Below are 230686 nucleotides of genomic sequence, written 5' to 3' on the forward strand. Positions count from 1 at the left end.
TGCCGGGAGTGTTGCTGGCGGTGCGCGAGCTGGCCGGTGGCGCGCATCCGGGGCTGACGGTGGGATTGGATCAGTTCCTGTCGCTGTCGTGAGACGCGCCATTCGGCGTGCGTCTTGCTTCCCGCATCAATTGATGTCGGTGCGGCCGAGGAACAGCTCATGAGCGGCGACCGGGCTTGCAGCCGCCCAGGCAAGCCGATTTGCGATATGGACACCGTCCGTGCGGCGCGGTACGGTGAAGGTATGACTGTAGGCTCCATGCATCTTCTTGATTCCGCCCCGTTCGGCCGTATTTTGCCTGCGATGGTAACGCCGATGAAGTCCGATGGCTCCATCGATTATGACACCGCGCAGCGTGTTGCCAAGCAGCTGGTGGAAGATGGCGCGGACGGCTTGGTGGTCAACGGCACCACGGGCGAATCTCCCGCCACGCATATGGAGGAAAAGGTCGAACTGGTGCGTGCCGTGAAAGACGTGGTGTCCGTGCCGGTGATTTCCGGTGCCGGCTCGAACGACACGGTGCATTCCGTGCGTATGGTCGAGCAGACCCAGCAGGCCGGCGCCGATGCGGTGCTGGTGGTGGCTCCTTATTATTCGCGTCCTTCGCAGGAAGGTATTTTCCGCCATTACGAGGCGGTGAACGGAGCCACCGACAAGCCGATCATTGTCTATGACGTGCCGGGTCGTACTGGCGTGCATATTGCGTTGGACACGTATCGTCGCTTGGCGAAGCTGGAGCATGTGCGTGCCGTGAAGGATGCCACCGGCGACATCGCCGGTGCCGTGCGCAAGCGTATGGAAACCGGATTGGCTTGGTATTCCGGCGATGATGGACTGTTTCTACCGTTCCTGTCGATTGGCGCGGTGGGTATTATTTCCGTGACGGCACATGCCGCCGCCGGGGAGATGATGGCGTTGGCGCAGGCGTTCGACCGTGGCGACATCCATGAGGCGCAGGCGTTGTCCGTGCGGTTGGCTCCGCTGGTGGAAGCGTTGAATGGCAATGGATTCCAAGCGGTGATGGCCAAGGCGGCATTGCGTGTGCGCGGGGTGATGGCCAGCTCGACCATGCGTTTGCCCAATGTGGGACCCGGTCCCGATGAATTGGCGCGTGCCGAACGTGGCATGCGCGAGGCTGGCGTATTGCCGGCGTAAAAGAAGACCTCGTCGGCGCAACGGCGTCGACACTGATTACACAAGAGACATACACACTATGGCAGAAGAACAAACAACAACAGTGCACAAGCGCGGTAGCAAGACCGACGCCAGCGCCTCGACGCGACGCTCGGCCTCCGGCAAGAGCTCGTCCGGACAGACGGCCCGCACCCGTCGGGGATCGAGTGTACGCAAGACCGCATCGGGAGCTGACAGTGCGGCCTCCTCGGCTCGCGGCGCTTCGGCTTCCGGCGCCAAGGCCGGCAAGGCATCGTCCGGCAAAACTGCGACTAGCGAAACCCCAGCCGGCAAGACTTCGTCCAGCCGGACGCGCGGCACCCGTGCCGCATCGTCGGGCAGGGGGCCGGCCCGTGGGGCGTCGAACAGGGGAGCCGCTTCGAAGGCTCCGCAGCGCACGTTGATTGCGCCGCCGAAGTACCGCAAGGGCTCGATGCGTATCGTGCCGTTGGGCGGCTTGGGCGAAATAGGCCGCAATATGAACGTGGTGGAATACAACGGGCATATTCTGCTGATCGACTGCGGCGTGCTGTTCCCCGAAGAGGAACAGCCGGGCGTCGACTTGATTCTGCCTGACTTCCACTACATCAAGGATCGCCTTGACCAGGTGGAGGCGTTGGTGCTCACCCATGGTCACGAGGATCATATCGGCGGTGTGCCGTATCTGCTGCGGCTGCGTCCCGACATTCCACTGATTGGTTCGAAGCTGACGTTGGCCTTCGTGGAGGCCAAGTGCAAGGAGCACCGCATCAACCCCACCACCATGCAGGTGCAGGGGCGCGACAAGCTCAAGGTGGGGCCGTTCAGTTTGGAATTCATGACGGTGACCCACTCCATTCCCGACGCGCTGGCCGTGTATGTCAAGACGCCGGCGGGAAGCCTTATCGATACGGGTGACATTAAGCTCGACCAGCTGCCGTTGGATCATCGCGTCACCGATTTGGTGGAGTTCGGCAAGCTTGGCGAGCAGGGCGTCGATCTGTTGATGGCCGATTCCACCAACGCCGAAGTGCCCGGGTTCGTCAAGCCGGAAACCATCATTGGGCCGGCGCTTGACCGCGTGTTCGCCGAGGCAAGCCGCAAGATCATCGTAGCGAGCTTCTCCAGCCACGTGCACCGCGTACAGCAGGTGGTGGACGCCGCGCATAAGTACGGGCGCAAGGTGGTGTTTGTGGGCCGTTCCATGGTACGCAACATGTCCATCGCCGCCGATTTGGGATATTTGCATATTCCCGAAGGCACCGTGGTCGACTTGCGCCAGGCCAGTGACATTCAGGACGACAAACTCGTGTACATGTGCACCGGTTCGCAAGGCGAGCCGATGGCTGCGCTCGGCCGCATTGCCGACGGAAACCACCGCGACATCACCATCAACGAGTTCGACACGGTGATTTTGGCCAGCTCCCTGATTCCGGGCAACGAACATGGCGTGTACAAGGTCATCAACAAACTGGTGCAGATGGGTGCGCGCGTCATCAACAAGGACAATGCCGCCATTCACGTGTCTGGTCACTGCAACGAAGGCGAGCTGCTGTACCTGTACAACATCGTCAAGCCCAAGTGCGCCATGCCGATCCACGGCGAGAACCGCCACTTGGTGGCCAACGGTTTGATTGCCGTGAAAACCGGTGTGGAACCGGGCAACGTGGTGTTGGCGGAGGATGGCGATGTCGTCGACCTGTACCATGGCAAGGCCGCGGTCGTCGGTTCCGTACCCTGCGGCTACGTGTACGTGGACGGCGACTCGGTCGGCGAGCTGACGGACGAAGAGCTGGAGAAGCGCCGTATTCTGGGCACCGAAGGCTTTGTGTCCAGCTTCGTGGTGGTGGATACCTCCCGTGGCGATGTGGTGTCCGGCCCCAAGATCTATCTCAACGCCGTGGCGGAGGACGAAAGCGAATTCGACAAGATTCGCCATCAGATTGTGGAGCAGTTGCAGGACGCGATGATGCAAGGCACGCGCGATACGTATAAGCTCCAACAGATCATGCGTCGCACGTTGGGAGGTTGGATTGCGCGTCAGCTGCGTCGCAAGCCGATGATCGTGCCGGTGGTGGCGGATATCGCCGCCGATGACGATCAGCGGTAACGGGATCGTCAAGCGGGAATCGAACCGTTAGGCGAGGCTGACCGTTGGATGATAATCGAATTGCCAAACGGCGTTCGGATCGCCAGGCGGGAACCGAACCATTGAACGGTTTTCGAACCGTCAGGCGGTAACCTATAAATCAATCTGTCGGCGTGGTGCGTGCCGTGCGATGATTCACGGTCGCGCCATGCCAGCAATAGCGCTCTGCCAGCGGGCGGGGCGTATCGGATAGCAATGAAGGAGAGTCATGCCGGGATCGAATCTCACCCGAGTAGAGGCCGAAGAGCGGTACAGCGTTGTTTCGGCTCCCATTCATTACCAAGTATCGTTGGATCTGACCAAGGGGGCGGAGCAGTTCGGCTCGACCACCACCGTGACGTTCCAGGCCAAGGCCGGTGCCAGCACCTTCCTGGACCTCATCGCCGACGAGGTGGGTGGTGTCGTGCTCAACGGCGTCGAGCTTGATCCCAAGGCCGTGTATGCGGACAACCGCATCGAGCTGGCGAACCTGCAGGAATCGAACGAAGTGGTCGTCACCGCGCTGTGCCACTATTCCAACACCGGCGAAGGCCTGCACCGCAGCGTCGATCCCGCCGACGGCAACGTCTACCTGTACACCCAGTTCGAGGTGCCGGACGCCCGCCGTGTCTACGCGGTCTTCGACCAGCCCGATCTCAAGGCCGTGTTCGATTTCACGGTGACCGCTCCGGAAAGCTGGCTTGTGCTGTGCAACCAGCCGGTTGCCGACGTGCAGCCGGATGAGCGCATGTGCGATGCCGGCACGTTGGGCGATCGCGCCGTGGAAGCCAGCAAGCGTTGGACGTTCGAACCCACGCCGACGATGAGCTCCTACCTGACCGCCATCTGCGCCGGTCCGTACGCCAGCTGGTACACCGAGTATGCGAACGAGGATGGCCGCACCGTGCCGCTGGGCATGTTCTGCCGCCAGGCGCTCAAGGAAGCGATGGCCAAGGATGTGGACTACCTGTTCGACATCACCAAGAAGGGCTTCGCCTTCTACGCCAAGACGTGGGGCGTGCCGTATCCGTACGCCAAGTACGACCAGATCTATGTGCCGGAATACAACGCCGGCGCCATGGAAAACATTGGCCTGGTGACCATCCGCGACCAGTATGTGTTCGATTCGAAGGTCACCGACGCCTATGCCGAACGTCGCGTGGTGACGGTGTTGCACGAGTTGGCGCACATGTGGTTCGGCGACTACGTGACCATGAAGTGGTGGAACGACCTGTGGCTCAACGAGTCCTTCGCTGAGTTCACATCCACGCTGGCCACTGCCGAAGCCACGGATTGGCATGATGCATGGGCGACGTTCAGCTCCGGCGAGAAGAGCTGGGCGCTGCGTCAGGATCAGCTGCCCACCACGCATCCGATCGTCGCTCCGATCAACGATCTGAACGATACGTACGTGAACTTCGATGGCATCACCTACGCCAAGGGTGCGTCGGTGCTCAAGCAGCTGGTGGCGTATGTGGGCCGCGAGCACTTCTTCCAAGGCATCAACCAGTATCTGAACAAGCATGCGTATGGCAATGCGACGCTGGCCGATTTGCTGGCCGAGCTGGAAAGCGCTTCGGGCCGTGACCTGAAGGCGTGGAGCGCCCAGTGGCTTGAACAGGCGAACATCAACACCATCAAGGCCGAGGTCGATGAGGCTGCCGACGGCACCATCACCCAGCTGCGTCTGGTGCAGACCGCGACGCCGGACCATCCGGTGCTGCGTGCGCATCGTCTTGCCATCGGCTTCTACAACGAGGCCGAGGATGGCAGCATCGTGCGTACCGATCGCATCGAGTTGGATGTGGACGGTGAGCTGACGGTGGTTGAGGAAGCAGCCGGCAAACAGCGTCCTGCGTTCATCTTGGTCAATGATGATGATCTGACCTACACCAAGCTGCGTTTCGATGAGTGTTCCTTGGAGTTTGCGGCGCAGAACCTGTACCGCTTCGCCGATGCTCTGGCTCGTTCCGTGGTGTGGTTGTCCTTCTGGGACATGACGCGCGACGGCGAGTTCCCGGCCGAGCGTTTCATCGAGTTGAGTCTGAAGGCTCTGGCGACCGAGCGAGAGTCCACGACTTTCCGTTATGCGTTGGCGCAGGTCGCCACCACGGCGAAGCATTATGTGCGTGCCGACCGTCATGATGCGGTGTGCGCACATGTCGCGGAGGAGCTGTGGAAGTTGGCACAGGCTGCCGAAGCCGGTTCCGACGAGCAGTTCCAGCTGGTGAACGCCTACCTGACGTATGGCGAACAAGGCGATGAGCAGTTCGTGGCTGTGGCCAAGGGTTTGCTGGATGGTTCTGTGTCGTTGGCCGGTTTGGACATCGACAACGATTTGACGTGGAACATCGTCACCGCATTGGCGCGTGTGAATGTGTACGGCGAAGATGAGATCGCCGCGCAGCTGGCCAAGAGCGACACCACCGCGAACCGTGAGTTTGCGTACGGCGCTCGCGCCAGCCGTGCCACTGCCGAGGCGAAGGCTTGGGCGTGGGATGAGGCCATCCGCAACGAATCCTTGACAAATATGCAGCTTGAGGCTGTGGCTCGCGGGTTCGCCAGCGGTTCGGCCGAACTGTCGAAGCCGTATGCGAAGCGTTACTTCGAGGAGGCTGACTGGATCTGGCAACATCGCACCTTCCATATGGCGGAGGCGTTGCTCGAGGGTCTGTACCCGGTGAATGCCGATCCGGAGGTGCTGTGCATCGAAGGCGCCAACTGGCTGATGGCTCATGCCGATGCCGACAACGCTTTGCGTCGTATCATCATCGAGAACGTTCAGGATTCGACTCGTGCGATGAAGGTGCGTAAGTACAACGAATCATTGTGATGCGGTAGTGGTGCGCCATTGCCTGCCGTCGGTGTGAAGCCTATGGCGGTCGGGCTAATGGCATGCTGATATGCGCTCGTGACGTGAATCTCATGATCCCGGTTGCCGGCAACGGTGGCCGGGATCATGCTATAGGCGGGTGACGTCACGTCGGACTGTGGGGTGCGTGGCGTGCATACGCCAGAGCGCGAATCATGACATGCGCGCGGAGGCGAGCCCTCCATCGTTGAACGAAGCCAAGACGGGCGAATAGGAACCGACGTAGCCGCATCACGGTATTCCAATATGTTTGCACACGGCGTGTGTTCCAGACATCCGGGCCAAAAGCAGCTTCATCGGCTTCGCGGGCTAATCGCATCAACAGGTCGCGTTCTTGCGCTCCTGCCTCGAAGCAGCGTGCAATACGTTGCGCCTGTTGGCGTCGCGTGATGTTGCCTGTTGCCCAAGTGTGGTGTTGTTGTGCGGTGATCACGAGCAAGAGCCATGCCGAAGCGATGCATTTGCGGGTATGTCCTTTGCGGCGCGCCACACATGCGTAGACCAACGGCATGGTGACAAGTATGCCCACGATGAGTGCCGTGCCCCAGAGGGGAGCAGTGTATGCGGCTATGGTGGCAAGCATATGCCAGGGAATATGCCAAGTATGATTGGGGGCTGTGGCATTGGTGCCATGAATGGTGGTGTGCCGTGGGGTGGCCGGTGTCTCGTTAGATGGATTGTGCAAGGGTGTGGGAGGCTGCCGAACAGCTGGATCGGGGTTGGTGGAGCGCAGATTGTCATCTTGCGGGCGGCGGTCATCATCAGGAGTGGGGAACAACGGTACCCAGCCGTAGTCACGAAGGTTGACTTCCACCCATGCGTTGATATCCTCGCCGGTGAACACGCGAACATCCGGTGAGACGTTGTTGGCGTCTGCCGGTGTGGTGGGTGTGACGCGTTTGGGGGAACCCGCATGGTTGTCGATATCTGCGCGTTCGGTCTCATCGGACTCGCTCTCGTGTATGACATCATCGTGCTCATACGGTGCAAATCCCACTACCACACGGCTGGGTATGCCGAGGGATCGGGCCATCAAGGCCATTGCCGACGCGTATTGCTCGCTATCTCCCACCATGATGCCTTCGCCAAGCATCGACTCGATGCGATATTCGCCATGCCCAGGAGCGGAAGGATAGTCCCCTTCCATTCCATGTGAAAACCAGCCGTGTTCATGCAGCCACTGTGCCAATGTGCGGGCTTGGGCGCCTGCAGTGCGTTGTCCAGCGGCAATGGACGTCGCAAGTTCACGCACTGAACGCGGAATATGATCAAGTTCGTCAGAGCTGAGCGATGTGGCTGCGGCATTGTCAAACTGTTGTGGCGAAAGATGAGGAGCGGTGCTGCCCTGCAGGCGATAACGCACTGCCTCTCCGGCAGGTCGCTCGCAGATAGCGGTACGAGTTTGCGTGTTGTAATACAGCGTGCAGGAGGGCACGTCGACGTGGGTGGGGATACCTGCTAGCGGGAGCCACGGGTCGAGTGTCGCAGAGCGTTGCAAGGTTGTGTCAAAGGAGGAACTTGCGGGTGTGGCGTCGCCGGTGGGTGGTGTGCGTCGATAGGTTGAGGATGGTGCAGTGGAGGATATGCTCCAGATGTTGCCGTCAAAATGATCCATAACCGCAAGGCGGATGGGGGTCTGCTCGGGAAGACCGTGGACGGTAAGCAACGCATCGTCCTGATGGTGCTTGCGATAGGCGCGCATGCGGGAAAGTGGACTGGTTTGTTCGCGTGCATGCCACGGAGCGTCATAGTGCTCGCGTGCAATAAATCGGTGCTGGCTGACAAGATGGCAGGCGGATAGGGCTGTGGTGAATGCGATGCCGGTAATCATGATGATGGATAGCCAACGTGTGTGATCGATGCGGCGGTGTTTGTAAGCGCACCATCCGATAAGAATGACGGCGGCGATAGCGCCGGACAGGGAACGATGATAGCCGGTGTGGGTGCCGAGGAGGGCGCAGAGTGCATGCGAGGCTACGGTAAGGAGTGCGAGAAGCGCCGAAGCAGGGTGTGCGCGGTATGCCGGTGAGGCGCTCGGTGTTGAAGTGTTCGATGCGGATGCGGACGGTTGTGAATCTGATGGCAAGGGCCTGTGTGAGCCGTGTATGTGTTGCGCGCACAGCATGGTGAGAGCACAGCCCCATAGGGTGATGCTCCATGCGGCTAACAGTGCATCGTCGGTATTGCCGACCGGCGGGTCTGTGGCGAGCATCGAGGTGAAACATGAGAAGATATGGCTTATGTGTCGCAGGACGTGTTCTGGTGCGAACGTAATGCCGTATGGAGTGGGCATGATAGCCATGAGCAGCGGGCCGATGAGTACTTGTCCGGTGATGAGCAGGCCAAGTATGCGCGCTGGATGAGGGGTGGGTGCGGCGAGCGCAGTGGTGGCTGCGAGGGCTACGATGATGGCGGGAACGACGGTGGCAAGCCACGATACTGGGGAGCCATGCACGTCGATAAGGTTGGTCGTGGCGGTGAGGGTGAGTGCGGCGCTGGCGGTCATGTCGATGAGGCGCGACAGACGTGACGCGGCGCGGTGATGCGTAGGCAATCCCGTGGTTTGGGCGGGATTGGGCTGTATTGAAAGAACAGGAGAAGGCCATGTTGTGGCGGTATTCATTGCTATGCCTTTGTCAGTATTGTTGTCAGGCTGGTGGTGAGTGCTGCGAGTGAGGGAATGCGCAGCAATGTGACTTGCCCGCATACCGTATGTAGTTGGGGCAGCGTGGTGGATGTTTGCACGATGATGGTGACGTGCCCGTCGGGCGCAGTACGTGCCAGCTGGCGTAGATTGTCATCGCTGTGTTGGGAGCCGATAACGAAAAAGTGTGTATTGGCGTTGCGTTCATAGGGCAGTGCCAGGTTTGTTGCCGGTGGGTCGTCATGCGGCGTGATGGAGCTGCAAGCGTCCAGAAGTGAGATGATGCTACTCGGCATGCTGCTAAAGGTGCCGTCATGTGCGGCAATGGTGATGCCGTGGCGTAGGCAGTATGCGGATATGGAAGCGTATGCGCTGACGGCAAGTTCAAATTCTTCGCTGGTGCGGTAATGCGATCGATTGGCGTCAAGACTGATGGAAGCGAAGGCGTGCTTATGGGCATCGTAACGACGCAGCATAAGGGTGCCTCGCCGCGCTGTATGCTTCCAGTGGACATGGCGTAAGTCATCCCCCAGGGTATACGGGCGAATGTCAAGGCAATCGAAGTCATCGTGGGTCATCACGCCGCTGGGCGTACCGTCGAGATTGCGCGTATGCTGCGGCATAGTCGTGGTCAGGTCGGCTATGGTCGGATGCACGATGACATTGGCGGTGTCATGACAGTGGGCATGTTGGCGAACCAAACCCCACGGATCGCCTTGGATAATGTGCAGCGGACCTATGAGCACGCTGCCGCGCGAGGCGGCCGTGCATGCGATGGTGATGTGGTGGGTGTGCCGCGCGGGGAGTGAAGGGATGCGTAGGTGATGGGTGTGACTTGCAATGACAAGCGCACCGTGCGCTCGCATGGTGCGTCGGTTGGTGGTATTGGTGATGGTAATGCGAATATGGCAAGTCTGTGCGATGCGTAGTCGTCGTGGCGTGACCTCGATGTTCGCATGGTGCGGCATGGGAGCAAGTGAACAGAGCATCCCGGCGAGCAGCAGCATGGATATGGTGACACCCGCGGCGAGGAGCTCATGCCAGCCCAGCGGGGTAAAGGCAATAAGGCAGGATATTGCGGCGGCAATGGTGCAATAGCCGAACGCGCTGATGCGTGAGGCGATGCGTGGGATACGGTTGCGCAATGTACTCATGGAAGGATCCTTCGGATGCCAGTGCGGGCGAATCGACGTTGCGGTACCTGTGTGTGAGGTGTTGCTGGTGATGACGCTTGTGGTGTGGCTGATGGTGGGCCCGCGAACGGTGGCGTGGTTGACGGGGATGCTGCATCGTTGCTCGCGTGGGTGCTCGTATGGGTGGTGTCAAGCTCTAATGGTGTTGTCGTCAGTGGGTGTGATGAAGATGCCGTCGTGCGTTCGATATGTGGCATCGGTGTGTGTTCTATGATGCGTTCGACGATGTCGTCGGCGCTGATGTTGTCGGCGTGGGCGGAGGCGGTGGGGGTAATGCGGTGCGCCAGAACAGCGGGTGCGATGGTGGTGACGTCGTCGGGGATGAGATAGTGTCTGGCGTCTGCTGCCGCGTTGACTTGCGCGCATCGGGCGAGTGCGATGGCGGCTCGGGTTGATGCTCCGGAGTAGACGTCTGGATGGTGGCGTGTGGCTTCGACAAGGCGCACGATATATTCGGCGAGGGTTTCGCTGACCGTGATGGATTGGGCGATGCCGCGCATGCGCAGGAGGGTTTCTGGTTGCAATAGTGGGGTGAGTGTGCTTGCTCTGTCGGTGTTTGCCGATTGGGTGACGAGTGTAATGGCGCTGTGGTGGTCGGGATGTCCCATAGAGGTGCGAATGAGGAATCGGTCCATTTGTGCGCTGGGCAAGGGATGGGTGCCGAGATGGTCGCAAGGGTTTTGGGTGGCGATGACGATGAAAGGGTTGGGAACGTGATAGGTATGGCCGTCTATGGTGACGTGGTGCTCTTCCATGACTTCAAGTAATGCGGATTGTGTTTTTGGCGTTGCGCGATTGATTTCGTCGGCGAGAACGATGGAGGCGAATATGGGGCCGGGGCGGAAGGTAAAAGTCGAGGAACGCTGGTCGTACCATGTGACGCCGGTAATGTCTGCGGGGAGCAGATCGGGGGTGAATTGAATGCGCTGCAGTGGTGCGTCGATGGCGTGGGCGAGCGCTTTGGCTAATTGGGTTTTGCCGGTTCCTGGTTGATCTTCGAGCAGGATGTGTCCTGCTGCGATGATGGCGGTGAGGCAGTGGCGTATGCTCTGTTGCTTGCCGAGAATGGCTGAGCCAATGTGGTTGGCGAGCTGCTCGTAGCGTTCATGGAAGAACGCAATATCGTCGGGAGATGCGCCGGTGTGCACGGATGTGTGTCCTGCTGCGCGGTTGGCGGATGGTTGTCGGTCGGTTGCGTCGTTATGCGTGTGTTCGGTCATGCGGCGGGATGCATTGCTTGGTGCATGGTTGTCTGGATGACGTTTGGCTGATGGTGTGTCTGATGGAGGCAATAATGCGGTGGTGTATTGCAGATCATGTTGCTGGGCGTACTGCCGTGCTCGATGCGAGTTCTCGTGAGCGACATCGTGTGGTGTGGGATTGCTGATGATGGTGGCATCGGCGTTGGGTGTCTTGCTGGAGATGGCGTGCATGACGGTGTGGTCGTCGAGTGATGGTGTGCCGATGGAGTGAGCGACGGTATCGTCCATGGCCGTGTTGTGTATGGTGGCATCGGGCATGGTTGCGGGATGTATGGTGCCGTCAGGGTGATGTGGAGCGTAGATGGTGGCGTCGCGCATGGCAGCGTCTTGCATGGCGTCGTGATGTATCGTGGCGTCGGCTGGATTCGTGTCATGCGATGGCGTAGTGTGCGAGGTGGCGTCGGTCATGTGCGCATCCTGTGTGGTTGAGGTAGGTAGGGGGCTAATGGAAACGTCGTGTTGCTGACGCGTGGTGGTAGTGCGTTTGGCAGCTGTGTTGGGCTTGCCGTTGCGATGGTGCGTGGTGAAATCTCGCGGCGTGGTTGCGTTGTGTGACGTGGTCATGGGTGCTCCTTGGTGCGGTGGATGAGTTAATTGTTGTTATGCCATGCGTGTTGTGTATGCGGTGGGTGCTGTTGTGACGTTCTTAGGTTGCTGCGTATGGTGGGGGCTGGGTGATGTGGATATATCGGATGCTCCCTTCGGCAGGAGTAGTGGTTGCAAGGGGTGTGTTCGGCTGGCATATGCCCGCTGATGTCTGCTTGGCTGGTGTGTTTGGCTGGTCTGCTTGGCTGGTCTGCTTGGCTGGTCTGCTTGGCTGGTCTGCTTGGCTGGCGTATTGTCGACTGATCTTATGTTGGGGATCCGGCGTTTGCGCGGTGAGTGGTATATGGGGGATGAACCCCTGCTGTGAGCGTAGTTGGGCGAAGGGGTTGCGCGTGCCTCCGACGGCTCCGGTGAGGTCAACGTGGTAGTTGTGGTCTTGGCTGATGCTGATGGTGAGGGTCCATGAATAGGCGTCGGCGGAAGGTATGTTCGTGGCGTCTATGCTGTGATCGTACGGTTGGTATGATGCGGTGTCCCCGTTGATGGTGACGTTATAAGCGGTATCTTGCCCGTACGTGTCGATGCCTCGCCATCCTTCGAGTAGGATGCGATTGCGGCTCGCGTTATCCCATCGTAGGGTGATGGTGCCGTGGATGGTGGGTGCGACGCGGTTCACCCATCCGCTGTTGTCTTGAGCGGTAACAGTGTCGCTGCGGACATTCCCCAGGGTTTGGTATGCCTTGACTGTCGGACATCCTTGCCATGGCGGGGCTTGCAGGGAGGTAGATCCGCGGCGTTGGGTGAATAACTGGTTGAGGTTTCCGGCAGCAAGGTGTATGCCGTCTGCTTCGTCGTTGATCTGCCACACGATATCGCATAGTGCTTGATTGGTGTGACGTGGTTGGATGCTGATAGTGGGAGTTGCTACGGCGTATGTTGGCGTAATGTTGGCGGAGAAGGTGACTTCGGGGACTTGGGGCTGGCGTGCGGCGAGGGTGCCATTGATGGTGAGCGGTTGATTGAGTTTGCTGATGGGCAAAGGTATGGTGAACGAGGAGTTGTCGCAGGATAGGTGTTGCGAGTGCTTGGCGGCATCGGTGATGATAATGCTTGCGCAACCGGCGTTGCGCAAATCGTTCAGAGTGATGGTGCCGGTGACGCTTGGTTTGGGTTTCGTGCTGTGGGTAAGCGTCATGGTGGGCGCGCTCGGCGCGGACCAAGGGTATACCGGTGCGCTGGGTTCTGACAGTGCGCTCCAGTCGGCGGCGTTGTGCGCTTGTATGGTGACTGTGGCCGCTGTGCCATCGTGAATGAGGTTGTCCGGTATGGTCACGGTTGTTGAGGTGGCTGTGCCGCTGGCGGTTGCGGTAAGCGTGGTGCCTGATATGAATACGCACACGCGGTATTGATCGATGCGGCTGAAATTGCCTTCTGGTGTTTGCCATTGCGCCGTGATGCTGTTGTATCCGGCTGTTGCCGTGACATTGGAGGGCGCGGGTGCTGGGACGTCCGGTGTGGCTTGGATGGTGTTGGAAGGCTTCGATTCACCGATGGCATTAACGGCGATAACGTGGAAGGTATAGGTGTTGCCGTTGGAAAGTCGGCTGACGCGGCAGGAGGTGGCGGTGCCGCATGATTGCGAACCGGAGGTGGCGCCATTCCATACGACGCGGTAGTCGGTGATGGGGCTTCCGTTGGCGTTGCCTGCTGTCCATTGGAGACTGACTTCACGGTCGCCGGGAATGCCGGTGATGGGGGCGAGCATCGGAGCGTCGGGGACGTCGACAACGCTAATGGTTACGGTGTTGGTGATGTGTCGGCTAGGGGCGCGGGTTGCGTCCTCGACGATGATGGGTAGTTGTTGCGTAGTGGCTGGCGCGGTGTTGTCGGCATGAATGGTAACCGTGGCGGAGTTGTTGCAAGAGATGCGAACGCCGTCGACTGTCGACGAGGGACATTGTATGATGCGCAGTGGTGTCTGGGGGAAGGGATTGTAGGCGTGTTCGGTAAGGTCAATGGCATGCGAGGATCCGGCTTGTAAGGTAACGGTGGAGTCCGGCACTCTTGCCAAGGGCTGCTGTGATGCCACGATACGAGCGGTAACGCCCGCGTTGGTGGTGCCATAGACGTGTGTGACGGTGAATGGTACGGCGATGATGCTGCCTGGCGTGGCATTGGCTTCGGCCCGCAAGGTGAGCAATCCGGTAGGGCTGATGTTGGTTTCAAGATTCGCCGGTGTGGACTGCACGCTGTAGGTATAGCTTTCGCGCTGATCGGTCTGTGGCGTCGTGAGAAGGGAATCAAGATTCAGTGTGCTGGGTCGGCCTCCGGCTTCCACATCGATAGTGGTGGTGGCGAAGATGGGAGCATGACGGGTGTCGTCGGTAATACTGATGGGCAGGGTGATGGTCGCGGAGCTTATGATGCCAGGGGTTTGCTCGGGTGGCGCGTCGGAGACGGTGAAGCTGATGGAAGCGGGGCCGGCATAGTGTTCAATGGCGGTGAAACGCAGGGTATGGGCGTCGATGATAAAAGCTTCATCGGCACATTTGGTGCCATTGATGGGTGCATGTTCGTCGATGTAGGGGGTTTTGCCGGCTCCGACGCGAATGTAGTCTGCAAGTGCAATGGCGATGCTTGAACCTGCCGCCACTTGGATTGGCGGTGTGTTGGGACGTAGCGTCGGTGGGAACACGCCATATGCGGGAACATGAATGAACGCGATGGAGGTCAGTTGGTGGGAGTTGTTGGTAACGGTGTATGCGATGGATTGGGCATGGTCGGATAATGCAATGGTGATTGCCGTGGGGCTGATCTGTGGCTGCAGGTGGGCCGAGCGCTGCGCTGATGCTTCTACGCCGATGTGTAATGCTTCGGCTGGTCCTGAGGGGTTGCCTATCCAAGGGGCCATATCGACGGTGATGGATTGTTTGCCGATGGTGGTGTGAGCGGGAACATAATAATCCTGGGCTATGGGTGCGGCGATGGGTGCGTCGGGATCGCAGGTGACGGTGAGCACGGCGGTGCTGGTAAGTCCGGAGTCGGTGCGTGCTTGGTAGATGATGTGCGCTGTGCCGGCCTCATGCATGGTGGTGAGGCGTATGTGGTTGTCTTGCACTTGGGCTGTTGGCAGGTTTGCGGATTCGAGATGGTGGTCGAGTTGCAATGTGGCGTTGTTTGAGGCCACGTCGTTGTCGAGCACGGGAATGTCTACGGTGGTGTCCGGTCGTAGGATGATGTGGTCATCGTGTGCCGAGAGATAGAGGTGTGGCTGCGACGAGGAGACGGCGATGCGTATGGTTCCTTCGCTGCGCTGTCCTGCCCAGTCTTCGATGGCATAGGTGAAGGTGTCCGTTCCGTTGGAATCCGGATAGGCTTCATAAGTCATGCTGTGTGGTTCGATGCTGAGGATGCGTCCTAGTCGAGGTGCGGTGTTGCCTAGACCGAGCAACTGCACATCGTCGCCGTCGGGGTCTATGCCTTGCAGTGGTATGGCTATGCGTATGCGAGAGCCTGCATTGGCCTGTGTTTCGACTGGCTGGGGATGTGGGGGCGTTTTGTGTTCGCTGTCGTGTGGGTGGACGTCAATGGTGAGCGTGTTCGAATCGGTGTTGCCGTGTTCGTCGCGCAGCGTGTAGATGAGCTGGACGCGTCCCGCTTGATCTGACGCTTGGTATCGGATGGTGCGGTTGGATACAAATGCAAGTCCGTGGAATGGTTCATGGCGTTGCAGCTCGCTGTCTATGGATATATCGGCATTGCTGTGATGGGGGACATAATCAAGAACGTTGATGCCCACGATGCCGCCGGTTCTTACCTGCGCGTGCAATGGTACTGCCTGCGGGTGCGGTGTTCCGTCGTAAGGCGGGTACAGCAGTATGGTGCCGGTGGCTGTGCCGGTACTGTTTGCAATCGTATAGGTGAGCGTTTGCACCGTTTGCGGTATGAGATGGGTAAGTAGGTGGATTCGCTGTCCGACAATGCCGGCATTCAGTTGAGTGTTGTCGCTCGCGCTATGCACGCCGATGAGGTAGAGCGGTTCTGCGAGAGGATTCTCGTCGTTGAGCAACGGTTCCACGGATGCAGTGCCGTCGGTGGAAAGGAGCGCGATGTCGGTAGTGGCAATGGGGTCGGCGCTGTTGACGGGGATGGTGGCTGTGAACCGGATAAGGCCGGTGGCGGTTTGTGACCCTTGAGTAACGGTGTAGGAAATGTAGTGGATGCCAGGATCGTGCGCCTGAGCGGTAATGGAGGTGGCGTCCGGTGATAGCGCGGCTTCGGTGCCGTTTGGGGCGTTGATGGTGGTGACGATTGCCGCTTGGGAACTGGTGCCATGCAGGTAGGGAGCAAGGTTGATGCGTGTGGGTGTGGATATGGAGCCGTTGATGGCGATGGGGTCGATGTCCGGGGCAAGGGTGTCTTTGGGATGGATGATGGCATACAGTGTTGCGGTGCCGGTGCCGTTGCCGTCGGAGGCGGTGAGCTCGATGGCGGCTTGTCCTGAGGGCATGGCTCCCGCATGGAAGGTGAGCTGTCCATCAGGGCGTATGGATACGGTGGCGTCGGCGGTATTGGTTACACGTGCGGAGACAAGGGCTAAGGGGTCTCCTTCTGGTTCGTCGAACGCGGACATGGCGTTGAGCGTGTATGAGGCTCCTTGTTCGACGTCGATGGTGAGGGGAGTGTCCGATGGGGTGGGCGGCTGATTGGTTTCGTCGGCAATGATGGTTAGGGCGATGGATGCGGTTGCGGTGTGTCCTCGTCCGTCGTCGAGGGTGTAGGTAAGTCGCGCTGAGTCCGACTGGGTGTTGGGGTCGGCTTCTACTTGTAGGTAGCGTCCTGCATATATCGCGGTGGCGGTGAGATGGGATTGCGTGTGGGCGATCGACGTGATGGCGAGCACGGAGCAATCGGTATGTTGGTCATTGCGCAGCGGATCGATGATGGTGGGTTTGCCTGCGCGAATGGTGAAACGGTCATCGATGGCGTTGATGCGTCCTGATTGCGACGAGCAGTGTTGGGTAAGTGACTGATGTGTGGTTGTCGTCGGATTGTCATGCTGCTCGACGTTGTCTCGCTGGTGCAAGGTTTGCCAATCGATGGTGATGATACTGTCCTGTTGCTGTGGGTTCCATACTCGTCCGGTAGCGGTGTCGTTGAGTACCACCAGACGGTGGTTGTGACGTAATTGCAGTGCGCTGGTGGTGGTGATGTCTGGCAGGGTGCGCAATGGTGTGCGCAGGTCGTCCGGCGAGCAGACGCGTAGATAGTTGTTGGCTTGTTGCGACCATGCGGCATGAACGCAGCCGGATATGGAAATGGGGGTTGCGGGCGTGCCGCTGCCGGCGGTTTCCTGGTATGTGGGTTGCTGGTGGGGACGGCGCAGATTGATGCGGTACAGACCGGTTGTGCTCGACACTGCCACCCATCCGTGTTGTTTGTCATCGGATGGAGTGTTCTGCAGGGTGAGATGACGTGAGGTGTGGAGGGTGGCGCTACCTGATGGCCACTGCACAGTTTTGCCGTGCAGAATAACCGGTGTTCCGGCGATGACGGTAAAAGCGTCGGCGGAGAGCGGGCCATTGTGTCCGATGGTGGCTATGCGACGCGTGCCATGGTCGCCTGGGCGAATGGATAGGATGCCAGCGTCTGATGGTCGGTATCCGTACACGGTGCCGTCATGGGCTACGCTGATGCGTCCGCCTGCGCCCAAGCGCATGTCTGGAATGCGTTGTGCGGGTGGTGACGGGTTGGGGTTGTTGAGGTGGTCGATCCAGACCTTGCCGTTCGAGAGGTTGATCAAAGCGATGGTTTCGCCACCTGCGACTGCTGTGGTGTGTTCGTCGAGGGGTATGGTGCTCGTGGTATTGAGCGTTGCCGCGTCAATGGATGATGCGGTGGTGTCGGTGGTGATGATGGTATGGTCGCCGGATTGCAAGAGTTGTGACTGCTGCTGTTCCAACGGTAATGAGCCGGTGGGCTCCCCGACATCCACATTCAGTCGGACCGCTTGGCGGTGCATGCTGGAGCTGACCCATACGCTTGCGTCATCGAGTTGCACTTGTTGACGTGTTGTGATGCGGGTAATGAAGGAGGCGATGCCAATGCATGCGATAACCGCCACTAGGCATAGGTAGGTAAGTCGACGTGTATGGAATCGCGCGAACATAGGGTTGTGGCGCTTGGTGTTGGTGTGCGGTGCGTGCATGATGGTTTCCTCGTGGACTGTGCCGGGTGTGCGTATGTCAGACGATTAGCGGGGTGGCGTATCCGTAGAGCTGTTGTTGGATGTGTTGCAGCTCGGTGGCAAAGGTGAGGGCGCAGGGCGGGCGTTGCGTGGGGTCGTTATTCAGCGCCTTGCGGATCAGTCGGTCAAGCGCTGGCGGGGCATGGGGTTGTGGCAATGATGGAGGGGTCGGAGGTCTAGTGCATGTGTTGCCGGTGGGTGTGGACGTTCGTGAGGTGCGGAAGGGTGACGTGCCGCAGATCATGGCATATAGGCATGCTGCCAGGGAGTAGACGTCGGCAAGCTCGTGGGGTGGTGAGCCGTGTAGTACTTCCGGCGCCGCCCAGGCGATGGAATAGGCGGGGCGGTAAGGGTTGTACAGTGCGTGAGCGATGCCAAAATCCGCGAGTAGCGGTCGCGCATTGGCGTCGATGAGAATGTTGGAAGGTTTGATGTCGCAGTGGATGATGCCGTGGGCGTGCGACGAGGTGACGGCTCCGGCCAGTCGTATGCCGTAATCGAGGGTGGTGGCCACGTCGTAGGGCTTGCGGTTGAGCATGTCTTGGCAAGAGCCGTAAGGCGCGTAATCGGTGATGAGGTAGGACGTTGATTGGGTGAAACCGGCGTCATGTACGGACACGATATGGGGGTGCGCTCCCAATGTGCGCAGTATGGAGAGTTCCTTCCTGGCCAGGAGGCGCTGGTTGGTATGTGCCGACGAAGCGTTGTGCAGTATTTTGATGGCAACGTGCTGGCTGTCTGCTCGGCGTCGGTAGAGGTGCACTTGTGCGCTGGAGCCATTGCCAAGACGGCGAATGTGGTCATATCCAGATATGGGTACTGGCGCGTCGCTGGCTTGAGACGTGCGCAATGCATCGTATGGCGCATCGTGGCTCAGCGTTGAGTGTTTCGTAATTTTTTCAATTTCGACGTATGGGGGCGCGTGGTGTCGCTGTGTGGGACTTGTTGATGGTGTGGGTGGAAGTCTGGTGGTGTACTCGTGCTGGCTCATGGTGGCTCCTTTTTTGCGGTATATCCTTAAAAAACGTTGAAAATATTGCGTTTTTGCTGATGTGTAGGCTGGATTGGTAAGACGAATATCGTAGTGTGTACTCTTGACGGCGGCGTGTGTTTGTGTTGATTTAATGCGCGTGTCTCGGTGTGTTGCGAGGTGCGTGCTAACATTTTTTCTACGGTGTATGCCGCAAATAATGACAATATTTCCTATTTTAGGAAAAGAATTTATTGAGGTGTGATATGGGGATGCGTGAGCTGTTCGAGTGATGTGACGCTGCGGATGTCGTGTGCCCTACGTGCACATTGCGTCCGTTGGAGTAGTGTGATGCGGTTATGCGGGTACGATGGGTTAGGCGGTCGCCGGATGGGCGATGCCGTAGGACGGAAATAGCGGAGGCGAGATCATATGCCAAGGATGTTTGGTACGGATGGTGTACGTGGATTGGCGAATCGGGCGTTGACGGCTCAGCTGGCGCTTGATCTGGGCGATGCCGCTGTGCGCGTATTGGGCGAAGGGCATGACTCCGATAATCGGCGTGAGGGACGTCGTCGCGCGTTGGTGGGGCGCGACACCCGTGTGTCCGGCGATTTCTTGGCGTCGGCTTTGTCGGCGGGCATGAGTGCCGGCGGCTTTGACGTTATCGATGCCGGCATTATTCCCACCCCTGGCATCGCATACCTTACATCGGTGCTGAATGTTGAGATGGGAGCGGTTATTTCCGCATCGCACAATCCCATGCCGGATAACGGCATTAAATTCTTCGCGCGTGGCGGCTTCAAGCTTGCGGACAGCGCGGAAGATGAGATTGAGGCCGTGTTGGGAAAATCGTGGGATAGACCTACGGGTGACGGGGTTGGTCGGGTTAGTCATGATAGCGTGACCGCCACCAACTTGTACATCGATCACCTGGTCTCGACGATTGCTCCGGTGGCGCCGGATAAAACCGAGTCTAAGCCGCTGTCGGGTTTGAAGATCGTGGCGGATTGTGCCAATGGCGCGACATCGGTGGTGGCGCCCGAGGCCTTGCGTCGTGCCGGTGCGGAAGTGGTGGTGATTAATGCGTCGCCAGACGGCTACAACATCAATAAGAACGCCGGATCCACTCATCCCGAACAACTGCAAGCCATGGTCAAGGCGTCGGATGCCGCGATGGGTGTTGCTTTCGACGGCGATGCCGACCGTTGTCTCGCTGTGGATGAAGAAGGCACGCTGGTTAACGGAGACCAGATTATGGGTATTCTCGCGCGTGCCAAACAGCGTGAGGGCAAGTTGGCGAACAATACGCTGGTGGTAACCGTGATGAGCAATCTTGGGTTGCGTTTGGCCTTGCGTGATATGGGTATTGCCACGGTACAGACCGCTGTGGGGGATCGCTATGTGCTGGAGGAGATGCTGCGCGGCGGGTATACGTTGGGCGGCGAGCAGTCGGGGCACGTGATTAATCGAGAGTTCGCCACTACGGGCGATGGTACGTTGACTGCGCTGACGTTATGCCATGAGGTGGTGCGTTCAGGCAAGAGCCTCAAGCGATTGGCGTCAGATTTTCCGCAGCTGCCGCAGCAGCTGGTGAATGTGCCGAATGTCGACAAGTTGTCGGCTTCGACCAATGCGAAGGTGCAGGCCGCAGTGGAGCGAGAAGAACGATTGCTTGGCCAGACTGGCCGTGTGCTGCTACGTCCAAGCGGTACCGAGCCGTTGGTGCGGGTGATGGCCGAAGCGGAAACGCAGGAGCAGGCGGATGCGGTGTGCGAGCGTCTTGCTGCTGTGGTGGCGCAGGAGCTGGCGCTGTAGCCTTCGCGGGGATTTACGTATCTGTCGATGACATAGGTGGGATTGGAAAGGAATGAAGATGTTCGGACGTGCTGGAGTGGATATGGCGTTGAATCGTGATGTCGAACGCCTTATCAGGAGCGCCGGGAAAGATCGTGTATTGCCCATCATGCAGGCGGGGGAACCGGTGTTGCGTGCGCAATGCGAACCTTATGCCGGACAGCTTTCCAAAACGACGCTGCACAAGTTGATCGAAACCATGAGGATGACCATGCTTGAGGCTCCTGGCGTGGGCTTGGCCGCTCCGCAGATTGGTCTTGGCTTGGCGTTGGCGGTGGTGGAAGACCATGTGCGCGATGATGCCGATGATCCGCGTGAGATTGGTGAGATGCCATTCCACGTCATTATCAATCCTTCCTATGAGCCGGTTGGCGACCAGACGCGAAGTTTCTATGAGGGGTGTTTGAGCGTGGAAGGCTATCAGGCGGTGCGACGCCGTTGGCATCGCATTATGGCGTCTTGGCAGGATGAGGAAGGTGTGAGTCATCACGAGGAATTGGTCGGTTGGCCGGCACGTATTTTCCAGCATGAAACGGATCACCTGTCCGGTGAACTATACATCGATCAGGCGCAGATACGGAGTTTGACCAGCGATGACAATTTGGCGGAATACTGGTGTGACGATCCGATTCCTACCGAAGCGTCACGCGAATTAGGATTCTCGTTGGAGCAATAGCGTAGGGCGGCTCGATGGGTTTTGGCGCTCACTACGGTGTTGCAGCGCGGTATGCGCTGTCGGTGGTGGTCTGTGGACATCGCTCTGGGTGGTGAACAATCAGATGGCTCGTGCAAGGTTGGTCAGGCATGGCCATAATCGGGATTGCATAAGGTGATAGGAGACTCATATGGTTGCGGATGTCGCATGGATTGATGATGCGAAATCGGATATTGCCGCGTGGGCTTCATGCCTTGATGCTGACGCCGATGGACAGGCCATTGATTGGCAGTGGGTTCGTGAACTGGATGTGTTGTCGGGAGTGGGCCGTCTTGCCGGAGCCTCCGACGTGCCCGACCTTGAGCAGGCCGTTGAGGCATTGCGTGAGGATTTGCATACGCGCGATCGGATGGAAGCGTTGCTTGATCGTTGTTCGTCGGTATTTATGATGGATCGGGAACGCGCGATATCGTCATATCGGTTGCCTCGGGCGTTGGCGTATGCCAATAGACGGTTGTGCGATGAAATCGACATGATTCGTGCTGTTGGTGTGTCGCGTGGATGGTGGACCATACGCGAGGAGTGGCGTTGCGGCGGTCGGGTGCCGGTGCTGCAAGGCTTGGGGGAAGTTTCGGTCGCATCCATTCAGGATCGTTCTGCTGAACTATCGCAGGAGCGTGCGCGTAGGCGAACCAGTCAGATGGCCGCTCGCCGTCGTGCCCGGAGCCAGCCGTCCTATGATTTGTTTGCGACGCAGTCATCTGATGCGAAATCATCACATGCCGCACAGTCGCAGGCTGAGCATTCGCAGACGGACCGGACAATGCATCGCCAGGCTGGTGGAGATTGGCGTGATGCCTATTTGCCGGGTCGCGATGTCGCGGAAGTGATGGGCATTGATATCGAAACCACGGGGGTTGATCCGGTACGGTCGTACATTATCGACGTTGGTTTTGAATATATGGACATGTCCTCTGATGATATGTCTGCCGCGCCCAGTTTGTCCGATGCCGTGCGGCCGGATGCAGCCTGCCGGCAGTATCGGTATGAGCAGGACAGTTACCGGGCTGATGGAGCCTATGGCCAGTCACGCTTATCGTTTGGTGTTCCCGAACGGCTTGCGTTGGTGGGCAATCCATTCATCGCTGCCCTGACTGGCATCGATGTGCGTGAGCGTGGGCAAGGATATCGGTTGTTTGACGAGTGGAAGCAGGCGCAAGTAGGCTTGTTGACACGGTTGGAGGAGCAGCCGTATGTGGCGCATAACGCTACGTTCGAGCATAAGTTTTTCATGCTGAATGTTGCCGGTTATGCGGAAAGCTACCGCGCGGGCAAGATTACGATTATCGATACGTTGCCGATGAGCCGACGGTGGGATCCTGGCTCGGTGCCTGATGAGGAGCATCCGTATGGCGACAACACGTTGGAGGGCTACGCCAGGCGACAAGGTGCGTTGCCCGAGCATGATCGTGAGCGTCATCTTGGTTTGGAGGATGCGCATATCATGTTGTTGTCGATGAGACATCACCTGCAGGTGCTCAAAGCGCAAGACGCGGGGCCTTGGGGCGGGTGCGGCCGACCTGGCGTAGGTGGAAAGCGGTGCGGAAGCGAATGATGGGCAAGAGCGTGTTGAACAAGGCGGTACAGGGATGACGCGCATGAATGATGGCATGCAAGATACCATGGTTCACATGACGTCGAAGGCAGGATTTTCACCAATGGCACAGGCGATTACTTTTGCGGACATTACCACGATGGGGGTCGGCGGGCCGATTGCGCGGTTCATTGAGCCTGATACCCGCGTTGGCGTTATCGAGGCTGTAGAGGAGGCCGATAGCCGTGGGTTGCCGTTGTGTGTTGTCGGAGGCGGGTCGAATCTGCTGGTTGGCGATGCGCCGTTCGAGGGTGTGGTGGTGCGTGACGCTCGCCGCGCGATTATGGTGCCCGATGAGGCAGCTCCGGTTGAGGGGGCGGATCGCAGTGTGCATGTTGTGGCGGAAGCGGGCTGCAATTGGGATGATTTGGTGGCGTTTTGCGTTGAATTAGGCCTATCGGGTGTCGAAGGTCTTTCCGGTATTCCAGGCACGGTGGGTGCCAGTGTGGTGCAGAATATCGGTGCCTATGGGCAGGAAGTCGCCGATAGTGTGGTGAGCGTGGAAGTTTGGGACCGCCTGGAGAAGCGTACGCTGGAGCTCACCGCTGAACAGATGTGTTTTGGGTATCGAGCGTCGGCGCTGAAAACCAGTATGTATGAGGCTCCCGGTGTGCCTGCGGCCACCATGTTTCCCACGCCGCGATATGTGGTGCTCTCCGTGACGTTCCGTTTGGTGCACTGCGCGACCGGCGTTGTGGGATATGGGCAATTGGCGAACGCGTTGGGCGTTGAGTTGGGCGAGCGTATGGATACTCGTGTTATTCGTGACATGGTGCTTGCCATCCGTGCGGCCAAAGGCATGTTGGAGGACGCGTCGCGGTATGAGCTGACCGCTATGGCTGGCGCAAAGCGCGAACAGCAGCTTGTGTCGGCGTTGCGGGCGCAGCGGTCCTTGACCGACGAGCAGTTGCTGGACCGGCATAGTTGCGGCAGCTTCTTTATGAATCCGGTGTTGTCACTCCAGGAGGCGTCGCGGTTGCCTCAAGATGCACCGCGTTTTGATGCGGTGCGCGGTGATGGCACACCTGGGGTGAAAACATCCGCGGCATGGCTGATTGACCATGCAGGTTTTGCGAAGGGATATCGCGTGACGCCGCAGGCGCGGGCTGCCTTGTCCAGCGCACACACCTTGGCGTTGACCAATCGAGGCAATGCTACTGCCGACGACGTTGCGCAATTGGCGGCGCGTGTTCGCGATGGCGTGCGTGAAGTGTTCGGTGTGAGTCTGGTTCCCGAGCCGGTTACGGTAGGGGTTTCATGGTAGTGCAATAAGCGAGCCTGACGGGTCTGGGGTGTAGTCTTGAAACCATACGACAGTAGTAAATACGGCGATACGAGGGTGATTGAAAGGAAATAGGTCATGCCATATGTGATTGCTGAACCTTGCGTGGATGTGAAGGATAGGGCGTGTGTGGATGAATGTCCGGTGGATTGCATCTACGAGGGCAACCGCTCGCTGTACATCAATCCAAACGAGTGTGTGGATTGCGGAGCGTGTGAGCCGGTGTGCCCCACGGAAGCGATTTTCTACGAGGATGATTTGCCGGATGAGTGGGCATGGTATAAGGATGCGGCGGTGAGCTTCTTTGACGAGGTCGGCGATCTTGGAGGTGCCGCTGGAGCCGGTCCTCTCGGCAAGGATCCCGAACAGGTTGCCGCATTGCCGGTGCGCTCCTAATCGTGTGACGCATCGTTGTTGTGAGACGGTAAGGCATGGTGGTGTGCCGTCGTATCGGCGGGCATGCGGCCATGCCTGTTTTGTTGCTCATATGCCAGTTTTGCCTATGGGCGCACGAGTTGGCATATCACTATGGTGAGGGGTAATACGCTATGGGTTTTCATGAGTTTGCGACACCGTATGATTGGTCGCGGTTGACGCCACTGCGCGAGCGGGCCAATGCGGTTGAAGGTGGTGCCATCGATATGTCGGTCGGTTCTCCTGTGGATGAGGTACCGCAATCGGTGCGTCAGGCATTGGCGCAAGCGGCAGGCGAGCCGTGCGCCTATGGCTATCCGCCGACGGTGGGTATAACGCGCTTGCGCGAGGCCATAACGGCATGGTATGAGCGCTGTCGGGAGGTTTCGCTCCATGTCGTCGATGCCGACGTGCTGCCGACGGTTGGTTCCAAGGAGGCGGTGGCGTTAATGGCGTCATTGCTGCAACTCGGCGAGGGTGATGTCGTGGTCCAGCCCACAGTGTCGTATCCCACATATGAGATTGGCACGCAGTTGGCGGGAGCGAGCGTCTGTAAAGTCGATGACGTGGCGAATGTCGAAAGTTGGCGCGATATCGAGGGCGTCAAAGCCATATGGGTGAACTCGCCCTGCAACCCCACCGGACAAGTGCTGTCCGTGCAGGATTTGCGCCGCATAGTGAGCGCCGCGCGGGCCATCGGAGCCACGGTGTTGTCCGATGAATGTTACGCGCTGCTGCATTGGGCGGATGGCGGGCGTCCCGCGCCTTGCATGTTGGACGTGACCGTCTGCGAGGGCAGTGCCAACGGTATTCTTGCGCTCTATTCCTTAAGCAAACAGTCCAATATGGCGGGGTATCGTGCGGCATGGATTGCCGGAGATGCCGCGATGGTGCGTCGTATGGCCGCATATCGCAAACAAATAGGCCAGATTATCCCCGGACCTGTGCAAGCGTCGATGGCCGCGGCGCTGCGCGATGACGTTGCTGTGGCCGATCAGTTCGCCTGCTACCGACGTCGACTTGACACGCTGGTTGAAGCATTGGGCAATTATGGCTATGATGCACAGATGCCGCAAGGTGGTTTGTATGTCTGGGTCAAGGCCCGCAGTGGTGATTGTTGGCAAGACATGAGTGCGCTCGCGGCTCTTGGCATATTGCCAAGCCCGGGAGAATTTTACGGCGCGCCAGGCTATTTACGATTCTCCGCGACGGTGTCGGACGAGGCTATTGCTTCCGCCGTACGTCGACTTGCCCTAGCGAGGAGGTAGAGAGTGGATATCTTCAGAACGAAGAGTGTGGAGCAGACCATCGCTGAAACCGATGAGGAAGGACGCCGCCTGAAACGTAACCTCACCACATGGGATTTGGCTGTGATGGGAGTCGCCGTCGCAGTTGGTGCGGGCATTTTTTCCGTTGGCGCGCAGGCTGCCGCATTCCATGCTGGACCTGCCGTGATCGTGAGTTTCATCATTGCCGGCATTGTGTGCGGCGCGGCGGTGATGTGTTATGCCGAGTTCGCGTCCATCGTTCCTGTGGCGGGATCGGCATATACCTTCACCTATACCACGGTCGGCGAAATGATTGCGTGGATCATCGGCTGGGATTTGATTCTGGAAATGCTGATGGCCGGTGCCGTGATTGCCAAATACTGGGGTGTGTATCTCAATGATTTGTTCCGATTGTTCGGTCTTCCGTGGAGTACCCATGTCCAGCTGGCGGGAATGCAGTTGGACGTGGCTCCGGTGATTGTGGTGGCCGTGTTTACGCTGCTGTTGGTGTTGGGCACGCGTCTGTCTTCTCGCGTGGATGGCGCATTGACGATATTGAAGATCGGTGTGGTGCTGTTTGTGGTGGTGGTTGGTTTCTTCTATGTGAAGATGAGCAACTACACGCCGTTTGTGCCGCCGAGCCAGCCGGCGGGCTCGGTGCCGGGGGCTGCGCAAAGTGGCGGATTATTCCAGCCGCTGTGGCAGTGGATGACGGGCATGTCGCCCAGCATTTATGGCATTCCGGGCATTCTTTCCGGTGCGGCGTTGGTGTTTTTCGCATTCCTCGGTTTCGATGTGGTGGCAACCGCGTCGGAGGAGGCAAAGGATCCGAAGCGTACTGTTCCGCGCGGTATTTTCTTGGGTATGTGTCTAGTTACGATTTTGTATGTGCTGGTGGCGGTAGTGACTACGGGCATGGTGTCGTATAAGGACTTGGCGGCGGTGAAGGATCCGTCGTTGGCGACGGCGTTCGAATTGGTGGGCGCCGATTGGGCGGCCAAGGTGATCTCCTTTGGCATTGTGATCGGCTTGACTACAGTGGTGATGGTGCTACTGCTGGGGTTGACGCGCATTGTGTTTGCCATCAGCCGCGATGGTCTGCTGCCGCGTGGTTTGTCGAAGACGGGTAATCACAGCACTCCGGCCGGATTGCAAATTGGCGTGGGCGTTGTGGTGGCGTTGGTGGCGTGCCTGTTCGATATTGATGTGTTGAGCGACATGGTGAATATTGGCACGTTGTCGGCGTTCCTGCTGGTGGCGTTGTCGGTGCCGATTATGCGGGCGAAGCGTCCTGATGTGAAGCGTGGTTTCTCGATGCCGGGCAATCCGTGGGTGCCGTTGCTAGTGGCGCTGGCGAATTTGTGGCTGATGCTGAATTTGAGTGTGCTTACGTGGATACGTTTCCTGGTGTGGCTGGCGTTGGGCTTCCTGATATATTTCGGGTACGGATATCGCCATTCGCGTTTGGGAAGGCATGAGCTGGACGGTGGCGTGTTGCCGCAGGACTAGTGTTCTGGCGTATGGCTGCCGAGCCGATGATAGGACGGCGCACTGTGGTCGAGGCCAAGGCTGACCGCTTGTGTGCCGTATCGGCTGCGAATCGCGTCCAAGGCATGTTCCGCGTCGCGGATGCGAGTGTTGCGGGATGTGGCGCGATGGTCGTCCTGCTCTTGCAGCAAATCATCGAGTGACGGCTGCATGCTGACTTGGTTGGCGGGGGTGAGCGCACTGACGCTTACCCCGGCCAGTCGTATGGCGTCGGGTAGGCGCATGGGTTCGGTGCTGCCGCTATTGGCGTTGGCGGAGCTGCTGGCGTTGCCGTAGCCGTCGATGTCATCGATACGACTGTCTGCTGCGTGCCTGTTGCGTTGCTGTGCGTAGCTGCGTAGCAACGCGAGGACGGTGGGATATAGGGTGCCGGCGGTATCGGTGGATTGTTCGAGCGTATGCGCCCGGGTGAGGTATCGAAGATCGGCGAAGCGTAATTTGAGAGTAATGGTGCGTGCGGTAAGTGTTCGTGCGCGTAGGCTGGCGGCCACATCATCGCAGCATGCGCGCAATAGATCGGCTACTTGGCGATAGTCGGTGGTGTCGGCGAGAAAAGTGCGTTCGGCGCCGATGGATTTTTCCGCGCTGTGTGGCGCTACCGGGCGGTTGTCGATGCCACGCGCGGCCCAATATAAGTGTTGTGCGATGGCTGGCGATCCGGTGGCTTGGACGAGGGTGGGTTCATCGAGCGCCGCCATATCGGCGACGGACTGGATGCCCCAACGGTTGAGTCGGTGTTCCAATGCGGGACCAATGCCGGGTATGGCGCGCAGGGGCATGATGTTGACGAATCGTGCTTGTTGATTGCGGGGGATAAGCAACATGCCATCGGGCTTGGCGTTGGTGGATGCCATTTTGGCAATGAGCTTGTTGCTGGCGATGCCTACCGAACAGGTGATGCCGTACTGCTGGTGTACTGCTTGGCGGATCCATTCGGCGATGGTGGTGGGATGGTGCCATTGTAGGAGGGCTCCGGAAACGTCCATGTAGCATTCGTCGACGGACACCTGTTCGACGCGGTTGGTGATGTGTTGGAAGATGGTGCTGAATATTTGGTGCGATATGCTGCGATAGTATGTCATATCGACTGGCAGGAAGATGCCTTGGGGACAGAGCTGGCGGGCGCGTGCGCTGGGCATGGCGGAGTTGATGCCGTATTGTCGTGCTTCATAGCTGGCGGCGGAGACGACGGAGCGGGTTCCTGTGCCGATGATGACGGGTTTGCCTCGGAGCTCGGGATGCCGTGCGATTTCGAGGGATGCGTAGAAGGCGTCCATGTCGATGTGCAGCACGGTGCAGCCGGTTTCGTCGTGTCCCCAGTCGCGTTTGGCGGCTGCGATCCGTGGTGTATTGCTCATACTGTCATCCTAACCGGTGCTCCGGTGCCGATGGCGGAAATTCGTGGTGCGAGTGGGTGGCGATGGGGATGAGGGGATACGTTGGTGGGGTATTTTGTGCGTGTCGGCGGGTCGAGTCCGCAGAAGATGGTACAGTACTGTGATGTTGCGTCAGAGTGATGCAACGTGGAGTCATGCCTGAGTGGCCGATAGGGGCACCCTGCTAAGGTGTTAGTCGTGTAAGCGGCTCGAGGGTTCGAATCCCTCTGACTCCGCCTCCAAGGGGCTTCGACTGTCGTCGGGGTCCCTTTTTTGTCTCTCATGACACTGGGTTATGTTGCTTAGTGGCGGCGTACCATGGTGGTGTTGCGTAACGGTATGAATATGACGGGGAGGTTTATGGTGCATGGGCATGGTGGCCATGGTGATTCGGGTCTGCCGTCGCATGGCCGATTGCTGGTGGCGTTGGGAATGACCTCGCTGGTGTGTGTAGCGGAATTGGTGGGGGCGGCGTTTACCGGTTCGTTGGCGTTGTTTGTGGATGCTGGCCATATGGTTACCGATATTGCGGTGTTGGCGGCTTCGACGGTGACTGCTGTCCTGATGCGTCGTCGTCCGAACGCGGTGCGTACTTGGGGCTGGGCACGTCTTGAGGTGATTACCGCGGCATGCGGAGGACTGGTGCTTTTGGCTGTTGGCGTGTATGCGTTGGTAGAGGCGGCGCTGCGTTTGATTCATGGCGATAATGCGTTGACGCACCAGAGTTTGCCGTTGTTGCTGTTTGGCGTGATTGGTTTGTTGTCCAATGTAGTGTCGCTCGTGGTGTTGCATGCGGAACGATCGGCAACGCTGAATATGCGTGCGGCTTTTTTAGAGGTTGTCAATGATGCGTTGGGGTCGTGTGCGGTGGTGGTGTCGGCTGTGGTGCTGTGGTCTACTGGGTGGGCTGGTTTTGATGCGTTGGCTGGTGCGCTGATTGCCGCACTGATGGTGCCCCGGGCCGTTGTGTTGGTTCGCGCGGCCGGTAGGGTGCTGTTGGAGGAGGCTCCGGAAGGCTTGGATGTGGATGAGGTGCGCCGGCATATGCTGACTGTGCCTCATGTGGTTGCCGTGCATGACGTGCATGCCAGCGCGGTGTCGAGCGGATTGCCGGTGTTGACAGCCCATATTATCGTGGAAGATGGGATTGATGTTGCTGAATATGGCCATGTATTGATGCGATTGCGGACTTGTGTCGCGGAACATTTTCCGGTATCGATTGAGCATTCCACGTTCCAGCTTGAGCCGCAGGCAATATCGTTGCAGGAATCTGAAGCCGTACTGCATGCATGAGGTAGTTCAGTGCCCTCGCGTATGTCGTTGTGGGCGTTGGCTGGATGTTGCAATATCACGTATCGGAGATGTGTCTTGTCTACCGTCCGTTTATACACGGCGAAGCACAGTGACCACTTTACCCATGATATGGGCGTGTGTGCCGTCAATAGGTGAGTAAGCGGGGTTATGGGGGATGAGCCATACGTGGCCTTGTTCGTTGCGGAAGGTTTTGACGGTGGCTTCGTCGTCGAGCAATGCGGCGACGATATCGCCGTTTTGTGCGGTGTTCTGTTCGCGCACCACCACGAAATCGCCGTCACAGATGGCGGCGTCTACCATGGAGTCGCCGTGTACTTCCAGCATGAATAGCGTACCGCCGCCGGTAAGGCGTTCGGGTAGGCGCATCACGTCGTCCACATGTTGTTCTGCGGTGATCGGTACGCCGGCGGCGATACGTCCGACGAGGGGAACATCGTGCGATTGCATGATGGACGTGGAGGTCTGGTCGTCATACGGGGTTACGGTGACGGTTGCCGCCTGCGGCGTTTCCAGCTCCTCGACCAGTTCGATGGCTCGTCCCTTGTTGGCATTCACGCGAATATAGCCTTTGTCTGCCAGGGTTTGCAGCTGGTGCTTCACTGAAGAAGGACTGCGTAGGCCTGCTGCTTCGCCAATTTCGCGGAAGGACGGAGCGAAGCCGCGCTCGCGCACGTGGGTGCGAATGGCCTCGAGCACCAACCGCTGCCGACTGGTGAGTTCCGATGCGGTGGAATCGGAGGAGGGGGTGGTGGTGTTCGTAGGCACGGCTGGCTCCTTTCCTCATGGCGTGTCTTCAAGCATAGCGCGGAACAGAGGATTACTCAAACATCTGTTCGATTGGGTGTGTTGCACTATTCGAACATTTGTGCCATACTTAAAACACTTGTTCGATAGTACAGATGTTCGAAGTGAGGTGTGTTATGGAGCGCAAGTCCATTCATCGCAGGGGTTCTGTGGCTGTTGCGCGCGCCCGTCGTCGTGAGCAGCACCGTCGTGCGGTGGTCATGTTGATGGGGTTTGTGGTGTGTGCGAGCGCCATATGGTCGTTGTTGCTGCCTCCTCGTGCAATATCAGATACTGGACCGGCGCGGTTGACGAGCTATACGGTGCAGCCGGGGGATACGTTGTGGACATACGCGCAAAGCATTACGCCGCGTGGAGGCGATGTGTCGGTGACGGTGGATCGTATCATGGCCATCAATGATTTGTCCGGTGCAAATTTGCAGGTGGGGCAAAACATTATGGTGCCTGTTGAGGGGTAGGGGGTAGCGTGGAGTGGTGTCGTGTGGCCGGGCGCGGTATGGTAGATGCATGCATTGCCCTTTTTGCCAACATGCGGACACCAAAGTCGTCGATACGCGCATTAGCGAGGATGGACACGCGATTAAACGTCGTCGTGAGTGTCCGTCATGCGGTCGGCGGTGCACGACGTGGGAAACCACGATGCTGTTGGTCTCCAAACGTTCAGGCAATGTGGAGGCCTTTGATCGGGCTAAGGTAATTTCCGGCGTGCGCAAGGCATGCCAGGGGCGGCCCATTGATGAAGACGCGTTGAAGATGTTGGGGCAGCGTGTAGAAGAAGACTTGCGTGCGCGAGGATTGGCGCAGGTGCCCTCCGAAGAGGTGGGCAAGGCGATTTTGGCACCGTTGCGTGGCCTCGATGAAATTGCCTATCTTCGATTTGCAAGCGTCTACCAGAACTTTGAAACGGTGGATGACTTCCAGCAAGCCATTGATGATTTGCGCCACCGTTCCTAAGTGCTAGCGGGGCAAGACGCTAACGCACTAGCGGGCCAATAGTCTGACAATAAGTGAATCGGCAATATATGTTGGTTGACGACGATAAGTGAGCGGACAACAATGGGGTTCCGGGCAGATGGGACGTTCGTCAGCCGGTTCGCCGGGCGGTCAGTTTGTCATACAGTTGGCTCGCCGGGCAGCCGTTTTGTCAGATAGCCGGTTCGCCAGACGGCGGCAAGCGGACGATGGGGGCAGGCAACAGTCATGGCTATATAACCGGTTGATGTCTGCTTGATGCCCGTTCAACGCCCGTTCGGCCCGTCTAATACCCGCGGCGTCTACAGCACGCGCAGGCTAATTGTTCCAGGGATATTTGCCAACCGTTCGCACGCTTGCTCGCTGGGGCGGTGAGAAACATCGGTGACCACATAGCCCAGTTGCCCTTCGGTACCCAGTGACTGTGCGGTGACGTTGATGGATTCGCTGCCCAGAATCTGATTGAGTTTGGCAAGCACGCCGGGAAGATTGTCGTGCAAGTGCAGAATGCGCGCGCGATCTCCATGCGGTTCCGTCGTTACCTTCGGCAGATTCACCGACAGCATGGTGGAGCCGTCGAACCAATAATCGCGCAGACGCTGTGCCACAAAATGCCCAATGGCTTCTTGGGCTTCCACGGTGGAACCGCCGACATGAGGTGTAAGAATCACATTGCTATGCGCGGCAAGCGGCGACGTGAAAGGGTCGCCGCTGCGTGCCGGCTCGTCAGGGTAGACGTCAACGGCGGCGCCAGACAAATGCCCGGAGGCAATATGTCGTTCCAAGGCATGCAGGTCAACCACGAACCCGCGTGAGAGATTAATGAATATGGCGTGTTCTTTCATGCGGGCGAAAAGCGATTCGGTGAATAATCCCGCATTGCTGGCGCGGCCATCGACATGAATGCTGACCACGTCGGATTGTTGCAAAAGCTCGTCAAGCGTATGCATGCGTCGTGCGTTGCCCAACGCCAGTTTTTCTTCAATGTCGTAAAAGATGACGGACATGCCCAACGCCTCGGCCAGCACCGACAGTTGCGAGCCGATATTGCCATAACCAATAATGCCCAAGGTTTTGCCGCGCACCTCATGCGATCCGGCAGCGGATTTATCCCACACACCCTGGCGCAGCCGATGCGTATGCTCAGGAATGCGGCGCATAAGCGCGATAATGTCGCCGATCACCATTTCCACTACGGAACGCGTATTGCAATACGGCGCATTGAACACCGCAATGCCATGTTTGGCGGCCGCTTGCAGATCCACTTGATTGGTGCCGATGCAAAAACATCCGATGGCGCGTAGCCGTGGAGCATGCTCCAGCACCGAGGCGTCGATGGTGGTTTTTGAACGGATGCCCAATACGTCAACATCTGCCAATGCTTCGCCAAGCTCTTGCGAGGAGAGCGCTCCCGGCTGGGTGCGCACGGTGAAGCCGCTGGCGCGCAGGGTTTGCGCGGCGAGAGGATGGATGTTTTCAAGCAGTAACGCGGTAGGCATACCCTCACTTTATAGGGGCAGCTGAGCTTCGTCGTGAATTGTCCGCACTATAGACAGCTGCTGCGTGGGCCTGGTCATGGCGACATACAAATCGGCTGCGGCCACCTTGCGCGAGGGAGCTTCCTCTTCAATACGCGAGGGTTGCGCCACGATTACCGCGTCGTATTCCAAGCCTTTAACGTCTTGTGCGCCGCAAATCACCACTTGCGCGTCCCAGGGGCTTTGCTCGCGCAGTCGTCGCGCGGTGTCGGCGGTGAGGGATTGCTCCCAGTGTCGCCATAGACGCTTGCAGGCATCGTCGATCATGCTGTCAGGCAGAATAATCGCCAGGCGTCCGGTTCCATCATCGCCGAGGAATTGTGCAATGGCATGGTCGCTCACGGCGCACAGTTGATCGAACAGGGCGGTTTCATCTGCTGCGGTATGGCGGTGTACGGCGTCGGGCACATCGCGTACTGCGTTGACGGTGGAGATGTATAGCCCTTCGTTGCGGGCAAATTGCGAAGCGGTGTGTGACACGGCCTGCGGGTTGCGGTAATTGATGGTGAGTTCGTTGAGATCCCAGTGCGCCGGGCCAAACATGCGGTCCATGGTACGGTTCCAGGCTCGCGTGCCTCCCAGCGCGGAGGTTTGTGCCACGTCGCCGACGATGGTGAATGAGCGCGAGGGGCAGCGCCGCATCAGCATGCGCCAGTCCATGTCAGTGAGCTCCTGCGCTTCGTCGACCACGATATGCCCGTAGGTCCATTCTCGATCGGCGGCGGCTCGTTGCGCCGTCAGCTCTGGGTCATTGCCGTTGAGGCTGTCAAGCAGCATGGCGGAGGTGACGATGCCACTGTCGATACCGGATTGGGCGAGCGCCTCGCTGGCGTATCGTTCTTCTTCGGCGCGTTGTGCGGCGATGCGTGCTTGACGGGCGGCCATCTTGGGGTCGGGGCCGAGAAGTTCCATGGCTTCGTCCAGCAGCGGAACATCACTGATGGTGAGCGATGATCCGGCAGGGCGCGTCAGCAGGGCGACGTCCTCGTCGGCGAGCCAAGGTGCAAACCGGCGCAATTGTTGTGATTTGCTGAAGAGTTGGTCGATAAGCCAGTGCGCGGTCATGGGAAGCCATGCGAGGTTGAGGGTGATGCGCACGCGGTCGTTCATGCGCAGTTGATGCATGACGTCGTTGAGTTCGGCGCTGTCGGGGGTGTAGTCGAGTTGTTCCAGATAGCGTACACGTAGGGTGCTGAGCATGGAGCGTACGAAGGTTTCGCGGGCTTTGTTGTGTGGTTGGCGTGTGCGTTTCGCGTCGGCGATGGCTTGTTCGAAGTCCACGGCCAGCATGGGGATGGAGAATCCATTGATGCGAATGGTGGGCAGGTTTCGCGGTACGCGCTGACGCGCGGCGACGGCGTTGGCAATGGCATGGGCCATGCGGCGTTGGCCTTTGAGGTAGGCGACTTTGGGTGTGTCGGTTTCGGTGGTGTCGACGCCGGGGATAAGGTTGCCGATAGTGCGGCTGACAACGCCGGTTTCACCGAGGGACGGCAAGACCTGGTCGATGTAGTGCAGGAAAGTGCTGCTTGGGCCGACGACGAGGACTCCCGAACGTTCCAAGGTGCGTCGGTGGGTGTACAGCAGGTAGGCGGCTCGATGCAGAGCCACGGCGGTTTTGCCGGTTCCCGGCCCGCCCTGGACGACGACGGCACGGTTGAGCGGCCCGCGGATGATACGGTCTTGCTCGGCTTGGATGGTGGCGACGATGTCGGTCATTTTGCCAGTGCGGCGTGAGGCAAGCGTTGCCATGAGTGCGCCTTCGCCGGTGAGGGTGCCTGCCGCCTGGGCGCGGCCTACGTGGTCGGCGTGAATGTCGAGTACTTCGTCTTCGATGCCGATGACGTTGCGAAATTGCAGGGTGATGTGGCGTCGCATGGCGATGTCGCCGTGGTGCGATGGTGTGGCTTCGTAGAATGGCCGTGCGGCTTCGGCTCGCCAGTCGGTAAGGATGGGTTCGTGTCGGTCGTCGGATAGGCCGATGCGGCCGATGTATCGGCGCTCGCCGGCAGCGGTGTCGAGTCGACCGAAGACGAGGCGGTCTTCGACGGCGCGCAGTTGCATGAGCCGGTCTTCGTACATGGTGGCGAAGGAGTCGCGTTCGGTGCGTTGGGTGGGCGATCCGTGCGAGCCTGCGGCGCGTACGGCGTCAAGGCGTTCTCGCGCTTGGGCGCGCAGGTCGTCGAGTCGTGTGTAGGCGCGGGTGACGGACTGCTGTTCTTCTTGGATTTGGTCGGAATAGGTCGACATTCCCCTAGGCTCCTCCATGGTTTTTTCGGGCACTCTACTGTATCGCATTTTTGGTGCGTTTGGCGGTTACGACGCGGTGTGTGTTGTGGTTGTGAATGATTGGGCGCGTCGCGCTGGGTTGTTACGTGGGGTGTAGTGGCTGCGCTTAGGGCGGTTGCCGTGTGGTGCGACGCGCCGATGAGGGGAGGGTCGGAGCGTGTAAAACGCGGTTATGGCGGGGATGGCGTCGTGGGCGGCTGGGAAAGGTGAAAAAATATGCTGAAAGTGGGGGATTTTGGTGAGGAGTGGGGTAAAGTGGTGAATTAGTTTTGTTGCCAGTGTATCTGGTCAACGTCGCCGCGGTGTCAAATAAGGAGGTGGAATGATGGACGATATCCTTGCGCAGTCCAGTATTTCCGCCGAATCTCAACCGTCGGCTTCGACGTCAAGTGCGCCGGTGGGCTTGCCGCCGCTCTTGCTTGGCACTTACGCTCCTAAGATCGACGCCAAGGGACGTATGGCGTTGCCGGCGAAAATGCGCGCGCAATTGGGGGAAGGGCTGGTCTTGGCCCGTGGCCAGGAACGCTGCGTCTATCTGTTGCCGGCGCAGGAATTTCGTCGTATCGCCATGCAGATTCAGCGCACGTCGCTAGGCAACCGTGCGGCGCGCGAGTATCTGCGTATTTTCCTTTCCGGTGCCGTCGACCAAGAGCCGGATAAGCAGGGCCGTGTGCTGGTGCCGCAGATGCTGCGCGAATATGCGGGGTTGGGCGACGACATTGTGGTGATTGGCGTGGGTACGCGCGCCGAAATTTGGGATAGGCAGGCGTGGGAGCAATACCTTGCTGACAAGGAGCAAGCGTATGCCGATATTGCCGATGACGTGTTGCCGGCGATGGAGTGGTGATGGAGCGGGATTACACAAAGATTCATCAGCCGGTATTGCTGGACGAGTGCGTGGAGTTGATGGCGCCGGCGTTGCGTGCGCCGGGTGCCGTGGCAGTGGATTGCACATTGGGATTGGCGGGACATGCCGTGGCGTTCCTGCAGGCCGCTCCGCAGGCTACGTTGATTGGCATTGATCGTGATGCCGAGGCGCTGGCGTTGGCGACCAAGCGTATGGAACGCATGGGGTTGGCCGATCGCTTCGTGCCGGTGCATGCGGCGTTCGATGAGGTTGGCCGGGTGTTGGATGGGCGTGGTATTCGTGCCGTGAACGCGGTGTTTATGGACTTGGGGTTGTCGAGTTTGCAGATCGACGAGACGGAGCGTGGTTTTTCCTACTCGCATGACGCTCCGTTGGACATGCGTATGGACATCAGCCAGTCCTTAACCGCGCGCGAAGTGCTGGCTACGTATGATGAGCGCGCATTGGCGAGTATTTTCATGCGCTATGGCGAGGAGCGGTATGCTCGCCAGATTGCGCGTCGTATCGTGCGCGAGCGTCAGGCGCATCCTCTGGAGTCGTCGGCGCAGCTGTCGGCATTGGTCGATGACGTGGTTCCTCAGGTGCATCGACCGTCAGGCAACCCTGCCAAGCGTGTGTTCCAAGCATTGCGCATTGAGGTGAACGGCGAGCTGGAGAAGTTGGCGTGTACGCTGCCGCAAATTGCGTTGCGGTTGGCGCCGCATGGTCGTCTGGTGGTGGAGTCCTACCACTCGCTGGAGGACCGTACGGTGAAAACCTTTATGTCTCAAGGGTTGAAAGTTGATGTGCCTGCCGATATGCCGGTGGTACCTGCCGATGCCCGTCCATTTTTCAGCGAGCTGGTGCGTGGTGCACTGAAGGCCGGCGAGGAGGAGATTGCGCGTAATCCGCGTTCCGCCTCGGTGCGTCTTCGTGCCGTTGAACTGGTTCGTCCCATTCCTGCCCGTTGGCGTGCGTCTTTCCGTCGGGAAGCCGCGCCTGGTGCCGCTACCGGTCCGTCCTTGCGAAAGAAGTGGTAAGCATGTCTGCCTCTGTACGAACGATTCGATCCAATGCGGCGCCCTCCGTGCGTCGAGAGCCGTCGCAAAATCGCCCGGTTGCTCCGGATTTGCGTGTGGTGCGCGGTGGTAAACGGGAGTCTGGTACGTACCGTGAACAGTGGCGCAATGTGGTGGCGTGGACGCGGGCTAGGAGTGCGCCGCTGCTGTATGTGTCGGTGGCGGTGGTGTTGCTATCGGCGTCGTTGTTTGGTGCTTTGGTGCTGCGCACGCAGATGGTGGAGAATTCGTTTGCGGCCGCTGAGGTTACCAGTCACATCAATACATTGACACAGGATGTGCAGGAGGATCAGGCGAAGTTGGATGCCTTGGAGGCGAGTTTGCCGCAGAAGGCGCAGGATATGGGCATGGTTCCTCAGCAGGGGGCGTTGAGCATCGATTTGAACGGCTATCAGCCTTCGGCGCAGTGAAAGCGGGTATGTGATGAATGGACGACGTATGGGGTTGTTGGCCCGCATCAAACGGTCGCTGGATGTGGGCACGGTTATTGCCGTGTTATTGGCGCTTGGTATGTCAATGTGCTTGGGAAAGTTATCGTTTATCCAATTGTGGGATGGTAAGAATGTGGCGTTGGCGGCGACGAAGAGCCGCACGCGCACCATTGATATCAAAGCACAGCGCGGTCGTATTTTGGATACGAATGGTACGGTGCTGGCGCAAAGTGTGGAGCGTTACACGATTATCGGTGACCCGTATTTGGCGTCGACATTCCAAGCGAAGCGGTGCACGAAGAACACTACGTCATCCTGTTATGAGATTGACGGCAAACCGGTAGGGGCTACTGGTCCTGCCGCGGTGGCTCGCTTGATCGCGCCCATTTTGGGGATGAACGCCATGGAGTTGGGGGCGAAGCTTACTGGTAGCAGCCGGTATGTGGTGTTGAAGAAGGATGTGACCCCGGAAGTCAAACGCCAGCTTGACGATTTGAATTTGGGGGGCATCGTATATGGCGAGCTGAGTAGTGAGCGCATGTATTCCAACGGTACGTTGATGGGGGCGCTGCTGGGTGGCGTGGACGACGAAGGCAAAGGTGTCGCCGGTATCGAGCAGATGGAGAATTCGGCGCTTACCGGCAAGGACGGCTACATGCGCTACCAGCAGGGTGGCGGTGGGGAAGAGATTCCTGGAACGCTATCTGAATCCAAAGATGCGGTGAATGGCTCGGACGTGACACTGACTATCGATAGCGACGTGCAATGGTATGTCAAACAGGTGCTCAAGGAAGGGCACGATACCTACCACGCCAAGTGGGGCATTGCCGTCGTGCAGGATTTGCAGACGAACCAGATCGTGGCATTGGCGGATACCGATGATTATGAGGCGGGTAGTGATGCGGCGAAGTTGAATGTGTCGCGTGCGGTGAGCCAGACGTTCGAACCGGGTTCGATTGGCAAGGTCATTACGATGGCCGGTCTGCTGCAAACTGGTCTGCACAAGGCTTCCGACCAGTTTGTGGTCCCGTACAGCTATACGCATAATGGTCAGGAGTTCCATGATGCGGAGCAGCATGGCAATGAGCATTGGACGCTGGCGGGCATTATTGAGAATTCGTCGAATCCGGGCATCGTGATGGCGTCAGAGGATTATACGAATGAACAGCGTTATGAGTTCTTGACGAAGTTCGGTATCGGACAGTCCAGCGGATTGAATTTGCCGGGTGAGTCCAAAGGCCAGTTATCGTCTGCTTCGTCGTGGGATGGCCGTACTCGTGACACGGTGTTGTTCGGTCAGGGCTATTCCACGAATGCCTTGCAACTGACGAATGTGGTGGCGACGCTGGGCACGAAGGGCGTGCGCCATCAGCAGCAGATCATTAAGTCCATTACCGATGCCGACGGTCATGTGACCGAGCCCGATCAAGGTCAAGCGGTGCGCGTGGTGGATGAGCAGGTAGCGGCCGACGTCATGAATGCAATGGAATCGGTGGCCGAGCATTACAGCAAGGTTGCAGGTGTTGACGGATATCGGGTTGCTGCGAAGACCGGTACCGCCGAAGTGTCCGATGGTTCCGGTGGGCTGACCTCGATTATCAGTGACTGGTCAGGTATCATTCCCGCTGACAATCCGCGTTTTGTGGTGACGGTGGTGCTGAAGGATCCCGTTGGTTCGTATGGTGGTTTGACGGCGGGTCCGTTGTTCGCCAAGATTGGTGAATTCCTTATGCAGAAATATAATGTGCCCAAGTCATCGCCGCGCACGGATGCTATTCCAGTGGATTGGTGACCTCGTGACAACGATGGTTGCCGTGTGATGATGGTGGTAGGAAAGGCGTGGGCTGATGAGCACGGTGAGTGAGTCCATCACTCGGCGCATGACCCTTGGGTATGTGGCGCAGCGGTATGGTTTTGATTTGGTGCCGCCGTTTGCTTCTGGGGTGACGGTGACATCGCTGGCTGATGATGTGGAGTCGGTGCGTCCCGGAGCGTTGTTCATGCCGCTACATCCGGTTGATCCGGCAGTTGTGGAGCAAGCGCGTTGCCGTGGGGCGTATGCTGCGTTGTTGCCGCTTGCCATGCGCGAGCAGGTGGACGAAGCTGCGTTGCCGGTGTTGTTTGCCGACCCTGATGCCCATCAGGTGGGGGTGCTGGCGTGTGATATCGCCGGTTCTCCGGCGGATACCTTGGCCGTGTTTGCGATCTGCGGTAGCAATGCGCCCGATGTGGCGGCGAGTGTGAAGTCATTGGCTGGTTTCTTGCATATGTTGGGCAATCCGGTTGGTGTGATTACGGTGGGGGATTCGTCGTCGCTGGATCGGTATGTGGAGCTGTCGTATCCGTTGAATGTACTGGATATGCAACGTATGTTGGCCGTGTGTGCCGAGGATGGGGCGGCGGCGGTGGTGATTGCTGTGAACGAGGAAACGTTGGCACCTGATGCCCTGCAAGCGGTGAATGTTGATGTGTTGGGATTCGATGTGTTGTCTGGCGTGGTGGATTCGCATGATATGACGCGGCGTGTATGCGATATGTATGGCTGTCCGCAGGAGAGTTTGGCGCATGTGGTGTGCCGCACGGATGAATCGGATGTGATGGCAGCTCAGGCTACGTTCGTGTATGACCAGGCGAATGTGCGCCGGTTGTCGTTGGCGATTGCCATGTCGATGGCTGCTGGTGTGCGTCGGAACAATATCAAAAGTGCGTTGCGCGTCTCGCATGACATGCGGTGAACGACGCGCGGCGTACTGAAGGAGGATGTGTATGCTGCCCATGTGTGTGGCGCAGGTTGCGCAAGCGGTTTATGGCCGGGTGGTGCCGGTTTCTGGGGAGTCTGGTGACGATGTAATGGTGACCTCGGCTCTTACCGATTCGCGCGAGGTGTGTGCTGGGTCGCTGTTTGTGGCCATTGTCGGTGAACGGGTGGATGGCCATGAGTTTGTGACGCAGGCTGCGAGCCGGGGCGCGGTATGCGCGATAGTTGACCATGAGCTTGCCGACGTACCTATTGTTCAGGTGGTGGTGTCGGATACGGTGGAGGCGTTGGGACTGCTGGCGAAGGACAATATTCGCCGTCGCCGCGCTGCCGAAGAGCCGTTTGCGGTGGTGGGTGTCACCGGTTCGGTGGGCAAGACCACGACGAAGGATATGTTGGCTGCGTTGCTGTCTCGATTGGGGCCGACAGTGGCGCCGGTTGGGTCGTTCAATAATGAGATTGGCTTGCCGCTGACTGCTTTGCGGGTCGATGCGCACACGCGGTTTTTGGTGGCGGAGATGGGGGCTAACCATGTCGGTGAGATTGCCCGTTTGACGTCGCTGGTGCCGCCTGATATGGCGGTGGTGCTGAAGGTTGGCGTGGCCCATGTGGGTGAGTTTGGCTCGGTGGAGCGCATTGCCGAGGCGAAAAGCGAGATGGTGCGTGGTTTACGTGCGGGCGGTGTCGCCGTGTTGAATGCGGACGATGCCCATGTGACGGCAATGGCCGAACTTGCGGATGGCGATGTGCTGTGGTTCGGTATGCATGATGATGGTTCGCGCACCGGATTGTTCGCCGACGAGGTGTGGGTGGATGCGCAGGCTAGGGCTACGGCCGTGTTCCATGACGCTGATGGTGGTTCGACGTCGGTAACGTTGGGTGTTCGCGGTGCGCATAATGTGATGAATGCGTTGGCGGCGGCCAGTGTGGCGCATGCGTATGGCATGCCGATGGCGACGATTGCTCAAGTGCTGCATGATATGGACCGTATGAGCGCGCATCGCATGGCGGTGATTGATGTGCCTCAGGGGGCTGGTTCGTTTACGGTGATTGACGACTCCTTTAACGCCAATCCTGATTCGATGCGTGCTGGTATTGAGGGGTTGTGTGCGTGGGGCGGCGAGAATCCGGTGTTCCGTGTGGCGGTGTTGGGCGCCATGCTGGAATTGGGGGATGATGAGATGGTATTGCATGAGCGTATCGGCGCGCTGGCCGTTGAGCGCGGTGTGGATGCCGTGGTGGCGGTTGGCTCGTGTGATGACGGGCATGTGGATGCGTTGGCGGAGGCGATTGCGCGTGGTGCGTGCATGGCTCTCGACGATGGGGCATCCGTATCGGTAGACTTGGTGCATGACATTGAGCGGGCAGACGCGCTGGTGAGGCGTTTGTCCGACGAACACCCAGGCATGGTGGCGCTGCTGAAAGGCTCCCATGCCTCGGGGTTGAGCGCGTTGGCGTCACGATGGTCTTCGGCCCGGTGATGGACGCGCGGCAGGTATTCGAGGCGGCCCCAACCGTCCACGACGAATGGAGAGCATAGGGTGATTTCCGTAATTATCGGCATCTTGGTGTCTTTGGTGGTTACCATCGTGGGCACCCCGCTGTTGATTCGTCTGGTGCATAAGTTGCATTACGGACAGTACATTCGCCAGGATGGCCCGCAATCCCATCAGGTTAAGCGTGGTACGCCGACGATGGGCGGCGTGGTCATCAATATCGCCATTGTGCTGGGGTGGGCGGCTTCGGCATTGTATCGCGGGTTGGCTTATGGCGACATGCCGTCATGGAGCGCCATGTTGGTGCTGTTCGCCATGTTGTCGATGGGATTGTTGGGATTCATCGACGATTTTGCCAAGGTACGCAAGAAGCAAAATTTAGGGTTGTCGGTTTCGGCGAAGTTCATCGGGCAATTCTTGTTGGCGACGGTGTATGCGGTGCTGTCATTGATGGTGCCGACTAAGTCGGGGCTTCCCAGCGCTCAGGCGGGCATCAGTTTTATCGAGCATCCGTTCATTACGTTTGAGGCGGCTGGTCGGGTGCTGGCCATTGTGTTGTTCGTGATTTGGGTGAATTTCCTCATGACGGCGTGGACGAACGCGGTGAATTTGACGGATGGATTGGATGGTTTGGCTTCCGGCTCGTCGATGATTGCGTTTACCGGCTATGGCCTGATTGCGTTCTGGGAAAGCTACCATGTGCAGGGCGGCACACATGCGGGATTTACCTATGCGGTGTCCGATCCGTTGGATTTGACGATTATTGCCTTGTGCGCGGCGGTGTCGTGCTTTGGCTTCCTATGGTATAACTCCAATCCGGCGTCGATTTTTATGGGTGACACCGGCTCGCTGGCGTTGGGTGGCTTGTTCTGTGCGCTGTCGATTGCCACGCATACCGAGTTTTTGGCCGTGATTATTGGTGGCTTGTATGTGATTGAGGCGATGTCGGATGTCATTCAGGTTGGCTATTTCAAGATGACGCGCAAGCGCGTGTTCAAGATGGCTCCGATTCATCATCATTTTGAATTGTTGGGCTGGACCGAAGGCAAAGTGGTGGTGCGTTTCTGGATGGTTGAGTTGATGTTTGTGCTGATCGGCGTGGTGATTTTCTACGGCGATTGGGTGGTGCGTTCGGGGTTGCTGCTGGGCTAGTCGGTATGGCGTTGCCGTGATGTCGGCACACGTCTGATGGCATCTGTCAGCGACCTGTGTTCGGCTGGTGCGGGCGCGGATGAAAAGAGGCGAAATGGAATTGCAAGGCGCGACGGTGGCGGTGGCTGGCCTGGGTGTGTCAGGACGGTGTGCGCTTACGGTATTGGACGGCGTTGCAGGTCGTGTGGTCAGTGTTGATGAGCGGCAGGAGGAGGCCGATTATCACGATGGCAATGCCGTGCCGTGGGATTCGATGGATGCCTTGGTGGTGTCCCCGGTGTTTGCGCCTTCGACGTCATGGCTACGGCATGCCGAGTCGCAGGGCGTTGCGGTGATGAGCGAAGTGGAGCTGGGCTGGCGGATGCGTGTGCCGTCGGAGCGCACCGGCAAACCGGCCGCGTGGATCGGCATTACCGGCACGAATGGCAAAACCTCGACGACGCAAATGGTGTCGGCCATGCTGACGGCGTGCGGGCTGGACGCTCCGGCGGTGGGCAATATCGGTGTGCCGGTGTCGGGCGCGGCGTGCGAGCCGCAGCATGATGTGCTGTGCGTGGAGTTGAGCTCCTTCCAGTTGCATTACACGCATGGCATGGCATTGGATTGCGCCGCGATTACCAACATCGCCGATGACCATTTGGATTGGCACGGCGGCATGGAAGGTTATGTGCGCGATAAGGCGCGGGTGTATGATGGCGTGCGTCGGGCGTTGGTGTACAACGCGGACGATGTGCGGGTGAGTCGCGTGGCGAGCCAAGCGCATCGTGCCGAGGGCTGCCGTATGGTTGGTGTGACCTTGGGGGAGCCTACGTCGGGGCAGTTGGGTGTATGCGACGGCTGGATCGTCGATTGCAGCGGCGTGGCCGGTGGCAAGCCGAGAGAGCCGGTGCGCGTGTTGGAAGTGGCGCGGTTGGAGCATTTGCGAGAACCGGACGGCACGGTGTACCCGCATTTGTTGGCCGATGCGCTGGTGGCGCTGGCATTGGTGTTGGGCTACGGTGCTGATTGCCAGTTGGCGCTGGATGGATTGGTGTCGTTCGCTCCCGGGGGGCATCGCATTGCCACGGTGGCGCAGACACGCTTGCATGATGGTGCAAACATACGGTTTGTGGATGATTCCAAGGCGACCAATGCTCATGCAGCGGCTGCGTCGCTGCATAGTTTCGCGCCTGGCAGTGTGGTGTGGCTTGCCGGAGGTTTGGCCAAGGGCGCTCGCTTCTCCTCGGTGGTGCGTGAGTGCGCCGACCGTTTGTGTGGCGTGGTGGTGTTGGGCGTGGACGGCGAGCCTATAGAGTCGGCTTTGGCTGACGAAGCACCGGATGTGCCGGTGCGCCGCATTGACCCTGAGGATCGTGCGACGGTGATGCGGCGTGCTGTTGAGGCCGCGGGGGCATTGGCGCGCGAGAGTGGCGTGCGTGATGCGGTGGTGCTGCTGGCACCGGCTTGCGCGTCTATGGATCAGTTTGTGTCGTATGCTGATCGTGGCAATCAGTTCGCGCAGTGTGCGCAGGAGTGGGTGAAGTTTCATGGCTAGGATTCGTCGCAGCGCCTCCTCGGGGGCTTCTTCGTCCCTGTCCTCATCGTCTCCATCCTCGTCGCGGTTCAGGCTGTCGTCGTCCGCCGCTTCGTCTGGTCCTTCGTCGTCTTCGTCGCGTGGCACGTCGAACGATGTGGATATCGCCGCGTTCAACCAATACACGGGTATGCGCAGTCTGCTCAATCCGTTGTGGTGCTACCACGGGTTCCGGGTGACGGTGCTGTTGCTCACGTTTTTCGGCGTGGTGATGGTGTTTTCCAGCTCGGTGGTTAGCCAAGTGTCGCAGGGTGGGTCTCCATGGGGAGAACTGTTGAGTCAGGGACAGTTCTGTGTGTTGGGCTTGGTGTTGGGCTTTATAGCTATGCGGGTGCCGGCCGCTTACTATCAGCGGTGCGGTGGTGCGGTAGTGCTGTTTTCTATGCTGTTGCAGTTTCTCACCATAACTTCGCTGGGGCGTGGCGCGAACGGTAACACCGGTTGGATTTCGGTGTTCGGTTTGTTTAGCATGCAGCCTGCGGAGGTTATGAAGTTTGCATTGTGTATTTGGATGCCCCATGCGATGATGGTGGGGCGTGAGCGTTATAAAAATAGCAATTTCATCAATGCGTTTGGTTTCCCGCTAGCGGTATTTGCCGGGTGCATCGGGCTGGTGCTGTTGGGACATGATATCGGTACGTGTATTGTGGTTGGCGGTGTTGGCGTGGTGGCGATGCTGCTGGGTGGTTTCCCGTGGAAATATGTGTTGGGTACGGGTCTGGTGCTGGCTATGGGGTTCGTCGGATTGGTGCTCATGAGTCCCAATCGTTTGAATCGTGTGTTGGCGACATATGGTGGTTGCGACGCCAGTTCGATGCAGGGTGTGTGCTATCAGTCGTTACACGCGCGGTATGCGATGGCGTCAGGTGGATTATTAGGCGTTGGCATTGGCAATTCCAAGGAGAAGTGGAATTATTTGCCGGAGGCTCATAACGATTTTATTTTTGCGATTATCGGTGAGGAAACTGGGTTTATCGGCGCGGCAATGGTGATGGTTCTGTTTGTCGTGTTGGGATGGTGTTTGCTGTGGGTGGCTCGGTGCTCGCCGAATCATTATTATGCATCTGTTTTAGTGAGCATTATGGCATGGCTAATCGGACAGGCATTGATGAATATTATGGTGGTGATTGGTTTTCTGCCGGTTATTGGCGTTCCTATGCCGTTCGTGTCTGCTGGTGGTTCTTCGCTGATTATGTGTTTGATTGCTTCGGGGACGGCGTGCAGCATGATGCGTGCGCAGCCGCAGATTCGGGCAGAGTCCTCGGCATTAGGTCGTTGATTCTTGTGCTTGCTGGCGGTCTGATGGAGCGTCGGCTCTATCGTCATGCGTTGACGGGATGTTGCAAGCAGTGCCTCGGTAGCTTGGGTGCGCTAAGCTCGACGGTATGAACAGTGCTCCTCATATTGTGCTGGCAGGCGGTGGCACTGCCGGTCATGTCAATCCGTTGTTGTCGGTGGCGGATGCTTTGCGTCGCCAATGTCCCCAAGTGCAATTGAGCGTGGTGGGCACCGCGGTGGGGTTGGAGCATGATTTGGTCCCTGCGGCGGGGTTGCCGTTGGATGTGATTGAGAAGGTGCCGTTCCCGCGTCGGCTGAATCGGGCCGCGCTGGCATTTCCCCGGCGTTGGCATCGGCAGAAGGCGATGTGTCGGGAGATTTTGCAGCGTCGCCATGCCGATGTGGTAGTGGGTTTCGGCGGCTACGCCTCGGCTCCGGTGTATTCGGCGGCGCAGGGCATGGGTATTCCCATCGCCATTCATGAACAGAATGTTCGTGCCGGCATGGCCAATCGTTTGGGAGCCCGTTGGGCGCAATATGTGGCGACGGCCTATGAGCATACGGGCTTTGCGGCACGTTCTGGGCAAACGGTGGAACGTATCGGACTGCCGTTGCGTCCGGCGATCGCGCAGTTGTGTGACCAGCGTGAACATGATGCGGCTGGCGTGCGTGAACGTGCCGCTCAAGCATTGGGGCTTGATCCGGGCCGCCCGGTAGTGGTGGTTACCGGCGGTTCGTTGGGGGCGGTGCATGTCAATGTGGCGGTTGCCTCGAGCGCCGATGCGCTGTTGCGTGTCGCCCAGGTGGTGCATCTGACCGGTAAGGGCAAGGCCGAGCAAGTACGCCAGTTGGTGAGCGAGCATGCCGGCGAGGGTGTGTTGTCCGCGTTGGGTGAGCGCGGCGGGGACTACCATGTGGCGGAATACAGCGAGCGTATTGATTTGGCGTTTGCATGCGCTGATTTGGTGATTTGCCGGTCGGGTGCGGGCACGGTGAACGAATTGAGCGCGTTGGGATTGCCTGCGGTGTATGTGCCGTTGCCTATCGGTAACGGCGAGCAGCGTTTTAACGCCCAGCCGGTGGTGCAGGCGGGTGGTGGCGTGTTGGTTGAGGATGCCGAATTTACGGATGCTTGGGTGCGTGACCATGTGCTGCCGTTGCTGTCGGATGCTGGGCGGCTCGCGGCCATGGGACGGGCGTCGTGGGAATACGGCGTGCGTGATGCGGCGCAGGTAATGGCCGATCGCGTGTTGCATATGGTGAAATGATGTGGTTCTGCTTGTCTGGCCGTGTCAGCGGTCGGGCGCGACCATAATGGGGTAGGCGAGTCGCTAATAGAAGGAGTCGGTGTCGTGTCGCAAACGCAGCAAACCGCACAGTCGGTATTGGATCCTACGGTGGCGCGGTGCGCCTGCCTCGATGATGTGCGTGAGTTGGGGGCTACGCATTTCATCGGCATCGGAGGGGCGGGTATGAGCGTGCTTGCGGAAATGTTGCATGAGCGCGGTGTCGCCGTGTCCGGCTCGGATCGTGAGGAGAACGCCAAAACCCAGCGTTTGCGTGAGTTGGGGGTGCGCGTATGCATCGGGCAGCGTGCCGATAATGTACACCATGCAGACACGGTGGTGTATTCCAGTGCCATCAAGGCGGATAATCCTGAATTGGCGTATGCGCTGGCGCATGATATTCGTGTGATTCACCGTAGCGACGTGCTTGCCTTGCTCATGGTTGGCAAGCAAGGCGTGACCGTGGCGGGGGCGCATGGCAAAACCACGACGAGCTCATTGTTGGCGCATCTGTTCGAGCGCGGCGGTGAAGGCGAGCTGGCTGACCCGAGTTATGCCATTGGCGGCATGTTGCAATCGGCTGACGGCGTGGCTCGTGATGGCGGACATGCGGGCAGCGGTGTGGTGATGGTGGCGGAAGCGGACGAATCCGACGGCAGTTTCGCCAAATATCATCCCTCCATTGCCATTATCACTAACGTGGAGGCCGATCATCTTGACCATTACGGCACGGTGGAGCGGTATAGGCAGGCGTTTGTCGAGCACGCCGGGCATGCCACGCGCTGGGTGGTGTTGTGCGTCGATGATGAAGGATCGTTGGCGGTGCTTCGCGCGTTGCCGCAGGACGTTGCATCTCGTGTGGTGGCGGTGACGACGAATGCCGACACGCAATGGCGAGCCGGTGTGGTCGATGGAGTGCGTGTGGCCGCGTGCGTGGGTATCGATGAGGCGAGTGAGCAGGCTGGAAGCGGCAATGAACATGCCGTGCTGTCGGTGCCTGCGGCGGTAACGGGGCAGGATGCGTGCCGTGTGCCGATGGTGTTGTCGATTCCTGGTGTGCATAATGCGCGCAATGCTGCTGCGGCGATTACTGCGGCATGTTTGTTGGGAATGCCGGTGCGGCGTGCGGTTGATAGTGTGGCTGACTTTTTGGGGGCGTCGCGTCGTTTTGAGGTGCGTGGCGTGGCCGATGGGGTAACGGTGGTTGATGATTACGCGCATCACCCCACGGAGATCGAGGCATTGTTGAAAGCGGCTCGCGGCCGTTACCCGCAAGCGGTGTTGCGTGTGGTGTTCCAGCCGCATTTGTTCTCTCGCACGCGCGATTTTGCGCCGCAGTTCGCCCAGGCGTTGGCGTTGGCGGATGATGTTACCGTCACCGATATTTATCCGGCGCGTGAGCGTCAGGAAGATTTTCCCGAGGTGTCAGCGGCAAGTATTGTGCGGGAATATGATTCGGCTGAATCGTGTGCGATGCGGGTGATTCCCGATGCGCGCGAGGCGGCGTTGGCTGTAGCGCATGAGGCTGGTGAGGGTGACGTGATTATCACGGTTGGTGCGGGCGACATTGTGCGGCAGTGCGAGGTGCTGCTGACGGCGCTGCGTGAGCGAGAAGGCAAGGTGGCGTAGTTATGGCGCGGCGGGTGCGGTCGGCGTCATCCGGCGAGTCGGGCGGTGCGCAGTCAGCGCAGCCAGTGCGCTCAGCGGGGCGTGTGGCTTCTGGTCGTGTGGCATCGGGGCGGGCGTCCACAGAGCGTATGGCGTCAGGTGCGATTGCCGATAGCGCTGTTGATGTGACTGCTGCGGAGGCTGCTGACACAGCGGCGAATGCTCGGGCGAAAGATTCGGCGAAAGCGTGGATGCAGGGAGTGTCCGGCAAATTCGCCGGCAAACTAGCCGGCAAGCTGCCGAGGCGATTGCGCGGCAAGGCTGGCGAGGTGTCGCAGCAGACGCCGCAAGACGATTCGCAAGACACGCATACTGGCAATGCGCCACATGCTGGTTCGGTGCGTTCGATGCGTTCGGTGCGCACATCGGCAGGAACGTCGCCGTCGAAGACATCGCCGTCCAGTCGTATGCTCGCCGGGCGTACGACGAAATCCACGGCTTCGGCGTCGCAACGTGAAGCCGGGGGCAATGGGGTGGCTCGTCGGGCATCATCGTCCGGAGCGTTTGTGGATGCCCGTTCCTTGCAAGGCGATGATGTCGTGCGCCGCACATTGGATGAAACGGCAGGCATGCTGGGTGTGATCACACGGCCTAAAATCGTGGATTTCAACGCTCGTTTGAAGGAACGTAAACGCGCGGGCATACGGTCTATGGCGCTGCGCATCGGTATTGGCGTTGCCGTGGCAGTAGTGCTGGCGGCGGTGACATGGCTGCTGCTGTGGTCGCCGGTATTCATGCTGGAACGCGATCGTATTGAGATTTCCGGTGGCAATGAGTGGGTGAGCGAACAGCAGATTATGAGCATTGCCGAACAGCAGGAAGGCAAATCGTTGTTCTTGGTTTCCACGGGAACGGTGGAAGATCAGCTCAACCAAATACCGGGCGTTACGCAGGCTCAGGCGGTGAAACAGTATCCTAAGAGTTTGCAAGTGACGGTGAAGGCGCAAAAGCCAGCGGCGATGTTGAAAACTTCCGATGGCACCATGACCGCCGTGGACAGCAAAGGGCGTGTGCTTAACGCGGTAAAAGATGTTTCGGTAGATGGCATTCCGGTAATTCAGGTGCGCAATGTGGAGTTGGGACTGCGTAACCGCGCCGTACAGGCGGCATTGAAGATTTTAGGGTCGCTGCCTGAATCGTGGCGCGTGGACATTGCGGAAGTCACTGCGGACACGCAGGACTCCATTACCACGCGCATGAAAACCGGTGACCGTACCATCGTATGGGGCGATGCCTCCGAACTGACGTTGAAAAAAGCGGTGGTGGATAAGATCATCAACGATCCGAATGTGATCGGCGACAAGCATAATGTGGATGTTTCCGCACCGCTGCGCCCGATCATCAAATAGGGTGGGGTGTTTTTGCGTCTTGTCCGCCGTCTAGTGCAGATGGTCGGTGTCGATGGGAATGGTGACAGGCCCGTCGTTGACCAGGCTCACTTGCATGTGTGCGGCGAACTGACCTTCGCGCACGGTCACGCCATAGACGCGTAACGCCTCGTTGAAGGCAAGCCATAGGCGTTTGGCGTGTTCGGGGTTGCCGGCCTCGGTGAAGCTGGGGCGGTTGCCGTGTTTGACCGCGGCGAACAGCGTGAACTGCGAAACGGACAGTATCGAACCGCGCACCTCGAGTACGGAACGGTTCATTTTGCCTTGGTCGTCTTCGAAAATGCGCATATTGGCGATTTTGCGTGCCATCCATTCCACGGTCTGCATGGTGTCGGTGTCGCTGACGCCCACCAGCGCCACCAGACCGTGGTCGATACGCTGCACTGGGATAGTGGAATCCGCGTCACCGGTGGCTTCGTCGATGATGCTGACCTGGGCTTGGGAGACGCGCTGCACAATAACCTTCATATGCGCAAGGCTAGCGCAAGGTGTGCTCGGTATATGCGGGTTGAGCATGTTGCGCAGTTGTGCAAAAGCAGCGTATGCGGATGGGGTGTGTGAGCCGGGCGGCGCGCTGTGCTTGTGGCGAATCGGCAATGTTGGGCGCGATTATGGTGTACAGTGGAAGTCCGGCATTACGCCGAGCTTGATAATTCAAGATTGGGGCTGATCGGTTTCGACGGTGACCTGTTCGTCGCAGGGAAGCGTGCCGAGAACGCGGAGTCCGCTCGTGGATGTCCTCCGCAACAACAATAAGTGCCAAATCTAACAGCACTGAGTTCGCTCTCGCTGCCTGAGCTTCGCGCCAGATATAAACCAGCGAGCAGCCGCTCCGTTCACTCTCTCATGTCTTCGGGGAGATGTTGAGCGTCGTTAAGAAGACTAGCCTCACGTATTGGGCCGCAGGGCGCGTGAGGGACACTTACTGTGGATATGCCCGCCGCCGGTTGTTTGCGACATAGGCGGGGGCAGAATACTTGCCATCTGGCCAGCAAACTACGCACGTAGAAGACTGAGGGTACGGTTATCGGACCGGGGTTCAATTCCCCGCAGCTCCACCAGAAGAGGAAGCGTCGAACTCTTCTTCATCAAGAATGAGTTCGCGCTTGTGTATAGATTTGGGGATGCCCTTTAGGGCGTCCCCTTTTCGTTTTTTTGACGCTGTATTTTGCGTTTTAAGATGTTTTAAGCCCGAGGTGGTACTTGTTACCCTTCGGGCTTTTCTGTGCCGTAAAACGGCCCTGAGGACATTTTGAAGAGGATGTGGGGGCACAACCTGCATCTCGCTTCGCTTGATGCGGAATTAGATTCCGAGTACACGGTGAGGAGAACATGCGTTTCGGTGGTTTCCTGCATGTCACAACTTTTTGGCACAACAAAGTTGTGCCAAAGTTTCGAGCTTAGACAATCCGCCCTTTTCTTCTGTACGACGATTTTTGAGACGAGCAATTTTTTGTCGGCGTTTCCGCTCATTTATGGCGGGAAACAGCGTCGGACAAGCCCCTGACCTGCGTAAATGCGTGCTTCAGTATTGCTTTTTCGCGTTGAATGAAGTATAATGAACAAGAATAGATGTATTCGCGACATGATTGCCGATGGATAGCGGCCGGGATATACCGACGTAAGCCTATCTGAGACCGAGTCTGAGGCTCGGGAGGAAGCCGCTGAGGGTCTGCCCTCGAAACTGCGTCGGTCTGACGAGCCGATTTGGGAGGCAACAGCGTCTACCCGTCCAAATAGGACGGCAATCGCACGAACGTGACGAGCGGCGAATCAGATTTCAGCTTGATTGCCGGATTCTGGTTCGCCGCTTTTTTGCGTTTATAGGCAGAAAAAGGAGGAATGGATATGCCTACTGTTAATAACAGTCCGATTCTGGGCCGCAAGAAGAAAATCATCGGCGGCAATGAGCTGACGATGGAGGAATACGCGGCGTACCTGAACGCTCTTCAGGTCAAGCCGTTTCTGACTGCCGTCGAGGCGGCCACCCTCTTCGATATCGGGGTGACCCGTGTACGGAAGCTGATGAACAAAGAGGATGCGAATTTCGTCATGATGACGGGCAATTCCCGCCGCCGTCGTATCCATCGTGAGACGTTCGAGAAGTACCTGATGTCCCATGGCATCGAATAAGGAGGTGAGGTTATGAGGCAAAAAGAAAACCGCCCCGGCGCTGGCGACGCTTACGGGACGGTACCTAACAACTGTATAAATGATATCACAGATATGTGCGAAAGTCAATCCATAGCGTACGACGACCTGCTTGAGGCCGTGACGCTGGCGTATCTGTCGGATATCGATACAGATTTGTCGCCTGATTTCTCGACCGTCAAGGTCGAGTTGCTTGAAATAACGAACGATTGCATCGAGAAGTACAACTTGGGACGTCCGGATGAGAACGTACCTACGACCGCTAAGAAGAGCGAGCGTTATCCCGATGCGAAGAAACCAGAGGCGCGCTATCGCCGCCTGACGGCGCTTCACCCTTTGCAGATTGCGATTCTGATTAGGGAGTTGCACCACGGCGTGGGCATTCTCTGGAACAAGGCCGAGAACGAGGGAACTTCGATATCGGAATCTACCAGACCGACGGCGAGAACGAGGGATGCTACGACACCCGAGACGAGACTCTGGAGCGCCTGATTCGCTCGTACGACAAAACGATGTCCTTGCGAGGCGTGGACGAGACGGTCGCAATCCTACGTTCCATCTGCAAGCGGGTCGAGCGCTGTTCCGACCGTGATTTGATTCCGGTCAACAACGGAATCTTTGACTACGGGAGCAAGGTGCTCCTCGGTTTCGACCCGGAGTATGTGTTCACGAGCAAGTCGAAGGTCGATTTCGTCCCGAATGCCCAGAATCCGGTCATCCACAACGATGACGACGGTACGGATTGGGATGTGGTCTCGTGGATGAACGAGCTTTCGGACGACCCTGAAGTCGTCGACCTGCTCTGGGAGGTCATGGGCGCGACGATTCGCCCCGCAGCGAGCTGGAACAAGACCGCATGGTTCTACTCCACGTCGGGCAACAACGGCAAGGGAACGCTGTGCATCCTGATTCGCAATCTCTGCGGTCGAGGGACTTGGGCCTCAGTGCCCCTGAAGGCGTTCTCCCAGCAGTTCATGCTGGAACCCCTCTGCCGTGTTTCCGCGATTATCACCGACGAGAACGACACGGGCACCTTCGTTGACGATGCGGCGGCGCTCAAGTCGGTAATCACGCATGACCCGTTCCAGATAAATCGCAAGTTCAAGGACCCGAGGACGTTCATGTTCCATGGGTTCATGATTCGGTGCGTGAACGAGTTCCCGAAGCTCAAGGACAAGTCGGAATCCATGTACAGGCGATTGCTCGTGATTCCGTTCGAGAAGCGATTCGAAGGACACGAGCGCAAGTACATCAAGAATGACTACCTGCATCGCAGGGAGGTCCTTGAGTACGTGCTCTACCGCCTGCTCTACGAGACGGACTATTACGAGTTGACCATCCCCCAGACCTGTAAGGACATGCTGACGGATTTCAAGACGTACAACGACCCGATTCGCCAGTTCTGCGAGGAGGTTCTTCCCGCTGTTTCGTGGGATTTGCTCCCGTGGGATTTCGCCTACGAGCTGTACTGCGCGTGGATGCAGAAGAACCAGCCTTCGGGCCGCCCCATCGGCAAATACGGGTTCAAGAAGGATTTGGCCGCTCTGCTCTCGCTCTGGCCCGAATGGTCGTGTACGGAGAACGCGGTGCGCTCGCAGGGGCAAGGCCGCGAAGGCGACCCTGTCGATGGTGAACACGGTGCGGGAGATTGCGGGGTTCCCGGCTGAATAACCGCAGGTCAGAGGCATGTTGGGTCTCGACAAATGAGACGAAATGATGTATAATTGTACAAATGATTAAATGATTAAAGGAGGCTAAGCCATGGCGAACATGTTCGAGAAATACGCTGCCGACCGCGAGGCCGAGCAGAAGAAGATAGAAAAGACCGTTTCCGCAGATGCTCCCGCCGCAGATGAGAAGCGCACGACCCTCTCGCTGTCCCTGACGGTGAGCGACAAGAAGGCGCTCAAGATGATGGCGGCTGAGAAGGAAACGACGATTGCGGCAATCATTCATGGGTGGATTGCTGAGCATCTGGAGGAGGTGGCTGAGTAATGGCGAAGAAGGAAGTCAGAACTGACTTATGGGTGGCCAAACAGCTCGATGAATGCAAGATTCACTTCGATGCGCAAGGCAGTGAGGTCAAGGAAATTGACGAGGCTTTGAAGAGCGCATCCAAGCGAGGAACCGGGAATGCTGGATTCCCTGAGTACGTGGCGGTCATCGGGGATTTCGTGCTTGTCATCGAAGACAAGGCCGATATTGACAAGCAAATCAAGCTGACGGATGAAGGAATCATCGACACGAGCGTGAAGGCAATCACCGATTACGCCGTGAACGGTGCCTATTTCTATGCGAAACATATCGCGCAGAACAGTTCGTTCAAGAAAGTGTTTGCAGTAGGTGTTTCCGGAGATGCGAAGCATCATGTCATCACTCCTCTGTGGGTGGATGACCGCGAGGGATACAAGCAGCTTGAAGATATTGAATCCTTTACTTGGTTCTCCGAGCAGAATATCGGCGAATATTACACGCGATATGTGCTCGAAGAGGCGACAGATATCGAGAAAACGACCGAGCAGATTCTGAAAGATGCCGCGGAGCTTCATGAGTACCTGCGCACATACGGCACGTTGAAAGACCAAGACAAGCCGCTGGTTGTTGCCGGTATTCTGCTGGCGCTGGATGAGATTGAGTTCGGTGGATTCAATATCTCCGCCTTGACTGGCGACCAGCTTGCTGGGAATCGTGATGGCGACAAGCTGATGAACGCCATCAGAACGCGTTTGACACGCTCCAATGTCGGACCGGACGCGAAGAAAGACAAGTTACTTGCCGAGTTCGCGATTCTGCAAACGAGCTTTCGCTTGAACGAGATGAACGATACGCTGGGCAAGACCCCTTTGAAGTTCTATACCGAGTTTCTGTACGAGCATGTGTTCAAGAACATCAAGTACCAGAAAACCAGCGAGGATTTCATCGGGCGTTTCTACGGCGAGTTTATGAGCTATTCGGGTGGAGACGGACAGACGCTTGGTATCGTACTCACGCCGAGCCATATCTGCGACCTGATGTGCGATTTGCTGGACATACAGGCGGACGACACTGTGCTCGACCCGACATGCGGAACGGCCGGATTCCTGATTTCGGCGATGCACCGCATGTTGACGCTTGCAGATACGGACGCTCAGAGGAAGAACATCAAGAAGAAACAGCTTCATGGATTTGAGTTGCAGAGCAATATGTTCGCGGTGGCAGCTGCGAACATGATTCTTCGCAAGGATGGAAACAGCAATTTGGAATGCTGTGATTTTCTTCGCAAGAACCCCGCTCAGGTACAGCTCAAGGGAGCGACGGTCGGTCTGATGAATCCGCCTTACTCTCAGGGCACTAAGGCAGACCCTGAGCAGTACGAGATTTCGTTCATCGAGCACATGCTGGACTCGCTGGCAATCGGCGCACGAGCCGCTGTTATCGTGCCGCAGTCTTCAATGACGGGCAAGTCGAAAGCCGAGCAGGCATATAAGGCGAGCATCATGAAGAAGCACACGCTGGAGGGTGTTATCACGTGCAATACCGATACATTCTACGGGGTCGGCACGAACCCTGTTATCGCGGTTTTCACGGCGCATGAACCGCATGATGAGGACAAGGTGTGCAAGTATCGACTTCCGTGATGACGGTTACGAGGTACGTGCCCATGTCGGTCTGGTCGAGGGCGATTCGGCGAAAGACAAGAGGCAGCATCTCCTCGATGTGTGGTTCAGTCGTGCCGAAGCTCCTTCCAAGTTCTGCGTCGAATCCACGGTGAAGGCCGATGACGAGTGGTTGCATTCGTTCTACTACTTCAACGACGAGATTCCGACGGATGAGGATTTCGAAAAGGCTATCGGCGATTACCTGACTTTCGAGTTCTCGATGGTTATGCAGAATCGCGAGTACCTGTTCGAGGGAGGTGACGAGGATGCAGAGTCTTGATGAGAAGGAATGGGAGCGTATTCCGATAAATAGCGTGTTTGTTATCGGACACGGGTTCTACAACAAGAAACCACCAATGAGTTCTGATGGAAAAGTACCGTTCATTGGTGCCTCAGGTATTAACAATGGCGTTACGGGTTTTTGTACTTTGCAGGCTGTTGAGGATAATTCAAAGGTGGGTTATGGGCCAAATGAACCTATTGAGCGCAAATTGTTCAATAAGGGTTCAATTTGCGTAGTAAACAACGGTTCCGCTATCGGATATAGCTACTATCAGCCGAGGCAATTTACGTGCACGCATGACGTTAACCCTCTCACACTACGTGACCACACAGCGAGTAAAGATGAAGCGCTTTTTCTTGCTCGAATGATTCGTCAACAAGGCGATTGTTTCATCTATGCTCGGAAATGGCGCCCTTCCCGTATGGTCAGTTCGCAATTCTTGCTTCCCGTTAATCATGCCGGAAAACCTGATTATGAATATATGGCAGCGTATGCGCGTCAGAAACGCGAAGAGATGCAGGAAAAATATCGCAAGTATGCCGAAGCGCGCGTTGCAGAGCTGGGAGAGCTTGTAGAGATTCCTGCGTTAGATGAAAAAGAGTGGACCGAGTTTCGCATTGGAGAGTTGTTCGAAGTAAGCCGTCCAATGGCGCGAAACAAGGACGATTACCGAGCGGGCGGAGTCCCATTTGTTGCGTCGGGAAGTGCGAGTAATGGGGTTATGAAGCTCTGTGAACCGTTAGATGGTGAGCCGTTGGATAAAGGCTGTTGTATTACGGTTAGCCCTGTTGATGGCAGCACATTCTTTCAACCGATGGATTTTCTCGGTCGCGGAGGTGCTGGCTCGTCAATATTGATACTGCGTTGCACTGGCTTAAATATGTATCGCGGTCAATTCATGGCACGGGCCATCAGGCAAACATGCTCGAAATACACCTATGGGCACATGGGCAACAAAGATAGTATCAAACGTGAACGAATCATGCTCCCCGTTGACGATTCCGGCGAACCTGATTATGCGTATATGGAGCAATATACGAAGAACATGATGCTCCGCAAGTATCAGCAGTATCTGGCGTACGTCGAGCGCAATTCGCACTGATAAAATCGTGAATGCCTGTCGCTCCTGTAAGCGGCGGGCATTCTTTTGAATTAGCTAATTGTATAATTGATTAAATAAGTAATTTGGAGGTGATTCGTTTGGCGAGAAAGAAATCAAAGCTCAACGACAACAATCTCGGCATCGCTATCGCTACTCCTCCCACTCGCAGAACGAGGCGAGCATCGACCAGCAGCGCGAGCTTGCCCACGAATGGGCGGACGCGCACGGACTGAAAATCGTCCGAGAGTACGAGGACGCGGCCATATCCGGCACAAAGGAAGACCGTCCGGGATTCCAGCTGATGCTGTCGGAGGTCGGGGAAATCCGTCCGAACGCTCTCATCGCGTGGAAGACCGACCGTTTGGGTCGCGATAAGTACGTGCTGGCGATGGCGAAGAAGACGATTCGCGACGCGGGGTGCGAGATACACCTGCTGGCGGCGAACATTCCGACGGATACCGCCGAGGGAATCCTCATCGAGGGGCTGATGGAGGCTCTGGCGGAGTATTACAGCCGAAACCTGTCCGTACACATCCAACGAGGGATGGACTTCAACGCCGAGCACGCGAACTGCAACGGCCACAAGGTGTTCGGCTTCAAGACGGAGAAGGTGGACAAGAAGCGCAAGTACGTCATAGACCCCGATACCGCGCCGTTCGTACAGCTGATGTTCGCGAAGTACGCCGAAGGAGAACCCATGCAGTCCATCTGCGACGAGTTCAACGAGGCTGGTCTGCGCGCGTCGAGGGGCAATCCCTTCGGCGTGAAGACCATGCACAGGATGCTCAAGAACCGCGCGTACATCGGCGAATACAGGCCGGCGAGTTCGTCGTTCCCGGCGGGATGCCCGCTCTGGTCGACGAGGAGACGTTCTACCGGGCGCAGAAGCGCCTCGCCGAGAACAAGCGCAAGGGTTCCCAGAGGGCGCGAGGAATGGGCGAGGATGGCGCTCCTCGCTACTGGCTGACCGGGAAGCTGTACTGCGGCGAGTGCGGGGAGACGATGCAGGGTGTCTCGGGTACGAGCAAGACGGGGCGCACGTATTACTACTACTATTGCTCCGCCCAGCGGAAGAAGCTGTGCACGAAGAAGAAGGTCAAGAAGGACTAGATTGAGGACCTCGTGACCGACGTTCTGAAGTACATCATCGATGACTCGGAGAACCTGATGTCCCTTGCAGTGGACGCCGCCGTGTACTACAAGGAGCATTACAAGGAGACAGGGTACCTCGAAAGTCTGGAGGCGAAGCGTAAAGAGGTCGAGAAGAGCATAGCGAACCTGATGAAGGCAATCGAGGGCGGTGCGCTCAGCGACACCCTCATAGAGCGTCTGAACCAGCTTGAGGTGCAGAAGGCATCCCTGAACGACGCGATACAGGCCGAGAACGTCAAGGTCTCGCTGTGCGAGGATGAGCACAGCATCAAGGCGTACTTCGAGAAGTTCCTTCATGCGGACTTCGACAACCCGGAGACGCGCGACCTGGTATTGGAGTATTTCGTTGATAAGATTTATATCCACGACGAGAAGCTGGTCGTGACCTCGTGGTACTTGGAGGATAAGACCGAAATCACGTGGGATATGCTGAAAGGAGCGGACGGCGACCCTTTTGTTAAAGGGGAAGCCGCCGAGTTAGACTGCTTCCCCTTTGGGTCCACTACTTAGACGCTCATTGTGATACATTGCTTAGGAGTGCCGGGCAGTGTGTCAGGATGGGCGTTTTTGTTTGTTATCGCGGGTTTCTGGCGGTTGGTGGGAGTCGTGGTGGGCGCTTGAGGGAGTGCGAAGGCGCTCTGTGGGCGAGCTCGGTACGGCATCGAATTTGCTCTGGCATTTGCAATGCCACTCTGTATCTAAACCTGACGCTAATGAAGCGCTGGGGTTGAACCCGATTATCAACAGCTTTCCTGGTACGTATACGTGGGTTTATACGCCCGACCGCGCACAAGGAGCTACCCAAAATATGCGTCTCAAGCCTTCACCTGTAATTCTCGAGCTCGTGACGCTACTGAGTAAAGTTCAGTGCCTTCCAAGATCTGTTATGGCAACACACCTATCAAGTACGTTCCCGCACGTCAATCTTGCAAGAGTTGGAGAATTTCTCTCTCAACTAACAGGGATAGAGTTCCTGCTGGTTGCGGACAAATCGAATTGTGATATAGACGCCTCTATGCCAAAGTTCGATGGTGATGTATGTGATCCGATTGGTTCGCAGGCTCCGACGCCTTACGCGGCAATCCGTCGTCGTAATGTCTTCTCCGTTCCTCCCGCAGGCGAAAGAACCATGCCTTCCGATCATCGCATCTGAATTGCTCCAGTCCAACAAACGACGCCCAGTTCAATGGTGGACCTGCAATCCCATGCCCCGCCCAACCCAAGTCCGATTACGACCGCGAAAGTGCGTGTTTCCACCATTGGTGGGCGTTGTTTTGTGCGTGTTTATACCACTCTGGGCCAGAAGGTGCGTGTTTACCACACTCGTGGAATCCCGAAACCGGCCGTACGGATGTCGGAAACACGCACTTTCGGGTTTGGGAACGGAGAAAAGCGCGGGATTGCGGCTCCACCGATGTCACAAACACACACTTTTGGGAGACGGGGGGGGGTATGTGCGGGATCGTGCCCCCACTGGTGGTATAAACACACACTTTGGCGAGGGATTCGAGCAACCGGTTTGGAAACTGTGCTTTCACCCCACTGATAGGGGTGGTTTTGTGTGCATATACCATACTCGGAAGTGGAAAATGTGCTGTTACGACACCCGTAGAGACCCAAAACCGCGTCTGCGGGTGGGGTAAAGGCACAATTTCAAGTTCAGGGTCGGTAAAAGCACAGAATTTTGGCCGTATCAGTGCGGTAAATGCACAATTCCATCGAGGGAAACCTGGCCGGGGCGCTGTGCCAATACAACGTGCCCACTATCGATAAGGCTCCGAGTCCTTGAGGATTCGGAGCCTTATCGTATTGTCAAAGTCGCGGTGGTTTTCGGTACGGGCGCCGGGTTGCCACCGCGTGGCAGCAGCGCCCGCCTGTATCACGCTTCGCCGTTGAGGTAGTCCGGAATGCCTTCTTCCGGGTATGCGGGCCATGCGCCGCTGGCGGTGCACACGTATGCGGCGGTGTTGACGGCCGCGCGGTGTGCTTCGGCGAGCGAGGCGCCGGTGAGGATCTTGGCGGTGAAGGTGCCGGAGAAGGAGTCGCCTGCGCCCACGGTGTCCGCTACTTCGACGTGTGGGGTGGACAGGGTGGAGACTTCGCCGCCGCGAGCGGTGATGGTGCTGAACGTGGAGCCGCCGGTGAGGATGATGTAATCCAGGTTGAAGGTGTCCAGGAACCAACGGCAGGCTTCTTCGTCGGTGTCGCCGGGAATGTCGAACAGGTCGCGCAGCATGAGCAGTTCCGCGTCGTTGAGCTTGAATACGGTGGCGAAGCCGAGCAGCTCTTCGATGAGTTCCTTGGAGTAGAAGTCGCTGCGGATATTGATGTCGAAGAACTTCATCGCGCCGGGCTTGGCATACTTGAGCAGTTCGACGATGGTGGCGTGCGATTCGGGGGAGCGCAGGCCCAGCGTGCCGTAGCAGATGGCGTCGGCTTTGGTGACCAGGTCCAGCAGTTCGGTGGTCAGCAGCAGGTGATCCCATGCCACGTTCTTGACGATGGTGTATTCGGGGATGCCGTTGGACAGTTCCACGTCCACGGTGCTGGTGGGCCAGGCGTTGCGCTGTAGCACGGAGGTGATGCCTGCCGCCTTGGTGGCTTGTTCGAGTTCGTCGCCGAGCGGGTCTTCACCCACGGCGCTTACGGAGTAGCCTTCCGCGCCGTTCATGGCGGCATGGTAGATGAAGTTGACGGGGGCGCCGCCAGCGCGCTTGCCGCCGGGCAGCATGTCCCACAGGAGTTCGCCAAGGGAGAGGACGAATGGCTTGGTCATGGGTGTTTCCTTTCTGATGTGTTGACGAGATTACCGTGTGGTGTCGTCAGGTGATGGCGCAAAAGCGCGATGGATGATGGAGGAATTGCGTGATGGCGATGGACGCGGCGCCCAATACTGAGGCGTCCGTGCTTAACGTCGTCAAGCTGATGGTGGTGGACTCGTTCAACGGGGCGATGGCATGTTGCGCCACGTATGCGCGCACATCGTCGAGGAACGTTGCTCCCGCTTCGGAAACGATGTCGCCGATGACGATATGTTCCGGATTGAACGCGTTGATAATGGTGATGCAGCCTTGCGCCACGTAGCGTGCCACATCATGCATGATTGCGCGCGCTTCGGGATTGCCTTGCCGTGCGGCGGCGAATAACGCCTCGCACGCCTGGGCGCGCGTCATGCGCTCGCTGCCGTCGATCAGATGGCTGTCGGTGATGCGCTGATGGATGGCGACGGCGGAACAATACCGTTCCAAACAGCCGTTGTTGCCGCATTCGCAAGGTATACCATCGATATTCACGCTGATATGGCCGATTTCCGTAGCCGCGCCACGCGAGCCGTTCAGCAGCGTGCTGTGATCAAGCACACCCAAGCCCACGCCTTCGCCAACAAGATAATACGCAATGCAATCAGCCGTTACCGTCGGATTGAACAGACGCTGCGCCAACGCACCCGCCCGGGCATCCTGCTCGAAATACACGGGGACGCTGAACGCGTGTGCGAACTCATCATGAAAATTAATATCCCGCCAGTCCGGCATCGAAGAAATAATCGCCGCCTGTCCGATGTCGCGCAAATACGGGCCGGGTACGGCAATGCCCACGGCAATAATGCGCGTGTCGTCGTGCAACATGCTGGTGATGCGCTCGCGGATGGTGGCGAGTGCGGTGTGGGTGTCGCCGTCGTTGGGTGTGGGGATGTCGTCGAGGTGTAAGGGTGTGCCGTCGAGGTCGAAGATGCCGAATTGCACGCGCGTGCGGGCGAATTTGACGCCGAGTACGTGGAATTGTGCGGCGTTGATGCGTAGGCCTATGGAACGGCGGTTGTTGATGCCTTCGATGTCGCCGGTTTCGGTGAGGATGCCGGCGTCGATGAGACGTGCGGTGATTTTGGTGATGGCTGCGGGGGTGAGGTGCAGCGTTTTGGCGAGCTGCGCGCGCGAGCAGATGCCATTGAGCTGAAGGTGACGTAGGATGCGTGCGCGGTTGAGATCGGCGTCGCTGCCGGTGTCACGGTGTGCGCGGCCGCGGGTGGTGTCGCGGGATGGTGGCGTTGCCATGGTGGGGACACCTCCTTGGGTCGCGGTGACACGTAGTGTGTCGTGAACGGTGTTCATATATTAACGCGGTTAATATAGTGCGGCAACCGGCGGCGTGTTGCGTGACGCGGCGGCAACGACGCGGTGCGTGCTAAGGTAACGGCGAGGACATCGCAAACCATGAGGGATTCGATGCGTGAATGACATTGCGACCGGCGCTGGACGCAGTGCGGCGAAAGGTCGGGTCGGCAAACGGAGAAAAGGAGAGTGGCCGATGACGGTGGAAATTGCAGTGCAGGATGTGCAGGGCGCGCGCGTGGCGTGCGACGAGGGCGCCGATCGTATTGAATTGTGTGTGGCGTTGGGGGCTACCGGTGGCTTGACGCCCAGCTACGCGCTGATTGAGCGTTGTGCGGCGGTGGGCTTGCCGCAGGGTGTGCAGGCGTTGGTTCGTCCGCGTGGAGGCTCGTTTGTGTTTGATGACGACGAGAAGCTGGTGCAGCTTGATGATGTGCGTGCCGCGATTCGCGCCGGTGCGGCCGGCGTGGTCGTCGGCGGTTTGCTGTCGGATGGCTCGCTTGATTTGCCGTTCGCCGAGGACTTGGCGAAGGTCGCCCATGCTGCGGGCGAGGAGTGCGGGCGCAGGGTGCAGGTGACGTTCCATCGCGCCTTCGATGTGGCGGCCGATCGTCATGCGGCCTTGGATTCGTTGGTGGATTTGGGATACACCCGTATTCTCACGTCCGGCGGTGCTCCCACCGTGCCGCAAGGCCTGGAAGCGTTGGGTGATTTGGTGGCGTATGCCGAAGGCCGTATTGAAATTCAGGCCGGTGGCGGTTTGAAGCCCGAAGGCATCGCCGATGCTTGGGCGGTTGGCGTGCGTGCCATGCACTTGTCCGCCAAGCATTTGGTGGCTTCCGATGGCGGTCCTGGCGGCGGCGGTGACGATGCGTGCATCGAGCGCACCGATGTGTCGACCGTGCGTGCGGCGGTGGCCGCCGAGCGGGCTTGCCGCGCCTAGTTCACATTCGTATTGGCGTGGGTGGCTTGGGTCGCGGTATCTTCGCGGCGCAAGCCACCCACATACATATCGTCCGGGGATATTCTGCTGGTCCCGAGATTGTTGCGCGGTTACAGCGAGTACAGGTATTCACGCACGACGCAGATGGCTTCTCCACGTAGGGTGATGTCGTCGTCCTGCGTGCAGCGACGCAGTCGTGTGGGAACGTGGAACGATGACCGAGTGTCGTGGTCGAGTTGCTCTTGCGCGGCGTCAAGGAAGGCTTGGGTGATGATGTCTTCCGGGCCGTTGATGCACACGTCCGACATGTCGAGCATGCCAATGGGCGTGGCCAGTGCTTTGGCGAGGTGACGCCCCGCTTCGGCGAGGATGGCGTTGCGTTCCTCGTCGCTGCCGGCCTGCTCCAGTCGCGGATACAATGCGGTGGCGGAGACCAGGCGTTCCAAACAGCCGCGTTTGCCGCATGCGCACTGTGGGCCGTCGGGATCGATGACAATATGTCCGATTTCACCGCCCGCATTGTTTTCGCCGACCAGTGGAATATCGTTCACCAGAACGGCGGCTCCGATGCCGCGTCGAATCCGTAGGAATACCAGGTCGGAGTCGGCCTGGCCGAAGAATCGTTCGGCAAGCATGGCGCTGTCGGTATCGTTGTCGACGGTGGTGGGCAGGCCGCAGTGGCGCTCCACGCAGTCTTTAAGGTTGACGTCGCGCCAACCCAGGATGGTGGAGGCGCGCACGATGGCGTTGTCGACGATGACGCCATCGTGCGGCGATGCCGATACCGATGATGTGTTCCGCGCGTCCAATCAAGTCGTCGATTAGAGCAAGGATGTCATCGGTGGTGACGTGGTTGATGGTGTCCAGGTGGATTTCAGTGCGATGCACGGGCGTGCCGAGTAGGTCGGTGAGTGCGCCGATAATGCGATCTTCGTTGGATAGGTCAATGCTGATCACGCGCAGTCGCTGCGTATCTACGGCCAGCAATGTGCCGCGTTTGCCTTTGCGGGAGTTGACTTCTTGACCGCTTTCGCGAATCAGCCCGGTGTCCAGCATGTCGGCGACTACGTCGGAGGCGGCCACGCGTGAGAGTCCCGATTGTCGGCCCAATTCAGCGCGTGACAGAGCTCGGTTGGGAAACAGTAGTCCGAAAATAAGGCGGCGGTTATTGCGGCGTACATCCGATGGGCTGGCTTTCAGCACGTTGCCAGGAACCGCCAGGGGGAGTTGTTCGGCGCGTGAGGTTGAGCGCATGGCTTGCAAATCCTTGTCTAATTGGGGTGTTCGATGATGCTACTGGAACATCATTGTAATGGGGCGTTGGCGAAAATATATGGCGACATGCCCGGGTTGTGTAGATGATGTCGAGCGCCGTATAAGCTATGAAGGACGGTTTCACGGACGCCGCGCGGGATGTAATTGGCGAGGAAGTCGCGATGGAAAGCGACTCAAAGGTCAAGCTGGAAATTCGGGGGTGGGGTTGGCGTCGTCACATAGATCGCTGCGGCGCTGGGCAGGGTGGCTCCTGGCGTGGTATCGGCTTCTGTGCTATTTTCCCTGCCGGTCGTGGTGTTCTTTATGATTGTTCAACGCAACATTGCCGGGGGGGGGGATCACCGCAGGCTCGGTAAAGTAGCGTATGATTAGTAAGGGAAAGTTACTTATGGTCGTACGCCGATGTGTTCGATACGCGACGGTATGCGATGAATCGACATAGAGAAAGGGATGCCATGCTTCCGGAACGACGATATGCCGGTGCCGCACCGGCTGACATTCGTGCCCGCAACCGTGCGGCTGTGCTGCGTTGCTTGTATCCCGAAACGTGGCGCTCGAGGGCGCAGATAGCCGGCATCACTGGGTTGAGTAAAGTTTCGGTGTCGGAGGTGGTGTCCGAACTTATTGCTGATGGTCTGATCGTTGAGGGCGGATACAAAACGTCATCGCGGCCAGGTAAGCCAGCGTTGATGTTGGGATTTCGCGCCCAGTCTCGATGTGTATTGGCGGTGGATTTATCTGGCATAGATGTCATTACCGGTGTTGTCAGCGATATGACCGGGCATGTCCGTGAGCGGTTGCAAGTGCCAATGCCTTGTGAAAGAAGCGATGGCAGCGACAAGGTGGAGGCGGTATTGCGGGCGTGCGAAAACTTGCAAACGCAGGCTGGCTGTCCAGTGCTCGGTATTGGGGTGGCGACGCCTGGCGCGGTCACACGGTCTGGTGAGGTGCGCGAAGCGTCGAACTTGGGGTGGTCGTCGGTGGAGTTGGCGCAGTCCATACGGCAACGTTGCTCAGGTTTGCCGGTGTATGTGCTCAATGATGCTGATTCTGCGGCTTTGGGGGAGCGGCATTTTGGAAATGGCGCAGCTGACAGCATCGTTGTGCAAATAGCGGGTGGCGTCGGTGCCGGCATGTTGGTGGCGGATCATATTGTGCATGGTCCGGGCTTTACCGCCGGAGAAATCGGCCATGTCGTTGTTGAAGATGAGGGCATAGCTTGTCGGTGTGGCAAGCGAGGCTGTTTGGAAACCATAGCCTCGGCAACCGTCATTCACGAACGGATGAAAGGATTGCCGACGGCTCAGCGTGACGAGGTGCTGCGTCAGTCGGCGCAGGTCTTGGGCAAGGCGTTGTCGATGCCGGTGGGCATGACCGATATCAGCGATGTGGTGGTATTGGCGCCCGATGACGTGGCTACGGACGGCTTCATCGAATCGATGGAGAATGCCATCAACGAGCGCGTGCATTCGCGGTTCTTGGACAACATTACCGTTCGCCGCCCGCAGCGTGGTGCCGATGTGGTGGTGCTGGGAGCCGTGGCCGCAGTGTTGCGCCGTGAGCTCGATGTGATGTAACCGGCTGGTGTATACGCGACAATCACAAAGGAGTAAAGTATGGCGAACGAATGGTGCGGCGAGCCCGGACGATGGAGCCTGGTGCCTGCCCCGAAAACAATACGACAAACCGGGTCAAACATGATGCTGCCTGCAATGGGACGCATTGTGGTGGTTGACCGTATGCTCGATTCGTATGGCGTGTTAGCCATGCAATTGGCCGATGATATTGAAGCGGCACAAGGCCTGCGTTGGGATATCGCCGTGGGTGAGCGTTGGGCTGGCGATATCGAGATACGTCAAGACAGGCAGGTCGCCGCGCAAGGGTACACGCTTGATGTTACGGCGGCGGGAGTAATCATTAAGGCTTCCGACGCGGACGGAGCGCGTAATGGTGCGCAAACCTTACGCCAGCTCATTCGCCAAACTGCGCCGGCGTTGCCGATCGTAGCTATCGAGGACGAGCCGGCATATACGGTACGAGGATATTACTTGGATGCCACTCGCGGACGCGTGCCTACGCTTGCGTGGCTCAAACAATGGGCCGACACGTTGTGCCTATATCGCTTCAACCAGTTGCAGCTCTACATTGAGCACACTTTCATGTTTGAGATGATGAGCGAAACGTGGCGTGGCACCAGTCCGCTCACGCCCAGCGATATCATTGCCTTCGATCAGTACTGCGCAGAACGCGGCATAGAACTCGTGCCCTCGGTCTCGACGTTCGGGCACCATTACATGGCGCTGCGCACCCACACGTGGCGGTCGCTTGGCGAGTTCCCCGAAGACGCGGAGCGCGCCTATAGCTTCGTCGAACGCATGGAACACCACACGCTCAACATCACCGAACCGAAATCATTTGAGTGGTCATGCCGCCTCATCGATGAATACATGGGGTTGTTCCGTTCCAAAAAATTCAACATCGGCGCCGACGAAACCTTCGATCTTGGTAAAGGGCGCTCGCGCGACGAAGCGCAGCGTCGTGGGGTGGCGTCCATGTATGCCGATTATGTTTCTCGGCTATGCAGGCATGTCAGCGAGTCTGGGCGTGAGCCCATGTTCTGGGGCGACATTGCCATTGAAATGCCGCAGATTCTGGACATGCTGCCTACCGACGTCACGCTGTTGAATTGGTTGTACGATCCCCAGGTAGATGACAGCAAGGTGCGTCTGGTAGCGCAGTCTGGTGCGAAACAGTATGTGTGCCCTGCGGTGTGGTGTTGGAATGCACTGTTGCCGCGTGTCGATGACGCATGGAACAACATTAGCCGTATGGCGTTGTATGGCGTGGATCATGGGGCAGTGGGTTTCCTGGTGACAGATTGGGGCGACTTCGGCCATGTCAATGATCCGCGCATGGCGTTTGTCGGTATGGCGTATGCGGCCCAGTGCGCATGGAAGCCAGTGCCAGTCGAGGCGCAGCCGCAGGTGGACGAGGCTCTGGAACTGGTGGCATTTGGCGCGGCCGCTGGTCCGGTGATACGCCATGTGCGGGCGTTGGGTGAACAGGTGGCGTTCGGCTGGGATGATGCGGTGCGTTATCTGGAATTGGATGATGGCAGAGGCGGCTTGAATGATGACGTGCTGAATGTGGTGGCGAATACCTATGATGCCGATGGGCGTGAAGGTGTGCGCGACGCCTCGAGCGTTGAGCAAGCTCGCGTGTGCTTGCTACGGAGAATGCGGCAACGGCTGTCTTGTGTCGATGTGATGAATAGTGAACTCGACAGGCAGATGATGGCGTTGGCGAAGGTAATGCCGCGTGCTGCGGGTGCCGAGTGGCTGCGCCCGATGTTGATTGCTGCGCAAGGTCAGCACTTGCTCAACCAGTGGGGAACATACATGGCCGTCCATCTTGGCGTTGAAGTCAGCGTCGATGATACCGATGGCATGGCGCTGGCGCAAGCGTTGGAATATTGGTGTGAATCGTATGGGCAATTATGGCGTCAAGTCAGCCAAGAGTCGGAATGGCGTCGCGTGGCGTCGGTGGTGTGGCGTTGCGCCGATGCGGCGCGTGCTGTTGCAAGGCGTTGAAAAAACTTAGGAGGGAGTCATCATGGCAGAAGAGGAACGTCGTATGCTGGTCGGCGTTGATGTCGGCGGTACGAAAATCGAGGCGGTGGCGGTTGATGATGCCGGCACTGTGCTTGGCAGCGAACGAGTGCCGGCGAGGCCGGGCGCTGACTTGGTGGTGGATGATGTCGTAGCTGCGGTGACCGTGCTGTGCGAGCGTGTCGGGCGTACGCTGTCAGCAGTCGGCGTAGGCATTCCCGGACAAGTCGATAGTGCGCGCGGTATTGTGCGTTCGGTGGTCAACCTCGATATTGACGAGTTGTATTTGGCGGATCGGCTGCGTGAGCGCCTGGGTGTGCCGGCGTGTGTGGAAAATGATGTGAATGCTGCGGCGTTGGGTGCTGCCGTGGTGTTGGGTGAGGTCGGAAGTGGAGGCGATGGCTCGGCTGAACCTTCGCCGGTGGTGCTGCTTAATTTAGGTACGGGCTTGGCTGCCGGTGTGGTTGAGCGGGGGCGTATTCGTCATGGGTTCAGCGGCGCTTTGGGTGAAGTCGGGCATATTCCGGTCGATCCCAACCAGTTGCCGTGTCCCTGTGGGCAGCGTGGATGCTTGGAGACGGTGGCTTCTGGTGGGGCGGTGTGCCGGTTGTGGCCGCAAGCCGATCCACCGATGCCTGATGTGCTGCGACGCGCTGCCGAAGGGGAAGGCGAGGCGATTCGTGTGCGTGATATCGTCACGCACGCCATTGTCGATGCGTTGCAGATCGTGGTGCAGGCATATGACCCGCGGCGAGTGGTCATCGCTGGAGGCATGGCTAAAACCGGGCAGCCGTTGCTGGATGCGATTGCGCAGCAGCTGCAGGTCCGGGAGCAAAGCTGTCCCTTCCTGACTGGTTTGCGCATAATGAAACGGGTGAGTTTGGTGCCGTCGAGCGAGCCGGTTGGGGGCATTGGCGCCGCTTTGGCTGCTCGGTCGCGTGTCGCGCAATGACCGCAAGTGGGCGTATGGTTATTTATGACAAGAAAGTTAACGATTACCGAATGGCCGGGAATCGTAGTCAATGAGGAAAGGGTGAGACATGCCTGAAATCATTATCGTGAAGGATGAGCAGGAGGCTGGCGAGATCTACGGCCGTTGCGTAGCCGATTTGATCAAGTCCAAGCCGCAGGCCGTGCTAGGTCTGGCCACCGGTTCGAGTCCGCTGGCCGCCTACAAGGCGTTGTCGAAGATCGTCAAGGAGGAGTCCATTGACGTTTCCAAGGTGCAGGGCTTCGCCTTGGACGAGTACATCGGCTTGCCGTTGGGGCATCCGGAGTCCTATCACAGCACCATTCACCGCACGGTGGTCGAGCCTTTGGGCATGAACCCCGAGCTGGTGCATGTGCCGGGCGATGTGCTCGACGGTGCTTCCCTGGAGGATGGTGACCGCATTCGCAACGCCGGCGTGAACTACGATGCGGCGATCGAGGCCGCGGGCGGCATCGACGTGCAGATCCTTGGCATCGGTACGGATGGCCACGTTGGGTTCAACGAGCCGGGTTCGTCGCTGTCGTCGGGTACACGCATCAAGACGCTGGCCGAACAGACCCGCGTTGATAACGCTCGCTTCTTCGACGACGACATCAACCAGGTGCCCACCCACTGCATCACGCAGGGCATCGGCACGATTCTGCGTGCCCGTCACTTGGTGCTGTTGGCGTTCGGTGCAGGCAAGGCCGAGGCCATCGCGGAAACCTGCGAAGGCGGTATTTCGGCATTCTGCCCGGCTTCGGCGTTGCAGCTGCACCCGCATGCCACGGTGATTGTAGACGAAGCGGCGGCGTCGCGTCTGCGTCACAAGGACTACTACAAGTATTCCTTCGAGCACAAGCCTGCCTGGCAGGGCATCTGATTGCCCGCGATTGGCGTGTGTGGAAAGGAACGCTGACTAATCATGACTGCATCTCGTGAAGAGATTGTTGCTCGGGTAACCGAAGCTATCGAGGGAAAGCCGGGCCTTGTCGCCATTCGCGGCGCTCGCAAGATCGATGCCCGTGGCGTGCAGGATCATTTCTGGCTGGTCTCGCGCGATGGCGTCATTGTGGCCACTGGCACCGATGACGAGGGTTTTGGGCAGGCATGCCGTGGTATCGGTATCGATCCGAACGATGAAGCGCAGGTGGTGGATGCCCACGGTCGCGTGATGACGCCGGGCTATGTTGACATTCATGCGCATGGCGCGTGGGAGAAGTCCTTTGACGATGGTTTGGACGGCATTGCCGTTGCACGTGCCGGTCATGCCATGCACGGAACTACCCGTCAGGTGTTGTCGCTCATCACTAATCCCATTGATGTGATGTGCGAGAACCTGCGCAATGTGCGCCGTTCGATGGATGCACGCCCCGACGTGTTGGGCGCGCATCTGGAAGGCCCGTTCCTGGCGATGAAACGCAAGGGAGCCCATGATCCTGAGTGTTTGAAGGATCCGGTGCCTGAGCTGGTGGACAAACTGCTGGAGGCTGCTGATGGCTGCCTGCGCCAGATCACCATTGCGCCGGAACTGCCGCACGGCTTGAGCGCCATCCGCCAGTTTGCCGAAGCGGGCGTGGTGCCTGCGGTCGGTCATTGCGATGCCGACTACAGCATGGCCAAGCGCGGCTTCGATGCCGGTGCCGGTTTGATGACGCACATGTTCAACGCCATGAACGGATTGCATCACCGCGAGCCGGGCCCGATTCCCGCTGCCGTGGAGGATCCGCGCGCGACCATCGAGCTGATCAACGACGGATTCCACGTCGCAGATCCGATGCTGCGCTTGGGCTTTGACTTCGCGCCGCATCGTGTGGCCTTCGTGACGGACGCCATGGCTGCCACGGATTGTCCGGACGGCTCCTACAAGCTGGGTGCCTTGGATGTGAACGTGATGGACGGACATGCTCGACTGGTGTCCAACGGAGCGATCGCAGGGTCCACGTTGCTGCTGGAGGTGGCGGTGCAGCGTGCGGTGAACGTGCTGGGCATGAGCCCGGTCGAAGCGGTGGAAGCCGCTACGTTGACTCCGGCAAAGGCGTTCGGCTATGACCGCGAGAACGCGGTGACGGGCGCCCCCTTGGGCTTGTTGGCTCCGGGCTTTGCGGCCGATGTGCTGCTTACCGATCCGCTGTCGTGGACGGTTGACGAGGTCTGGTGCGCTGGTCGCAAGCTTAAGTAAGCGACCATGCCGACTAACGTAAGGGGCGGGTGTTCATGGGAACGCCCGCCCCTTCACTTGCAACTTCAGATGTTAGCGCAGCTCGCCGTGTACCGCGAATAACGCATGCCGGTCTCCCTGCTCGGCGCGGCGCAGGAAGTCGCGAACGTAGCCGATACGCTCCACGCTGGAAGACGCCATCGGCGAGGGCAGGTCATCGGGGGAGAACCAGCCTACGGTAAGGCTTTCGTCATCACCCACGAACGGGGTGCCGTTGCCGTTCGGGTCAACGTCGCACAGGAACAAATGATCCATGTACATGGTGCGGTCGCCGTTGTCGTAGACTAGTTCCCGGTCGCTGGACTTGACGCCGACGAAGTCGCTGACCACCGCATCGATGCCGGTTTCTTCCTTGATTTCGCGTACTGCCGTATCCGCCGGTTCTTCGCCGGGTTCCACAATGCCGCAGACCAGCGCCCACAGGCCGTTGTCGGAACGTTGGCCCAGCAGCACGCGGCCTTGGTCGTCGCGCACATACGCGGTGATGCCCATCATCCACAGCAGGTCGTGGCCGATTTTTTCACGTAGATCCAATACAAACTGCGGGGTTGCCATAGTGCCTCCTGACATTGTGACGATATTCGATGGCGGCCGCGCGGCGAGCCGTCAGCCCAGGTGCGCCTGGTCGCGCATCCACTGCTCGACGTCGGCGACGCTCTTGGGGATGTCGATGGACATCCATTCGGGGCCATGCTCGGTCATGAGCACGTCGTCTTCGATGCGCACGCCGATGCCGCGGAATTCGGGCGGCACCAGCAGATCGTTCTCCTTGAAGTACAGGCCTGGTTCGATGGTGAAGATCATGCCGGGCTCGATGGTGGCTCCCTGATATGCCTCATAGCGGGCTTGGGCGCAATCGTGCACGTCCAGTCCCAGGTGATGGGCGCAGCCGCAGGCGTGCCAGCGGCGATGGTGCTGTCCTTCGGGGGAGAGCGATTCTTCGACGCTTACCGGTAGGATGCCCCAATCGTGCAGTCGTTCCGCGAGCACACGCATGCAGGCGTGGTGGATGTCCGAATAGGTGGCGCCGACTTGTGCGGCTTCAAATCCAGCGTATTGCGCGCGCAGCACGGTTTCGTAAATGTCGCGCTGCAGCGGGGTGAACGTGCCGTTGACGGGGAAGGTGCGGGTGATATCGGCGGTGTACAGGCTGTCGGTTTCCACACCTGCGTCCACCAACAGCAGATCGCCGTTGCGTACCACGCCGGTGTTGCGCATCCAGTGCAGAATCGGCGCATGCGGTCCGGAGGCGATGATCGAATCGTAGCCGACGGTGTTGCCCTCCTCGCGGGACACCGAATTGAACGCGCCTTCCAGCATGCGCTCGGAACGAGGCTGGTCCACTACCTTGGGCAGTCGGGTCAGCAGACGGTCGAAGCCATGCTTGGTGGCGGCAATGGCCTTGCGCATTTCGCGTATTTCATAGTCGTCCTTCAACATGCGGGCTTCTGCGGCGAATTCGTGCAGCTTGTCGTCGTCGGCGTTGTTGGCATTGGCGTCGGGGTAGCCGTTGCCTTCGCGCACCTGCTCGACCAGCGCCGTCACCGACGGGTCGGCTGCGCGTACCACGCGTACGCGCACGGCGCCCGTTTCGTTGCCAACGTCCTTGCTCAACGCGTCGGGCAGTTGGGCAATGTCATAGGTGGCGATGCCCGTCATGGAGGCCAATTCAACCAGACCGGCGCGGGCGCCCACCCAATACTCGCCATAATGCGCGTTGGTGTAATACTCTTCGGTGCTGTTGTCGGCGCGGGGAGCGACGAACAACGCCGCGGTGTGCGTCTGCCCTTGTTCGGCTTCGGCGCTGCCGGGTGTCACCGGGTTCAGCACCAGGACGGCGCCCGCCTCATAATCCTGACCCAGACCGGTGTAGTACGCGAACGTGGTGTCCGGACGGAACGCGTAATCGCAATCGTTGCTGCGCACCTTGGGCTGTCCGGCGGGAATGACCAGACGCTCGCCGGGGAATCGGCGTCCCAGGGCCGCAAGTCGTGCGGGAATGTAGGCGCTGGATTCCAGCGGTTCGGTATCTGGCTCCTGATCGTCCCAGCCGGAGGTCATAAACGTTTTGAATACGTCGCCGGTGGGGCGCAGCGTGCGATTGTTGACTCGGTCGTCGACGCTTTGGTCGTCGCCCGGCGCCATTGCCGCCTCCTGTGCCTCGTAAGCCTTGTCCTGTGCGGTAATGACGTCGCTCATGCTCGCTCCTCATGCATCATGTCGAATTTCTTGATGTACCGATTCCTATGGTAGTGACACCGATGTAATTGCGCGTGTTTGCCCCGGCAACGTTCGCCATATGGGCAAGATGGGCGGCGGATCGAATCGGCGTGCGTCGCCCGTGCCGCCACGTTCAGGCAAGGCACTAGAATGAGGTGGGTTTGCAGCAGGGCGTCACACGCCCGTTACGGGAAGGCGGCGAGGGAATCGTGTCATGGGAACATCCGAACGGTGGACAGTTAAACATTGCCGAAGTGGAACGTGCCATCATGGGGCGCGCTCCGGAACATAACACCACGAATCTTGACCTCGACCGTATGACAATGATGCTGGATTTGTTGGGGCATCCCGAACAGTCGTTCCGCGTCATCCACATCACCGGCACCAATGGCAAAGGCTCGACCGCACGAATGGCCGAAGCGATCTGTCGCGCCTACGGGCTACGCACCGGACTGTACACCTCGCCGCATGTGGAACGCATCAACGAGCGCATCGCCATCGACGGCCAGCAGTTGGATGATGAGACGTTCGTGGACATGTGGGAGCAAATCAAGGATATGGTCGCCATGGTGGACGCCGCCATGGAGCGTGCCGGCAAACCCGCGATGAGCTTCTTTGAAGTGCTTACTGCGATGGCGGTATGGGCTTTTGCCGACGCTCCGGTGGATGTGGCCATTGTTGAGGTTGGCATGGGCGGCGCATGGGACGCAACGAACGTGCTGGACGCGGATGCCGCCGTCATCGGGCCTATCGACATGGACCACATGCAGTGGCTGGGCGACACAATCGAACAGATCGCCACCGAAAAATCCGGCATCATCAAGGACGGATGCACGGTAGTGGTCGGCCACCAACCGCACGCCGACGCCGTAATGCCGATATTGCAGCAGGCAGCCGGTGAGCATAACGCTGACATGATATGCGACGGCGACCAGATGGAAGTGGTGTCGCGCATGCCGGCGGTAGGCGGCCAAGTGGCGACGCTGCGCACCCCGCTCGGTACCTACGCCGACGTACCCATCGCCAAATTCGGCGCCCACCAGGCCCATAACGCCTTGGCGGCGCTCGCGGCCTGCGAGGTGGTGCTGCCGGTGGCGGGTGCCTTGGACGGCGATGTGGTGGGCGAAGCGCTGAGCGGTGTGATCGTGCCCGGCCGTATTGAGCAGGTGCGTTCGTCGCCGACCATCATCGTCGATGGCGGACACAATGTGCATGCCGCTGGGGCCTTGCGTGATGCCATTGAGGAAAACTACGACTTCCAGCAGCTGGTCGGCGTGGTCGCCATGATGAAGGATAAGCAGGTCGAAGAGTATCTTGGCGTGCTTGAGCCGCTGCTGAGCCATGTGATTGTGACGGAGAATTCGTGGCGTGAGCGCGTGATGCCTGCCGATCAGTTGGAGCGGCTTGCGGTGTCGGTGTTTGGCCGTGACCGTGTGACGTGCGAGCCGTCGTTGCCCGATGCCATCCAGGATGCGGTGAACATGGTGGATGCCGACGACGAATTGGGGGTGGGCTACGGGCACGGCGTGTTGATTGCGGGCAGTTTCGTCACTGCCGGTGATGCGCGTGCTATGTTGAAGGAGCGGGTCAATCCTGAGCTGATGAAAACGAAGGCGCAGCGGGTGCATCCGGATATGGAAACGCCGCACGCGGAATAGGCGGCAGCATGTATCTCAAGGAACTCACGTTACGTGGCTTCAAATCGTTCGCGTCCGCCACGACGCTGCGGTTTGAGCCGGGCATTACGGCGGTGGTGGGGCCGAATGGTTCGGGCAAATCCAATATCGTCGATGCGCTGACGTGGGTGATGGGCGAGCAGGGTGCGAAGAATCTACGCGGCTCGTCCATGGAGGATGTGATTTTCGCCGGTACGTCGAGCCGTCCGCCGTTGGGTCGTGCCCAGGTGTCGTTGACCATTGACAACAGCGACCATGCGTTGGATATCGACTATACGGAAGTGACGATTAGTCGTACGATTTTCCGTAATGGCGGGTCGGAGTATGCGATTAACGGCTCGTCCTGCCGTTTGTTGGACATTCAGGAACTGCTTAGCGATACCGGTTTGGGCCAGCAGATGCATGTCATTGTCGGTCAGGGGCGGTTGGATGCGATTTTGAAGGCCGATCCCAGCGGTCATCGCGCGTTCATCGAAGAGGCGGCCGGTATTCTCAAGCATCGCAAGCGCAAGGAACGTGCGTTGCGCAAGTTGGCCAATACGCAGGCCAATGTCGACCGGTTGGATGATTTGCTGCGTGAGATTCAGCGTCAGCTGGGGCCGTTGGGTAGGCAGGCTCGTATTTCGCGGCGTGCGGACAGTATTCAGGTGAGTTTGCGTGACGCCAAGTCGCGTATCTATGCGCAGGATGCCAGTGTGGTGATGCATCGGCGAGAGCAGGCGATGCAGGCGTTGCGTCAGGCGCGTGAGCAGCTGCGGCAGGTGCAGCGAGACATGGCTCGGGTCAACGCGCAGATCGAGCAGGTGGAGGCGTTGAGCGCCCAGGCCAATCCTGACATCGACCGTGCCGATGCGATGTGGCATGCGTGGGAGCGGGCGCAGGAGCGGTTCCGTTCGGTGGCGTCGCTGGCGCAGGAGCGGGCGCAGTCGGTGCGTGGGCAGATTGCGCCGCCGGGCGGCGAGGATCCGCAGATGCTGTTGCGTCGTGCCGATGAGTTGGAGGAGCAGCGGCGCGATCAGGAACGTCAGGTTGAGGATGAACGGTTGGCGTTGGACAAGGTGACGCAGGAGCGTGCCGAGCATGAGCGCCGGTTGGCGGCGGTGCGCCAGACGTTGACCGAAGTGCGTAAGGCCATTCAGCAGCATGACGCCCACATGGCTGGTTTGCGCGAGCTGGTGGCCAAGGAGGAAGGCGCGGTGCGGCTGCAGGAATCGCGGCAGCATGATTATGCCGAACAGTTGCAGGCTGGCGAGGAGCAGCTTCGGCAGGCGCGTGATGAAGTGGCTCGGTTGGAACGTCAGACGCATGCCGATGAGGATGATGGCGGTGCGGCGTTGGACGCGGCTTGTGAGACGTTGGCTCGTCGGCAGGAGGAGTTGGACGCCGCTCAGGGCGCGTGCCGTCAATTGGACGATCAGGTGATTGCCTTGCAGGCGAAGGCGGATGCCTTGCAGGATACTTTGCAGGCCCGCGATGCCAACGGTGTGTTGCGTCAGGATGCCAAGGTGGGCGCGTTGGGCAGGCTCACAGACTTCCTGCAGGTAGTCGAGGGTTGGGAAGAGGCGGTATCGCATGCTTTGGAGGGGTATGCCTCGGCCATGGTGGTTCCTCATGCCGAGGCCTTGCGGTACGCCCTATGGCGTGCGTGTGAGGATAAGCTGGGCAAGGCTGCTGTATTGCATGCCACCCCCGGTGGTGATGGCGTTGATCATGACGAGGTGCTGGTTGACGGGACCCTGATTGACGGGGTAGGGGCTGGCGGGGAATCGGACGATATGCCGTCGTTGGCGCGGATGGTGACGATGCGTGACGGCGTGGCCGACGAGCATGTGGCTCGTGGGGTGGTGGCCTCCGTACGTATGCTGTTGCGCGATGCGGCCGCTGTGCAGGATATGGATCAGGCGTGGCGGGCGATTGAAGCTGGCTGGCATCGTGCGGTGACGATGCGCGGCGAGGTGCTGACCGCTGGCGTGGCCGCGGTGGGTGGCTCGTCGTTGTCGCATAGTGAGTTGGCGTTGGCGGCGCGGCGCGACAAAACATTGGCGCAGATCAAGCAGGCGAATGAGCGTCAGAAGTCGTTGCGTCAAGACGAGCGTCGGTGCATGCAGGCGCGTGACGAAGCGCGCCAGCAGGTGGAGCAGGAGCGTGCCAAGCGTACGGAGATTACCGTGCGTGCCCGTCAGGCGCAGCAGGCGTTGCAAGAGGCGCAGCAGCGTGTGGTGGCGCAGGAGAAGCGGCGTGATGACATTCATGCCCGTATGGCGCAGGCGCAGGAGGAGCTGCGTCGTCATCAGGCGGCATTCGAGGATGCGCGGCAGGCGTTGTCGTCAGCGCGTGAGGATGGACGTCAGGAGCTTGATCTTGAGGCGTTGCACGAGCGTGAGCATCGTTTGGAGCAGGAGCTGATCGCTTCGCGCGAGCAGGAAACCTCTGCGAAAATCGCGTGGGCGCAGGCTGCTCGGTCGGTCGAATCGCTGCAACGGCAGATCGGATTGCTGCGGGACAATGCCCAGGAGGCGCAACGTCGGCGTGAGCGGGTGGCGCAGCAGAATGCGCGTCGGCGTGAGCGGGCCGACAAGTTGGAACGGCTCGCCTGTCAGGCGCGGGTCATCGGCGAGGCTGCCGCGTGTTGTGCGCAGGCGATGAAGAACCGCCGCGAGGCGTTGCGGGCGTCGATGAGTGAACATGACGGTCGGCTGCGCCAGTTACGTGCGAAGCGCAAGGAATGGGAACCGCAGGTGGCGCAGTGGACGAAGCGCGAGCACGACTTGGATATCGAACGCGAACGGTTGGCGGGCGAGCAGGGTGCCATCGCCCAGCGCATTGCGGACGAATTGGGGTTGGACGTGGCGCAGTTGGTGTCGTCGTATGGTCCTGACCGTCCGGTGCCGGTATTGGATGAGTCTGGTCAGTTGGTGCCTTTGCCACATGCCGAATCGGCGCAGAGCGGGGAGATGGAAAGCCAGCAGACGGACGTTCATGCGAGCGAGCCTGTATCGATTGCCGACGTCGATCCGAGCCGGTATCGCACAGTGCCCTATGTGCGCGAGGAGCAGGAGGCGAGGCTGCGCAAGGCGGAGCGCGATTTGGCGGCGTTGGGCAAGGTCAACCCGTTGGCGGCTGAGGAATATGATGCGTTGCAGACGCGCAACCAGTATCTTCATGACCAGCGCAACGACGTGGTGCGCAGCCGCGATGATTTGCTGACTTTGATTCGTGACTTGGATACGACGATGGTGGAGGTGTTCAAGTCGGCGTTTGAAGACACGGCGCAGGCGTTCGAGCGGGTGTTTGCCACGTTGTTCCCCGGAGGACGCGGCAGGCTTCGGTTGGAGAATCCCGACGATCTGCTGACCACCGGCGTGCTGGTGGAGGCCAGTCCTGCGGGCAAGCGGGTCAAGCAGTTGAGCCTGCTGTCCGGCGGCGAGCGGTCGCTGACGGCGCTGGCCTTGCTGTTGGCGATTTTTACCGCCCGGCCCAGTCCGTTCTATGTGATGGATGAGGTGGAAGCCGCGCTGGACGATGTGAATTTGAATCGTCTGATTGCCGCGTTTGAAGATTTGCGCGAACATGCCCAGCTTATTGTGATTACCCACCAGCAGCGCACGATGGGTATTGCGGATGCGTTGTACGGCGTGACCATGCGTGCCGATGGCATTACGGCGGTGGTGAGCCAGCGTATGGCCGACCATAACCGTGAGTCGGAACGGGGCGAGGTTTCGCCGGCGTCGTAGGGATGCGGTGTTTCGTAACGGCGTGCATGGCGTGGCGTGCGGGACAATGGATGTAACGCCGTACATGATGGTGTGACGGCCGGGAGGTGGTTCTGGTGAGTGCGTTGTGGGATGATGCGTCGGTGTTGCCCTTTCTGCCGTTGGCGCAAGGTGATATCGACTATGCAGTGGATGCTCGCGGCGATATGGATGCGGTGTTGGAGGTATTGCGCCGGCCCGCGACCACGGTGATGCTCACCCGTTCTGGCATGGTTGCCGTGCCGAAGGGGCAGGGAAAGCCTTCGATATTGTCGGCGGACGGCATGCGGTTGGCAACGTTGCCCGGCAGCTATGTGGAGCGTGAAATCGGCCAGGTGCATGATGCCATCGCCATGGTGTTGGGTACCTATGGCGGGGTGCGTGACGAGCATATCGTGGCGGTGGATATCACCCATGTGGGTGAAGGGGAGCGCGGTTTTGCCGTGCCTGATGCGGCGCATGAGGGGGTGGACGATGAATTTGATGAGGTATCGTCGCCGTGCGCCCCGATGGCGCAGCGTCCCATGTTGGAACAGGCCGTGCATCGTTTTGATTGGGCGGATTTGCGTACGTTCGCGCCGCGGGCCAGCGCCAGGGAGGCAGGACAGGCCACCACGGCGGTGACGTTGGGATTGTGGCATGCGCGGCAGCGGCATTGCCCGATGTGCGGCAGTCGCGTGCAGCCGGCGTTATCCGGCTGGGCGCAGCGGTGTACGTCGCCGCAGGATGGCAATCGCGTGGTGTTTCCTCGTATCGAGCCGGCGGTGATTACCGCGGTGATGGACGATGAGGAACGGCTGTTGGTGCAGCATAACCGCGCGTGGTCGGACGAGCGGTTGTATTCGGTGTCAGCCGGATTCGTCGAGGCGGGTGAGAACCTCGAACATGCCTGCCGGCGTGAGGCATTGGAGGAAGTGGGCATCACGGTTGATGCGGTGCATTATGTAGGTTCGCAGCCGTGGCCGTTCCCGGCGTCGCTGATGATGGCGTTTATGGCGCATGCCGCGACCACTGCCGTGCGTATTGATGGCCGCGAGGTGACGGATGCGCGTTGGATGTCTCGCGACGAGTATCGACGGGCGATTACCGACGGTACGATGGTGGCGCCCGGCAAGGCCACTATCGCACGGTATATGATCGAGCACTGGCTGGGACACCCGCTGCAATAATGTGTGCGGGCTGTGCGGCTGGCGTGGGGGGGGGTCACGGGTTGGTGTTGCGGGCCGCAAGGCCTGTGGGCGGCGTTATGTCTGCAACGGCCGTAAGCCTGCAAACCCGCGCGCCGCGCGTATGCCGCGCATAGGCTTAGGGGCTTACTGGCGCAGTTGGCGCGCCAACCGGATGGTTTCGTCCACCACCACGGATTGCGCGTCGATAAGCGGCCAGTCGTCGTGGGGGAAGGCGTCGTTGAGTACGCTTAATTCCGTGCAACCGAGAATCACCGCGTCGCAGCGGTAGTGGCCGTCGGCGTCGAGCATGGCATCCATGACGGCACGGTAGTGGCCGTCGTCGAGCACGCCGCTTTTGACGTCCTCGTAGATCAGCGCGTCGACTTGGCGTTGCAGTGCCTCGTCGGGGAGCAGATACCGGTAGCCCGCGGATTCGATGCATCGCTGGTATACGCCGGCGACGCGCGAGCCTTCCGTTCCCAGGAATCCTATGCGCGGATGGGTTGCGGCCGGATAACGCCGTTCGAGGGATTCGACCGCCAGCCGGGGCATGTGCAGAATCGGCGCACGGGTGAGCGATTGGAAGCGTTCGTAGTCGTAATGCGCGGTATTGCAGGTGAGTACGAGGAATTGCGCGCCGAGGTCACCGGCCTTGCGAATGTCGTCCGCAATGGCGTCGAAAGGGTCGCTGGCGTCGGGGCGTCCCAGAATGTAGGCCGTACGGTCGGGCACGGACGCGTCGTTGAACACGATGTAGTCCAGGAATTCCTGATCGGTATGCGCCTGCGTGCGTGCGTTCAGCACGTGGATGTAACTTTCGGTGGCCAAGGTGCCCATGCCGCCGAGTACGGCGAAGAACGGTCGCATCATAGGCGTGGCGTCCCGTCGGTGGTGTCGCCCGTTTGGTTGGCAAGCGTTGACTTGTCGGTGAAGCAGGCGTCGTAGTTCTTGCGGTAGATGGCGAACATGTGGCGCAGCATCAGCCAGCGCAGCGGATTCATGTCCTTGCGGTATTCCAAGGTGGTGCCCCAATTGCCTGCGTCGAGCATGGCCAGTCCGCGCGCCTTGTCGTCGCCTTCGCGCACATAGTCGCGGAAAATGGATTGGGGGATTTCCAGCCACAGCTTATCGCCTTGTCCGATGAGCGGTTCGCCGTCGAACGGCGTGTCTTCGACGAGGTCGTCGACGAAATAACGGGCGAGGTTGAAGCCGTTGAGCGTGACGAAATAGCTGGAGCGTCCTTGACGCAGGTTGATTTCAAAGAGTTTGTATTCGCCGTCGCGTTCGTCGTATTTCATATCGAAGTTGGCGACGCCCTCATAGCCGATGTCCTGCAGGAACGCCGCGATGCGACGGCATAATGCGGGATTGTAGTCGGGGATGATGGCGGCGTAGTTGCCCACGGCGATCGGCGTGGGGTCTTCCAGCAGCGGGTGGCCGAGGAACATCATGCGCACGCGGTGATGCTGGTCCACGTAGGCGTTGAGTACGCGCATGCGTGAGTCGTCGCCGGGAATGAAGTCTTGAATCACCATGGTGGAGGTGTATCCCGCGTCGTAGGCGCGGCGAATCATGGTGTCCAATTCGTCGGGGTTGTCGAAGATATAGGCTTTCTTGCGCCCTTCGAATTCCACATGCAGCCATTCGACGCTGTTGGCGGGCTTCATGGCCACCGGATAGCCGAACGGCAGGTTGCGGTGCTTGCCGGCGGCTACGTCTTGGGCGGTGACGCAGTAGGTTTGCGGGTGCGGTAGGTCGTAGCGGGCGCACAAATCGTAGAAGGACGATTTGAGCGAGAGTTTGCGGGCGAGCGCGATGTCCAGCGTGTTGTACACGAAATATTCGGCGAGGTCGTCGCCGCATTGGCTGAGCAGATTGGCGTACAGGTCGCCGCAGGGAATGAGCAGCAGCACGCGGTCGGGGTCTTCGCGCTTCATGCGCTTGCCCTCTTCGAGCATCGTCTGACGGAAGGTGACGAAGTTGTTGAAGTCGGGCACGATGGTGATGTCCACGATGCGACTGAATTTGGTGGGGCTGAGCTGGAAGTACGCGTAAGCCTTGGAGCGAATGCCGTAGGCTTCGTGGAACGCGCGTGCCATGCCGTATACGTTGATGTCGCTGCCGAGCAGAATCGGTTGGAATCGTGTCATAGTCGTTACCTTACCTCAGAACCGGTGCTTGCCGTGGTGTCGCCGTGTGCGAGAAGCCGGCGCACGATATGGTCGTCGCCTTCGTAGGGCTCGTGTTTGCCGTTGATGGTGATGTATCGGTCGTCGCCTTTGCCGATGACCAGTACGACATGGTGTCGTGTGTTGCCGCCTTGTTCGCTGGCCTGTGCGGCAGCTTGTGTCGCGGCCTGTGCGATGGCTTGTGTGATGGCTTGTTCGCGGTCCTCGATGTAGGTTACCGTTGCGCGCTCGTCGGTAACGTGCCGGGCCATTTCATCGGCAATGTCGCGGGGCTGTTCGCGGTCCGGGTCATCGGTGGTGAAAACGAAGGTGTCTACCTTGCCGTCAGCGGCCTGGACGATGCCGGCGCGGCGGTCCAAGCCTTTGCCTCCGGCCGATCCGGTGACCAGGGTGATGCTCGGGTCGTCATACCACTGGCGCACGGTGTCGATAAGCGTGCGGCAGCTCAGATAGTTGTGGGCGAAGTCCACGACCACGGTGAGTCCGTTCGCTTCTTCGAAGCGTTCCATGCGGCCGGGCACGCTGACTTGCTCAACGGCGGCGAGCGCGCGGTGGTTCTCCGTCCATCCGAGCGCACGGGCGATGGCAATGGCGGCAGAGGCGTTGTCGTGGTTGAAGTCGCCTGGCATGGAGAGGTGATACTGTGCGCTGTCGTCGCCGTCGAACAGCTGTATCGGAACCTGATGTGCCTGCGCATCCTGCTCGATCAGCGGCAGGTAATCGGCGTGCGCGTTGACGACCAAGGTGCGGCTGTGGGCGATGATGCATCGCTTGCAATACAGGTAATCCTCGAAGGTGGGATGCTCGATGGGGCTGATGTGGTCGGGGGAGATGTTCAGCAGCGCGCCGACATCGAAGGTGAGCCCGTAGACGCGGTGGACTTTGTAGGCTTGGGAGGAGACTTCCATGATCAGATGGGTCATGCCTTGGTCAACGGCCTGGCGCATCATCCGCAGGGCATCCAGGGATTCGGGCGTGGTCAATGCCGAGGCTTGCCAGGTGCGTCCGTCCAGACAGTTGGCGACGGAGGACAGGAGTGCCGCATGGCCGTCGGTGGCTGCTGCGGCGATGGCGTGGGTGAAGTAGGCGGTGGTGGTTTTGCCTTTGGTGCCAGTGATGCCGACAAGTGTCAGCTCACGGTCGGGGTGTCCGTAGTATTCGCCGGCGAGTACGGCCAGAGCCTTGCGCACGTCGTTGACGATGATGCCGGCGGTGTTTGTATGCGCAGAGAAATCGGTTTCGGCGACATACGCGTATGGTGTGCCGGGAGTGGACGAGAGATATTCGGGGCGGAACTGGCCTTTGCATACCAGCATGGCGCCGTCGATGGCGTCGCGGCTGTCATAGGTGAGTGTGCTGATGGGGTCGTCGGCATGCGCGATGTCGTCGGGATTCAGCGTCCATTGCGTGCCTTGGATGACCTCGCGCAACAGATGATGCTCGTTCAGCGCGTCGAGGGCGCGGCGGATGGTCAGCGTCGGCTGGTGGATGGTCATGGTTCGCCTTCTTGTTGAAATCATTGCGGGCTTGTGCTGGTTCGCCCTCGACGATGGTACTCCTTGGGGAGCCTTATCCGCATCATATCGGCATTTTCGCCACGGTTCCTGCAATACCCCGGCGGGTGGCTGTGCTCTCGAGTGCCACCGACGTGGGCGGCCAGATATGTCAAGTATCCTCACAATTGCGCATACGCGCCGCTTGTACGACATGGATACAATGGCATTGTGACTGATGAGCGGCGGGAAACCTTGGGAGAGCGACGGCGATGGTTCGAGCGGTTAGCGATGCCGGCGGTGAATGCGTTGTACCGCCAGGCGATGAAGTTTACGAATAATACCGATGATGCGCAGGATTTGGTGCAGGATACGTTTGAGCGTGCGTTCAAGGCCTTTGATTCGTTTGAGCCGGGCACCAATATCGAAGCGTGGATGATGACCATTGAGCGCAACGTGTATTTCAATCAATATGCCAAGGCGAAGCGTCGTCCACAACGGTCCAACGATGCTACTGGCGAATATGACGATTGGGATATCTACACGGCGTCGGGACATACTTCCGAAGGACTGAAATCCGCCGAGCAGCAGTATCTTGATACGTTCGCTCCCGAAGAGATTGTGGCGGCGTTGGGCCGGTTGTCTCCCGAACGTCGGCAGGTGTTCATTGACACGGCCATTGATGGCAAAACCTATCAGCAGGTGGCGGACGAGCAAGGCGTGAAGATTGGTACGGTGATGAGTCGGCTGAACCGCGCCAGAACGCAGTTGAAACGCGAACTTGCGGCATATGGCCATGAGCGCGGGTATGGTCGTACACCGGCCGGTGGCGCATCTGATCGTGTGTGGGACGGCCGGCAGTCGGCGTCCGGTGGTGCGGCGGATGCGGTGGATGGCAGCCAGCTGCGGCGTTCACCATCTGCGAACGTCGGTGAGGGGCAAGGGCGATAATGGACGCAGGGACGTCCTTGAGGAAAGGAGCGGTCATGGGTGGCTCGGTGGAACGGCATAGTCATGTTGCGGTGGTTCGTCATGACCGCGATGGTGTGACGACGCGCACGGATATTCACGTAATGTCCGTGGAAGATGGCGACTGTTTCGATCCGGAACGCTGTTGCGACGAATACGAGCGTGAGGTGATCGCCTTGATGCGTAATTATTTGCGTCCCGACCAAGCGCCGGAATGTTTGCGCCGTCGTTTGCGTGAGATGCTGGATCGCTGCTGCGGGGAGTGCGACTAGCGTCCGACGGCCGTGCGGCCTGTTGCGCGGGAGAAGTCAGTCGTTGTCTACGATGCATTGGCTGGTGGCGCTCGCATATTGATGGCAATGTGAGACATACCAAGGGCATATACGAGAACCCCGCCGGTGCAGCCTGTGCACTGTCGGGGTTCATGGTTGTGTGGTGCGTTGCACCGACAAGAATCAGGCGTTTGGCCTCTTGCCGTGGTTGGCGGCCTTCTTACGGCGATCCTTGCGCTTACGTCCGCGCATGCCCATGATGGACTCCTTTACTACTGATTAATAAGCCTTCCGCATTGTTGCACATTGTCGGGACGTTCACAAGTCCTGTGGTGCTTCACGCGCGGTTGGCCTTGATGAACAGGCGGGTGCTGGTGTGTTCGCCGGGCTTGATGACGATAAGCTCATTGCCGGTGTTGAAGGCGTTGGCGTAGGCGGTTTGCGGTTCGACGGCCACACCTGCCGGGTGTGACTCGGCGGGGAAACCGGTGCCGGTGCACACTTGGAACGAGGTGATGGTGTCATCGCCGCCCACACGCACCTGCAGGCCGTCGGGTCGGGTGAACACTGCGGTGACGGTACCGTCGGCATCGTGGTGCAGGTCGGTCCAGGCGTCGTCAAAGGGCTGTTCGGTGAGCAGCGGGTTGGTGCGCAAGTCGTACTTGGTACCATCCACCGGCTCGGTGCCCGTGGGCAGCAGGCGGTCGTTGACGGTGACGTGTGTGTCGGCGGGCACGGTGAGTCGGCATTGCGCGTTGTGGCCGTCGATTTCGTCGCCGTATCCGTTGAATCCGTTGGCAAGCCAGGGGTGGATGGCCAACGCCCACGGTGCGTTGACGTCTCCGTTGTTCATGGCGGTGACGTTCAGGTGCAGTCCGTCGTCGTCCAATTCATAGGCGGCGAACACGATGACGTCGAAGGGGTAACCGTTCATGTTGGGCACACGCCAGGAGAGGGTGACGGAGGTTTCGTTCAGGCTGATCAGCTCCCATGCGCTGCGGTAGCCGTAGCCGTGGATGGCATTGTTGCGGTCATGCTCGTCGATGGGCAGCGTGTAGGTCTTGCCTTCGAAGGTGTAGGTGCCGTCTTCGATGCGGTTGGGGAACGGGATGAGGATTTGCCCGTGGCAGCAGGTGACCAGATCGTCCGCGCCCAACGGCACGACGATGTCCTCACCCTGATAAGTCAGGCGGCGCAATGTAGCGCCAACTTGGGTGATGGTGGCGTGGTAGTCGCCGTGGCTAATGGTGTATTGATGTCCCGAACGTGGCGAAATGCCGGTCTTGCTCATAATCACTCCCATAGTGAGTATTGAAAATGTTACCGCTCACCATCCTACTGCCGTCACGGTTCAAACGCGCGAATGCACGGCAACAAATCGCTGCTCGCAACGCTATGCGGCGCGTTCGGCACTGCCGCGGCGCGCCAGGGTGTATGGCAACTCTTGGGTACGTGGCGCCAGTGTGGTGTCCCGATGCTCGAGTCGGGAGAGCAGCAAATCGAGACAGGCCCGGGCGGTGACGGCCGGGTCGATGACGATGCTGGATAGGCCTGGAGTGGTGTATTGGCCGTCCCTGACCCCGTCGAAACCGATGACGGCCACATCCCGAGGTACGTTCATCTTGGCGTCAGACAAGGCCTTGAGCGCGCCTATGGCTATCGGATCGTTCAGGCAGCACAGCGCGTCGAACGGTACGTTGCGCGCGATGAGGTCCGCGGTGACGACATAGCCTTGTTCCCGATCCCATCCACAGGCGATCACCATGTCCTCGCGGAAAGCGACGCCGTGCCGCTTCAGCGCATCCAACGCGCCATGCAGGCGCAAGCCGGACGAGGTGTTCGGTGGGGACGCAAACGCCTCGTCGGGGTTGGCGCCGATGATGATGGGTCGGCGATAGCCTTGTTGCAACAGATGGTCCATGGCGGACGCCATGCCGGCGCGGCATGGCGTCAGTACGCAGTCGACGCTGGCGCTCATAGCAAAGCCGTCGAGCACCACCAAAGGGTGCGCGGCGGCGTATCGGGTCAGGGCTTCCACGTCGCTTGACGGCCAGCAGACCACGGCGCCGTCGCAGAGCTGCGCCACGGCATGGTCCAGCATGGTGCGCTCGCTATCTTGCGAGCATCGGGTTTGCTGGGCGAGCACCTGATATCCGCGTCGGCCCGCCTCATCGGAGAGGCAGGCCGCGAGGTCGGCGGGGAAAATGAGGTCGAAGTCGGCCACGGACAGTCCGATGATGTGGCTGCGGCCCGAACTGAGCCGTCTGGCGGCAAGATCGGGTCGGTAGTCCAGCTGGCGGGCGGCTTGCAGTACGCGCTGCGCGGTTTGCCGACGTACGCAGGTTTTGCCGCGCAGCGCATTGGACGCCGTCATCCGTGAGACGCCGGCCAGCCGTGCCACATCATCGAGTGTCGTCATGGTCACAGTATATCGGCCAGGCCGTGGTCGCGTCCGTCACGGGCATAGAGTGGCACGACATCGATGGGAGCGTCGGCCTGCACCCAGGTGCCTCCTTCGATGGCGTTGCCGGTGCGCACATCGGTCCAGGTGGCTCCTTCGGGCAGGTAGACGCGGCGTGCGGTGGCGCCTGCTTCGGTGACCGGTGCCACGAGGATGTCCGGGCCGAAGAGGTATTCGTCGGCGATGTCGGATGTCGTCTCGTCGTTGGGGAACTCGTAGAACAGGCCGCGCACTATGGGCTGGCCGGATTCGTGGGCTTGTTCGAACAGTTCGCGCGTGTGGGGTCGCATCGCCTCGCGCACGTCGATGTAATGGCGTACCACGCGTTCCACTTCGGGGCCGAAGCTCCAGGGTTCGTTGTCATCGCCGGTATGCACGTGTGTGATGGCGTTGCCACGTTGGTCGAGCACCGGATGCGAGCTGGGGCCACGGTCGCCATGGTTGCGCATTACGGGGCTGAAGCAGGAGAACTGGCACCAGCGCATGTACAATTCCTTGAAGGCATCCGTGGTGATGTCGCCGCCCATGAAGCCGCCCATGTCGGTGGTGAACCAGGGGATGCCGGCCATGCCCATGTGGATGGCGCAGGTGATTTGGGCCTTGAGGTCATCGAAGGTGGAATGCACGTCGCCGCTCCATACCAGGGCGCCGTATCGCTGCGATCCCGCCCAGGCCGCGCGGGCGAGGCTTACGGTTTGTCCCTGCCGTCCCATGCGCTGCTGTCCGTCGTAGAAGGTCTTCGCGTACAGCTGGGGATAGATGTTGCCTACCTTGTGCACCGGGCCGGCATGGAACAGGTAGTGCGCGTAATCATAGTCGCCGCCCCACTCTGGTTCGGCTTCGTCCAGCCAGAAGGCGTCGATGCCGAGGTCGGCGTAGTTGCGGCGGCATAGGTCCCATACGAATTCGCGCGCTTCGGGATTGGTGGCGTCGAAGAACTGGCTGTCACGCGGCCACCACATGCCGACGTCTTTGCCCTGGCGCGTTTTGGCGAGGAAGTTGCGGCGTTTCATGGTGCCGTGGTTTTCGGACTCCAGGTCGATTTGCGGACAGACGGACACCATGACTTTGACGCCCATGTTGTGTAGCTCGTCGCACATGGCCTTGGGGTTGGGCCAGAATTCCTCGTCGAAGCGGAAATCGCCCATCAGCGGCCAGTGGAAGAAATCGATGACGATGAGGTCGAGCGGGATGCCTTCTCGGTGGAAGCGGCGCGCGGTTTCCAGCAGCTGCTCTTGATTCCAGTAGCGCAGTTTGCACTGCCAAAATCCCATGCCCCAGTCAGGCATCATGGGGGCATGGCCGGTGGCGTTGGCATATTGGGCGAGGATACGGGCGGGAGTGTCCGCCGCGGTGATCCAGTAGTCGATTTGGTCACTGGCACCTGCGGTCCAGGTGGTGCGGTTACGGCCGAAGCTGACCTCGCCTACGGCCGGATTGTGCCATAGGAAGCCGTATCCGGCGCTGGATACGACGAAGGGCACGCTGACCTGCGAGTTGCGGTGGGCGAGTTCCAACGTGGAACCTTTGAGGTCCATGATGGGCTGCTGGTATTCGCCCATGCCGTACAGATGCTCATGGTGCGGGCTGACGAAGGTGACGCTGGGGGATGCGGTGCCGTACTCGGTGGGATGATGCGCGCGCGCCCGCCAGCGTAGGGCACCGCCGTCGCCTGCCTCTTGCAGGAGGGTGTCGCCGTGTTGGTTGAGGAAGTGCAGGCGGCATCCGTTGGCGTCGGCGTCGGCGTCGGCGTGCAGCACTGCGGTGATGTCCCCGTATCGCAGGGCGGCAGTTCCGTCGTCGATGGTGCAGGAAAAAGCGCTGTCGTCAAAGGGCTGGTCGAGCAGGGCCCAGGTGGTGTCTTCGGGTGGGGTCATAAGGCGTGCGCGTACGCGGAGGCTGTTTGCGCCCCAGGGGTCGACGCGCAGATATTCGCCGTCGCCGGTCCAGGTCAGGCTGTGGTCGTGCAGTGTGAATCCGTAAGCGTTCGGTGTGGTCATGTCGCTCCTTGCGTGGTGTTGTCGTCGGAGATGGAGTTCGGTGTTTCGCTGCTGTGCGAAAGACATGAACTTCATCGTTGTTGTTCATAATTGTAGCGCTACAATTTCGATGATGGCGGCGACGCGCGTGCCGTCGCGTGCGAAGCGTGAAGAATGGGTGTGCGGCGGATTGCGGGCCCGTCGGCTGGTTATGATGGCTAAGGCCGGCGTGCAGTGTCGGCGTTGCCACCATCGCAGTAAGGAGCGGAAACCATGACGGCTGACCATGCAGGGCGCATCATCCTTGCCGATCCACGGGGTTTTTGCGCGGGCGTTGATCGGGCCATCCTGACCGTGGAAACCATTGTGAAGACGTCGCGGCGCAAACCTGGTGACGCCCTGCCTCCGGTGTACGTGCGTCGACAGATTGTACACAACCGTCATGTGGTGGACGAGCTGTCCGCTCGTGGCGCCGTATTCGTTGAGGAGCTCGATGAGATTCCGCAGGAAGCGGTTGATGCCGGAGTGCCGGTGGTGTTTTCGGCGCATGGCGTCTCGCCGGCGGTGCAGGAGGAAGCCCGTCGTCGGGGTATCCATATTGTGGATGCCACCTGTCCGTTGGTGAGCAAGGTGCATCGCGAGGTGCTGCGATTTGTGCGTGAAGGCTATGAAGTGGTCTACATCGGGCATGAAGGCCACGACGAAGCTGTGGGAGTGATCGGTGAGGCTCCCGAACACGTGCATCTCATCGAGCGTGCGCAGGATGTGGCGTCGCTGCCCTTCGCCGAAGGCACCAAGCTGGTGCTGCTGACGCAAACAACATTGAGCGTGGACGAGACGGCGGAGACCATTGCCGCGCTGAAGCGGCGCTTCCCGTGGATTGAGGAGCCTGCTACCTCGGATATATGCTATGCGACGTCCAACCGTCAGGCGGCGGTGACGTTGGTGGCGGAGCAGTCAGATTGTGTGGTGATCGTCGGCTCGGCGAATTCCTCCAACTCGGTGCGCTTGGTGGAAGTGGCGCAGGATAAGCTCAGCGAACGTTTCGCGGGCGAGACGGATGACAATATGACAGGTCGTGGCAAGGCTCGTCGTGTGGATGATGCCTTCGAATTACGTGACGAATGGTTTGACGGCGTGCGTACGGTGGGTATTTCATCGGGTGCGTCCGTGCCCGACGAACTGGTTGCTGGCGTCATCGAGGCGCTGAAGGGGCGTGGGTACACAAGCGTTTCCACCATCGAAACCATCAAGGAAACCATGCATTTTGTGTTGCCGTCGCAATTGCGCCAGGCATCGCGCTAAGCGGCACGAGGAAGGATCGTCCAACGTTCGCGGATGTGCCGTGCCGAAGGCATGCTGGTGACGGGCATATACCTATGACGGCGGCATAACGAAGGGCCGGCATCGCATGATACCGGCCCTTGACGTTGGTCGGTGTGTCTGACTTGTCAGGCACACCTGCAGTCTCACTCGGAGATCTCGGCGAAGTACAGCAGCGTACGCACCATGTTGGAGGTGAAGCCGTACTCGTTGTCGTAGAAGGAGACGGTGCGCACCATGTGGGTGCCGTCCACTTCGTTGACGTCGGTCTGCGTCGGATCGAACACGCCGCCGTGGGTGTCGCCGACGATGTCGCCGGAGACGATACCATCGGCGTTGTAGCCGAAGTACTCGCAGTCAGCGAAGGCCTTCTTGAAGGCTTCGTTGATCTCGTCGGCGGTGACTGGCTTCTCCAGCACGGAGGTCAGCTCGGTGACGGAGCCGTCCGGAACCTGGATGCGCTGGGCGTGGCCCTGCAGTTTGCCGTCGACCTCGGGAACCACCTTGCCGATCGCCTTGGCAGCGCCGGTGGAATGGGCGATGGTGTTGATGGCGGCGGCGCGCAGATCGCGGCCGTTCTTCTTGCCGCGCGGGCCGTCGAGGATCATCTGGGTGCCGGTGTAGGCGTGGATCGTGGTCATGAAGCCGACCTTGATGCCCCAGTTGTCGTTGAGCAGCTTCACCATGGCGGCCATGGAGTTGGTCGTGCAGGAGCCGGCGGACACGATGTTGTCGGAAGCCTTGAGGATGTCGTGGTTCACGCCGAACACGACGGTCGGTGTGGTGTCGTCCTTGGCCGGAGCGGAGATGAGCACCTTCTTGGCGCCGGCGTTCAGGTGGGCCTGCGACTTCTCGGCAGAGGTGTAGAAGCCGGTGCATTCGAGCACGAACTCGACGCCGTCGTTCTTCACCCACGGGATGTTGTTCGCGTCGGGCTCGGCGTACACCGGGTACTCCTTGCCGTCCACTACGATGGCGGAATCGGTGGCGGAGACCTCGACCGGGGTGCCGTCGACGTGCTTGAAGGTGCCGTGCGTGCTGTCATACTTGAGCAGGTACGCGAGAGCCGAAGGCGAAGTCAGATCGTTGATGGCGGTCACTTCGATGTCGCCAGCCTGGCCGCCCTTCTGCTGCAGTTCGAAAATGCGGCGGAAAGCGAGACGACCGATACGGCCAAAGCCGTTGATGCCAATCTTAACTGTCATGTAATTCTCCCTTGAGGGTAGGCCACACCGTGCCGCGGCGAGCCGCGAGCGGCGGTGGCCGTTGTGTACCAACAAGGTTCACTGTAGTGCGCCGCCTGTACTTCCGTCCATCGCGATATCGCCTATGGCGTGGCGTTGCCAGATAGGGGGTTACAGGGGTGTGAGCGCTCACGACATGGATGATAGCTGGTAAATCGTCATGCGGGGCAAAACGCTGTGGAGGCGCGGTGCGGCAGATGGGACCGACGCCGCGCGTGAATATGGTTTTAGTGCGTCGCTGCGGCGTTGAGCAGTGTTGATACCGCGATGTCCAAAGGCCCCAGGCTGTCGGCGGCGCGAACAGTGCCTTGCCAGTGAGGGGTCGGGGCGGTTTGCGGGTAGGTGACCATCAGGGTGCCTTCGCGCGCGCTGATACTGCAGGCAAGTCCGTCGACGAATTCATTGCTGACGCCCAATGCGTGGTCGTTGTACAGGTCAACGTCATGCACTTCGTATTTAAGTCCTTCGATGCTGACGCCGTGGCTGGCATCGTCGTGGGAGAATACCGACACCATGCTGCCCGCGGGCAGATGGTTGGCGGCAAACGTGAGGGAAGCGTTATGCAACGCGGTGAGCACGACGCCGTCGCCGTGAATGAATGCTGCGCCGCCGCTGCGCGCGATGTGGGCGATGAGCTGCATATTGGCGATGCTGTGATCAAGCCGTCCGCCCAGCGCTCCGTAGATATGAAATACGCGGCATCCGCGTTGCCAGCCCAGCACGGCGGCCTGGTGCATGTCCGTATGGTCTTTGGCGGCCGGCAGTCGGTGAATTTCCACGCTGTCGGGCAAGTCATGGACATCGTGGCGAACCGAATCGAAGTCGCCGACAACCAGATGCGGTGTGTACCCATAGTGGCGTGCCTGATCCAGGCCTCCGTCGGCGGCGATGACCAACGGCGCGGCATTGTCGCATGTTGTGGCGGTTACGGTTGTGTCGGACGTGGCGGGGTAGTCGCCCGCTCCGAATATCACGCATACCTTGCTCATGGCTGATACTGTATCGCAAGCCGTGACTGCGAGGCTGAGCGAAGTAGGGAGGATTAGTCCGCGCTGTGCGAAGAAGGGATTTGGCTGATCAGGATTGCCCCGAATACCAATGCAAAGCCAATGCCGGCGGTAAGCGTGACCTGTTCGCCCATCAGAAGGACGGCGACTAGCAGGCTGAAGACGCTTTCCAAGCACAGAATAATGGATGATTGTGTGGCGGGAACACGTGGCAATGCAAGATTTTGCAAGCCTTGTGCGCCAATGGTGGCGCCGAACAGCAGATAGACCAACGAGGCGATGGTGGTCAAGTCAAGGTGGGTGGGATGCGGCAATGGTTCGGTGAACGCCGCACCGACAAGGCAGCACGCGCCCGAGACAAGGAATTCACCGAAGGTGAGCGCTATTGGGTCGATGCGCTGCCCGTAGATGCCGAGGGCGACCAGGCATACTGCGTAAATGGCGGCGCAAGCCAGCGTGAGCCAGTCGCCGGCGGCAATGGCGAAGGTGCCTAGTCCCGAACTCATGGACACGAATCCGACGCCGGCCAGGCATGCCGCCGCGCCGATCAGATGTTGCGGCCGGGGGCGTTGCCGGGTGGCGATCCACGACACGAACGGGACGATAACGCAGTAGGCGGCGGTAAGGAAGGCGCTGCGGCCGGACTCGATGGTGGTCAGGCCGATCATTTGCAGCAGAAAACAGGCATAGTAGGTGAAGCCCACCACCAATGCCGGAATGATGAAGCGGCGTGTAAGCCAGGAGCGGATACGGCGATGGAATATGGCGTAGGTGAATGCCGCGGCAAGCAGCAATCGGCAGGCAAGCAGCCATTGGACGCCCACGGCTTGCATGGCGATTTTGGCAGTGGCGTAGCTTCCTCCCCAGAGTGCGGCCGCAAGCACCAGCACGAATCGTGCCTGTCGGGCGGTAAGAGTGCCGCCGTCGGCGCTCGGCATTGCTTGGGGGCTTGGCAAATCAGCCATGGCTTGCTCCTTGCGCAGTGAAAAGGTGGCATAGTGGCGTTGGAGATATATGCGATGCCGTTGAGTATATATGAGTATATACGGGTGCATGTAGCGGTGGTGGGATCGTGACGCGTACGATGTGTCGATGTTCCGTGTGTATGTTCTGCACATTGAGCTATCAGCTGTGGGGATACAGTGTAGACTGGCGAGGTGAGGGCATCCAGATTTCTGTAAGCGGCTCTTCGGTGAGCCTTCAGTATACTGCTGATAAAGGGGGTAGAGGCGTATGTGTGGCATCGCTGGTTTTGTCAATGATGATGACGAGGATCACAAACGCAGGATATTGCAAGAGATGACGGATGCCATAGCGCATCGGGGGCCGGATTCGTGTGGCATTCACATCGATGCGCATGCGGGGTTAGGATTCCGACGGTTAAGTATCATCGACTTGGAGGGAGGGGACCAGCCGATATACAACGAAGACCATTCGATGGCCATCACGTTTAATGGCGAGATTTATAATTTTCGCGAGTTGCGAAGAGCATTGATTGCGGCCGGACATGTGTTTACCACGCAAGCCGATACCGAGGTCGTGCTGCATGGCTATGAGCAATGGGGCGAAGATGTGCTCCGTCGGCTTCGGGGCATGTTCGCCTTTGTCATCTGGAATTCGCGTACGCGCACGTTGTTTGGTGCGCGTGATCATTTCGGCATCAAGCCGCTGTACTATGCGCAGATGAACGGTACGTTCATGTATGCTTCCGAAATCAAGAGTTTGTTGCGTCATCCGGACTTTGTCAAGGAGTTCAATGACCAGGCGCTGCGCCCGTATCTCACTTTCCAGTATTCGGCGTTGCCGGAGACATTTTTCAAAGGGGTATTTAGACTTCCGGAAGGACATTGCTTCACCTACGCTGACGGCACGTTGCATATTCGCCGGTATTACGACGAGTCATATACCGAATCCAAACAGTCGCTGGATGAAGTGGTGGATGCTATCGATCGGACAGTCTGCGATTCAGTGCATGCCCATCAGATAGCCGATGTGGAAGTGGGATCGTTCCTGTCCAGCGGTGTCGACTCCAGCTATGTCGCATCGGTTGCGCGTCCCGAGCATACGTATTCCATTGGATTTGGAACAGGCAAATACAACGAATCTCGACAGGCGTCGGAGCTGGCGTCGCTTATAGGCTTGCATAATACTACGAGGACCTTGGATGGTGATGAGGCTTTTGCCGCGATTCCGCTTATTCAATGGCATCTTGATGAGCCGGATGCCAATCCGAGTTGCGTGCCGTTGTATTTCCTCTCTGAGTTGGCCAGCCGTGATCTGCGCGTGGTGTTAAGCGGTGAGGGGGCCGACGAGTTATTTGGTGGTTATATCGATTACGGTGTCCACACCAAATCCAAACTCATCAAAATGGTGACCCGGGCATTGACTCACGCGCCGTCCGTAATGCGTCATGCGATTGCGTGCTTCGCCCATCATCACCGGTTTCCCGGATCGTGGCATCTGTATGCAAATTTGGCGCCCGCTGAGGAATCCTTTATCGGACAGGCGGAAGTGTTCAGTCCCGAACAGGCTGATGCGTTGGTCAAACCACGGTTCCATAATGCTCCCACCGTGCGTGATATCGTGTCCCGTATATACGGGCGTCTCGCCGGTAAGGCAATGAGCGAACTCAAGAAGAAGCAGTATTTGGATATGCATCAGTGGATGCCGGGGGATATCTTGCTTAAGGCAGACAAACTCACCATGGCGCATTCATTGGAGTTACGTGTGCCTTTGTTGGATAAGGAACTCATGGCTGTTGCTCAGCAGGTGCCGACCAAGTATCTGATTACGGACGCCAATACCAAATATGCATTTCGTCGTGCTGCGGCACGGCATATTCCCCGGGATTGGTACGACCGTGAGAAACTAGGTTTCCCGATCCCCATTAGAGACTGGCTACGCGAGGAACGGTATTACCGCGTTGTACGTGGTGTGTTTTCCGGAGAATCTGCCGATCGGTTCTTCGATCGCGAGCGTCTGTTGCGTATGGTGGATGACAACTACGCCGGACGTACGGATGACCGGCGGCGTATCTGGACGGTGTTTGTATTCCTTGTATGGTATGACGTTTATTTCATCCAGGACGGATTCAAGCCGAGGCCACTGAAACTTGCCGTATGATGTGCTTGGTCTAGGGGTGTGCTACACTGACCAAGGCTTGAGTAATCAAGAAAGCGGGAAACCCCCACCTGGAGGCCTGTTGCGGCTTCGGGTTCATGACCTGCATGGCATATGGCCGTGCGGTTCGGCGATGATGTATTGTCGATGCGCCTGTTGGATGTATCCAACGTGACGATGTTATGAGCGCGGAGTGGTATCGGGCATCCACATGGGTCCGCTACGGAATATGAGGATTGGAGTCATCATCAGCGACGAACCACGCATTAACGACGAGATTCGCGTCTCCCAAGTACGCCTGATCGGCCCGAAAGGCGAGCAGGTGGGGGTTATCGCAACCTCCGTCGCTCTGAATCTGGCGAAGGAAGCGAACCTCGATCTCGTCGAGGTGGCGCCTAACGCGAAGCCTCCGGTCGCCAAGCTCATCGATTACGGCAAGTTCAAGTACAACGAGAAGATCAAGGCTCGTGAAGCTCGCCGCAACCAGAGCACGGCAGAAATTAAGGAGATTCGTTTCCGTCTGAAAATCGACGACCATGACTTCGACGTGAAGAAGGGTCATGTTGCACGATTCCTCAACGGCGGCGACAAGGTGAAGGTCACCATCATGCTGCGCGGCCGCGAGCAGTCCCGCCCGATTGGCGGCGTCGAGTTGCTGCAGCGTCTTGCCGAGCAGGTGGAGGATTTGGGCACAGTGGAGTCCGCTCCCAAGCAGGAGGGGCGCAACATCATCATGACGTTGGCGCCTAAGGGTAAGAAGGTGCACGCGCAGTCCGAGCAGCGTCGTCGCGGTGCGGAATCCCGTGCCGAGAGGCAGGCGCGTCAGGCGGCGCGCTTGGCGGCCAAGCAGGAAGCCCAGGCCAAGGCGGCTGCCGTTGCCAAGGCTGCGGTGAACGTATCGACGTCCGCGAATACTACAACAACCAAGGAGGGCAGCAATGCCGAAGATGAAAACTAATTCCGCCGCTTCCAAGCGCATTCGTCGCACTGGTTCCGGCAAGTTGATGCAGGCGGGTAGCGCCATGCGTCACAATCTGGAGCACAAGTCCGCCCGTAAGCGTCGTGCCCTGTCCACCGACCAGGTGCTGGCTCCGGCGCAGGCCAAGAAGATCAAGAAGCTGCTGGGCCTGTAAGCCGTCCCGTTGATTGAGTCGTTGAAAGAAAGCTGAGGATATAAAATATGGCACGTGTCAAGCGCGCAGTAAATGCTCACAAGAAGCGTCGCGTTGTTCTCGAAAGGGCTTCTGGCTACCGTGGCCAGCGTTCCCGCCTGTACCGTAAGGCCAAGGAACAGCTGCTGCACTCGTTTAACTACAACTTCCGCGACCGTAAGGCTCGCAAGGGTGATTTCCGCAAGCTGTGGATCCAGCGCATCAACGCTGCTGTCCGCGCCGAGGGCATCACGTACAACCGTTTCATCCAGGGCCTGCGTCTGGCTGGCATTGAGCTCGATCGTCGTGCTCTGGCCGAGCTCGCGGTGTCCGATCCGGAGACCTTCAAGGCTATCGTGGCCGAGGCGAAGAACGCTTTGCCGGCGGACGTGAACGCTCCGGTTGCCGCCTGATTGCATCAGTCGACGCGATAATTCGCGTGCAAAGAACGGGCTCCCGTGTGTCGGGGGCCCGTTCTCATATATCGGTGGTGTGTCGGTAAGGAGGTGCTGATGGTGCAGTGGACCATGGCGCAGGTCATTGACCGCTTTGTGGTGTATATCGCCGTGGAAAGGGGCTTGTCTCAGGCTACGGTCTCTGCGTACCGTGCCGATGCCCGCGCGTATGCCACATGGTTGGCTGAACGTGGGGTGTCCGATATCGGTCAGGTCGATACATCACTGGTGGAATCGTATGTGGCTGCGTTGGCCGATGCCGGTCAACGTGAGCGCAGCAAGGCCCGCCGCCTGGCAAGCGTGCATGCCTTGCATCGTTTTGCCGTGCATGAGGGTATGGTCGCTGATGATGTGGCGGCTGCGGTGAAGGCTCCCAAGGGTTCGTCGGTTCTGCCGGATGTGTTGAGTGTTGATGAAGTGGCTGCGGTAATTGCTGCCGCCGGCGAAGGATGCGACGATCCGGTGTCGCTGCGGGACGTGGCGTTGCTGGAGATGCTGTATGCCACGGGCGCTCGTGTATCGGAACTGGTACGGCTTGACCTTGATGATATGGATGATGAACAGCGCGTGGTTCGTCTGCTCGGCAAGGGCGACAAGGAACGTTTGGTGCCGTATGGCGCTATGGCGCAGGAGGCAATGCACCGGTATGTGCGCCAGGGGCGCAATGCCTTGGTATCTCGTGCGAAGCGGCCGGAATACCGGGCTGTTTTCGTGAACAAGCGCGGCGCGCGGTTGTCGAGGCAATCGGCGTGGGAAGTGGTGCAACGTGCGGGGGAACGTGCCGGTTTGGGTAGGCCTTTGCATCCGCATACGTTGCGTCATTCGTTCGCCACGCATTTGATTCAAGGCGGTGCTGACGTGCGCACGGTGCAGGAACTGTTGGGGCATGCGAGCATCACCACCACGCAGCTGTATACCCATATCAGTCCCGAATTGCTGATGCAAACGTATGTGACGTCGCATCCGCGGGCGCGAGGTTGAGGAAAAAGATGTCGGGGGCGCTTCCCGTGTGTCCGACTCGCGCGAAGGTGTGTTATTGTCGCATTGGCGGTGTCGCGGCGGGTTCGGCGGTAGCATGTGTGAAGAATGATGGCGCGCTGCGCGCGCCGATGGAAGGAGACCGGATATGGCGTTGCCACGGGCGGCTGAAGCATGGCGAGGCGAGGGCGATACGCGCTGCCGCCAGGGAGCGTTGCCTATTGGCGGCACGTATGTGTGCCCGCCTCCGGTGAGCACACCAGTTGATAAGGTAACCACTATGCCTACGGATTTACTTGGACGCACCTATGAGACTTTTCCCGCTCCGGCGGCGCTGCAGCAGCATGGCCCGGCGAGGGTTATCGCCATGTGCAATCAAAAGGGTGGCGTGGGCAAAACCACGAGTTCCATCAATATCGGCGGTGCGTTGAGCCAGTATGGCCGCCGCGTGCTGATTGTGGATTTTGATCCGCAGGGTGCCGCCACGGTTGGATTGGGCATCAATGCCAATGCGGTGGAGCATACGATTTATACGGCGTTGTTCAATCCCGGCATGGATGTGCATGAGGTGGTGCAGCATACCGATTTTGAAAACTTGGACATTATTCCGGCCAATATTGATTTGTCGGCTGCGGAAGTGCAGTTGGTGACGGAAGTGGGCCGCGAACAGGTGTTGGCCGGTGTGTTGCGTCAAGTGCAGGATGAGTATGACGTGATTATTATTGACTGCCAGCCATCGCTGGGTTTGTTGACGGTGAACGCACTGGCAGCTGCGGACGGCGTGATGATTCCTGTTGCCGCCGAATTCTTCGCGTTGCGTGGTGTGGCGTTGCTTATGCAGTCCATCGAGAAGGTACGCAGCCGCATTAATCCGAAGTTGCAGGTGGATGGCGTGTTGGTCACCATGTTTACCAAGACCTTGCATTGCGACGAGGTGCTGCAACGTATTTACGAGGCGTTCCAAGACAAGGTGTTCCATTCGGTGATTTCGCGTTCGATTAAGTTGCCGGATTCCACGGTCGCTGCTGCGCCGATTACGATTTACGCGCCCGGACACAAAACGGCGAAGGAATATCGTGAGGTGGCTCGCGAGCTGGTGGCTCGTGGCGTGGTGGCCTGAGTGCGATGTGATTGACGCACGATGACGGATCATACGGCACTGCCTGACATGCGGCAGACGGCGGATCTTGACGCTGAGGCGTTGACGTCCGGATTTTCGGTGAAACTGGACGTGTATGCCGGTCCGTTCGATGTGCTGTTGGGACTGCTGGCCAATCGTAAGCTGGAGCTTACCGAAGTGGCGCTGTCGGCGGTTACCGAGGAGTTTTTGGCCTATGTGCGCACGCTGGACTTGTCTGCCGATATGGATGAGGCCAGCGCTTTCCTTGATGTGGCGTCGGTGTTGGTCGAGGCCAAAAGTGCGGCGTTGCTGCCGCGTGACGAATCAGCTGCGGATGATGAGTTCACGATGGAAGCGTTGCGCGAACGCGATTTGCTATTTGCACGGTTGTTGCAATATCGGGCGTTCAAACAGGCGGCCGGTGATTTTCGTGCCAGATTGGCCGCTAATGCCGGGTACTATGCGCACCCCGGGGTGATGGATGCGGCTTTGGCGTCGATGTTGCCCGAACTGGTGTGGACGGTGGGGCCTGAGGATTTGGCGCGGATTGCGGCGCACGCTTTGGCCAATGCACCTACGCAAGAAGTCTCACTGCATCAATTGCATGTGCCGTTGGTGAATGTGCGTGAGCAGACCGCTCTGGTGGAGCAGCGCTTGCGCAGTGCCGCGCGTGATGCCGTGGTTACGTTCGCGCAGTTGGTGGCTGATGCACGCGGTCGTCTGGAAGTGGTCGCACGGTTCTTGGCGGTGTTGGCATTGTTCAAGCATGGTGTCCTGAGACTTCGTCAAGAGCACCCGTATGGTGAGCTGCAGATTCGCTGGTGTGAGAATGAGCGGTCGGAAGGTGCGCCAGATGATGCAGCAGGTGATGTGCCGGATAGTCTACCGGAAGGCAACACACCCACGGCCGCGCAATCGGGGCAGAAGGAGCACAACGATGAATGACATGAGTACCCGCGGCGAGCGAGACCAGACAGTGGTTCCGCAGCCGCAGGAGTCGATGCACCAGGACGTAGAGCGTGAACTCCAGCAGGATCAGGCATGGAGCGTGGATGATTTTCCGGGAGGATTGCTCTCCTGCTTGGAGGCGCTGCTGATGGTGTCGGACGAGCCCTTGTCGGTCGCGGATATCGCGCGTATCGTGCAGGTGGACGAGCCTGACGTGCAGACGGCATTGGAACAGTTGCGCGCCGAGTATGACGGCGACGGGCAGGGCGCTCGCATGAGAGGGTTTACTCTGCGGTGTATGTCTTCGGGTTGGCAATTTGCTTCTAGGGCGCAGTTCGAGCCGGTGGTGTCGAGGTTGGTGCAAGATGGACAGGTGTCTCGTCTGTCGCAAGCGGCGCTGGAAGCCTTGGCGATTGTCGCCTACCAGCAGCCGGTGACGCGCGCGCAGGTGGCCGCGATTCGAGGCGTGAATTCGGATGGCGTGTTGCGCTCGCTGTCGGTCCGCGGATTGATACGAGAAGAGGGCGTGGATTCGGAATCACGTGCGTCGTTGTTGGTAACGTCGGCGCTGTTCCTCGATAAGTTGGGATTGGGATCACTGTCGCAGTTGCCGTCGTTGGCGCCGTTCCTGCCGCAGTCTGTGGCAGATATGGAACCGGAAGCGCGTGACTGATCATTCGTTGCATAATGTGTATACATATGGTGTTAATGTGACTGATTTTTCTTACTCTTCGGCTATTTTGGGAGTAGCATTCCGATAAACCGTATGGCGTGCTGCGAGAACTGCCGATGCTCATACGGGAAGGCCCGATATCGCTGAGGAATTACAAGGGAGTGTTATTATGGGCGTGAGTGAAGAGAAGAATTCTGTCCTGACCGTTGAGGAGCAGGGCATCGACACTATTGCCGAATCCGAGCGCAAGGGCACCCCACGTGGGTTGTTCTGGCCCTGGTTTGCATCGAATATTTCCGTATTATCCATGTCCTATGGCGCGTGGGCTTTGGGTTTTGGCATTTCCTTCTGGCAAGCCACGGTGGCAACGCTGATTGGCGTGGTGGTGTCGTTCCTGCTGGTAGGTGTGATTTCCATCGCCGGCAAACGTGGTAACGCGCCGACGATGGTACTGACCCGGGCCACTTTTGGCGTGCAGGGAGCCAAGGTGCCGTCGGTGCTGTCATGGATCGCCACCTTGGGGTGGGAGATTTCCTTGACGACTACTGCGGTGTTGGCCTTGTCGTCGTTGATGGAGCGCTTGGGGTGGGGCTCCGGCAGCGCCCCGAAGATTATCTCCACCATCGTGGTGGTTGGTTTGGTCGTGATCGCCGGCATTATCGGATATGACCTGATTATGAAGTGCCAGCAGGTGATCACCATCGTGACGGCGATTGTGACGGTGGGATATTTCATCCTGGCCTTTTCCTCGATTGATTTTTCCGCAATCACTTCCGCTCCGGCCGGTGGCTTGCCGGCGGTGCTGGGCGCTTGCTTCTTCGTCATGACCGGCTTCGGTTTGGGCTGGGTGAACATCGCCGCCGATTATTCGCGGTATCTGCCGAGGAAGTCGTCCAATGGCGGCGTGGTGTTCTGGAGCACGTTCGGCGCGTCCTTGGCTCCGGTGCTGTTGATTGCGTACGGTTTGCTGCTGACGGTGACCAATGGCGATCTGGCGGATAAAGTCGGCCAAGATCCGATCGGCGCCATGGGGTCGATTCTGCCGACGTGGTATCTGGTGCCGTTTACCGTGGTCGCCGTGCTGGGTCTGATGTCCGGTGCGATTATGGACAACTATTCCAACGGTTTGGCGTTGCTGTCGTTTGGTATCAAGCTGCCCCGCACGGTAGCGGCTGGTTTGACCGCTGTGCTGACGGTGATTGGCGTGGTGTACGTGACGTTCTTCTCGGATACGTTCATCGGACCATTCCAAGGTTTCCTCATCACCCTGGGCGTGCCGATGGCGGTGTGGACCGGTTTGTTCGTCGCGGATGTGCTGCTGCGCCGCAAGGATTACGATACGCACGATCTATACGACGAGTCCGGGCGCTATGGCGCATGGAATATCAAGGCGCTGGTGATTTTGGTGGTCGGCACCGTGATTGGCTGGGGGCTGGTGGTCAACACTTCCGCCAGCTGGTTGGAGTGGCAGGGGTACTTCCTGGGATTGTTCGGTGGTAAGAGTGGCAATTGGGCCACCGCCAACCTGGGGGTGATTGTGGCGCTGCTGATTGGATTTATCGGCGCGTTGACGTTGCAAAGCGGTGACATCAAACGTCAGGAAGCGCTGCCGTTCCACGACGGACAGGAGTAGACGACGGCGTTAAGGACCGCAGGGGAAGCAGGCTCGTCGGTGCTATAGCAGTGGCAGTGGGTGGTGTTCCCCTTTGCGTCGAAAGGAGAACATAATGGCGGTATTGGATGACGAATGGCTGGTGGTGATTGACCGTCAGCGTGTGTTCGCCCAGGATTCCGATTGGGCGTGCCCCGATGGCTCGTTCCATGATACGGACGAGGCGTTCGAGCGCTTGGCCCGTGCGTACGGCGACCGGGTGGTATACACCCGGTATGTGGCGCCCGCTGAGCCCAAGGATGCGTGGGTGCCGTATTTTGCCGATTGGCCGCAATTCCTGGTGGCTGATGATGATCCCATGTACGACCTGACCGAGGAGACGGTTCCTTTGGCACAAGGTCATGCGGTGGTCACCGAAACGACGTTTGGTAAGTGGGGCGCGCAGCTATCGGCGGCCATGCATGGCGCCAAGCGCATGGTGCTGTGTGGCGTGGCGACGGATTGCTGCGTGATCGCCACGGCATTGTCGGCGGCCGATGCCGGTGTGGCGGTTCGGGTGGCGGCTGATGCGTGTGCGGGCAGTTCTGCGCAGAATCATCAACGGGCTTTGGATGCCATGGCGATGTTCGAACCGTTGATTACGGTGACGGACTCGAACGCCATTCTTGGTTGATGGCGTGACATATGAGGTGAAGCGGGTTCGGCTGTGTAGTGCGGTGCCGGACCCGCTTTGCTATGGCAGCTTGCTGATGCTTGGCTGTAATCGTTGCGCCGACGGTGCTGTCAAGGAATATGGGTAGGATTGGCTGGGTTTGTGCGCAGCCACCTATGGTGGTGTTTGTGATAGAGAATGCGCCGACAGTCGACAAGAGAGGTTTGTGTGATGGCAGTTCGTGGCGATATTAGGAATGTGGCGATTGTGGCGCACGTCGATCACGGCAAGACGACGCTGGTCAATGCCATGTTGCAGCAGTCGCATGTGTTCAATGAGCGCGAGGAAGTGCCGGATCGTGTGATGGACTCCAATGATCTGGAGCGGGAGAAGGGCATCACCATTCTGGCCAAGAACACCGCGGTGCAGTATACCGGACCGTTGGCGCAGAAGAATGGATATCCGGAAGGCATCACCATCAATGTGATCGACACGCCCGGACACGCCGACTTCGGAGGAGAGGTGGAGCGTGGCATTTCCATGGTGGACGGCGTGGTGCTGTTGGTGGACGCTTCGGAAGGGCCGTTGCCGCAGACGCGTTTTGTGCTGCGCAAGGCGTTGGAAGCCAAGTTGCCGGTGATTTTGTGTGTGAATAAGGTGGACCGTCCTGACTCGCGCATCGAGGAAGTGGTGGGCGAGGCTTCCGATCTGCTGCTTGGCTTGGCGCAGGACGTCATCGAGGAAGGCGTCGATCTTGATCTCGATGCACTGCTGGATCTGCCGGTGATTTATTGCGCCGCCAAGGCCGGTTATGCTTCGGTGAATCAGCCCGCCGATGGCGGTCTGCCGGACAATGACAATCTCGAGCCGCTGTTCGACTCCATTATCTCGAACATTCCCGCGCCACAGTATGAGGAAGGCGCCGCGCTGCAGGCGCATGTCGCAAATATCGATTCCTCCGACTTCCTGGGGCGTTTGGGCTTGGTGCGTGTCTACAACGGGACCTTGGAGAAGGGCAAGACGTACGGCCTGTCGCGTGTGGACGGTTCGATCGAAAGCTTCCGTGTGTCCGAGTTGCTGCGCACGCAGGGTCTGGAGCGCCAGCCGGTACAGTCTGCCGGTCCAGGCGATATCGTGGCCGTCGCCGGCGTCAATGACATCATGATTGGCGAAACCATCGTTGACCCAAGCGATCCACAGCCGTTGCCGCTGATTCATGTGGATGATCCAGCCATTTCCATGACCTTCGGCACCAACGATTCGCCGTTAGCCGGCACGGAAGGCAAGGATCATAAGCTGACCGCCCGTATGATCAAGGATCGTCTTGACCGCGAGCTGATTGGTAACGTGTCCATTAAGGTGCTACCCACCGAGCGTCCGGATGCTTGGGAAGTGCAGGGCCGTGGCGAATTGGCCTTGGCGGTGCTTGCTGAGCAGATGCGCCGTGAGGGATATGAGCTGACGGTGGGCCGCCCGCAGGTGGTGACCAAGACCATCGATGGCGAGCTGTGCGAGCCGATGGAGAACACCACCATTGACGTGCCGGAGGAGTATATGGGCACGGTGACCCAGCTGATGGCTGACCGCAAGGGGCGCATGGAATCCATGAGCAACCATGGTTCCGGCTGGATTCGGCTGCAGTTTACGGTGCCAAGCCGTGGTCTGATCGGTTTCCGTACGGCGCTGTTGTCCGCCACGCGCGGCACCGGTATTGCCTCCTCGCTGTCCGCTGGCTATGCACCGTGGGCCGGCCAGATTGTCACCCGTCAGAATGGTTCGATGGTGTGCGACCGCAAGGGTGTCGCTACGCCATATGCCATGCAGCGTCTGCAGGCGCGCGGCAACTTCTTCGTCGAGCCGCAGTCGCCGGTGTACGAGGGCCAGGTTGTCGGCGTGAATAATAAGCCGGACGAGCTGGATGTGAATATTACGTTGGCGAAGCATATGACTAACATGCGTTCCTCTACTGCCGATGTGTTGGAGACTTTAACGCCGCCAATCAAGATGAGCTTGGAGGAGTCGTTGGACTTTGCCAATGAGGATGAGTGCGTGGAGGTGACTCCGGAATCTATTCGTATCCGCAAAATCATTCTCAACCGCGAGGATTGGTATAAGTGGCGTGCCAAGCAGCGTCGCCAAAATAACCAGAACAAGTAGTGCTCTTCGGTGCGGCGTACAAGTCACCGCATCTGATGGCGCATTACGTGATATGTTGCGTGGCGGATCGTCGAAAGGCGGTCCGCCACGTGGCATTGTAGGCAACTGAATGGCTGATTCTCGCATGATGACGAGGTTTCGCGGCATACTGGAATCTATGGTCAATACGCAGAAGAAATCAGGATTGCCATGGTCGTATCGCAATACGACTGTAGCGGTGGTAGTGACGGTGATTGCAGCCGTTGCCTCGGCGATGGTGGGCAGTGTCGCGCATCGTCTTGGCGCAAGTGTCAACTTGCCGTATGGGTTGGTGCTGTCGTTACTGCTGGTGGCGTTAAGCACATGGTGTGCTCGTATGCGTATGCCCGTATTTGGAGGGGTGTTGCACGTATTGGTATCGGTGTGCATGGCATGGTGGCTGACCGGTGCTGGAGCCGGTGGGTCGGTGCTGATTGTGGCGGGATTCGGTGCTCCCGTGCCGTGGTGGTCGGCGCATGTGGGGTACTGGTGGCTGTACGGCATGGTGGTGGTACAACTAGTGGTGGTGTTGATGCCCCGTCGTTGGTGCGTGATGCCGCGTGATACGCCTGCTGGCGAATCGGCGGATGAGTCGTTGCAGGTGTATGAGAATGGCGCTGAAGTCGGGGACATTGGAAGCGGCGAAGACGTTGGGCAGGGCGGAATGATACAGTATTCCGATGAATATCGCTCCGACACGTTCAGAGGATCCGTTGGGTCTGGTGCGTCGGGAGAGATTGCTGCGGCTGTCAGGGGGCGCGCCGATGGTGAGTGACGCGGTGCGCGTATGGTATTTGGGGCCGCAGGGTTCGTTTACCCATCAGGCGGCGATGGATGCGGTGCCGATGGTGGCGGCGCGTGAATCGGTGTCGCCGGATGCGGTTGTGGTACTGCCGTGCGCCGATGTGCCTGAGGTGCTGCGGCGTGTGCGTGCCGGCGGCTATGGCGTGCTGGCTTGGGATAATACGGTGGAGGGCGCCGTGATGCCCAATGTCGATGCCATGTTGGACGACGACGAGGTGGTGGGCATTGGCAGGGTTCGTGTGCCGGTGGTGTTTGATGCGATGATGCGTGCTGACGATGAGGAGGGGACGATTGTGCGGGTGAGTGCCCATCCGCATGGATTGGCGCAGTGCACGCAGTTTATTCGTGAGCGTGGATTGTCCTGCATGCCGGCGGTTTCGAATGCGGCGGCGTGTCAGACGTTGCCACGCGGCTGCATGGCGCTAGGACCGTCGGCGTGCGCCGAAGTGTATGGGCTGCGTGTGGTGGCTCGTGCCGTGCAGGATTACCATGCTGCGGCCACGGATTTTCTGGTGGTTGTCTCACGTGACGTCGCATCGCGCTGGTGCGAGCGGAGTTCGGACGCCGAACGGCTATGGGGGTCGGTGGTGGCTATGGTGCCGTTGCATACGGGTGCCGGCGTGTTGGCGGATATGTTGGACGTTGTGCGTGATGCCGGGGTGAATATGACCTCGTTTATGTCCCGTCCGATTAAAGGTCATGCGGGGTTGTACAGCTTCATTGCCACGATGGATGCCGCGCCGTGGCAACCGGCACTACACCAAGTTTTGCGTCGGGTGATGGCGCAGGGTGACTGGGTGAAGACCTTGGCGGTATATGAGCGCGAGCCGTCGGCGGCCTCTGAGGTCGATGTGGCATTGTTGCCCGGTGGCGGCGTGCGCGGAGAGACTGATGCATATGAAGGTGCGGGCGCTGCGGCAGATGTCGCGGGTCGCGCGCTGTTGTGGTAGACAAGCGAGCGTGGGTAGGAGTAGTGATGGTGTCCGAGGTGGTGCGGAAGAACCATGTGGCGGTGGTGGGTCTGGGGCTGATGGGAGGATCGTTGGCCCGTCGTCTGCTGTGTGCTGGTTACCGGGTGTCGGTGTGGAACCATCGTCCCGATCCGTATGAGCAGGCCGCACGCGAAGGCTTGTGGTGCGCGGATTCGTTGGCCTCCTTGTTGGCGCGTCGTCCGCAGGTAGCGGTGGTGTGTACCTCATTGCGTGCGATGCCGCAGGTGATCGATGCGATGGCGCCGCATATTGATATGGAGTCGACCACACTGACGGATGTCGGCAGTGTGAAGGTTCCGGTGCGTGCCATGGTGGCTTCGGCGGGGCTGTCGGCGTGCTACGTGGGTGCGCATCCGATGGCAGGCAATGAGCGGTCGGGTTGGGGCAGTGCCGATGCGGCGTTGTACGACAATGCCTTGTGGGCGCTGACGGTAGATGAACAGACGGATTATGCGCGGTGGCTGTCGGTGGCCCGACTGGTGACGGACGTGCTGCGCAATCAGGTGGTGGTATGTGACGATGCCGCGCATGACCGTGCGGCGGCGTTGATTTCACACATGCCGCATGTGCTGTCTACGGCATTGATCAATGCGCTGGTAGATGATGGCGGGCGTCAGTTGGCCGCGGCCTTGGCTGCGGGGTCCTGGCGCGATATGACGCGCGTGGCGCTAACCGATCCGCAGCGCACACAGGCGATGGTGCAAGGGGATGCGGCTAATGTGGCGGCGCTGCTGCGCGATATGGCGCGACGCTGTACTGATGCGGCGCAGGCGTTGGAGCAGGGCGATGTGGCGTGGTTGGATGAGTTTTTCCGCCACGGCGATCCGTTCCGGCGGTATCGCGAGCACCAGGCCGGCGCATGTGATACATTGCAGGAAGGAGCGCTGCGTCGCACGATGACATTGCATCCCGAAGACTGGCGTAATCAGTTGTGTTCGTGGACGTTGCAAGGGTGGCGCATACTGGCGGTGCGCGCCGATGGCAGCGTGGACTTGGAACGTCGCCTAATTGATTGAGAATGTGCGGCGGGGCGTCGTGCGTCGTTCGGGGACTGGTTTGAGTCGCACGATGCTGGCGGCATCGATGGTGACGTCACTGGCTGGGCGGCGGCCGTTGGCGCTGGCGTCTCGGTGCATCAGCAACGTGGTGCCGTCCCAGGATTGCACATGTCCGACGATATCACGGTAAACCGGACGCTCGGTGTGGGGGTCGATGCCGTCGCCGATGCGCACGACCAGGCGCGATCCAATCGGAATGTGGGGTGGTAGAGTGCTCATGCGTGGCATCGTATCCCTGCGCGTGGGACAATGCATATAGGAGACAGAGCCATGGACGAAGATAGTGATGCGCGAGTAGGCGAATGCGATGGGCGGATGCTTGTGGCGTTTGCCCGATATCTGCGTGCGAATCGTGGTTTGTCGGAGCATACGGTAACCGCCTATGTGTCGGATGTGCGTGCGTGGATGCAATCCATGCGCGAGCATGGTGTCGTTGATATCAATACGGTAAGCGCCAATGATGTGCGCCTATGGCTGGCCTCGCGGGTGCAGGATCATAGCCGTGCCACTATGGCACGTAACGTCGTGGCGATTCGGGCTTGGTTTTCCTGGGCACATGAGCATGGCGTGGTGTCTGGCAATCCGGTGGCCGATATGGCCACTCCCAAAATGGCGCAGACGTTACCGGTGGTGTTGAACGAACGACAAGCTGGTCAATTGATGGATGGCGGCGAGACAACTGCCGAAAACGATGACCCGGTGTCGATTCGGGATGCAGCTATGTTGGAATTGCTGTATGGTACGGGAATGCGCGTGGCGGAATTGTCGGGGCTTGATGTGGGCGATGTGATGTTCGCCAATCGTACGGTGAAAGTAATGGGAAAGGGACGTAAGCAGCGGGTAGTACCGTTCGGCGTGCCCGCCGATCAAGCGTTGCGTCGTTGGTTGGACGTCCGTGCCTCGCTGACTGACCTAGGTTCGCGAGGTGCCCTGTTCGTTGGTGTACGCGGCGGTCGCATCGACGTGCGGGTGGTTCGGCAGGTGGTGCATCGGTATGCCCGGATGGCGGGAGTGCCGGATGTGTCGCCCCATGCGCTGCGACATAGCGCGGCCACTCATATGCTCAATGGCGGCGCTGATATTCGCCAGGTGCAGGAGATGTTGGGGCATTCGTCGTTGACCACAACCCAGCGGTACACGCATGTATCCATCGAACAGCTCAAGCAGCGGTACGGTCAGGCGTTTCCTCGAGCATAATTAGGCGTGGACGTGGTGGGAACTGCGTGTTCTTGGTGTGTCGCAGCGTTATGAGCGTTACAATCGCATGCGGCTTTGCGGCATTGTCGCCGTTGGCAAGAATTAACCTTGTCGTAACATGACGGTCACCAAAACCACGGTCGAATCGTAATGATTAGTACTGCCCGTACGGTGTAGCTCACGGGTGTCATGCTGTGAAAACCCTGATTTTTCTAAGAGAAAACGCTGTTTGTTGCATGTGGAGAACGCAGGAGGAGTGGCGCTGTCCACAATCTGTATTCATGGTTGCGGCTTCGATTGTGCCCGTGCCACCATGGAGACTATCAGCAATGGGGTTGGTGACTGTGCGGTATGCCGTATATGGTCGCCGACCCTTTTGTGTACCAACGGTTTGCTGGTCGCACCGTGCGGCCAGCACCCAAGCAAAGGAGAACCATGGTGATGAAGAAGAAAGCACTCGCCGTAGCGGCGGCCGTGTGCGCCGCGGGCATGTTGCTCAGCGGTTGCGGCGGTTCCGGATCCGGCGGCAGCACTGCCGCTGAAGGCAACGTCATGAAGGTGTACGGCTGCGAGCCTCAGCATCCGCTGATTCCGACCAATACGAACGAAACGTGCGGCGGCAATCCGCTCAGCTTGCTTTTCGCCAATCTGGTGGCTTTCGATGCTAAGGGCAACGCCAAGAATGAAGTGGCGCAGTCCATCGAGCCGAATGCCGACAACACCGAGTACACCATCAAGCTCAAGAGTGGCTGGAAGTTCACCGACGGCACGCCCGTGACCGCTGAATCCTTCACCAAGGCATGGAGCTATGGCGCCAACGCCGCCAATGCGCAGGTCTCGTCCAGCTTCTTCAATGTCATCAAGGGTTTCGAAGATTTGCAGAAGGATGGGCTCAAGGGCGACGAGCAGCTCTCCGGTCTGCAGGTGGTGGATGACACCACGTTCACCGTTCAGCTCAACGCGCCAAGCTCGACGTTCCCCATCATGGTCGGATACAACGCTTATGCGCCGTTGCCGGAATCCTTCTACAAGGATCCCAAGGCATTCGGCAATAACCCGGTGGGCAACGGTACCTACAAGTTTGAGTCCTGGACACACAACCAGAGCATCAAATTGGTGAAGAACACCAATTATAAGGGTTCTTTCCCCACAAAGAATGACGGCATCACCTTCCAGATGTACACCGACCCGCAGCCGGCGTATGCCGACGTGCAGGCGGGCAACCTGGATGCGATGGAAACCGTGCCGTCCTCGGCTTCCAAGACGTTCCAGACCGATTCGCAGGTTCAGGCCATTAATGAAGCCGGTTCGGTGTTCCAATCCTTTACGTTCCCCTCGACCATGGAGCATTTCAAGCTTGATGAGGAAGGTCGTCTGCGTCGTCAGGCGATCTCCATGGCTATCAACCGCCAGCAAATCATCGACAAGCTGTATAACGGTCAGGGCACCGCGGCCGTCGACTGGACCGCGCCGATCATCCCGGGTTACTCGGCTGACCTGCCGGGCAACGAGGTGCTCAAGTACAACGCCGACAAGGCTAAGGAACTCTGGGAGCAGGCGAACGCAATCAATCCGTGGAAGGACACCGACGAGTTCCAGGTTGCCTACAACTCCGATTCGGGCGGCAAGGACGTCTACGACGCCATCACGAACTCCATCAAGAACGCGCTGGGCATCAAGGCTTCCTCAGTGGCTTATCCGACCTTCTCCGAATTCCGTAATACGGTCCTCAAGCGCGAGATGAAGATTGCCTTCCGTACTGGTTGGCAGCCGGATTATCCGTCGCCGGAAAGCTACCTGGTGTCCCTGTATGATTCGTCCGCCGCTGACGGCAACGGCTCCAACGATGGCGATTACAAGAACCCTGAGTTCGACGCCTTGATGGATCAGGCCGCTCAGGCTCCGGATGAGGACGCCGCGAACAAGCTCTACCAGCAGGGCGAAGAGCTGCTGTTCAAGGACATGCCTGCCGTGCCGCTGTGGTACAGCAACAACAAGGGCGTGGCGGCGCTCGGTGTCAAGGGCTTTGCCATCACGTGGCAGGGCATCCCGGATTACCGCGAGCTGACCCGCTGACCTTGTTGAGGTCCCGATGATGGTCTGTAATCGGCCATCACACCGAGAGTGATTTCTGGGGCCGGACGCCAGTAGGCGGCCGGCCCCTCACCTTATCGAAGCGCCGTGCCTCTCGGGATGACAATTGTGCGGATAGTGTCCTAATGTCCGCGCTGGAAGTAGTATGGTGCTTCAACGATTTGTTTTCATGCCCCAGCTTGTGGCATCGTCGGTTGGCCGCTGGCTTGCGCCGCGTCTTGGAATCGACAGATTTGCGTCGTTGTCGCTGGTTAGGCATGAGTCGGATGTGCTCATGGGATTTGCACCCGAGAGCATGTCATGTGCCGTTGTCGCTTTTGCGGGCGTCGTGGCACCGCAAAAAAGGAGTTAGCCGATGCTGAAGTATTTGTTGCGGCGTATCGTGCAGATGATACCCGTGATTCTTGGCACGACGCTGTTGATCTACGCGCTGGTATTCGCGCTGCCTGGCGACCCGGTGGCCGCCATGTTCGGCAGCAAGCCGGTCAATAAGGCCGTCGAAGCGCAGATTCGTGCCGAGTACAACCTCGATAAGCCGTTCATCGTCCAGTACCTGTTGTTCCTGGGCAACGCACTGACCTTGAACTTCGGTCAGACGTTCTCGCAGCAGCCAGTTATCGACGTGATTGGACGCGCATTCCCGGTCACCATCAAGTTGGCGATCATGGCGTTTGTGTTCGAGGCGATCTTCGGCGTCATCTTCGGTGTCATCTCCGGCTTGAAGAAGGGCAAGTGGTATGACTCCGTCATCCTGATTATTTCGTTGCTGCTCATTTCGGTGCCGACCTTTGTAACCGGCTTCGTCATGCAGTACCTGTTGGGTGTCAAATGGCGCATTCTGCCGGTGACCGCCGGCGCAAATCCCGGTTTCTTGGATCTGCTGATGCCGGCAATGGTGCTGGGCAGCGTTTCGATGGCATCTATTATTCGTCTGAGCCGCAGCGAAATCACCGAGAACATCGCCGAGGATTACGTGCGCACGGCGTTTGCCAAGGGTATGTCACGCAACTCGGTAATGCTGCGTCATGTGCTGCGCAACTCGTTGATTCCACTGGTCACCTATCTGGGCGCCGACTTGGGAGCATTGATGGGTGGTGCCATGATTTCCGAGCGCATCTTCAATATCCAGGGTATCGGCAACACGTTGTACCAAGCGATTTTGCGTGGCGAAGGACCACTGGTTGTCTCCATCGTCACTCTGCTGGTATTCATCTTTGTGATTTGCAACCTAGTGGTGGACATGCTGTACGCCGTGCTTGATCCGCGTATCCGTTACGGCAAGTGAGAGGTGTGAACGATGAGTGATAAGAATCTCGAAGCCGTGATTCCCGGCGAGGCGATGTTCATTGAGGCATTGCCCGGACAGGAGCGCATGGTTGCTCCGCTGGAGGAGACTCCGTTGCATGAGGTAGACTCCTTGGACGATTCCATGCCGCCGACCAGTATGTGGGCGGATGCATGGCGTCAGCTTCGCCGTAATCCGATGTTCATTGTCTCTGCCATTTTGGTGGTGATGGTGCTGATTGTAGCGCTGTTCCCGCAGCTATTCACCAAAACCGATCCGGCGGCTTGCGATTTGATGAATTCGTTAAACAAGCCGAGCGAGGGCCATCCCTTCGGCTTCGATATGCAGGGCTGCGACGTGTATGCCCGCGTGGTATACGGCGCACGCGTATCGGTGAGCATCGGTATCCTCACCACGCTGATGGTGACGGTGATCGGTGCTTTGCTGGGCGCGCTGGCCGGCTTCTTCGGTGGCTGGGTCGATGCGATCATTAGCCGTTTGGTCGACATCTTCTATGCCGTGCCGTTGCTGCTTGGTGCCATCGTGCTGCTGCAGATGTTCCGTGATTCCTCATCGATTTGGAAGATTGTCTTCGCGCTGTCGCTGTTTGGCTGGGTGAGCATGGCCCGTATTACACGGAGCGCGGTGTTGGAGGCGAAAAACCTTGAGTTCAATACCGCGTCCACAGCATTGGGCTCCTCGCCGATGCGCAATCTGTTCCGTCATATTCTGCCGAATTCCCTAGCGCCCATCATCGTGATGGCGACTATGTCGTTGGGCGGATACATTGTGTCCGAGGCGACGCTGAGCTTCCTGGGCATTGGCTTGCCGAGCACCGTGGTGAGCTGGGGTGGCGATATTTCCACCGCGCAGACAGTGCTGACGACGAATCCTTCGGTGTTGTTCTATCCGTCCGCCGCGTTGGCGATCACCGTGTTGGCATTCATTTTGCTGGGTGACTCCGTCCAGGACGCGCTGAACCCGAAGAGCCGTAAGGCGTAAGTGTGGAGGAAGCTATGAACGAAACAGCGATGAATACACAGCGTTCCGCCGAAGGCTCCTTGCGTGGGTTGCAGCTGGAACAAGGACCGCTCCTGGAAGTCAAGGACCTGCAGGTTGACTTCACCTCCGGCAAGCACACCGTGCATGCCGTGCGCAGTGCCAACTTCTCCGTGTATCCTGGCCAGTGGGTCGCCATCGTAGGCGAGTCCGGTTCGGGCAAGTCGACTTCCGCCATGGCGGTGCTCGGTTTGCTGGCGGGTACCGGCAAGGTTGTTGGCGGCAGCATGAAGCTCAACGGCGAGGAACTCGTCGGCAAGAGCGATAAGGAATTCAGCAAGCTGCGCGGACGTCACATGGGCTTGGTTCCGCAGGACCCGATGAGCAACCTCAATCCAGTGTGGCGCATTGGCACGCAAGTCAAGGAGGCGCTTAAGGCCAGTGGCATGGACGTTTCGCACGAGAAGCGCTCGAAGCTTGCCAAGGCGCTGGCGGTCGAAGACGTGCAGCTGAAGGATAACGACGATGAGTTGTTCCTGGCGGCCAAGGACCGTGATGGATTGATGGCGGCGGCGCGTGCCGCGTTGAGCTCCGCCGGTGTGACAGATATCGATGCGCGCATGGCGTATTTCGATGAAGAATGGGTCCCTGGTTCGGAAACTCGCTGGCGTGTGGCGCAGGACCTCATCCAGTCTGGCGTGCAGGACGATACCGCATGGTCGCTGGCCAAGCAGTATGTCAACGGTTCCAATATGGAAGACCGCATTGCCGGTTTGCTGTCGGAGGCTGGTTTGCCGGATGCCGCCACGCGTGCCCGTCAGTTCCCGCATGAGTTCTCGGGCGGTATGCGCCAGCGTGCGCTGATCGCCATCGGTTTGGCGTCTCGTCCTGACCTGCTGATCGCCGACGAGCCGACGTCCGCGTTGGATGTGACCGTCCAGAAGAAGATTCTCGACCACCTGCACATGCTTACCGATTCATTGGGCACCGCAGTGTTGTTCATCACCCACGACTTGGGTCTGGCCGCCGAGCGCGCCCAGCACATTGTGGTGATGTACAAGGGCCAGGTCGTCGAGTCCGGTCCGTCCTTGGAAGTGTTGCAGCATCCGCAGCATCCATATACCAAGCGTCTGGTTGCCGCGGCTCCGTCCTTGGCGTCCCAGCGCATTATCTCGGCCAAGGAGCGTGGCGAGGATGCCTCCGCGCTGATGGAACATCACACGGTGGGCAACGACGTGCTGGAACGCAGCGAGCACATCATTACGGTGGAGCACCTGACCAAGGAGTTCAAGCTGCCGCGCCGCAAGGAGATGTTCAAGGCTGTGGACGACGTGTCGTTCTCGGTGAAGCGTGGCACCACGCTGGCCATTGTGGGCGAGTCCGGTTCGGGCAAGTCCACCGTGGCGAACATGGTGCTGAAGTTGTTGGAGCCGACCAGCGGTGAGGTCACCTACGAGGGCAAGAGCATCGCCGGCTTGAAGGGGTCGGCGCTGCTGGACTTCCGTCGTCATGTGCAGCCGGTGTTCCAGAACCCGTATGGTTCGCTCGATCCGATGTACTCCATCTTCCGTTCGATCGAAGAACCGCTGCGCATCCATAAGATCGGCGATGCGAAGAGCCGTGCGGCGCGTGTGCGCGAGTTGCTGGACATGGTCAAGATGCCCGAATCCGTGATGACCCGCTATCCCAACGAGTTGTCGGGCGGTCAGCGTCAGCGTATCGCCGTGGCTCGTGCCATGGCACTCGACCCAGATGTGATCGTGTGTGACGAGGCCGTGTCCGCATTGGACGTGTTGGTGCAGGACCAAGTGCTGCAGCTACTCAACGATCTGCAGGCTGAAAAGGGTCTGAGCTACCTGTTCATCACCCACGATTTGGCGGTGGTTCGTCAGATTGCCGACGAAGTGGTGGTGATGCAGCACGGCAAGCTCGTGGAGCATGCGACCACCGACCAGGTGTTCGACCATCCGCAGCAGCAGTACACTCGTGATCTGCTGGACGCCATTCCCGGCGGCAAGCTGCAGCTGGGTCTGGATTAAGCGAGCGGCTGCGACGAGTAGCGTATCGTAATGGTGAGGCTTGGCAATGTGCCAAGCCTCACATTGTTGTGGGCCCCACGAGGCGTCAGCGCTGGTATGCTCGTATCCATGAGCATTACAGTGACGACTTCCAATATGAACGGCATTCGCGCGGCGAAGCGCAAGGGGCTGGAACACTGGGCATCGCAGAACGCTCCCGACGTGTGGTGCATGCAGGAGGTGCGTGCCCCGCAGGAGGATGTCGACGGTATCTTCCAGGAGCTGGCGTTCACGTATGCCACGTCGTCGCGTCTGCGCGACGGCGAGTTGCAGACCATGAACGAAGTATGTCGCGTCAAGGGTCGTGCCGGTGTGGGACTGCTGTCCACTTTGCCGGTGCTGGAGCGTCGGTACGGGTTGCCGGGGTTGGAAGAGGACGTGGACTCGGGGCGGTGGATCGAAGCGGATATCACCACGCCGCAGGGGTATACGCTGACGATTGCCAGCGTATATGTGCACGCCGGCAATATGGACGATCCATTGAAGATGGAGCAGAAATATCGCTTCCTGGACACGATGCTGCAGCGTTTGGGCGAGCTTCGCCACGAAGCTGCCAATGGTGGGCGGCAAACCATCTTGTGCGGAGATTTCAATATCGCGCATACGCCGTTGGATATCAAGAACGCCAAGGCCAATGAGACCCATGCCGGATTCCTGCCGCAGGAGCGTGCCTACATCGACCGGTGGCTGGAAGAATACGAGTTCGTGGATGTGGTGCGCGATTTGGCCGGCGATGTGCAAGGCCCGTATACCTGGTGGAGCCAGCGCGGCAAGGCGTTTGACAATAACATGGGCTGGCGTATCGACTATCAGTTTGCCACGCCTGAGCTGGCACAGACAGCTCGTGGGTTCGTCATCGACAAGGCTCCCAGTTACGACGCCCGATGGTCGGATCACGCGCCGCTGACCGTCACCTATGACGTGTGAGTCGCGGCATGGCGCGTGGCGTGCTGACGCGGCGCGCAAGGTGGAAGTGCTAGGCTAGTCACGGTTGCAATCGCATATTGACGAAATGAGGAATCATGGGATTGTTTGGATTCGGCAAGAAGAAGCGTCACGATGAGGAGACGGCAAGCCAGGTAGACTCCGCTGCAGTGGAGCAGGGCATCGAGTCGGGGGAGCAGGAGACGCAGGACGATGCTTCCATGGGCGTCGGTATGTGCTATGAGGGTCGTGGACAGTCTCGCGGCCCCTGGGACGTCAATGACGAGGACGTTCCCGATTATGACGAATATCTGGATTTGGGCGCGTATTATCTGCCGTTCATGCAAGGCATCGGCTTGGGAATCAAGGCAAGCCGTGAAACGCGTCAGGTGTTGGGATCTACGATTACCTTCGGCACGTCCAGCGTGGAAATCGAGGCGTTCGCCGCGCCGAAGACAGCTGGCTTATGGGATGATGTGCGCCAGGACTTGTTGGAGGGCAACAGCCAGGCCAGCGAGCATGAGGGCGTGTTTGGTATGGAAGTGGCCATGCCGGTGACGCTCAAGGACGGCAAGACCGTGATGACACGCATTGTCGGCGTGGATGGGCCGCGCTGGATGCTGCGTGGTGTATTCTCCGGCGCTGCGGCGCAGGAAGGCACGGATGACGCAGAAGCATTGAACCGATTCTTTGCCGATATTGTCATCGAACGTGGTGAGGAGCCGTTGGCGCCGCGTGATTTGATTCCCATGCATCCTCCCGTCACGCCGGGCGAGCGCCGTGCGGCGCAGGAAGGCGACGAGGGCGACGAGAAGAGTGCGCCATCTATGCCTGAGCAGCCCAAGGGACCGTTCGATTCCGATCAGCAGACGGAAGTCAAGACCACCCTGTCGCGTGGTCCGATGTTCTCTGAAGTTCGATAATCATGGAGCAGCCTCGCAAGAATACCGGTTTGTCGGCTTTGGCCGCAGCTGGCGACGGTGCCGAGTTTTCGGTCATCGAAGCGATTGGCGGCGTTCGTGGTGTCGTGGAATCCATGCTGCCGGGCGTGCTGTTTGTCGTGCTGTTCGTGATAACCCGTGATGTGCAGGTTACGGTGATTGCTTCGGCGGTATTGGCGGTGCTGCAGGTTGTGGTGCGCTTGGTGCAACGCCAATCGGCATGGGGAGCGGTGAGCGGACTGATTGCCGTCGGCATTTGCCTGGTGTGGGCGTGGCAAAGCCATGAGGCGCGCAATTACTATGTGTTCGGTTTTCTGACCAATGCGGTGTATGCGGTGCTGCTGTTGGTGTCGGTGTTGGTACGGGTGCCTGGATTGGGGCTGGTGGTGGAGTTCATCCGCTCGATGCCCACCGAGCGTTTGGGTGAATGGCTGCGTGCCTGGCGCTCGGATAAGGCCTTGCTTCGTGCCTATACGGTTATCACCGTGCTGTGGATTGGCGTGTTTGCCCTGCGTTTGCTGGTGCAGGTGCCGTTGTATCTGACGAACAACGTAGGCTGGCTGGGCACGACGCGGTTGCTGATGGGCATTCCGTTCTGGGCGGCTGCCATTTGGGTGTCGTATCTTATCATTGCTACGCCTTTGCATCAGCATCGTGTGCGCGAGCGGCAGCGGGCCGAAGCGGCGCAGGAAGCGTCGCAGCGGCGTGAATCCGGCGAATCGGGGCGGTAGTTCACGCTGGTACCAGTGACGTGCGGCGGCATATCGGCCGTGTGACAGTGAGCATTGTTTCAAGCCGTGCTCAGAAGAACGAAGGAGAACACGAGTATGCAGATGACCGTCCGTATGGAACGCTACGCCGATCAGGGGCGGTGCGTGGCTCATGTCGATGGCCGTGTGGTGTTCGTGCGATTCGCCTTGCCGGGAGAATTGGTGCGTATCGAGCTGGATGAGCCGTGCGACCGTACTGACCGTTTTTGGACGGGCGAAGTGGTGGAGGTGCTGGATGCCAATGAGCATCGGGTATCGCCGCCGTGGGCATTGGCCGGTCCGTTGTCGCAGGGCGGTGGTGTCGGCGGGGCTGATCTGATTCATGTGGATTTGCCCGGTCAGCTGGCATGGAAGTCAGCGGTGGTGCACGAGCAGATGGCACGGTTGGGGCATTGCGAGCTCGATGACCTGACGGTGGGGCGCATGGCGGGTGATGACGCCTTGGCGGGCTTGCACTGGCGTACGCGTATCGAGATGATTGCCGATGAGCACGGTCGCGTATCCATGCACCGGCGCGGCACCCATGTGCGCGTGCCGATCGACGATATGCCGTTGGCGAGCCGTGCTTTGCTGGCAGTGGCAAAGCGCGAGGGCGTATGGGAACGCACGTTTGCCGCTGGAGCACAGATTCGCATTGCCGTCCCCCAGCCTCGGCATATGGATGACATAGCGGCTGACGATGAGACGCTGCTACGGGCCGTCGGTGACAATTATGCGGTGCTGGTGGATGGCGTGCTGGACTCGGGCAACGCGCGACTGCATGAGTGTGTGCCGTATGACGGCGTCGATTACCACTATGAGGTTGCCGCCAAGGGGTTTTGGCAGATGCACCGTCAGGCACCGTTGGCATTGTGCGGTGCGGTGATGGATGCGGTGCGTGAGGCTACGGCCGGTAATGACGCTCCGGTGCTGTGGGATTTGTATTCGGGTTCGGGATTGTTTACCGTGCCGATGGCATGCGCGACGGCACCGCACTCGCGGGTGTTCGCGGTGGAAGGTGCCCAGCCTGCGGTGAGCGCCGCGCGGCGTACCGTGCAAGCCATGGGAGTGGACGGGCGCGTGCACCTGCACTGCGGAGATGTGTCGGCCAGCTTGCGCCAGGTGCCGCAGGCTTTGAGCAACCCTGATGTGGTGGTGCTTGACCCGCCGCGCGCAGGTGCCAAGGCGCAGGTATGTCGCCAGATTGCCCGCAGCGGTGCGCCGGTGGTGGTGTATGTTGCCTGTGATGTGGCCAGCGTGGCCCGTGATACCGCCACGTTGATGTCGTTGGGCTATCAGACTCCGGCCGTGCGGGCTTTCGATGTGTATCCGATGACGCATCATGTTGAGGTGGTCGCCGTGTTTCGGCGTGAGCGGTCGCAGGCAGGCGCACGGTGATTGGCATATTAGGCAGGTGCGGCGCAACGGGCAGTCGCGTTGTGGGCATACTTGCGACCTTGGCGTTGGGTCTGGGGCTATCAGCGTGTACGCCTGCCGGACAAGCGGTTGGTGACACGCGCAGTGCGGCTGATGTGGCGCATGATGAACCGCGGCGTATGGAGATGACGCTGGGGTATATCGGTTCGTCGGATACGGCGTTTGATGCGTCGGTGCTCGCATGGTTGCAGGAACGTGGATTGCATACGGTGTATGCGTCGACGAATGATGTGGATAATCCCGTAGTGGCTGGATGCCAAGGATTGCGCGATATGGCGAATCGTCAGGTCAATCTGATTGTGCTGTCGAAGCTGGCGTATGACGACGCCCATGCGGCTGCATGGCGTGCGGCGCTACGATATGTGCGTGAGGCTGGGGTGGCGGTGGTGCTGCTCGATCCGCAGCGCTTGCCGAAACGCGAGACATTATTCGCCGCCGTGTTGCGCAGTGACAGTGACGCTTCGGCGCAATCATTGGACGACGTGTTGGTGACGGTCGCTGCCGATGAGCCACACGCACGCACGATTTCGGTACGGCTTGACTGACGGGAATGCAGGCAGCGGTGTTGGTATGTGGTATACCACGGACGCGTGTTCTGTTGGTGTGCTGTCCGTATCGAGCGGGGCTCAGTGGCGTTCGTACCCAAGCCACGGCATAATGGGTTAGAGATACAGGGCACGTGCTGCCTTTTTCGGACGGTAAGGACGCTGATGACGCTACGACAGGATGACGCTCATATCCAGGCACCTGATATTGCGGGATTGTCCGCGGTCGAAGTCGATGAGCGTGTGGCACGTGGCGCGGTGAATGTGACGCATGATACGACGTCGCGCTCGGTGGCGACTATCATTCGTGCCAATGTGTGCACACTGTTCAATGGCATTATTGCGGTGGCCATGGTATTGGTGCTGCTGACGGGCTCATGGCGCGACGCGGTGTTCGGCATGGTGATCATCATCAACACCGGCATCGGCATCATTACCGAGTTGCGGGCGAAGCGCACGCTGGACCGCTTGTCCATTTTGGTAGCCTCGCAGTATACGGTGCGACGCGACGGTTGTGATATGCAGGTGGGTCATGACCACATCGTCATGGATGACGTGTTGTGGCTGCATGCGGGTGATCAGGTGCCTGCGGATGCGCAAATCTTACGCAATTGGGGATTGGAACTCGACGAATCCATGTTGACCGGCGAGTCACGCACGGTACATGGCGTAGAAGGCAAGACGGTGTATTCCGGCTCATCCGTGGTGGCGGGTGCCGGTTTGGTACGGGTGACGGCTGTGGGCGCCAGTAGTTATGCGGCGAAATTGACGGCGCAGGCCAAGGTGTATCGCAAGACGATTTCTGATTTGAACCGGGGCATCAACACCATTTTGAAATTCATGACCATCGTGGTGGTGCCGTTGTGCGTATTGCTGGTGTGGTCGCAGATGCACGCGCTGGGCGGTGTGTCGGTGGCATGGCAAACCGGTCAGTGGCGTCATGCTGTGGTGTCCGCGGTGGCCGGTGTGGTCGGCATGATTCCTGAGGGTTTGGTGCTGCTTACCTCGCTGAATTTTGCCGTGGCGGCGATGCGGCTGGCCCGTCGGCAGACGTTGGTGCAGGAGTTGGAATCGGTGGAGACGCTGGCGCGCGTCGATGCCTTGAATCTGGATAAAACCGGCACGATTACGGACGGCGGCATGGTGATGTCCGCGTTGGTGATGCTGCGTGAGGATTATGCGGATGATACGCGACAGGCGCTGTACGACGTCTGCGACGAACCTCAGCCCAACGGGACTGGTGCCGCGGTGCTGGCATATTTGCGCGGGCAGGGGGTGGTGCCCGGTGCGGTGGACGAACGGGTGCCGTTTTCGTCGGCTCGCAAATGGAGCGCGGTGCGCGTGCGCGATACCTGGTGGTATATGGGAGCGCCGGAAATGGTGATGGCGGCGCTGCAGGATGACGTGGTGCGCGAGGCGGCGAGCCAGGTGTCGCAATTGGCGGGGCAGGGCCATCGTGTGCTGGTGGTGGCCCGCGCCACCGATGGCGGGGCTCATGAGGGAAACGCTGGCGTTGGCGAGCCTGTGATAGCGTCTTCGGCGGTGCCCGTCGCCTTGGTGTTGTGTGACGAGCATGTGCGCGAGGATGCCGAGCAAACGCTGGCATGGTTCAGGCAGCAGGGCGTGCGCTGTCGGGTGATTTCCGGAGACAATCCTGTGACGGTTGCCGCCATCGCCCGTAAGGTGCGGCTTGCCGGGGATCGTGATCCGGTGGCTGTGGATGCCCGCACGTTGCCCGACGATCCGCAGGAGCTTGCGCGGGTCTTGGAAGAGATCGATGTGGTGGGGCGCGTGCTGCCGGAACAGAAAAAAGCCATAGTGGACGCGCTGCATACGCGCGGGCATGTGGTGGCGATGACTGGTGACGGCGTGAACGACGCGCTGGCCATCAAGGAGGCTGATCTGGGTATTGCGATGGGCAATGCCGCGCCGGCCACCAAAGCGGTGGCGCAGGTGGTGCTGGTGGATTCGAAGTTTTCGCATTTGCCCGATGTCGTGGCGCGGGGCCGTCAGGTGATGGCGAATATGGAGCGTGTGGCCAGCCTGTTCCTGGTCAAGACGGTGTATTCGGCGCTAATTTCCTTCGGGGTGGTGCTCACGCAGATTCCGTATCCGTATCTACCCCGGCATATCACCTATGTGGGTGGGCTGACCATTGGCATACCGGCGTTTTTGCTCTCGCTGGCCTCCAATACGCGCCGTTATATTCCCGGATTCCTAGGCAGGGTGGTGAGGTTTGCCTTGCCGGGCGGCATCGCCACGGGGTTGTCCGTGCTGTTGACGGCATGGTTGCTGCCGGTGGTGATGGGCTGGCACGTGCTGGACTCCGCGTATGATTTGGCTCAGCTGCGGGCGACCAGCGCCATCCTGCTGTTTGTGATGGGCGTATCCGTGTTGAGTTTGGTGGCACGGCCGTTGCATACCTGGCGCGGACTGTTGGTGTTGGCCTGTGCCGCATGTGGAGTGGCGGGCATGGCGATACCGCTGGTGGCGCGGTTCTTTGCGCTGCGGCTGCCGTCGGGGGATCTGCTGCGTCCGACAGTGGTGTCGTTGGTGATTGCCGTGGCGATGTTCATGCTGTGCCATTGGCTGTCGCCGTATGTGCAACGGGCGTGTGCGCGGGTGAATCGCTGGTGGGTCGCCCGTCGCCGTCTCACCTAGAGAGACGTAACTGGCGCAATTCACCTTGCCGTAGCATTGGTGGCGCATAATCGGCGGGATAAGTACAGGTACATTGTTGTCCTAAGCCGGGAGGTGCTATGACGCTGCGTGATGAGCGACGAAGTGTGATAACCGTTGCAAATCGTTCTTATGTCTACTGGAATATCGCCGATATTCCCGGAATGCGGCGTCTGCCATATGCGTTGCGCGTTCTGCTGGAACATACGGTGCGGGGTATGGCTCGCGGTGTGGTGGGCGAGGACCAGTTGGAGGTGTTGCTGCGATGGGATCCGCAGGCGCAGCCCGATACGGAAGTGCAGTTCACGCCCAGTCGTGTAGTGATGCAGGATTTCACCGGCGTGCCCTGTGTGGTGGATTTGGCCACCATGCGTGATGCGGTGCGCGATCTTGGCGGCAATCCGTCGGTAATTAACCCACAGGTTCCGGTCGATTTGGTAATCGACCATTCCGTACAGATCGACGCGTACGCGCAGACGGATGCGTGCGAACGCAATATGGAGCTTGAATATCAGCGCAATCACGAACGCTACCAGTTCCTACGCTGGGGGCAACGTGCCTTCGACGGTTTACGTGTGGTGCCGCCGGGCACAGGCATCATTCATCAAGTGAACCTGGAGCATGTGGCGCAGGTGGTGATGGTCGATGAGACGGGAGACATGCCGACGGCGTATCTGGATTCCTGCGTCGGTACGGACTCGCACACCACGATGATTAACGGTTTGGGTGTTCTGGGGTGGGGCGTCGGCGGCATCGAGGCGGAAGCGGCGATGCTGGGACAGCCGGTATCCATGCTACTGCCCAAGGTGGTGGGTTTCCGTCTGACCGGCAGTATGCGCGAAGGCGTGACCGCCACCGACGTGGTGCTCACCATCACCGAAATGCTGCGGCAACACGGCGTGGTGGGCAAGTTTGTGGAATTCTATGGCGACGGTATAGCGAACATGCCGTTGGCGAACCGTGCGACCATGAGCAATATGGCGCCCGAATTCGGGTCCACCTGTGCGATATTCCCCATTGACGAAGTCACTATCGCCTACTTGCGCGATACCGGGCGCGACGCCACACAGGTGGCGTTGGTCGAAGCTTACGCCAAAGCCAACGGATTATGGCACGACGTACACGATCCAGCCTATGAGGAACCGCGGTATTCGGAGTATCTGAGCTTGGACTTGTCAACGGTGGTGCCGTCCATCGCCGGACCGAAACGTCCCCAGGATCGCATTGCCCTTAGCGACGCGCGGCAGGCGTTGCACGAAACCCTACCCACGTACATCGCACAGCGCGGCGATCAGCATGAGCGTTCCGTGCCAGTGCATAGCGTGCGTCTCGGAGACTTCGACTTGCGTGACGGTGCCGTGGTCATCGCTTCCATCACGTCATGCACCAATACCTCGAACCCCAGCGTCATGATGGCGGCGGGGTTGCTGGCGCGCAATGCCGTGCGCCGAGGACTGCGCCCGCAGCCGTGGGTCAAAACCTCGCTGGCGCCTGGCTCTCCCGTGGTAGCCGACTATCTGCGCAGCAGCGGACTGCAGGACGATTTGGATGTCTTGGGATTCAACGTGGTTGGTTTCGGATGCGCCACCTGCATCGGCAACTCCGGACCGTTACCGGAGGACATCAGCGCCGCCATCCATGAGCATGACCTGGCGGTAAGCGCCGTATTGTCCGGCAACCGTAATTTCGAAGGCCGCATCAGCCCGGATGTCGCCATGAACTATCTGGCGTCTCCGCCGCTGGTCATCGCCTATGCGCTCGCCGGCACCATGGATATTGATTTCGCCACGCAGCCTGTGGGTTACGACGAGCACGGCGAGCCGGTGATGCTACGCGAACTGTGGCCGTCCAACGATGACGTGGCCGCATGGGTGTCGCGTACCATCGACCGTTCGATGTTTGAGCGGGATTATGCATCGGTGTTCGACGGCGACGAGCGGTGGCGCGCCCTGCCGGTCCCGGACGGCGAGCTTTTCGCCTGGGATGAGACGTCGACCTATGTGCGCCGCCCGCCGTTCTTCGAGGGGATGGGTGCGACGGTCGACGCGGTGCGCGATATTCAGGGCGCTCGCGTGTTGGCATTGCTCGGTGACTCGGTGACCACCGACCATATTTCCCCGGCGGGCGCGTTCGCCGCGGACAGTCCTGCCGGCGAGTATTTGCGCGAGGCGGGAGTCGAAGTCAAGGACTTCAACTCGTATGGTTCGCGCCGAGGCAATCATGAGGTGATGATGCGCGGCACCTTCGGCAATATCCGTCTGCGCAATCAGCTGCTGGGTTCCCTGGGGCTTCCTGAGCGCAGCGGTGGATACACATATGATTTCCTTGCGGATCGGCCCACGACGATATGGCAGGCCAGCGTGCATTATCGCCAGCAGGGAGTGCCGTTGGTGGTGTTGGCCGGCAAGGAGTATGGCACCGGATCGTCGCGCGATTGGGCGGCAAAGGGCACGATGCTGTTGGGTGTTCGTGCGGTGATCGCGCAGAGTTTCGAACGTATCCATCGCAGCAACCTCATCGGTATGGGCGTGCTCCCGCTGCAGTTTGCCGAAGGCGTCAGCGCGCAGTCCCTGGGGCTGGATGGTACGGAAACCTACGATATCGAGGGTTTATCGGCGTGGCAGGCGCCTGAGGCGCCGCGCACGGTAACGGTGCGGGCGAGACGTGCGGACGGAGGCGAATGCCGTTTCGAGGCTGTGGTGCGCATCGACACTCCGGGTGAGGCTCAGTATTATCGTCACGGTGGAATTTTGCCGTATGTATTGCGTCAGCTTATGGCAGGCGAGGCGTCTCACTAAGCGAGGCTGATCGTAGGCCGGTTCGTCGGGGCTGGTTGCACGTGCGTGCTTACGCCGTGCAATCGGATTCGGTCGGGGCCGGCAGGTCGGCGCGTTCGACGAGCCTGGCCATGGCGATCCGTGACATGCAGAGTCGTTCGGAGGCGCTGGAAAGATGTGCTTTGGCAGTGCGTTCGGAGATGAACATGCGCGCCGCGATTTGGGTATTGGTCAGGCCTTCGGCGGCGAGGAGCACGGCTTCGCGCTCGCGCTGGGGTAGGGTATCGAGCAGTTGCCGGGCTTCGTCGCGCCGATATTGCGGCTGCTGGCTGCGCAAGGTCTGCATGAGATGACGTTGGCTGGCGTCATTGAATTGCGGCACGCTGTCGCATACGGCGACGATGCGGTGGATGATGTCTTCCGGCGCATCGGTTTTGGACACGAAGCCTTCGGCACCCGCCTCGATGGCCTGTTCCACGGTGTGCGCAGGGCTGAGCGAGGTGAGCATGATGACGTGCGGGGGCTGGTCGAGTTGGCGGAGCCTGCGGGTGGTGGCGATGCCATCGATTCCCGGCATGGCGATGTCCATGAGCACGACGTGAGGATGATGGGCGATGACGTCTCGCAATACCTGGTCGCCGTCGGTGGCGGTGGCCGCCACGATGATGCGGCCATGGGAATAATCCTGCAAAATCATGCGCATGGCCTGGCCGATCAAGGGATCGTCATCGGCCACGCACACCACGATGGGTGTCTCGTCTTGCGGTTGCAAAGAAGTGGATGCCTGCACAGTCGCTATTCTACTGGGCTGGCGTCGCAGTCCAGGGAAGCGTGGCGCCGAGATGGAATATGCCGTGTTCGTCGGCGCCGTATTGGCATGTGCCGTTGGCTTGCGACACGCGTTGTCGTATGCCGGCGAGTCCTTCGCCGCTACGCGTGCGTGTTGCGGCGTGGTGTGTGGGGAATGGCATCGGGTTGCTGATATGGATATGGATGCCGCTGTCCGGGGCGGCGCTTACGCGGATAGATACCGGCTCGTGGGTGGCATGCCGTCTGGCGTTGGTGAGGCCTTCCTGCACGATGTGATAGGCCAGGGCGCTGAGAGTATGGTCCAATTCGCTTAACTGCCGAATGTCGATCCACGTGTTGAGCTGCATGCCCGCGTTGCGGTTGTCGCGTAGCAGTTCGTCCAGCGATGCCTGCGTCAGGTCCACCGATTCCGGTTCGGCCAGTTGTGCGCTTGCCTGTTCGGGGTGGCGTAGCATGTCGATGATGCTGTGCGCCTCGTCCAGTGCTCCGGCGGCTTGCCGTCGCATATCCGCGGCGGTACGGGCAAGGGTTTCGGCTTGCTGGCGTGCGTCGCTATCCGTTGGGTAGGCCTCTTGCAGGATTGCCGCGTGATGCTGCAACGTGTTGGCGTTTAAGGCGATGAGCGACAGTGAGTGGGCGAGGGTATCGTGGGCTTGCGCGGCAATGGTGTCGGTGAGTTGTTGGTTGACCAGATCGGCTTGCAGCGTCGCCGCTTGGTGGGTGGCGGCTTGAGCCTGCGCCCGGGCGGTGTAGGTTATCGCATTGGCGCGGATGTGCAGGCCGATCATGATGGCCGCCGCTGCGGCGGCAAGTCCGGTGATACCGGCGACGGTGACGATGGTGCCTTGGGGGGTGGTGACGACGCCGGAATCGGTGTCGGCGAACAGTATGCCCCATATGCTGGCGTGATGGGGCTGCAGGGCGTCGCGTATTTGCGTGCCGGCACTGATGATGGCGCCGATGATGCAAGAGGTGCGTATTAGGGTGGGGTTGCTGCGTCGGGCGACCAGTGCCGTAAGTGCCATCAGCATCAGCATTGCGTCATAGGGCATGATGATGACGATGGCGCAGGTGACGACGAAGATGATGTCCGGGTATTCGTCGCGGGCCACGAGGAGAAAGCCTACGGGCAGGCTCATGATGGTGGCGAATATCGCCCACCGGAATCCCGGTGAGTTTTGGCTGAATTGCTGGGCGTATATAGCGGTGTAGGCCAGGGTCATCACATCCGCGCCGATGATCATAAGCACGGTGCACAGCCGTCGGGTGACGATGGCCACATCGGGGTATTGCTGTGCGGCCTCACCCGTGCGCGCTGCGTCGGATTGCGAGTGCGGGGATGTCGTGCGGTATCGGCGAGGTTGAACGGTCATACTCACCATTATGGTCGATTGCCGGATGCGCGCCATTGTCCGATGGGGTATGAGGCAGGGGAAACAGGTGCCTGAAGGGGCAGTGAGAAATGTCCGAACGGTCAATGTTGCGGTGCCGTCAATTTCCGTATGGTGAACCTTGTGCCTCACCGGCGGTGCATGTGGATGTGCCGGCTGTGTACGACTGTGGGGCGAGACTACGAAGGGAATGGATATGGTGAACGAATCTGCCAATACCAATGTCGACTCGGCGATGCCAGCGGGCGGTAATCCTGCAGGCAAGACGCCATCGCAGAGTGCGCCTCAACAGACTACGGTGTGCGGCATTATCACAGTGATTTTGGGTATTTTGGCGTTGGTGTTGTCGATTATTCCTATTGTCAATAATATTGCCGCCGTATTTGGCGTAATCGGCGCGGTGTTGGGCATTGTCGCCATGATTGCTGCTTTCCGTGGCCGTAAGCGTGGCAAGGCGCTGTCGGTGGTGGGCACCGCATTGTGTGTGCTGGCCGTGGTGGTTACGCTGAATATGCAGGCGGCGGCCTCAAAGGCTCTTGACGATGCGTTTGCTGATGAGACGAACAGTCAGCAGTCGGCAAATGGCGATACAGCTAGTGAGACAAACGGCGATACGGCCGCGACGGATGATGCGGAACAAACAGATGCCTCTGCGGCGCAGTCCCAGCAGGAGGAGGTGCCGGCGGATTGGCGGTCGGCGCTGCGTCAGGCGACTACCTATGCGCAGGATATGGCCATGTCGCGTCAGGGTGTGTATGACCAGTTGGTGAGCGAATACGGCGGACAGTTCTCTGCCGAAGCGGCCCAGTATGCCATTGACCATGTGCAGGCGGACTGGCAGGCGAACGCCGTGCAGCAGGCCAAGCAGTATGAGGAAACCATGGCCATGTCGCCGGAGGCCATCCGCGATCAGCTGACCAGCGAATACGGCGGCAAGTTCACCGCCGAGGAAGCGCAGTATGCCATCGATCATATGCATGACTAGCGGCACTGTGTAGCGCATAACAAAAAACGGCGGGAAGCAACGTTTCCCGCCGTTTTTACGCTGCCGTTAGTCGCGGCTGCCGACGAAGCGTAGCATATACAGGAACAGATTGATGAAATCAAGATACAGGTTCAGCGCGCACAGGATCGAGACCTTGCTGAGCATGTCCGGATCGGACTGCTGATAGTGGTCCATGATGGCGCGGGTGCGCTGCGCGTCGTATACCGTCATGCCGGCGAACAGCACGACGCCAATGGCGCTGACCACCATCAGCGTGGTGTTGGTCGGGGCGATGAACATGAGTACCATTTGCGAGACGATGAGCACGATCAGGCCGACGAAGAGAATTGGTCCGGCCTTGAGCAGATTTGCCTTCGTGGTGACGCCCAGCATGGTCAGCGCAAAGTAGAACACCGAGCAGAACACGAAGGTCAGCGCGATCGAACCCAAGTCATACACCATGAAAATGGTGCTGAGCGTAAAGCCCATCAGCGCTGCGTACCCATAGAACAACACGCGGGCGGTGGCTGGCGACATGGTGAGCAGGCGGGCTCCCAGGTAAATGGCAAGCCCTACTTGCGCGACGATGAGCGCGATCATGCCGAACAGTCCTGTGGCAGCAATGAATGTGACATAGGCGTTCGTGGCCTGGGTGAGGAACGCGGTGGCTGCGGTGATGAGCAGTCCCACCGTCATCGCACCGTAGGCTTTGGTGACAGAGACACGCCGCGTGCGCTCGTACACGTAGGCGGTTTGCGCATCATAGACATTCGAGCCGTAAGGCTGCTGTGGCGCGGCGGAATATGGTCCGCCTTGGGGTTGGGGCGCGTAGGTCATGGATACTCCTTTGACGCAAGTATTGACATAAAAACGATATGGTCACATTGTACGGGGAGAAGGATGAAGATTTGCTGGGAAATTCAGCTCGGGGCGAGAGCCGTCGCCATCGGATGCTCCCGCCCCTGCCGTGCGGCGTTACGAATGCAGGGTTTCTTCTTGAGGTGCGCCGTTGATGTCGCGGTGGATACCCTGCATCTGCACTTCGATGTTTTGCAAGGAACGCGCACAGTCCAGCAGTGTCTGCGAATGTTCGGAGAGTTTGGCGTCGGGTAAATCGGTTTTGTAGCGCAACGCGTGTTCCAAGCTGGCCCAATAATCCATGGCGATGGTGCGGAACTGCACTTCTACCGGTGTATAGTGTGCGCCTGAGGACAGGAACACCGGCACGGCGTAGATGACGTGCAGGCTGCGGTAGCCGTTTTGCTTGGGGTTCTTGATGTAGTCCTTGACGCGCAGTACCTGGATGTCCGACTGTGTGGACAGGTAGTTTGCTACGGAGTAGACGTCGTCACGGTAGTTGCAGATGACGCGGATGCCAGCCACATCGAAGAGGTTATCTTTGATGGACTGGATGGTGATGGGCAGTTCGCGACGTTCCAACTTGCCGAGAATAGATTTGACGGATTTAAGCCGCCGTTCCATGTGGTGGATGGGGTCATGGGAGAACCGCACTTGGAATTCGTTGTCGAGAATCTCCAGTTTGGTGCTGATTTCGTACATGGCACCTTCGTATACCTGCATGAGATCGATGAAATCGGTGGCTTGCTCGGCCAAGAATGTGGCATCGCCCCATTGGATGCTGCTTAGTCGTGCACGTAATTCTTCGGAATTCAAACGATTATGACGGTCTAAAATCACACTGTCCATGATAACCATGGGTCTTGTCGTCGGTCTGTACGTATGCTGAATGTTGCCCCCTTGTGTAAGGGGTCCATCGTTGTGTTTATCAGCGTGGCGCGGCAGGGGCTCCCGTCGGCGCGTTGCTGTGCGCGGTCTCGGCTAGCATGGTGGCTTATGAACGAAGACATGATGACGCAGGGCGAACGGAGCATGGCGACGCGCGGCGAAGACACTTCGGTCGATCGCGGACGCGGGGTGTTCTATGTCCATACGTTGGGCTGCCAGATGAACGCGCATGATTCCGAACGCATTGCCGGCGTGTTGGAAAACGAGGGATATGTGCCCGCCAATGACGAACAAGTCATGGACAAGGACGTGGACCTCATCGTGCTCAACACCTGCGCGGTGCGTGAGAACGCCGCCGAGCGTATGTACGGCACCGTGGGATTGTGGGCCGAGCTTAAGCGTCGTCGTCCGAACCTGCAGATTGCGGTCGGCGGGTGCATGGCACAGTTGGATCGTCGGCGTATCGCCGATCGTGCGCCTTGGGTGGACGCCGTGTTCGGCACGAAGAACATTGGCTCGTTGCCACGCCTGCTCGACCAAGCCCGCATCGAAGGCTCCTCACAGGTCGAGGTCAAGGATGATCTGTCGTATTTCCCCAGCCAGTTGCCCACCGCACGGGCATCGCGTGTCTCGTCGTGGGTGTCGATTTCGGTGGGGTGCAACAATACCTGCACATTCTGCATCGTGCCGACCACGCGTGGCAAAGAACGTGACCGTCGACCCGGTGACATCCTCGCTGAAATACGCGCCTGCGTCGAAGGCGGCGCCAAGGAAGTGACGTTGCTGGGGCAGAACGTGAACTCCTATGGCTATGCCATGGGGGACCGGTATGCCTTTTCCAAGCTGCTTCGTGCCTGCGGATCGATCGAAGGGTTGGAGCGTGTGCGATTCACCTCGCCGCATCCGGCGGCCTTCACCTATGACGTCATCGATGCCATGGCCACGACGCCCAACATCATGCATCAGCTGCATATGCCGTTGCAATCGGGTTCGGATCGCGTGCTGCGCGCCATGCGGCGCTCCTATCGCAGCGAGAAGTTCATGAGTATTCTTGACAAGGTTCGTACTGCCATGCCGGATGCACAGATTTCCACGGATATCATCGTCGGCTTCCCCGGAGAGACCGAAGAGGATTTCCAAGACACCTTGCGCGTAGTGGAGCAGGCTCGGTTCTCATCTGCGTTCACTTTTGAATATTCGCCGCGTCCCGGCACGCCTGCCGCCTCCATGGAGCAGCTGCCCAAGGATGTGGTGCAGGAGCGGTTCGAACGCTTGGTAGCTTTGCAGGAACGCATTACCGAAGAAGAAATGAGGCGTTTCGAGGGCCGTGACGTCGAAGTGATGATCACCGGCACCCAGGGCAAGAAGGATGCCGCCACCCATCGCGTGACCGGGCGCGAACGCACCGGTGTGCTGGTACATATCGGAGTGCCGGAAGGCCAACCGCAGCCGCAAATCGGCGATTTCGTCACGGCAACTGTTACCCATGCTGCCCGTCATAACCTCATTGCCGATCCCAATCCCCAGGCTGGGCAGACGTATGTCGTGCGACATTGACACGCCCGAGGACTCGGGACCCCGTGTCATCAGTATCGTTGGTCCTACGGCGTCGGGCAAGACCGGACTATCCATCGCATTGGCCAAGGCGCTGCGCGATCGCGGTCAGGATTCGCATATCGTCAACGCCGATGCCTATCAAATGTATCGCGGCATGGACGTGGGCACCGCCAAACCCACCATGGAAGAGCGCGAGGGAATCGAGCATCACATGCTTGACGTCATCGAACCGCAGGACAGTATGTCTGTGGCACGGTTTCAACGCATGGCGCGTGAGATTATCGACGACCTGCGTTCGCGGGGTATCCGCCCCATTCTTACCGGAGGCTCCGGATTATATGCGCGTGCGGCGATTGATGATATGAGTTTTCCTGCCACTGACGCCGGGGTGCGCGCGCGGTTGGAGGAGCGTGCCGAGCGTGAGGGGGGCGGGGCGTTGTTCGCGCAATTGCAGCGTCTTGATCCACAGGCCGCCGAACGGATGGATGCGCGCAATGTGCGTCGCACTATCCGTGCCTTGGAAGTGATAGAGATTACTGGCAAGCCGTTTTCCGCGTCGTTGCCACGATATCGGTATGTGATGCCGTCGGTGCAGATTGGGCTGGATCTGCCCCGTGAAGATTTGGACTCGCGCATCGACCAACGTACTGCGTTGATGCGCAAGCAGGGATTAGTGGATGAAGTGCGTGCCATCCGGCCCACTCTTGGTGTGACGGCCGCCCGCGCCTTGGGGTATCAGCAGATTGCCGACTATCTTGACGGGCTATGGGGCCAAGATGAGGCATTCGCAGACATCGCGCAAAAAACTAAGCGCTTGGCACGTAAGCAAATGGGTTGGTTTGGGCGCGACCCACGTATTCATTGGGTGAGTGCATTGAGTGACCACCTGCTTGATACGGTGTTGGCGATTGTGGAACATGCCGACGCGGGCGATTATGATGCCATCGATGCACGGGCGGACGACTATGTGCAGCATCATTTGGGCGATATTGCCTGACATGCGTGCTTCTGGGCGTGGTTGTCGGTAGAATCGACCTCGTTATGGCACGTACATCTTCTTCTTCCGGTAAACGACAGTCCACGCGTTCTTCGGCTCGTTCCGATGGCCGAGTCCCACAGGAACGCCCTCAATCCACCATTGCCGAGCCTTGGTGGAAGCGCGCGTTGTTGGCGATTCCTCGTGCCCTGGGGGCGGGCGTGCGTGCCGTGACCGGAGTGGGGGAATATGATCCGGTATATCGTCGGGATGGGTTGTGTTTCTTCCTGCTGGTGTTGGCGGTGCTGCTGTGCGCCTCCGAGTGGTTCCGTGTGCAGGGAGTGTTCGGTGTGTTTCTTCATGCGGTGTCATCGGGTGTGCTGGGCATGATGAGCGTGGTCCTGCCGGTATTGCTGGTGGTGGTGGCTGTGCGCTTGATGCGCAATTCCGGGGCGGCTTCGGATAATCCGCGTGTGGTTACCGGCTGGGTGATGCTGCTGTGGTCGATGTGCTCCATCATCGATGTCGTGATGATTTCCGACGAGCATACTTTTGACATGCGGTTGCTGCAGCGGGCTGGTGGGCTGTTTGGATTCGTCTTGGGTTCGCCGTTGGCGTGGGGGCTGTCCAAGGCATTTGCCGTGGTGGTGTTCGTCGTGGTGGCGCTGTTTGCCGTATTGATGGTGACGCGCACGCATGTGGACGATATCCCGTCGTACATAGACACTGTGCGTGGCTGGTTGGGCGGGCGCTCCGGACGTAAGGCGGAAGAGGCCGAGGAACAGTTCCCCAACGAGGTGCGCGTGGGGGATACGACGTTGGCGTTTGCCGAAGGCGTGCCCACTCATGATGGCGATGACGAGGAAGAGGGTGAGCCGGCGAAGCCGTCGTGGTGGTCACGGGTGTTCTCGCGTCGCAGCAAGCGTGTGGACGAAGGACTTGACCATTACGAGGGCGATGATCCGTTCGCAACAGCCGCGCAAACCCATGGCGAGGTGATATCGACGGCAGTGGGCGAGGCGTCGGGGCGCGTGGTGTCGTCGGCATCCGGTTCGGATATCCAGGAGACCGGCGTATTGCAAGCTGCCGGGCGTACGCCTCGCAGTGTGTCGTCAATAGGCGGTACGGCCGCTATACCGCAGGGACTTGCCGATGGTGATGGCATGCAGGAGAATGCGGCGTTGGGCCTGGGGGTAACTCGCGTGGTGCCGTTGGCAACGCAGGATCCTTGGGCGGCGATTGCCGATGATGGTACGACGCATGAGAGTGATGAAGCACAATCATCTGGCGGTTCTTCCGGCAGCGTCGCGGTGTTGGACGGTGCGGATGATATGTCCGTGTCGGATGATGAATCGGATACGGCTGCCGGCGATGACGAGCCGAACGCGCCGTATCAGTTGCCTGATCTGTCGTTGCTGGCGAAGGGGCAGCCGCATGCGGCGCGCACGGCCGCCAATGATGCGGTGATTCAGGCGTTGACCAGCACCTTCCAGCAATTCAAGGTGGATGCGAAGGTGATTGGTTTCCTGCGTGGCCCATCGGTGACCCAATATGAGGTGGAATTGGGAGCTGGCGTCAAGGTGGAGAAGGTGACGAATCTGCAGAAGAACATTGCCTACGCGGTGGCAAGTTCGGATGTGCGTATTCTTTCGCCGATTCCCGGCAAGTCAGCCATTGGTATCGAAATTCCGAATGTGGATCGTGAAATCGTGCATTTGGGCGATGTGCTGCGCTCTGCGGAGGCAACGCAGGATCCGCACCCGATGGTCACAGGTGTGGGCAAGGATGTGGAAGGGCATTTCATTACCGCCAATCTGGCGAAGATGCCGCATTTGCTGGTGGCGGGTGCGACCGGTTCGGGTAAGTCGAGCTTTATCAATTCCATGCTGACTTCGCTGATCATGCGGGCGACTCCCGAACAGGTGCGTATGATCATGGTTGATCCCAAACGTGTGGAACTTAGCGCGTATGCGGGTATTCCGCATTTGCTCACGCCGATCATCACCGATCCGAAGAAGGCCGCTCAGGCCTTGGAATGGGTGGTTAAGGAGATGGATGCCCGATATGCCGATCTGGAATTCTTCGGGTTCAGGCATGTCAACGATTTCAATGAGGCCGTGCGAGCCGGCAAGGTGCATGCGCCGGCCGGCTCGAAACGCAAGGTCGCTCCGTATCCGTATCTGTTGGTAGTGGTCGACGAGATGGCCGATTTGATGATGGTGGCCAAGAACGACGTCGAAAGCTCGATTCAGCGCATCACGCAGCTGGCCCGTGCCGCCGGCGTGCATCTGGTGTTGGCAACACAGCGGCCGTCTGTGGATGTGGTCACTGGTTTGATCAAGGCCAATATTCCGTCTCGTCTGGCGTTTGCCACATCATCGGCCACGGACTCTCGCGTGATCTTGGATACGACCGGTGCCGAAACCTTGATCGGTCAGGGTGATGCGCTGTTCCTGCCGATGGGATCGGCCAAGCCCATGCGCGTGCAGGGTGCGTGGGTGAATGAGTCGGAGATTCGCAAGGCCGTGGAGTTTGTCAAAACCCAGCGTAAGCCGCGATATCGGGAGGATATCGAGCAGATGGCGCGTGAGGCGGACAAGCGTGCGATCGAACCAGCCGAGGATATCGGTGGCGATATGGATGTATTGCTGCAGGCTGCTGAGCTTGTGGTGACCACACAGTTTGGCTCGACATCAATGTTGCAGCGCAAGTTGAGGGTTGGTTTCGCCAAGGCTGGACGTTTGATGGATTTACTGGAGTCACGTGGCGTGGTCGGACCCTCGGAAGGTTCGAAGGCTCGTGAGGTGTTGGTGCAGCCGCAGGATCTGCCCGCGGTGCTGGCATTTATCCGAGGCGAGTCGGATTCCTTACATGTCTCCTCGGATGTTTTGCCGCAGCAGGGTGCGTTTATGGACGGTGATGGGGTCGATGACGGAATGTGATGCGAGATCCTACACACAGGTTATGTTCAGTTTGCTGTAATGAGTGTGTTGTAACGTTGCGCCTATGCAGAAACAGGATTCGAACAAGTCGTCGTTGTTGGTTGGCTGGAATAGTGCGCCCAATGTGGTTACATATGTGCGCATCGCACTGGTGGTGGTGTTCATTGCGCTGTATATTGCGGCGGGCGCGTGGGGTGAGACTCGGTTGAGTTTGCGCTGGTGGGCTGCGGCGCTGTTCATCGTGGCTGCTTCCACCGATAAGTTGGACGGATGGATGGCCCGCCGGTTCAATCAGGTTACGGAGTTGGGCAAACTCATGGATCCGATTGCCGATAAGTTGCTGATTTGCGCCACGCTGGTCGTGGCTTCGGTGTTTGACGAGATTGCGTGGTGGGTGACCGCACTGTTCCTTATTCGGGAAATCGGCATTACGGTGATGCGTTTTCTGGTGATTGATACCGGCGGTACGGTGATTGCGGCTTCGCGGGCTGGTAAGTACAAGACGTTGACACAGTGCGTTGGTTTGGCGATGCTGCTGTTGCCGGTGTGGGCGCTGGATGTGCGCCAGCATGAGCCGCTGTGGATGACCGTGTATTACGTGGTGGCCTATGCCTTGGTGTATTTGGCGCTGGTATTGTGCTTGTATTCTGGTGCCGCTTATGTGGCTGGCGTGGTGTCTGCGCATCGTCAGGCGCGTGGCGAGGGATCGGTTCCTGCCAGTCGCGTTCCTGATACTACGGTTGACGCTGTGGTCGGTGATACTGCCTCTGGTATCGGCGACGCTGGTGCGTCCGAGATGAGTGAGGCGGAGCGCTGAACGATATGATTGCGGCAACGATTGATGGTGTGCCGGCGCATGTGGGACAAGATGATGCGGATGCGGTTGCCGCGTCGATATTGTCGTCATGCGTTGGCTCCGGCATGCGCATCGCCGTTGCCGAATCGCTGACGGGCGGATTGGTGGCCGATGCACTGGTGCGGGTGCCTGGCGCGTCTCAGGTGGTATTGGGGTCGGCGGTGACGTATGACATTGCTGCCAAGGCATCTGTGTTGGGGGTGGAACGCGAGTTGTTGCTCGATTGTGGCGCTGTAGACCCCCGTGTGGCATGTCAGATGGCGCGTGGGGCGGTGCGACTGTATGGGCAGCCTGATTATGGCGACACAGTGATAGGGGTGTCGACGACGGGGGTTGCCGGTCCTGGTCCTGACGGCGATAAACCTGCCGGTTTGGCGTATGTGGGAGTGTATGTGCCTCGGGTGGGGGGCGAATCGGTCTCTCGCTCCTATGAGGTGCATGTGCGCGGAGACCGTCAGCAGGTGCGCCGCGGTGTCGTGTGCTGTGTATTGGAAATCATCAGCGGATTAACAGCAAGTTTTCAGGAATAATTCTCTCTATCTGCCTGTTGTTCATGGTGAGACCACTGAACATACTGATATACCGAAAGGGGTTGGGCAGATGGAAGCAATGACCCGATATGACGAGCAGGTGGCGACCGCAACGGTTGCCCCGAAGACGGGTGTCGCACGCATGCGTGAGCTGACACCGGCTCAGCGCCGTGCGGTGATGTTCGCCCAGCAGCAGGTGCTGCGTGCGCGCGCCGCCAAGCAAGCCAAGGATGAGCGGCGTGCCGCCTTGGAGCGTATGTGGATTGAAGAGGATGCTGATCATGGTCGTCCGCGTTCGCTGTCGCGTCAGCGTGAGTTGAACGGCGAGCCGCGTGATGTTTCGTTACGTGAGGCGATTGGCCAGGTGCTGCGCGATTTGCGTACACGCGACCACAAGACGTTGCGTGAGGTAAGTGAGCGTGCCGGTGTGTCGCTGGGCTATTTGTCGGAAGTGGAACGTGGGCAGAAGGAAGCCAGTTCTGAATTGTTGTCGTCCATCGCACAGTCGCTGGGACTGTCTACCGCGCAGATGCTGCGCATGGTGGCGGATTATTTGGAGACTGCGCAGGCGTGATTGGTGCTACGCTGGGATGTCATGCGTGAGCGTGAATTCTGGCAGTTGGTGGAAGAGGTCTTCGGTCGTTCCTACGGCCGAAGCCTTGCCCATGATCAGGGGTTGACGGCCTTGAGGGGGATGACGGTTGTGGAGGCGTTGGCCAATGGTGAGGAGCCGCGTGTGGTGTGGAATGTATTGTGCGATCAAATGGATGTGTCTGATTCGCGTCGTTGGGGAAGTGACCATAACGCGCCGCCGTTGCCGGCTCGGTAGGATAGTGCGTTCGGGTATTGTCGGGGCTGCGGCGACGATGGCCGCATGGTGATGGTCGACGCAAAATGTTCGAACAAATGTTCGTATAATGTGCTATAGTAATCGTCAGGTGATTCACCGTCCGATGGTTTCGCGAAAGTACCAGTCGATAAGCCTTCGACCACAACGGTCGATTATGTTGGTACGTTCGTTGCGCGCACGGTAGCGTGGGTCGTGTTCTTGCAAACTTCTGAACGAACAAGGAGCGAGTGTATGGCACAGCAGACGGAAGCGTCGGCGCAGGAAGCCCCCAAGGGTATTGATCCTCGTCGCCAGGCGGCGTTGGAGACGGCGCTGGCACAGGTGGAGAAAAGCTTTGGCAAAGGGTCGGCGATGCGTTTGGGCGATAGGCCCGAGCAGGATGTCGAGGTCATTCCCACCGGCGCGTTGGCGTTGGATATGGCATTGGGTATCGGCGGTTTGCCCAGGGGGCGCATCGTTGAGGTATATGGTCCCGAGTCGTCGGGTAAGACGACGTTGGCGCTGCATGTGGTGGCCAATGCTCAGCGCAATGGTGGTGTGGCGGCATTCATTGATGCCGAGCATGCGTTGGATCCGGTGTATGCGCGTAAGTTGGGCGTCGACACGGATTCGTTGATCGTTTCGCAACCTGACAACGGCGAACAGGCGCTGGAAATTGCGGATATGCTGATTCGTTCCGGTGCGTTAGACGTGATTGTCATCGATTCTGTGGCGGCTCTGGTGCCTAAGGCGGAAATCGAGGGCGATATGGGCGACAGTCATGTCGGCTTGCAGGCGAGGCTGATGAGCCAAGCGTTGCGTAAGATGACTGGTGCGTTGTCGCAGGCTGGAACTACGGCGATTTTCATTAACCAGTTGCGTGAGAAGATCGGTGTGTTCTTCGGTAATCCGGAGACCACCACCGGTGGCAAGGCTTTGAAGTTCTATGCTTCGGTGCGTATGGATATTCGTCGTATTCAAACTTTGAAAGCCGGTGACGAGGCTATTGGCAACCGCACCAAGGTCAAGGTGGTGAAGAACAAGATGGCGCCGCCGTTCAAGTCCGCCGAGTTTGACGTGTTGTACGGCGAGGGTATTTCTCGTGAAGGCTCGGTGCTCGATATGGCGCTACAAACCAACGTGGTGAAGAAGTCAGGCTCGTGGTTTACCTATGACGGCGACCAATTGGGGCAAGGACGCGAGAATGTGCGTCAGTTCCTCAAGGACAATTCTGCCATCACGGACGAAATAGAGCGCAAGGTGAAGGAAGCGTTTGGCTTGCTGGAATCCGAAGATCAGTTCGCTGAAGGCGAGAACGCCGCACACGTCGAGGAGACGTCAGCCTCCTCGACGCGCAAAGGTGTTGGTTCTGGAAAAGCCGCATGATTGATGCCGAACACTTCCTTGCCGGTCGTGGACTGCATGTGAGCGATGTGCATGGAGCCGATGATGTCGTGGAGCATACCGAATGTCATACGGTTGATGAGGTCGAAGAGCGGTGCCGTCAGACGGCGTTGCGTTCATTGGATAGGGCTGCTCGCTCTTCGGCTTCGATGCATGCCCGTTTGGTGGAGAAAGGGTATGCCGATGATATCGCAGGTCGTGTTGTTGTATGGCTGTGCGCCAACGGATATATCGACGATGAAGCGTATGCCCGGGATGTCCTTGCTCATGGTATCCAGCGTGGTTTGGGAAGACGTGCGGCGATGGAGCAATTGCGGCAGCGATGCATACCGGACGCCATCGCTTTGTGCGTTTGCAACGAAGCGCAGCATCAGGGATTGTTCGTGCAAGCGGCATATGAGCTTGGTGAGCGAGTGGCGCGACGTACTCTAGGGAAGCCATATGATGTTCGTCGCCGTCGCTGGTGGTCAGCGGCCAGAAGCAAAGGTCATGACAGCGAGATTATTCGTCAACTTGAACATGAACTCTTCGATGACGCAACGCAGGGAATGTGAGACTGATAGGTGTCAGATACTTGGCAACGGGCGAATGTGCGACATGAGGGCATCGGTGGAAGAGAACAGGAAAAAATGAGACCTCTCATACCCCGGGTTCTGTCACGTGATTGCTCACGTGGATGGTCATCCATCTCGACCTGACGTTGCCGCCAGGCTCTAGCAGCCTACCCGAAGACTTGGGCGAGCAGCCCTCAAGCGTCTTCTGCTTGGCCTTGCTCCCGATGAGGCTTGCCGTGCGACCGGCTGTTACCAGCGGTCCGGTGGTCTCTTACACCGCCGTTTCACCCTTACCCACGCGAACGCGGGCGGTCTATTCTCTGCTGCGCTATCTCTCAGGTCACCCTGGGCGGACGTTATCCGCCATCGTGCTCTATGGAGCCCGGAAGTTCCTCAGCCCCGCCATATGGTGACGACGCCGCGACCATCGAGAGGTCTCAAACGCACAAGCATAGCGCAGTCGTGGACATGGCGTTGCCTATGTTCGCGCCCGGCATGGCGGGGCGCGCCCGAAACATAGTGTTCGATAGTCTCTGGAAGTCCGAAATCACGCGGTTTTGGCGGTGATATTACGTGCGATGCGGCTGTGAGCGCAATCATGTCGACTACAATGAAAGTACCTGTTGGCGATGAAGCCGGCGGGCCGTCCAAAGCGGTGTAAACCGCTTGTGTTCTAGGGAGGTTCATATGGAAATCGTCGTTACCGGACGCCATACGCAGATTAGGCAGCGTTTCCGTGATGTCGTCGAGACCAAGATGAATCGTGTGACCGCTATCGCCCCCGATGCGCAGCGGGTGCAGATTGTCGTCAGCCATGAGGGAAACCCGCGTCAGGTAGATACAGCGCAGCGAGTGGAAATCACCGTCATCGCCGGGCGTACTGTGGTGCGTGCTGAGGCGTCGAGCGCCGACGAGTACAGCGCGTTGGATATGGCGTTGGACAAGGTCATTTTACGCTTGCGCCGTACACGCGACCGTCGCAAGGACCATCGTCGTGGGTACACGTCGTTGACGGCGGTGGATATGGGCGCTGTCGAACCCAGGGTGCAGGAACCTGCCGAAGAGGAGATTAACAACAGTCCTCAGGCCGCTGTGTCATCGGATTTGGGACCAGGCGAGTCGGTGGAGGTGCAGGTTGGTGACACGCCGATTGTGATCCGTCGCAAGTTGCATGTTGCCGAGCCGATGACCATCGATGAAGCATTGTACGAAATGGAATTGATTGGGCACGATTTCTTCCTGTTTGTCAATAGGGAGACGAACCGTCCTTCGGTGGTGTATCACCGGCATGGTTGGAGCTATGGCGTGTTCGAAATCGATACACCCGAGCATGTGAACGCTCGTTAGGTACGTCATGACGCGGGAGTGTCCCGTGGTACCGGGGCGGCCAGCCGCGCAACACGCGCGGCTGGCCGCCCCGCCTGTTGAGGAGCGAGAGGCGCATGGATGGGAAAATAATGGAGTTTGGACGTGTCGCCGTATGGGAAAATCGGCTCTATCGCGTAGTATGAATGAAGTTTGTGTCTAGCCGTGCTGACGGTTAGGCTCTGCTCGTGAACGAAACCGGTAAGGGAGCGAACGTGGTAGATATTGTCGACAAAGCCCTGCGTATGGGTGAGGGACACCAGATCAAGAAGCTGGAGAATGTGGCGAAAGCGGTAAACGCGCTCGAAGATGAGATTACCGCCATGAGCGATGAGGAGCTGCGTGGGCAGACCGGTCGTTTCAAGGAACGTTTGGACAACGGCGCGTCGTTGGACGATATCATGGCTGAAGCCTTCGCCACGGTGCGAGAGGTGTCGCGTCGTACCCTGGGACAACGACACTTCGATGTACAGCTGATGGGCGGAGCTGCTTTGCATTGGGGCAATATCGCCGAAATGAAGACCGGTGAAGGCAAGACCTTGGTCGCCACGCTGCCGAGTTACCTCAATGCTTTGGAAGGCAAGGGCGTGCATGTTGTTACGGTGAACGATTACCTGGCGAGCTACCAGAGCGAGCTGATGGGCCGTATTTACCGTTTCTTGGGGATGTCGGTCGGCTGCATCATCACCGAGCAGAAGCCGCCGGAGCGTCGCAAGCAGTACAACGCGGACATTACCTACGGTACCAACAACGAGTTCGGCTTCGATTATCTGCGCGACAACATGGCGTGGGAGCGCGGCGAGCTGGTGCAGCGCGGTCATCATTATGCCATCGTCGACGAGGTCGATTCCATCCTGATTGACGAGGCGCGTACCCCGTTGATCATCTCTGGTCCCGCCGAAGGTGACGTAACCCGTTGGTACCGCCAGTTTGCGCGTCTGGTGCTTAAGCTCAGCCGTGACGAGGATTATGAGATCGACGAGAAGAAGAAGGTCGTCGGCATTCTCGATCCGGGCATTACCAAGATCGAGGACTTCCTGGGCATTGACAACCTGTATGAGCCGAACAATACCGCGCTGATCGGATACCTGAATAACGCCGTCAAGGCAAAGGAACTCTTCCTACGTGATCGTGATTACGTGGTCACGCGCGGCGAAGTGCTGATCGTCGACGAGCATACGGGTCGTATCCTGCCGGGCCGTCGTTACAACGAGGGCCTGCACCAGGCCATCGAAGCGAAGGAAGGCGTGGAAGTCAAGGCCGAGAACCAGACCTTCGCTACGATTACCCTGCAGAACTACTTCCGTATGTATGACAAGCTGTCGGGCATGACCGGTACCGCAGAAACCGAGGCCGCCGAGTTCATGGGTACATACAAGCTTGGCGTACTGCCGATTCCGACGAATCGTCCGATGATTCGTGAGGACAAGGATGACTTGATTTTCCGCACGAAGAAGGAAAAGCTGGCCGCCATCGTCAAGGATGTTGCCAAGCGTCATGCCAAGGGTCAGCCGGTGCTGCTGGGTACCGCATCGGTGGAAAGCTCCGAGGTTGTCTCCTCGCTGCTGGATGTCGCCGGTATTCCTCACCAGGTGCTGAACGCCAAGCAACACGCCAAGGAAGCCGCGGTGGTGGCGGTTGCCGGCCGTAAGGGCGCCGTCACTGTGGCGACCAACATGGCCGGTCGTGGTACCGATATCATGTTGGGCGGTAATGTCGAATTCCTGGCTGACGCCAAGTTGAAGGCAGACGGTTATTCGCCGGAGGACACGCCGGAAGAGTATGAGAAGCGTTGGCCGGGCACCTTGGAGGAAGTCAAGGAGCAGGTTAAGGACGAGCATGAGGAAGTCACCCAGCTGGGTGGTTTGTACGTGCTGGGTACTGAACGTCATGAGTCCCGTCGTATCGATAACCAGCTACGCGGTCGTTCTGGTCGTCAGGGCGACCCGGGTGAATCGCGCTTCTACTTGAGCTTGGAAGACGATCTGATGCGTCTGTTCAACACACAGTTGGTGGCGCGCTTTATGGCCAAGGGTCTGCCGGAAGGCGAGCCCATCGAGTCCAAGAGCGTGTCCAAGGGCGTGCGTGCCGCACAGAAGGCTGTCGAATCGCGGAACTTTGAGATTCGTAAGAACGTCTTGAAGTACGACGACGTGATGAACAAGCAGCGTACCGTTATCTACGCCGAGCGTCAGGCTGTGCTCAAGGGCGAGGATATTCACGAGGATATCGAGCGTTTCATCGCCGATACCGTGGAAAGCTACATTCGCGGCGCCCAGCAGGGGTCGGATAAGCCCTCCGGCTGGGATTGGGATGGCCTGTTTGAGGCCCTGAACTCCGTGTTCACCGTGCATGTGGATATGGACGAAGCCAAGGAAAGCCTCGCCAAGCTCAAGGGAGACAAGGCGATTGCGGCATTGCGTGACATGATTGTCGACGATGCCAAGACCCAGTATGCGGCGATGGAGGAGCAAGTCAGCGAAGAAGGCATGCGCCAGTTGGAGCGTCGCGTGGTGCTGGCGGTGCTGGATCGCAAGTGGCGTGAGCATCTCTATGAGATGGATTACCTCAAGGACGGCATCGGTCTGCGTGGCATGGGCCAGCGCGATCCTCTGGTTGAATATCAGCGCGAAGGCTACCAGATGTACAACTCCATGGTGGAAGCCATCAAGGAGGAAAGCATCCAGCTACTGTTCCATGTTGACATCAAGCAGGTGGCTCGCACCGAGGATCCTGAATCGAATGAGCAGGAAGATGCGGTAATCGAGCGCACCGAATCTGCGCTGGGCATTGAGCGTGAGTCCGTGGCTTCTTCTGCCGACGAGATTGATGTTGATGGTGACAGCGAATCCACCGACACCGAATCCGCTGAGGGTGACGCCGCGGCTGAGGAATCCGCTGACGAGGCCTCCGACGAGCAGGAAGCGGATCAGGAGTCCGCGGCTGACATGGATGATGCGGATGATGCCAACAGCGAGAAGTCTGCCGACGACACGGTAACGTCGGACGACCAGGCTGACGAGCATATCGAGCCCGGCATTGTTGGTCCCGCGCCGTTGAGCCATGCCGAAGGCAAGGTGCCGGTGAGCAAGCGTCCTAAGAGCGAGGAACTGCATACGCCGTGGGCAGATGGCAAGACCTATCCGGGCACCGGCAAGAACTCGCCGTGCCCGTGTGGTTCTGGTCGTAAGTACAAGATGTGCCATGGCCAGAACGAGAAGTAATTCTTCACGTCTTGCAGAGCAACGATAAGGAGGGTGCCACCCACAAGGGTGGCACCCTCCTTATCTGTATCAATATATGTAGTATTTCGTATTCACGCATTGCGTGCGGCTATGGCTTTAGGCAGGGCTTCAGGTAGAGCCGTGCCTAAAGCCATACGGAACTGCTACACGCGGGCGCCGTCATCGTCTGGGTCGGTGCGCGTGTCGTGGAATCCCCGCAGTTGCGCCAACAATCCCGCGCCGCCTATGAGGAGACACAATCCGAACACCGTACCCAACACGCCGATGGCTGCGGGGAGCAGCGTGGAGGCGATGATACCGAACACGCCTATGAGAAACAGCACCCAGCACAACAGTAGCGAGAACCGTGGCTTGCCAAAGGAGGGATGCGGTGGCACGAAATCGTCGCCGTAGCGATCCATGACATTGTCGGTGTCCAGCCAGCTCGAACCGGTGAAATCACGGGGCCCCCGTGCGTGTGCGGTAAACGAGTCTTCTTTCAGGTCATGGACGGACAATAACGCTTCCTTCTCCTGACGTGCCGCCTGCTTGGAGAACTGTTTGGCGTCCTTGGAGCGTTCGATGGCACGGAAATCCTCGGCGTGCGCCTGCGCGAATTGCGCCCAAGCTTCATCATCGACGCTACCGGTGTTGCCGCCGGGTGTTGGCGAGGTTGAATGCTCGTCGTCATCGTTGGTATTGTTGAGTGCAGTCATACTTATTACTGTAGTCAAGCGGGAAGTCAATCCGCTGGTGAGGAAACGACGTGCTGTACTGGTTTTTCGTCAAGGGACTGGGTCCCATTGCCCGTCATCGTTTGAAGCCCACGGCCAAGGGAGTGGACTGTATTCCACGTCAGGGCGGTGCTATTATCGCCGCCAACCATCTTGCGGTGATTGACGATGCGTTGCTGCCGTTGACTTGCCCGCGCATGATTCATTTCATGGGCAAGGCGGAGTATTTTGAAGGCAAGGGCTTCAAGGGCAAGTTCAAGAAGTGGTGGTTCACTTCCGTGGGCGTGTTCCCGGTGGATCGTTCGGGTGGTTCGAAGTCCTTGGGCGCATTGGCTCACGCGCGTGAGATTTTGGAGGCCGGACATTTGTTTGGCATTCATGTGGAGGGGACGCGTAGTCCTGACGGGCGGCTGTATCGCGGGCATACGGGTGCGGCGCGTCTGGCATTTGAAACAGGATGCCCGATTGTGCCGACGGCGATTATCGGTTCGCGTGAGTTGCAGGAGCCGGGGACGGTGATTCCTGCCAAGGGTCGCACGACGGTGATGTATGGCAAGCCGATTGAGGTGGAGCGCAAGCGTCCCGACGAGGTGACGCATGAGGAGCTTCGTGCGCTGACCGACCGTGTGGTGGAGGCGATTCGCGCCATGAGCGGTCAGGAATACGTGGATGAGTACGCTCAGACGGTGAAGCGACGGTTGCAGGAACGGCGTGGACAGGAGCCTCGTTAAGCGGTCGGGCCACCCTGCTCGGCCGTATCGTGGGTAGCGGCCAGATACCTTGCCGATAGGCGGGTCTGCCTGGCTTATTGGCGGGCCGCTAGGTACGCCACCAAGTACGTCGCTGGCGAGCCTAGTAGCAACGGGCAATGCGGCAAAATGGCCGTCAGTATGGTTGTGGGCGCTTCTCTCAAAGAGGAGCGCCCACAACCATATATAATCACGTGGTGCGTGCCCAGCGCGGTGTGCTGGACCTACACGATGGTGAGGGTAATCACCGTAGGCTTGCCATTGGTATCGCGCAGACGCACGGTGCCACCGTCGCTGAAAGACTGGTCTCCGACTTTGATGTCGCGCACCGTACCGAATAATCCGCCAAGAATCTTGTTGCTGGTTACGCTGAATCCAAGCTTTTCCAACTGACTGGTGACGTCCTCTTCTTGCTTGCCGATAAGCCCGGAGGGAATGGTGGCGGTTTGTGGTCCCTTGGACACGGTGAGGGTGACGGTGTCGCCCCAGTGCAGTTGCGCGTTAGTCTGTGGCGAAGTGGAGATGACATCGCCTTGTTCGATGGAATCGGAGAAATCTTCGGTGGTGGTTACGTTCAGCTTGAGTTCGGCGAGGGTATTTTTCGCATCGTCGAGGTTGGCGCCGACGACATTCGGCATGGCCACGGGCATGGGGCCTTTGGACAGCACTACGGTGATGGGGGTGTTGTAATCAGTGGTGGTTCCAGGGGCTGGATCAATGGAGATGAGGGAACCGGTTGGATGATCCATCGAATATTCGTCCTTGGATTCATCATGATTGACGTGCGTGAATCCGGCTTCTTTCAACGCTGTTAGGGGGTTTTTACCGTGTTCGCTGTTGGTGTCGAGCATGTCGTCGGGAATGGTAGCTTGTTTGATGCCGCGCGACACGGTGACGGTGAGGGAGCCATGGCGTTTGCTCACACGGTCGCCTACGTTGGCGGGCGACGTGGTGATGACTTGTCCTTCGGCGATGGTGTCGTCGTAGGCGTGCTTCACCGTATAGGGAATGCCGGCCACGTTCAGTGTGGCGGCGTAGGCGTTCCACGATACGTCACGAATGGGGCAAGTCGATTCTTGGTTGCAGGAGGCATCGATGGGTGCGGGAAGCGTCCAATAGCTCCCGGGGCCAAGGAAATACCACCATGAGCCGCCTCCGGCGCATAATGCCACGACGAGTATGGTAATGATGGCAACGAGCCAGGGCGTGCGCGAGTGGTGGCTCCGTGTTGTGGTTGGCGTGGATGTGTCAGCCAGATCGGCGAGTTGTTGGGTCCATGAGTAGGCGTCGTGCCCTTCGCTGCCGACGTCGCCGGTGGTGATCATTTGAGTGGGTGCGTCAGCGCCGGCCATATTGGTGACGTCGACGGCACTTGAGGCGCCATAGACGGCGGTATCCGCGGATGTTGCCGTCGGTATCGCCATGGTGGCGTCACTCGATACGGTGTTGCTGGTTGAGGGTGCGCTGCCTGTGGACACTGTGGTGTTCATCGGTATGGTATTGTCTACCAGCGCATTGTCGGTGCGTGTGGAAGCGTCATTATTGACAGGGATAGTGGAGTCCAATGAGTTGCCATCCATTGAGACGGTGTCGGTTGGCGGTGCCGGTACAGGCGGTATGGCGCCGGCGGGGGCCGTGTTGGGCATCGTCATGGTGCGTTGTTCGTCAAACGGTTGCGTGGCTATCAGCGGCGCGGCGGGCTGTGTCGGCGTAAGGCGGTACTGCCAGTCGTCCACGTTGAGCTGCGAGGTAATGGTGCGCAACTCCTCAAGTGCCTGCGTGGCGTCCTGGGGACGGGCATCGACGTGTCGTGCGGTCAGATGTGTGATGAATGTGTCCACCTGCGGGTTAATGCCGGGGCAGCGTGTGGTCAGGGAGGGGATGTCCTCGTGTACGTGTTTGAACACGAGGGTGATGGGATTGTCCGAAGCGAACGGCACTTCGCCGACCAGCATTTCCCAAGCCATCACGCCTACGGAATAGAGGTCGCCCTGTGGCGTGGATTGATTGTGCTCAATCATTTCGGGAGCCAGATAGGCGGCGGTGCCCAGCAGCATGCCGGTGGACGACAATGTTGCCTGTGACGCGGCTCGTGCCAAGCCGAAATCGGTGATTTGCACGTGTCCGCGTTCGTTGATGAGGATGTTTTCCGGCTTGATGTCGCGGTGGACGACGCCTGCCTGATGTGCGGAGGATAAGCCGTCGAGAATTTCCGACATGATACGCAGGGTGTCGCGTACGCTGAAGGTGCGTTGTTCGTTCATCTCATGGCGCAGGTTGACGCCGTGAACGTATTCCATGACGAGGAAGTCAAGGCCGTTGAATTCACCGGTGTCGTACACCTGCACGATGTGCGGGTTGGCAATGGCCGCGGCTGATTGGGCTTCTCTGCGGAATCGTTCCACGAATTGTTCGCGATACGGGCCTTGTGCCAGTTGGGTGTGCATGATTTTGATGGCGACGGGCCGGTTCAGGCGCTCATCCAATGCTTGGTACACGGTGGCCATGCCGCCTTCGGCGATCTTGCGCTGAATGCGGTATCGTGCTTCGATGACTTGCCCTGTGGGCGCAAATGCGGCTTCACTCATGGTTATGTATACGATTCCTCGATCGGGTGTTTGCTTGCCAGTCTACATGGCGTCAAGGGTGTTGGGGCGCTGATGATGTGGAAATTCGGGGATAAAACGTTCGCATGCGCGGCATAAGACGTCGTGTTGTGCGTCGGACCATTGCAGTTGGATGCTCATATCGTGCAACGCACGGTGCGCTTGTGTGGCAAGTTCGCCGATGCGTTGGCGCGAGCGTTCGATCGCACCGCTGTCGGTGAAGATGGTGATGGCACGGGCCACGTCCTGCTCGCTACGGTGGTCGGCCTGGAACATGGCGATGAGTTCCTGCCGGTGGGCCTCGGTGCCGTAGGCCAGTGCGTCGGCGAGCAGTACGGTGCGTTTGCCTTCCTTGATATCGCCGCCGATGGGCTTGCCGGTGCGGGCGCTGTGTCCCACCACGTCGAGAAGGTCATCGGCGAGTTGGAACGCCAATCCCAGAGGGGTGCCGATGTCAAGCGCCCAACGATGGGACTTCTCGTCGTCGATGCCAGCGGCAAGCAATCCCAATTCTAACGGGGCGATGGTGGTGTAACTGGCCGTTTTCCAGCGAAATACATGCAAGGATGCTTCGGCTAGGGTGCGTGGGTCGTCCATATCGTTCAGTTCGATGGCCAAATCCAGCACTTGTCCTAATTCGACGTCTCGGTGCATGGTGAGAAACGCGTTGGTCAGCGCATGGGCGTTGGGCAGGCGGCTGGCGGCGTCGTGTGCGATGGCGATGCTGGCGGTGGCGAGCATGTCGCCCAGCATGATGCCCAGTCCTTGGCCGATGTCAGCACGGTGGAAGGTGGCGCTCAAGGACCGGTGTGCTGCTGGTTTGCCGCGTCTGAGGTCGGAGTCATCGATGATGTCGTCGTGGACGAGCGCGGCGGTTTGCAGCACTTCGATGGCGCATGCCACGTCGAATATTGCGGCTGCGGTGTCAGTGGTGTCGCCGCTGGTTCCGTCGGTGTGGGGACGTGCCGCTGCGGCTTCGTAGGCGTTGAGGGCAAGCATGGCCCGCAATCGTTTGCCGCCTTCGTTGGATTGCAGTGCTTGGCGCATGACGGCGTCCACGGCGTCGGCGTCGATGCCGAGTTCGTGCGCAGGCGGGCACCAGCGCTGCAGCAGGGTGGCGATGCGCGTTTCGATACGAGATGCTTGTGCGGTTGCGTCCATACTGACGAGCCTATCTACAGGTGTGGGCGAGGCGTTCGACCACAAGGTCGTGCCGAGGGCATGCCTTCGACCACCGAGGGGCGTTGGCATTGCATGCAGCGTGTTGCGAGGGGCACAGTGGGCGTGTCGAACGTGACCTGCGTTCGTATCGGTCCGACGTATGAGGAAAAGGAGCGGCGTATGGGGCAGCAGCCGGTAGAGGTAGCCGAGGAAGTATGTGCGGGTGGCGGCTGGCGGCCGGACGACATGCGGTGTCTTGTGGGGAAGTATCGCAGTTTGCGGCGCGAACATGGGTGTGTCCAGGCAGATCGGCGGTGGACTCGCAAGCCTTTTGGATGGTGGTTGAAGGCTTTGTCTGATCCGCATGGTGAGCTACTGCCGCTCGATGATGCTGACGGGCGGGATATGGATTGCGATGCCAAGCGGGCGGGAGGGAGTGGCGATCACAGTGCCGACGTCGTTGCCTATGGTGGCGGGCGGTGGCGACCGGGCCGATACGCCGCAGCGGAGCCTGCCATGCGTGCGTTGATAGTAGGTATGGGGCAAACCATGGCGATTCGCGACGCGATGTTGATGTCCATGCTGCTTACCGACGAGGAGTCGTTGATACGGCAATTGGCGTGCGAGCCGCATAATCCGCAGGTGTCGCAGCGTATGTATGAGCTGATGGCGCAGGCGTTTCATGATACAAGCTGGCGTCCGGATATGGATCGGGTACGTCGTGGGTTGGCGTTGCTGTCGTATATGGCCAGCCGTGCGCCGCGGGATATGCGGGTGCAGCCTATGGCGGTGATGGCGTATGCCTTATGGTGGTTGGGCGATAAGCGTGCCGATGATTATGTGATGCAATCGCTGGCCATTGACAGCAAGTGCTCGTTGGCGAGCATCGTGCTCTCAGCGCTGTCTCGCGGTGTCGGCCCGGCCTGGTGTTGGCCAGACACGCCGTCGCAGTCCAATATGCCGTAAGTGGGAATAATCGTCCGTGCGCAGTGGTTAACTCCAATACAGAAGTAATTTGCCCTTGCCATAACTATGCCCTTGTGGTATATAAGGCGGGCGTTGCCTATGCAGGAGGATTAAGCTTGGCTACGAAACGTACGGCGAATCAGCAGCGCTCCGATGAGCCTGAGGAAACCGAAGGCAAGACCACGAAGCGGAATGCTTCCGCCTCCAAGGAGGTGACGAAGACGCCGAAGCGCAGCACGGCCAAAAGTGCTGCTGCCAAACATGCCAAGCCTGCGGATATGGACGAGGAGCTGGACGACTCCGATGTTGAGGATGTCGATGGCGATCTTGAGGACTTTGACGACGATCTTGACGAGGTGGATGTCGAGGATCTTGATGATGACGAGATGAACGAGTCCGAACCGGAACCGGAAGAAGATGACGACGACAAGCCCGCTGAGCCGGAAACCCCCAAGGAAAAAGGCGCGTACGTGGTGCGCGATGATGATGACGACGACAATCTCACGCCGTCGGGTAATCCCAAGCGTCGCGTGGTCGCCGCCGGTGCCACGGCCGACCCGGTCAAGGACTACTTGAAGCAGATCGGCCGCGTCAGTTTGCTGAACGCCGAGCAGGAAGTTGACCTGTCCGAGCGTATCGAAGCTGGTTTGTACGCCCAGCACATTTTGGACACGGAAGCCGACGCACTGGATTTCAAGCGTCGTCGTGAGCTTAAATGGGCTGCCGCTGACGGTAAGAAAGCCAAGGATCACCTATTGGAAGCCAACCTGCGTTTGGTGGTGTCTCTGGCCAAGCGTTACACGGGTCGCGGCATGCTGTTCCTCGATCTCATTCAGGAAGGCAACCTTGGATTGATCCGCGCTGTGGAAAAGTTTGACTGGAAGAAGGGCTTCAAGTTCTCCACGTATGCCACGTGGTGGATTCGTCAGGCCATCACGCGAGCCATGGCCGACCAGGCGCGCACCATTCGCGTGCCCGTGCACATGGTCGAAGTCATCAACAAGCTCTCGCGTGTGCAGCGTCAGATGCTGCAAGACTTGGGGCGTGAGCCCACACCGGATGAGCTGGCCCGCGAGTTGGATATGCCGGTGGAAAAGGTGCAGGAAGTGCAGAAGTACGGCCGCGAACCAATTTCCTTGCATACACCGCTGGGCGAGGACGGCGATTCAGAGTTCGGCGATTTGATCGAAGATACCGATGCCATCGCGCCTTCGGATGCCGTGGCATTCTCGCTGTTGCAGGAGCAGTTCAAGCAGGTGTTGGAAACGCTGTCGCCTCGTGAAGCAGGCGTGATCAAGATGCGTTATGGCCTGGAGGATGGGCAGCCCAAGACGTTGGACGATATCGGCCGCGTATATGGCGTGACGCGCGAGCGTATTCGCCAGATTGAGTCGAAGACCATGTCCAAGCTGCGTCACCCGTCGCGCTCGCAGACCTTGCGTGACTTCTTGGACCAGTAGTCGTCACATACTGCGACCGCGCGTGGCGCGTGTCGGTGAAGAAGGGTGGAGTGGCGGCGCCGCCAATGCGGCGCCGCTGCTCTGTGTGAATAACCGTGTGTCGAATGACGGAAAGTAGGGACGCTCATGGCGGGCAAAGGGTACGGTGCCGACAGTCTGACCGTGTTGGAGGGACTGGATGCGGTGCGCAAGCGTCCGGGCATGTATATCGGTACCACGGACAGCCAGGGATTGATGCACTGTTTGTGGGAAATCATCGACAATGCGGTGGATGAGGCTCTGGCCGGGGCCTGCGATCACATCATCGTGACCTTGCATGACGATGGCTCGGTGGAAGTCGCCGACAATGGGCGTGGCATTCCCGTTGACATCGAACCGAAGACCGGGCTGAGCGGCGTCGAAGTGGTATTGACCAAGCTGCATGCGGGTGCGAAATTCGGCAATGCGTCGTACAACGCGGCCGGTGGTTTGCATGGCGTCGGTTCGTCCGTGGTGAACGCTTTGAGCGTGCGTTTGGACGTCGAAGTCGACCGCGATGGCAAAACCCATCATATGGCGTTCCATCAGGGTCATCCGGGTGTGTATGACGATTCCGACCCAAGCCATCCTTCGCCCGATGCGCCATTCAAGCGTACTCGGAAGAATAAGCCTACCGAGTTGGCGATCATCGGCAAGGTTGGTGCGAAAACCACGGGAACGCGCGTGCGTTATTGGGCCGATCCGGAGATTTTCAACGCCACGGCACAGTTCAGCTACGAGCAGTTGATCGAGCGTGTGCGCCAAACCAGTTTCCTGGTGCCCGGTTTGAAGATCACTGTCATCGACGAGAACGTGCGTGAAGAACACGCTAGCGAAGAACGCGGCGGTGACGAATATGGCAACGATGAGTCGCTAACGTCAGCGCAGGCGGCGCAGGAGAGGGACGCCGTGGTGGCGGACGAAGATGGCGCCCCGGCCGAAGCATCGTCGCAGGCCGACGAGTTGGCGTTCGACGATGTTACCGTATCTGATGAAACGGCTGACGAGCCTAACGAGGGCACGCACGATGCAGTCGAGTTGGCGTCGCACACGATGGAGCAAGCCTCGAAAGCGGGCGCTGGCGAGCATCCCCGCGTGGTGGAATTCGTGCACATGGGCGGCGTCAAGGATTACGTGGAGTTCCTCTCGAAGGGTGAGCCGGTATGTGACATTTGGCGCATTACGGGCGAGGCGACCTACGACGAGGAAACACAGGCGGTTGGTCCTGGCGGCGAATTACATGCCGAGCACGTCAAGCGCACGTGCGGCGTCGATATTGCCTTGCGATGGGTCAACGGCTACGACACCACCATTCGCAGCTTCGTCAACGTGGTGGAAACGCCGGGCGGCGGCATGCATGTGGATGGATTCATGCAGGGGCTGACCAAACAGGTGCGCAAAGCCGTGGAAGACAATGCGCGCAAGCTTAAAGTGAATCTTAAAGACAACGGCACGCGCATCGAGCGTGACGACATTATGGCCGGTCTGGTCGCCGTGGTGACGGTGCGCATCGCAGAACCGCAGTTCCAAGGCCAAACCAAGGACGTATTGGGTACGGCCCAGGTCAAGCCCATCGCCACGCGCATGACCGACAAGCAGTTCGGTGAGATGATCGCCGGCGCCAAGCGCGGCTACAAGGAGCAGTCCGGGCGTGTGCTGGAGAAAATCGTTGCCGAAATGCACGCACGTATTCAGGCGCGTAAAACCAAAGAGGTGACGCGCCGTAAGAATGCGCTGGAATCGGCTTCCATGCCGCCGAAACTGTCGGATTGCCAGCCGGGCAACGACGATGTGGCCGAGCTGTTCATCGTCGAGGGTGATTCGGCATTGGGCACCGCCAAGGCCGCACGTAATTCTGGCTTCCAGGCCTTACTGCCCATTCGCGGCAAGATTTTGAACGTGCAGAAGGCCTCGCTGAGCCAGATGCTGTCGAATAAGGAGTGCGCGGCCATCATCCAGGTGGTGGGCGCCGGCTCTGGCGCCAGCTTCGATATTGAGCAGGCGCGATACAACAAAGTCATCATGATGACCGATGCCGACGTGGACGGCGCCCATATCCGCATTTTGCTGCTGACACTGTTTTACCGGTACATGCGTCCGCTTATTGAACATGGGCATGTGTATGCCGCCGTGCCGCCGCTGCATCGCATCGCGCTGACTGGCAAGCGTAAGGGCGAGTACTTGTATACGTATTCGGACGACGAGTTGGCAGGAAAGCTGGCGGAACTTGACCGGCAGCATATTGCCTATGACGACGATATCCAGCGGTATAAGGGCTTGGGTGAGATGGATGCCGACCAGTTGGCGGACACCACGATGGATCCGCGCTCGCGTGTGCTGCGACGTATCCGCATGGAGGATGCCGAAGAGGCAGCGTCGATATTCAGTTTGCTGATGGGCGATGACGTCCCTCCACGCAAGCAATTCATTGTCGATAACGCCGATGATTTCGACCGTTCCAAGATCGATACCTGATACCGCAACAGCGAGTGCCCCCGACTGGACTCGAACCAGCAACCTGCGGATTAGAAGGCCGATGCTCTATCCTTTGAGCTACGGGGGCGCACGCATGTATCTTACACCAGCACATGACAGAAGCGTGGCCACTCGCGCATGGCGTGTGGCATCGGCTATTGCTCGCGTGATGGCGCAGTTCATAGTGCAGCTCTGCAGTGGCGCAGTAATGCGGCATCATGGTGTGCCATCGCACGGACCGAGCATGCCGGGGCGATAGCATGAGAGGCATGGACTCGGCAGGAGGATGGCATGGCTGATAGCGCAATGATTGCGGTGCGCGGGCTGACCAAGGATTATGGCCAGGGGCGTGGAGTGTTCGACGTCGATGTGTGCGTCAGGCAAGGCCATACGCTGGGATTTTTGGGAGCCAACGGTGCGGGGAAAACCGTCACCATGCGCACGCTGATGGGATTCATCGCACCGCAGCGCGGTAGCGCGCGCATTGCCGGTATGGATTGCTTCCGCGAGCAGGCCGCGATACAACGCATGGTGGGGTATGTACCTGGCGAACCATGTTGTCCGGATGCTATGACGGGGAAGGGGTTTATCAGATTCATGGCACGTATGCGCGGATTGTCGGACGAGGGGCGTGCTCATGAGCTGATCGAACGGTTCGAGCTTGATCCCACGGCGAAAATCGGCCGTATGTCAAAAGGTACGAAGCAGAAGGTGGCCTTGGTGTGCGCGTTTATGGCGTCACCGAGCATCCTGCTATTGGATGAGCCGACCAGCGGGCTGGATCCGCTCATGCAGGAACGGTTTCTCGACTTGGTGCGCGAGGAGCATGAACGTGGCGCAACCATACTGCTGTCGTCCCACAGCTTCGCCGAGGTGGAACGGGCGTGCGACGAGGTGGTGTTCATTCGCGCCGGTCGCGTGCGGCGTGCGCTGCCCATGGCGCAGGTGCATGAAATGCGGCAACGGGTGTATGAGGTGACATTCGCCGACGTCGACACTGCGCGGCGGTATTGCGCTGTCCACGATGGCGCGTCGCCGGTCGTGGGGCGTGCTGACACGGTACGCGTTGCGGTTGGCGGCGAGGTCGACGCGTTCATCAAGGATATGGCGACTTATGCGGTGCGTGATGTTACCGTGCGCTCGCAAGGGTTGGAAGACATGTTCCTCGACATATATGGGCAGGATGCTGTAGGTAAGGGGCATGGGGGAGATGACGGGTTTGCGTCGAATGCGCGAGCTGGGGAGGAGTGGCGATGATTGCGGCGTTGTGGCGGCAGCAGTGGCGCGCAAATATAGCACTGGTGGCGGCGTTCGCCGCATTGTTCAGCTTGTATGTGTGGGCGATCACTGCCATGTATGATCCGCAAACCAGCGCCATGCTGGAGGCGATGACCGAGAGTATGCCGCAGGTGTTTTCGGCGTTTGGCATGGACGAGGCTCCGGGCAGTTTGGATGGGTTCATCGTCAATTATCTGTATGGGTTTTTGTTGGTGTTGCTGCCATTGATTCTTATGGCGCTGCTGGTGTATCGGCTGCTGGTCAGGCCGGTGGAGCGCGGCAGCATGGCCTACGTACTGTCTGCCGGTCGGACGCGCCTGCAGGTGGTGATGACGTTGCTTGCGGCATTGGTGAGCTTGATGCTGGCGCTGATGGCATGGGTGACGTTGATGGAAGTGGTGGCGGGCGCTACGTTGGCTTCGGGCGAGCTGGACGTGTGGCCGATGGTGCGCGTCAATCTTGGTCTGGCCGCATTGTGGCTGGTGGTCGCCGGTTTGCTGTGGTGCGGAACGTGCGTCTCGCCGCATGTGGGCAAGGGACTATGGGCTGGTGCGGGGTTCTGCTTGCTGTCGTTTATTCTGCAGATGGTGGCCCAGTTGGGCGATGATCTTGCGTGGGTGCGGTATCTGACGTTTCTGACGTGTTTTGACCGGTACGGTTTGCTGGATGGCGAGGCTGCGGCCTGCTGGCAGGCTGGTGTCTTGGCTGGCGCAGGTGTGCTGTTGTGTGCGGTTGGCACGGTGGCTTTCGCGCACCGGGATATTGCCGTATGACGGTTACGTCGTAAGCTGCGAGCCGTGGTGCGACGTGCTGGTGTGTGCGGTGGACTGCTTCGCTGAGCAGCGGGCCTATCCGGTCCTTGGCGCAGTGATGCGGTTCAGTGTTCGAGCGCGTCGAGAATGCGTGCCGTCAGGGCATGTTCTGTCAGGCCGTAACGCTCGCACAGCTCGCGCAAAGGCACGCGGTCGGTGAATTCTTTGGCGCCGGCGGCATTGAGCACGTGCATGGCACGCATGCGAGGATCGGTATGGTTGGCATACCATGCGGTGATGGTGGTGCCCCAGCCGCCGTCTTGTTGGCCGTCCTCCACAGTGACGACCAGGCGATGGTTGTCGGCGAGGCCGCAGAGCATCGTGGTGTCCAAGGTGTCGTATCGGTGCGGGTCGACGATGGTGGCGTCGATGTGGTGTTCGCGCAATGCCCGTGCGGTGCGTGCGGCCAGCGGCTGGCAGTTACCAAGTGCGATGAGGGCGACTTGCGAACCATGATGGAGGACGGTGGCATGCGCGTAGTCCTGCGTCTTGTCGCACGCGCAGGTGCGCTCGTCCGATAACCCGTTGCGTCGTTCTTCGGCAAGAATATTGTCACCGGGTACGCGAATCACTACTGTGCCGTGGTCGCGGTTGGATACCGACCAGTCCAGCATGGCGAGGAATTGCTCGCCGCTGGTGGGAGCCAGGCATTGGATGCCTGGAATATTGGCGAACATGGTGATGTCGAACGCGCCGGAGTGGGTATTGTCGGCGTTGGAGAGTCCCGCGCCAAACACCAGTAGGGTGACCGGCGCGCCGTTGAGGGACAGTTCCTGCTGAATCTGATCGTAGGCGCGTTGGAAGAACGTCGCGGAGGTGGCGAGCACGGGAGTGCCGCCCGCTGCGGCGATGCCGGCGGCATAGGCGGCGGCGTGTTCTTCGGTGATGCCGGTGTCTACGTAATGCTCGCCTGCGGTCGCGCGAAATGCCTGGGTGATGCCGTTCGAGCCAGGGGTGGCGGGGGAGATGACCACCAGACCGGGAATCTCTCGCCAGCGCTCGCGCAGTAGGGTCATGGCCTGTTCGCCGTAGTGCTTGCGCGCGCCGGGCAGCTTGTTGGCGTCATGCAACGGGTTTTGCCAATGGTTGGCCTCGCATGATCCGGGAAGCAGTCCGGCTTGGGCGTCCTCCTCGTCCAGTCCCAGACCCTTGCAGGTGTGGATGTGCAGCACGATGGGGTGGTCGATGTCGCGTACCTCGCGCAGCGCCTGTTCGAGTGCGGCTTCGTCGTTGCCATGCTCTACGTAGCGGTATTGCAATCCAAACGCTTCGAAGAGGTTGGGCTGGTAGGTGCCTTGGGATTTGCGTAGCTGTGCCAAGGTATCGTACATGCCGCCTACGTTGTCGGCGATGGACATTTCGTTGTCGTTGACGATGATGATGAGGTTGCCGCCCTGTGCCGCGGCGTTGTTCAGGCCTTCAAACGCCACGGCCGAGCTCAACGCGCCGTCGCCGATGACGGCGATGACGTTGCCGATAGGCTGCGCGGGACCGGGCTGCCCGTTGGATGTGGTGCGGCAGGCGTTGACGTCGTCATTGTCGTGGTGCGCCGCCATATCGCGCGCTTTGGCGATGCCGCATGCCAGGGAAATCGACGTGCCGGTGTGGCCGAGCACGAAGTGGTCGTGTTCGCTTTCCGCTGGATTGGTGAAGCCGGTGATGTCGTCGGCATGGGATGGGTCGCGATAGGGACGGGCGCGTCCGGTGAGCATTTTATGGACGTAAGCTTGGTGCGAAACGTCGAAGATGATGCGGTCGCGCGGCGAATCGAATACGCGGTGCAAGGCCACGGTGAGTTCTACGACGCCCAGGTTCGAGCCGATATGCCCTCCATGGGTTTTGCCGTAGGAGACCAAGGTGTCGCGGATTTCGGCACACAGTTCACTTACCTGCGGTTCGGCAAGGGTTTTGAGATCCTGTATGGACGTAAGACGTTCCAAAATGCCGTGCATGATGTCCCTTCCGTGCGTGAAATCCAACGGCGAAATTATAGGTGACATGTCGATTTATTGGATCGTGAGCAGTAAAATGCCCGCAAGTTCTCCGTAAAACGGCGTGGCGCAATCGTGGGTCGCGGCGGCGTCGCGCACAATGGAACATGGCGTGACCGGTGGTTGTTGCATGTCGGCGCTTGCCGTGATGGTACCAGCGCTCGACGAGCGACAGCCAAGCCGGCGCTCGTGCGGACGGCGATGGAAAGGAACTGCGATGCGTGCGGTATATGCCAATGGAGTGAACGCGCAAGACCCGCTTTCGATGCTGAGGGTGGGGGAGCGCCCCGAACCGACGGTGCGTGAGGGATGGTCGATGGTCAGGGTTGCGGCGGCCAGCGTGAACCATCATGATGTGTGGAGCCTGCGCGGTGTGGGACTGCCAGCCGAGTTGACGCCGATGATTTTGGGTACGGATGCTTGCGGCGAGTTGTGCGACGACATTCCCGGACTCAAGCTCAAGGCCGGGGACGCCGTGGTGGTGTACGGCGTGATCGGACAGCATGCGGTCGGTGTGGATCCCGGCGAACGACGCAGCATGCTCTCCGAACGCTATCCGGGTACGATGGCGCAATATGTGGCGGTGCCCAGTGCCAATATCCTTCCCCAACCCGCGCATCTGGACGCCGGCGAAGCTGCCGCGTTGGGTACCAGCTGGCTCACCGCCTATAGCATGTTGTTCACCTCGGCCGCGCTCAAGCCCGGCGACGCCGTACTGGTGCAAGGTGCGGGCGGGGGTGTTGCCACGGCGTGCATACAGTTGGCTCATGCCGCCGGCCTGGAGGTATGGGTGACTTCCCGTTCGCAAGACAAGCGCGAACGTGCCATCGCCCTTGGCGCGGATGAGGCTTTCGAACCGGGCTCCAGACTGCCGCGCAAGGCGGACGCGGTCATGGAATCGGTGGGATCGGCGACGTGGCACCACTCGGTGACAGCCGTGCGCCCCGGCGGCACGATAGCGGTATGCGGCGCGACCACGGGCGACCAGCCCGGTGCCGAACTGACCAGGATATTCTTCCAAGACATTCGCGTACAGGGCACGACCATGGGCACGTTGGACGACATGACACGACTGCTGCGGTTCGTGGAGCATACGGGATTGCGTCCGCTCATCGACACGCGCTACGCGATGGATGACGCGCCACGGGCCTTCGCCCGCATGGAACGAGGCGACATGATGGGCAAGCTCATCGTGAACATCGACCCGCGTGCGTAGAGTAGACGCCATAACCCATAACATACAGTGTTGGAGGTAGGCATGGCAGAAGCGACCCCGCAAGTGGCGGTCATCATGGGTTCGGCAAGTGACTGGGATACCATGAAACATGCATGCGACATGTTGGATCAATTCGGCGTACCCTACGTCAAGCAAGTCATTTCCGCCCACCGAACCCCCGAACTGATGGGCCAGTTTGCGCATGAGGCGCGAAAGCGCGGCCTGAAGGTCATCATTGCCGGAGCTGGGGGTGCCGCTCACCTGCCCGGCATGGTCGCCGCGCAAACCACCCTGCCTGTCATCGGCGTGCCGGTGCGCTCGCATGCCTTGTCTGGATGGGATTCGCTGCTCTCCATCGTGCAGATGCCCGGCGGCATCCCCGTGGCCACCACGGCCGTAGGCAATTCCGGCGCCACCAATGCCGGTTTGTTGGCGGTCAGCATCTTGTCGACGACGGATGAGCGGCTGGCCCAAGCGCTGCAGGAATATCGCGACGGTTTGAAGGAGAAGGTGGAACGGTCCAATGCCGAGCTTGTATGAGGAAACCAAGGGCGCTCGCCGTCGCTTGATGCCGGGCGACACCATCGGCATTGTCGGCGGCGGCCAGTTGGGACGCATGATGGCGTTGTCGGCGCGCTATATGGGATTGCGCGTCGGTGTGCTCGATCCGACGCCGGATTGTCCCACGGCGCAGGTGGCGGATTTTCATATCGTTGCCCCGTATGACGACCGTTTGGCGATTCGTGAGTTGGCGCAGCGCTGCGATGTGCTGACGTATGAGTTCGAGAATGTGGACGCCGATGCGTTGGATGCGGTGCGCGATTGTGTGGCTGTGCCGCAGGGTACGGATTTGCTGCGGGTGACGCAGCATCGTGTCAGGGAGAAGACGTTTATCAACGACCATGGTGTGGGCACGGCTCCGTGGCGGGCGGTGAACGGTCGGGCGCAGCTGCGTGAGGCGGTTGACCGGCTTGGCTATCCACTGGTGTTGAAAACCTGCGAAGGCGGGTATGACGGGCACGGCCAGGTGGTGCTACGTGGCGAGGAGGATTGGGAGAAGGTGTGGCCTGACGATGACTTCCCGCCATCGATCGCGGAGGGTTTCGTCGATTTTGCGTTTGAGGCGTCGGTGCTGGTGTCCGGCAACGGCGAGGAGTACGTGACGTTCCCGCTGGTGCGTAACGAGCATCGGCATAATATTTTGCATATGACGCTGGCTAGCGGTGATGTGGATACCGATATTGCCCGGCGGGCGACGCAGCTGGCGCTGACGTTGGCGCGTGGGTTTGCCTTATCGGGTACGTTGGCGATCGAGCTATTCGTGATGCCCGATGGCCGGGTGCTGGTGAATGAGATGGCTCCGCGTCCGCATAATTCCGGACATTACACGATTGAGGCGTGTTCCATCGATCAATTTGAGGCGCATGTGCGCGGTGTGGCTGGCTGGCCGTTGCCGTCACCGGTACTGTTGTCGGATGCAGTGATGGTCAATGTGCTGGGACAGCATGTTGGGCCAGTTCGTGCAGCACTGGGCGAGCATCCCGAGTGGCATGTGCACGACTACGGCAAGGCGCAGGCGAAGCATAATCGCAAAATGGGTCATGTGACGGTGCTGTGTGACGACGTGCGACGCGCGGTCGAGCGCTTGCAGGCCAGCGGATGCTGGGATGATGTCAGGCGGTCGGCATGACGCAGGTGCAGGGGCGCGTCACGCGCCAGACAAAGCAGAAGGATGCGGTGCGCGATGCGTTGCGTGAGGCCGGTGACTTCATGTCGGCGCAGCAGTTACATCGGGTGTTGGAGGCCGATGGCGTGAGCATTGGGTTGGCAACGGTGTATCGCCAGCTCAATGCCATGGCGCAGGACGGACAGGCTGATACGTTGCGCTTGGATGGCCAACAGCTGTTCCGTTTGTGCGGCGAAGTGGGGCACCACCATCATTTGGTGTGCCGTCGGTGCGGCCGCACGGTTGATATTGAACCGCCGAGCGAGGAATGGCTGCGAAGCGTGGCGAACCAGCATGGTTTTACGGTGGAGACGCATACGCTGGAAATGTTCGGCGTGTGCGCGCAATGTCGTCAGGAATCCTTGTAATACCAGTCTTTTCGGCACGTTGTTTCTGCGATTGTATTGTTGATATTGAGAATTATTCTCAATATATGCTAGGATGCATCATACGCCCACAACGTGGGGTTAATTCTGTGCAACGAACAACGGTTCGGAAAGGACATAATGATGCATACCGTAATTCGCAAGACGCTTGCCATGGGTGTTGCGGCATTGGCATTGGTGGGATTTTCAGGTTGCGGCGGCGCGAGCGCGTCTGCCGAAACCATCAACGTGGTGTCCAGCGTCAACCAATGGGGCACCATGGCGCAGGCGCTGGGCGGCGACCACGTGCAGGTGACGTCGCTGTTGAGTAATGCCAACGCCGATGCGCATGATTATGAGCCAACGAGCCAGGATATTGCGGCGATTTCGCGCGCTCAGGTGATTGTGGTTAACGGTGCCGATTATGACCATTGGGCGAGCAAAGCAGCGGAAGGCACTAAGGCTGTGGTGGTGGATGTCGCTGAGGCTGCCTCGGTCAAGGAGGGGGCCAATCCACATCTGTGGTTCTCCGCACAGGCCCGTCAGGCCGCGGCAAAGGCCATCGTCAAGGCGTATCGCCAAGTGGATCAGAATCACGCCAAGGCGTATGACCGGCAGCTTGCCCAGTGGGACGAGCAGGAGCAGGAGTTGGAGCAGGATATGGCGGCTGCGCGTGAGTCAATCGCCGGCAAGCCCTATGCCGCTACGGAGTCGGTGGCCGATTATCTCATGGATGATTTGGGACTTAAGGATGTGACGCCGCGTGGGTACGCGCAGGCCGCCGCCAACGAAAGCGAGCCGACCCCTGCGGATCTGCGTACGTTCAGCGAGCTGTTGACGGCACGCGAGGCGTCTGTGCTCGTAGTGAATACGCAGGAGGGCGGCGCTACGGTATCACAGCTTTCGCAGGCGGCGAAGTCGGCGAACGTGCCCATCGTGGAGGTCAGCGAGCATATGCCGCAACAATACGATGACGTGCATGCCTGGATGCGCGGATTGGTGAAGGACGTGCAAACAGCGCTTGCCTAGGCGTGTTGCCTGAGCCGGATCGTATCGCACTGCGCATATCAGGAAACACTCAGGGTTTGTCAGAGTTGTTCTACGGCTTGCCTGAATTACAGTGGATTGTTGGCATTGATTGTAAAAGAACTGTTCACGGGCTAGGCAACTATCGTTCGGCGCGGCATAATATCCGACGGACAAGAAACGGGGTGATGCGCGGGAACGCCGCGCTAGCCCCGTGTGACGATAAAACGATAGGCGGAGCGATTACAGCATGAGTGATACGAAATTCAACGCTTCGATTGAGGAACTCAACATCAGCCGCGCGACGGCCGAGACGAAGGCGAAGACAGTGCGCCGTGCATTCCCCGGCTGGTTGTATGGCGTGCTGTTTGTGGTGTTTGATTTGCTGGCGGTGGTGTTGCTGCAGTGGGGCGTGACCTTGAGCAGCACACGCGTGCAGCTGTCCAGCCCGCTTAACGGCGTGGGTGATTTCATCGCGAAAATGTGGACCAAAGGCAATTTCGTAGTAGTGCTCAACCTTATTGTGTTGGGAATCATCTACCTCATCTTGCTGATGCTTACCAACCGGTTTTGGATTGCCACGCCGATCTTCATAGCGGTAGCGTTGATTATTGCGGTAATTGAACGCTTCAAAGTGCAAATTCGCTATGAGGCGATTCTGCCCGCTGATTTGAATTTCCTGCATTCTGACGCGGGGAGTTTGATTAGTTTCATGCCACCGGGAGCGCATTGGACGATACTGGGAGCGGTCGTGGCCTTCGCGGTGTTTGTGGCGCTGTTCGTGTGGCTGAACCATATCGATGGACGTCACGGGCGCATGATTCGCAGTGCCAATCCCGCTTTGGGCGCGGTAGCCCGTCTGTTGCTGATTGTGGTGCCGGCATTGTTCTTCGGCCTGTTCACCGCGCAGGTAAGCACGGTGGATTCGTGGGCGAACCGGTGGAGCAAGTGGATGGGTGATACGCCGTCCATGTGGGATTCGGTGTATGATGCGCAGCGCAATGGTCCGGTGATTTCATTCATGCGACAGCTCAATCCGAAGGTGATGGACGAGCCGGAAGGCTACAGCGAGTCCACGATGAAAGCCGTGCTCAAACGGTATCAAGAAGCGGCGAAAACCATTAATGCCTCTCGCAAGACATCTTTGACGGATAGCACGGTGGTGTATGTGCTGTCGGAATCGTTTTCCGATCCGTCGCGCGTACCGGGCCTGCAGCTGAACAAGGATGCGATTCCCAACATTCGTGCCATCAAGGAGAATACGACTAGTGGCTTAATGCTGTCGTCCGGCTATGGTGGCGGCACCGCGAACCTTGAATACATGGGCTTGACTGGATTGAGCATGGCGAATTTCGACTCGTCGTTGACCAGCCCGTACCAGCAGCTGGTGCCCAATGAGCATTGGACACCAACCATCAATCAGATGTGGGGGGCGACCAGCCATTCCGTAGCATTCCACCCGTATGAGCCATCCATGTATTCGCGTGCCATCAACTACAAGAAGTTCGGTTTCTCCCACTTCTACACGCTGGAAGGTGACGATATCATCGCCCATCAGGACAAGATCGATGATTCGCCATATGTGTCGGATGCCGCCACGTATCAGAGTGCGTTGGATGAGATTTCGTCGAATTCGACGAACCAGTTCATCCAAATCATCACCATGCAAAATCACATGCCGTACAACGGGTGGTATCGCAACAACGACTTCAAGGCGACGAGCACGGATGCGAACGAACCGTTGGGCAAGGACGAGACGAAGTCCATTGAAACCTACGCCAAGGGTGCCAGCATCACCGATGAGGCGACGAAGGATTTCCTGGACAAGTTGGATGCTTTGGATAAGCCGGTGACGGTGGTGTTCTACGGTGACCATTTGCCCGGTATCTACTCCACGGCCGGCGCGAATGACGACAATTCACTGGCCTTGCATCTGACCGATTACTTCATTTGGTCGAACAAGGCTTCGGGTGACCAAGGCAACAAGGTGGAGAACAGCGAGTATTCATCGCCGAACTTCTTCGTGGCGCAAGCTGCCGAGCATATGAACGCGAAGGTGTCGCCGTACCTGGCGTTCCTCACTGAATTGCACAGCAAGGTGGCCGCCATGGAACCGCCGGTGGTGAATAACATTCAAGGCTGGGATCGTATTCCCGAGGGCCAGTCGATTTATTTGGACAGCGACGGCAAGCCGATGGTCGAATCCGACATGGATAAGGAAACCAAGCAGCTGCTCGCCGATTACAAGCTGATTCAGTACGACATTACGGCAGGTAAGAACTATCTGAAGAATACGTCGTTTATGGACTTGCCGAAGTCGTAGGCAGACGGTATCGCCGGATTGCATATGAGCTCCTTGCGCGGTTGCGTGAGGGGCTCATGCGTATGGGCATGGGCATTGGATGTGTCTGTATCGGAATGCATGTGCGCGTTGAGTGCTTGTGTATTTTGGAGTGCCCGTGTGTGTTGTAGTGTTCGTGTATATCGAGGCGACCATAGGCGTTGGGGGCATGTTTGACGGGGCTGGCCGCTGTTTTCGGTGAGAACTGGTGTCGTCGCAGACCTCTGTTTTCGGTGAGAGCTGGTGTCGGCTGTCTCGTGCCATTGGTGTGTTTTCGATATCGGTGCGGGCGCGGAACTGTGCATGTGCCGTACCTGTAATTGGAAAGTGTGTGTTTTCCACACCGGTGGAGGCCGGTTTGGGCCTGTAGGAGTGGTGGAAACACGCACTTTTGGTCGTGGAATGGTGTAAGCACACACGAACCAGCTCCTAACAATGGTGTAAACACACACCGTCGGACGCGGCTCGCCATCGATGCCGAACACATACTTTGCCCCGAGCTCGAGTTCCGGGCACAGATTCTGGTGGCGAGCAAACTCCTGCAGGATCTACGTGCACGGCATGCTCCGTGTATTGTCTGAGTGAGCGGTGAACTCGTGACGTTTCTGCAACAGGCAAGGGGTAGGCCACTGCAATGTAGTGGCCTACCCCTTGATAGTCCGGGATATATAGGCTGTTGATGCCATCCAACCGCTTATTGCAGCGCCTTGGCTCCGATGTCGTGCCGGTAGAACATGCCGGAGGTGTCCACGCTTTCGAGCATCGTGTACAGCCGCTGTTGGGCTTGGCGAATATTGTCGGCCGTGGTTTGCACGAGCAGTACGCGGCCGGAAGCGGACTGCAGGCCGTGCTCGCCGTTGGCTACACCGGCGTAGTACACATGTGTGTGCTCATCCACGGGGAAGTCGGGGATGAGCGCGCCAGTGGTCAGCTCGCCTGGGTATCCGTCAGCGGCCAGTACCACGCCCAGCGTGGTCGCGTCGTCGCGCCATGTGAACTGCGGGTCGCCGCCTTGCATCAAGGTGGCGATGGCGTTGCCGAAATCGCAGGTGAGACGGGGGAGAATCACTTCGGTTTCCGGATCGCCGAAACGTGCGTTGAATTCGATGACCTTCGGCCCGTCTGCCGTGGCGATCAGTCCCGCGTAGAGAATGCCGCGGAACGACGTGCCTTCGGCAACCATGGCTTGCACGGTGGGACGCACAATGGTGTCGATGGCGGTGTCGATGACGTCTTGTCCGATTTGCGGGACAGGGCTATACGCACCCATGCCGCCGGTGTTGGGGCCTTTGTCGTTGTCGTAGGCACGCTTGTGGTCTTGCGAGATGGGCATGGGCCAGAAGCGTTCGCCGTCCACGAAGCTCATGAGCGAGAATTCCTGGCCTTCCAGATATTCCTCGATAACCACTTTGGCACCCGCCGTGCCGAAGCGATGGTCGATGAAAATATCCTCCAGCGCGGCTACCGCCGTGTCGATATCCATGGCTACGGTCACGCCTTTGCCGGCGGCCAATCCGTCGGCCTTGATGACGATGGGGGCGCCCTCGTGCAAGACGTATGCTTTGGCGGGATCCAGCTCATCGAAGGTGCGATAGCGTGCCGTGGGTATATGGTGCCGAGCCATAAGCTGCTTGGCGAAGTCCTTCGAGCCTTCGATTTGCGCGGCGGCCTTGGACGGGCCGAACGCCGCAATGCCAGCCTGTTCGAAATCGTCGACGATACCTTCGATGAGCGGCACTTCCGGTCCAACGAATACCCAGTCGTAGCTGTTGTCGTTGACGAAGTCGATTAGCGCGGCATGATTGGAGACATTGAGCTGCGTAGTGCGTATGCCGTCGCGTTCCATGCCGGGGTTTCCGGGGGCGACGGTGACTTCTTCGACGCTTGCCGAGCGCAGTAACGTGTGGGCGATGGCGTGCTCTCGCGCGCCCGAACCGATGACCAGTACCTTCATGTCGTTTCCTTCCCGTTGGCCGCGTTACGCCAGTTCCACGTCATCGCCGTTCTTGGCGATGACCGAGCCGATGACATAGCCCTGTTCGCCGTGTTCACGCAACAGCTCCAGGGTGTGCGAGGCCTGGTCGGCGTCAACTGCCAACACCATGCCGATGCCCATGTTGAAAATGTTGAACATTTCCGCATGATCGATGCTGCCCGCGCGTTCGATAACGTCGAAAATCGGCAGGATGGGCCAGGAGCCTTGCTCGATGCGTACCGCTAGAGTGTCGGGAATCATGCGCGGAATATTTTCGATGAATCCGCCGCCGGTAATGTGGGCGACGCCCTTGACCACGCCGGCCGCAAACAGTGGCTTGAGGGCCTGCACGTAAATGGTGGTGGGAGTAAGCAACACGTCGCCAAGCGTACGGCCGTCGCATTCGTCCAGCACGGTGTCCACCGTGTAGCCGGCTTGTTCGAACAAGGCCTTGCGGACCAAGGAGAAACCGTTGGAATGCACGCCGCTGGAGGGCAGGCCGATGAGCACGTCGCCTTGCGCGATGCTCGATCCATCGACGATGGCGCTGCGTTCCGCAACACCTACCGCAAAGCCGGCCAAGTCGTATTCGTCGGCATCATACATGCCGGGCATTTCCGCAGTTTCGCCGCCGATAAGCGCGGCGCCAGCCTGCACGCAACCGTCGGCCACGCCGGATACCACGCGCTCCAGCAGCGCCGGATCGTTCTTGCCGCAGGCGATGTAGTCGAGGAAGAACAGCGGCTGGGCGCCTTGCGCGGCGATGTCGTTGACGCACATGGCCACGCAGTCGATGCCGATGGTGTCATGTTTGCCGGCCATGTTGGCGACCATGAGCTTGGTGCCCACGCCGTCCGTACCGGATATCAGCACCGGTTCGCGGTAGCCTAGGGAAGCGAGGTCGAACAACCCGCCGAATCCGCCGATGCCGCCCATCACCCCGGGGCGTGCGGTGCGATTGACGTGCGAGGTGATGCGTTTGACGACTTCGTAGCCAGCTTCCACGCTGACTCCGGCGTTTTCATAAGCGTGTGGCATGAGGAACCTTTCTGTGAGTGATGCCGCGTGTGGCTTGTGCTGATTGCGTGGAACAACAATACGCGGTGTTCGACCTGTCGTGTCGAACACCGCGAAGCTGTTATCTCAAGGTATATTCGTTACCTTCGTAGTCGCTGTCGGTTTGGGCGAACCGTGGTAGGCGCACTTGGTCCTCCGGGGTGAGAGAAGCCAGGAAATCGGCTTCGTAATCATCCAAGGCGGTGGGGTAGTCGCCGTTGAAGTAGGCTACGCACAGGCCGCCGTAGGGCGCGTCATCGTGCATGCCGATGGATTCGACAAGTCCGTCGAGACTCAAGAATGCCAGCGAATCGGCGCCGATGTAGTCGCGAATTTCTTCGACGCTTTTTTTGGCGGCGATCAATTCGCGGGTGGTTTGAATGTCGATGCCGTAGAAGCAGGGATATTTCAGTGGCGGCGAGGAAATACGCATGTGTACTTCAGACGCTCCGGCTTCGCGCAGCAGTTGCACGATGCGTCGGGAGGTAGTGCCGCGCACAATGGAATCGTCGAGTACGATGACGCGTTTGCCTTTGACCACGCCGCGCACGGCGGAGAGCTTCATGCGCACGCCCTGTTCGCGTAACTCTTGGGTGGGTTGGATGAACGTGCGGGCTACGTACTGGTTCTTGATCAGACCCATTTCGTTGGGGATGCCGGTGGCCTCCGAGTAGCCAGAAGCTGCGGACAGCGAGGAGTTGGGGACGCCGATAACCATATCCGCCTCGACCGGTGATTCTGCGGCCAGCCGTGCGCCCATGCGCTTGCGGGCGGAATGGACGTTGATGCCGTAGATATTGGAGTCCGGGCGGGCGAAGTAGATGAATTCCATCGAACAGATCGCCAGTTGTGTGCGGTCGGTGTAGGTGTCGATGGTGTAGCCGTCGTCGTTGACCACGACGATTTCGCCGGGGCGGATGTCACGCACCAGGTCGGCGCCGACGATATCCAGCGCGCAGGTTTCCGAGGCGAGTACGTAGGCACCGTTTTTCATGCGGCCCAGGGAAAGTGGTCGGAAGCCGTTGGGATCCAGCGCGCCGATCATGGCATCGGGTGTCATCAGCAGATAGGCAAAGCCGCCGTGTACGGTGTTGAGCGCTTCCTTGAGCTTGTCCATGAACGTGGGTTGTTCGGAACGACGGATCAAGTGCATGAGCACTTCGGTGTCGGAATTGGAGTGGAAGATGGCGCCTTCCTGTTCGAGCTCGCGCTTGAGCGCGCGGCAGTTGGTGAGGTTGCCGTTGTGTCCCAGAGCGACGTCACCGTCATGGAACCGGAAGATGAACGGCTGGATATTGTCGGTGGAGCCGGAACCGGATGTGGCGTACCGCACATGGCCGATAGCTTTGTCGCCTTTGAGTCGCACGATGTCGCGTTCGTCGGAGAATACTTTGGTGAGGAGCCCCAGCCCTCGGTGACCATGCAGGTGGCCGCCGTCGTTGGATACGATACCGGCGCCTTCCTGTCCGCGGTGTTGCAGTGCGTGCAATCCGAAGTAGGTCAGACGAGCGGCATCAGGATGCCCCCACACGCCAAAAATGCCACATTCCTCATGGATGTCTTCGAGCTCAGCGGACATGCCCAGCGACTTCCTTTCCGTTGGTTGTAAGGATGCAAGGAGTATCGCCTGTCGATACCTCTTCACCTTACCAATCAGGGCTAACAAGCGTAGGCGTTGTGGTGTCGCGTGACGGCAGGTCCAGGATTCATGGCATCGGCATGCGGTGTTACCGTGGAACGTATCAATCATGATGGTATTGGATGTCGCAAAGCTGTCTGGCATCTATGCCGGCGCATGTACCGGAAAGGGAACCGCTATGGGTATGCCGTTAGATTTATATGTGATTCGTCATGGCGAATCGGAGGCAAATGTTATTGTCAAGGCTGGCGAGCGGGGGGATAATTCGCTGTTTACGCAGGACAATGTTACCGTGCCTGACCGTTCGTGGCGTCTTACCGCGGTGGGGAGGCGGCAAGCGGATTGCATCGGGCGATGGTTGGTCAGCCAACAGCCAGTGTTCGACCGGTATCTGGTTTCGCCGTATGTGCGCACGCGCGAAACTGCGGCGACGATGGCGCTGCCCAAAGCCAAGTGGGAGGAGTGCCGGGTGCTGCGCGAACGGTCGTGGGGCGAAATCAGCACCATCACGCGAGACGAGTTTCGGGACAACTATCCGCGCAATTGGATGTTCAAACGCACCGATCCGTTGTATTGGCGTCCGCCGGCGGGCGAGTCCATCGCCGATGTGGCGGAGGATCGCGTGCATAACCTGCTTACGTCGCTCAACCGCCGTGCCGAGGCGCAAACCGTGGTGGCGGTGTCGCATGGCGACTTCATGCAGGCATTGATGCTGACGCTGGAAGACATTGTCGACGAGGAGTTTTTGCGGCGGTGCGAGGATGACGCCTGGCAGATCACCAACTGTACGTGTTTGCATTATTCGCGCCGCGACCCGCATACGGGACTGACTTCATCACGTATGTGCTGGGAGCAGACTGCCCGTCCCGTGGTGGATGAGCAGGGGCGCTGGCATGTTCAGGTCGAACCGTGGCGGCATTTCGGCAAGCCGATGATGTCCAACGGGGACTTGGTATCGGTGGTGCACGCCGTCAATCCGCACCTATAGTTACGATGCCGTCCGGCGTTTGCCCCCAGACGGTTACCCCCGCGATTGTTGCGGACGGCCGCCCATGGCCGGGGTGTGTCTCGCATGCCACCAAGCCCACGCGAGACACACCAATGGGTGGCGTTACGCGGTGAAGTACGCCACGCCGGCTTCGAACAGCGGCTGGTCGGTGTTGCCCGGAACGTTGAGGTACAGGCCCTGCCCGGAACGTTCCGAATGACCCATCTTGCCAAAGACGCGGCCGTCCGGGCTGGTGATTCCTTCGACCGCAAGCATCGAGCCGTTGGGATTGACGTCCAGCGCCATGCTGGGCTGGCCTTGCTCGTCGACGTACTGGGTGGCGATTTGGCCATTGGCGGCCAGTTGCGCCAGCATGTCGGGCGAGGAGACGAAGCGTCCTTCGCCGTGCGAAATGGCCACGGTATGCACGTCGTCGACCTGGGTGCGGGCCAGCCACGGCGACAGGGTGGACGCGACGCGCGTGCGCACCAGACGGCTTTGGTGCCGTCCGATGGTGTTGAACGTCAGCGTCGGGCAGGAGGCATCCATGGGAGTGATGTCTCCAAACGGCACCAGACCAAGCTTGATCAACGCCTGGAAACCGTTGCAGATACCCAACATCAGGCCGTCGCGGTTGTGCAGCAAATCGCGTACCGCATCGCTGACCTGCGGCGCGCGGAAGAAGGCCGTGATGAACTTGGCCGAGCCATCCGGTTCGTCGCCGCCCGAGAAGCCGCCGGGAATCATGACAATTTGGCTGGAGCGGATGGCCTTGGCCAAAGCATCGGTGGATTCGGCGATCGCATGGGCGTCGAGATTGTTGATGATCAGCGTGTCGACCTGTGCTCCGGCGCGTTCGAAGGCCGCGGCCGCGTCATACTCACAATTGTTGCCGGGGAAGACGGGGATGACGACTCGCGGCTTGGCGATGGACACTCCCTTGCGGGCGGTGGTGCTGCCGCAGAAGCGCACGGTGGGCACTTCCTCGCCGTCGGCGCGGTAGGGGAACACGGTTTCCATGCCATGCTCCCATACTTCCTGCAATTCCTGCATGTCGATGGTCTCCTGCGCGGTGCGCAGCGCGTATGCCGTAGTGGTGACGCCGATCTGCCGCACGTCGAGCAGTCCGGACAGCGTTTCGGGTGCGGTGGGCATTGCGGCGTTGTCGGTAAGTTCGACGAGGAACGAACCGTATGCCGGTGCGAATAGGGAGTCCACATCCACTGTGTCGTCAAGAGCAACGCCTAGTTGGTTCCCCAGCATCATGGAGAACAAAGCGTGTGCGGTGGCGCCGTATCCGGGGGTGCTGATGGCTTTGGCTGCACCGGAACGCACCAGCTGCTCCACCAGGGTGAAGGCGCCCAGCAGCGCCTCGCGGTCGGGGGTGAGGCCATCTTCGCCATAGCGTGGCGCGATGCGGATGATGCGGTGGTCGCTGCTCTTGAGCTCGGGTGAGACGATATGGTCGACCTTATCGACCGCCACGGCAAAGCTGATCAGCGTGGGTGGCACATCGAGGTGCTCGAAGCTTCCGCTCATCGAATCCTTGCCGCCGATGGCACCTACACCCAGATCGAGCTGTGCCATCAGTGCGCCCAGCACGGCGGCGACGGGCTTGCCCCAGCGCTGTGGCTGGTCCAACAGCTTGCCGAAATACTCTTGGAAGCTCAGGTAGGCGCGGGTATGGTCGAAGCCGGTGGCCACCAGTTTCGACAGGCTTTCGACCACGGACAGGTACGCACCGGTGAATTGGTTGCGTTCCATGATGTACGGGTTGAACCCCCATGCCATGCCGGAGACGGTGTTGGTGTGGCCGAATACAGGGAATTTGGCGACCATGGATTGCGCGGGGGTGAGCTGACGGCGTCCGCCGAACGGCATCAGCACGGTGCCCGCGCCGATGGTGGAGTCGAAGCGTTCGGCAAGACCCTTGTTGGAAGCAAGGTTGATGTCGCTGACCAAGGCATGCATCCGCTGGGAGAACGAGCCTTGCTGCCACGGCGTGGCGTAGCGTTCGCCGTGCTCGACGTGGGCGTCCATATGCTTGGCCGCTCCGTTGGTGTTGAGGAATTCGCGGGAGATGTCGACGATGGTGTCGCCGTTCCATTCCATCACCAGACGCTGTTCCTCGGTGACGGTGGCGATGACGGTGGCTTCGAGGTTTTCCTCGCGTGCGTAGGCGAGGAACGTGTCGACGTCTGCGGCGTCCACGGCTACGGCCATGCGCTCCTGGGATTCGGAGATGGCCAGTTCGGTGCCGTCGAGGCCTTCGTATTTCTTCGGTACGGCGTCGAGGTTGATGCGCAGACCGCCGGCGATTTCGCCGGTGGCTACGGACACGCCGCCCGCGCCGAAATCGTTGCATCGCTTGATGAGGCGGCAGGCGTCGCCGCGGCGGAATAGGCGCTGCAGTTTGCGTTCGATCGGGGCGTTGCCTTTTTGGACTTCGGCGCCGCAATCCTGCAGGCTTTCGACGTTTTGCGATTTGGACGATCCGGTCGCGCCGCCGATGCCGTCACGTCCCGTGCGTCCGCCGAGCAGGATGATGGCGTCGCCCGCGCCGGGCTCTTCGCGGCGCACATGACCGGCGGGCGTGGCGCCGACTACCGCGCCGACTTCCATACGTTTGGCGACGTAGCCCGGATGGTAGATTTCCTGCACTTGACCGGTGGCCAAGCCGATTTGGTTGCCGTAGGAGGAGTATCCGGCCGCGGCGGTGGTGACGAGCTTGCGCTGGGGGAGCTTGCCCGCCAGGGTATGCGATACCGGCACGGTGGGGTCGGCAGCGCCGGTGACGCGCATGGCCTGATACACGTAGGAGCGTCCCGACAGTGGATCGCGGATGCAGCCGCCGATGCAGGTGGCCGCGCCGCCGAAGGGCTCGATTTCGGTGGGATGGTTATGGGTTTCGTTCTTGAACAGGAACAGCCAGTCTTCGTCCTTGCCATCGACGTCCACGGTAACTTTCACCGTGCAGGCGTTGATTTCGTCGGATTCGTCAAGATTGGTCAGGATGCCTTCGTGCTTGAGCCATTTGGCGCCGATGGTGCCCATGTCCATAAGGGTGACGGGACGATCGTCGTGTCCCAGTTCCCGTCGGATGGCCTGATAGCGTTCGAATGCCTGGCGCACGGTGTCGTCGTCGATGGTGACATGGTCCAGTTGGGTGCCGAAGGTGGTGTGGCGGCAGTGGTCGGACCAGTAGGTGTCGATGACCTTGATTTCCGTGATGGTTGGGTTGCGGCGTTCGGCGCGGAAATAGTCGCGGCACAGCAGCGCGTCGGCCACGTCCATGGCCAGGCCTCGTTCGGCGATGAAGGTGCGCAGGCCTTCCTCGTCCAAATCGATGAAACCGTCGATGATTTCCACCGGTTTGGGCTGCGCCACATTCATCGTCAGGGTGTCCACCGTCTGCAAGCTGGCTTCGCGTGCTTCCACGGGGTTGATGACGTAGCGCTTGATGGCGTCGATGTCATCGGCGCTGAGCGTTCCGGAGAGCACGTATACTTTGGCGCTGCGTACTGTGGGGCGTTCGCCTTGGCTGATGAGCTGAATGCACTCGCTGGCGGATTCGGCACGCTGGTCAAACTGTCCGGGGAGGAACGCTACGGCGAATAGGGTATCGCCGCCGACCTCGGGAAGCTCACGGAATACGCGGTCCACCTGCGGTTCGCTGAATACGGTGGGTACGGCCTGATCGAAAAGCGCTTCGCTGAGGCCTTCGGCGTCGTATCGGTTGATGATGCGCACGCCGGTCAAAGCGTCGATGCCCAAAATGTCGGTGAGTTCGGTTGCCAGCTGCGTCGCTTCGACGTCATAGCCAGGTTGCTTTTCCACATATACGCGAAAGACCACGGGTATTGTCCTGTTCTCTTGGTCGTGTCGGAGTTTGTATTGATCGGTTGAGAAGGGGAAAGGAAAACCCGCGTGGGCGGCTGCCCGACGCGGGTTTTCTTGATTATTCGGAAGGTACGATGCCTCGCGAGTCGGCAAGTGCCTTCAAGCGTGCGTAGATTTCCTCGTAGGCGGGAATGATGTTGCCCAAGTCACGTCGGAACAGATCCTTGTCGAGATGCTCGACGGCGTCTCCACCGTGCTTGCGGTCCCACAGACGGCAGGTGTCGGGCGTGATTTCGTCGGCGAGCAGGATGGTGCCGTCGCTGGTGATGCCTTCTTCGATTTTGAAATCGACCAATTGCACGTCGACGGCGCCGAAGATGTCGAGCAGTGCGTCGTTGACGGCGCGGGCCTGACGGGAGATTGCCGCAAGTTCGTCCTCGCTGGCGACCCCTAGGGCGACGATGCCGTCATCGTTGATGAACGGGTCGCCCAAATCGTCGGACTTGAGGCAGAATTCTAGAATCGGTTTGCGCAAGGGCGTGCCCTCTTCGATGCCGTAGCGTTTGGCGAACGAGCCGGCGGCGGTGTTGCGCATGATGATTTCCAGCGGGAACATGCGCATGGAACGCACCAGCTGTTCGGTATCGCTGATCCGCTTGATGAAGTGGCTGTCGACGCCGCTGGCCTTCAAGAGGTCGAATATCACGGAGGTGATGCGGTTGTTCAAACTGGCCTTGCCTTCGATTTGGGCTTTTTTCGCGCCGTTGCCGGCGGTGGCCTGATTCATGTATTCGACCCAGAGCACCTCTGGATCATCCGTTGCGTACAGTTTTTTGGCTTTGCCTTCGTAGAGGCGTTCCAACTTCTCCATGACGTGCCTTCCCGTATTGTGTGTGGGTTGGATTTCAGGGTGTCTGACGTGTGCAAGGCTAGCAACGGGAGGCTACATACGAAGATGTGTCGCGTGTATTTATACGTTTGCCGTCTGAGTGTCTCATTGTGGAGATGCGCAGACGGCAAACAGCGGTGACGGTCGGCTTATCGTACGTCACCTGGAGTGGGAGGAATTATCACAGGATTGGCCGCACGGCGATGGCAAGGTGCTCGGCCACGTTGGTCGCACGCTCGCGGGCTTGCCCCTCGTCGGCGCCAATCGCCAGCGTGACGGCCATACGGCGGTGCCCGTGGACGGCGGGCTTGCCGAACAGCCGAACGTCGGTATCGGGCTCACGTAAGGCATCCGCCATATGGCGGAACGTCACTTCGCCGTCGCCCTGCACTACCACGGCATGGCTGGCAGCCACCTCACCTTCGCGCAACGTCAACGCCACATGTCCGTCGGTGACGGGCAATCCCAGCACGGCACGCGCATGCAGGGCAAACTCGCTCAGCCGCTGCGACATCATCGTGACCATACCGGTGTCATGCGGTCGGGGGGACACTTCGTTAAACAGCACGCTGCCGTCGGTAAGCACGAACAGTTCCACGCCGTAGACGCCCCAGCCGTATTCGCCGTGCATCAGGGCGTCGGCCACCAAGCCCGACACAGCTTGGCGGGCGATGTCGCTGGCCTGCCGCACCACCGCGTCAGGCACCTGCGCCGGCTGCCAGGACTCACGATAATCGCCATGATCCTGTCGCTGACCGATGGGAGCGCAGGCCACAATTCCCGCACTGGACGCGACAGTGAGCACGGTAAGCTCATACGCCAACGGCACCAAGGTTTCAACAATGACGCGGCACACATCGCCCTCATGGGCGGCGCGACGGCCCTGCTGCGCCTCCAACCATGACGCCTCGATGTCTTCGGGGCTTCGGGCGATCGACTGGCCGTGTCCCGACGAACTCATCACCGGTTTGACGACGCAGGGATATCCCACGGTTGCGGCGCCATGTCGCAGTTCTTCTAGCGTTGCAGCAAAACGGAAATTCGTGGTCGGCAGTCCAAGCTCGTCATGGGCGAGCGTGCGCAGACGTTCGCGGTCCATGCAGATGGCGGCGATATTGGCGCTGGGCACCACATGCGTGCCGCGTGAGGCAGCGGCTGACAGTTCCGAAGTGGCGATGGCTTCGACCTCGGGAATGATGATATCGGGATTGATCTCGTCGAATAGCGCGCGCAGCGCGGTGGCGTCGCTCATGTCAAGTACACGGCATGCGTTGGCGACGTGATGCGCAGGCGCGCCGGGATAGGAGTCGGCTGCGCATACCCAGGCGCCCAATCGCATCAATTCGATGACGACTTCCTTGCCCAGCTCTCCCGAACCGAGCATCAGGACCCGTGTGGCGTGTTCGCTCAACGGCGTTCCCAGTTCGCGGTCTACGACCGCAGGGATGCTTGTGTCGGATGCATCGCAGGCCGGACATGACGGTGCGGTGGCATTGAGGTTGGTGGAATCATGTGATGCATGGGCGCAAGATTGGTGAGTGCTCATATTGCGTATTGTGCCATTGGCACGCGAATTTTATATGGTGGCGTACGATGTAAAGCATGGAGGAGAGTGAACAGCGTCCGACGCGCCCGTTAACCGTGGTGATGGTGATGGACACGGTGGATACGCAGGGTAATGGCACGTCGAATTCAGCGTTGCAATGGGCGCACGAGTTGCGCTGTCAAGGTCATGAGGTGCGGCTTGTGGGCATTGGCGCGCCTCGGTATGGAGCCAGGGAGCGTCATGTGCCGGTGGCATCGTGGCTGGCGCATAAGCAGCAGATGCGGTTTGCCGAGCCGGATGAGGCGTTGTTCCGCGCCGCGTTTCAGGGAGCGGACATTGTGCATGTGTATCTGCCATTCGCTTTTGGCCGTAAGGCGTGCCAGGTGGCGCGTCGCATGGGTATCGCCGTGACGGCTGGTTTTCATGTGCAGCCGGAGAACATCATGTACTCGGCCGGTCCGTTACGCAAGCTGCCTGGGATGAGCGCGGCGCTGTATTGGCTGTTTCGCCGTTGGCTGTACGATAAGGTGGATGCCATTCACGCGCCGACGGAGATGATTGCCGCCCAGTTGCGAGCCCATGGGTATGACGGCGAACGCATTCGGGTAATTTCCAACGGCTATGCTCCGCGGTTTTCGCCCGATCCTTCGGCGCTTACCGCATCGGCGCATCCGTATCGTGTGGTGGCGAGCGGACGGTTGACCCGTGAGAAGGATCACATTACGTTGATCAAAGCGGTAGCGATGTGCCGTCATGCGCAGGATATCGAATTGACGATTTGCGGTACGGGACCGTTGCGGCGGTATCTGCGGTTCCGCTCGTCGCGGCTGCTGGCGCGCCCGGCCAGTATTGGATTCCATCGTAACGACCAAATGCCTCAGGTACTGCGTTCCTGTGATCTGTTGGTGCATCCGTCGATTGCGGATATCGAATCGTTGAGTGTTATTGAAGCGATGGCGTGTGGTTTGGTGCCGATTATCGCGTCGTCGGAGTTAAGCGCCACCAGCCAGTTTGCCTTGTGCGATGAGTCGTTGTTTGCGGTACGTGACTGCGCGATGCTGGCGAATCGCATCGATTGGTGGCTGGATGACGACGAGCGTCGCCGCCAGTGGGGGCAGCGGTATGCCGAGCGTGCGCGGGAACGCTATTCGGTGGCTTCGTCGGTGCAGGCGTTTGCTCAGATGGCGCGCGATGCGATGGAGCGGGCCGGCACGCGCCGGTGATGATGCGTGCCGGCTGGTTTATTACAGCAGGGCGATAAGCTCGTCCACTTGTTCGTCAGTGGTGTACCAACTGGTGCAGATGCGCAAGATGACATGTTCGTCGTCCAAACGTTCGGTGAATCCCAATCGCACGCGCTGGCGGAGCGCCTCGGCGGTGGCGTTGTCCACGGTAATGAAGATTTGGTTGGTGGGCGAGTCGAACGACAGTGTATAGCCTTTGTCGCGCAACGATTGTCGGATGCGCTTGGCGGCGTCGTTGGCGTGCTGGGCGATGGTCACATAAAGGTTGTCGGCGAACAACGTCTCGAACTGCAGGCCCAACAGCCATCCCTTGGCGAGCAGTGCGCCGTGCTGCTTGATACGTGTGAGGAAATGCGCGGGGGCGTCGCCGTGGGGGAACACCACCGCTTCGCCGAACATGGCGCCGACTTTGGTGCCGCCGATGGTGAATACATCGGCGAGCTCGGCTAGGTCGGACAGCGACACGTCGTTGCCTTCGGCCGTGAGCGCGTAGCCCAGTCGCGCGCCGTCGACGAACAGTTTCATGCAGAACTTGTCGCAGATCTGACGCAGTTGGCGCAATTCCTCCAGGTGCCATAGTGTGCCGTATTCGGTGGATTGCGAGATGTAGACGGTGGTGGGGAACACCATGTGATCGTGGTTGTCGTCGCCGTAGAAGGTGGCGCAGTAGTCGAACAGCTGCTGCGCGTCGAAGGTGCCTTCGTGGTGCGGCAGGGTCAGTACTTTGTGTCCGGTGTATTCGATGGCTCCGGCTTCGTGAACGTTGACGTGTCCGGTGTCGGCGCTGACCACGCCGGCGTAGGGTGGGGTGATGGCGTCGATGACGGTTTGGTTGGCTTGGGTGCCGCCTACGAGAAACCACACCTGGGCGTCGGGGGCGGCGCAGGCGGTGCGGATGCGTTCCTTGGCGCTGTCGCATACCGCGTCGCTGCCGTATCCCGGATAGGCGGTGGTGTTGGTTTCGGCGAGTCGAGCCAAGATGGCGGGGTGCGCCGCGCAGGAATAATCGTTGTCGAACGACAGCATGATGGAGCTCCTTAACGAGGTAAGGGTAATCAGTTATGCGTTGTAATGCGTGATGCAGTGTATCGCGGTGCGGGGAAGTCCTGCGGCAATGTCTTGCGACACGCCGTTGCCATGTCAATATGCCCTTTTCGCAAAATCGTGTATAGTAACCATCTGTTGCGCCAGGCCGTTGCAAGACGGTGGTGCCACATGGTGGATATAGCTCAGTTGGTAGAGCATCTGATTGTGGTTCAGAAGGTCGCGCGTTCGAGCCGCGTTATCCACCCCATCAACCCGTAGCTGTTGAAGCTGCGGGTTTTTGTTGTTGCGGAATTACGATATCGGCGCGTCCTTGTCCATAGCGTCAGTATCATAAACATTCGTGTGTGCCAACGGTACGCCTTATGTAACAGGTGTACGCGTTGGGATATCCCCGTCCTCGGTGAAGCCTCGCAGTAATGCGTGCGCCGAGGGGAAGGGGCCATCGGGCCGGTGGACTGGGCTGTTTCGCTATGTCGACGATTCGTCGGGAGTGAGGCGCAGTGTGGCGGTCTCACGACAGTAGAAGAACCAACGAATCGGAGAACTTAAGTTGCCTACGATTGAACAGCTCGTCCGTAAGGGACGTCAGGCCAAACCGAAGAAGTCGAAGACTTTGGCCTTGAAGGGCAGCCCGCTGCGTCGCGGCGTGTGCACCCGTGTATACACCACCACCCCGAAGAAGCCGAACTCGGCATTGCGTAAGGTTGCCCGTGTGCGCCTGAGCTCGGGCGTCGAGGTCACCGCCTACATCCCCGGTGAGGGCCACAACCTGCAGGAGCACTCCATCGTGCTCGTGCGCGGCGGCCGTGTGAAGGATCTGCCGGGCGTGCGTTACCACATTGTGCGTGGTGCACTCGATACCCAGGGCGTCAAGGACCGCAAGCAGGGTCGTTCCCTGTACGGAGCAAAGAAGGCGAAGTAAGCAATATGTCACGTAAAGGACCCTCCAAGAAGCATCAGGTGCTGCCCGATCCGATCTACGGTTCGACGGTCGTGGCGCAGCTCATCAACAAGATCCTGCTCGACGGCAAGAAGTCGATCGCCGAGGACATCGTCTATTCCGCGCTGGATATGGTGAAGGAAAAGACGGAGCAGGAGCCGGTGGCCGTGCTCAAGCGCGCCCTGGACAACATCCGCCCGAGCCTTGAGGTGCGTTCCCGCCGCGTCGGTGGCGCCACCTACCAGGTGCCGGTCGAAGTCAAGCCTGCCCGTGCGAACACGCTGTCGCTGCGCTGGCTGACCGATTTCTCCCGTGCTCGTCGCGAGAAGACCATGGCCGAGCGTTTGGCCAATGAGATTCTCGACGCCTCCAACGGTCTTGGCGCCTCCGTCAAGCGTCGTGAGGATACCCACAAGATGGCCGAGGCGAACAAGGCCTTCGCTCACTACCGCTGGTAATTAGGCCAAACGAGAGTAAGGAACACTCATGGCACAAGACGTGCTTAACGACCTCAATCAGGTTCGTAACATCGGCATCATGGCGCACATCGATGCCGGTAAGACCACCACTACCGAGCGCATCCTGTACTACACCGGCAAGAACTACAAGATCGGTGAGACCCACGATGGCGCTTCGACCATGGACTTCATGGCTCAGGAGCAGGAACGCGGCATCACCATCCAGTCTGCGGCTACCACCTGCTTCTGGAACCGCCAGACCCATGACGCGGATCAGAAGTTCCAGATCAACATCATCGACACCCCCGGTCACGTGGACTTCACGGCCGAGGTGGAGCGCTCTCTGCGCGTGCTCGATGGTGCCGTTGCCGTGTTCGACGGCAAGGAAGGCGTGGAACCGCAGTCCGAAACGGTGTGGCGTCAGGCCGACAAGTATGGCGTTCCGCGTATCTGCTTCATCAACAAGATGGATAAGCTGGGCGCTGACTTCTACTACTCGGTGGACACCATCAAGGAAAAGCTGGGCGCCACTCCGCTGGTTGTGCAGCTGCCGATCGGTGCCGAGAACGAGTTCGCCGGCGTCGTCGATCTGATCCGCATGAAGGCCTACGTCTGGAATGACGTCAAGGACGACATGGGCGCTCACTACGACACCGTGGATATCCCGGCCGACCTGCAGGACAAGGCGGAAACCTACCGCGCCGAGCTGCTCGACATGGTTGCCGAATCCGACGAGGCGTTGCTGGAGAAGTACCTTGAATCCGGCGAACTGAGCGAGGACGAGATCCGCGCCGGTATCCGCAAGCTCACCATCGCCCGCGAGGCGTACCCGGTGATGTGCGGCTCCGCCTTCAAGGACAAGGGCGTGCAGCCGATGCTTGACGCCGTGATCGACTATCTGCCGTCTCCTGAAGACGTACCGTCGATCAAGGGCTTCGATCCGAAGGACGAGTCCATCGAAATCGATCGCCACCCCTCGGTAGACGATCCCTTCGCTGCTCTCGTGTTCAAGATTTCGACCCACCCGTTCTACGGCAAGCTCGTGTTCGTGCGTGTCTACTCCGGTGCCGTCAAGCCCGGTGATAACGTGCTCGATTCGACCAAGGGCAAGAAGGAACGCGTCGGCAAGATCTTCCAGATGCACGCCGACAAGGAGAATCCGGTTGATGGCGCCGAAGCCGGCAACATCTATACGTTCGTTGGTTTGAAGAATGTATCCACCGGTGATACCTTGTGCGACGAAAAGGCTCCGATTTCGCTCGAATCGATGACCTTCCCCGATCCGGTGATCGAGGTGGCCGTCGAGCCGAAGACCAAGGGCGACCAGGAGAAGATGGGCATCGCGTTGGCCAAGCTGTCCGACGAGGATCCGACCTTCCAGGTCAAGACCGACGAAGAGTCAGGCCAGACCCTGATTTCCGGCATGGGCGAGCTGCAGCTCGACATCATCGTCGATCGTCTGCGTCGTGAGTTCAAGGTCGAGTGCAACGTTGGCAAGCCGCAGGTTGCGTACCGCGAGACCATCCGCAAGGCCGTCATGAACCAGGAATACACGCACAAGAAGCAGACCGGTGGTTCCGGTCAGTTCGCGAAGGTCCTGATGAACTTCGAGCCGCTGGACACCGAAAATGGCGAGACCTACGAGTTCTCCAACGAAGTCACCGGTGGCCACATCACCAAGGAGTTCATTCCGTCGATCGACGCTGGTGTGCAGGAAGCCATGGAATCCGGCGTGTTGGCCGGCTTCCCGGTGGTGGGCGTCAAGGCGACCGTCACCGATGGTCAGACGCACGACGTCGACTCTTCGGAAATGGCCTTCAAGATCGCAGGCTCCATGTGCTTCAAGGAAGCTGCTCCGAAGGCGAATCCGGTCATCCTCGAGCCGATTATGGCTGTGGAAGTCCGCACGCCGGAAGAGTACATGGGCGACGTGATGGGCGACCTGAACTCCCGCCGCGGCAGCATTCAGTCGATGACCGACGCCACCGGCGTCAAGGTGATCGACGCGAAGGTGCCGCTGAGCGAGATGTTCGGCTACATCGGCGATCTTCGTTCGAAGACCCAGGGTCGCGCCATGTTCACCATGCAGATGGATTCGTACGCCGAGGTTCCGAAGAACGTCGCGGACGAAATCATCAAGGCCCAGCGCGGCGAGTGACACGCGCAGCCGCATAGGTGGCAACTGTCCCCAGTCAGCGCTAGTATTCTGTAGCGTTGACTGGGTGCGGGCACCAATGTGGCACATAACCCAGAAACCCAGTACACTGTAGCGAGTGCCCTGCGCACGGCATGGGCAAACTACGAGACGTCCAGGAGGACAACACAATGGCAAAGGAAAAGTACGAGCGTACTAAGCCGCACGTTAACATCGGCACCATCGGCCACGTCGATCACGGCAAGACGACCCTGACCGCGGCCATCTCCAAGGTGCTGCACGAGGAGTACCCGGATGTCAACCCGGCTTACGACTTCAACCAGATCGACGCCGCTCCGGAAGAGCAGCAGCGTGGTATCACCATCAACATCGCCCACATCGAGTACCAGACGGAAGAGCGTCACTACGCTCACGTCGACTGCCCGGGCCACGCCGACTTCGTGAAGAACATGATCACCGGCGCCGCGCAGATGGATGGTGCCATCCTCGTGGTGGCCGCCACCGACGGCCCGATGGCTCAGACCCGCGAGCACGTGCTGCTCGCCCGTCAGGTTGGCGTTCCGAAGATCCTCGTCGCGCTGAACAAGTGCGATATGGTCGAGGACGAGGAGCTCGTTGAGCTCGTTGAGGAAGAGGTCCGTGACCTCCTCGACGAGAACGGCTTCGATCGTGACTGCCCGGTCATCCACACCTCCGCTTACGGCGCGCTGCACGACGACGCTCCGGATCACGAGAAGTGGGTTGAGTCCGTCAAGGAACTCATGAAGGCTGTCGACGAGTACATTCCGACCCCGGTTCACGATCTGGACAAGCCGTTCTTGATGCCGATCGAGGACGTCTTCACCATCTCCGGCCGTGGTACGGTTGTCACCGGTCGTGTTGAGCGTGGTAAGCTCGCCATCAACACCACCGTGGAAATCGTTGGTATCCGCGACACGCAGAGCACCACCGTCACCTCCATCGAGACCTTCCACAAGCAGATGGACGAGTGCGAGGCTGGCGACAACACCGGTCTGCTCCTGCGTGGTCTGGGCCGCACGGATGTTGAGCGTGGCCAGGTTGTGGCCGCTCCGGGCTCCGTGACCCCGCACACCAAGTTCGAAGGCGAAGTCTACGTCCTGACCAAGGACGAAGGCGGCCGTCATTCACCGTTCTTCTCGAACTACCGTCCGCAGTTCTACTTCCGTACGACGGACGTTACCGGTGTCATCACCCTGCCGGAAGGCGTCGAGATGGTGCAGCCTGGCGATCACGCCACCTTCACCGTAGAGCTGATCCAGCCGATCGCTATGGAAGAGGGCCTGACCTTCGCTGTGCGTGAGGGTGGCCACACGGTTGGCTCGGGTCGAGTCACCAAGATCCTCGGCTGAGAGATCGGTATGGTGTAGCTGTCTGTTCGCATCTCCGCGAGCATGGCAAACACCGACGTAACGGCAGGAAGCCCCGCTGGTTGCAGCGGGGCTTCCTGCTACTTGTAGGGGCAATACGCATAGAACAGTACAAACTGCGTCGCAGAATTGCGCCGTTACGTTTCCCTTACGCGTTTGTTCATAGAGAAATCATGCGTAACGTACTCTTACATGGCGGTAGGGGTAATCAATAAGGTGTGTCATCGGTGTGTGTGGTGAGGAAGCGTGATTGAATGTGACAGGACTTGCAGGAACCTCATGGCGGTACGCCGCCGAAGACGGACGTAGGGGAGGGTACGAATGGTAAGCCTGTTATTGGGTGTTATTTATTTGGCATTTATTAGCTTGGGGCTTCCTGACGCGCTGTTAGGTGCCGCTTGGCCAACCATGAGCCAGGATTTGCATGCTCCGGTATCATGGGCAGGTGGTATTTCCATGGTGATTTCCGCTGGCACTATCATTTCGGCGCTGCTGTCGGACCGTATGACGCTGCGTTGGGGAGCGGGGCGTGTCACCGTGGTGTCCGTGGCAATGACGGCGTTCGCCTTGGCGGGTTTTTCGATTGCGCCGAATTACTGGACATTGGTGGCGTTGGCAATACCGTATGGGCTTGGTGCAGGTGGTGTTGACGCCGCGTTGAACAATTATGTGGCAGTGCATTATGAAAGCCGTCATATGAGCTGGCTGCACTGCATGTGGGGTGTGGGTGCTTCAGTAGGCCCGTACATTATGGGGTACGCCCTACAGCATGGGCAAGGTTGGCCGTGGGGATACCGATATATTGCCATCATCCAGGTGGTGCTGACTATCATGTTGGTATTCAGTCTGCCGCTGTGGAAGGGCCGCTCTGCGGCGGTTTCTGGCACCCATCAGTCGCAGGAGGGCGATGCGCCTATAGCTGACAAGCCGTTGGGATTGGGGCAGATTCTCGCCATATCCGGTGCCAAGGAAATTCTAGTGATGTTCTTCTGCTATTGTGCTATCGAATCTACGGCTGGATTATGGGCAAGTAGTTATTTGGTGCTGTTCCGCGGTGTGGATCGTGTGACGGCGGCCAGTTGGGCGAGCCTGTTCTACGTGGGCATTACCATAGGGCGTTTTATCAGCGGTTTTATGACCATGCGTTGGTCCGATCCGGTGATGATTCGCATCGGACAGGCCGTATTGCTGACTGGTGTGCTGCTGGTTGCTATGCCAACTACCGTCACTGGTGTGGCATTGGTCGGTCTGGTGGTTGTGGGGCTGGGCTGTGCGCCGATTTATCCGTGTGTGATCCATTCGACGCCCGCTTATTTTGGCGCGGATAAGTCTCAGGCTATCGTCGGTGTGCAAATGGCCAGCGCTTATATCGGTTCGTTGGTGATGCCACCTGTGTTCGGAGTGGTGGCGCAAGCGACGTCAATTGCTTGGTATCCGGCGGTGCTGGGTGTGCTGCTGGTGGTTATGGTATTGATGCACGAGGGGTTGCGTTGCAAGCGTGCGACCGTCATACAGTGACCATCATCGCATCGATAGCCGGACATATCGCAGCATCGCATATCGTGCACTGACACGGTGTACACCAGGTGTGATGTATTGGCTGTCAAGGCATCACATCCAATACATCACCGCTTATCCGATATGTGCGATAGGCGCTTCCAACTCGGTTCCCGAACCGTCACGGCGCATATCGGGCTTAGGTAGGGCAATGGGATGCCCTCCGTCGCTAATGGCCCGTAAGGGATAGACACCTATGGCGGCCCGAATCAGCGTGTTTTGCCCCTTGAGGAAGCGTTGGGAACGCACGCCGCCAGTGCCTCGGCCCTTGGTGGGATACATGTCAAGTGGCGTAAGCTTGGCGGCACCGTTCTCTGTGCCAGGTAGTGCGTCGCTGTCACCGGCCACGGTAAGCACCACGGCACCTGCCGCACTGAACAGTCCGTTGTCGCCCTCATCATAGGTCCAGGTAATATTGCCGGCTTCGATGGCATTGAATGCCACGACACGACAGCCTTCGGCAAGACGGATGCCGGCCATGCCTCCTGCGGTGCGTCCCTGCGGGCGTACCTGCGACGCAGGGAAGGTGAGCAGGGACGCGTCCGAGGCAATAAATACCAGTCGGTCATCGTCACTGGCGGGAGCGGCGAACACCACCCGATCGTCATCCTTCAAATCGATGATGCTCCACGAATCCATCGTGGTGGGAGACTCACGATTCCAACGCTTGACCACACCGTTGACGGTGCCGATGGCCAGAGGCGTGTCGGCGTCATCCATGGAGCAGGCGGCAACAACATGTTCGCCGTGAATCGGTTCGGTGCTTTCAGTGAGTCGCAGCAATTCGTCGGCACGCACGCCACCGGCGACGCTTATCATGCCGTTGTCATACGGTACGACTGGCAGGTCGGCCACGTGGGCGAGCACCAAACGGCCTGCGGAGGTAATCAGTGCATACGAAGCGCGTGTGGAGCTGGCAAATAGTGCCAACAGCGGGTCTGATCCACCTTCGGCGCTTGACTCATTGCCACGCGCATGCCAAGCTTGCACGGCCTGCATGCTGGTGCGTGCGATAAGCCCAGAGGCGTTGAGTACTACCGCACAAGGCTCGTCATCCAGTTGGAGTGCGGCTGCGGCGGCTTCCTGCGAGCCGGCCTTGCGGGCTGCGGCGGCTGCGGCGACGTCGGCTGCAGCCGACGAGACGTGCGATGCGGCACGTGCTGCCGCCAAAGCGGTGGCGCCCACACCATCTTCGCCTTCCAGCGCCACCGGCACTAGCGTGCCGTCAGGGTCTTCGTCAAGCAGTACGGTGCGTCGTGGCGTGCCCCATTGTTCGACCGCTTCGTCCATTTCCTGCTCGACCACCGTATCCAACGCTTCGGCGGAGGAGAGCACTTGCTCCAATTCGGTGATGCGCTGGCGCAGGTCATCGCGTTCGGCTTCCAACTCGATACGGCTCATCTTGGTCAGTCGACGCAAGCGTAGGTCAAGAATGTATTGTGCCTGAATGTCGTCCAAATCGAATACCGCGATCAGGCGGGACTTCGCGTCGTCGGCGTCCTGCGAGGTGCGGATGACCTGAATGACTTCGTCGATATCCACCATGGCCAGCAACAGGCCTTCGACCAGATGCAGTCGTTCCAGCGCCTTGTCTCGACGGTATTCGCTGCGACGGCGTATGACGTCACGGCGATGGGCAATCCATACATCGAGCAGTTCACGCAGCCCTAAGGTGTGGGGACGGCCATTGACCAGCGCCACATTGTTGATGGTGAAGTTGTCTTGCAACGGTGTGTGCTTGTACAGTTGCGCCAGCACGGCGTGCGGGTCGAAGCCGGTTTTGATTTCGATGACCAGACGGGTGCCATGATGACGGTCGGTAAGATCGATGGCACCGGAAATACCGTCAAGCTTATGGTTTTTCACGCCTTCGGAAATGCGTTCCAGCACGCGTTCTGGGCCTACCATGAACGGCAGTTCGGTGACGACGATGGCTTTCTTGCGGGCGGTTATGTTCTCGATATGGGCTACAGCTCGTGTGGTCACGGTTCCGCGTCCCGAAGCGTAGGCGTCGCGGATGCCGTCTCGCCCGACGATGATGCCGCCTCCCGGCCAGTCCGGACCTGGGACATGGCGCATGAGGGTTTCCAGCGGCGTGTCGGGGTGGTGCATGACGTACTTGGCGGCCGATACCACTTCGGCGAGATTATGGGTGGCCATATTGGTGGCCATGCCCACGGCGATGCCGGTGGCGCCGTTGACTAGCAGGTTTGGAATTGCCGCTGGCAGCACTTGCGGTTCCTGCAGTTTATTGTCATAATTCGGGGTGAAATCTACGGTGTTTTCGTCAATGTCCGCATTCATGCCCAATGCGGAAGGAGCCAATCGTGCTTCGGTATAACGGGAAGCTGCCGGCCCGTCATCCAGTGAGCCGAAGTTGCCGTGGCCGTCGACGAGTGGCAGGCGCAGTGCGAAAGGCTGCGCCAAACGCACCATGGCTTCGTAAATGGCGGAGTCGCCGTGGGGATGCAATTTACCCATGACTTCGCCCACTACACGGGCGGATTTCATATATGGGCGGTCAGGAGTCAGGCGCATCTGCCCCATTTGGTAGATAATGCGGCGTTGTACCGGTTTGAGCCCATCACGGGCATCGGGCAAAGCTCGCGCGTAGATCACCGAATAGGCATATTCGAGGAACGAGGTGCTCATTTCTTCGTTCAACGGCGTTTCGACGATGCGCTCTTTGACGGTTCGAGGGTCGAAGGACGAAGCGGACGAAGTACGATGCGCAGCCATGCAAAAGCTCCCTGTCATGAATGATTGAACGGATTTATCCTATCGAATCGGCTCGTCAAAAGGGGTGGCGCGCCACGGCATGGCGCCAATGGGTGGTTTTTCGCTGCGCGGTGATTCAATGGGACTCATGGTGATTGATGTGCCCACGATGGATGAGTTGTTGACGTTGGTGCCGGTGGCGTCGTATGGCGACGCCTTGGACCGGCGCGGGGGAGCGCGGCATATTTCTGCACTGTTGCCAGCGGCGTGTGCGGCGTTGGGCGCGCCGGTCGCTACGCGCATCCATCATGATGGCGAGGCATTACGTCGGGCGTTGGGCATACCGTATGCTCGCGCGATGGTGGTGGTGCTGGTTGATGGTTTAGGGTGGTGGAATATAGCCATGCGGGTGGGACATGCGCCGTATCTGCGTTCTTTGTTGTCTGATAGCGCGAACCAGCATCCTATCAGTACCTGTTCGCCAAGTACGACGGTCGCTGCCATGGCGACATTTGGCACGGGTACTTGCCCGGGCATGACTGGCATGGCTGGGTATACGCAACGCAATGTCGACACTGGTAAGCTGTGCCAACTTATTCAGTTCACGGATGCGCCCGAACCTAGGGATTTGCAGCGCGAACCCACCATATTCGAACAGCTGCGTATACAAGGTGTCCGTGCCACCAGTGTGGGACTGCCGAAATTTAAGGATTCGCCGCTGACGCGTGCTGCGTTGCGCGGCTCGCTTTATTGCGGGTCTGGCCGTCCGGGCGAGCGCATCGCCAAGGTAGCTCGCTCGGCGAATGAGCCTGGTTTGACGTACTGGTATGTGCGTGATACCGACAAGGTGGGGCATGCCTATGGATGGAGCGGCGAACAGTGGACAGCTGCGTTGGAGCATGTGGACGAGCAGTTGCTGGCCATGCGTCGCGGATTGCCCGCAGGTACGGTGGTGGTGATTACCGCCGATCATGGCATGATTGACGCACATCCCGAACAGCGTATTGACATTGCGCAGGATGAAGCGTTGCGCGAAGGCGTGGCGATGGTTGCCGGTGAACCGCGAGCGTCAATGATATACGTGTGTGAAGGCGAGGATCTGGAGCGTGTGGCTGCGCGTTGGCGTGAACGATTGCAGGGATTGGCCGTGGTTTGGACTCGCCAGGAGGCCATGGCCGCCGGTGTGTGGGGGCCGGTCGATGAGCGCGTCATGCCGATGCTGGGTGACTTGTTGGTGATGGCGATGGGCTCGGTGACTATCGTTGACTCCCGGGTGCATAGCGAGCAGGGCATGACGTTGCCCAGTGTGCATGGTTCGATGAGCCGTATGGAGATGGACGTTCCCTGTCTGATTGACGTTGTCGACTGACGTTGCGGCCTGGTTGATTGCATTGCGGCGATTGCTATCGGGCACACGGCATAATACGCGATGTACTGCTGCGCACTACTGTGGCGGCGTATCACATGGCGCAGGTATGACTGTGCATGGCACTGTCTCTCTATATGACTGTGGGACGATACAAGCAGGGACGCATCGCTGCGACCGTGTTCGGTTTAGTCGCCGAAGAGGATTTCGTCCCAGCTGGGAACCGTGGAACGTCCCGGACGGCGTTTGGTCTTGGGAATGACGGCTTCTTGCTGCTGATTGGCAGTGGTGGTGCGTTCGGGTTCAGGAGCCTTGGTCGGAGCGGCCGTGCTGGCCGTTACTGTGCCGGATACTGTGGCAGGCGTGGTGTGTGGTTGAGCGACCACCGGTGTGGGAATGATTGGGTTGGTTTGGCGTGGCTGCGTCGTCCTGGCTGCCGAGGTTCCGTCGGTGCGTATTGTGGCGCTGTCATCGGTGCCGGGCGACGATGATGGGCGTGTCGACATGCGCGTGGCGGGCGTGGTGGTCGTGACCGAAGCTGCAGTGCTGTCGTTGGAGTTCCATGCCGACACGGTTTGTTCGATACGGGCCGAGCGGGCGGAATCGCCGGGCAATTGCAGCGGAATCGACAATCCGTCATCGACTGCGGTGTCCTGATCGGTGTTGGTGCCTGCGGTGGAACGATCGCCAAGCAACTTCTTGGCGGTGCCGTTGACACACAGCACGGTGTTGTCGTGCATATCCCACATCCACTCGGCGCTGATGGCGCGTCCGGCCACTTCAAAACGTGCGGTGACGCGCCACGGTTCCAAACCGCGTCGCGTAGCCCGCCATGTTACCGATTCGGAAGGCACGCGTGCGGCGGCTAGGGAACGGTCGATGAGCGCTGCCAGGGAATGTGCGCGGCTTTCCTTGGGAGCCGCCACCGCCAGAAATTGCTCAATGGCATACTGCTTTTCGGTTTCCACCGATGCGGAGAAGCGCCGCACCAAAGGCTCGCTCAATCCATAGCGCTCCGCGACACGCGCGGGTTCCGCTCCGGCACGAATCAGGGATTGAATTTGCGAAATCGGCAATGACGACTGTGGACGCGGCTGCGGCGCGACATGTTCGGCGCGCATTTGCTTGGATTCCAAAATGGCACGCTCCAGCGTGTCATCAACCGTAACGGCGTAGCGCGTGTCGCCGGCAACGAACACCAAATCACCATGTTCGTCGAGGTGGTCGAAACGAGCTGTTTTGTACGGCTGGTCGGGCATGAGCGCACCACTTTCTTTCACGGACAACTGCTTGTTCCATTGTGCCCCACCCAAAGGATTTTGCAAGTATTTCGGCGCGCATATGCTAAGACACGGTAAAGTCATGTATCCTATGGCGCAGAGATGCCATCATGATGGAAAGGATAGCCATGGCTCAGGATTATGATTCGCCCCGCAACAAGGACGAGGATGAGGAGTCGTTGCAGGCTCTGGGCAAGAGCTCTCAGAACACTTCCAACGACATGGACGACGACGAGAACGCCATTGCGGAGGACTATGAGCTTCCCGGTGCCGATTTAAGCAACGAGGACGCCTCGGTGACGGTGATTCCAATGCAGGGTGACGAATTCATCTGCTCGGAATGTTTCTTGGTCAAGCATCGCAGCCAGTTGTCCGAGGAGTCGGCTGAAGGGCAGCCGATTTGCAAGGAGTGCGCTGCGTAACTATGGCATACGACGAGTGTTACAACGAGCCGGAAACCATCGATGTGTTGGTCAAGCCGGTGGAACCGAATACCAGTGTTGACCTCGTGTATGCCCATGCCGGAGACGCCGGCGCGGATTTGCGATGCACCGAGCGGGTGACCTTGCGTCCCTTTGAGCGGGCATTGGTGCCTACGGGGGTGTCCATCGCATTGCCTGCGGGCTATGTGGCGCTGGTGCATCCTCGTTCGGGACTCGCTGTCAAGCGTGGTGTGACGGTACTCAATGCTCCGGGAACGGTGGATGCGGGATATCGTGGCGAAATCAAGGTGCCGCTGATCAATCTCGATCCCGAACATACGGTGGTGTTTGAGCCGGGGGATCGCATTGCGCAGATGGTGATCCAGCGATATGTCGAGGCGAAGTTCGTGCCTGTCCAGCAGCTGCCCGGTTCTGACCGAGCGGATCGTGGCTTCGGCTCGACGGGGGTATCCGCATAGGGTTCTGCGGCTTGTCGCCGTGTGTCGGCGAGTAGGATGGTGACATCACGGAGAGGAGGTGGATTGATGGCCGATGACAGCGATCGCCGTGCCGCGCGTCTGTTGGGGTGTGAGATTAGCATGAATCCGTTGGATCCGTTACTGCCCATTCTCTCGATGTGCCAAGCGCATCATCCCGATGATGACATGACTGTGCTGCGCCGTGCGTATGAGCGTGCGGTGGCACAGCATTCTTCGCAGCGGCGCAAGTCTGGCGAGCCATATATCATCCACCCTCTGGCAGTGGCGCAGACTTTGGCCGATTTGGGTATGGGCGCCTCCGTGGTGGCTGCCGGCCTGTTGCACGACACCGTGGAAGACACGGAGTACACCTTGGAAGAGTGCCGCGCCGAGTTTGGCGACACCATCACCGGTTTGGTTGACGGCGTGACCAAGCTGTCCAAGATGGAATACGGCGATTCGGCACAGGCGGAAACCATCCGCAAAATGGTAGTGGCCATGAGCCGTGATGTGCGCGTGTTGGTCGTCAAGCTTGCCGACCGCGTGCACAACGCGCGCACCTGGCGTTACGTCAAGCCTACCAGTGCTCAGAAGAAGGCGCGTGAAACGTTGGACGTGTACGCGCCGTTGGCGAATCGTCTGGGGATGAATGCGATTAAGACGGAGCTTGAAGAACTAAGCTTCAAAGTGTTGTATCCCAAGATTTACAACGAAATCGTCGTGCTAGTGGCGCGTCGCGCGGGGCAGCGCGATGTCTATCTACGGCAGATTCTTGAGGAAATCAACGAGGATTTGACCGCCCAGCATGTGGATGCCTATGTGACAGGACGGCCAAAGGACTATTTTTCGATTTATCAGAAGATGATCGTGCGGGGGCACGATTTTGAAAATATCTATGATTTGGTTGGCGTGCGCATCATTGTGGACAGCATTCGCGACTGTTATGCTGCACTGGGGGCGGTGCATGCTCGCTGGAGTCCGGTGCCCGGACGGTTCAAAGACTACATCGCCATGCCCAAACTCAACATGTATCAGAGCCTGCACACCACCGTGGTCGGGCCGGGCGGCAAGCCGGTGGAAATTCAAATTCGCACGTGGGATATGCATCGGCGAGCCGAATTCGGTATCGCGGCCCATTGGAAATACAAGGCGAACGGTCAGGCCGGTCGGGCGTTAAGCGCTCCCGACAAGCAGGACATGAAGCGCGATACCGACAATCAGGAATTAAGCGAAGCCGATAACCTCAAGTGGATTCAGCAGTTGGCCGATTGGACCAGTGAGACGCCGGATTCCAACGAATTCCTTGGCTCGCTCAAAGAAGATCTCGGCTCGGCAGAAGTGTATGTCTTTACGCCCAAGGGCAAGATTGTCTCGCTGCCGGCACATGCCACGCCGGTGGACTTTGCCTACGCCGTGCACACGGAAGTTGGACATCGCACCATGGGTGCGCGTGTCAATGGTCGGTTGGTGCCGTTGGACACCACGCTGGAGAATGGCGATACGGTTGAGATTTTGACGGCGAAGGCCGATAGCGCCGGTCCGTCGCGTGATTGGCTGAGCTTTGTCAAGAGTCCCAAGGCACGTAATAAGATTCGGCAGTGGTTCACCAAGGAACGGCGTAGCGAAGCCATTGAGGAAGGACGTGACGATTTGACGCGCGCCATGCGCCGTCGTAATTTGCCGGTGTCCTCGTTGCTGACGCTGGAAGCGCTGATTGCCGTAGCGGATGAGCTGAGCCTTCCCAATCCGGATGCTGTGTTCGCGGCGATTGGCGACGGTCAGATTTCCACCCAAAACGTCATCGCACATCTGGTCAAGGACGCGGGGTCTGACGAGGTCAACGAGGAAGTCGAGCAGGAGTTGCTGCCGCTAAAAACCTCGCAGTCTCGCACCAAGACCACCAATGCGCTTGGCGTTTCGGTGGAAGGTATCGGTGATGTATGGGTGAAGTTGGCGCGATGCTGCACGCCGGTTCCCGGAGATGACATCATCGGATTCGTCACGCGCAGCCAAGGCGTATCCGTACACCGGACGGATTGCCAGAATCTTGCGGATTTGCGCAAACGTCAGCCGGAACGCATCATTGAGGTGCAATGGACGAGCACCAAGGGTGTGTTTATGGTCAAGATTCAGGTGGAGGCATTGGATCGTCCGCACCTGCTGTCAGACGTGACGCGTGTGCTTTCCGACCACGGTGTCAATATTATTTCCGGAGCAATCTCCACGGGCTCCGATCGTGTCGCCACCAGTCAGTTCTCCTTTGAAATGGCCGATCCACAGCATTTGAACACACTGCTGTCGGCAGTACGCAAGATTGATGGCGTGTTTGATGTGTATCGCATTACCGGTGCCAAGGATTCCGCGGAGCCACGTTTACGTAAGATGTAGCTGTATCTTGTGCCGATCATTGACATCTTTTGCCGCGTTTGATTGCGGCGGAACGACGAACAGGTATGGCTGTTCAATGTTCCTGTGATAGAAGTCAGCGCAATCAGTGCTCGTATAGCTTGACTGGATATGAGTTATACGCCAGGTGGGGGCGATCCGATGTGGAACGCCCCCACCTATATGGAATCACATGTACGTGAATCGTTTATTGCACTTCAATGGAGATAATGCCTACCGGTTCCAGCGGCGCATCGCGGCGGTCGGTGGGAACGGCTTCAAGGCGGTCGACCACGGCCTTGGATTCGTCATCGGCAACCTCACCGAAAATGGTGTGATGGCCGTTAAGCCACTCGGTCGGCACCGTGGTGATGAAGAACTGCGAGCCATTGGTGCCATGTGGCTTGCCGTCCGCACCACGACGCAATCCGGCGTTGGCCATGGCGAGCAGATACGGACGATCAAAGGTCAGGCTAGGGTCGATCTCGTCGTCGAAGTCGTAGCCGGGGCCGCCGGTGCCGTTGCCCAACGGGCAGCCGCCCTGGATCATGAAATCCTTGATGATGCGATGGAAGGTCAGACCATCGTAGAACGGTTCGTGGCTGGGCTGACCGGTCATCGGGTCAATCCACTCGCGCTCGCCGGTAGCCAGTCCCAAAAAGTTGCTCACCGTTTGGGGAGCTTGTTCATCGAACAGATTCAGGGTGATATCACCTTCAGAGGTGTGCATGATAATAGTGGTCATGGTTTTAAGTGTCTCATGGGCTTGAGACCGGTCGGAAACCCTAATCTCTTTATGTGAGGTGCTGGACGGGGAATTGGATCTGGATGGAATCACGGCCGGCATGAAACCGGATAAGGCACTTTTTGCTGTACCCGAGATTCGGCTCTCGACCGGCATGTCGGGATTGAAGGGGCTGACAAGGAACCTGGGGGAACCGGCACCTATCAAGGCACCTGGCTTTTCGGCAAAAACTCCATATTCGAGCGACTTTGTATATCCAGCCTCGGCTTTGCTGAGAATTGTGTCATCCATTAGGGCACTCGGCGTGACGCCTAGAAAATCGGCGGTCGCGACAAGATCACTTACTGACCATCCAACTTTGCCGCACATTTTCATGGACATGGCACTCTTGGTAATGCCCAAAGCTTCCCCAAGCGCCTTTTGTGTTTTTCCACTTAGTCCTAGATAAACTCTTACGTTGGTCGGGATCGTCGCTTCAGCGCGCTGTCCTTTATCCAAAGATGTTTCTGATGAGACTTCCGATATGGACATATGATCACTTCCCAAAATAGTTCAGAATTTCTTAATTAAGTGTCTCATACGATTTGCGTTCAGTCAAACTGTACGTTATAGTAAAGTACAGTAAAAATGAACCAAGTTAGAAAGAAAGAACTATGAATGGAGTGACCCAAAGGATAAGTGCTTTGGTAAAGGGTGAGGGACTTACTTGTACCCAACTTGGTTCATTGCTTGGTTTGTCGAAAACCTCGGCGAATGGGAAACTCTTGGGGCGCATTGGTTGGACAACTTCAGACATCGTTGTGTTGTCCGAGCATTTCCATGTATCTACCGACTATTTGCTAGGGCTTGATGCCGATCGTGCGGAGGTGGTGCGATGCTCTGATCCAATTTGAAATTCTCTCTTCTTCTACAACCGATAAAAGAAAAGCGCCCGTCCCTGATGCTCCAACATCAGGGACGGGCGATGCAACCAATATTCCGAGCGTTCGCGGATCCCGTATCTTGCCGGATCCCGGTCCGTGACCGCCCAATGCATTGTCTTGGAGTAGTGATCACACATGAACGACTTTACTAAAGCCGCCGTCCGCATGTCTTGCTCTGTGTTTCCCGAGTGTAACCGGGGATTCCGTAAGCCGGTTTGGACAGCGCCGTCTGTCAATGGTCAGGTCCATGTCCGGGCCGGGCTCGTTGATTGCCCTCGGCTCGCGTCGATGATGGTGCACCCGTCTATGGCAGACGGGGCGCGCAAGGAGGTTCGACCGTGAGCAACATCGCACTGTCATGGTCCTTCAAATGTCATGTCGGCAACGCCAGCGCGAAGGCCGTGCTCGTCTATCTTGCCGAACGCGCGGACGATGACGGCACCGCCGCCTATCCGAAGATCGCGACTATCGTCAACGTCACGGAACTCTCGGAGCGTACCGTGCGCTCCGCGTTGAAGACGCTTCAGGAGCGGGGGTTCATCCGCCGTGGAGACCAACGGTACGCTCGTCTCGGCAAAGGCGGACGCAACCGACTGCCCCAGTACTGCCAGGTCGTGTGGGACCTCGCGGTGGAAACCGACCCGTCGACCCTCACGTGGGTCAGGGAGACGCACGCCGCGGAACAGGATCCCGCGACCATGAGCGCCGACGTGGACCCCATGGCCTCGACCGTGGTCGAAAACAGCGACTCGAAGGGCGTGATGCCGGAAGGCGCTGGAACGAAGCGGATTGCCGGTACTGCAAATCTCGCGGGGCTGAAAAGCGAGCCGAACCCAGCACTGCAAATCTCGCACCCCCAGCACTGCGAGAGCTGCACCCCCAGCACTGCAGATGCCGCAGGGCTGCTATATAAGGATAAAACCCTCCAGGTAAACCCTCCAAGTGAACCTTTCCCCTCTGCCCCTACGGGGCATCTCCCCGCAAGCGGGGCGACCGCGGCGAAGGACGGGAAAAACGACGACGGGGCCACGGTCGTGCTGGACCATCTCGCGAAGGTCCGCTCCAGGCTGTCGCTGACCACCGTAGCGCCGACAGGTCGGGACCGCGACCGCGTTTCGAAGCTCGTCGACCGCGTCGCCGAGGCCCACGGCGGCGATCGTGCTGCAGCCCTGAGGCTCGTCCTCGCGGTCATCGACTGGATGCCGGCGAACACGTACTGGCTCCGCCGCGCCGACAGCCCTCGCCGCTTCGTCGCGGACTGGGAGCGGATCGCGAACGATTGGACCGTCAGCGAACTCGAACGGCATCGCGACGTCGGTACCGAGGCCCGTGGCCGCGACCGCGGCCCGGAGACGAAGCCCGCGCCCTGCCCGCCTGTCTACCGGCCGGAACCGCACTCGCACACCTTCGCGTGCGGCCACGTTCTCGCCGCCATGAAACCGCACTGGTACGAATACGGTCACGAAGGCTCGTACCGGACCGGCAATCCCAGCGAATGGCAGCTCGCGTGCCAGAGGCTCGCGGACGAACTCAACCGGCGGGACGCCGAGAAGGTGGGTGGCGGTCATGAACGCTCGTGACATGATGCCGGCCTGCGCGCGGATCGCCGCGGTCAGCCCCGACCTCGCTGACCGCATGTGGAACACCACGACGGATAGCGAAGGCCGGGATCTGGTCGATGAACGGATGCGCGTCAAGGGCCGCGTGCTGTGCTCCGCGTGCCCCATGCGCCTCGACTGCATCAGCCGTGCCCTCGGCAACGGCTGGAAGGACAAGGCAGTGTACGGCGGCCTCGACTATTCGAGCCGCTGGAGCCTGGCCCGGCTGATCGCCCGCGACCTGCATGTTGACGTCAACGGCCTGCACCGGATCCCGCAAAGCCGGATACGTGACTGGCTGGCCGCCCACCCGGATTGGGACGACCGCATGCGCCGCGACGGCCGGGACTACTGGCGGCTGGTCAAACGTCGCCAACGCTCCCGCCGCGGATACACGCGCGACGAGCCCCTGTTCCTCAAGCCCGAACCTGTGCCCAAGGGTCTGGTCCAAGGCAGCCTTTTCTGACCGCTTCGCCGCGGTCCGCGCGGACCGAGGCATGAACCGAAATACCGAAATACCAACTAACCGAAATACCGAAATACCGAAATAAGGAGAAAACGATGAATGACGAGGAGAACCGGAAGCCGATGGTGATTGCATTGGCCACAGGCAAGGGAGGAAGCATGAAGACCACCAGCGCCGTGTTCCTGGCCTGCGCACTCGTGGACCAATCCCAGGGCGAGCAACGCGCGCTCGTCGCCGATGCGGACGTGCAGGGCGACGCGAAGGACTGGTGGTACCGGTCCGCCGAGCTCGACGACCCGCTGCCATTCGACGTGATGTCCGCCGCGCCAGCCGATATCGCGCACCTTCATGGGGTCAACGCCAGTCTCGACGACCCCGTCGACTGGGTGCTGGTCGACTCCGCCCCTTACGGACGCGCGCTGGACGAATCGTTGAACAACGCGGACCTCGTGGTCATCCCTTCGAGTCCCAGCCGCATCGACCTTGACCAGGCCGCCGGAGTGAAGAGCCTTTGCGACCGGCGCGGCATCCCCGCCGCGATTCTCCTGTGCCGCACCGAGGCCCATACGACCGCCCTGCGCGACGCGCTGGCGTGGATCGACGCCGCGGGCATAGCGTGCTTCGAAACGCTGATTCCGAAACGCCAGGACATCCTCAACGCGAAATCCACGCGTCCGCGCGGCGCGCGCCTGCACGAGTACCGCGCCCTGGCCGCCGAACTCAAGCGGACCATGCGACAGCTCAAAGGAGAGGGGGAGCTGTGAGGAACATGAACCTGACGCCCCGACCACGCGACCTTACCATGCTGCTCGGCGGCGACCGGTCGGAACCGGCGGATACCGGAAAACCGGAATCGGTGGAAACCGAAATACCGGAATCGGTGGAAACCGAAATACCGAAAGACCAGAAGACCGTGAAACCGAATGGCGCGAAGGGCTGGGTGAAAACCAGCGTGAGCCTGCGCGCCTCAACGCGGCGCAGGCTCAAGACCTGGGCCGCCGAGCATGACATGCGGATTCAGGAAGTGGTCGAGACGGCCATCGAAATGTACCTGGGCTTTTGAAAAGGGAGGGAACGATGGACCTAGTCATGTTCCTCGGTCTAGATTTCGATGCCGCCGCGTCCATGCGTGGCGCGCGCCGGAGGAACCATGCGGGCGGCTCCGCCGATTTGATAAGCTGTGAACCAATGGACGAGGAGGGAAAATGACAGAGAAAGAAAAGGCCGTCGAGGATGAGACCATCGGATTCGCGGCCGATTCCACGGAAGAGAGAACGAAGAATCCGCATTGCAAAAAAGCCGTCGTCATCGTCGTCGCCGTCGCGCTTGCGTTGCTCGTGGCGGTCGGCGTCGCATGGAAGGCGCGCTCGGACCATCTCATGGCCTTGGCTAGGGAGGACTGCTCGGCCGCGTCCGAACGGCTCCGCGTCGTGATGGACGACTACAACACGTTCCTGAACGGACAGGCGGCACGGGTCGCGAAAACGGATGTAAAGAGCGTGAAGGACGCGAATGCCTTGGAATCCCTAGCCAAGGCCATGAAGGCATCCAAGCCGAAGACCGTGCCCTGCAAAGTGGATTCAAGGGCCGGAGTGCAGAAGGCCACGAAGGCCATCAACGCGAACGCGGCATGGTACAAGGCCCACACGAAGTCCCTGAACAGGCTCACGGAAGAGGTCGAATCATCCAAGCTCGACAAGACCGTCGACGACGCTAACGCCCTGTACAAGGAGACCGACGGCAAGGTGGAGGACGACGCGACCCGTGCAAGCCTGCTGGACGCCATCAAAGAGCGTGACGCCGAAGCGATCGCGAAGGCCATGAAGTCGGTGAACGATTCGAAGGCGGCGAAGGAGAGGGCCGATGCGGAGGCGAAGGCCAAGGCTGAAGCCGAAGCCGCCGCGGCGGCCGCCGCGGCGCGGCAGGCGCAGGCGTCGCAATCCCAGACATATTCGGGCGGCGGCTCATACTCGAACCGTGGTCACTCGTATTCGGGTGCGTCCTCGGGCGGCTCCGACTTTCACATCATCATCGGAGGTGGCGGCATCCCCGCCCAGAATGGTCCGAACCACGGAGAGCCCAACATCTGATGGTGATCTGACGAGTTTTTTCGCCGACGAAGCGGATGTCCAAACCGGAGTCCGTGAAATCGGGTTGCAATGGTATCGGGCGGAGATCGGGATCCCCGCCCGATACCATTTGCGACAAAGGAGAAACCATTGAGGTTCACACCTAAGAAGAAGGCTCTGAAGGCGGTGACCGGCATCGCGGCCATCGCAATGCTGCTCACGGCCATGCCGGCGTACGCCGGCATCGGCTCCGGCGGCGGAGGGATCAACGGCGGGGGCGGCGGCGTCGGCCCGAGTGGGGACATCCTCTACCTTCAGGACGACAACACCTACACGGATTCACCGATCCAGGGATGGGGGCGGGCATCCATCGACCATGCGCTCCAATCGATGCGAAACTCCGGGTACAATATCCCTACCGGCGACAGCTACGCCATCGTTTCCCGAATCAGGAGTTCCTGCACCGAGGCGATCACCCGGGCCGTCTCGGACAAGTCCGACGGCGACGCCACCCAGGCGCGCGTGATTGGTGTCGCCGCGACCGTCGCCGACGGTTCCGGAGGATTGGTTCCGTGGGGAACCAACCCGACCGACTTCCGCAAACGATTCGACGCCAACTGGAATGCTCTGGGCGACAAGAGCGGCGACCTCAAGGGGTACAGCCGCGCCTGGGTCCAGAAAGTCTATGACAAGTTCACGAATCAGATCACTACGACCGGAAACCAATACCCGGCCGGCGTGCAGGTCGTGTGCGTCGCGGTCAACAACCAGCAGCCGCCCCGCGACTACGACCTGACCGTCACCACCAACCACAGGCAGAGGACCGACCTGAAGGTCGGCTCCACCGATCCGATCGGCGACACCCTGCACGCGAGCAACAACGGCAGCGGCGTCAAAGAGATTTTGAAAGGCGCCGCGATCATCCACTACGAGGGCCAGAAGAACGGCTACGTCGCCGCCAAGACGATCAGCAAGCCGATCACCTTCGCGAACTCGGCCGACACCCCGCTCGACAACCTCGCCACTCCGGCGGACTTCGGCATGAGCCACTGGCAGGAGGGCCAGTACTGGATCGACATACAGGTCGCCAAGCAGGGCAGGATGAAATCGGGCGTCGACACGGCCGACAGGGACCCGTCCGAGACCTGGACCGTGAGCGCCGAACCGCCGTCCTCGCCGACCAAGACCATCGACGAGGGCGTGAGCGCCGACAGCATGACCAACCGGACCGTCATCAGTTACGGCACCGGCAAGGGCGGCTACGAGATGACGCTCAGGGACAAGATCACGGCCAACGGCGTCGACTACACCGTCGACAACTACAAGCTCGTCGACACGACCGACAACGACCGCGACGTGTCCAATGAGTTCACCGTCACCTGGGATCGCAAGACGGACACCGTATCGGCCGCGCGCACCGCCGACAAGGGCGAGATGCCCCTGGGCCACAGGTACGAGTTCAGCTTCGATATCACTGTCAGCAAGCCGAAGGACTTCAAGAAAGTCAAGGACCGCGCGTTCGGCAAGTGGAACCAAGATCCCGAGGCCATCGCCGGCAGCAAGGAATTCGACACCTGGCAGCCCAACCCCGACAAAAGCTGGGTGTACGAGCAGGACGGAAGATGGCAGGCCGTCATCGACCCGCAAGAGACCAACAAGACCGGCGGCGACTCCCGCACCTACGTCGACGGCGACAAGATCGGCAGCGTCATCAACGGCACTGTTGGCAAGAACCTGATCCAGGCTCCGAAACAGTTCGCCCTCACCGATGACTGGACGGCCTCCGACTACATCTTCGACGCCGACACTAAGAACATCCGCGTGTATGAGGCGACGGCCGGCACCGACCGCGAAAGCAGCGTGAGCGACATCGTCAATACCGGCAGGGACGTGACCGGCCAGTTCGACATCACCGTCGACGGCACCAAGGCCACCGCCACTGCCAAGGCCTCCTACCTCAAGGGATTGAAGAAGCTGAAGGACCCGAAGCAGGTCACGCTTCTCATCCCCGGCAAGATCAACTTCGCCAACGGCAAGGGCGCGGCACGGGTGCGTGCCGACTTCGGCAAGGCCGCGGGCGGCGAGCTCACCTTCTGCGCCGCGCCGAACGGCAAGAACCTGACCAACAGCGGTTCCGAAACCGTCAACAACCACACCGTGCCGACCAACGAGCCGCAGATTTGCGGCTACATTCCGCCAGCGAAGAAGGACGTCGTGAGCGAGGCGAGCCAGGGCGGCGAGCAGGAGAGCGTGGATGGCAGGGTCGTGCAGCCCGGACAAAAGGTCGAATACCAGCTCGACACGCAGCCGCAACTGCCGTCCGACCTCGCCTACGAGGTCAAGTCCGTGAGCTTCACCGATTCCTACGATTCCTATCTGAAGCCGGACAAGCAGACCCTGGAGATGATGGACCTGAATACCGGCAAGCCGGTGTCCAAGAAGAAGTACACGACGAAGTGGGATGATTCCAAGCACATGTTCACCCTGCTCGCCGGCCAGGAAACGATCAGCCAGTGGCGCGCAGGCGCCATCCCGCGCCTCCAAGTCCGCTTCGAGGCTACCGTCGCCGACGACGCCCCCACCGACCACAAGGTCGGCAACAAGTGGGTGCTGACCCTCAACAACTCGCTGACTCCGAGCAACGAGGTGTTCAACATCCCGCCGAAGATCGACCCGGCCAAGAAGGATACGCAGAAGGATCCGACGGTCAGCATCGACGGAAAGGCCGTCCTGCTGGGAGACGAGATCTACTACCGCGTCGACATCGACGCCAAGCAGGACAACCAGGCTTACAAGGTCTGGAGGCTCGGCATGACCGACGACTACGACGACGAGTACCTCAAGCTCGACGCCACCAAGGTGGAGATCGCCGACGAGACCGGCAGGGACGTGACCGACAAGTTCAACATCCAGGACAAGGACGGGGTGTTCTACGCCTACGCCAAGCTGGTCGACACCGAGATCCCCGCGACGGGAGAGACCGTCAAGGGCGACCCGCAGCCGACCGACCTCAGGTCCTACAGCGAGTCCGACGAGCATGACCCGCTCGCGCGGCCCGCCATCGACCAGACGCTCCTCGGCCACACGTACACCGTGACCATGCCGATGAGCGTCGTCAAGGTGACTGACGGCTATGTCGTGAATAACAAGGCCGTGCAGGTTCTCAACAAAGTCCGCAAGGACACCAACGAAGTCACGAACCCCCTGAAGCCCATCAACCCGGCCAAGGACGTGACCGTGAAGGTCGGCGGCTCGTCCGCCGACGGCAAGAGCATCTACAAGGGCCGCGACTTCCTCTACCAGCTCGACAGTTCCATCCTGCCGGCCGACCGCGCCTACCCGCAGGTCGACAAGTGGAACATCGTTGATTCTCTCGATCCGGCCTTCGACGAATACACCGGACAGTGGGCGGTGTACGCGACGCGCGACCTGATCTCAGGCGGAAAGGTCCTCGCGGCCAAGGGCGACAGGATCGCCGGCTCCGGCTTCGACTCCTCGAAGCTCGGCGGTGACCTCTTCACCCTCTCCACGGCCACCGTCGAAGGTCGCAACGCCGTCGCCGTCGAAGCGACCGAGCGCTACAGGGCCCTTGTCTCCGACGGCTCCCATGAGGCCGGCTGGCGCTCCTACATCCAGTGCAAGCGCCTGGCCGTGACCGCCCGCCACGAGAACCGGTTCACGGAGCACTACAACGGCCGGCACCTCGAATCCAACGTCGTGTGGACCCGCACCCCGGACATGACTCCGAGCATCTCCGTCGAGAAGTGGGACCGCAAGTCCGGCTTGCCGAACGGCGACCGCGACAATTCGAAGGACGCTTTGACCGTCACCGGCGACACGGAGATCGTGTTCACCATCGCGAACACGAGCAAGACCGACCCGGATACGAAGCAGGGCGCGGTGTTCCGCACCAAGGATCTCAAGCTCGAGGACTCCACCGTCGTCGGCGACGGCGAGGTCGTGGACCTCAAGTACCCGTCCGACTGGGACACCGAGGTGCTCAAGCCCGGCGAGAGCGTCGAAGTGACCGGCACGCTCAAGGGCGTCACCAAGAACCACACCGACCGAGCCAAGGTCACCGGCACGCCGTTGACCGAATGCCCGGTCGACGCGTCGGCTCCGTTCGGCGACGGCACCTCGGATGCCGCTGCCGGCTACGCCGGCTCCAAGTCCGACGCCAAGACCGAGAGCAAGTCCGATGACGTCGTAACCATCGGCGGCAAGGACTACTGCGCGGACACCAAGGTGGAGTCCGCCACCGACGATTGGAACGGCATGAGCGTCAACCTTGCCACCACCGGCTCCGTGGTCTACGGCATGGCTGCGTCGGCCGCCGCGCTTGCCGTCGCTGGCGTGGCGGTCGCCGTGGCGCGCCGCCGCAGGAAGGCGATGCTGGACGGCGCGGAGCGCGCCTCCGACTCCCGGAGCGGTGAATAGCTGAAAAGCGACTGAACGGGGGCGCGCCCTGTCTCCGGGCGCGCCCCAGCCCGCGCGGGGATAAGACACGCTTCTCTCAATCCATTTTCCCTATATCCAAAGTGGCTCCGGGTTTGAATCCCTGCGAGGGCGTCGGAAGCGGGCGGCATCATTCTCCTTTCGGCGGATCGGTTCTACCGTCCCAAATACCTCTGGTTCGGCGTGGGTGTCCAAACCGGAGCCTTTTCGCCGGCCATACCGTGGTCATGTCATCAAAACAAGTCGAAAGGAAACAATTATGTACGGAATCACCGTCGCGGCGGCCGGCAGCAGCATCGTCACCAGTGCGTTGCAGCTTTTCAGCCAGTTCGCCACCATCGGCGGCGGCCTGTGGGCCTTATGGGGCGTCATCACCTTGGCCGGAGGGCTGAAGGACCAGAACGGCCCGGCGATGCAGTCGGGCGCCTGGCAGCTCGTCGGCGGGGGTCTGATTATCGCCGCCGCGACCCTGTTCTCCAGCATCGCCCTGTAAGACGGGAGACACATGGTCGATTTCATCGTCGGCATCCTCAATTCTATAGCGTCCGGCGTCGGCGACGACCTCGTGGCCGATCTGCTGAAGACCCCGGCCGAATACAACGCCGGCATGTACCAACTGAGCCTGACCGTCGCCCGCTCGGCCGTCAAACCCATAGCCAGCACGGTCCTCGCTATCATGTGCGTCTTGGAACTATCCAGGGTCAGTTCCAAGGCTGACGGCGACCGTGAGCTGGGAGTCAAGCTCGTCGCCATGGCGATGTTCAAGCTCGCACTCGTGTTCACCGCCGCGCAGCATAGCGAGCTCATGCTCCAAGCCGTCGACGAGATTGGCGGCAGTGTGCTCGGTGGCATCCATTCGGCGGTGCCCGCTACGGGCGCGTCGTCGGCTCTCGGCCTCGGAGACAGCATGCGCGATGCCATTGCCTCCGTCGGATTGCTTGGACAGATTCCATGCCTGGTGTTGCTCTTCGTGCCGTTTCTCGTCTCCAAGGGTGCGACCATCGTCGTCACCGTCGTCATCCTCCTGCGTTTCGTGCAGATATACATGCTCACCGCTTTCAACCCGTTGCCTATCGCGTTCATCGCGCAAGAGGATACCCGCCAATGGGGTATCAATTATTTCCGTCAATACGCGTCGCTGGTGTTCCAGTGCGCGACCCTCTATCTGGCGCTCCTCATGTACCGCACGCTCGTCGGCGGCATGCTCAACCCGAGCGAGTTCAAGGCCGGTGACAGCCTCTCCGGCTGGGTGATGGACAACTTCACCGGTCTGCTCTTGGCGAGCGTCATGCTCATCGGCGTCGTCATGGCGGCCAACTCGGTAGCCAAGAAGCTCTTCGGCGGCGAATAGACACGCCGCAGTCCACGAAAAGGAGAAATCGTCATGGCGTTGCAGATGCCCGTCTACAGGGAGCTGACCACCATCGAGTCGAAGGTGTTCATGGGAATGAGCTGGCGGCAGTGCCTCGCCGCCGTCATCCTCGCGATCGTATGCGGGGGAGGGTATGCCGGCCTGTGGTTCGGTCTGGGAATGGATCCCAACCTCGCCATGTACCTGATCTTTCCGCCCGGCCTTCCCATAGCGGTGTGGGGTTGGGTGAGGCCCAAGGGCCTCATGCCCGAGAGATATCTGAAATACATTTTGCGTCACTATGCGCGGCGAGAGATTTACCTGTTCGACGGTCCGGCCAGACCATACCGTACCGGCGTGAAACCAACGATCAAGGAAAGGTGAGGAATGTTCGGCAAGAAGAAGAGCCGCGGCGCGGGCGCGGCCGAGGCCAGGGCGGTCGGACGCAGGAAGAGGGCGACGCGTCTGCCGAAGGGCGTCAAGCAGCTCATCGGATACGACGCCATGCTGCGCAACGGGATAGCCAGCCTGGGTGACGGAAGGTGGAGCGCCACCATCCTCTTCCAGGACATCAACTACCAGCTGAGTCCCGAATTCCATAAGATGGAGATCCTTGATCGTTGGGCCAAGCTCATCAACAGCTTCGAGTCCGGGCAGAGCGTGCAGATTGCCTCATACACGCGCTCACGCGGCATGCGCGAGATCCTCGCCGACGTGATGATGGACGAGCGGGGCGACAGCCTGGACCACTACCGGCTCGACTACAACCGGCTCGCCCAGGGCAAGCTCGAATCCGTTAGCCGCGACGCCAGCACCGTGAAGACCCTGACCGTCACGGTCCGGGAGAGCGACGAGCATGCCGCCGTCGCGAGCCTGAACGCCCTGTGCAACAACCTCGTCAGCCAGATGCGTTCCATCGACGCGTGCAAGGCCATCCGCCTCGACCGCGAGCACCGGCTGCGCCTCATGTCCGAGGTGCTCCGCCCGGGCGATGGGTTCCGGTTCGACGAACGGCGTTTCGAACGTATGCCCGGCAAGCCCGACACCAAGGATTTCGTCTGCCCGTGGAGCATCGACGCGCGCAATCCGACCATGCTCGACATCGAATCACTGGACTCAACATACCTGCACCGCACCATGTGGGTGTCTAATCTGCCGCCGGAATTGTCAGACCAGCTGGTCAACGACCTGACCGGACTGCGCGCCCGCGTCGACGTCAGCATCCACCTGGCCCCCATGGACCGTGGTGAAAGCATGACTCTCGTGCGCCGCAAGAACGCCGAGGTCAAGATGCAGGTCATGGACCAACGCCGCAAGAACCGCAAGCAGGGTCTCGACCCCGACGACCTGCCCGATGATCTGGCCGACCAGCAGGAGCAGCTCGGCCAATTGCGTGACGAGCTGCGTTCCACCAATCAACGGCTCGTGAACTCGATCATCGTGATCGGAGTGTCGGCCGCGAGCCAGGAGGAGCTGGAGGTCGCGTGCAGGGACGTGAAGGCCAAGGTCAACGCCCAGTCGTGCACGGCCGAAAGCCTGAAGTTCATGCAGATGGAGGGATTGACGGCCGAACTGCCGCTGGGCAACAACCCGCTGCCCATGAAACGCACCCTGACCACGAACAGCGCCGCCATCCTGATCCCGTTCACCACACAGGAGGTGTTCGAGCCGCACGGCCTGTTCTATGGCAGCAACGCACGTTCCGGCAACCCGATCCTCGCGGACCGGCGCAGCCACATGAATTCGAACGGGTTCGTGCTCGGTACGTCCGGAGGCGGCAAGTCCTTCACCGTCAAGCAGGAGATCGCCGGCATGTTCCTCAACAGGGACGACGAGGTGATCGTCATTGATCCGGAACGCGAGTACCTCGCCCTCGCTGCCGCGTTCGGCGGGCAGATCATCCAGATCAGCGCCGGCACCGGCACGCGCGTCAACCCGATGGACATCGTCCTGGACGACGACTCGGCCTCCGATCCGGTCAAGGACAAAACCAACAACGTGGTCTCCATGATCGGTGCGCTCATCGGCGGCATCGACGGACTCGACCCGCTCCAGAAGGGTTTGGTGGACCAGTGCGTCAGCAACCTGTACACGCGCTACCGCAACCATGGCGGGGGAGTCCTGCAGCCCACGCTGCAGGACCTGCGCGACGAATTGCAGTCGGCCGGCGACCAGGTGAGCAGGTATCTCGCGGACGCGCTCGGGCCGTACATCACCGGTTCCATGAGCGGCTTCAACGGGCAGACCAACGTCGATCTGAGCAACCGTTTCACGGTGTTCGACGTGTCCGGCCTGTCCGGCGAACTGCGCATGTTCGGCATGATGGTAGTCATTGACCAGGTGTGGAACCGCGTGATCCGCAACAAGGCCAACGGCCGGCGCACCTGGCTGTACGTCGACGAATTCCATCGCTTTTTCTCCAACCAGTACGCGGCCGCGCAATTCAAGGACATCTACAAAAGGGCGCGTAAATACGGGCTCGGCGTGACCGGCATCACCCAGAACGTCGAGGAGATCCTCGACCTGCAGGACGCGCGCGAGATGCTGTCCAACTCGGACTTCCTCATGCTTCTGTCTCAGAACAGCACCGACGCGGACGCGTTGTGCGAGCTGCTGACCCTGAGCGAGGAGCAGCGTCAGTACTTCACCGGCGTGCTGCCCGGGCAAGGCTTGATGAAGATCGGCAGCGCCTATGTGCCGTTCGACGGACGAATCCCGGCGGGCGGCGACCTCTACCAGCTGTACTCCACGACCTTCCAGGAAGGAAAGTGAGCGCATGAGCGGAACCCAAGCCCACCGTGCGGGAGGTACGCGCGCCCGTATCGGACGCGCGGCCACGGGCGTGGTGTCCAGCGCCGCGCAGTTCGGCGCGGACCGTACCGACATCGCCGATTCCATGGGCCACGCCACCGCCGAGATGGCGGGGCGCGCCGGCATGTACTGCGTCGTGCGCGGTGTAGGTTGGGCGGCCGGCAGGACGCGTCGCGTCGTGGATCGCGGCAAACGCGGCCTGCGGTCGGTCGGTAAACCCAAGGTGCTGTCCGAGGCGAAGCCCAGTGAGAGTATCGGCAAGTTCGCGGCGAAAGGCAAGGCGAGCCAGCGGATCGGCAAGCGCGTAGGCGCAGGCTTTGGAAAAGCCGGCCGGGGCGTCAAAAGGATGGGATCCACCGGCATGGGCTGGATGGACGAGGCCGGCGCGAGGGTTGCCGCTGCCGACGACGACTTCGCTTCGAAGCTGGGAAGCGGCGCGCGCGACCTGTCCTTCAAAGCGACGCGCACGGGCGTGAGGGGCGTCAGCTCGTCGGCCAGATTCATCTGGCGGCACCGTCGCGCGCCCGCCAAGGCGGCGGGCGGTGCGAAGGCGGCCGGACAGGCCGCAGTGCGTACCGTCCGCGCCGCCGCGAATTTCGTGCGTATGGTCGCATCCCGTGTCGTCGCGGGTGCCGCTGGCGTCAGTCTTCCCGTTCTGCCGGGCATCGCGGTCCTGCTCGCGGTGTTCGGCGTTCTTGCGGCCGTCATGGGCGCGTTCCTGGGATCCAGCGCCAGCGATTTCACGGGCGTGGCGAACGTGCCTGCTGAATACGAGGCCGACGTGATCCGCGCCGGATCCATCTGCCCGGTCGTCACGCCGAGCATCATCGCCGCCCAGATCGAACAGGAGTCCAATTGGAACCCGGAGGCCGGCAGCCCCGCCGGGGCTCAGGGCGTCGCCCAGTTCATGCCGGACACGTGGACTACCCACGGTCTGGACGGCGACGGCGACGGCAGGGCCGATATCCTTAACCCGCACGACGCGATCTGGACCCAGGGCAACTACATGTGCGATCTCGCCTCGCAGGTCGAGATGGCCAAGAAGTCCGGAAGACTGACGGGCGACATGCTCCACCTGGCCCTCGCCGCCTACAACGCCGGTCTTGGAAACGTCCTGAAATACGGCGGCATACCGCCCTTCACGGAGACCACGAACTACGTGAAACAGATCATCGCCCTGGCCCGGGCCAAGTACACCTCTTCGGGCGGCGGCGATTCGGGGGTGACCGTCGGAGCGCTGAGCCCGAAGCTCGTCATGAGCGACGGATGGCACGTGGACATCGAGGCCATGGGACTGAGCTACACGCGCTTTCCTGACTACGACACCTATCAGTGCACTTGGTGGGCCGCGATGCGGCGCAGCCAGATCGGCAAGCCTGTCGATGCGCACATGGGCGACGGCGGCCAGTGGAACGACACCGCCGCCCGCCTCGGATACAAGTTGGGTCGGAGTCCGAAGCCAGGTGACGTGATCTGCTTCGAGCCTGGCGTGCATGGCTCTTCCAATGTTTACGGTCACGTCGCGGTTGTCGAACAGGTCAATTCAGACGGATCGATTCTCATCAGCCAGTCCGGCACTGGCTGGATGACGGTAGTCACCGAGACCATCAGCGCGGCCGACCTCAAGGCCATGGGCAGCGGCGTTAGCTTCATCCATTAGGAAGGGAAAAGAATGGACCAGCTCAAAAGGAACGGCAAAAGGAACGTCCTCATCATTGCGGCCACGACCGTTGCCGTCGTCCTTATGGTAGTCGCGAACATCGCCTTCATCCTCATGCATCCGGCCGAACCGGAAGGCCGGGGCAAAGCCGTGGCGTCCGAAACCAAGACGGGGGAGCCGGCGGCCACGCCATCCGTGAGGCACCAGAAACCGTTGGAGGTATGCGAGAAGCTCGCGCCGAAGGCGGCCGCCGCCTACACCAGCCATGCCGTAGACCGTGACGGACTCATCAAAAGTTACTTCACGTCGGACGCGCGTGGATTGAACATACCCGTCGACCGAATAGCCGAGCAGTCCGGCGTGCAGGCGTCCGGTGGCATGAACGCCGGTACCGACACGACCGCGACGTGCAGCGTCTGGACGGGACTCGAATCGCCATGGAACCTCACATGGCGATGGACCGCCGACAAGGGATGGAGATGCACCGGGATCAGCGGTCCGCTCGAAGGCGCGTACACCGTCCTCGGCGACAAGGTGCCGGCGGACGAGGACGACGAGAAATGATCAGAACCGACACGAAGACGGGCGAGCCGATCCTCAGCGCCAAACTCACGGCCGACCAATTGCACGCAATGGCCAACGACCTCGGCTGGAGGCCATGGATGCGCCTGGTCGCCGAGCATCCGCATGCGTGGCCCGAGCTCATCGAATGGTGGCACGCTGCGCAGGAGCAGGGCTTCGACGCGGTGGGAGCGGCGCCGAGGCCTCCCGAATCCATGCGCCGTCGCCGCCGGAAGACGAACCAGGACAGGAACCCGAACAGGTCGCCGACCCGGAGCCAACCACAATGAGCCTCCCGTCCATATCGGAACCGGTACCGACGGAAACCAGGAAAACCGAGAGACCAGGAGGGCTGTCGGCGGCCGTCACCTACTCGGCCGATCTTGACGACCTGAAGGTGCGCCGTGCCTTCCCGGTCGGCAAAGCGCTCGTCGCGCTCATCGTGGCTGCGGGTCTCCTCGCCATTTTTTGGTTGGGACTGCAAGCCGCAAGCCGCCACGCCGCCGCCGTGCGGCAAGAGGCGCATGAGACCGCAGTCAACGCATGCGATTCGGCCGAAGCGACACGCAAGACCGTCCAGTCCGCCCTGGACGGGGCCGCGGCCGAGGCCTCCAGACTGTTGAAGGACACCAGTCGCGGACAAGTAGAGAATCCCAAGACGCTTGACTCGCTGGAACGGCTTCTGGACGCGAAGACGACCGCCGTCAAGGGTTCCTGCGCGTCCGACGCCGCCACATCCGACGTGGACAGGACCACTGAGGCGCTGCGCAGAACGACCAAAGACCTCAGGGGCCGTCTCGCCGGTCTCAAGGCCGCGACCAAGGCCGTCACCGACAGCAAGCTCGACAAGACCGTCGCCGACGCGCAGTCCCTGTACGATTCGACCGCCGGGAAGGTCCAGGACAATAAGACCCGGGAGGCCTTGCTGAAGGCGGTCAGGTCGCGTGACGCCGAAGCGATCGCGAAGGCCACGAAGGCGGTCGACGAATCAAAGTCCGAGAAGGAGGAAACCGACGCGGAGGCGAAGGCCAAGGCTGAAGCCGAAGCCGCCGCGGCCGCCGCGGCGCGGCAGGCGCAGGCGTCGCAATCCCAATCGTCTCCACGGCGGCAAACACCCCCATCCTCGGGAGGAAACCGATCCCAATCCCAAGGCGGGTCCAGTTCGGGAACCTCGCCGGGATGGTCCGTGCCCTCGCCGTCGGGCGGGGACGCCGGTCTGCCCGGCAGCGATCCAGGTCTCTGGTAGAACAACCGACGTTGCGCGAATGCGGCGATTGGTTCCGGCGGCGATTCCCGAGCAATGAATCCATGCTATTCAGATCCGTGAAGATGATGAATTTCCCTTTGTCTACGTCGATGGCGCTGGCGTCGGGCCTGGTCACGCATCCCATCCTTTTGAGTGTCTGAGCGTGGATTTCGGTGTGGCGATGGCCGTTCCCGGCCATGCCTTACGGCTGAGGAACGGGTGCAGTCCTCGCAGGTTGTAGATGCATTTGTCGTTGTCCAGTTGCGCGAGCTCGTCCGGCGTGAGGAGCTCACGTCCGGTGCGCTGGTAGTTGATAGTGTGGCTGCCGGTCACTCCCTTCGAGTCGCTGGTGGTGCGCAGGTCGATGGTCTCCTTGCCGAGCAGCTTGCTGAGCCACTCGGTGGTGGACTGCTCGTTGCCGCCGAGGAACAGTACGTTATCGCAGTTGCCGACGATGGTCTCCCACGAGTCCTTGTACATGGTCTTCAATTGGGCGATGGTCTGGAGGATGATGCTGACGCTGACCTTGCGCGAGCGGATCGTGGCGATGAGCTTGTCGAAGTTGGGGATGCGCCCCACGTTGGCGAACTCGTCGAGGAAGCAGTGCAGTGGCGTGGCGAGGCATTCGCCGGGGTAGGTGCGGCAGCGGCGGATGATGCTGTCGAAGAGGCATTGGTAGCAGATCGCGGCCAAAAAGTTGAAGGTCGGGTCCTCGTCGGGCAGGGCGAGGAATATGGCCGTCTTTCTGTTGGGATGCCTGTATCCGCCCTCGTGCTCGTCCTGGTATCCGCCGATCCGGTCGATGCCGAGGCTGTCGTCGGAGAGGATCTCGCGGACCGGGCCGACGGTCAGTGGGGCGAGGCGCACGCCGAGGCTGATGATGATGCCCTTCTTGGTCTCTCCCGCGCCCTGGGTGAAGGGCCGGTACTGGCGGGCGGCGAACTTCAGGCCCTGGGCGAGCCTCCATGCCTCCCGCAGGTCCGGGTCGTCGTGGTCCGCGCCCTTGCGTTCCCATTCGGCGCGGGTCTCCTCGTATATTTCAGTGGCGGTCCGGGCGACGGCATCGACCTGGCTTTCCTTGGTCTCGTCCTGTTCGCTGGCCTCGAGCAGGTCGCGCATGTCGGCGACCGCGTTGAGGGTCTGGCCGGCGTCGATGTGCAGGCAGTCCTTGAGGATGTCGTCGGGCAGGTAGTAGACGAACGCGGTGAGCGCGGTCAGGAGGCTGCGTTCGGATTTGGTCCAGAAGTCGTCGGTCTGGTGCTCCTTGGGTGCGGAGCCGTTGGTGTTGTCCATGATGTTGGTGACGAGCCGCATGATCGCCACGTCGGGTTTCGTGGGGTCGATGTAGCGCATGGGGTTGAATTTCGTCTCGCTGGTCAGGTCCACCAGGTCGAGCTGTTTGACCGTGTATCCCATTTTCTCCAGTTTCGCGCCGGTGCGTGCGTAGAGTTCGCCTTTCGGATCGGTGCACGCGTAGTTCATGCTGCCCTTGAGGATGTTGGGGATGACGTGCGTGGCGGTCTTGCCGGAACCGGAACCGCCGATCACCGTGGTGTTGAGGTTGCGGCCCGTGGCCTGCGCGTCGAGGCTCAGGCCCTCGGTAGCCGTCATCTGGAGGTTCTGTCTGGTGTCGTTGTCCGTGTATGGGGCCATCTCCCGGCTGGCGGACCAGCGTGCCGACCCATACTCCTCTCCTTCGCGCCAGTTGCGTTGGCTCATGCTCCACCGGTAGAGATGGAACAGGCCGACCGCGCACGCGCCTGCCACTCCGCACAGGAGGCTGGTCCGGTCGAGTCCCAGGGCGGTCGGACGTTGGAGCATGGTCGTCATATCGTCCATGATCCGTTCCGCGCTTTCGCCGGCGGCGATGCCGTCCTGGACGCGGTCGGCCGCGAGATCGGCGATCCAGAATCCCGCGAGGATGGTCAGCGTCTTGATGACGATTCCTCTTATTCGTTGCATGATGGTTCCTTTTCTACTGTTTTCTTTCGGCGAGGTTCTCGTTGAGCCTGCTCCTGAACCGGTCGTACAGCTTCCTCCTGTTGGTGATCCTTCCGCCGTCAGGGTCTGTTCCGTTCTTGCCTGCCGCGCCGTCGGCTGCTTCCGTGTTCCGCGTGCGGGCCGCCGGGGGTGAAAGGGGCGTGATGATGGTCATGCCGGCTGGGTCCACGGCGATGCTGAACGGCCGTCCGTCGGCCATGAGCGTGGACATGAGCCGGCCGGCATGGCCGTTGATGTCGATCCATGCGCTGTCACCGGCCTTGTCGGGTTTGTCGGCGCTGACTGTGGTTCGTGTCATCGTTCCCCGTCCGGCTCGGCGTGGCTGGGATCGAACGCGAGGCTCTCGGCTTCGATGTCGATGCCGGACGCCTCGTCTCCTGCGGTGCCCTTGACTATGAGGCGGGTCCCTTCCCCTGCGTTGCGACGGATGTTGTCCGCGTGGTCCCTGCCGCTGGCATGGATGGTGATTTTCCTTGCGGCGTTTCCCACGGCCATGGTCTCGAGCAGCCAGTCGTCTGGTATTCCGTGTGGTTGCGGGTCTCTGATGAGAGTGCCTTCGAACCAGATGACGGGTTCCGGGGGCATGGTGGGGTGTTCTTCCGTTGTCATGCGTTCCTCCTGTCGCTTGCATAAGGTGAGGCGTGGTTCGCTCTTCCTATAGTGCTTTCCGCTGTCCGTGTTTCATGTCGATGCCGGCTTCGGACGGAGCCGCGTTGAGACCGGCGAGGTTCTCCCTGAGCCTGATATGGAATCGGTCGAGCGTTGACTTCAGGTCCGTGTGCCGTCGTTCCGGATCGGATGCCGCTGCCGGTGAGCCGGTCCCTCCGTGGCCCCGTTCCTGTTCCTCCGCCTTGTCCGGTTGCGTCTCGTTCGGGTCTGTGTCCGTGGTGGTGTCCGTCCTGACGGCTTCCGGCGCGTCCCGTTCGATGTTCGTCTTGTTTCTGGTCTGGGACGGTTCCTGCGTGCCGGCGAGTTCCTGGATGAGCAGTCTGGCGGCCTGTCGGCGTTGGCGGTGGTTCCACCGTCTCTCGTCCGGGCCGGCGGTCCGGTCGACGAGTCGGCGTGCCCATTTCAACGCGACGGCCGGCTTGTATGTGCCGTCGCGCTGGTATTCGGCGAACCGGCCTTGCATGCGTTCGATCTGCGGCCAGGATTCCTCCACGGTCTTCGAGGCGAGTTCCAGCGATGTCGTGTCGAGCGTCTCCTCGGCGTCGCGGTTGCGTTTCTGCGCGTCGAGGATCGCCTGGACGAGCGTCTGCGGGTCAACCTGCGTGGTGCGGCGTTCCGTGCCGCGGCCGATGAACAGTTCGACCGGGGCGTCTGGTCTGAATCTGAGGTTGACGGCCCGTCCATCGTTCTTCTGCCTCTGGTTCTTCCTGCTCATGAACATGTCGGTGGCCCAGCCGGTCAGGTCCCGTCCGTCGATGACGGTGCCGCGGGGGAGGCCGACTATCATCTTCGGCCAGTCTCGTCCGTCCTTCGCGTGCAATATATAAGTGTGCGCGAGGCTGTTCGCCACCCATGCGTTCGGCCAGACGTGTCTCGTGGCCGCTCGCGTCGGTGCCTGTCGTTCCGGGGCGTCTTCCGCGGAATTGGCGTCCCGTCCGGGCTGCTCCTGCTGGGGAAGCGCGGGGGCCGGTGAGACGGGACGTCCCTGGAGAATGGATATGGCGGCCTGGTCGGTGAACTCGTTCCAGTCCGGGGCGCGCCTGCCGTCGTTCAGGTTCAGCAGAGGCTTCTGTTCCAATCCCGGTTTGAGCAGTCCGCTGCGCGCTACGCGGCCGGTCATGCCCCGGGCGTCGGGGCCGCCGTCGTGTTCACGCCAGGACTGGTATTCGTCCCGGTAGATGAGGCTTTGGGCGAGCAGTTCGCCGTCGCTCATGGTTTTTGCGGGGAAGGATTCCTTCATGTCCTCGCTGTGGCTGATGGTCGTGACCTGCATGCTCAGGTCGTCGTATTGCAGGTGTTTGAATGTCATCGCGTAGAACAGTCCCTGCTCGTTCTGGTGCCAGGAGAAGACCATGAGGTCGTACCCGTTGTCCTCCAGGAAGAACACGCAGGGACGCGGCTCGTGTTCGACCGCGTTCTGCATGAGGCTGGCCTGGAGCAGGTCGGGGTCGAGACGTCCCGCCGCGGACGCGGCCACGGCGAGGCTGTCGCTCCATCCCATCGGGAGTGGCCTGCCCGTCGTCGGATCCGTCATATGGTACCGGCCCGGCTCGGCCACGGTGTCCCACTGGTCGGGATGGCGGTGGTTCCACCGTTCGATGTCCGTGAGCATCGCATCCATCGGGCTCTGCCCTTTCTCTGGCCTGATGGCGAAGGACTCGGTGGCGCGGGTGGTGTCGCCGGCGATTGTGTTCCGGTGCGCGATGGTGTCGCCGGGTCCGTAGATCATGCCTACCGAGTCCTCGCCTGCCGTCCTCGCCGTGCCGGCCGTCCAGATCGTGTCGCCGGATGTGGCCCACATGGACACGGGCCATGGTGTGGGGTCGTTGGTCCCGTTGATGGTGTCCTGGAAGATCGCTGCGCGTTTCGTCGCCTGGTCCTGATGGTTCATTGTGTTTTCCTTTCAACGGCTTTTGCGGGGCGCGAGGTCCCTGTTCTGGGTGGGTGGCATGTGGTTCTTCTGTCCGGCGAGGTTCTCGTTGAGCCTGGCCTTGAAGCGTTCGAGCAATGCCTTCTTCGACCGGATGGGCTTCGGCGGTTTGGTCTTTCCCTCCGGCTTGGGGGCGTTGTTCCCGGACAGCGCATGCTGTTGCTCGGTCTGCGTCCGGGTTTCGTTCGGCGCGGGTTCCGGTTCGTTTGCCGGCTGCGATGTCGGTGTCTCCCCGCTTGGTTCGGGTGTCTGCGCGCGGGTCTGCTCCTGTGTCTGCGCGCCCTGCCCGTAATCGTTGCGTAGGATGGTGTCGAGTTCGTCGCGCAATGTCGGATCGGCCGCGGCCTTGCCGATGATTCGGTCCGTGAAGTCGCGTCCGGTCTGCTCGTTCCATGTCGCGTGGTCCATGAGCTTGTCCCATGAGAGTTCGGGGTGGTGTGCGGCGAGGCTGTTGGCGGACATCTCCATGACCTCCGGTTCTACGAAGTCCCAGGCTATGCGCTGCGTCGGCATGGGCTTCGCGGCCGGTTCGACCGGTGTCTCCCGTATCGGGGATTCCGGTTCGCTTCGGGACTGTTCCGTCTTCCTTTCACGCTGTTCCGTCTGCTCGACGGTGAAGTCGTCGTCGGCGACGTCGAGGTCCATGTTCCTGAAAGCGCGTTGCACCGCGTGTCGGACGTGGTCCTCGTCCCTGCCGGCGAAGTGCAGGATGAACTGGCCTTGGTCGGTGCGTTCGAGGTGGTAGTCGATGCCGGTCTGCTTGAGACTGTGCTGCACCTCGCGCATGGTCGAGTCGTCGAGTTGCAGTTCGTGCAGGTCGCCGTCCTTCTTCTTCTGCAATCTTTTCTCGGACATCTCGCCGCTGCCGATCTTGTCCTTCACGATCACGCCCGCGGCGTGTACGCCGGTCTTGGCGAGCTTCAATCCGGAGCGGAGCATCGCCATGGCCACGCCCTTGGGGATTCTGAGCGTGAGTCTCGCGCCTCCGGCGATGATGCTTTGGACGGCGTTCTGGATCTTCTCCTCCATCTGTTCCTCGATGGGCATTGTGGTTTCCTTTCTTGTTGTCGGTTGGTTTTTCTCGGGCGGTTCAGATGGACCGTCCACGCTTGTGCCGTTGCTGCCGTTCATGCTGTTCGGTCTTCGTTTGATCGAGGTCGCGGATCGTGTGGATCTCGTGTTCGATGGCGGCCAGCTCGCCCTCGTACCGGTCGCATAGGGCCTCTTGGTGTTCCATTTCCTCGCGCGTCTCGGCCGCGAGGTCGTGGTCGCCGCGTTGGATCGCGTCGTGCAATGCGACGACGGCGGCCTGGAGTGCGTCGTGCGATTCTCGGACCTTCGCCCGCAATAATTTGAGTCCCTTGGCGCTGTCGCCGTCCGCGAGGCGAGTCCCTCTGATCGCCGCATTCAGCGCCTTCGCCTCGCCGGCGAGCCGGTCGAGGCGTCTCGCCTGCGCCTGGTAGTAGCGCTGCTGGGCCGGACTCACCCCGTAGCGCAGGGGCAGTCGTTCGGGCGTGGTCTGCGGTTCGAGACGGCTCGTTGGCTCGCCGAACCACTGGTAGAGGCCGGTCGTCGCGGTCTTGCCGGCGTACCGGTTGGACGGGTCGAGGATGATCTGGTCGCGGTCTCGGGGCAGGAACGCGCGCAGCGTGGATCCGCCGTCGTCCACGAGACGACTCGCGTCGAACGTTATCTTTTTCTTCCGGTGTGTGCCGGGCAGCCACACGGTGATCGTTTTTCTGGTCCGTTTGGAGACGAGGCGGCGGTTGAATGTGATGGGGATGACGGGCGTGCTCTGCAGTCCGGCCATGATGTTAGTCATGTTGTAAGCCTGGCCGAGCTTGGTGTCGCGGATCTTGAAGCCGGTGTCCTTGAGTGTGTATGTGAGGTGCTGGCCGCGTACTGTCACGGCCACTCCCTGCACGTTGAGCATGTCTCTCCAGTCCTCGTAGCTCTCTGCGCCGGCCAGGGTCAGGCTGATGATCATGCGCATCCGGTCCTTGTTTCCAATGCCCTTCGCGGCCGCGTAGATTTCCTCCATGGACATGCCGTAGCGGCGTTTCGCCGGCGATTGTGTTCCGGTGCGCGATGGTGTCGCCGCGCCTGGTTCGGAAGTCTCTTCGACGCGCTTGGGATCGCGGTCCCGGGTAGCCGGGTCCTCTCCCGCCGCGGTCTGGTCGTCGCGCATTTTGCGCGCGGTCTGCTCGGTGACGGGGTTGAAGATGACACTCAGTCCCTCCCTCGCGCACATTTCGTTGGCGACGACGCGTCACCGTTCAATGATGTCCTTCGGCAGATGCGCCTTGAGATGTTCTCCGTATCGGGAGGCGGCGCACACCACGATGTGGTTGTGCAGATGGTGCCGGTCGGTGTGCGTGGCGACCACGAACTTGTATTCGTCTCCGGTGATTCGGCGAGCGAACTCCATGCCGAGCTCGTGCACCTGCTCGGGCGTCACGGGGTCGTCGGGGCTGAAGCTGAGCTTGATGTGGTAGGCCAGCCGGCTGTTTTCTTGGATGCCTTTGGGCGAGTCCTCGTTGTCTTTGATCATGCCTTCGGCCAGCGCATCGTAGTCCGTCCTGGTCCGCTCGTAGTTCGAGCCGACCAGTCTTCCTCCGTCGGTCTTGGCGGGATCGATGACGTATGCCATCGCCCCGTTGTCGCCGCCGAGATTCGATTTCACCGGCCTGCCGAGCTTGACCACCGCCATGCTCACGCGTCCTTCCGGGCTTCGCTCATGTCGGCGAACAGGTCGCCGAGCAGACGCTCGATGCGGTCGAACGACGCGCGGATCTCGGCCACCTGCTCGGCCGTTATATGCTCGTTCGCGTTGGCCCAGTGGGCTATCTGGTTGACGTTCACACCGATTCGGCCGATCTCTTTTGCGAGCGGCTCGGGGTCCGTCCGCGGCGTGATCTCGATGACGCGGATTTCGCCATCGGTCAGCATTTTGCGCGCGAACACGGTGAACGAACGGTATCGTGTCGTGCACCTGCTCACCCTTTTGTGCAGCGCATTGACGCGTCCCCACTCGTCGGGAGTGAACGTGACGAGCTTCTGCACGCTGCGTCGGCGCTTGTTAGACCAACTCATTCCGCACCTCCAAGAGAGATATGGGGACAGGTTTTTTTGTAGCCGCGTGAGCGGTCTGGAGGCTTTGCCGACTACGGGGTCTGGGTCTCCCGAGCAAGTCTTTTCGCACGGCGAAAAGAGAGAACGTATATACGTTCGCGTCACTTGCTACTCCCATATCCATTTCATGGATTGGGAGCGATTTCGCACGGCATGATTGCGCAATGCCGTGAAGGATAATCGCGTTCACCCCTCGCTCCTTTCGCCCATGGCCTTGAAGGGAAGGCCGGTGTCTTACGCCAATCGTCCGTCGTGGAAACGGCGTCGGGTTTGGACACTCGGAGCGCGGGAAATGAAAAGGCCCCGCGAAAAAATCGCGGGGCCGGTGGGTCGTTGGTGGCGCGTCATATCCGTCATGCATGCGGGCATGAAAAAGCCCCGGCCGTCTTGATGACGGTCGGGGCAGGGCGCGCGGGTTCCTAGATGATTTGCATGTCGGAGCGGACACGTTCCGCGGCGATGTCGATGTCTCCGGGCCATGAGGGCACACCGAACGCGAGTCGCACGCGGTCGAACGTCTTCGGGTCCTTGAGCGGTTTGAACATGCCGCGGTCGACGTATCGGGACATGTCGAAGATTCCGGTCGCGCCGTCGGAGCAGGTGACCTTGAGCTTGTATCCAGGCATGGGCTCGCATTGGGTCACTTTGATTGAATAGTCGATGGTCATGTCCGTTGCCTCCTTGTCAGCGTAGCGGGTCGATTCTGAACGGGCGCTCGAGGTTGAAGGCCAGCTCCCAGTCGGCTTCCAGCTCTTCGGCATGCAGCAGCACCCATGCCTCGACCAGTTTGCGCTGCTTGCGCGGGAGGTCTCCCTTGAGCAGATTGCCATCGAAGGTGAAGGACGCCTCATGTCCTTGGTATCTGGCGTGGATGTGCGGCGGAACATGGTCGTCCGCGTTCATGGCGATGATGATTCCGAAGAACATGCTGATGACCGGCATGTCCGCCTCCTTGTTTTCGTTGTCTTCCATTCTAGGATATTTTTCTTTTGACCGGATGGTCAAGCGAAAGCGCTAGCGGTGGTAGCGGGTTCCGTCATGAGAACGCGTCGAAACCACGGGTTTCGCTGCGCGGGCGTTGACGGGTTCCGCGTGCCGCTATGATCAAGGCGTCAGCCGGCCGGTCAAAAGAAAATCCTCGGGATGCGCGCGGCATTGGTGCCGTGCTCCGTTTCCCGCCGGCGAGACGTGGCCTCCGTGCCACGGCGACGCCCTGTCGGGTCCGGGAACGGTTCCCGGCGCGTGGAGTCCAGAGGACGGTAGTCGTCCTCTGGCCGCCGGAGGCGCCGCCCGCGTCATGCGGGCGGCATCGGTCCCGGGCGTCACTTGGCCGGGAACGGCGATGACGTTTAGTCTTCGACGCTTGTCCAGTAGAGTCCGTCGTCAGGGATGTCGTCGACCTCGTCCCACATGGCTCGCGCCTGTTCGTCCCACCATGCCGTGTCGGCCCAATGCGCGTCGGCCTCGTCGTATCCGACGCTGCCGTTCGCCAGAGTCGCGTACCGGTCGAAGTCGATGCCCGTCGGGCATATGGCCTCCATCTGTTCGGCGGTCGCATAGTGGAGGCTGTCCAGATGGTAGGCCTCCTGTCCGGGTTCCAAGTCGTGTGCGGCGAGGTTGGCACGTGCCGTCCCGGCGAGCTCGTCGTGTTTGGCCCGGAACCATTCCTCGGCCCTGTTCTTCTCCTTCATGTCCATGTCTCCTTTCATTCCGCGCGCTCGAACGGTTCGTCGGTGAACCACCAGTCCCTGATGACGAGCATCCACCCGTTCCTTTCGAGCAGCGGGTCGAGGTCGTCGGGCGTGATGATGTCGCCCGCGTGGTTGACCCATACTGTTTTCTCGATGCTGCATGGCGGCCATCCACCGTCGCCGCCCCTGACGGCGTAGCAGTGCCATCCGTCGGGAATGTCGCCCGCGTGGAGACGCACGTCGCTCCACATCGCGTCGATTCGTCCCCCGTCGGTCTCAAAGACGGCGTGCTGCAATTCCATCGGTTCCATCTGCATGGTTCCACTCCTTAGTGTCCCGCCGGCGTTCCTGTTTTCCTTTCGCCGGACATGGGGCAGCCTCGCGGTCCCGCCGCGCGGCGGAGGACGCGTGGGCCGTGCCCGCTTCGGGATAATCGGGCGAAGCCCTCCCGGAGCGGAGCATGGAACACGCAGTTCCGAAGACGCGGGCGCGGGGCTGTGATGATGAACCATGGCCGGCCGACCGTTCCCTTCCAGGCGTCGACGCCTGGAAATCCCGGAAGGGTCGGCGAAGATAGCGCGCGGCCCAGGGCCGCTCTCCGTTTCCGGCGAAGCCAGGATCACAAGCGTGTGATCCTGGCAGAGCCCGACTGTCCAAACCGGCATGTGTCCAATCGCGCGACCATGGTTCCAGCCGGATCGAAACCGGGACCTGATGAAAACAAGACTGGAAAGGAAACGGACCATGGCATCCGATTACGTGGACGACTTCCTGCGCGACGAACGCGAGTCGTTCAAACGCAAGGAGACGGCAGCGAAGAAGCTTGATGGCCGCCTCGACAATTTTCGCAAGAGCGCGCAGGCGCTGCGCGACGCGACGAGGCAATTCGAGGAGGCATTCCCCGGCATGAGCCGGACGACGATCGCCGACAAGTTGGCGATGACCGGAACGGAGAAGAACGTCGCGTTCGACGCGAAGGGCGATCTTGTAGCAGCACCGGCCGGAAGGAAAACCAACGCCGCGCCGGATCCGGAGAAGACCGGGTCCGACATGCGGGCGGATGACGGTGCCGCCCCGCAGGAGCCCGCAGCCGAGACGGACGCCTCGGATGACGCACGACCCGTGTGGCGTCCGGCAACTACTGATGGGATGTGATGCGAGATGCGACTGATCATCGCCGAAAAGCATTCGGTCGGCCAGGCGATTGCCCAGGCGATCGGAGGGCACGCGGAAAAGCACGACGGCTACGTGCAGGTCGGCGACGACCTGGTCACCTGGGCGCAGGGACACCTCGTCGATCTGGCCGCGCCCGACGAATACAAGGACCACGACTGGGGCAAGTGGAGACTCGACGCGCTGCCCATCGACCCGACGCCCGACTGGCAATGGAAGATCAGCCGGGATAGGGGAGCGGACCGACAGTACAAGATCGTCGCGGAACTGATGCGGCGCGATGACGTCGGCTCGTTGGTCGACGCTTGCGACCCCGACCGTGAAGGAGAGGCCATTTTCCACAGGATCGTGGCGCATGCCGGCGTCGACAAGCCGATGCGACGCCTGTGGGTCGCATCCTTGGAGGAAGAAGCCATCCGCGACGCCCTCGCGTCTATGAAGGACGAGACGGAATACCGAGGACTCGCCGACGCTGCGATGATCCGCGCGAAGGCCGACTGGCTGATCGGCATGAACGCCTCTCGCGCATACAGTCTCGTTTACAACGCGAGATTCACCGTCGGCCGCGTGCAAACACCCACGCTCGCCATGATCGTGGACCGTGACCGGCGCATCGCCGGCCACGTGTCCCAACCTTACTGGAAGGTCGTCGCCCCGATGGGCGGATGGAGGCTGTCCGGCGAACGCCTGGACAAGCGGGAGGACGCCGAGAATCTGCTGCGGATCGTCAACTCGGACGACTTCACCTTCCAGATCCTCAAGGCCGAACGCAAACAACAGCACGACGCTGCGCCGCGTCTGTACGACCTGACCGGATTGCAGAAAGACATGAGCAAGATGCACGGCCTGACCGCCGCGCGCACCCTGTCCGCGCTGCAATCGCTTTACGAGAAGCGTCTGACCACATATCCGCGCACCGATTCGCAGTACATCACGCACGACGACCTGGACACGCTGCGCGTCCTCACCGAAGGCGACCGCCTCGTCACCGGCTTCATCGACCCAGCCGTGAAACCGGAACGGCCGCGTCTCGAACTGACCGTGGACGACGCGAAGGTCGCCGGCCACACCGCAATCCTTCCCACCATGCAGGCCGCCGCGAACGCGCTCGACGAACTCTGCGACGACGAACGCCTCGTGCTTGTCCGCGTGGCCCGCCGCATGTGGGAGGCCGTGGGAGACGACTACGTGCACGACGTGACGAACGTCGTCGCGAACATCGATCCTGCCTGGATCGAACGGCACCCTACGGACGTCGCGACGCTCGACGAATCGTGGACTAGATTCACCAGCCGGGCCGACCGGTCCGTCTGCCTCGGCTGGCGCTCCATCGAACACGAAGGCCAGCGGGAGGAACACGACGATGACGACCAGACCGCGGGCAATATCATTCCCGCGAACCTCATCGCCGGAGTCTCCATCGCTCTCGTCCCGCAATGCGGCGCGACATTGTCCGAGGGAAAGACCAAACCGCCGAAGCCGTTCACCGAGGCGACGCTGCTCGCCGCGATGGAACACGCCAGCCGCTGGATCGAGGACAAGGAACTCAAGGCCGCCCTGGACGACGACGAATCCCATTCCGGCGGCATCGGCACCCCGGCCACGCGCGCCGACGTGATCGAGAAGCTGATCCGCACCGGATACGTGGAACGCAAGGGCAAGCAGCTGCGCTCCACGGACCAGGGCCAATCCCTGATCGACGTGGTCGCCCCGAAGCTCAAGGACGTGGCATTGACCGCCGACATGGAACGGCGGCTCTCGGATGTCGAACATGGCCGGTCGGACGCCGCGAAGGTCGAATCGGAGTTCCGCGGCCTCGCCGCGGACATTCCGGCGGACGCGCAGGCCACAGTGCGGCAGGACCGTGTGCAACGGAGGGCACGCGACATGGAATCGTTCGGCCCATGCCCCCGCTGCGGGGAACCCGTCGTCAAATCCGGCAAGGTGTTCCAGTGCGTCACCAACCGGCGCGAGAAACAGCCCGACGGCACATGGAAGACCACGGAAGGATGCGGCTGGCGCGTCTGGACGACAATAGCCGGCAAGACCATCGCCGACTCGACCATGCGCGGACTGCTCGCCGGCCGGAAGGTAAGTCTCAGGGGCTTCACTTCGAGGAAGGGCGGCAGGTTCGACGCCGCGCTCCTCATCGACAAGGACAAGGGCATCGCATTCGACTTCGGCGACAGCAACAAGGAAAGGAAAAGGAAATGAACGAAACGCGGCAGCCCATGACCGAATTCACCCACGCGCCGGGGGAGGCCGGTTTCGTCGGCCGCCGGTTCATCCCGTCCGTGGTTATCTTCTGACTCAAGGCCAGCTCGCCGCGAGCGACATGCGCGCGCAGTACAATGGATTAGAAGAGAGAAGGAAGGCCAACCATGCTCGGACTCTATATGCTCGCGATATACCTGATCGTCGCCGTCATCGCCGTCGCCGTTTCCGCCCTGCTTGTTGTCGTCGCGTTGGCGACGGGACTGGTCACTCATCCCATCCGTACGCTCGCTCTCGTGTTCCACAAGCTCGCCGCCCTGGCCGGCGGCCTGGCGTTGATCCTGGCGTTGGTCCTCTGGTTCTGGTACGACCATGCAAAGCCGGACTTCGTCCCGGACTTCTGGGGTTCCATCGGTGTGATCGTCTCTTCCATCCTTGTCCGCGCGTGCGCTGAGTGGATTCTCGAACGGCCCACCAGGGCCGAACGCCGCGCCATGAAACGCGATGCCGCGCAGGAAACCGGCAGGGTGACGATGTGCATGCCGGTATCGGAAGAGGTGGCCACGGCGTTCGAATCGACCCGGGAAGGGCGGCGCGACTCTCTGTGACATGCAGTCCGCAAGGTGAAACGGATCGTGGCTGGAATAATGGACTTTGCAACCGGAACACGAAAAGAGGAGCATGATGGTCAATCCCGAGCTGTCGCAGCGCATACAGGAACTGCCCGAGGAACTGCTCGACCTTGAGCGCGAGCCGGGAACCGCCGAGCGCCTACGGAGGATCGACTCGCTGAAGGACCGGTCCCACGCGCTGGAACCCCTGGATGGCGTCGAGGATATGGCGCTGGCGGATTACGACCGCGACTGGCTGGTGCGCTATACCTACAACTCGAACGCCATCGAGGGTTCCACATTGACTTTGGAGGACACGTCGCTGGTATTGGAGGGCGAGTTCGTCCCCTCGGACTCGCCGGCCAGATACGTGTTCGCGGCGCGCGGCGTCGCGGACGGCATGGCCTACGTGCGCGAATACGCCAAGGAGGGCCAGAAACTGGACGAGGAGCTGATCCGCCGCGTCCACGAGGTGACCGCACTGGATCTCCAGCCGTTCGCCCGTGGCACGTTTCGCCCCTACGGATACTTGGCGAGGATCACCGCGACCCGCGTCAAGACCGCGGACCCGCTGGAGATCCGCGACGACCTACGGGCCCTGATCGACGGGCTGGACGGCTGCGCCGCTCATCCGCTGCTCAGGGCCGCCGGCTTCCACGCGATGTTCGAGAACATCCATCCGTTCATGGACGGCAACGGGCGTACCGGCCGCCAGCTGCTCAATTTCATATTGCTCGGGCATGGATACCGCCCCGTGGCCATCAAGTACGACGCTGGACGCGCCTACGCGCGCAGCCTGGAAGCCTGGCAGGTGGACGGCGAGCCGGATTCGTTCTGCTCCATCTTCCTCGACTGCGTGGAACAGGAGGAGCGCGCATTCGTCGAACTTGTCGAAGGATTGCGTCGGAAACCTGACTCCATCCGCAACAAGACGGATCTGCTGGACAGATTCGGCGACACGCTGCGGAAGAACCTCGACCGACAAGACGGGGATGGCAAGAGAGCTGGGATCGATCATAGGGGCCCTGTGCGTCATAGGGGTCAGTAGACCGAAGGCTATACTTTGTGGTTATACCGATTCCGTGAAGCAACGAGGAGAAACGGGTCGGGGTCGATAAGTCCCGCCGCGGGGATGCCAACTCGGTTCTTGAAGCGTCCGGTTATGGACCGTGATGCCGTCAGCCCTTTTCGCGCAGGATCTTCCTGAGTTTGTACACCTCGTTGCGGAGCTTGTCGATCTGACGTTCCTTCTGGTCTATGACCGTGCGGATCACAGTCGGATCGTTCGATGGCATGTACAGGTAGGCGAGGAGTTCCACGGTGTCGCGGTGGTGTTCCCCGACTATGCGCTGGTAGCTGTCCACCGCGACGGTGAGGCTGGTGTGTCCGAGGTCATCCATCGCCTCACGCATGGTGCCGCCCGCAAGGACGAGCATGGTGGCGTGCGTGGCGCGCAATGAGTGGAAGGTGATGTCGCGTCGTCCGATCTTTTCACGGGCTACGCGGAACGTCCGTTCGATGGTCGTGGGTGGGAGCAGCCAGTCGTCCAGCATGGGCGAGTGGAACAGCATGGTGTCGGGCTGGAGGTTCTTGCAGAACCGGCTGATATGGGCCTCGATGAGCGGTGCGAGCGGTTTCGGGATGGGTACGACCCGCTTGCTGCTTTTGGTCTTGGGCTCGCATAATCGGTACTTGCCTCGGTCATCGGGGCCACGGTTGACGGAGTGGCGGACGTGGAGTTGTAGGTTCTCCAGGTCGATGTCGCGCAGTTGCAGGGCGCATACCTCGCCGAGGCGCAGTCCGCCGACCAAGAGGGAGAGCCAGAGCGCGAGCCGCTGATAGTCGGGGAAGAGCGCGGCCAGCTTGTTGATTTCGTCCGCGGTGACCGGTGGTTGGTCGCGGCGGGCGGATTGCGGCTTGATGACGCGATACCGGCAAGGGCTCGCCGGGATGAGTGGCGGGGTGCCCTCGGCTTGTTCGGTAGCGGCGGCGAGCATAATACGTTTGAGCGTGCGTGCCGCCTGCTCGAACGTCCATGCCGTCAACGTGTCATGGGCGTTCTTGTACCATTCTTCTACCATTTGCCGGGTGATGCGGTCGAGTGGGGTGTCGCCGAACGTCTCGTTGAGCCGGCGTAGCACGATCTCGTTGCACCGGTTGGATCGTCCGGATAGCTTGCTGCCGTCAGGTTTGCGGTATTTGTTGAAGTAGTCTTTGGAGTATTCCCTGAATGTGGGCATGGAGTTCGAGCTTCGCTGCGATGGGTGGACCCATTGTCTGATGCCTTTGTTGTGGAGCGTGACGAGGTAGTGTTCCTCGTCGAGC

Annotated in this window: 181 protein-coding genes, 3 tRNA genes, 2 other RNA genes and 6 pseudogenes (2 of these 192 cut by a window edge); 134 read left to right on the forward strand and 58 right to left on the reverse strand. The window is 59.7% G+C overall.

The window, feature by feature from the left end; genetic code table 11:
• The 4 genes from dapB to pepN all read left to right on the forward strand — a co-directional run.
• Positions 1-92: the 3' portion of a 4-hydroxy-tetrahydrodipicolinate reductase gene (gene dapB / locus AC1AWK_RS01465; RefSeq protein WP_476567534.1), read on the forward strand. The gene continues 682 nt to the left of window position 1, outside the view; 92 of the gene's 774 nt are visible here — the last part of the coding sequence; its start codon lies beyond the left edge, outside the window; it ends in the stop codon at positions 90-92.
• Positions 93-243: 151 nt separating this feature from the next.
• A complete protein-coding gene (gene dapA, locus AC1AWK_RS01470; RefSeq protein ID WP_476569520.1) occupies positions 244-1155 on the forward strand; it encodes a 4-hydroxy-tetrahydrodipicolinate synthase in 912 nt (303 codons plus the stop codon).
• A gap of 58 nt (positions 1156-1213) precedes the next feature.
• Positions 1214-3262 (forward strand): ribonuclease J, encoded by a 2049-nt coding sequence (locus AC1AWK_RS01475; RefSeq protein WP_476567535.1) that lies wholly within the window; start codon positions 1214-1216, stop codon positions 3260-3262.
• Between the two features lie 247 nt (positions 3263-3509).
• Positions 3510-6113 carry an aminopeptidase N gene (pepN, locus tag AC1AWK_RS01480; protein WP_476567536.1) on the forward strand — a complete coding sequence of 868 codons (2604 nt, stop codon included), beginning with the start codon at positions 3510-3512 and terminating at the stop codon, positions 6111-6113.
• Positions 6114-6258: 145 nt separating this feature from the next.
• Here the strand turns inward: pepN and AC1AWK_RS01485 are convergent, their stop codons facing one another.
• Entirely contained in the window at positions 6259-7983 is a 1725-nt protein-coding gene (locus AC1AWK_RS01485) for a transglutaminase TgpA family protein (protein WP_476567537.1), read from the reverse strand.
• A 402-nt stretch (positions 7984-8385) separates the two neighbouring features.
• Here AC1AWK_RS01485 and AC1AWK_RS01490 point away from each other — a divergent pair, with 402 nt between their 5' ends.
• Positions 8386-8682 carry a hypothetical protein gene (locus tag AC1AWK_RS01490; protein WP_476567538.1) on the forward strand — a complete coding sequence of 99 codons (297 nt, stop codon included), beginning with the start codon at positions 8386-8388 and terminating at the stop codon, positions 8680-8682.
• 95 nt (positions 8683-8777) lie between these two features.
• Here the strand turns inward: AC1AWK_RS01490 and AC1AWK_RS01495 are convergent, their stop codons facing one another.
• The 4 genes from AC1AWK_RS01495 to AC1AWK_RS01510 all read right to left on the reverse strand — a co-directional run bounded on the left by AC1AWK_RS01495 (position 8778) and on the right by AC1AWK_RS01510 (position 19035).
• Positions 8778-9950, reverse strand: coding sequence for a DUF58 domain-containing protein (locus tag AC1AWK_RS01495; RefSeq protein WP_476567539.1), 1173 nt, complete (start codon positions 9948-9950; stop codon positions 8778-8780).
• A complete protein-coding gene (locus AC1AWK_RS01500) occupies positions 9947-11815 on the reverse strand; it encodes an AAA family ATPase (protein ID WP_476567540.1) in 1869 nt (622 codons plus the stop codon). The genes AC1AWK_RS01495 and AC1AWK_RS01500 overlap by 4 nt, the downstream gene beginning before the upstream one ends.
• An 82-nt stretch (positions 11816-11897) precedes the next feature.
• A complete protein-coding gene (locus AC1AWK_RS01505) occupies positions 11898-18005 on the reverse strand; it encodes an Ig-like domain-containing protein (protein WP_476567542.1) in 6108 nt (2035 codons plus the stop codon).
• 37 nt (positions 18006-18042) lie between these two features.
• Positions 18043-19035: a serine/threonine-protein kinase gene (locus AC1AWK_RS01510; RefSeq protein ID WP_476567544.1), complete on the reverse strand. Its 993-nt coding sequence runs from the start codon at positions 19033-19035 to the stop codon at positions 18043-18045.
• Between the two features lie 411 nt (positions 19036-19446).
• Between AC1AWK_RS01510 and glmM the strand changes: the two genes are divergently transcribed.
• From glmM to AC1AWK_RS01545, 7 genes are all read left to right on the forward strand, one after another.
• Entirely contained in the window at positions 19447-20832 is a 1386-nt protein-coding gene (gene glmM / locus AC1AWK_RS01515) for a phosphoglucosamine mutase (protein WP_476567546.1), read from the forward strand.
• Positions 20833-20890: 58 nt separating this feature from the next.
• Positions 20891-21547, forward strand: coding sequence for a peptide deformylase (locus AC1AWK_RS01520; protein ID WP_476567548.1), 657 nt, complete (start codon positions 20891-20893; stop codon positions 21545-21547).
• 169 nt (positions 21548-21716) lie between these two features.
• Complete coding sequence (locus AC1AWK_RS01525) at positions 21717-23141, forward strand: DNA polymerase III subunit epsilon (protein WP_476567550.1); 1425 nt, start codon at positions 21717-21719, stop codon at positions 23139-23141.
• A 76-nt stretch (positions 23142-23217) separates the two neighbouring features.
• Positions 23218-24444: an FAD-binding protein gene (locus tag AC1AWK_RS01530; RefSeq protein WP_476567552.1), complete on the forward strand. Its 1227-nt coding sequence runs from the start codon at positions 23218-23220 to the stop codon at positions 24442-24444.
• Positions 24445-24540: 96 nt separating this feature from the next.
• The gene (gene fdxA, locus AC1AWK_RS01535) at positions 24541-24858 is read left to right on the forward strand and encodes a ferredoxin (protein WP_476567553.1); all 318 of its coding nucleotides are present in this window, start codon (positions 24541-24543) and stop codon (positions 24856-24858) included.
• A 152-nt stretch (positions 24859-25010) separates the two neighbouring features.
• Entirely contained in the window at positions 25011-26144 is a 1134-nt protein-coding gene (gene dapC / locus AC1AWK_RS01540; protein ID WP_476567555.1) for a succinyldiaminopimelate transaminase, read from the forward strand.
• Between the two features lie 3 nt (positions 26145-26147).
• Positions 26148-27653: an APC family permease gene (locus tag AC1AWK_RS01545; RefSeq protein ID WP_476567557.1), complete on the forward strand. Its 1506-nt coding sequence runs from the start codon at positions 26148-26150 to the stop codon at positions 27651-27653.
• Here AC1AWK_RS01545 and dinB read toward each other — a convergent pair.
• Positions 27650-29050 (reverse strand): DNA polymerase IV, encoded by a 1401-nt coding sequence (gene dinB / locus AC1AWK_RS01550; protein WP_476567559.1) that lies wholly within the window; start codon positions 29048-29050, stop codon positions 27650-27652. The two genes, AC1AWK_RS01545 and dinB, sit on opposite strands and share 4 nt — an antisense overlap.
• Before the next feature lie 167 nt (positions 29051-29217).
• Here dinB and AC1AWK_RS01555 point away from each other — a divergent pair.
• Both AC1AWK_RS01555 and AC1AWK_RS01560 read left to right on the forward strand, forming a co-directional pair.
• Positions 29218-29304: transfer RNA gene (locus AC1AWK_RS01555), tRNA-Ser, on the forward strand.
• A gap of 124 nt (positions 29305-29428) precedes the next feature.
• Positions 29429-30361: a cation diffusion facilitator family transporter gene (locus tag AC1AWK_RS01560; protein WP_476569521.1), complete on the forward strand. Its 933-nt coding sequence runs from the start codon at positions 29429-29431 to the stop codon at positions 30359-30361.
• A 90-nt stretch (positions 30362-30451) separates the two neighbouring features.
• Here AC1AWK_RS01560 and lexA read toward each other — a convergent pair whose 3' ends face one another.
• Positions 30452-31147: a transcriptional repressor LexA gene (gene lexA / locus AC1AWK_RS01565; RefSeq protein WP_476567561.1), complete on the reverse strand. Its 696-nt coding sequence runs from the start codon at positions 31145-31147 to the stop codon at positions 30452-30454.
• Positions 31148-31302: 155 nt separating this feature from the next.
• Here lexA and AC1AWK_RS01570 point away from each other — a divergent pair, with 155 nt between their 5' ends.
• Together AC1AWK_RS01570 and nrdR are read left to right on the forward strand one after the other, a co-directional pair.
• Positions 31303-31644 (forward strand): LysM peptidoglycan-binding domain-containing protein, encoded by a 342-nt coding sequence (locus AC1AWK_RS01570; RefSeq protein WP_476567563.1) that lies wholly within the window; start codon positions 31303-31305, stop codon positions 31642-31644.
• Positions 31645-31693: 49 nt separating this feature from the next.
• Positions 31694-32140 (forward strand): transcriptional regulator NrdR, encoded by a 447-nt coding sequence (gene nrdR, locus AC1AWK_RS01575; protein WP_476567565.1) that lies wholly within the window; start codon positions 31694-31696, stop codon positions 32138-32140.
• Positions 32141-32460: 320 nt separating this feature from the next.
• Here nrdR and serA read toward each other — a convergent pair whose 3' ends face one another.
• The gene (gene serA, locus AC1AWK_RS01580) at positions 32461-33657 is read right to left on the reverse strand and encodes a phosphoglycerate dehydrogenase (protein WP_476567567.1); all 1197 of its coding nucleotides are present in this window, start codon (positions 33655-33657) and stop codon (positions 32461-32463) included.
• A gap of 9 nt (positions 33658-33666) precedes the next feature.
• A complete protein-coding gene (locus AC1AWK_RS01585) occupies positions 33667-35946 on the reverse strand; it encodes a HelD family protein (protein WP_476567568.1) in 2280 nt (759 codons plus the stop codon).
• Positions 35947-36307: 361 nt separating this feature from the next.
• Between AC1AWK_RS01585 and mraZ the strand changes: the two genes are divergently transcribed.
• The 12 genes from mraZ (at position 36308) to AC1AWK_RS01645 (ending at position 50902) form a co-directional block, all read left to right on the forward strand.
• Positions 36308-36832: a division/cell wall cluster transcriptional repressor MraZ gene (gene mraZ / locus AC1AWK_RS01590; RefSeq protein WP_476567569.1), complete on the forward strand. Its 525-nt coding sequence runs from the start codon at positions 36308-36310 to the stop codon at positions 36830-36832.
• Positions 36832-37872 (forward strand): 16S rRNA (cytosine(1402)-N(4))-methyltransferase RsmH, encoded by a 1041-nt coding sequence (rsmH, locus tag AC1AWK_RS01595; protein WP_476567570.1) that lies wholly within the window; start codon positions 36832-36834, stop codon positions 37870-37872. The genes mraZ and rsmH overlap by 1 nt, the downstream gene beginning before the upstream one ends.
• 2 nt (positions 37873-37874) lie before the next feature.
• The gene (gene ftsL / locus AC1AWK_RS01600; RefSeq protein WP_476567571.1) at positions 37875-38321 is read left to right on the forward strand and encodes a cell division protein FtsL; all 447 of its coding nucleotides are present in this window, start codon (positions 37875-37877) and stop codon (positions 38319-38321) included.
• A 13-nt stretch (positions 38322-38334) separates the two neighbouring features.
• Positions 38335-40134: a peptidoglycan D,D-transpeptidase FtsI family protein gene (locus tag AC1AWK_RS01605; protein ID WP_476569523.1), complete on the forward strand. Its 1800-nt coding sequence runs from the start codon at positions 38335-38337 to the stop codon at positions 40132-40134.
• 55 nt (positions 40135-40189) lie between these two features.
• A complete protein-coding gene (locus AC1AWK_RS01610) occupies positions 40190-41077 on the forward strand; it encodes a UDP-N-acetylmuramyl peptide synthase (RefSeq protein WP_476567572.1) in 888 nt (295 codons plus the stop codon).
• A gap of 31 nt (positions 41078-41108) precedes the next feature.
• Entirely contained in the window at positions 41109-42581 is a 1473-nt protein-coding gene (locus tag AC1AWK_RS01615) for a UDP-N-acetylmuramoyl-tripeptide--D-alanyl-D-alanine ligase (protein WP_476567573.1), read from the forward strand.
• A gap of 60 nt (positions 42582-42641) precedes the next feature.
• The gene (gene mraY / locus AC1AWK_RS01620) at positions 42642-43748 is read left to right on the forward strand and encodes a phospho-N-acetylmuramoyl-pentapeptide-transferase (RefSeq protein ID WP_476567575.1); all 1107 of its coding nucleotides are present in this window, start codon (positions 42642-42644) and stop codon (positions 43746-43748) included.
• A gap of 79 nt (positions 43749-43827) precedes the next feature.
• Complete coding sequence (murD, locus tag AC1AWK_RS01625; protein WP_476567576.1) at positions 43828-45282, forward strand: UDP-N-acetylmuramoyl-L-alanine--D-glutamate ligase; 1455 nt, start codon at positions 43828-43830, stop codon at positions 45280-45282.
• Positions 45275-46600, forward strand: a complete 1326-nt coding sequence (locus AC1AWK_RS01630) for an FtsW/RodA/SpoVE family cell cycle protein (protein WP_476567578.1) — start codon at positions 45275-45277, stop codon at positions 46598-46600. The genes murD and AC1AWK_RS01630 overlap by 8 nt, the downstream gene beginning before the upstream one ends.
• Before the next feature lie 106 nt (positions 46601-46706).
• A complete protein-coding gene (locus AC1AWK_RS01635; protein WP_476567580.1) occupies positions 46707-47867 on the forward strand; it encodes a UDP-N-acetylglucosamine--N-acetylmuramyl-(pentapeptide) pyrophosphoryl-undecaprenol N-acetylglucosamine transferase in 1161 nt (386 codons plus the stop codon).
• A gap of 84 nt (positions 47868-47951) precedes the next feature.
• Complete coding sequence (gene murC, locus AC1AWK_RS01640) at positions 47952-49514, forward strand: UDP-N-acetylmuramate--L-alanine ligase (RefSeq protein WP_476567582.1); 1563 nt, start codon at positions 47952-47954, stop codon at positions 49512-49514.
• 2 nt (positions 49515-49516) lie between these two features.
• On the forward strand, positions 49517-50902 hold the full coding sequence (locus AC1AWK_RS01645) for a cell division protein FtsQ/DivIB (RefSeq protein ID WP_476567583.1): 1386 nt from the start codon (positions 49517-49519) through the stop codon (positions 50900-50902).
• 30 nt (positions 50903-50932) lie between these two features.
• On the opposite strand, the gene dtd is transcribed toward AC1AWK_RS01645, so the two are convergent.
• Positions 50933-51409, reverse strand: a complete 477-nt coding sequence (gene dtd, locus AC1AWK_RS01650) for a D-aminoacyl-tRNA deacylase (RefSeq protein ID WP_476567585.1) — start codon at positions 51407-51409, stop codon at positions 50933-50935.
• Between the two features lie 194 nt (positions 51410-51603).
• Between dtd and ssrA the strand changes: the two genes are divergently transcribed.
• The 12 genes from ssrA (at position 51604) to AC1AWK_RS01710 (ending at position 60420) form a co-directional block, all read left to right on the forward strand.
• Positions 51604-52002: a transfer-messenger RNA gene (gene ssrA / locus AC1AWK_RS01655) on the forward strand.
• A 787-nt stretch (positions 52003-52789) separates the two neighbouring features.
• Positions 52790-53074, forward strand: coding sequence for a helix-turn-helix domain-containing protein (locus AC1AWK_RS01660; protein WP_476567587.1), 285 nt, complete (start codon positions 52790-52792; stop codon positions 53072-53074).
• Between the two features lie 12 nt (positions 53075-53086).
• Complete coding sequence (locus tag AC1AWK_RS01665) at positions 53087-53584, forward strand: hypothetical protein (RefSeq protein WP_476567588.1); 498 nt, start codon at positions 53087-53089, stop codon at positions 53582-53584.
• 20 nt (positions 53585-53604) lie between these two features.
• Positions 53605-54759: a DNA primase family protein gene (locus AC1AWK_RS01670; RefSeq protein ID WP_476567590.1), complete on the forward strand. Its 1155-nt coding sequence runs from the start codon at positions 53605-53607 to the stop codon at positions 54757-54759.
• A gap of 94 nt (positions 54760-54853) precedes the next feature.
• On the forward strand, positions 54854-55087 hold the full coding sequence (locus AC1AWK_RS01675; RefSeq protein WP_476567591.1) for a hypothetical protein: 234 nt from the start codon (positions 54854-54856) through the stop codon (positions 55085-55087).
• A complete protein-coding gene (locus tag AC1AWK_RS01680; RefSeq protein ID WP_476567592.1) occupies positions 55087-56709 on the forward strand; it encodes an HsdM family class I SAM-dependent methyltransferase in 1623 nt (540 codons plus the stop codon). Before AC1AWK_RS01675 ends, AC1AWK_RS01680 begins: the two co-directional genes overlap by 1 nt.
• Positions 56672-57010, forward strand: a complete 339-nt coding sequence (locus AC1AWK_RS01685; RefSeq protein WP_476567593.1) for a hypothetical protein — start codon at positions 56672-56674, stop codon at positions 57008-57010. Before AC1AWK_RS01680 ends, AC1AWK_RS01685 begins: the two co-directional genes overlap by 38 nt.
• Positions 56997-58115 carry a restriction endonuclease subunit S gene (locus AC1AWK_RS01690; RefSeq protein ID WP_476567595.1) on the forward strand — a complete coding sequence of 373 codons (1119 nt, stop codon included), beginning with the start codon at positions 56997-56999 and terminating at the stop codon, positions 58113-58115. Before AC1AWK_RS01685 ends, AC1AWK_RS01690 begins: the two co-directional genes overlap by 14 nt.
• Before the next feature lie 181 nt (positions 58116-58296).
• Positions 58297-59082 carry a recombinase family protein gene (locus tag AC1AWK_RS01695; RefSeq protein ID WP_476569525.1) on the forward strand — a complete coding sequence of 262 codons (786 nt, stop codon included), beginning with the start codon at positions 58297-58299 and terminating at the stop codon, positions 59080-59082.
• Positions 59049-59225 carry a recombinase zinc ribbon domain-containing protein gene (locus tag AC1AWK_RS01700; RefSeq protein WP_476567597.1) on the forward strand — a complete coding sequence of 59 codons (177 nt, stop codon included), beginning with the start codon at positions 59049-59051 and terminating at the stop codon, positions 59223-59225. The genes AC1AWK_RS01695 and AC1AWK_RS01700 overlap by 34 nt, the downstream gene beginning before the upstream one ends.
• A gap of 12 nt (positions 59226-59237) precedes the next feature.
• Positions 59238-59777 carry a hypothetical protein gene (locus tag AC1AWK_RS01705; protein WP_476567599.1) on the forward strand — a complete coding sequence of 180 codons (540 nt, stop codon included), beginning with the start codon at positions 59238-59240 and terminating at the stop codon, positions 59775-59777.
• A gap of 130 nt (positions 59778-59907) precedes the next feature.
• The gene (locus tag AC1AWK_RS01710; protein ID WP_476567600.1) at positions 59908-60420 is read left to right on the forward strand and encodes a hypothetical protein; all 513 of its coding nucleotides are present in this window, start codon (positions 59908-59910) and stop codon (positions 60418-60420) included.
• A 726-nt stretch (positions 60421-61146) separates the two neighbouring features.
• Here the strand turns inward: AC1AWK_RS01710 and AC1AWK_RS01715 are convergent.
• Together AC1AWK_RS01715 and AC1AWK_RS01720 are read right to left on the reverse strand one after the other, a co-directional pair.
• Positions 61147-62043 carry a carbohydrate kinase family protein gene (locus tag AC1AWK_RS01715; RefSeq protein WP_476567602.1) on the reverse strand — a complete coding sequence of 299 codons (897 nt, stop codon included), beginning with the start codon at positions 62041-62043 and terminating at the stop codon, positions 61147-61149.
• Between the two features lie 46 nt (positions 62044-62089).
• Positions 62090-63319, reverse strand: coding sequence for an ROK family transcriptional regulator (locus tag AC1AWK_RS01720; RefSeq protein ID WP_476567604.1), 1230 nt, complete (start codon positions 63317-63319; stop codon positions 62090-62092).
• A gap of 253 nt (positions 63320-63572) precedes the next feature.
• Between AC1AWK_RS01720 and AC1AWK_RS01725 the strand changes: the two genes are divergently transcribed.
• A complete protein-coding gene (locus tag AC1AWK_RS01725) occupies positions 63573-64319 on the forward strand; it encodes a copper homeostasis protein CutC (protein WP_476567605.1) in 747 nt (248 codons plus the stop codon).
• Between the two features lie 110 nt (positions 64320-64429).
• On the opposite strand, the pseudogene AC1AWK_RS01730 reads toward AC1AWK_RS01725, so the two are convergent.
• Positions 64430-65573, reverse strand: a pseudogene (locus tag AC1AWK_RS01730) (ROK family protein).
• A 476-nt stretch (positions 65574-66049) separates the two neighbouring features.
• Here AC1AWK_RS01730 and AC1AWK_RS01735 point away from each other — a divergent pair.
• The 5 genes from AC1AWK_RS01735 (at position 66050) to AC1AWK_RS01755 (ending at position 72354) form a co-directional block, all read left to right on the forward strand.
• Positions 66050-67171 (forward strand): ROK family protein, encoded by a 1122-nt coding sequence (locus AC1AWK_RS01735; RefSeq protein WP_476567607.1) that lies wholly within the window; start codon positions 66050-66052, stop codon positions 67169-67171.
• A 39-nt stretch (positions 67172-67210) separates the two neighbouring features.
• The gene (locus AC1AWK_RS01740) at positions 67211-69184 is read left to right on the forward strand and encodes a glycoside hydrolase family 20 zincin-like fold domain-containing protein (protein WP_476567609.1); all 1974 of its coding nucleotides are present in this window, start codon (positions 67211-67213) and stop codon (positions 69182-69184) included.
• 22 nt (positions 69185-69206) lie between these two features.
• Entirely contained in the window at positions 69207-70154 is a 948-nt protein-coding gene (locus AC1AWK_RS01745; RefSeq protein WP_476567611.1) for an ROK family protein, read from the forward strand.
• Positions 70155-70242: 88 nt separating this feature from the next.
• Positions 70243-71055 (forward strand): glucosamine-6-phosphate deaminase, encoded by an 813-nt coding sequence (nagB, locus tag AC1AWK_RS01750; RefSeq protein ID WP_476567613.1) that lies wholly within the window; start codon positions 70243-70245, stop codon positions 71053-71055.
• A gap of 42 nt (positions 71056-71097) precedes the next feature.
• On the forward strand, positions 71098-72354 hold the full coding sequence (locus AC1AWK_RS01755) for an N-acetylglucosamine-6-phosphate deacetylase (RefSeq protein WP_476567615.1): 1257 nt from the start codon (positions 71098-71100) through the stop codon (positions 72352-72354).
• Between the two features lie 72 nt (positions 72355-72426).
• Here AC1AWK_RS01755 and AC1AWK_RS01760 read toward each other — a convergent pair whose 3' ends face one another.
• A complete protein-coding gene (locus AC1AWK_RS01760) occupies positions 72427-72948 on the reverse strand; it encodes an NUDIX hydrolase (protein ID WP_476567617.1) in 522 nt (173 codons plus the stop codon).
• Positions 72949-72999: 51 nt separating this feature from the next.
• Positions 73000-74592, reverse strand: a complete 1593-nt coding sequence (locus AC1AWK_RS01765; RefSeq protein ID WP_476567619.1) for an aminopeptidase P family protein — start codon at positions 74590-74592, stop codon at positions 73000-73002.
• Between the two features lie 230 nt (positions 74593-74822).
• Between AC1AWK_RS01765 and AC1AWK_RS01770 the strand changes: the two genes are divergently transcribed.
• The 3 genes from AC1AWK_RS01770 to nudC all read left to right on the forward strand — a co-directional run bounded on the left by AC1AWK_RS01770 (position 74823) and on the right by nudC (position 81210).
• A complete protein-coding gene (locus AC1AWK_RS01770) occupies positions 74823-76271 on the forward strand; it encodes a bifunctional folylpolyglutamate synthase/dihydrofolate synthase (protein ID WP_476569527.1) in 1449 nt (482 codons plus the stop codon).
• An 8-nt stretch (positions 76272-76279) separates the two neighbouring features.
• Complete coding sequence (gene smc, locus AC1AWK_RS01775) at positions 76280-80023, forward strand: chromosome segregation protein SMC (protein ID WP_476567621.1); 3744 nt, start codon at positions 76280-76282, stop codon at positions 80021-80023.
• 95 nt (positions 80024-80118) lie between these two features.
• Positions 80119-81210 (forward strand): NAD(+) diphosphatase, encoded by a 1092-nt coding sequence (gene nudC, locus AC1AWK_RS01780; RefSeq protein WP_476567622.1) that lies wholly within the window; start codon positions 80119-80121, stop codon positions 81208-81210.
• A gap of 144 nt (positions 81211-81354) precedes the next feature.
• On the opposite strand, the gene AC1AWK_RS01785 is transcribed toward nudC, so the two are convergent.
• Genes AC1AWK_RS01785 through AC1AWK_RS01795 form a run of 3 tightly spaced genes read right to left on the reverse strand, consistent with a single transcriptional unit; the run spans position 81355 to position 84895 of the window.
• On the reverse strand, positions 81355-82080 hold the full coding sequence (locus AC1AWK_RS01785) for an aspartate/glutamate racemase family protein (RefSeq protein WP_476567624.1): 726 nt from the start codon (positions 82078-82080) through the stop codon (positions 81355-81357).
• A complete protein-coding gene (locus AC1AWK_RS01790) occupies positions 82077-83360 on the reverse strand; it encodes a carboxylate--amine ligase (protein WP_476567626.1) in 1284 nt (427 codons plus the stop codon). The genes AC1AWK_RS01785 and AC1AWK_RS01790 overlap by 4 nt, the downstream gene beginning before the upstream one ends.
• Positions 83361-83365: 5 nt before the next feature.
• Positions 83366-84895 carry a Mur ligase family protein gene (locus tag AC1AWK_RS01795; RefSeq protein ID WP_476567628.1) on the reverse strand — a complete coding sequence of 510 codons (1530 nt, stop codon included), beginning with the start codon at positions 84893-84895 and terminating at the stop codon, positions 83366-83368.
• Positions 84896-85183: 288 nt separating this feature from the next.
• Between AC1AWK_RS01795 and AC1AWK_RS01800 the strand changes: the two genes are divergently transcribed.
• Entirely contained in the window at positions 85184-85843 is a 660-nt protein-coding gene (locus AC1AWK_RS01800) for a sigma-70 family RNA polymerase sigma factor (protein WP_476569528.1), read from the forward strand.
• A gap of 35 nt (positions 85844-85878) precedes the next feature.
• Positions 85879-86133: a hypothetical protein gene (locus tag AC1AWK_RS01805; protein ID WP_476567630.1), complete on the forward strand. Its 255-nt coding sequence runs from the start codon at positions 85879-85881 to the stop codon at positions 86131-86133.
• A gap of 183 nt (positions 86134-86316) precedes the next feature.
• Here AC1AWK_RS01805 and AC1AWK_RS01810 read toward each other — a convergent pair whose 3' ends face one another.
• From AC1AWK_RS01810 to AC1AWK_RS01825, 4 genes are all read right to left on the reverse strand, one after another.
• Complete coding sequence (locus AC1AWK_RS01810) at positions 86317-86391, reverse strand: 50S ribosomal protein bL37 (RefSeq protein ID WP_003817083.1); 75 nt, start codon at positions 86389-86391, stop codon at positions 86317-86319.
• Positions 86392-86470: 79 nt separating this feature from the next.
• Entirely contained in the window at positions 86471-87424 is a 954-nt protein-coding gene (locus AC1AWK_RS01815) for an aldose 1-epimerase family protein (protein WP_476567632.1), read from the reverse strand.
• 102 nt (positions 87425-87526) lie between these two features.
• On the reverse strand, positions 87527-88552 hold the full coding sequence (locus tag AC1AWK_RS01820) for a LacI family DNA-binding transcriptional regulator (RefSeq protein WP_476567634.1): 1026 nt from the start codon (positions 88550-88552) through the stop codon (positions 87527-87529).
• Between the two features lie 2 nt (positions 88553-88554).
• Positions 88555-90594, reverse strand: coding sequence for a glycoside hydrolase family 31 protein (locus tag AC1AWK_RS01825; protein ID WP_476567636.1), 2040 nt, complete (start codon positions 90592-90594; stop codon positions 88555-88557).
• Between the two features lie 252 nt (positions 90595-90846).
• On the opposite strand from AC1AWK_RS01825, the gene AC1AWK_RS01830 reads away from it, so the two are divergent.
• On the forward strand, positions 90847-91878 hold the full coding sequence (locus AC1AWK_RS01830) for a 4-hydroxy-3-methylbut-2-enyl diphosphate reductase (RefSeq protein ID WP_476567638.1): 1032 nt from the start codon (positions 90847-90849) through the stop codon (positions 91876-91878).
• A 164-nt stretch (positions 91879-92042) separates the two neighbouring features.
• On the opposite strand, the gene gap is transcribed toward AC1AWK_RS01830, so the two are convergent.
• The 3 genes from gap to AC1AWK_RS01845 all read right to left on the reverse strand — a co-directional run bounded on the left by gap (position 92043) and on the right by AC1AWK_RS01845 (position 95112).
• Entirely contained in the window at positions 92043-93101 is a 1059-nt protein-coding gene (gap, locus tag AC1AWK_RS01835) for a type I glyceraldehyde-3-phosphate dehydrogenase (RefSeq protein WP_476567640.1), read from the reverse strand.
• A gap of 266 nt (positions 93102-93367) precedes the next feature.
• Positions 93368-94129 carry a thiamine diphosphokinase gene (locus AC1AWK_RS01840; RefSeq protein WP_476567642.1) on the reverse strand — a complete coding sequence of 254 codons (762 nt, stop codon included), beginning with the start codon at positions 94127-94129 and terminating at the stop codon, positions 93368-93370.
• 53 nt (positions 94130-94182) lie between these two features.
• Entirely contained in the window at positions 94183-95112 is a 930-nt protein-coding gene (locus AC1AWK_RS01845; protein WP_476567644.1) for a DMT family transporter, read from the reverse strand.
• Positions 95113-95380: 268 nt separating this feature from the next.
• On the opposite strand from AC1AWK_RS01845, the gene asnB reads away from it, so the two are divergent.
• From asnB to AC1AWK_RS01915, 14 genes are all read left to right on the forward strand, one after another.
• Positions 95381-97270: an asparagine synthase (glutamine-hydrolyzing) gene (asnB, locus tag AC1AWK_RS01850; RefSeq protein WP_476567646.1), complete on the forward strand. Its 1890-nt coding sequence runs from the start codon at positions 95381-95383 to the stop codon at positions 97268-97270.
• Between the two features lie 226 nt (positions 97271-97496).
• Entirely contained in the window at positions 97497-98225 is a 729-nt protein-coding gene (gene infC / locus AC1AWK_RS01855) for a translation initiation factor IF-3 (RefSeq protein WP_476567648.1), read from the forward strand.
• On the forward strand, positions 98206-98400 hold the full coding sequence (gene rpmI, locus AC1AWK_RS01860) for a 50S ribosomal protein L35 (protein WP_476567650.1): 195 nt from the start codon (positions 98206-98208) through the stop codon (positions 98398-98400). Before infC ends, rpmI begins: the two co-directional genes overlap by 20 nt.
• Before the next feature lie 47 nt (positions 98401-98447).
• On the forward strand, positions 98448-98831 hold the full coding sequence (gene rplT, locus AC1AWK_RS01865; protein ID WP_476567652.1) for a 50S ribosomal protein L20: 384 nt from the start codon (positions 98448-98450) through the stop codon (positions 98829-98831).
• A 99-nt stretch (positions 98832-98930) separates the two neighbouring features.
• Positions 98931-99854: a site-specific tyrosine recombinase XerD gene (gene xerD / locus AC1AWK_RS01870; RefSeq protein ID WP_476567653.1), complete on the forward strand. Its 924-nt coding sequence runs from the start codon at positions 98931-98933 to the stop codon at positions 99852-99854.
• Between the two features lie 277 nt (positions 99855-100131).
• On the forward strand, positions 100132-100971 hold the full coding sequence (locus tag AC1AWK_RS01875) for a ParA family protein (RefSeq protein ID WP_476569529.1): 840 nt from the start codon (positions 100132-100134) through the stop codon (positions 100969-100971).
• 21 nt (positions 100972-100992) lie between these two features.
• Positions 100993-101916, forward strand: a complete 924-nt coding sequence (locus AC1AWK_RS01880; protein ID WP_476567655.1) for a segregation and condensation protein A — start codon at positions 100993-100995, stop codon at positions 101914-101916.
• A gap of 55 nt (positions 101917-101971) precedes the next feature.
• Positions 101972-102592 carry an SMC-Scp complex subunit ScpB gene (scpB, locus tag AC1AWK_RS01885; RefSeq protein WP_476569530.1) on the forward strand — a complete coding sequence of 207 codons (621 nt, stop codon included), beginning with the start codon at positions 101972-101974 and terminating at the stop codon, positions 102590-102592.
• Between the two features lie 169 nt (positions 102593-102761).
• Positions 102762-104225 carry a purine-cytosine permease family protein gene (locus AC1AWK_RS01890; RefSeq protein ID WP_476567657.1) on the forward strand — a complete coding sequence of 488 codons (1464 nt, stop codon included), beginning with the start codon at positions 102762-102764 and terminating at the stop codon, positions 104223-104225.
• 94 nt (positions 104226-104319) lie between these two features.
• Positions 104320-104877, forward strand: a complete 558-nt coding sequence (locus AC1AWK_RS01895) for a cysteine hydrolase family protein (protein ID WP_476567659.1) — start codon at positions 104320-104322, stop codon at positions 104875-104877.
• Between the two features lie 210 nt (positions 104878-105087).
• Positions 105088-107013 carry a translational GTPase TypA gene (gene typA / locus AC1AWK_RS01900; RefSeq protein ID WP_476567661.1) on the forward strand — a complete coding sequence of 642 codons (1926 nt, stop codon included), beginning with the start codon at positions 105088-105090 and terminating at the stop codon, positions 107011-107013.
• 109 nt (positions 107014-107122) lie between these two features.
• Positions 107123-107806, forward strand: coding sequence for an alcohol dehydrogenase (locus tag AC1AWK_RS01905; RefSeq protein ID WP_476567663.1), 684 nt, complete (start codon positions 107123-107125; stop codon positions 107804-107806).
• Positions 107796-108785 (forward strand): prephenate dehydratase, encoded by a 990-nt coding sequence (locus AC1AWK_RS01910; protein WP_476567665.1) that lies wholly within the window; start codon positions 107796-107798, stop codon positions 108783-108785. Before AC1AWK_RS01905 ends, AC1AWK_RS01910 begins: the two co-directional genes overlap by 11 nt.
• 26 nt (positions 108786-108811) lie before the next feature.
• Positions 108812-109843 carry a prephenate dehydrogenase gene (locus AC1AWK_RS01915; RefSeq protein WP_476567667.1) on the forward strand — a complete coding sequence of 344 codons (1032 nt, stop codon included), beginning with the start codon at positions 108812-108814 and terminating at the stop codon, positions 109841-109843.
• Here the strand turns inward: AC1AWK_RS01915 and AC1AWK_RS01920 are convergent.
• Positions 109832-110104 carry a DUF6725 family protein gene (locus AC1AWK_RS01920; RefSeq protein WP_476567669.1) on the reverse strand — a complete coding sequence of 91 codons (273 nt, stop codon included), beginning with the start codon at positions 110102-110104 and terminating at the stop codon, positions 109832-109834. The genes AC1AWK_RS01915 and AC1AWK_RS01920 overlap by 12 nt on opposite strands.
• A 51-nt stretch (positions 110105-110155) precedes the next feature.
• Between AC1AWK_RS01920 and AC1AWK_RS01925 the strand changes: the two genes are divergently transcribed.
• The 12 genes from AC1AWK_RS01925 to acnA all read left to right on the forward strand — a co-directional run bounded on the left by AC1AWK_RS01925 (position 110156) and on the right by acnA (position 127611).
• A complete protein-coding gene (locus tag AC1AWK_RS01925) occupies positions 110156-111082 on the forward strand; it encodes a tyrosine recombinase XerC (RefSeq protein WP_476567671.1) in 927 nt (308 codons plus the stop codon).
• Positions 111083-111523: 441 nt separating this feature from the next.
• Positions 111524-113158 carry a peptide ABC transporter substrate-binding protein gene (locus tag AC1AWK_RS01930; protein WP_476569531.1) on the forward strand — a complete coding sequence of 545 codons (1635 nt, stop codon included), beginning with the start codon at positions 111524-111526 and terminating at the stop codon, positions 113156-113158.
• Between the two features lie 373 nt (positions 113159-113531).
• Positions 113532-114461 carry an ABC transporter permease gene (locus AC1AWK_RS01935; protein ID WP_476567673.1) on the forward strand — a complete coding sequence of 310 codons (930 nt, stop codon included), beginning with the start codon at positions 113532-113534 and terminating at the stop codon, positions 114459-114461.
• A 12-nt stretch (positions 114462-114473) separates the two neighbouring features.
• Entirely contained in the window at positions 114474-115463 is a 990-nt protein-coding gene (locus AC1AWK_RS01940) for an ABC transporter permease (RefSeq protein WP_476567675.1), read from the forward strand.
• A 29-nt stretch (positions 115464-115492) separates the two neighbouring features.
• Entirely contained in the window at positions 115493-117499 is a 2007-nt protein-coding gene (locus AC1AWK_RS01945; protein ID WP_476569533.1) for a dipeptide ABC transporter ATP-binding protein, read from the forward strand.
• A gap of 108 nt (positions 117500-117607) precedes the next feature.
• Positions 117608-118465: an exodeoxyribonuclease III gene (locus AC1AWK_RS01950; RefSeq protein WP_476567677.1), complete on the forward strand. Its 858-nt coding sequence runs from the start codon at positions 117608-117610 to the stop codon at positions 118463-118465.
• A gap of 95 nt (positions 118466-118560) precedes the next feature.
• Positions 118561-119385, forward strand: a complete 825-nt coding sequence (locus AC1AWK_RS01955) for a DUF3710 domain-containing protein (RefSeq protein ID WP_476567679.1) — start codon at positions 118561-118563, stop codon at positions 119383-119385.
• A gap of 2 nt (positions 119386-119387) precedes the next feature.
• Positions 119388-120134: a DUF3159 domain-containing protein gene (locus tag AC1AWK_RS01960; protein ID WP_476567681.1), complete on the forward strand. Its 747-nt coding sequence runs from the start codon at positions 119388-119390 to the stop codon at positions 120132-120134.
• Between the two features lie 96 nt (positions 120135-120230).
• A complete protein-coding gene (locus tag AC1AWK_RS01965; protein WP_476567683.1) occupies positions 120231-121550 on the forward strand; it encodes a class I SAM-dependent RNA methyltransferase in 1320 nt (439 codons plus the stop codon).
• Positions 121551-121591: 41 nt separating this feature from the next.
• Positions 121592-122134: a type 1 periplasmic-binding domain-containing protein gene (locus tag AC1AWK_RS01970; RefSeq protein WP_476567684.1), complete on the forward strand. Its 543-nt coding sequence runs from the start codon at positions 121592-121594 to the stop codon at positions 122132-122134.
• Between the two features lie 165 nt (positions 122135-122299).
• Positions 122300-124795, forward strand: coding sequence for an HAD-IC family P-type ATPase (locus tag AC1AWK_RS01975; protein ID WP_476567686.1), 2496 nt, complete (start codon positions 122300-122302; stop codon positions 124793-124795).
• Positions 124796-124893: 98 nt separating this feature from the next.
• Complete coding sequence (gene acnA / locus AC1AWK_RS01980) at positions 124894-127611, forward strand: aconitate hydratase AcnA (RefSeq protein WP_476567688.1); 2718 nt, start codon at positions 124894-124896, stop codon at positions 127609-127611.
• 49 nt (positions 127612-127660) lie between these two features.
• Here acnA and AC1AWK_RS01985 read toward each other — a convergent pair whose 3' ends face one another.
• Together AC1AWK_RS01985 and AC1AWK_RS01990 are read right to left on the reverse strand one after the other, a co-directional pair.
• Entirely contained in the window at positions 127661-128380 is a 720-nt protein-coding gene (locus AC1AWK_RS01985; protein WP_476567690.1) for a response regulator transcription factor, read from the reverse strand.
• Positions 128381-128390: 10 nt separating this feature from the next.
• Positions 128391-129773, reverse strand: coding sequence for a sensor histidine kinase (locus AC1AWK_RS01990; protein WP_476567692.1), 1383 nt, complete (start codon positions 129771-129773; stop codon positions 128391-128393).
• Positions 129774-129987: 214 nt separating this feature from the next.
• On the opposite strand from AC1AWK_RS01990, the gene AC1AWK_RS01995 reads away from it, so the two are divergent.
• On the forward strand, positions 129988-130776 hold the full coding sequence (locus AC1AWK_RS01995; protein ID WP_476567694.1) for an Ltp family lipoprotein: 789 nt from the start codon (positions 129988-129990) through the stop codon (positions 130774-130776).
• 66 nt (positions 130777-130842) lie between these two features.
• Here AC1AWK_RS01995 and AC1AWK_RS02000 read toward each other — a convergent pair whose 3' ends face one another.
• Both AC1AWK_RS02000 and AC1AWK_RS02005 read right to left on the reverse strand, forming a co-directional pair.
• Positions 130843-131613 carry a Bax inhibitor-1/YccA family protein gene (locus tag AC1AWK_RS02000; RefSeq protein ID WP_476567696.1) on the reverse strand — a complete coding sequence of 257 codons (771 nt, stop codon included), beginning with the start codon at positions 131611-131613 and terminating at the stop codon, positions 130843-130845.
• Positions 131614-131751: 138 nt separating this feature from the next.
• On the reverse strand, positions 131752-132483 hold the full coding sequence (locus AC1AWK_RS02005; RefSeq protein WP_476569535.1) for a GTP pyrophosphokinase: 732 nt from the start codon (positions 132481-132483) through the stop codon (positions 131752-131754).
• Positions 132484-132630: 147 nt separating this feature from the next.
• Here AC1AWK_RS02005 and miaB point away from each other — a divergent pair, with 147 nt between their 5' ends.
• The 9 genes and pseudogenes from miaB to AC1AWK_RS02050 all read left to right on the forward strand — a co-directional run bounded on the left by miaB (position 132631) and on the right by AC1AWK_RS02050 (position 142170).
• Positions 132631-134079: a tRNA (N6-isopentenyl adenosine(37)-C2)-methylthiotransferase MiaB gene (gene miaB / locus AC1AWK_RS02010; protein ID WP_476567698.1), complete on the forward strand. Its 1449-nt coding sequence runs from the start codon at positions 132631-132633 to the stop codon at positions 134077-134079.
• On the forward strand, positions 134063-135076 hold the full coding sequence (miaA, locus tag AC1AWK_RS02015; RefSeq protein WP_476567700.1) for a tRNA (adenosine(37)-N6)-dimethylallyltransferase MiaA: 1014 nt from the start codon (positions 134063-134065) through the stop codon (positions 135074-135076). The genes miaB and miaA overlap by 17 nt, the downstream gene beginning before the upstream one ends.
• 44 nt (positions 135077-135120) lie before the next feature.
• Positions 135121-137997: a DNA translocase FtsK gene (locus tag AC1AWK_RS02020; RefSeq protein WP_476567702.1), complete on the forward strand. Its 2877-nt coding sequence runs from the start codon at positions 135121-135123 to the stop codon at positions 137995-137997.
• 64 nt (positions 137998-138061) lie between these two features.
• Positions 138062-138661, forward strand: a pseudogene (pgsA, locus tag AC1AWK_RS02025) (CDP-diacylglycerol--glycerol-3-phosphate 3-phosphatidyltransferase); the annotation flags it as partial.
• 158 nt (positions 138662-138819) lie between these two features.
• Positions 138820-139383 carry a CinA family protein gene (locus AC1AWK_RS02030; RefSeq protein ID WP_476567704.1) on the forward strand — a complete coding sequence of 188 codons (564 nt, stop codon included), beginning with the start codon at positions 138820-138822 and terminating at the stop codon, positions 139381-139383.
• Between the two features lie 70 nt (positions 139384-139453).
• Positions 139454-139957, forward strand: coding sequence for a helix-turn-helix domain-containing protein (locus AC1AWK_RS02035; protein ID WP_476567706.1), 504 nt, complete (start codon positions 139454-139456; stop codon positions 139955-139957).
• A gap of 21 nt (positions 139958-139978) precedes the next feature.
• Positions 139979-140212: a DUF3046 domain-containing protein gene (locus AC1AWK_RS02040; RefSeq protein WP_476567708.1), complete on the forward strand. Its 234-nt coding sequence runs from the start codon at positions 139979-139981 to the stop codon at positions 140210-140212.
• A gap of 252 nt (positions 140213-140464) precedes the next feature.
• Positions 140465-141598 carry a recombinase RecA gene (recA, locus tag AC1AWK_RS02045; RefSeq protein ID WP_476567710.1) on the forward strand — a complete coding sequence of 378 codons (1134 nt, stop codon included), beginning with the start codon at positions 140465-140467 and terminating at the stop codon, positions 141596-141598.
• Positions 141595-142170, forward strand: coding sequence for a regulatory protein RecX (locus AC1AWK_RS02050; protein ID WP_476567712.1), 576 nt, complete (start codon positions 141595-141597; stop codon positions 142168-142170). The genes recA and AC1AWK_RS02050 overlap by 4 nt, the downstream gene beginning before the upstream one ends.
• A gap of 72 nt (positions 142171-142242) precedes the next feature.
• Here AC1AWK_RS02050 and rnpB read toward each other — a convergent pair.
• Positions 142243-142610: RNase P RNA component class A (rnpB, locus tag AC1AWK_RS02055), an RNA gene on the reverse strand.
• A 247-nt stretch (positions 142611-142857) separates the two neighbouring features.
• Here rnpB and hpf point away from each other — a divergent pair.
• The 3 genes and pseudogenes from hpf to AC1AWK_RS02070 all read left to right on the forward strand — a co-directional run.
• On the forward strand, positions 142858-143517 hold the full coding sequence (gene hpf / locus AC1AWK_RS02060) for a ribosome hibernation-promoting factor, HPF/YfiA family (RefSeq protein ID WP_476567714.1): 660 nt from the start codon (positions 142858-142860) through the stop codon (positions 143515-143517).
• A 233-nt stretch (positions 143518-143750) separates the two neighbouring features.
• Positions 143751-146480 (forward strand): annotated as a pseudogene (gene secA, locus AC1AWK_RS02065) (preprotein translocase subunit SecA); the annotation flags it as partial.
• A gap of 96 nt (positions 146481-146576) precedes the next feature.
• A pseudogene (locus AC1AWK_RS02070) lies at positions 146577-146759 on the forward strand (SEC-C metal-binding domain-containing protein); the annotation flags it as partial.
• Between the two features lie 164 nt (positions 146760-146923).
• On the opposite strand, the gene AC1AWK_RS02075 reads toward AC1AWK_RS02070, so the two are convergent.
• Positions 146924-147475 carry a hypothetical protein gene (locus AC1AWK_RS02075; protein WP_476567715.1) on the reverse strand — a complete coding sequence of 184 codons (552 nt, stop codon included), beginning with the start codon at positions 147473-147475 and terminating at the stop codon, positions 146924-146926.
• 50 nt (positions 147476-147525) lie between these two features.
• Between AC1AWK_RS02075 and AC1AWK_RS02080 the strand changes: the two genes are divergently transcribed.
• Positions 147526-148224, forward strand: a complete 699-nt coding sequence (locus AC1AWK_RS02080; protein WP_476567717.1) for a lysophospholipid acyltransferase family protein — start codon at positions 147526-147528, stop codon at positions 148222-148224.
• Between the two features lie 242 nt (positions 148225-148466).
• Here the strand turns inward: AC1AWK_RS02080 and AC1AWK_RS02085 are convergent, their stop codons facing one another.
• Together AC1AWK_RS02085 and AC1AWK_RS02090 are read right to left on the reverse strand one after the other, a co-directional pair.
• A complete protein-coding gene (locus tag AC1AWK_RS02085) occupies positions 148467-150830 on the reverse strand; it encodes a protein kinase domain-containing protein (RefSeq protein ID WP_476567719.1) in 2364 nt (787 codons plus the stop codon).
• Positions 150831-150872: 42 nt separating this feature from the next.
• Positions 150873-152009, reverse strand: a complete 1137-nt coding sequence (locus tag AC1AWK_RS02090; protein WP_476567721.1) for a polyprenyl synthetase family protein — start codon at positions 152007-152009, stop codon at positions 150873-150875.
• A 60-nt stretch (positions 152010-152069) separates the two neighbouring features.
• On the opposite strand from AC1AWK_RS02090, the gene AC1AWK_RS02095 reads away from it, so the two are divergent.
• The 3 genes from AC1AWK_RS02095 to AC1AWK_RS02105 all read left to right on the forward strand — a co-directional run bounded on the left by AC1AWK_RS02095 (position 152070) and on the right by AC1AWK_RS02105 (position 156928).
• Positions 152070-152975 (forward strand): hypothetical protein, encoded by a 906-nt coding sequence (locus AC1AWK_RS02095; protein ID WP_476567723.1) that lies wholly within the window; start codon positions 152070-152072, stop codon positions 152973-152975.
• Between the two features lie 116 nt (positions 152976-153091).
• Entirely contained in the window at positions 153092-154435 is a 1344-nt protein-coding gene (locus AC1AWK_RS02100) for an RNA polymerase sigma factor (RefSeq protein ID WP_476567725.1), read from the forward strand.
• A gap of 126 nt (positions 154436-154561) precedes the next feature.
• Positions 154562-156928 carry a DNA gyrase/topoisomerase IV subunit B gene (locus tag AC1AWK_RS02105; protein WP_476567727.1) on the forward strand — a complete coding sequence of 789 codons (2367 nt, stop codon included), beginning with the start codon at positions 154562-154564 and terminating at the stop codon, positions 156926-156928.
• A gap of 15 nt (positions 156929-156943) precedes the next feature.
• On the opposite strand, the gene AC1AWK_RS02110 is transcribed toward AC1AWK_RS02105, so the two are convergent.
• Positions 156944-157016, reverse strand: a tRNA-Arg gene (locus AC1AWK_RS02110).
• Positions 157017-157219: 203 nt separating this feature from the next.
• Here AC1AWK_RS02110 and AC1AWK_RS02115 point away from each other — a divergent pair.
• Together AC1AWK_RS02115 and AC1AWK_RS02120 are read left to right on the forward strand one after the other, a co-directional pair.
• Positions 157220-158185 (forward strand): ABC transporter ATP-binding protein, encoded by a 966-nt coding sequence (locus tag AC1AWK_RS02115; protein ID WP_476567728.1) that lies wholly within the window; start codon positions 157220-157222, stop codon positions 158183-158185.
• On the forward strand, positions 158182-158979 hold the full coding sequence (locus AC1AWK_RS02120; RefSeq protein ID WP_476567730.1) for a hypothetical protein: 798 nt from the start codon (positions 158182-158184) through the stop codon (positions 158977-158979). Before AC1AWK_RS02115 ends, AC1AWK_RS02120 begins: the two co-directional genes overlap by 4 nt.
• 104 nt (positions 158980-159083) lie before the next feature.
• Here the strand turns inward: AC1AWK_RS02120 and AC1AWK_RS02125 are convergent, their stop codons facing one another.
• Positions 159084-160973, reverse strand: a complete 1890-nt coding sequence (locus tag AC1AWK_RS02125) for a 1-deoxy-D-xylulose-5-phosphate synthase (protein ID WP_476569537.1) — start codon at positions 160971-160973, stop codon at positions 159084-159086.
• A gap of 253 nt (positions 160974-161226) precedes the next feature.
• Here AC1AWK_RS02125 and AC1AWK_RS02130 point away from each other — a divergent pair, with 253 nt between their 5' ends.
• The 6 genes from AC1AWK_RS02130 to AC1AWK_RS02155 all read left to right on the forward strand — a co-directional run bounded on the left by AC1AWK_RS02130 (position 161227) and on the right by AC1AWK_RS02155 (position 167665).
• The gene (locus tag AC1AWK_RS02130; protein WP_476567731.1) at positions 161227-162225 is read left to right on the forward strand and encodes a zinc-binding dehydrogenase; all 999 of its coding nucleotides are present in this window, start codon (positions 161227-161229) and stop codon (positions 162223-162225) included.
• Positions 162226-162267: 42 nt separating this feature from the next.
• Positions 162268-162765, forward strand: coding sequence for a 5-(carboxyamino)imidazole ribonucleotide mutase (gene purE / locus AC1AWK_RS02135; protein ID WP_476567733.1), 498 nt, complete (start codon positions 162268-162270; stop codon positions 162763-162765).
• Positions 162749-163915, forward strand: a complete 1167-nt coding sequence (gene purK, locus AC1AWK_RS02140) for a 5-(carboxyamino)imidazole ribonucleotide synthase (RefSeq protein WP_476567735.1) — start codon at positions 162749-162751, stop codon at positions 163913-163915. The genes purE and purK overlap by 17 nt, the downstream gene beginning before the upstream one ends.
• A 5-nt stretch (positions 163916-163920) precedes the next feature.
• Positions 163921-164319, forward strand: a complete 399-nt coding sequence (locus tag AC1AWK_RS02145; protein WP_476569539.1) for a Fur family transcriptional regulator — start codon at positions 163921-163923, stop codon at positions 164317-164319.
• A gap of 138 nt (positions 164320-164457) precedes the next feature.
• The gene (locus tag AC1AWK_RS02150; RefSeq protein ID WP_476567737.1) at positions 164458-165345 is read left to right on the forward strand and encodes a metal ABC transporter solute-binding protein, Zn/Mn family; all 888 of its coding nucleotides are present in this window, start codon (positions 164458-164460) and stop codon (positions 165343-165345) included.
• Between the two features lie 247 nt (positions 165346-165592).
• Positions 165593-167665, forward strand: a complete 2073-nt coding sequence (locus tag AC1AWK_RS02155; protein WP_476567739.1) for an LTA synthase family protein — start codon at positions 165593-165595, stop codon at positions 167663-167665.
• Between the two features lie 712 nt (positions 167666-168377).
• Here the strand turns inward: AC1AWK_RS02155 and purD are convergent.
• The 3 genes from purD to purF all read right to left on the reverse strand — a co-directional run bounded on the left by purD (position 168378) and on the right by purF (position 172293).
• Positions 168378-169637, reverse strand: coding sequence for a phosphoribosylamine--glycine ligase (gene purD / locus AC1AWK_RS02160; protein ID WP_476567741.1), 1260 nt, complete (start codon positions 169635-169637; stop codon positions 168378-168380).
• Between the two features lie 24 nt (positions 169638-169661).
• On the reverse strand, positions 169662-170696 hold the full coding sequence (purM, locus tag AC1AWK_RS02165) for a phosphoribosylformylglycinamidine cyclo-ligase (RefSeq protein WP_476567743.1): 1035 nt from the start codon (positions 170694-170696) through the stop codon (positions 169662-169664).
• A 100-nt stretch (positions 170697-170796) separates the two neighbouring features.
• Positions 170797-172293 carry an amidophosphoribosyltransferase gene (gene purF / locus AC1AWK_RS02170; RefSeq protein WP_476567745.1) on the reverse strand — a complete coding sequence of 499 codons (1497 nt, stop codon included), beginning with the start codon at positions 172291-172293 and terminating at the stop codon, positions 170797-170799.
• A gap of 238 nt (positions 172294-172531) precedes the next feature.
• On the opposite strand from purF, the gene AC1AWK_RS02175 reads away from it, so the two are divergent.
• Positions 172532-173341 (forward strand): histidine phosphatase family protein, encoded by an 810-nt coding sequence (locus AC1AWK_RS02175; RefSeq protein WP_476567746.1) that lies wholly within the window; start codon positions 172532-172534, stop codon positions 173339-173341.
• Positions 173342-173464: 123 nt separating this feature from the next.
• On the opposite strand, the gene AC1AWK_RS02180 is transcribed toward AC1AWK_RS02175, so the two are convergent.
• The 3 genes from AC1AWK_RS02180 to purT all read right to left on the reverse strand — a co-directional run bounded on the left by AC1AWK_RS02180 (position 173465) and on the right by purT (position 179616).
• The gene (locus AC1AWK_RS02180) at positions 173465-177196 is read right to left on the reverse strand and encodes a phosphoribosylformylglycinamidine synthase (protein ID WP_476567748.1); all 3732 of its coding nucleotides are present in this window, start codon (positions 177194-177196) and stop codon (positions 173465-173467) included.
• Between the two features lie 103 nt (positions 177197-177299).
• Positions 177300-178052, reverse strand: a complete 753-nt coding sequence (gene purC, locus AC1AWK_RS02185; RefSeq protein ID WP_476567750.1) for a phosphoribosylaminoimidazolesuccinocarboxamide synthase — start codon at positions 178050-178052, stop codon at positions 177300-177302.
• 199 nt (positions 178053-178251) lie between these two features.
• A complete protein-coding gene (gene purT, locus AC1AWK_RS02190; protein ID WP_476567752.1) occupies positions 178252-179616 on the reverse strand; it encodes a formate-dependent phosphoribosylglycinamide formyltransferase in 1365 nt (454 codons plus the stop codon).
• A gap of 56 nt (positions 179617-179672) precedes the next feature.
• Here purT and AC1AWK_RS02195 point away from each other — a divergent pair, with 56 nt between their 5' ends.
• The gene (locus tag AC1AWK_RS02195) at positions 179673-180839 is read left to right on the forward strand and encodes a glycosyltransferase (RefSeq protein ID WP_476567754.1); all 1167 of its coding nucleotides are present in this window, start codon (positions 179673-179675) and stop codon (positions 180837-180839) included.
• Between the two features lie 21 nt (positions 180840-180860).
• On the opposite strand, the gene AC1AWK_RS02200 is transcribed toward AC1AWK_RS02195, so the two are convergent.
• Entirely contained in the window at positions 180861-181886 is a 1026-nt protein-coding gene (locus AC1AWK_RS02200) for a threonine aldolase family protein (protein ID WP_476567756.1), read from the reverse strand.
• Between the two features lie 192 nt (positions 181887-182078).
• Here AC1AWK_RS02200 and AC1AWK_RS02205 point away from each other — a divergent pair.
• The 6 genes from AC1AWK_RS02205 (at position 182079) to AC1AWK_RS02230 (ending at position 188366) form a co-directional block, all read left to right on the forward strand.
• Positions 182079-182154: transfer RNA gene (locus tag AC1AWK_RS02205), tRNA-His, on the forward strand.
• Positions 182155-182457: 303 nt separating this feature from the next.
• A complete protein-coding gene (rpsL, locus tag AC1AWK_RS02210; RefSeq protein ID WP_003808601.1) occupies positions 182458-182829 on the forward strand; it encodes a 30S ribosomal protein S12 in 372 nt (123 codons plus the stop codon).
• 5 nt (positions 182830-182834) lie between these two features.
• Positions 182835-183305, forward strand: a complete 471-nt coding sequence (gene rpsG / locus AC1AWK_RS02215; protein WP_476567758.1) for a 30S ribosomal protein S7 — start codon at positions 182835-182837, stop codon at positions 183303-183305.
• Positions 183306-183333: 28 nt separating this feature from the next.
• Complete coding sequence (fusA, locus tag AC1AWK_RS02220; RefSeq protein ID WP_476567760.1) at positions 183334-185463, forward strand: elongation factor G; 2130 nt, start codon at positions 183334-183336, stop codon at positions 185461-185463.
• 167 nt (positions 185464-185630) lie between these two features.
• The gene (tuf, locus tag AC1AWK_RS02225; protein ID WP_476567761.1) at positions 185631-186830 is read left to right on the forward strand and encodes an elongation factor Tu; all 1200 of its coding nucleotides are present in this window, start codon (positions 185631-185633) and stop codon (positions 186828-186830) included.
• Between the two features lie 339 nt (positions 186831-187169).
• The gene (locus AC1AWK_RS02230) at positions 187170-188366 is read left to right on the forward strand and encodes an MFS transporter (protein ID WP_476567763.1); all 1197 of its coding nucleotides are present in this window, start codon (positions 187170-187172) and stop codon (positions 188364-188366) included.
• A gap of 114 nt (positions 188367-188480) precedes the next feature.
• On the opposite strand, the gene AC1AWK_RS02235 is transcribed toward AC1AWK_RS02230, so the two are convergent.
• Positions 188481-191144, reverse strand: coding sequence for a DNA gyrase/topoisomerase IV subunit A (locus AC1AWK_RS02235; protein ID WP_476567765.1), 2664 nt, complete (start codon positions 191142-191144; stop codon positions 188481-188483).
• Between the two features lie 127 nt (positions 191145-191271).
• On the opposite strand from AC1AWK_RS02235, the gene AC1AWK_RS02240 reads away from it, so the two are divergent.
• The gene (locus AC1AWK_RS02240) at positions 191272-192492 is read left to right on the forward strand and encodes an alkaline phosphatase family protein (protein WP_476569541.1); all 1221 of its coding nucleotides are present in this window, start codon (positions 191272-191274) and stop codon (positions 192490-192492) included.
• Positions 192493-192677: 185 nt separating this feature from the next.
• On the opposite strand, the gene sepH is transcribed toward AC1AWK_RS02240, so the two are convergent.
• Entirely contained in the window at positions 192678-193748 is a 1071-nt protein-coding gene (gene sepH / locus AC1AWK_RS02245) for a septation protein SepH (protein ID WP_476569543.1), read from the reverse strand.
• A 149-nt stretch (positions 193749-193897) separates the two neighbouring features.
• On the opposite strand from sepH, the gene AC1AWK_RS02250 reads away from it, so the two are divergent.
• The 3 genes from AC1AWK_RS02250 (at position 193898) to AC1AWK_RS02260 (ending at position 197058) form a co-directional block, all read left to right on the forward strand.
• Positions 193898-194191 (forward strand): DUF4193 domain-containing protein, encoded by a 294-nt coding sequence (locus AC1AWK_RS02250; protein WP_476567767.1) that lies wholly within the window; start codon positions 193898-193900, stop codon positions 194189-194191.
• A gap of 2 nt (positions 194192-194193) precedes the next feature.
• Complete coding sequence (dut, locus tag AC1AWK_RS02255) at positions 194194-194670, forward strand: dUTP diphosphatase (RefSeq protein WP_476567768.1); 477 nt, start codon at positions 194194-194196, stop codon at positions 194668-194670.
• A gap of 66 nt (positions 194671-194736) precedes the next feature.
• Positions 194737-197058, forward strand: coding sequence for a RelA/SpoT family protein (locus AC1AWK_RS02260; RefSeq protein WP_476567769.1), 2322 nt, complete (start codon positions 194737-194739; stop codon positions 197056-197058).
• Positions 197059-197263: 205 nt separating this feature from the next.
• Here AC1AWK_RS02260 and AC1AWK_RS02265 read toward each other — a convergent pair whose 3' ends face one another.
• Positions 197264-197800 (reverse strand): peptidylprolyl isomerase, encoded by a 537-nt coding sequence (locus AC1AWK_RS02265; RefSeq protein ID WP_476567771.1) that lies wholly within the window; start codon positions 197798-197800, stop codon positions 197264-197266.
• Between the two features lie 653 nt (positions 197801-198453).
• Between AC1AWK_RS02265 and AC1AWK_RS02270 the strand changes: the two genes are divergently transcribed.
• From AC1AWK_RS02270 to AC1AWK_RS02340, 15 genes are all read left to right on the forward strand, one after another.
• Positions 198454-198693: a helix-turn-helix domain-containing protein gene (locus AC1AWK_RS02270; protein ID WP_476567773.1), complete on the forward strand. Its 240-nt coding sequence runs from the start codon at positions 198454-198456 to the stop codon at positions 198691-198693.
• Between the two features lie 368 nt (positions 198694-199061).
• Positions 199062-200303, forward strand: coding sequence for a helix-turn-helix domain-containing protein (locus AC1AWK_RS02275; protein WP_476567775.1), 1242 nt, complete (start codon positions 199062-199064; stop codon positions 200301-200303).
• Positions 200290-200787: a WhiB family transcriptional regulator gene (locus AC1AWK_RS02280; protein WP_476567777.1), complete on the forward strand. Its 498-nt coding sequence runs from the start codon at positions 200290-200292 to the stop codon at positions 200785-200787. Before AC1AWK_RS02275 ends, AC1AWK_RS02280 begins: the two co-directional genes overlap by 14 nt.
• Before the next feature lie 95 nt (positions 200788-200882).
• Positions 200883-201551 (forward strand): ParA family protein, encoded by a 669-nt coding sequence (locus tag AC1AWK_RS02285; RefSeq protein WP_476567779.1) that lies wholly within the window; start codon positions 200883-200885, stop codon positions 201549-201551.
• 5 nt (positions 201552-201556) lie between these two features.
• Entirely contained in the window at positions 201557-201850 is a 294-nt protein-coding gene (locus AC1AWK_RS02290; protein WP_476569545.1) for a macrolide ABC transporter ATP-binding protein, read from the forward strand.
• A 142-nt stretch (positions 201851-201992) separates the two neighbouring features.
• Entirely contained in the window at positions 201993-202877 is an 885-nt protein-coding gene (locus AC1AWK_RS02295) for a colicin transporter (protein ID WP_476567781.1), read from the forward strand.
• A 369-nt stretch (positions 202878-203246) separates the two neighbouring features.
• Complete coding sequence (locus tag AC1AWK_RS02300) at positions 203247-207293, forward strand: LPXTG cell wall anchor domain-containing protein (RefSeq protein WP_476569547.1); 4047 nt, start codon at positions 203247-203249, stop codon at positions 207291-207293.
• Positions 207294-207570: 277 nt separating this feature from the next.
• Positions 207571-207804 (forward strand): hypothetical protein, encoded by a 234-nt coding sequence (locus tag AC1AWK_RS02305; protein ID WP_476567783.1) that lies wholly within the window; start codon positions 207571-207573, stop codon positions 207802-207804.
• Positions 207805-207816: 12 nt separating this feature from the next.
• Positions 207817-208662, forward strand: coding sequence for a VirB6/TrbL-like conjugal transfer protein, CD1112 family (locus AC1AWK_RS02310; protein WP_476567784.1), 846 nt, complete (start codon positions 207817-207819; stop codon positions 208660-208662).
• Positions 208663-208695: 33 nt separating this feature from the next.
• The gene (locus AC1AWK_RS02315; RefSeq protein WP_476567786.1) at positions 208696-209046 is read left to right on the forward strand and encodes a PrgI family protein; all 351 of its coding nucleotides are present in this window, start codon (positions 208696-208698) and stop codon (positions 209044-209046) included.
• 3 nt (positions 209047-209049) lie between these two features.
• Complete coding sequence (locus tag AC1AWK_RS02320; RefSeq protein WP_476567788.1) at positions 209050-211434, forward strand: VirB4-like conjugal transfer ATPase, CD1110 family; 2385 nt, start codon at positions 209050-209052, stop codon at positions 211432-211434.
• A 4-nt stretch (positions 211435-211438) separates the two neighbouring features.
• Complete coding sequence (locus tag AC1AWK_RS02325; RefSeq protein ID WP_476567790.1) at positions 211439-213133, forward strand: lytic transglycosylase domain-containing protein; 1695 nt, start codon at positions 211439-211441, stop codon at positions 213131-213133.
• A gap of 12 nt (positions 213134-213145) precedes the next feature.
• Positions 213146-213697, forward strand: a complete 552-nt coding sequence (locus AC1AWK_RS02330) for a hypothetical protein (RefSeq protein WP_476567792.1) — start codon at positions 213146-213148, stop codon at positions 213695-213697.
• On the forward strand, positions 213694-213984 hold the full coding sequence (locus tag AC1AWK_RS02335) for a hypothetical protein (RefSeq protein ID WP_476567794.1): 291 nt from the start codon (positions 213694-213696) through the stop codon (positions 213982-213984). Before AC1AWK_RS02330 ends, AC1AWK_RS02335 begins: the two co-directional genes overlap by 4 nt.
• On the forward strand, positions 213981-214940 hold the full coding sequence (locus AC1AWK_RS02340) for a colicin transporter (protein ID WP_476567795.1): 960 nt from the start codon (positions 213981-213983) through the stop codon (positions 214938-214940). The genes AC1AWK_RS02335 and AC1AWK_RS02340 overlap by 4 nt, the downstream gene beginning before the upstream one ends.
• A 132-nt stretch (positions 214941-215072) precedes the next feature.
• Here the strand turns inward: AC1AWK_RS02340 and AC1AWK_RS02345 are convergent, their stop codons facing one another.
• The 11 genes and pseudogenes from AC1AWK_RS02345 to AC1AWK_RS02395 form a co-directional block, all read right to left on the reverse strand.
• Positions 215073-216902, reverse strand: a complete 1830-nt coding sequence (locus tag AC1AWK_RS02345) for a VirD4-like conjugal transfer protein, CD1115 family (RefSeq protein ID WP_476567797.1) — start codon at positions 216900-216902, stop codon at positions 215073-215075.
• Between the two features lie 13 nt (positions 216903-216915).
• Complete coding sequence (locus AC1AWK_RS02350; protein WP_476567798.1) at positions 216916-217239, reverse strand: hypothetical protein; 324 nt, start codon at positions 217237-217239, stop codon at positions 216916-216918.
• Positions 217236-217550, reverse strand: coding sequence for an aminopeptidase (locus AC1AWK_RS02355; RefSeq protein ID WP_476567800.1), 315 nt, complete (start codon positions 217548-217550; stop codon positions 217236-217238). The genes AC1AWK_RS02350 and AC1AWK_RS02355 overlap by 4 nt, the downstream gene beginning before the upstream one ends.
• A 46-nt stretch (positions 217551-217596) precedes the next feature.
• Complete coding sequence (locus AC1AWK_RS02360) at positions 217597-219501, reverse strand: hypothetical protein (protein WP_476567801.1); 1905 nt, start codon at positions 219499-219501, stop codon at positions 217597-217599.
• A gap of 12 nt (positions 219502-219513) precedes the next feature.
• Positions 219514-220587: a PcfB family protein gene (locus AC1AWK_RS02365; RefSeq protein ID WP_476567802.1), complete on the reverse strand. Its 1074-nt coding sequence runs from the start codon at positions 220585-220587 to the stop codon at positions 219514-219516.
• Positions 220588-220630: 43 nt separating this feature from the next.
• Positions 220631-222250: pseudogene (locus AC1AWK_RS02370) on the reverse strand (relaxase/mobilization nuclease domain-containing protein).
• 2 nt (positions 222251-222252) lie between these two features.
• The gene (locus tag AC1AWK_RS02375; RefSeq protein ID WP_476567803.1) at positions 222253-222633 is read right to left on the reverse strand and encodes a MobC family plasmid mobilization relaxosome protein; all 381 of its coding nucleotides are present in this window, start codon (positions 222631-222633) and stop codon (positions 222253-222255) included.
• Positions 222634-223091: 458 nt separating this feature from the next.
• A complete protein-coding gene (locus AC1AWK_RS02380; protein WP_476567805.1) occupies positions 223092-223340 on the reverse strand; it encodes a DUF2442 domain-containing protein in 249 nt (82 codons plus the stop codon).
• Between the two features lie 16 nt (positions 223341-223356).
• Positions 223357-223644, reverse strand: coding sequence for a DUF4160 domain-containing protein (locus AC1AWK_RS02385; RefSeq protein ID WP_476567807.1), 288 nt, complete (start codon positions 223642-223644; stop codon positions 223357-223359).
• A gap of 377 nt (positions 223645-224021) precedes the next feature.
• Positions 224022-224363, reverse strand: a complete 342-nt coding sequence (locus AC1AWK_RS02390; protein ID WP_476567808.1) for a hypothetical protein — start codon at positions 224361-224363, stop codon at positions 224022-224024.
• Positions 224364-224377: 14 nt separating this feature from the next.
• On the reverse strand, positions 224378-224680 hold the full coding sequence (locus AC1AWK_RS02395) for an LPD28 domain-containing protein (RefSeq protein ID WP_476567810.1): 303 nt from the start codon (positions 224678-224680) through the stop codon (positions 224378-224380).
• A 427-nt stretch (positions 224681-225107) separates the two neighbouring features.
• Here AC1AWK_RS02395 and AC1AWK_RS02400 point away from each other — a divergent pair.
• The 4 genes and pseudogenes from AC1AWK_RS02400 (at position 225108) to AC1AWK_RS02415 (ending at position 229409) form a co-directional block, all read left to right on the forward strand.
• Positions 225108-225508 (forward strand): annotated as a pseudogene (locus AC1AWK_RS02400) (gas vesicle protein).
• Between the two features lie 16 nt (positions 225509-225524).
• Positions 225525-227750: a type IA DNA topoisomerase gene (locus tag AC1AWK_RS02405; protein ID WP_476567812.1), complete on the forward strand. Its 2226-nt coding sequence runs from the start codon at positions 225525-225527 to the stop codon at positions 227748-227750.
• Positions 227751-227917: 167 nt separating this feature from the next.
• Positions 227918-228358, forward strand: coding sequence for a hypothetical protein (locus AC1AWK_RS02410; RefSeq protein ID WP_476567814.1), 441 nt, complete (start codon positions 227918-227920; stop codon positions 228356-228358).
• Positions 228359-228434: 76 nt separating this feature from the next.
• Positions 228435-229409 (forward strand): Fic family protein, encoded by a 975-nt coding sequence (locus tag AC1AWK_RS02415; protein ID WP_476569549.1) that lies wholly within the window; start codon positions 228435-228437, stop codon positions 229407-229409.
• Positions 229410-229539: 130 nt separating this feature from the next.
• On the opposite strand, the gene AC1AWK_RS02420 is transcribed toward AC1AWK_RS02415, so the two are convergent.
• Positions 229540-230686, reverse strand: the 3' portion of a protein-coding gene (locus AC1AWK_RS02420; protein ID WP_476567816.1) for a site-specific integrase. Its footprint extends 170 nt past the window's final position; the window shows 1147 of its 1317 coding nt (coding positions 171-1317); the start codon falls outside the window, past its right edge — the gene reads right to left on this strand; it ends in the stop codon at positions 229540-229542.

The organism is Bifidobacterium sp. LH_491 (assembly GCF_056356495.1).

Excerpts from the sequence above, each read along its gene's own strand:
- AC1AWK_RS01500 (WP_476567540.1), bottom strand. The coding sequence starts at position 11,815 with ATGACCACGTCACACAACGCAACCACGCCGCGAGATTTCACCACGCAC.
- AC1AWK_RS01930 (WP_476569531.1), top strand. The coding sequence starts at position 111,524 with ATGAAGAAGAAAGCACTCGCCGTAGCGGCGGCCGTGTGCGCCGCGGGC.
- AC1AWK_RS02295 (WP_476567781.1), top strand. The coding sequence starts at position 201,993 with ATGACAGAGAAAGAAAAGGCCGTCGAGGATGAGACCATCGGATTCGCG.
- AC1AWK_RS02305 (WP_476567783.1), top strand. The coding sequence starts at position 207,571 with ATGTACGGAATCACCGTCGCGGCGGCCGGCAGCAGCATCGTCACCAGT.
- AC1AWK_RS01615 (WP_476567573.1), top strand. The coding sequence starts at position 41,109 with ATGCTGCCCATGTGTGTGGCGCAGGTTGCGCAAGCGGTTTATGGCCGG.
- AC1AWK_RS01505 (WP_476567542.1), bottom strand. The coding sequence starts at position 18,005 with ATGCACGCACCGCACACCAACACCAAGCGCCACAACCCTATGTTCGCG.
- AC1AWK_RS01890 (WP_476567657.1), top strand. The coding sequence starts at position 102,762 with ATGGGCGTGAGTGAAGAGAAGAATTCTGTCCTGACCGTTGAGGAGCAG.
- purT (WP_476567752.1), bottom strand. The coding sequence starts at position 179,616 with ATGAGCACTCACCAATCTTGCGCCCATGCATCACATGATTCCACCAAC.
- AC1AWK_RS02415 (WP_476569549.1), top strand. The coding sequence starts at position 228,435 with ATGGTCAATCCCGAGCTGTCGCAGCGCATACAGGAACTGCCCGAGGAA.
- AC1AWK_RS02320 (WP_476567788.1), top strand. The coding sequence starts at position 209,050 with ATGTTCGGCAAGAAGAAGAGCCGCGGCGCGGGCGCGGCCGAGGCCAGG.
- AC1AWK_RS02035 (WP_476567706.1), top strand. The coding sequence starts at position 139,454 with ATGGAAGCAATGACCCGATATGACGAGCAGGTGGCGACCGCAACGGTT.
- serA (WP_476567567.1), bottom strand. The coding sequence starts at position 33,657 with ATGCCTACCGCGTTACTGCTTGAAAACATCCATCCTCTCGCCGCGCAA.
- AC1AWK_RS02195 (WP_476567754.1), top strand. The coding sequence starts at position 179,673 with ATGGAGGAGAGTGAACAGCGTCCGACGCGCCCGTTAACCGTGGTGATG.
- AC1AWK_RS02345 (WP_476567797.1), bottom strand. The coding sequence starts at position 216,902 with ATGCAACGAATAAGAGGAATCGTCATCAAGACGCTGACCATCCTCGCG.
- rsmH (WP_476567570.1), top strand. The coding sequence starts at position 36,832 with ATGGAGCGGGATTACACAAAGATTCATCAGCCGGTATTGCTGGACGAG.
- AC1AWK_RS01915 (WP_476567667.1), top strand. The coding sequence starts at position 108,812 with ATGGTGTCCGAGGTGGTGCGGAAGAACCATGTGGCGGTGGTGGGTCTG.
- AC1AWK_RS02230 (WP_476567763.1), top strand. The coding sequence starts at position 187,170 with ATGGTAAGCCTGTTATTGGGTGTTATTTATTTGGCATTTATTAGCTTG.
- fdxA (WP_476567553.1), top strand. The coding sequence starts at position 24,541 with ATGCCATATGTGATTGCTGAACCTTGCGTGGATGTGAAGGATAGGGCG.
- AC1AWK_RS01630 (WP_476567578.1), top strand. The coding sequence starts at position 45,275 with ATGGCTAGGATTCGTCGCAGCGCCTCCTCGGGGGCTTCTTCGTCCCTG.
- dut (WP_476567768.1), top strand. The coding sequence starts at position 194,194 with ATGGCATACGACGAGTGTTACAACGAGCCGGAAACCATCGATGTGTTG.
- AC1AWK_RS02385 (WP_476567807.1), bottom strand. The coding sequence starts at position 223,644 with ATGGAAGACAACGAAAACAAGGAGGCGGACATGCCGGTCATCAGCATG.
- AC1AWK_RS02340 (WP_476567795.1), top strand. The coding sequence starts at position 213,981 with ATGAGCCTCCCGTCCATATCGGAACCGGTACCGACGGAAACCAGGAAA.
- AC1AWK_RS01560 (WP_476569521.1), top strand. The coding sequence starts at position 29,429 with ATGGTGCATGGGCATGGTGGCCATGGTGATTCGGGTCTGCCGTCGCAT.
- AC1AWK_RS01935 (WP_476567673.1), top strand. The coding sequence starts at position 113,532 with ATGCTGAAGTATTTGTTGCGGCGTATCGTGCAGATGATACCCGTGATT.
- AC1AWK_RS02355 (WP_476567800.1), bottom strand. The coding sequence starts at position 217,550 with ATGACAACGGAAGAACACCCCACCATGCCCCCGGAACCCGTCATCTGG.
- dapC (WP_476567555.1), top strand. The coding sequence starts at position 25,011 with ATGGGTTTTCATGAGTTTGCGACACCGTATGATTGGTCGCGGTTGACG.
- fusA (WP_476567760.1), top strand. The coding sequence starts at position 183,334 with ATGGCACAAGACGTGCTTAACGACCTCAATCAGGTTCGTAACATCGGC.
- AC1AWK_RS01920 (WP_476567669.1), bottom strand. The coding sequence starts at position 110,104 with ATGAGCACTCTACCACCCCACATTCCGATTGGATCGCGCCTGGTCGTG.
- AC1AWK_RS02410 (WP_476567814.1), top strand. The coding sequence starts at position 227,918 with ATGCTCGGACTCTATATGCTCGCGATATACCTGATCGTCGCCGTCATC.
- AC1AWK_RS01675 (WP_476567591.1), top strand. The coding sequence starts at position 54,854 with ATGGCGAACATGTTCGAGAAATACGCTGCCGACCGCGAGGCCGAGCAG.
- AC1AWK_RS01735 (WP_476567607.1), top strand. The coding sequence starts at position 66,050 with ATGCTTCCGGAACGACGATATGCCGGTGCCGCACCGGCTGACATTCGT.
- AC1AWK_RS01960 (WP_476567681.1), top strand. The coding sequence starts at position 119,388 with ATGGAGCAGCCTCGCAAGAATACCGGTTTGTCGGCTTTGGCCGCAGCT.
- AC1AWK_RS01635 (WP_476567580.1), top strand. The coding sequence starts at position 46,707 with ATGAACAGTGCTCCTCATATTGTGCTGGCAGGCGGTGGCACTGCCGGT.
- AC1AWK_RS01845 (WP_476567644.1), bottom strand. The coding sequence starts at position 95,112 with ATGGCTGATTTGCCAAGCCCCCAAGCAATGCCGAGCGCCGACGGCGGC.
- AC1AWK_RS01840 (WP_476567642.1), bottom strand. The coding sequence starts at position 94,129 with ATGAGCAAGGTATGCGTGATATTCGGAGCGGGCGACTACCCCGCCACG.
- miaB (WP_476567698.1), top strand. The coding sequence starts at position 132,631 with ATGAACGAAGACATGATGACGCAGGGCGAACGGAGCATGGCGACGCGC.
- purC (WP_476567750.1), bottom strand. The coding sequence starts at position 178,052 with ATGGAGAAGTTGGAACGCCTCTACGAAGGCAAAGCCAAAAAACTGTAC.
- AC1AWK_RS02285 (WP_476567779.1), top strand. The coding sequence starts at position 200,883 with ATGAATGACGAGGAGAACCGGAAGCCGATGGTGATTGCATTGGCCACA.
- AC1AWK_RS01755 (WP_476567615.1), top strand. The coding sequence starts at position 71,098 with ATGACTGCATCTCGTGAAGAGATTGTTGCTCGGGTAACCGAAGCTATC.
- miaA (WP_476567700.1), top strand. The coding sequence starts at position 134,063 with ATGTCGTGCGACATTGACACGCCCGAGGACTCGGGACCCCGTGTCATC.
- AC1AWK_RS01585 (WP_476567568.1), bottom strand. The coding sequence starts at position 35,946 with ATGTCGACCTATTCCGACCAAATCCAAGAAGAACAGCAGTCCGTCACC.
- AC1AWK_RS02380 (WP_476567805.1), bottom strand. The coding sequence starts at position 223,340 with ATGACCATCGACTATTCAATCAAAGTGACCCAATGCGAGCCCATGCCT.
- AC1AWK_RS01785 (WP_476567624.1), bottom strand. The coding sequence starts at position 82,080 with ATGATGCGACCGTTCTTCGCCGTACTCGGCGGCATGGGCACCTTGGCC.
- murD (WP_476567576.1), top strand. The coding sequence starts at position 43,828 with ATGAAAAGAGGCGAAATGGAATTGCAAGGCGCGACGGTGGCGGTGGCT.
- AC1AWK_RS02155 (WP_476567739.1), top strand. The coding sequence starts at position 165,593 with ATGAGTGATACGAAATTCAACGCTTCGATTGAGGAACTCAACATCAGC.
- sepH (WP_476569543.1), bottom strand. The coding sequence starts at position 193,748 with ATGCCCGACCAGCCGTACAAAACAGCTCGTTTCGACCACCTCGACGAA.
- typA (WP_476567661.1), top strand. The coding sequence starts at position 105,088 with ATGGCAGTTCGTGGCGATATTAGGAATGTGGCGATTGTGGCGCACGTC.
- AC1AWK_RS01570 (WP_476567563.1), top strand. The coding sequence starts at position 31,303 with ATGGAGCGCAAGTCCATTCATCGCAGGGGTTCTGTGGCTGTTGCGCGC.
- AC1AWK_RS02040 (WP_476567708.1), top strand. The coding sequence starts at position 139,979 with ATGCGTGAGCGTGAATTCTGGCAGTTGGTGGAAGAGGTCTTCGGTCGT.
- AC1AWK_RS02090 (WP_476567721.1), bottom strand. The coding sequence starts at position 152,009 with ATGGACGCAACCGCACAAGCATCTCGTATCGAAACGCGCATCGCCACC.
- AC1AWK_RS01520 (WP_476567548.1), top strand. The coding sequence starts at position 20,891 with ATGTTCGGACGTGCTGGAGTGGATATGGCGTTGAATCGTGATGTCGAA.
- AC1AWK_RS02000 (WP_476567696.1), bottom strand. The coding sequence starts at position 131,613 with ATGACCTACGCGCCCCAACCCCAAGGCGGACCATATTCCGCCGCGCCA.
- AC1AWK_RS01670 (WP_476567590.1), top strand. The coding sequence starts at position 53,605 with ATGTCCTTGCGAGGCGTGGACGAGACGGTCGCAATCCTACGTTCCATC.
- AC1AWK_RS02250 (WP_476567767.1), top strand. The coding sequence starts at position 193,898 with ATGGCTCAGGATTATGATTCGCCCCGCAACAAGGACGAGGATGAGGAG.
- AC1AWK_RS01950 (WP_476567677.1), top strand. The coding sequence starts at position 117,608 with ATGAGCATTACAGTGACGACTTCCAATATGAACGGCATTCGCGCGGCG.
- purD (WP_476567741.1), bottom strand. The coding sequence starts at position 169,637 with ATGAAGGTACTGGTCATCGGTTCGGGCGCGCGAGAGCACGCCATCGCC.
- AC1AWK_RS01975 (WP_476567686.1), top strand. The coding sequence starts at position 122,300 with ATGACGCTACGACAGGATGACGCTCATATCCAGGCACCTGATATTGCG.
- rpsG (WP_476567758.1), top strand. The coding sequence starts at position 182,835 with ATGTCACGTAAAGGACCCTCCAAGAAGCATCAGGTGCTGCCCGATCCG.
- AC1AWK_RS01685 (WP_476567593.1), top strand. The coding sequence starts at position 56,672 with ATGATGAGGACAAGGTGTGCAAGTATCGACTTCCGTGATGACGGTTAC.
- AC1AWK_RS02240 (WP_476569541.1), top strand. The coding sequence starts at position 191,272 with ATGGTGATTGATGTGCCCACGATGGATGAGTTGTTGACGTTGGTGCCG.
- AC1AWK_RS01495 (WP_476567539.1), bottom strand. The coding sequence starts at position 9,950 with ATGAGTACATTGCGCAACCGTATCCCACGCATCGCCTCACGCATCAGC.
- AC1AWK_RS02310 (WP_476567784.1), top strand. The coding sequence starts at position 207,817 with ATGGTCGATTTCATCGTCGGCATCCTCAATTCTATAGCGTCCGGCGTC.
- AC1AWK_RS01510 (WP_476567544.1), bottom strand. The coding sequence starts at position 19,035 with ATGAGCCAGCACGAGTACACCACCAGACTTCCACCCACACCATCAACA.
- infC (WP_476567648.1), top strand. The coding sequence starts at position 97,497 with ATGAGGATTGGAGTCATCATCAGCGACGAACCACGCATTAACGACGAG.
- AC1AWK_RS02395 (WP_476567810.1), bottom strand. The coding sequence starts at position 224,680 with ATGCAGATGGAACCGATGGAATTGCAGCACGCCGTCTTTGAGACCGAC.
- AC1AWK_RS01875 (WP_476569529.1), top strand. The coding sequence starts at position 100,132 with ATGCCTACGGATTTACTTGGACGCACCTATGAGACTTTTCCCGCTCCG.
- AC1AWK_RS02095 (WP_476567723.1), top strand. The coding sequence starts at position 152,070 with ATGCCTTCGACCACCGAGGGGCGTTGGCATTGCATGCAGCGTGTTGCG.
- AC1AWK_RS01910 (WP_476567665.1), top strand. The coding sequence starts at position 107,796 with ATGGTGAGTGACGCGGTGCGCGTATGGTATTTGGGGCCGCAGGGTTCG.
- tuf (WP_476567761.1), top strand. The coding sequence starts at position 185,631 with ATGGCAAAGGAAAAGTACGAGCGTACTAAGCCGCACGTTAACATCGGC.
- AC1AWK_RS02360 (WP_476567801.1), bottom strand. The coding sequence starts at position 219,501 with ATGAACCATCAGGACCAGGCGACGAAACGCGCAGCGATCTTCCAGGAC.
- nrdR (WP_476567565.1), top strand. The coding sequence starts at position 31,694 with ATGCATTGCCCTTTTTGCCAACATGCGGACACCAAAGTCGTCGATACG.
- AC1AWK_RS01760 (WP_476567617.1), bottom strand. The coding sequence starts at position 72,948 with ATGGCAACCCCGCAGTTTGTATTGGATCTACGTGAAAAAATCGGCCAC.
- AC1AWK_RS02300 (WP_476569547.1), top strand. The coding sequence starts at position 203,247 with ATGCGAAACTCCGGGTACAATATCCCTACCGGCGACAGCTACGCCATC.
- AC1AWK_RS01645 (WP_476567583.1), top strand. The coding sequence starts at position 49,517 with ATGGCGCGGCGGGTGCGGTCGGCGTCATCCGGCGAGTCGGGCGGTGCG.
- AC1AWK_RS01475 (WP_476567535.1), top strand. The coding sequence starts at position 1,214 with ATGGCAGAAGAACAAACAACAACAGTGCACAAGCGCGGTAGCAAGACC.
- AC1AWK_RS01690 (WP_476567595.1), top strand. The coding sequence starts at position 56,997 with ATGCAGAGTCTTGATGAGAAGGAATGGGAGCGTATTCCGATAAATAGC.
- AC1AWK_RS01905 (WP_476567663.1), top strand. The coding sequence starts at position 107,123 with ATGGCTGATTCTCGCATGATGACGAGGTTTCGCGGCATACTGGAATCT.
- AC1AWK_RS01610 (WP_476567572.1), top strand. The coding sequence starts at position 40,190 with ATGAGCACGGTGAGTGAGTCCATCACTCGGCGCATGACCCTTGGGTAT.
- AC1AWK_RS01805 (WP_476567630.1), top strand. The coding sequence starts at position 85,879 with ATGGGTGGCTCGGTGGAACGGCATAGTCATGTTGCGGTGGTTCGTCAT.
- AC1AWK_RS01790 (WP_476567626.1), bottom strand. The coding sequence starts at position 83,360 with ATGACACGATTCCAACCGATTCTGCTCGGCAGCGACATCAACGTATAC.
- dapA (WP_476569520.1), top strand. The coding sequence starts at position 244 with ATGACTGTAGGCTCCATGCATCTTCTTGATTCCGCCCCGTTCGGCCGT.
- AC1AWK_RS01925 (WP_476567671.1), top strand. The coding sequence starts at position 110,156 with ATGGACGAAGATAGTGATGCGCGAGTAGGCGAATGCGATGGGCGGATG.
- AC1AWK_RS01955 (WP_476567679.1), top strand. The coding sequence starts at position 118,561 with ATGGGATTGTTTGGATTCGGCAAGAAGAAGCGTCACGATGAGGAGACG.
- nagB (WP_476567613.1), top strand. The coding sequence starts at position 70,243 with ATGCCTGAAATCATTATCGTGAAGGATGAGCAGGAGGCTGGCGAGATC.
- AC1AWK_RS02235 (WP_476567765.1), bottom strand. The coding sequence starts at position 191,144 with ATGGCTGCGCATCGTACTTCGTCCGCTTCGTCCTTCGACCCTCGAACC.
- AC1AWK_RS01660 (WP_476567587.1), top strand. The coding sequence starts at position 52,790 with ATGCCTACTGTTAATAACAGTCCGATTCTGGGCCGCAAGAAGAAAATC.
- purK (WP_476567735.1), top strand. The coding sequence starts at position 162,749 with ATGCCGAGCTTGTATGAGGAAACCAAGGGCGCTCGCCGTCGCTTGATG.
- hpf (WP_476567714.1), top strand. The coding sequence starts at position 142,858 with ATGGAAATCGTCGTTACCGGACGCCATACGCAGATTAGGCAGCGTTTC.
- AC1AWK_RS01530 (WP_476567552.1), top strand. The coding sequence starts at position 23,218 with ATGACGTCGAAGGCAGGATTTTCACCAATGGCACAGGCGATTACTTTT.
- AC1AWK_RS01815 (WP_476567632.1), bottom strand. The coding sequence starts at position 87,424 with ATGAGCAAGACCGGCATTTCGCCACGTTCGGGACATCAATACACCATT.
- AC1AWK_RS01765 (WP_476567619.1), bottom strand. The coding sequence starts at position 74,592 with ATGAGCGACGTCATTACCGCACAGGACAAGGCTTACGAGGCACAGGAG.
- AC1AWK_RS01995 (WP_476567694.1), top strand. The coding sequence starts at position 129,988 with ATGGTGAACGAATCTGCCAATACCAATGTCGACTCGGCGATGCCAGCG.
- dinB (WP_476567559.1), bottom strand. The coding sequence starts at position 29,050 with ATGAGCAATACACCACGGATCGCAGCCGCCAAACGCGACTGGGGACAC.
- AC1AWK_RS01680 (WP_476567592.1), top strand. The coding sequence starts at position 55,087 with ATGGCGAAGAAGGAAGTCAGAACTGACTTATGGGTGGCCAAACAGCTC.
- purM (WP_476567743.1), bottom strand. The coding sequence starts at position 170,696 with ATGCCACACGCTTATGAAAACGCCGGAGTCAGCGTGGAAGCTGGCTAC.
- AC1AWK_RS01880 (WP_476567655.1), top strand. The coding sequence starts at position 100,993 with ATGACGGATCATACGGCACTGCCTGACATGCGGCAGACGGCGGATCTT.
- AC1AWK_RS01820 (WP_476567634.1), bottom strand. The coding sequence starts at position 88,552 with ATGACGACACTCGATGATGTGGCACGGCTGGCCGGCGTCTCACGGATG.
- AC1AWK_RS01945 (WP_476569533.1), top strand. The coding sequence starts at position 115,493 with ATGAATACACAGCGTTCCGCCGAAGGCTCCTTGCGTGGGTTGCAGCTG.
- AC1AWK_RS02260 (WP_476567769.1), top strand. The coding sequence starts at position 194,737 with ATGGCCGATGACAGCGATCGCCGTGCCGCGCGTCTGTTGGGGTGTGAG.
- AC1AWK_RS02330 (WP_476567792.1), top strand. The coding sequence starts at position 213,146 with ATGGACCAGCTCAAAAGGAACGGCAAAAGGAACGTCCTCATCATTGCG.
- AC1AWK_RS01490 (WP_476567538.1), top strand. The coding sequence starts at position 8,386 with ATGGCTTATGTGTCGCAGGACGTGTTCTGGTGCGAACGTAATGCCGTA.
- AC1AWK_RS02030 (WP_476567704.1), top strand. The coding sequence starts at position 138,820 with ATGATTGCGGCAACGATTGATGGTGTGCCGGCGCATGTGGGACAAGAT.
- glmM (WP_476567546.1), top strand. The coding sequence starts at position 19,447 with ATGCCAAGGATGTTTGGTACGGATGGTGTACGTGGATTGGCGAATCGG.
- AC1AWK_RS02390 (WP_476567808.1), bottom strand. The coding sequence starts at position 224,363 with ATGAAGGAGAAGAACAGGGCCGAGGAATGGTTCCGGGCCAAACACGAC.
- AC1AWK_RS01725 (WP_476567605.1), top strand. The coding sequence starts at position 63,573 with ATGACGGTGGAAATTGCAGTGCAGGATGTGCAGGGCGCGCGCGTGGCG.
- AC1AWK_RS01800 (WP_476569528.1), top strand. The coding sequence starts at position 85,184 with ATGCCGGCGGTGAATGCGTTGTACCGCCAGGCGATGAAGTTTACGAAT.
- AC1AWK_RS01795 (WP_476567628.1), bottom strand. The coding sequence starts at position 84,895 with ATGACCATCCACCAGCCGACGCTGACCATCCGCCGCGCCCTCGACGCG.
- mraZ (WP_476567569.1), top strand. The coding sequence starts at position 36,308 with ATGATGGACGATATCCTTGCGCAGTCCAGTATTTCCGCCGAATCTCAA.
- AC1AWK_RS01665 (WP_476567588.1), top strand. The coding sequence starts at position 53,087 with ATGAGGCAAAAAGAAAACCGCCCCGGCGCTGGCGACGCTTACGGGACG.
- recA (WP_476567710.1), top strand. The coding sequence starts at position 140,465 with ATGGCACAGCAGACGGAAGCGTCGGCGCAGGAAGCCCCCAAGGGTATT.
- scpB (WP_476569530.1), top strand. The coding sequence starts at position 101,972 with ATGCACCAGGACGTAGAGCGTGAACTCCAGCAGGATCAGGCATGGAGC.
- AC1AWK_RS01825 (WP_476567636.1), bottom strand. The coding sequence starts at position 90,594 with ATGACCACACCGAACGCTTACGGATTCACACTGCACGACCACAGCCTG.
- AC1AWK_RS02270 (WP_476567773.1), top strand. The coding sequence starts at position 198,454 with ATGAATGGAGTGACCCAAAGGATAAGTGCTTTGGTAAAGGGTGAGGGA.
- AC1AWK_RS01965 (WP_476567683.1), top strand. The coding sequence starts at position 120,231 with ATGCAGATGACCGTCCGTATGGAACGCTACGCCGATCAGGGGCGGTGC.
- AC1AWK_RS02350 (WP_476567798.1), bottom strand. The coding sequence starts at position 217,239 with ATGACACGAACCACAGTCAGCGCCGACAAACCCGACAAGGCCGGTGAC.
- AC1AWK_RS02265 (WP_476567771.1), bottom strand. The coding sequence starts at position 197,800 with ATGACCACTATTATCATGCACACCTCTGAAGGTGATATCACCCTGAAT.
- purF (WP_476567745.1), bottom strand. The coding sequence starts at position 172,293 with ATGTCCGCTGAGCTCGAAGACATCCATGAGGAATGTGGCATTTTTGGC.
- AC1AWK_RS02365 (WP_476567802.1), bottom strand. The coding sequence starts at position 220,587 with ATGCCCATCGAGGAACAGATGGAGGAGAAGATCCAGAACGCCGTCCAA.
- AC1AWK_RS01485 (WP_476567537.1), bottom strand. The coding sequence starts at position 7,983 with ATGATTACCGGCATCGCATTCACCACAGCCCTATCCGCCTGCCATCTT.
- AC1AWK_RS02075 (WP_476567715.1), bottom strand. The coding sequence starts at position 147,475 with ATGACTGCACTCAACAATACCAACGATGACGACGAGCATTCAACCTCG.
- rplT (WP_476567652.1), top strand. The coding sequence starts at position 98,448 with ATGGCACGTGTCAAGCGCGCAGTAAATGCTCACAAGAAGCGTCGCGTT.
- AC1AWK_RS01895 (WP_476567659.1), top strand. The coding sequence starts at position 104,320 with ATGGCGGTATTGGATGACGAATGGCTGGTGGTGATTGACCGTCAGCGT.
- AC1AWK_RS02085 (WP_476567719.1), bottom strand. The coding sequence starts at position 150,830 with ATGAGTGAAGCCGCATTTGCGCCCACAGGGCAAGTCATCGAAGCACGA.
- AC1AWK_RS02175 (WP_476567746.1), top strand. The coding sequence starts at position 172,532 with ATGGGTATGCCGTTAGATTTATATGTGATTCGTCATGGCGAATCGGAG.
- AC1AWK_RS01715 (WP_476567602.1), bottom strand. The coding sequence starts at position 62,043 with ATGACCAAGCCATTCGTCCTCTCCCTTGGCGAACTCCTGTGGGACATG.
- AC1AWK_RS02290 (WP_476569545.1), top strand. The coding sequence starts at position 201,557 with ATGAACCTGACGCCCCGACCACGCGACCTTACCATGCTGCTCGGCGGC.
- AC1AWK_RS02375 (WP_476567803.1), bottom strand. The coding sequence starts at position 222,633 with ATGAGTTGGTCTAACAAGCGCCGACGCAGCGTGCAGAAGCTCGTCACG.
- AC1AWK_RS02120 (WP_476567730.1), top strand. The coding sequence starts at position 158,182 with ATGATTGCGGCGTTGTGGCGGCAGCAGTGGCGCGCAAATATAGCACTG.
- purE (WP_476567733.1), top strand. The coding sequence starts at position 162,268 with ATGGCAGAAGCGACCCCGCAAGTGGCGGTCATCATGGGTTCGGCAAGT.
- xerD (WP_476567653.1), top strand. The coding sequence starts at position 98,931 with ATGGTGCAGTGGACCATGGCGCAGGTCATTGACCGCTTTGTGGTGTAT.
- smc (WP_476567621.1), top strand. The coding sequence starts at position 76,280 with ATGTATCTCAAGGAACTCACGTTACGTGGCTTCAAATCGTTCGCGTCC.
- AC1AWK_RS01830 (WP_476567638.1), top strand. The coding sequence starts at position 90,847 with ATGACGGCTGACCATGCAGGGCGCATCATCCTTGCCGATCCACGGGGT.
- rpmI (WP_476567650.1), top strand. The coding sequence starts at position 98,206 with ATGCCGAAGATGAAAACTAATTCCGCCGCTTCCAAGCGCATTCGTCGC.
- AC1AWK_RS02280 (WP_476567777.1), top strand. The coding sequence starts at position 200,290 with ATGAACGCTCGTGACATGATGCCGGCCTGCGCGCGGATCGCCGCGGTC.
- AC1AWK_RS01990 (WP_476567692.1), bottom strand. The coding sequence starts at position 129,773 with ATGACCGTTCAACCTCGCCGATACCGCACGACATCCCCGCACTCGCAA.
- ftsL (WP_476567571.1), top strand. The coding sequence starts at position 37,875 with ATGTCTGCCTCTGTACGAACGATTCGATCCAATGCGGCGCCCTCCGTG.
- AC1AWK_RS01740 (WP_476567609.1), top strand. The coding sequence starts at position 67,211 with ATGGCGAACGAATGGTGCGGCGAGCCCGGACGATGGAGCCTGGTGCCT.
- pepN (WP_476567536.1), top strand. The coding sequence starts at position 3,510 with ATGCCGGGATCGAATCTCACCCGAGTAGAGGCCGAAGAGCGGTACAGC.
- AC1AWK_RS02150 (WP_476567737.1), top strand. The coding sequence starts at position 164,458 with ATGATGCATACCGTAATTCGCAAGACGCTTGCCATGGGTGTTGCGGCA.
- AC1AWK_RS01700 (WP_476567597.1), top strand. The coding sequence starts at position 59,049 with ATGGGCGAGGATGGCGCTCCTCGCTACTGGCTGACCGGGAAGCTGTAC.
- AC1AWK_RS02020 (WP_476567702.1), top strand. The coding sequence starts at position 135,121 with ATGGCACGTACATCTTCTTCTTCCGGTAAACGACAGTCCACGCGTTCT.
- AC1AWK_RS01745 (WP_476567611.1), top strand. The coding sequence starts at position 69,207 with ATGGCAGAAGAGGAACGTCGTATGCTGGTCGGCGTTGATGTCGGCGGT.
- AC1AWK_RS02335 (WP_476567794.1), top strand. The coding sequence starts at position 213,694 with ATGATCAGAACCGACACGAAGACGGGCGAGCCGATCCTCAGCGCCAAA.
- acnA (WP_476567688.1), top strand. The coding sequence starts at position 124,894 with ATGACGCTGCGTGATGAGCGACGAAGTGTGATAACCGTTGCAAATCGT.
- AC1AWK_RS01525 (WP_476567550.1), top strand. The coding sequence starts at position 21,717 with ATGGTTGCGGATGTCGCATGGATTGATGATGCGAAATCGGATATTGCC.
- AC1AWK_RS02115 (WP_476567728.1), top strand. The coding sequence starts at position 157,220 with ATGGCTGATAGCGCAATGATTGCGGTGCGCGGGCTGACCAAGGATTAT.
- AC1AWK_RS02405 (WP_476567812.1), top strand. The coding sequence starts at position 225,525 with ATGCGACTGATCATCGCCGAAAAGCATTCGGTCGGCCAGGCGATTGCC.
- gap (WP_476567640.1), bottom strand. The coding sequence starts at position 93,101 with ATGACAGTTAAGATTGGCATCAACGGCTTTGGCCGTATCGGTCGTCTC.
- AC1AWK_RS02325 (WP_476567790.1), top strand. The coding sequence starts at position 211,439 with ATGAGCGGAACCCAAGCCCACCGTGCGGGAGGTACGCGCGCCCGTATC.
- asnB (WP_476567646.1), top strand. The coding sequence starts at position 95,381 with ATGTGTGGCATCGCTGGTTTTGTCAATGATGATGACGAGGATCACAAA.
- AC1AWK_RS01720 (WP_476567604.1), bottom strand. The coding sequence starts at position 63,319 with ATGGCAACGCCACCATCCCGCGACACCACCCGCGGCCGCGCACACCGT.
- dtd (WP_476567585.1), bottom strand. The coding sequence starts at position 51,409 with ATGAAGGTTATTGTGCAGCGCGTCTCCCAAGCCCAGGTCAGCATCATC.
- AC1AWK_RS02105 (WP_476567727.1), top strand. The coding sequence starts at position 154,562 with ATGGCGGGCAAAGGGTACGGTGCCGACAGTCTGACCGTGTTGGAGGGA.
- AC1AWK_RS02315 (WP_476567786.1), top strand. The coding sequence starts at position 208,696 with ATGGCGTTGCAGATGCCCGTCTACAGGGAGCTGACCACCATCGAGTCG.
- AC1AWK_RS01940 (WP_476567675.1), top strand. The coding sequence starts at position 114,474 with ATGAGTGATAAGAATCTCGAAGCCGTGATTCCCGGCGAGGCGATGTTC.
- AC1AWK_RS01605 (WP_476569523.1), top strand. The coding sequence starts at position 38,335 with ATGAATGGACGACGTATGGGGTTGTTGGCCCGCATCAAACGGTCGCTG.
- AC1AWK_RS02130 (WP_476567731.1), top strand. The coding sequence starts at position 161,227 with ATGCGTGCGGTATATGCCAATGGAGTGAACGCGCAAGACCCGCTTTCG.
- AC1AWK_RS02005 (WP_476569535.1), bottom strand. The coding sequence starts at position 132,483 with ATGGACAGTGTGATTTTAGACCGTCATAATCGTTTGAATTCCGAAGAA.
- AC1AWK_RS02050 (WP_476567712.1), top strand. The coding sequence starts at position 141,595 with ATGATTGATGCCGAACACTTCCTTGCCGGTCGTGGACTGCATGTGAGC.
- AC1AWK_RS02200 (WP_476567756.1), bottom strand. The coding sequence starts at position 181,886 with ATGCTGTCGTTCGACAACGATTATTCCTGCGCGGCGCACCCCGCCATC.